Source organism: Halobacterium rubrum, from assembly GCF_021729015.1.
GTDB classification, from domain to species: Archaea; Halobacteriota; Halobacteria; order Halobacteriales; family Halobacteriaceae; genus Halobacterium; species Halobacterium rubrum.
In genome coordinates, this window is sequence record NZ_JAJQQZ010000001.1 from 1,199,750 (window position 1) to 1,376,951 (window position 177,202).

The following is a 177,202-nucleotide window of genomic DNA, read 5'->3' on the forward strand; positions in this document are numbered from 1 at the left end:
GACGACGCGCCCGAATCCGGCCGTGGCCATCCCGCCGGCGCACATCGGGCACGGCTCGGTGCTCGTGTACATCACGGTCTCGGCGCGCTCGGCCGGGTCCAGCTCCCGGCAGGCCCGGTACGCGAGGTGGAGTTCCGGGTGGCGCCGAACGTCGTCGGCCGTGACGACGCGGTTCGACTCGGTCATGACGACCTCGTCGTCGCGCACGAGTACGCTACCGAACGGTCGGTCGCCGCGCTCTGCGGCCTCGCGAGCGAGTGCGAACGCCCGACGCATGTGTGACTCGTGGTCGAAGTCGTCGAACGCGGGTTCGGTCACGTCGGCACAGTGGGCCGCGCGCCACGTAACTTCTCGCCGGCGACGACGCCGGCGCCGCCGTACGGCGAGTCCGTCTACTCGTCGAGGCGTGCGTCCTCGTCGTCGGTCAGCCGGAAGGCGTCGAGGCTGTCGGCCATCTCCTCGGAGACGTCGTCGACGTCGCCGGACTGCTCGGCGACGTCGGAGACGGAGTCGCGTTGTTGCTGGACGCCCGTGGCGACGTCCTGCATCCGGCCGCCGACCTCCCGGCTGGAGTCCGCGACCTCCTCGACCAGGTGGTGGACGGTCTCCGCGGCCTCGGCCTGGTCCTCGGTCGCGTCCGTGATCTCGCCGAGGCCGTGGTTCGTCTCGCCGATGGCCTCCTCGATGGCCTCGATGCGGTCGACCACGTCCTCGACGGCGTCGGCGCCCGCCCGGACCTCCTCGTTCGAGTCGTGGATGGCGTCGGCCGTCTGGTCGATGCCGTCCTTGAGGTCGTCGACGACCACCGAGATCTCCTCGACGGCGTCTTTGGACTCCTCGGCGAGGTCCTTGACCTCGTCGGCGACGACGGCGAACCCGCTGCCGGCCTCGCCCGCTCGCGCCGCCTCGATGTTCGCGTTCAGCGCCAGCATCCCCGTCTGGTCGGCGATGTCGGCGATGAGGTCGGTCATCTCGTTGATGCGCTCCATCTGCTCCTCGAGTGACTCGACGACCTCCATGTTGCGCTCGGAGGCAGCCATCGCCGACTCCATGCGCTCGATGGCGTCCTCGGCGTCCGCCGCGCCGTCGCTCGCGAGTCGGTTTGCGTCCGCTGCGAGCTCGTCGATCTCCTTGGCGGTCGCCGCGATCTCCTCGACGGTCGCAGACAGGTCCGAGACGTTCGCCTCGGCGCGCTCGGCGGCCGCCGTCTGGTCGTCGGCGAGCTCCGCGACGTCCTCGCTGGAGGACTCTATCTCGGCGATGGCGTCCCTCGCGTCCACGCTCGCCCGGCTCAGGGAGTCCGCGATTGTCTCCAGTCTACTGGCGTGGTCGCGTGCCTCCCGGAGCGTCGTTCGCGTCGTCTCGACGGCGTACGAGAGGTCCGACGCCATCTCGTCGAACTCCCGGTAGACGTTCCGGATGGCCTCGAAGTCGGCGTCGGGCTCTCTGACCGACGGCTCGACCGTGAAGTCCCCGCGGGAGAGCGCGTCCAGGCCGGTCTTCAGTTCCTCGACGACCTCGCTCTGGTAGGCCTCGAGTTTGGCCTCGCGCTCCTCGAGTTCGACGCGCTCGGAGATGTCCTCGTTGATCTCCAGCGCACCAGCGACCTCGCCGTCCGGCCCGAACAGGGGCAGGACGGTCCGGTTCACGGGGACCTCGTCGCCGTCGACGTGGACGGTGTCCTCGAGGTTGCGGACGGCCTCGCCCGTGTCGAGGACCTCCCGCATGACGGAGTTGTCCGCCTCGTCGTAGTCGAACAGGCAGTCGCCGTAGAGCTGGCCGGGGTCGCGGCCGAACAGCTCGCGGGCTTCCTCGTTGAGCTTCGTGAAGTGTCCGCCGGCGTCCACGATGAACACGGGGTAGCCCATGCCGAAGAGGAAGCTCTCGACGACCGACCCGACGGTCGCTTCTTCGCGCCACGCTTCCGGCCGGTAGCCGTCATCTGTCTCCCACTCGTGGGGGTCGTGGCCGTCGTGTGCGTAGGAGGACTGCTGGCGGGGGTCGGCCGTCGCCTCCTCGTCGCCCGAGTCACCGTTGGAGGGGTCGGCGTCGGCTGGCGGGTTGGCGCCCGTCGCACCCGACACCAGCGACGTGATGAATTCGAACATGTGTGTACCGTGTCCTCGAACGTCACCACAGTAGCGAACCCGTGACTTAAATCGCTCCCCCGTGTTCTCACGTGTGATAGTCGGTCACACTCCCCGGGGTGTTCTCGTCGCGAACCCGCCGTCACCCCCAGCGGCCAGTGTCAGACGTCGCCGAGCACCCGGTCACAGAGCGTCCGGGCCGCCGCGACGTGCTCGTCGGCCGCGTCGTCGCCGGTGCCGTCGACGTTCGACAGGAGCTCGCGGGCCTGCTCGACCCGCTTCCGAGCGACGTCCTCGCCGGCGTCCGGCGCGAGCGCGTCGGCGACGACGGCCTCGGCCTCCCCGAGGTAGTGGCTCGCCGTCCGGTCAACCGGCCGTTCGCCCGTCGCAGCGAGGTGGTCGTGGAGCGCCCGCAGGTCGTCGGTTTCGTCGGCGCCGTCAGTCACGGTCGACCCCGGATTCTGTCACGCGAACGCCCTTCGCCGAGAGGTGCCGCATCCGGCTGCGGGCGTCTTCCTCTTCCTCGGTTCCACGGGTCGCCAGCACGAACAGCAACGACCGGCCGCCCGGCCGCATCGTCCGGCCGGCTCGCTGAGCGCCCTGCCGGCGGCTCCCGCCGAGCCCGGAGGCGACGACGGCGAACTCGGCGTCCGGCAGGTCGATGCCCTCGTCGCCGATGCGGGAGACGACCAGCGAGTCGACGGCGCCCGTCCGGAACTGGTCGAAGTACGCCTCCCGGCGGCTGTGTGGCGTCTCGCCATTTACGAACGGTGCGTCGAGGCGGTCGGCGATGCGTTCGCCCTGCTCGAGGTAGTCGACGAACACGAGCGCCTGCTTGTCGCTGTGCTGGCCGACGAGGTGTTCGACCTCGTCCTCTTTGGCGGGGTTCTCGGCGGCGAGCCGACGGCGGGTGTGGCCGCTGGCCGACGCGTACTCGTAGCGGTCGTCGTCGTCGCGCCACGGCACGTACCGGATTTCGACCTCGGGCTCGGCGACGAAACCGGCGTCGAACAGCGCGTCCCAGTCGGTGCCGATGGGGCGGCCGACGAGCGTGTAGATGTCGGCCTCCTTGTCGTCCTCGCGGACGGGCGTGGCAGTGAGCCCGAGGCGGTGTTTGCTCTGGAGGCTCGCCGACCGCCGCGCGACCTCGGCGGGGATGTGGTGGACCTCGTCGTAGACGATGAGCCCCCACTCGCGGTCGCTGAAGACGTGACGGTGGCGGTCCATCCCCGCCGTCTGGTAGGTCGCGATGGTGACGGGTCTGACCTGCTTCTCGCCGCCGTGGTACTCGCCGATCTGGTCGCGGGTCAGGCTCGTGTTCGCCAGCAGTTCCTCGTGCCACTGCGCCGCGAGCTCGCGGCTCGGGACGAGAATCAGCGTCTCGCCGCCCACCGACTCCAGCGCGCCCATCGCCGCGACGGTCTTCCCCGAACCCGGCGGCCCGACGAGTACGCCGGAACTGGCGTCCTCGAAGCGGTCCACCCAGTCTTGCTGGTACGCCCGCAGCTCCAGTTCGAGGTCGACGTCGAGGGGTTCGCCGGACTCGAGGTCCCGGTCGTCCCGGACGGGGTAGCCGGCCTCGTACAGCGTGCGCTTCAGCTCGGCGACCTTCTCCTCGGCGACCCACGCCTCCGTGTCCGAGATGGGGGCCCGAAGGACGTCCTCGTCGAGTTTCTGTTCGGCGACGTTGCCCAGCAGGCTCTCGTTGGTCGCCTCGAGGACGACGTAGCCGTCGTCGTGCGTGCGCAGCCGGAACCGGGTGGCGCGCGTCCACTGCTCGCGCACCCACTCGACGAGCCCCGGACAGTCCCGCGGCAGGACCTCCTCGATGGCCGCGACGAGGTCCGAGAGGCTGTCGAACGGCGCCGCCCACACGTCCTCCTCGCGGATCTCGTAGCGGTAGCTGCCGGTTCGCGTAGTGTCGGCGAGGTGCGCGAACCGGGAGAGCTGGGCGCGCGTGAGCTGGCTGGGCTGGTCGACGATTATCTCGCGGCGGTCCGGGAACGGCACGACGCGCTCCCGGTCCGTGAGCTCCAGCCAGTCCCGTGGGTACCACACCACGGGGTCGCTCTCCACGTCGGCCCGCTCGACGTCGGCGTCCTCGACCAGCGACGCAAGCGCCTCTGTGGCCTCCGCCTGTGTGCAGTCGAGTTCGCGGGCGACCTGTTCGGCCGTCGCCACCGGCCGGCCGACGCCCTCCAGCGCGTCGAGGAACCGGTCCTTCGAGATGTCGGTCACTGACCCCGGGTAGGTCGCGGACGGGAAAACGGATTTCGCTTAGAAGTCCCCGAGGCTCGCCTGCTCCTCGGCGGTCGGCCGGTCGCCCGATTCGTCGCCGTCGGGCCTCGGCCTGCCGCGCCGGGAGAGGCTCGCCCGCCGCCGAATCTCGGGGTCGTGCTCGATGACTTCCCGCGCGCGGTCGGCGAGGCGCGCGTAGTCCTCGCGCGCCTGCTCCCGGCGCGCCTCGAACTCGACGACCGGCCGCGGGTAGTCCTCGCCGATTCGGACGCCGCAGTCGTCTTGCACCGACAGCGGCGCCTTCTCGGGGCGAGCAAGGTGTTCGTCGGGGAGATCCCGCAGCTCGGGAACGTACTCGCGGACGAACTCGCCGTCGGGGTCGTTCTCCCGGATCTGCTTGCGGGGGTTGTACACCCGGACTGGGTGGACGCCGGTGAGGTTGCACTGGGTCTGCCACTGCGTGTAGTTGATGGCGGCGTCGGCGTCCACGAGGTGGCGGTAGAAGTGGTCGGCGCCCGGCTGCCACCAGCACCGCAGCACGTAGTGGTAGAACGTCGCGCACATCGCCCGCATCCGGAAGTTCAGCCAGCCGGTCTCGCGGAGCGCTCGCATGCTCGCGTCCACGAGCGGGTATCCGGTGTGTCCCTCGCGCCACGCGGCCGCCAGCGCCTCGTCGTGCTCGGACCGGTACAGCCCCCGATAGACGGGGTTGACGGCCGTCTCCGTCCAGCCGGGCCAGTCAGCGAGCTTCTGGCTGTAATGGCGGTTCCAGTACAGCCGGCTCTCGAACATCGAGACCGCGCGGCCGTCGCCAGTCTCCCGTTTCACGTACTGGTGGACCTGCCGGGGCGTCAGGCAGCCGAACGCGAGGTACGGCGACAGCCGGCTCGTGCGCTCCTCGGCCTCGGTGGGCGCCGAGATGCCGCCGGGGTAGTCCCCGATCGCGTCGGTGAACGCGCGGAGGCGCTGCCACGCCGCGGACTCGCCCCCGCGCTGTACGCCCGTCTTCTCGGGCTCGACGCCGTACTCGGTTTCGACTGCGTCGACCGTCGCGGTGCGCTCGATGCGGTTCGCCGGCAGCTCGGTTGGGGCCTCACGGCGCTCGCGCTCGAAGTACACCTCGGCCTGCGCCTGCCAGTCGTAGTCGCCACGGCCGCGGTCGGTCCAGTCGACGCCGTCGTCGGCGAACACCTCGACGTCGTCCCGCTCGAACAGTCGGTCGTCGCGCTCGCGGCCGTACCGGCCGGTGACGCTCCGGTTCACGTACACGCAGTCGACGTCGAGGTCGTCGAGCACCGCTCCGGGGTCGCCGTGCCGGAGCACGAGCGAACTCCCGCGGTCCCGGTACCCGGCGTCCAGCGCGGCGATAGACTGGTGGACGAACCGCTTCCGGGCGTCACACGCCATCCCCGACTCGTAGAACTGGGGGTCGAAGATGAAGACGGGCTGCGGGTCGCCGTCGCGGGCCGCGGCCGCGAGCGCGGCGTTGTCCCGCACGCGGAAGTCGTCGCGGTGCCAGACGGCGATTCGCGGCCCGTCGCCCATCATCACGGCGTTGGGACGGACGCGCCGTAACTGTTGGGCCGCCGGGAACTATTTTGGTGGTGCGCACGGTACCCACTCGTATGTCAGCCGCGACCCAGCTCCGGTGCCACGAGTGTGGACGCACAGCCCCGCGAGACGACTGGGACTCGGCGACCCACCCGACGCTCGGCGACATGACGCAGTGTCCGGGCTGCGGGTCGACGAACGTACAGGGCGATCGGTAGGCAGCGACAGAACGACGGTACTACTCCTCGTCCGGCTCGAAGTCCAAGGCGACGGAGTTGATACAGAACCGTTCGCCGGTCGGCTCGGGGCCGTCCTGGAAGACGTGGCCGAGGTGGCCGCCACACTCGGCACACACCACTTCGGTGCGTTCCATGCCGTTGCTGTGGTCTGGGCGTCGCTCGACGGTGCCCTCGTCGGCGGCGTCCCAGAAGCTCGGCCAGCCGCAGTGCGCGTCGAACTTCGTCTCACCGGAGAACAGTTCGGTGCCGCAGCCGACACACGAGTACGTCCCGTCCTCGTCGCGGTCGACGTGCTCGCCCGAGTACGGGCGCTCGGTGCCCTGCTCGCGCAGCACGCGGTACTGTTCGTCGGTGAGCGTCTCGCGCCAGTCGAGTTCGCCGTCGGGGGCGTCGGCCATGCGGGAGAAAGGGGCCGATTGCAGGTAAACTTAGAGGTCGCCCACCATCTCGGCCGCGAACTCGAGTTCGTCCTCGTTGACACCGTGGCCCATTCCCTCGTAGATGCGTTCGGTGACGTCGGCGCCCATCGACTCGAAGACGTCCCGGGTGTCGTGGACGCGCTCCTCGGGGATGTGTGGGTCGCGGTCGCTGCAGCCCATGAAGACCGGGGTGCCGTCGAGGTCGCCGTCGTGGTCCCACGTGGTGCCCTCGGGGCCGTGGAGACCGCCGGAGAACACGACGAGCCCGCCGTAGCGGGCGGGGTTGCGCGCGACGAACTCGCTGGCGAGACACGCGCCCTGCGAGAAGCCAAGCAGGAGCACGCGCTCGCGGGGGACGTGGTCGGTGACGTCGTCGAGAACGTCGCCGACGAGCGCGAGCGCCGACGAGAAGTGGGGCTCGTTCTCCGTGGTGGGTTCGAGGAACGACTGGGGGTACCAGGTCGCGCGGGCGGCCTGCGGCGCGACGAACGCGGTGTCCTCGCTGGGGAGGTCCTCGGCGATCTGGAGCATGCCGGTGGCGCGGGCGCCCCGGCCGTGGAGGAGGACGATGGCGCGCTCGGCGTCTTCGAGCGGTGTGCCCCGGTGTTCGACTGGCTGTCCGGCGTGGGGGTCTGCGTCGGCTGCCATGCTCCCGCGTAGGTACTGGTGACGGATACGTCTCGGCTAACCGACGGGCCACCGGGTGGCGTCCACGTCACCGACGACGGGTGGGCCCGGTGACCCGGTGAACCCACGCGACATCAAGTGTCGGAGTGACACCAGATACGTCCCGGAACCACTATGCGGCTGGGTGCGCTACGACGGAGCATGACCGACGAGGACGACCGCTACAGCGAGGAGGCCTGCTACGTCATCGACTCCCTCGAGCAGATCGGCAGCCAGTGGCGGCTCATCGTGCTCCACGACCTCCAGGAGGGCGAGAAGCGCTTCAACGAACTGAAGCGCTCGACGGACGCCAGTTCCCGCACACTGTCCCGCGTGCTCGACGACCTCCAGGAGCTCGGATTCGTGAACCGGCGCCTCGAGGAGGAGTCCCCGGTCGCGACCTACTACTCGCTGACGGCGAAAGGCGAGTCGCTGTTCCCCGTCTTCGACGCCATCGAGGGCTGGGCCGACGAGTGGCTCGCCGGGGAAGAGGAGGAAGACGGGGTCGAGGCTGTCGGCTCGCTGGCCGACAGCTGACACCAGCGCCACGCACCCACCCCTGCGGAGTGAAAGTGGAGCGGCCGGCCTCGTCGCCCAATTCTGCAGATACCTGGACTCCAGCGTGTGCTAGCATCCGTCTAGGTCCGGCAGTGGAGTGGCTTCACTTTCACTCCCGGACCGGCAGGGCTTAGGGCGCCGCAGCCAAGCATCGGTCAATGAGCGGGTACGGCGACCTCCCCGAGGACTGGCAGGTGTGGACGGAGGACCCCGACGGTGGCGACATCGTCGTCTTCCGGCCGGACGTCTTCGACAGCCACGAGTACCCCGCGCCCTGTCTCCCCACGATTCAGGTCGCACAGCGACCGCCCTCCCGGCGCAAGCGACGCGGCGGCTCGGACCCGGACGGCTGGTGGGTGTCGCTCGCGCTCGAACCCCAGGTCCGCGTGAAAGACGCCGACGCCAGCTACGACTCCCGGACGGCCGCCGTCGAGGGCGCAGTCGCGCTCGCAAAACGATTCGACGCCGGTGACGTCGACTACCGGGCAGCCTACCAGATTCCCCGCGACGACTACCTCGACCGGCTCGACGAACTCACGGGGCGGGAGGCTTAACCACGCGGGCCATCAACCCTCGTCTATGCCGATTACGCTGCTCGGGCCACGGCTCGCCGACCCGGGCACCGAGTTCGTCTATCGCGGCGAGTCCGACGCCTGCGAGGGGTGCCCGTACCGCCAGCAGTGTCTCAACCTCACGGAGGGCGTCCGCTACGAGGTCACCGACGTCCGCGAGGGCGGGCAGATGCTGGACTGTGCGGTCCACGACGAGGGCGTCGTCGCGGTCGAAGTCGAACCGTCCTCGGTCCCGGCGAACGTCCCCTCGAAGGGCGCCTACGCCGGCAGCAAGGGGAAGCTCGCGGGGCCGTGCCCACACACCGACTGTCCGAGCCACGAGTTCTGCGAACCCGCCGGCGCGGAGTTCGACGAGGAGTACCAGATAACGGAGATCGTCGGCGACCCGCCCCACGACTACTGCGCGCTGGACAGGGAGCTGACGCTCGTTGAGTTCGCGCCGTCCTCCGAGGACTGAAGGACGCCCGCCGGCTCTCCCCGGTAGCCGAACTGGTGGGCGTAGCCGTACGGCGACAGCAACACCGGCCAGAACGCCTCGTCGGCGACCAGCGGCTCGCCGTCGGCGGCCGCGTACGTGTCGCCCTCCGTGACTTCCTGGAAGTTCTCGGCGAACACCTCGTACGTCTCCGCCGGGGGCTTCTGAATCGACTCCCCCATCTCGAAGACGGGGACTTCGCGGCCCGGGGCCGGCTCGTCGCTGTCCGCGAGCACGCCGGTCGCGGCGAGGAACTCCCGGACCAGTTCGACGGCGTTCTCCGCGGCCGTCTCGGAGCCCTGCAGCCCTGCCTCGACCTCGAGGATGTCGGCCTCCGTCGCGAACAGCCGTCCGGCGCCGAAGTCGCCAGTGTCGACGAGCGCGTCGACCGACAGCGCCGGCACCAGCGCCGGCACGGGGGCGTCTACGCCGCTGGAGATGGCGAACGGGGCGGCGTGGGACTGCGTCGAGTGCACGGCCAGCACCGTACACCCCCGGATTTCGTCGGCCATCCGCTCGGCGAGCACGCGCTCGTGGGCGTCCTCGGGGACGTCCTCACCGAACGACCGGTTCAGGTCCGCGTCGACGTACCGGACCCCCGCGTCCAGCGCTCGCTCGTTCGCGACGACGAGCTTGACTGGTTCGCGGACCGCCGGCGCGTCGGCGAGCAGGCGTTCGACGGCGTGGACGCCGCACGGCTCGTCGCCGTGGATGGCTGCCACCACTGCCACAGAGGGGTCGCCGTCGCCTAGCTGCTCGACTCGCATGTGGTACTCGTAGCGGAGCGGCGTTGAAAGGGGTTGTCGTTGCGGCCAACCGTCGGGGTCTGGCACCGCTGGCCGTCGCTGTGTGGCGGCTCGGGGTGGCCGACGGGATTAGGTGGCCGGCGCCAGTACGGTAGGTATGGACGACCACACCCGCGACCCGGGCGTCGCGCCGCCGCTCGGGAATCCGACCGGCTGGCGCGCCGACCGCCGGGTGTGGGAGCACGCGACGCTCCGGAAGGCCGTCGAGCACGGCGTCCGCCTGTTCAACAGCGGCGAGTACCACGAGTCCCACGACTGCTTCGAGGTGGAGTGGTACAACTACGGCTCCGGCACGACCGAGTCGGCGTTCCTCCACGGGATGGTGCAGGTGGCGGCCGGCGCGTACAAGCACTACGACTTCGAGAACGACGACGGCATGCGCAGCCTCTTCGAGACGGCGCTCCAGTACCTCGACGGCGTCCCCGGGGACTACTACGGCGTCGACGTCGACGACGTCCGGACGCAGCTCCGGGCGGCACTCGACGACCCGGACGCCCTCGATGACTGGGGTATCACTGTCGACGACGCCGAGCCGACTGCGTACCCGGCGGACTACGAATACGCGGAGACGCTGGACTAGCAGCCAGCCACCAGCATTTTTATGCGGAGACCGAGACACCCTGAACTATCGTGATCGATACTGCATTCGTCCCCCTCCAGTCCGGCAGCGGCGCCGGAGGCGGGCTGGCACTGCTGGTGGGGCTGGCGCTGACTGTCGCTATCGTTGCGGGCTACTGGAAGGCCCTCGAGAAGGCTGGCGAGCCCGGGTGGGCGGCCATCATCCCCGTGTACAACCTCTGGGTGCTGGTCAGAGCGAGCGGGAACTCCTGGCTGTGGTTCGTCGCGTGTCTCGTTCCGGTCGTGAACCTCGTCGCGACGGCGAAGGTGTTCGTGAACTTCGCCGGCCAGTTCGGTCAGGGGCTGGTGTTCGGGCTCGCGACCTGGCTGCTGCCGTTCGTGATGATGCCGCTGCTGGGCTTCGGCGACTACCAGTACGGCGGCACCGCCGTCGGCGGCCGGTCGCCCGCGGTCTGAGACACCGGCATCCCAACCACTTTCGTTCGCGGCGCGCGTTCCTCCGGCAATGCGAATCACCGACTACGAGCTGTTCCACGCGCCGCCGCGCTGGCTGTTCTTGAAAGTGGAGACCAGCGACGGCACCGTGGGCTGGGGGGAGCCCGTCGTGGAGGGGCGGGCGCGAACCGTCGCGACAGCGGTCGAGGAGCTGTTCGAGAACTACCTCCTCGGCGAGGACCCGTCCCGCATCGAGGACCACTGGCAGGCGATGTATCGGGGCGGCTTCTACCGGGGCGGCCCGGTCCTGATGTCGGCCATCGCGGGCGTCGACCAGGCGCTCTGGGACATCAAGGGCAAGCAGTTCGACGCGCCCGTCTACGAGCTCCTGGGTGGCCCGGTCCGAGACCGCATCCGGGTCTACCAGTGGGTGGGCGGCGACCGGCCCGACGACGTGGCGGACGCCGCCGCCGAGAAGGTCGACGCGGGGTTCACGGCGCTGAAGATGAACGCCGTTCCCGAGACGAAGCGTGTCGACTCGCCGGCGGCCGTCGACGCTGCGGCCGACCGGCTGGCCGCGGTTCGGGAAGCGGTCGGCGACGACGTGGACGTGGGCGTGGACTTCCACGGGCGCGTGACGAAGCCGATGGCGAAACGCCTCGTCGCCGCCCTCGAGCCCCACGACCCGTTCTTCGTGGAGGAGCCGGTACTCCCCGAGCACAACGACGCGCTTCCCGAAATCGCGTCGCACACGACGACGCCCATCGCGACGGGGGAACGCATGTACTCGCGGTGGGACTTCAAGGAGGTCTTCGAGGACGGCAGCGTGGACGTGATTCAGCCGGACCTCTCGCACGCCGGCGGCATCACCGAGGTGCAGAAGATCGCCGCGATGGCCGAGGCCTACGACGTGGCGCTGGCCCCACACTGTCCGCTCGGACCGGTGGCACTCGCGGCCTGCGTGCAGGTCGACGCCGTCGCGCCGAACGCCCTCATCCAGGAACAGAGCCTCGACATCCACTACAACGAGACCAGCGACGTGCTGGACTACCTCGAGGACCCGTCGGTCTTCGATTACGAGGACGGCCACGTCGACCTCCCCGAGGGGCCGGGGCTGGGCGTCGAGGTCGACGAGGACGCGCTGGCGGCCGCCGAGGACCCCGACTGGCACAACCCCGTCTGGCGCCACGAGGACGGAGGTGTCGCAGAGTGGTAGCCGCCGACGCCGGCAGCGACGACGAGTCGGTGGACGCGCGGCGCTTCGCGGGGCAGACGGCGCTCGTGACCGGGTCCACCCGGGGTATCGGTGCGGGGACGGCCCGGCGGCTGGCCGCGGAAGGCGCCGACGTGGTCGTGACCGGTCGCACCGTCGAGGACGGCGAGGCGGTGGCCGCCCGGATCAGCGAGCAGACGGCCGGGGAGGCGCACTTCGTGCGAGCGGATATGCGGGACCCCGACGCGATCGAGGCGCTGGTCGAGGCGACCGTCGAGCGGTTCGGCGGGCTGGACGTGCTCGTGAACAGCGCGGGCGTCCAGACGGAGACGGCGGCCGACGACGCGACGATGGCCGACTGGGCGTTCGTGCTGGAGACGGACTTCCGGTCGTACTGGCTGACGACGAAACACGCCGTCGGCGCGATGGACGACGGCGGCGCCGTGGTGAACGTCTCCTCGAATCACGCGCGCCAGACGATGCCCGAGCACTTCCCGTACAACGCGGTGAAGGCGGGCATCGACGGGATGACGCGGGCGATGGCGCTGGACTTCGGGCCGGGGATTCGCGTGAACACGGTGAACCCGGGGTGGGTCGCCGTCGAGCGCACGGAGTCGGGGATGGACGACGACTACCGGTCACACCTCGAGTCCATCCACCCGGTCGGCCGGCTGGGCGAGCCGTCGGACGTGGCGGCGGCCGTCGCGTTCCTCGCGAGCGACGAGGCCGGCTTCGTGACGGGCGCGTCCCTGCTCGTGGACGGCGGTCGGTCGGCGGTGATGCAGGACGACACCCTGCCCGACTACCGGGACCGCCGGGAGTGAGGGCCGGGGCGCCGTTACGGCGGTGTCCGCAGTGGCTGCTCGTTCCGGAGTGCTTATGTGAACGAGCGTGTGAGTAGGCCGTGAAAACACGACTGTCAGTATGAATCTACCAACACAATCTCCCGGGTGGTGGCCATGAAGAGCTTCGACGACGTCGCCGACCTCGTCACGGACCACAGCCGAGCAATCATCGCCGTCATGCTGGTGTTGACACTCGCCGTCGGCGCCGGCGCGCCGATGGTCGAGCAGTCCTCCTCGCTGGACCAGTTCCAGTCCGAGAGCGAGGAGTCGGAGAAGCTCGACTACATCGACCAGAACTTCCAGTCCGGCGACGAGAACACCACGACCGCACAGGTCATCGTGCAGGGCGACGACGTGCTCACGCGCAGCGCGCTCCTCGAGACGCTCGCCTACGAGCAAGCGCTGTACGACAACGAGACCGTCAACGGTACGCTGGCGGGCGACACGTCCGTCTCCGGCGTCGCGAACATCGTCGCCATCGCGGCCATCCAGACGGAGGAAGCCGAGGAAGTCCGGTCGCTGGCGACCGAACTCGAGACCGAACAGACCGCCGTCGAGCAGCGCCAGACTGCGCTGAACGAGACGGCCGAGGCGCTGCGCGCCGAGCTCACGTTCCTCCGGCAGAACCCCGACGCCAGCCCGCAGGCGTCGTTCAACTCCGTCGCGGCGAACTCCTCTGTCGAACTCGACGACGAGGACGCCGAGACGTTCGCCCGCGCGGCCGAAGCGCTGCGCGCGGCGGGCAGCGAGCAGGAGGCCCAGCAGGCCTACGAGGCCGGCACGGTCGGCGTGCTCAGCGAGGAGTACCAGGCCCTCGAGCAGCGCGCCAGCGACCTCGAGTCGATGGCCGACGAACTCGAGGACGAGCGAGCCGACATCGAGGACGCACGGAACGCGTCGCTCGCGGAGCAGCGCGAGCAACTCGAGTCGATGAACGGCAGCGAGGTCGAGGACGTCGTCTCGCAGGTCCTCTCGGCGGACACGCAGAACGGCGGGAACGGCCGTTCCCCGTTCGCCCTGATGCCCTCGGACGGCTTCGAGCCGGGTGACACCTCGGCCGACGCCACGATGCTGGTCGTCACGCAGGACGCCGAGGCGGTCCCCGCAGGAGGGCAGGTGACCGACGAAGCCGTCGTCGACGCCCAGCTCGCGATGCAGGACCTCGCCGAGGACCGCGACCTCGAGTACCTGATCTTCGGTGGCGGCATCATCACCGACGAGATCAACAACTCGATGGCCGACAGCCTGCTCATTGTCGGACCGCTGGCCATCGTGTTCGTGCTGCTGGCGCTCACTATCGCGTACCGCGACGTGCTGGACATCCTGCTCGGGCTGTTCGGTATCGTCGCGGTGCTCGTGTGGGCGTTCGGCTTCATGGGCTGGACGGACATCGCGTTCAACCAGATCTTCATCGCGGTGCCCGTGCTGTTGATCGGGCTGTCTATCGACTACGCCATCCACATCTTCATGCGGCACCGCGAGGAGCGCCACGACGAGTCGACCCCGAGCTCCGTTCGCGGGTCGATGACCGTCGCGCTCAGCGGCGTCGGCATCGCCCTCGTCTGGGTGACCGCCACGACCGTCATCGGGTTCCTGTCGAATCTCACCAGTCCGGTGCCGCCCATCCAGGAGTTCGGCGTCGTGAGCGCGGTCGGCATCACGGCCGCCCTGCTCGTGTTCGGGCTCCTGATTCCGGCGCTCAAGGTCGAACTCGACGAGTTCCTCGAGGGCCGTGGCTGGGACCGCAAGAAGCGCGCGTTCGGGACCGGCGGCGGCCGGTTCAGCAACGTGCTCGCGGTCGGCGCGACCGCCGCCCGGAAGGCACCCGCAATCGTCATCGTGCTCGCGTTGCTGGTGACGGCCGCCGGCGCCTACGGCGGCACGCAGGTCGACACCTCCTTCGAGCAGAAGGACTTCCTGGCCGACGACCCCGCCGACTGGCAGAAAGACCTCCCCGAGCCGTTCGCGCCCGGCGAGTACTCCGCGAAGGAGAACCTCGAGTACGTGAACGACCGGTTCGTGCGCGAGGACTCGCAGGCCCAGATTCTACTCGAGGGAGACGTGAACGGCGACACGGCCCTCGAACGCGTACAGGCGGCCCGTAACGCCGCCGCCGACGAGGACACGACCCAGATTCTCTCGAACGGCGAGCCCGGCATCGAGGGGCCGCTGGCCGCGATGCAGGCGACCGCCGCGAGCGACGAGCAGTTCGCGTCGGTGTTCGAGTCGGCGGACACCGACGGTGACGGCGTCCCCGAGCAGAACGTCTCGGGCGTCTACGACGCGTTCTTCGACGCGTCGCCCGAGCAGGCGTCGTCGTACATCGCGCAGGACGCCGACGGGGACGCCGAGGCGCTGCGGCTCGTCGTCTCCATCCAGGGCGGCGCATCCAGTGACGACATCACCGAGCAGATGCGGAACGTCGCCGAGGCCGCCGAGGGCGACGGCATCACGGCGACCGCGACCGGCAGCGCCATCCTGAACAAGATCGTGCAGGACCAGCTGCTGGACACGGTCATCCAGAGCCTGCTCATCACGCTCGTCGCCGTGTTCGCGTTCCTGATGCTCACCTACCGCATCACGGACGGGAGCGCGACGCTGGGCGCGGTGACGCTGCTGCCGGTCGTCCTGAGCGTCGCGTGGATTCTCGGGACGATGTACCTGATGGACATCCCGTTCAACGTCCTGACGGGGATGATCACGAGCCTGACTGTCGGGCTCGGGGTGGCGTACAGCATCCACCTCAGCGAGCGGTACATGCAGGAGCTCGACCGCACCGACTCGGTGTGGACGGCGATGCGCACGGCGGTCACGGGGACCGGCGGCGCGCTGCTGGGGAGCGCGGCGACGACCGTCGGCGGCTTCGGCGTGCTGGCGTTCGCCATCCTGCCGCCGCTCCAGCAGTTCGGCATCATCACGGGGCTGACCATCATCTACGCGTTCCTCGCGAGCGTGCTGGTGTTGCCCAGCCTGCTCGTGGTGTGGACGAAGTACGCCGGCCCTGACTGGACGAGCGACGACTTCGGCGGCGACTCGACGACGGACGACGACGGCGACGACGAGGCCGAGGCGGGCGTCCCGCTCGCGGCGAACGGTGTCGGCGAAGCCGTGGCAGCGGCGTCGACGGCCGCGACCGACGCGCCGACCCGGGTGCTGTCCCGGGACCTCGTGCAGCCCGGCGGAACGCTGACGGCGACGGTGTCGGTGTCCGGTGCGGGCCGCGTGGCGCTCACCGAGTCCGTGCGCGGCGCCACCGTGACGAACGTCGAAGCGACCCCGAAGCCGGTCAACGCCGTCGCGACCGACGACGGCGTGCACGTCGCGTGGCGGCTGAGCGAGGACGGCGACGACGACGACGACGACACGGCGGCGGTCGCGACCTACGAGGTCGTCGTGGACGGCGACGCCCCCGATGGGACGGACGTGTCGTTCGTCGGTGAGGCGCTCGGGAACGGCGAGACCGACGTGCTCGGCGACACCGAGGCGACGGTCGTCTCGGACCTCTTCGAGCGCGTGTTCGCGCAGGCCGACGTGACGGACGACGACCTCGCGGCCGCCAGCGAGGGGTTCCGCGAGGGCGAGCTGACCGCCGACCAGTACGACCGAGTGGTCCGAGAGTGGGCGCGCGACCGCACGGAGGCGGAATGAACGACGACGACGCCGTCGACGCGCTGAAGTCACTGGGACTGACGACCTACGAGGCTCGCGTGTTCGTCGCGCTGCAGAAGCTCGGCGCGGGCACCGCCAGTGGGGTCGCCGAGATCGCCGAGGTCCCCCGGTCGCAGGTGTACGGGGCGGCCGAGGACCTCGAGGAGCGCGGGCTGGTAGACGTCGAACAGTCCAACCCGACGCGGTACCGCCCGGTCGGGGTCGAGGAGGCCCGCGACCGGCTCTACCGCCAGCTGCGCTCGGAGAGCGACTCGGCCTTCGAGTACCTGGAGGGCGTGCGCTCGGAGTACGACACCGACGACGAGGAGAGCGAGGCCATCTGGACCGTCCGTGGCTCGACGAACGTGGCGTCGCGGGCGGCCCAGCTGATCGCGTCTGCCGAGGAGAACGTGGTGTACGGGACCGAGTACGTGCAGCGGGTCGGGCCGAGCGTCCGCGACGCGCTCGCGGAAGCCGTCGACGCCGGCGTGTCGGTGACCGTCATCAGCGAGAGTGACGACGTGCTCGACGTGGCTCGGGAGATCGGTGCTCGCACCGTCACGGTCGGCCACCAGCCGACGCCCAACATGGGCGCCGACCGGGTCGTGATGGCCGACGACGACGCCGTGCTGGTGAGCGTGCGTGGCGACGACGCAGCAAGCGAGACGGCGTTCTGGAGCCGCGACACGGCGTTCGCGGCGATGCTGTCGACACTGCTCGGCGAGTTCGTGGCGAGCGTCTCCGGCGACCAGTAGGCGTTTCTCCGCCCCACCACTCTGTGGGGGTATGCGGGTAGTACGCGTCGAGAGCGACGACCACCGCTACGAGGACGCACTCAGCGTTCGCTACGCGGTATTCGTCGACGAACAGGGGGTTCCAGAGGAGCTGGAGGTCGACGAGCACGAGGCGTCGGCGACACACTTCGTCGGGTACGCCGACGACGACGAAGCCGTCGGCGATGGCGAGAATCGTGGCCGCGGCGGGGAAGGTGGTGACGGCGGTGCTGGCGGTGAGCCGGTGGCGGCCGCGCGACTGCGCGAGTACGAGCCCGGCGTCGGGAAGGTCGAGCGCGTCGCCGTCCGGGAGGAACACCGGGGCGAGGGGCTGGGCGCAGCGGTGATGGACGCCGTCGAAGCGTACGCCGCGCGCGAGGGCTTCGACGAGCTCTACCTCCACGCGCAGCTGCACGTCGAGGCGTTCTACGCGGCACGCGGCTACGAGCGGGACGGCGAGCCGTTCACGGAGGCCGGCATCGAGCACGTGGCGATGCGGCTGGCGCTCTGAGTCGCGCCAGCGACGCGCCGGGCCGAGGGCGAGGCTGGATGGGGGTGGAGGACCGAAGAGCGGGGACCGGACAGATACTGACTGGAGTGGGGAGCCGGTGACCACTCCACTCGCCTAGAGTGGCCGCGCCCACGTAAGTGTATCCAGAACAACGTTTCAGTCCAGCCGGTGATAGGTCGGGAGTCCCGACAGCTACAAGGCCCGCCGCGGCGACGGGCCAGTCGAATGGACGTCGACACAGCCGCCCAGACCTGCACGGACGTCGTCGATGCCGTCGCCGGGGCCGTCGTCACCGACCGAGAGTTCCTCGAGACGGTGCTCTCGGGGGCGCTGGCCCGCGGCCACGTCCTCCTCGAGGACGTCCCCGGCACGGGCAAGACCCTGACCGCCCGCAGCCTCGCCAACGCCCTCGGTCTCGAGTTCACGCGCATCCAGTTCACGCCCGACCTCCTCCCGTCGGACATCACCGGCTCGCACGTCTACGACGCCGCCACGGAGTCGTTCAGCTTCAACCGCGGCCCCGTGTTCGCGAACGTGGTGCTTGCCGACGAGATCAACCGCGCGCCGCCGAAGACGCAGGCCGCACTCCTCGAAGCGATGGAGGAGGGACAGGTGAGTATCGACGGCGAGACCCGCCAGCTCCCCGACCCCTTCTTCGTCATCGCGACCCAGAACCCTGTCGAGCAGGAGGGGACGTTCCGGCTGCCGGAGGCCCAGCGCGACCGCTTCGCGGTGAAGGCCGCCATCGGGTACCCCGACCGGGCCGGCGAGCGGGAGCTGGTCGACCGGCGTGCCGACCGCACGGCGACGACGCCCGACGTCTCGCAGGTCGTGCCCGAGGACGCGCTGCGGGCGCTCCAGCAGGTTCCGGAGACCGTCTCTGTCGCCGACGGTGTCCGGGACTACGTCGTGGACGTCGGCCGGGGCACCCGGGAGGACCCGCGGGTAGAGGTCGGCGTGAGCCCCCGTGGCACTCAGAAACTGTTCGAGGTGGCGCGCTCGCGGGCGGTCCTGCAGGGTCGGGACTACGTCACGCCCGACGACGTGAAGGCCATCGCCGAGCCGGTGCTCGTCCACCGCGTCGTGCTGACTGGCGAGGCGAACGTCGAGGGCGTCGACCCCGCCGACGTCGTCGCTGACGTTCTCGACCGAATCGACGTCCCCGCAGTCACGTAGCGAGCGGTCCAGACCTGTTCCTCACGCGCTGGACTGCCGGGTGGACAGCGCGGCGACCAGCGCCAGTAGCGCGACGGCGGCCGCCGCGAACGCGACGAACGCCCCTGTCTGGTCGGGCGGGCCCATCCCGGTCGTGGCGCCGTGCAGCCAGCGGGCGCCGTAGTACGAGAGCACGCCGACGCCCACGCTGGCGGCGACGTGCACCAGCTCCACGCGCGCCGTCGGTGCGCGCCGCCCGAGCTCCGCCGCCAGCCCGACGCCGTGCTCGCCGACGTCCCAGGCGACCATGCCCGCGGCGACGAGCGCGAAGACGAACCCGGGGCTGGCGCCCTGCACGCCGGCTGCGGCGGCCGCGAGGACGAGACCGGCTGCGGCGACGGCTGCCGGCGCGGCGCGCTGCGGTATCACGCGGAGGCCGCCGAGCGCAGCGAAGGCTACGAGGAGCGCGGCCAGCCCCAGCAGCGGCACGACGAGCCCGAAAAGGGCGAGCGCCGGCGCGCCGACGAGGTCGACGACGTTGGTGACGACGGTCGGCCCCGGCTCGGGGGCGTTCGTTCGTGCGGCCGCGACCAGCCGGTCGGCGAACACGACGCCGACGCCGGCCGCGAGCAGACCGCCGCCCACGGTCGGGGCCACCCGCTGGAGGCTCTCTCGGTAGTCGCCCGTCGCCAGCCGGCCGACGCGCAGAACGGCGTAGAGCGCCAGCGAGACGACGACGGTGGTGAGCATCGCCCACCGAAGCAGGCCGCTTGACGCCAGCGACCCCGTCACCGAGACGAGCGCGTCGGGGAACGGACGGGTGACCTGGTCGGCGGTCCCGCCGAGCGCGAGGACGGCGACCACGGGCCACGCGAGCGCGGCGAGCCGCCACACGGAGAGACAGACGACGACGGCGGTCCGGGTGGCGCGGGCGACGGCGTCCCGGTGGTCCCGGGGCGCGAGTGCAACGACCGGTGCGGCGTCGATACCGGCCGCCAGCGCGCGAGCGGTCACGGCGAGCACGACGAGGAACGCCACCACGTCGACGTCGCCGCCGGTCGGCGTCACGGCGACCGTGGCGAGCGTGTCCAGGAGCCCGCCGACGTCTCCGAGCAGACCCGCCTGCCGGCCGAACCGGGAGACCCCAGCGCCGAGAGCGGCGAGCACGGGGAGGACAGTGGTCGCGGAGACGACCGAGAGCGCGCGGCCGACCGCACCGCCGCCGACGCCGCCGGTGAACGCGGCCGTCGCGCCGAATCCGGCCGCGGCGAGGCCGAGCACGACGACCGGGTCGAGGAGACCGGCGAGCAGCGGCGGGTCGGCCAGCGACAGCCCGGTCGCCGCGAGCACGGCGGCGCCGCCGGCGGGCGCCAGCAGCGACGCGGCGAGCACCGCCACCGGCTCGTCGCGGCCCGCCAGCCCCGTGGCCACTGCCAGCAGGGCGCCGCCGCCTGCCGAGACCAGCGCGAGCGCGCCGTAGGTCGCGCCGGCGTCGTTGGCGGCGAACGCGACCACCGCCAGCACGACGAGTCCGGCGACGAGCGTCGGGCGGCGGACCGGCTCGTCGTCGGTCACTGTCGCCCACCTCCGCCCTTCACCGCGGTGGTGGCACGCGAGACGGCGCTCGCCAGCGACTCGTCGGGCGACCAGTCGACGACCGTGGCGCCGGTCGACCGGAGCCGGTCGAGCGCCAGCGCGCGGTCGGCCGCAGCCAGCGTCCGTCCGGGCGTGTCCGTCGCCGTCACGTCGGGGGAGACCGCCGTGACCTCGTGGTCGTCGGCGGCGAGCCGTCGCGCCAGCGACGCCGGGAAGTCGTCGAGCGCCGGCGAACAGACCACCACCTGTGTCCCCGCGTCGACCCGGCCGGCGAACTGGCGGACGAGGTCGTCGTCACCGTCCCTCTCGCCGTCGAGCCACGTCGTCCCGCCGCTACCGCCGTCCGCGGCCGCCGCCGGCTGCGCAGTGCGCTCCTCCGACGGCTCGTCGATGGGGGCCTCGTCTCGCTCGGGCTCCCCGGGGTCGTCTGCGTCACGGCCGTCGATGGCCTCGCGGAGGACGGCCGCCAGCCGCGCGTGGTGGTCGTCGCCCGTGCCGGGCGGCACCCACGCAGGGCCCGACGCGGCGGCAGCCGAGTGGTCGAGGTCGAAGACGGCGACGCCGACCTGGTGGCCGGCTGTTTCGAGCGGCTCGACGGCCTGTGCGGCGGCGTACGCCGAGAGCGCGGCGCCGGACGGCGCGCCGTCCCGGGCGGTCACGTCGCTCTCCGAGCGGGCGTCGACCGCGAGCACGACGGCGGCCGCCCGCCGCTCGCGGTAGTTCACGGTCGTCAGGTCGCCGGTCTTCGCGTACTGCCGCCAGTCGATGCGCGAGACGGGGTCGCCGTGCTGGTAGTCCCGGGTGGAGTGGAACTCGATGCCGGGGCCGCCCGTGTCCGTCGGCAGGCTGCCGGTGTGCTGGGTGGTCTGGCGGCGCAGCGGGATGTCCGCGACCGTCACCCGGCAGTCCAGCGAGGCTGCGCCGTCGGCGGAGACGGTTTCGGTTCGCGCGGTCGAGCTGCCCGCGCCGCGCAACCGGGCCGTCGGGTCGTCGAACGGGAACTGGCCGCGGTCCGCCACGACGGCGTACTCGAACGTCGCCGTCTCCCCGGCCGGCAGCGCGAGCCCGGTCGCGGTCGTCCCCTCGACGACTCGGAGCCCGTCTGGCACGCCGTCTGCCACGCGGAGGTCTGTCAGCGCGGCGTCGCCGGTGTTCTCGACGGTCACCGTGACCGTCACGCGGTCGCCCGGAAGCGGGGACGCGTCGGACAGCGCGCGCTCGACCCGCACCACGCCCGGGTCTCGCGGGACCGAGAGCGCGGCGAACGCGACGAACGCCAGCGGTATCGCGGCGGCGACGAACAGCACGCGCTGGCCGCTGGCGACGCCGGCTGCCGCCAGCGCGAGGGTCGCGAGCAGCCCGCCGGTCTCGCGGCTCACTGGCCCACCTCCGCGGCGACGTCGTGGACCGCGCCGACTGCACGGCGGGCGCGGCGCTCGAACGCCTCCCCCGGGTGCAGCCAGCCCCGCAGCCGTTCCCGGAGCGGGAGCCGCGGCGAGCGGTCGTCTTCGCCGAGGAACGCCGCCGCCACCCGGTCGTCCGTCCACTCGCCGGCCGCGACGGCGTCGACGGCTGTCCCCTCGTCGACGCCGGCCTCGCGGGCGACGGCGCGGACGGCAGTCAGGCGGACACGCTCACGAACGAGTTCGCGAGCGTCGCTGCTCCGCCGGCCGGTCCCATCGGCGGCGACCCGGGCGAGGGCCGCGTCGACGCGTTCGCCGGGAGCCGGTGCGCCGTCGGCTTCGGCGTCCCGCAGCAGCCGGTCGTCGGCGGCGTGGTCGTCGCCGTCGCCGCTGCGCCGCCGGTGGACGGCGTACGCGAGCAGCCCGATGCCGAGGACGCCCGTGCCGAGCGTGGCGTCGACGCGCTCGGCGGGCGCCAGCACACTCTCGGGCGCGAGCCCGAGCACGGCCACGACCGCCGCCGTCGCCGCTGCCACGCCGAGTGCGGCCAGCAGTGTCGCTCTCGTGTCGCTCACTGGCGGCTCCCCTCCTCGTCATCGTCGTCCCCGGCGCGGTCGGTGAGGGCGTCTAGCGCCTCGCTGGCTTCGGCGACCGCGCTCTCGGTGTCGCCCCCGCCGTACGCGGCCGCCCGGAACGACTCCGTGACGCGCTCGACCGGCTCCCGGGGGAGCCCAGTGTCTACCGCCGCCTGTGCGACTTCGACCGGTGTCCGGGTCTGCCAGTCGTCGACGCCGACCAGCGCGACGAACCGCGCCCACACACCCTGGAGGGCGCCACGAGACTGGTCGCCGTCCGGGCTGGCGCTCGCCTCTCGGCTCCCGGCGCGAGCGGCAGCCGCCACGCGACGGACGAAGCCGGCCACGTCGGGCAGCCGGAGTCTGGCGGGCAGCCCCGCCAGCCACGCCAGCGCCTCGCGCCAGCCGTCGGCGGCGGCCGCCCGGAACTCGGCGACGAGGTCGTCGACGGCGTCGGCGACCCCGGAGATGGCTTCGACCGCCGCGGCGACCACCTCGCGGGCAGCGTACCGGAGCGCGGCGGCGACCCGAGCGATCGTGAGCCCGCGGCGGCGCAGCGCGACCCCGACGCCAGCGACGACGCCGGCCGCGGCGAGCACGACGAGCGCGAGCGACGGCAGCACCCAGTCCACGTACCCGGTGGCGGTCTTCCCGCTGGCCGTTGCCGTCACGGACGGCGTGCGGCCGAACGGGATCGTCGCCGAGACCGTTCCCGCCTCGCCGGTGACGCCGAGCCGGTCGCCGTTCAGTTCGACGGTCGCTCCCGTGACGGTCTCGCCGCCGGCGGTGACGGTGACCGTCGCGTCGGTCCCCGGCAGCGGGGCGAGGTACGCCGGCGACACCGCCACCTGGAGGTCGTCCAGCGGGTAGGAGACGGTCGCCGAGAGGTCGTCCCGGCTGGCCGTCACGTCGACGACGCCAGCAGCGTCGTCGGGCACCGACACGGTCAGTTCGCCGCTGGCGTCCGTCCGCCCCTGTTCGACGCCGTCCAGCGCGACGGTCGCGTCCGGGAACGGCTGCCCGCCGACGAACAGCTGCGCGGTGGTTTTCTCGCCGGGCCGCGGCGGCTCGTCGAACGCGACGTCCACCGCCGCGTTCACCTCGAACTCGCGGCTCGTCGAGCCGTTCCGCGGCTCGTCGTCGTCCTCGCCGCTGCCGGTCTGCTGTGCGAGGACGCCGGCCGTCCCGAACCCGCCGGCCGTCGACCCGTCGGTGTCGCCCGGCGCGCCGCTGCCCGGCGACTCGACGGTGACGTTCACGGACTCGGCGTACGGCACAGTGAACTGGACCTCGCCGGCGTCGTCGGTTCGGCCCGCGAACTCGCCGTTCACCGAGACGGCGGCGCCCGAGACCGGCGTGCCGGCGGACAGCACCGTGGCGTTCACGCGGTCGCCGGGCACGAGCGTGCTGTCGACCCGGACCTGGTAGGTGTCGGTGCCCGCGGCGAGGTCGCTGTCGGCCTGCTGGCGGGGCGCCGACGGCGTCGGGTCGAAGCGGACCCAGCCGTAGTCCTCGAAGAACACCTCGACCCACGCGTGGGCGTCGGCGCCCCGCACGAGGTACTGGTCGTCGCCGACGCGCTCGCCGCTCGTGTAGCCCGCGACGTAGCGCGCGGGCACCCCCTGCGAGCGCAACATCACCGTCATCGTGGTCGCGTAGTTCTCGCAGTAGCCGACGTCGTGCTCGAAGAGGAACTCGTCGGCCGCGCTGTCGCCGGTCTCCGGGGCGTCGCGCAGCGAGTACGCTTTCTCGGCCTCGAGGTAGCGCTCGATTGCCTTCGCGGCGTCGTAGCGGTTGTCGGCGTCGCCGACGACGCGCTCGGCGAGCTGCTCGACGCGGTCGGTCGTGTCGACGCTCGTGTACTGGGTCGACGCGAAGGACCCGGAGACGCGGATGTCCCGGAGCGCACTGGTGTCGTCGACCGGAGCCAAGCTCTCGACGCGGTAGGTCTCACCGGCCGAGAGAGGCGGTTCCGCCGTGATTGCGCCGGTGTCTGTCGGGACGAAGTCGACGTCGCAGGTCTCGCCGTCCGTGCAGTTGTAGCCCACGCCGACGGGCCGTTCCGACATCCCCACGGGTCGCCACGGCGCCGGCAGGCTGCTCGCGGGCTGCCGGAGCGTGACCTCGTGCCAGCTCAGGTCGCGTTCGCTCTCGGGCCGCGGGGGGCCGACGGTGTTCACGGGCGCTCGTTCCCAGCCGTCGCCAGTGTACGTGACGTAGGCAGCCGTCCGCCAGTACTGGGGGCGGTCGCTGGACGCGAGAAAGTGCGGCTGCGCCGCGCCCTCGAGTTGCTCCTCGGAGACGGGGCCGCCGACGTCGGTGCTGTCGCCGGGGTCGAGCGCGCCGAACGTCTCGCCGCCGGGAAGTTCGAGCCCGCCGGCCGACTGTGGCGCCTCGCCGACGAGGTCGCGCACGAAATCGAACTGGCTGAGGGCGCGCGGGAGGTCGTCGGCGGACGCCGGCGAGTCGAGGCCGCCGAGGGGGGCCTGCCCCCCGAGGGCGGGGGCGGCGGCGGCCGAGGCGACGAGGGCGAGGGCCGCGGCGACCGCCAGCAGGGCGCGCCGGCTGTCGGGGACGTCGTCGGGCATTGCGGTGGCGTTGTGCGGCACGCCACCTATAACGTTCGGCGAGTCGCCGGTCCTGTGGTCACTCGAACTCGCGGACGCCGGCGAAGACGAGCACGGCCTGCCCGAACAACCCGACGACCAGCGCCGCCGCCCCGAGCAGTGCGGGCGCGGCGAGCAGCCTCGCCGTCCGGTACGGGAGCACGAGGCGGCTGAACCCCATCGTCACGAAGCCCGCGAGCACGAGGCCGAACGCGACCAGCGAGAGGGTGGCGAAGCGGCTCCGGTCCATCCCGTCAGGCGTCGGCGTCCAGTCGCTCGTAGCGGTCGACGAACTGGCTCCGGCAGGAACCACAGCAGAAGTGGTGGCGGTCGCCGTCGAGAGTCGCGGTCGCGCCCTCGCTGGTGACGGTGTTCCCGCACTCGTCGCAGGCCAGCGCGAGGTCGGCGCTGCCGACGCTCGGCTGCCAGGTCGACCCCGCCAGCGCCGTCACGTCGTAGTCGTCGACTGCGTCGAGGTCGACGACGTCCGCCGCCCACGCCGAGACGTCCGCGACCGGCAGCCGCGCGGAACACACCACGTCGCCGGCGGCGGTGACGAAGACGTGTTCGACGGCGTCGTCGTCGGCGACCCAGTCACGGACCTCGCCCTCGCGGCCCGGCCGGACGGCGAACTCCACGAGCACCTGTGTGCCGTCCCGGAGCTGTTCGCGGTCGAGGTCCACGGTGAACCGTCGCAGGACGCCCGAGTCCTGGAGTTTCGCGACGCGGTCGGAGACGGCCGGCGCCGACAGCCCGACGTCGTCTGCGATGTCGCTGTACGGCTGGCGCGCGTCCGCCGCCAGCAGCTCCAGAATCCGTCGGTCCGTGTCGTCGAGGTCGCTCACACGTGCGCTTGCTCGCGGGCCGGGTTAGCCGTTTCGCCCGACCGCCGGGCGACCCGTGCTGGCCGCTGCGCCCGACCGGGCTGCCGGCGGGATTCGTCGCGCCCGGTGGCCTTACCCGGCGGCCCGCCGTAGTCGTGGCCATGCCAACAGCGACTGCGACCGTCGGCGGCGGCTGCTTCTGGTGCACCGAGGCGGCGGTGGAGGAGCTCTCCGGCGTGGTCGACGTGACCTCGGGGTACGCAGGCGGCGACACCGACGACCCATCCTACCGGGAGGTCTGCTCGGGGACGACGGGACATGCCGAGGTCGTGCAGGTCGAGTACGACACCGACGAACTCGCCTACGAGGACGTCCTCGAGGTGTTCTTCACCGTCCACGACCCGACGACGGTCGACCGGGAGGGGCCGGACGTCGGCAGCCAGTACCGCTCCATCGTCCTGTACCACGACGACGACCAGCGCGAGCGCGTGGCGGCGTTCGTCGACGAACTGGAAGCGGAGGGGGCCTTCGACGACCCCGTCGTCACCGAAATCGAGCCACTGGACGTGTTCTACCGGGCGGAGGACAAACACCAGAACTACTTCGAGAAGAACCCGAACGCGGCCTACTGCACGGTGAACGTCGCGCCGAAGGTGTCGAAAGTCCGCGAGCAGTTCGCCGAGAAGGTCGAGCAGTAGGACGCACCCCCACGCTTATTCCGAGCGAGTTCGAACGAATGTAACATGCAGTCGGCGAGCCGCGGACAGGTCGGCATCGGCACGCTGATTGTCTTCATGGCGATGGTGCTGGTGGCCGCGATGGCCGCCGGTGCACTCGTCGAGGTCGGCGGATTCCTGCAGTCACAGGGGGAGGCGACCGGCGAGGAAGCCACCGGACAGGTGACGAACGGGGTCGTCGTCACGGGCGCGTTCGCCGAGGTGACGCCGGAGGCCGACGACGCGCTGGTCAACGGCACCGTCGCCGAAGTCCAGCTGGTGGTCGGGCGGTCGGCGGGCGCCGGGAACGTGAACCTCTCCCGGGCGACCATCGGCTGGGTCGGCCCCCGGCAGGCCGCGACGCTGCACTGGACGGCTGGCACCGCCGACAGCGAGACGTTCGCGACGCGCGAGGTCACCGGTGGGTCCCCGCAGGTCCTGTCGGCGGCCGAGGACCGCATCGAGGTGGTGGTGAACGCGACGGCCGTCGAGGAGAACACCGACGACTTCTCCGGCGCCGACGACAGCCTCTACGGCCTGCACGCCGGTGGGCAGGCGAAGCTCCGCGTCACGACGCAGTACGGCGCCTCGACCACCTACCGGGTCGACGTCCCCGAGTCGGTGACCGGGTCGTCGGCGGTGCGCGTGTAGCCGTGCCGCGACCGGGTGACCAGTTCACACGTGGCGTCCCAGCCCGCTGGAACCTCGTCCACCGTTGAAGGACGAGTGGCCGAACGTATTCGCACGAGCAATGCATCCGGACGCGCCCGACGGGCGGGTTCCGCCCGACGACGGTGTCGAGATGAGTGGCGAGGAGGTGTCTTCGTTCCTCGCGGCCAGTGGGGACGGCGTGCTGTCGCTGGCCGGTGACCCGCCACTGTCGGTCCCGATGTCGTTCGCGGTGGCGTCGGGCGGCCGGCCGCTGTTCCAGAGTCTCGGGGGGCCCGACAGCGAGAAGGGCGACCGGCTCCGGGACGGACTTGGTGCGTCGCTGGTCTGTTTCGAGCGGACGACGCCCGACGACTGGGCGAGTGTCGTCGTGACGGGCGACCTGGTCGCCGTCGACCGGACACACGAGCGGCAGGCGGCGTTCGCCGAGCAGGCGGCGCCGGTCGGGATGACCGTCTTCGGCGCGGAGGCGGCGGACCTCGACGTCCAGTGGTACGAGCTCGAGCCGTCGTCGGCGACCGGCCGTTCGGGCCCGGGGTGGGAGCCGCCGAACACGTTCGGGGAAACGCGGTAGCGCGGGAGCCGGGTACGGACACCTATGCCACGACTGGACGTCAGGGACGTGCCGCCGGCGGAACGGCACTCGCGGATCAGGACGCGGTTCGCGGACATGGACAGCGGCGACACTCTCGAACTCGTCAACGACCACGAGCCGAAGCCGCTGTTCTACGAGTTCCAGGCCGAAGTGGAGGCGTTCGACGCCGACGGCTACGAGGTCGAACAGCAGGCGTCCGACGAGTACGTCGCGCGGTTCCCGAAACAGTGACACCCAGCGTCGTCTCGCTGTCCGACCTCGAGGGCGAGCCACACGCCGCCGTCTTCCCCGGCGAGGAACCCAAGACCGTGCGGCTCACGCTCGACGCGGGCGAGTCGGTGCCCGAACACCAGCACCCCGGCCGAACCGTCGTCTGTCACGTGCTCTCGGGGGAAGTCGAGATGGCACTGGGCGACGACGGGGTTACGCTCGAGTCGGGCGACGTCGCGCGATTCGACGGCGGCCAGGACGTCTCGCCGACAGCCGTCGAGCCGAGCGTCGCGCTGCTCGTGCTCGCCGAACGGACCGAGGAGTAGCCGCTCGCGTTCGCTTATCGCTGCCAGATTCCCGTGACGACGGCGTCGCCCACCTCCACTGACGCGTACTCGTAGCCGCGGTCGTCGAGTTTCGGGTAGAGGTGCTGTGGCGCGCGGTCGTTGACCTGCACGAGCAACACGTCGCCCGGGAGCTCGGGCAGCGTCTCGAGCGTCTCGACCATCGGGTCCGGCGGCCCCATCTCCCGGACGTCGACGAGCTCGGTGTCGCTGTCGGTCGGTGCTGCCGTCTCTTCCAGTTCTGCCGTCCAGTCCTCGAGTTCGGGCATGTCTACTCGTAGGTGGTTCCGACCTGTCACCCTCTCCCCGAACAAGTTCGGGAAACAGTCTTCGGGGTGGAGGCGGTAGGGTCGAATATATTCGCCCATGGCACGCGCAGAACTCACCATCGACCTGCCAGACTCGGTGTGGATTTCCGAGATTTCGACGACCTACCCGGACACGCTGTTCCGCGTGCTCGCCGCGTTCCCCGACGAGGAACACGGCGTCGCGCTCCTCGACGTCAGCGGCCCGGACGTCGTCGAAGCTCTGCAGGCCATGCACGAGTCCGACGCAGTCACACAGCTCGACCCGCTCGAACAGGACGATGACTCCGTCCTCGTCCAGTTCGAGACCGACGAACCGCTGTTGCTGTTCTCGCTGCGGGAGGCCGGCCTCCCGCTCGAACCACCGCTGGAGATCTCGGACGGCAAGGGAACGCTGGAGGTCGTCGCGCCGCACGCGAAGCTCTCACAGCTCCGCGAGCAGCTGGACGCCTTCGGGATGGACTTCGAAGTCGGCTACCTCTACGAGTCCGGGGACTCCGAGCGCCTGCTCACGCCCCGCCAGCAGGAGGTCCTCGTCGCGGCCATCGAGGCGGGCTACTACGACACCCCTCGGGAGTCGACGCTGACCGACCTCGCCGACGACCTCGACACCGCGAAGTCTACGCTCAGCGAGACGCTGCACCGCGCCGAGGAGACGGCGATCAAGCAGTTCGCGACGAACCTCCCGGCGTTCGACCAGGAGGAACTCACGGCGTGACGCGAACACGTTCGGGAGAACGGGCAGCCACGTCGACACCCAACCACCACTCATGAGCGCAATCCCCGGCGGCCTCGCGACGGACCAGCAGCCCCCGATGACGCTGCCGCTCAGGCACTTCCTCGTCGCGCTCGCCTTCCTGCTCGCTGGCGGCGCGCTCGGGCTCGCCGACGCGCTCGGCGCGACGGGGGGACTGGCGGGGCTCGCCCACGTCCACCTGCTGCTCGTCGGCTGGGTCTGTGTCACCATCATGGGCGCGATGACCCAGTTCGTGCCCGTGTGGTCGAACGTCGACCTCTACTCGCGGCGGCTCGCCAGCGCCGCGCTCGTGCTCGTCGCCGTCGGCGTCGCCGGCCTCGGCTGGGCGTTCTGGACCGCCAGTGGCCACTGGATCCACGGCTTCGGCGGGTTCGTCGTGCTCGGCGTCTACGGCTTCGTCTACAACCTCGGTCGCACGCTCGCACGCGTGGACGACCTCGACCACACGGAGGCCCACTTCGCGTTCGCGCTGGCGGCGTTCGCGGTCGTCGTGACCCTCGGGTTCGTGCTCGCGATGAACCTCTCGATGGGCGTGCTCCCCGTCGCTGGCGTCACGCACGCCCACCTGGTCGGCGCGCACGCGACGCTGGCCGTCTTCGGCGTCGTGCTCGGCACCATCCTCGGCGCGCTCTACCAGCTCGCCACGATGTTCACGCAGACCGAACTCCACGGCGTCGACCACGCCCTCCGGCGCGTCGAGTACGGCTACCCCGTCGGCGTCGTCGTGCTCGCTTTCGGGCGGCTCGTCGGCTCCCGGCCGGTCGCCGTCGTCGGCGCCGTCCTCCTCACTGCGGGGACGCTGGCGTTCGCCGGCATCCTCGCCCGCAAGCTCTACGAGACGAAAGTCGAACGCACGCCGATGCTCACGCGGTACGCCGTCGCCGCCGTCGCGCTCGCGGTCTGGAGCCCGCTCGCGCTCGCCGCGTGGGTCGAACAGCCGCTGGCCCGCGAGACGCTGTTCGGTGTCGGCGCCGCCACGCACCTCCTGTTCGTGGGCGTCGTCGGCTTCGTCGTGCTGGGCTCCGTCTACCACGTCGTCCCGTTCATCGTCTGGGACCACCGCTACAGCGACCGCCTCGGCTTCGAGCCCGTGCCGATGATCGACGACCTCTACAGCGACCGGCTGGCGGCCGTCGACGGCACGCTGGTCACGGCCGGGACGCTGGCGTTCGTCGCCTCGCAGGCGGAACTGCTGCCCGACGTGGCTGCCCCGGTCGGTGGCGGACTGCTCGTGGTCGGGCTGCTGGCGTTCGCCGCGAACGTCGCGTACGTCGTCTGGAAGCACGGCGACGTGTTGCCGTCGCGGCTCCGGCCGGCGGCCGAGCGCGCGGACTGACCCGAGAAGAGACCGGTTGAGTCGTGGCCCGAGCTATGCTGTGACCTGCACGCGCGTGACGTGGCCGCCACAGCCACACTGCTCGACGTACTCCCAGTCGACGCTGTCGCCGAACTCGGCGTCGAGCGCGTCGAAGAGGTAGCCGTCGGGGTGGCCGTGGTCGCCGTGCGTGACGAGGTTCACGTGGTGGCCGGCGGCCGTCTTCTCGACGGCGTCGACGGCGTGCGCGAGCACGAGACTGCGGTCGTCGCCGTGCTCGGGCTGCTCGAGGTTCGCCGACCAGGAGTTCTCGTGGACGTGGTCGGTGACGGGCTCGACGTCGTCGTGGGAGACTGAAGTCATGTCTGGCTAGAGGCCGCTGCGACGGGTAGGGAGAACTCCGAACATATTCGCGCACCCTCCACCGAACCCTCGTTTAAGTAAGGTAGCCGAATACGTTCGTACACGACCTCAGACGCCGAGAACGGTCCTCGAATTGCTGGAACAACGTACCCGGTTCAAGTGTGTAGGCCCGATACACCCAGATGGAGAGGACCCACAATGTTCGATACTACCCGACGAAAGATGCTGCAGGCGCTCGGAGTCGGCGGCGCGACGGCGACCATCGCCGGCTGTGCGGAAGCACCGACCGACGACACGGTCGAGACCGAAGCCCAGACGATGACCGAACAGATGCAGAACTCTACACCGAACGAGGTCGACGTCGACACTGTCGCCGCCGACCCGACGGACGTCCCGGACCCCATCGACCGGGACGAGCCGAAGACCCACGACATCACGCTGGAGACCAAGGAGGTCACCGCCGAGATCGAACCCGGCGTCACGTTCGACTACATGACCTTCGACGGCCAGGTCCCGGGGCCGATGATTCGGGTCCGTGAGGGCGACACGCTCAACCTCACGCTCGAGAACCCCGAGGGCAACCAGATGCCGCACAACGTGGACTTCCACGCCGTCTACGGCACTGGCGGGGCAGCCGAGGCGACCACAGTCAACCCCGGCGAGAGCGCCAGCGTCTCCGCCCGCCTCGAGTATCCCGGCGCGTTCATCTACCACTGCGCCGTCCCGAACCTCGACATGCACATCTCCGCGGGCATGTACGGGATGATTCTCGTCGAGCCGAAAGACGGGCTCCCCGAGGTCGACCACGAGTTCTACTTCGGCCAGAACGAGATCTACACCGACAAGTCGACCGGAAAGGAGGGCCACCACGCGTTCAACATGGACGCGATGGCCGACGAGAACCCGACGTACGTCACCCTGAACGGCGAGAAGTACGCGTACGCCGCCGCCAACAAGGGCCCGCTCGAGGTCCAGAAGGGCGACAGCGTCCGCGTCTACATGGTGACCGGCGGACCGAACGTCACCTCGAACTTCCACCCCATCGGGAACGTCTGGACGGAGGCGTGGCCGAACGGCGCCATCGCGTCCGAGCCGGACAAGAACGCCCAGACGATGAAGGTCGCGCCCGGCAGCTGTTTCGTCGGGACGATGGAGACGCCGGTCCCCGAGCGCATCAAGCTCGTGGACCACGCGCTCAGCCGGGTCGCCCGGAAGGGACTGCTCGCCGAGGTCGACGTGCTCGGCGAGGAGGAGCCCGAAATCTTCGACCCCGACCCGAACGAGTGACGGCCGTCGCGCCAGCGACGACCGTTCCCGCCACTCTCGCCGTCGCGTCTGCCACTCCCGCCACCGCCGCGACCTGTTGACCCCGCCGCCGCAGTCATCGCGAACATCTTCGGGGCCACGTCCTCCCGGCTGGCTGTCCAACTGTCATCCATGTTCGGAGCCAGTTCGGAGGACGCACTCGCACCCGCCGGCGAGTTCGACCCGAGCGTCGAACCCACGCCCGGCGACTTCCTCGACGACCACGACGTACTGGACGGTGACGACCACGTCGCGTTCCACGAGACCACCCGCGAGCTCTTCGAGGAGCGCGGCGTCTACGACATGACGTTCGGCTACAACCTCGCGGACCTGAACCGCGACACCCGCCACACGGAGGCTGGCTACCGGTACGCCGAAGACGCCGACGACCCGGACGTGTTGCTCGCTGAGTTCACGCCGACGACGCCGTTCTGCCCACAGAGCGAGACGCTGACCGTCGGGTCGTTCCGGGCGTGGAACGCGCTCGCCGACCGCCACGGCTACGACCTCGTCCGGGTCCGTGTGGCGCCGATGCACCAGCGCAGCGGCGACATCAACGACGCGCTCGCCGACCTCGAAGCTGAGTTCCGGGAGACCGGCGAGCTCCCTGAACCCGACCAGGGTGGCCACGGCGGGTCGACGCCGCCGACCACCACCCGCGACGGCGCCGACAGTTCGCAGTCGACGGACGCTCCGTTCTGACCCGAACCACTTCGGGAGAACCGACTCTACCGCCGCACCCATACCAATGCACATGCACGACGACGACCCGGACGCGCGCCTCGACGTCCGCGATGTCGACGGCGAACCCTTCAGCGACATCGTCGCCGCCATCGAGGACCTCGGGGACAGAGAGACCCTGCTGTTGGTGAACAGCTTCGAGCCCGAGCCCCTCTACAGCGTGCTCACCGACCGGGGGTTCGACTACGAGACAGAGCAGGCCGGCGACGAGTGGCGCGTCTACATCACGCCGAACTGACCGTCCGCGAGGAGAGCTGCGTTCTCCGCGCCAGCTCCCGCTTTCACTTTCTCCCACTTCCACTCCCGCCCACTGCCACACGACTTCGTCGTTGGGCTGTGGCGCCGTTGCGGGACCGAACCGGAGCCGCCTGCTCGGTCAGTCGGCCGAGGCGTCGCCGACCGCGTTGTCTGCGGCTGCCTCGGGCTCGCGTTCGTCCTCGTTGAGGTAGCACTTCGGGTCGGGGTCGAAGGGGCCGCCCGCGGACAGCGCGCGCAGCCGCGAGCCGCCCCGGCAGATGGACTGGTACTGGCAGGACGCACACCGCCCGGTGAGGCGGTCGTCGCGTTCCCGGAGCCCCCGCAGCAGGGGGTTGGTGTCGTCGGTCCAGATGTCGCTGAACGGCCGGTCGCGGACGTTCCCGAGGCTGTACCCCTGCCAGAACTGCGTCATGTGGACGTTGCCCTGGTAGTCGACGTCGGCGATGCGCTCCCCGGTCGGGTCGCCGCCGTTCGCCTCGAGGTAGCGGTAGATGCGGTCGGCCTGCTCGTCGCCGAGCTCCTCGCGAGCGTACTCCACGAGGAAGCCGGCGTCGGCGTAGTTGCCCACCAGCAGCGTCTCGATCTCCTCGCCCTGCTTGTGGTACTCCCGCGTGAGGTCACAGACCATTTCGACAGCCTCCCGGGTGTCGGCCGGCGACAGGTCCAGGTTCGAGATGTCCGCGCCGCGGCCGCCGTAGTCGAGGTGGTAGAAACAGAACCGGTCCAGGCCCACGTCGTGCAAGAGGTCGACGACCTCCGGCAGGTCGGGCGCGTTGGCCTCGGTGATGGTGTAGCGCAGCCCGGTCTTCAGGCCGGCGTCGAGGCTGTTCTCGATGCCGCGGACGGCCGCGTCGAACGCGCCCTCCTCGCCGCGGAACTCGTCGTTGCGCTCGGGCAGGCCGTCGACGGAGATGCCGGCGTACTTCAGGCCCGCCTCCTTCATCGATTCGGCGCGCTCCTCGGTGATGAGGGTGCCGTTGGTCGAGAGCACCGGCCGGATGCCGGCGTCGTCGGCGTACGCGATGAGCTCCTCGAGGTCGTCCCGGACCATGGGCTCACCGCCGGAGAACAGGACGACCGGTATCCCGAACTCCGCGAGGTCGTCCAGCAGTGCCTTCCCCTCATCCGTGGAGAGTTCGCCGGGCGCCGTCTCGGTGTCGGCGGCGGCGTAACAGTGCGAGCAGTAGAGGTTGCACTGCTTCGTGAGGTTCCAGACGACGACCGGGCGCTGCTGTTTGTCGTCCGTGATCTGGTTTTCGGAGGACTCGTCGGCGGCGTCGTACCGCAGGCCGTCGCTCTCCGCGTCGAGGTCACACAGCAGCTTGCTGACGGAGATCACGCAGACCGCCCCCCGTCGACGCCGGTCGCGGTGTACCGCCGGGTCTCGTCGGCCGGACACACCCAGAGCGCCTCGGCGACCCAGTCGAACAGCGACGACGCGTGCTCGTGTGCGCTGTCCGCGTCGCCCGCGGTCACGCTCCCCACGTGCTTGAGGGGGCCATCGGCGTCCTCGCGGACGAACACCTCCCACTCGCGGCCGGTGGCGCTCCGCGGCTCGTCGGTCACCCGCGTTCGTTCCGCTGTCATACCACGGCCTAGCCACGCTCCCCAAATGGGGCTCGCGTCAGTTCCCGGCGTCTGGGAACACACCCGCCGATACAAGCCTCAGCGAGCGATAACTCGACTCGGGGCGACGGTAACGCGCGTGAGTCGCTGGCTGTCGTCCCCGACTCAAGCATGACGCCAGTAGATACGAGCGAGCGACCGTTCGTGCTCATCTGGGAAGTGACGCAGGCCTGCGAACTCGCCTGCGAGCACTGCCGGGCCGACGCACAGCCCCGGCGACATCCCGAGGAGCTCACGACCGAGGAGGGGAAACGCCTGCTCGACGACGCAGCCGACTTCGGCGACGGGCAACTCGTCGTGCTGTCCGGCGGCGACCCGCTGGCGAGGCCGGACACCGTCGAGCTCGTCGAGTACGGCACCGAACAGGGCCTCCGGATGACGGTGACGCCCAGTGGAACGGAGTCGCTGTCGCGGGAGGCCGTCGAGTCGCTCGCCGACGCTGGCGTCAAACAGCTCGCTGTGAGCATCGACGGCGGTGGCCCGGCGGCGCACGATTCGTTCCGTGGGGAGTCCGGTAGCTTCGTGGAAACCGTCCGCGCCGCCAGGGCCGCCCGCGAGGCGGGCGTGCCGCTGCAGGTGAACACGACGGTCTGTGGAGGGACCGTCGACGACCTGCCGGCCGTCCGTGACCTCGTTGCCGACCTCGGGGCGGTGCTGTGGAGCGTGTTCTTCCTCGTGCCGGTCGGTCGCGGCCGCGCACTCGACGCCATCCCGCCCGAGCGCGCCGAGCGCGTGATGGAGTGGCTCGACGACGTGGCCCGCGAGGAGGACTTCGGCGTCAAGACGACCGAGGCACCGATGTATCGTCGCGTGCGCGCACAGCAGGCCCAGGAACGGGGTGGGGGTGGCTCCCAGCGCCGCGGCGGCATCACCGCCGGCGACGGCTTCGCGTTCGTCTCTCACACCGGCGAGGTGTACCCGTCCGGGTTCCTGCCGGAGTCCGCGGGGAACGTCCGCGAGCAGTCGGTCGTGGACGTCTACCGGGACAGCGACCTCTTCGAGACGCTCCGACGGAAGGACGAACTCCAGGGGAAGTGTGGCGCCTGCGAGTTCCGGCAGTCGTGTGGCGGCAGCCGCTCGCGGGCGTACGCCGAGACCGGCGACCCGATGGGCAGCGACCCGCTGTGTTCGTACGTGCCGGAGGGCTACGACGGGCCGCTGCCGGACCGCCAGCAGGCGGCTACCGACGACTGACGGGCTCGGACTGACTGCCGCTGACTGACTCACTCGGTCCGACTGTCGCCGAGTACTCGCTCCGTTCTCCCGCGCTCTGCTGCCAGTGTGTCGTCGACGTGGAGCCGTTCGTGACGGGTGAGCGTCGCCAGTTGCGAGGTGGCCGAACTTGCCCGGGTACAGTTTTAGGCTGTACTAATCGGTGCGTGTCAGGCTCGCAGGCGTTCCCAGAACGTAGGAACGGTTCCACAGCAGAGGGAATCAGCGAGCCGCGATTAAGTAGGTAGTCCATACCCCAGCCTGTATGACGAACCAGTTCGGCGCTCCCGGCCTCGGCATCTCGCGGCGCGAATTCGTTGCGGCGACCGGCGGCATCGGCACGGCCGCCCTCGCCGGCTGTACCGCTCCCGACGGTGGAGAAGACGTCACGAACACCACCGGAACCACGGCGACGAACACCGCACAGCAGTCCAGCCTCCCGACGACGAGCCCGCCGGAGGTCGTCGACGCCACCGAGCAGGGCAACAAAGTGACGCTGAAGAGCGTCCCCGCAGTCCACGAGCCTCACCCGCTGGAGACGATGGGCGGCCCCGTCGAACTCCCGCGCGTCTGGGCGTTCGCCACCGAGGACGGCGACCCCAGCGTGCCCGGCCCAATCATTCGCACCGTCGAGGGCGAAGACATCGAAGTTGTCCTCGACAACACGGACGGCAGGCGCCCTCACACGGTTCACTTCCACGGGTCCCAGACGACCTGGGAGAACGACGGCGTCCCCACGTCGACAGGCATCAAGGTGCCCGCGGGCGAGAAGCACACCTACCAGATTCCCGCGAACGTCCCGGGGACCCACCTCTATCACTGCCACTACCAGACCCAGCGCCACATCGACATGGGGATGTACGGCATCTTCCGCGTGGACCCGGAGGGGTACGAGCCCGCGGACAAGGAGTACTTCATGACCGTCAAAGACTGGGACTCCCGGCTGAACCGCATGATGGCCGGCGAAGACGCCAACTACAGTCCTCGCACACGTGACCCCGACGTCTTCACCATCAACGGGAAGGTCGCGCCGCGGACGCTCCACCCCGAACACGGGTCCCCGCTCATCGTCGAGCAAGGCGACACCGTACGCGTCCACTACGTGAACGCCGGCTACACGAGCCACCCGCTGCACATCCACAACCACCGCTTCGAGCGCGTGGCGAAAGACGGCGGCGTCATCCCCGAGGCCGCACGGCACGAGATGGACGTCACGAACGTCGCGCCGGCCGAGCGACACACCATCGAGTTCGAAGCGAACGCCGACCCCGGCATCTACCTGATGCACTGCCACAAGGTCAACCACGTCATGAACGGGAACTTCTACCCCGGCGGGATGCTCACGGGCGTCGTCTACAAGGAGGCGATGGACACGGACATCTTCGGGAAGTTGATGGAGTTCGCCGGGTACGATGCCTAGACGAGGATGACTCACAGCGATTCAGCGGTCACGAGACGGAGTCTGCTCCGGGCGTCTGCGGGCGCCGGAGCGGCTGCAGTGGGAACGAGTGCGCTCGCCGGCGGCGCCGCGGCACAGGACGGAGGCGTCGACGAGTGGCTGAGCGACGTCAGCAACTACGACGGCGTCGTCGACGAGACCGGCAGCAGCGAGGTCACCGTCGAGGTCGGCGTCGAGGCGAACGAGGGGCCCTACGGCTTCGGGCCGGCGGCCGTGCGCGTCGACCCCGGGACGACAGTGAACTTCGAGTGGGTGTCGAACACCCACAACGTCCTCGTCGAGAGTCAGCCGAGCGACGCCGACTGGAGCGGCGACGAGGCCATCAACAACGAGGGCTACTCGTACAGCCACACCTTCGAGACGGAGGGCGTCTACCTCTACTACTGCAATCCCCACCTCTCGATGGGGATGAAAGGCGCCGTCGTCGTCGGCGACGTTGACGTCGGTGGTGGTGGCGGCGGCGGCTCCGGTGGCGACGGCGGCTCGGGTAGTGACGGCGGGTCCGGTGGCGGAACCGACTGGGCCGAACTCGGCGTGCTCGGGTTCGCGTTCGTGCTCGGGCTCGGGCTGCTGTCGCCGCTCGTGCGGAAGGCCTTCGGGAGCGGCGGCCCCGAATCGAGATAGCACCACCGGCTTCGGCGGTACGTCCCTCTTGCTGTCGGCGACCGGCAAGTCCGCGCAGCGCTGTTACTGCTGGCTGGCGTTACTCTGGTCGCCCGATTCGACGGCCCCGGAGTTCTCGTCGGCGGGGTCCCCGGTCCCGGAGTCCTGGTCGGTCGGTTCGCTGGCCGGGGGTTCGCCGCTGGCCGTTTCATCGGCACCAGCACGGTCTGCACGCAGAATCTCGAGGACCGTCGTCTGCACGTCGTCGTCGCGGAGCGTCGACGGCGAGACGACGGCGACACCGCGGGCGTCCGCCGCCCGGTGTGCGCGGTCGGTGACCGTGCCGAGCGCCGTGAGCAGCGTGGCGTCGGCGTCGGTCTCCTCGGCGCCCGACACGAGGTACGACACGTGGTCGGTCGTGGCGGCGGTGTCGGGGTCGTCGACGACCATCGCCAGCAGCTTCGACGGGCCGCGGCCGTCTTCGCGGAGCGCGCGCACGACGACGGTCGATGCGTTCACGCGAGCGAGCGCCGTCAGCCAGCCCTCCGCGACCAGCTGGTACCTGACGTCGTCGACGAACGGGGACTCGGCCACGAGAATGGATTCGTGGGGGCGACCGTAGCGTTTACGGCCGAACCGGGCGGGCCAGTCGGCTGACAGGGCGCCGCCGGACTGGCGGGCTGACCTCGCGTGGCCGATGGGTGGGCCGAGACAGCGGGCGGATGCGGCGTTACTCGAAGCGTTCGACGGCCTGCGTGTAGCGTTCGCTGGGCTCGTCCCAGTCGACGACCTCGAAGAAGGCGTCGACGAAGCTGCCACGGTCCGGGCCGTAGTCGTGGTAGTAGGAGTGCTCCCAGACGTCGAGGGCGAGGACCGGCTGGCTGCCCCAGAGGGCGCCCTGGTCGTGCTTGTCGACGGCGACGTTCCGGAGTCGCTCCGCGTGCGGGTCGTAGACGAGCAGCGCCCAGCCGCCGGCTGCGGAGGCCGCGGTCTCGAACTCGGCCTTCCAGGCGTCGTAGGAGCCGAAGTCTTCGGCGATGCGGTCGGCGAGCTCGCCGGACGGCTCGTCGCCGCCCTCGGGGCTCATCGACTGCCAGAACAGCGTGTGGAGGATGTGCCCGGAGCCGTTGTGCGTGACGTCGCCGAGCGCGCCGGCCGTGGAGGCGTGGTCGCCGGACTCGCGGTTCGCTTCGAGGGTGTCCTCGGCGGCGTTCCAGCCGTTCACGTAGCCCTGGTGGTGGGTGTCGTGGTGCCACGTGAGCACCTGTTCGCTGATGTGGGGTTCGAGTGCGTCGTAGTCGTACGGCAGCGGCGGCAGTTCGTAATCGGACATGCGTTCACCCGTTGACCCGGCTTCCTTATGGTGGTTTCCGGAAGGCAGTTTTAGTTGGATAGTTGTCAGTACGGTGGGGGCGAGAACCGCCGGGGAATTGTCCCCCGTTTACGAGAGCTTTTGTCCCGGTGTGCGGTACACTAGGGCATGGACTTCGGACTCACCGACGAGCAGCAAGCCATCCGCGACGAGGTGCAACGCTTCGCCGAGAACGAGATCAAACCGGTCGCCAGCGAGTACGACGAGGCCGAGAAGTTCCCCCACGAGGTCATGGACAAGGCCGCCGACGCCGGCCTGCTCGGCCCCAGCATCCCGCTGGAGTACGGCGGCGCCGGCTACTCCCCGGTGGAGACCGCCATCATCGTCGAGGAACTGTTCGCCGCAGACCCCGGCATCGGCCTCTGTGTCTCCAGCGCCGGCTTCGGCGCCGAAGCCATCATGGCGTTCGGCACCGAGGACCAGAAAGAACGCTTCCTCGAACCCATCACCACCGGCGACGCCATCATGGGGTCGGCCATCTCCGAGCCCGACACCGGCTCGGACGTCTCCAGCGTCTCGGCTACCGCCGAGAAAGACGGCGACGAGTGGGTGATCAACGGCAACAAGATGTGGATCACGAACGGCTCGGTCGGCGACTTCTTCGTCGTGCTCTGCAAGACCGACCCGGACGCCAGCGGCCGCTACAACGGCTTCAGTCAGATCGTCGTCGAGTCCGACCGCGACGGCTTCCAGGCCGACAAGATTACGGGCAAGCTCGGCATCCGCGCCTCGGACACCGCCGAACTCATCCTCGACGACGTCCGCGTCCCCGAGGAGAACCTCATCGGCACGCCCGGCGGCGGCTTCCTCCAGCTGATGCAGTTCTTCGACGAGACCCGGACGATGGTCGCCGCACAGGGCGTCGGCATCGCCCGCGGCGCCAAGGAGCGCGCGCTCGACTACGCCCTCGAACGCGAGCAGTTCGGCCGCCCCATCTCCGAGTTCCAGGCCATCGAGCACAAACTCGCCGAGATGGAGACCAAGACCGAAGCCGCGCGCACGCTCACCCTGAAGTCCGCCTGGAGCGTCGAGAACCGCGACGAACAGCTCACCGCGCTCGCCTCCATGGCCAAGGAGTTCGCGTCCCGGGTCGCCGTCGAGGTCGCCGACGAAGCGGTCCAGATCCACGGCGGCGCCGGCTACGTCAACGACTTCGACGTCGAGCGGTTCTACCGCGACGCGAAAATCACCCAGATCTACGAGGGCACCACGGAGATCCAGAAGAACATCATCGCCCGCGAGATGAAAGATTGACATCCTCTCCGCCCTGAAGGGCGAAGATTCCCACGGCACCGCGCCGCTGGTTTGGGATGTTCAAGGTTTGTAGTCGCCATGATGACGACTACTGGCTGTGCCAATCAGCCGTTACTCCTATCCCGGCATGGGATTCAGAGGTACTTCTTACTGCTGACACCCTGTGTTCCGGCACGGAAGAGGTGTCTTCCGCTCGGAATCAGGAATCCCGATATTGTCCGATTAGTCGGGCGGGTAGACCGCCTCGGTTACTTATTAGTACAATGTCCCGTTCCTTAAAACATCCGTCCGTACGTCAAGCGTAGTTCGCGCAGGAGTTGTCGGATTCATCCCCGCCCTGAAGGGCGGGGCTTTCTCCTCGAACTTCCGTAAGACGGCACGCACGCTGTCGACGGCGTCGCTGTTCGTCTTCCGTTCTCAGTCCGTCTGGGGGACCGGTACGCGGTCGCCCTCCGGCGGCTTCGCCGTCTCGCCGTGTCGCGCGAGTTCGACGACGAACTCGGTTCCGCCGGCGTCACTCTCGCCGACCGTCACGGTGCCGCCGAACGTCCGCACCGCCGTGTGGACGATGTTGAGTCCGGTGCCGACCGACCGGCTCTCGAAGAACGCCTCGGAGTCTTCGACGTCCAGCCCCGGGCCGTTGTCGGCGACGCGGACCACGACGGCCTCGTCCTCGCGAGTCACGTCGACAGAGACCTCCGGGGTCGCGGAGTCGTTGTGCTCGATGCCGTTCGTGACGAGGTTCCGGAACACGGAGTTCAGCAGTTCGTTGCCGTGGACGGAACACTGGCCGTCGGGGATGTCGGCGTCCACGCGGGCGTCCGGGAACGTGCCCTCGACGCGCGAGACCTCGTCCCGGAGGATGTCGGCGACGTCGATGGACGACGAACCCCCGTCCCGGGTGAGCTTCCCGACGACGCCACAGACGTCCTGTATCTCCGCGACCTGCTGGCCGGCGATCTCGAGGTGTTCCTCGACTTCCGGGTCTCTGGTCCGTCGACGCGCGAGGTCGAGTCGCCCCCGGAGGACGTTCACGACGTTCGGAATGTCGTGGCTGACGAGGTAGTTCAGCAGTGTGGAGCGCTCCCGGTCGGCCTCGATGCGGTCGATGTGGCGGTCGAGACTCGCAGTCATCCGGCGCAGCGACGCGCCGAACCGGCCGGGCAGCGTCTCCTCGAGTGCGGGCGCGTCGAAGTCGTGGTCGGCCAGCGCCTCCGCCTGCTCGGCGACCACTGCGAGGTGGTTCTGCATCGCCGCGAACCCCTCAACGAGCTCCCCGATTTCGTCGCGCTGGCTCGCCGTCGGCGGGTCGCCGTCGAGGTCGCCCTCCGCGATGCGCGTGGCCGCCGCGCGGAGGTCGGTGACTGGTTCGACGAAGTCGCGTTCGACGACCAGCACGGTGTTCGCGAGCGCAAGCCCCGCCCCGAGCAGGAGGACGGCGGACGTCGCGGCCCGCACAGTCCCAGAGAGGTAGAACGGCACTGCGACCTGCGCGACCGAAACCGCGAACTGGATGCCGACCGCCATCAGTACTTTCGCGCGGACGGAGCCGGTGACGCCGACGGCGTCCATCGTCCACCAGATGAACGACTCGTAGCGTCGCCGGAGTCGGTGCAACACGCCGCTCGTGCCGGAGTGGGTCTGAGTCATCTGTAGTCCTCGTGGCGCCGTAGTGGTCGTCCCGTACCCCCTCTTGAACCGAGTGGCTAACATGTAAGTCCACGCCGGTTACCGGTTCGTGAGAACCGCGGAGCTGGGGCTGCCTCTAGGGAGCGCACGCCGGATAGACCGCGATCGGAGTATCGGGTCACAGCGAGAACGAGCGGCCACTGTCTGCAGGTGTCGAGAGCCAAGGGTGCGATTTGAACGCACGAACTCTCGATTACAAATCGAGTGCTTGAACCACCCAAGCTCCCTTGGCGCCACTCCGGGATTACGCGTCGTCCTTTGAGTGCGTATCGCTTTCGGTCGACGTGTCACCCGCCCCCGAAGTACCGGGGTCTGCCGGTCGCTCGTAGGTGACGCGGTGTGGCTGATAGCCTCGCCGCTCGTAGAGCCGGCGAGCAGCGTCGTTTGCGGCCAGCGCCTCGACGGCGAGCACGTCGGCACCGTCCTCGCACAGCGCGTCCTCGGCGAAATCGAGCAAGGCACTGCCGAGGCCGTCGCCGCGCTGGTCGGGCCGGACGTAGACGTTGTCCACGACGCCTCTGGTGGCGTCGGTCTCGTAGAGGCCGGTCTCGGCGTGGAACATCACGAACCCCACGGCGAGGCCGCCCCGGACCGCGACCGCGACGCCGTCGGCGTGGACGTACTGGGCGACGAGGTCCCGGGCCTGGCCGCGGTTCTCCGCGGCGAGCAGGTGGGAGCCGTGGGCGCGCTGCTCGGCGGCGAGCGAGACCCACATGTCGGCGACCGTGTCGACGTCCTCGCCGGTCGCCGGCCGGACCCCGACGTCGCTCGGCACGGTCACCGAAGCGCCTCGACCGCGGGCAGGGCCTCGCCCGTGAGCATCCGCAGGGCCGCGCCGCCGCCGGTGCTCACGTGGTCGAACCCGGAGAGCCCGAACTGTCGGATGGCGGCGGCCGTGTCGCCGCCGCCGACGATGCTGTACTCGGCCCGGGACGCCGCCTCGAAGACGCCCCGTGTGCCGTCGGCGAACCGCTCGTCCTCGAAGACGCCCGCGGGACCGTTCAGCACGGCCGTCCCCGTGTCGGCGAGCACGTCGGCGTACGCCTCGACGGTCTCGCTGCCGAGGTCCAGGACCGACTCGCCGTCCGCCGGGGGAAGCTCGCTGGTCGACAGCTCGTGTCGCTTTCCGTCCCGCTCGACGGCGACGTCGACGGGGAGGTGGAGCCGGTCGTTGTACGCCTCCAGCAGGTCGCCGGCGCGCGCGATCTCGTTCTCGTAGCCGCGGTCGTGGATGAACGCCGTCGACTCGCGGCCCACGTCGACACCGGCGGCCGCGAGGAAGACGTTCGCCACGACGCCCGTGACGAGCACGTCGTCCGCGAGGTCGTGCTCGAGAGCGTGCTCGGCGACGGTCACCGAGTCCGGGACCTTCGCGCCGCCGACGACGTACGTCCGCGGCGTCGGGGTGTCCTCGACGGCGCCGAGGACGTCGAGTTCTTCGGCCATCACGCGGCCGGCGTACGCGGGCAGGTGTTCCGGGAACCCGACGAGCGACGGCTGCGAGCGGTGCGCGGCCGCGAACGCGTCGTTCACGTACGCGTCCAGCGCGGGCGCCAGCCGGTCGACGAGGTACGTCTCGGCGGCGCGCGCCGGCTCGAACTCCATGTACTCCTCGCTGTAGAACCGCGTGTTCTCGAGGACGACGGCCTCGCCGGCGTCGAGGCCGGCGACGGCGTCGCGGGCGTCCTGTGAGAACGTCGCGTCGCAGTAGGAGACGGGGGCATCGAGGAGCTCGTCGAGCCGGCCGGCGTGGGACTCCAGTCGCGCGAACTCGTCGCCGCCGGGCCGTCCCTGGTGGGCGAGTACGGCGACCCGTGCGTCCGCCGCCAGTAGTTCGGCGAGCGTGTCGACGTGCGCGCGGAGGCGGGCGTCGTCGGCCAGCTGGCCGTCGTCGGTCAGCGGGCTGTTGATGTCGACGCGCACCCCGACCGCGCGGTCGGCCGCCGCCAGGTCGTCGAGGGTCCGTATCGGCATGTACGCGAAGGGACTTCACGTGTCTGTAAATGCGTTTCCGTACGGCGAGACGCCCCGGGACGCCAGTACTCGGTTTCGAGTAAAACAGTTCGTCGTAGCCCTGTCGACGCGCGGTGCGCGGCCCGGGCGGGCTGACCGCTACCGGTCAGACCGAACGGCACTCCGTGCACAGCAGTCGGCCGTTGACGTTCGCCAGTTCGGCGGCGAGACTCCCGCAGCTCTCGCAGACGCCCTGCTCGGCGTAGTCGTTCGGCGCGGCACCCTCGGCGTACTCGTCCGTCGGCCCGTCCGCGAACTCCTCGCCCGTCGACTCGGCCATCTCGACGGCGGTGTCGGTGGTGCCCGCCACACTCCCGGGCGCGCCGCCGGTCGCCGGCGTGCTCCCGCCCGACTCGGTGCGGCCCGCCACGGCCGGCGCGATGTCCCGGGCTTCCACGACACCGGCCACCTCGTCGTCGCTGGTCACGAGCACGCTCGGGTCGCCGGTGCGAGCCATCACGTCACCGGCCTCCGCGACGGTCGCGTCCTGCGACAGCGACACCGGCGCGTCGGCCATCACGTCCGCGACATCCACCGTCGACAGGTCCTGTTCGTCCGCGACGACCTCGATGATGGTGTCCGCGGTGAGCATACCCACGGGGTCGCTCCCCCGCAACACCACCGCCGACGTGGCGTTCTCCTCCCGCAGCAGCGCCACCGCGTCGAGCAGCCCGTCGGACTCGCTGACGCCGACGAACTCGTGGGACATCACGTCCCTGAGGGCTAACTGGGCCATGTGTTCCAGTAACGGAGAGATTCGCTAAAAGCTGTCCCCGCAAGTGGTTAGTGGCTGTCCGCCGTATTCGAACGGGGTTTTTCGCACCCGATTTCTGGGTCCGGCGGCGGACTGCGAGCTCCCCACCGGAGCGAACGTGCTCGTCCACGCGAGTAGTCTCGTGTTACCCGCTCGCGCTGGCCCCGGTACCCGCCAGCAGTCGCTGCGGTCACTTGCCGGAGAGTCGAGGGGGTACTCCGAGACGTGTCGCTGTGCGGAATACTCGGGTTCGAGGCCGCGAAACGCTGCATTCAACACGACTCGCTCGCGTCACCTGTAGCAATGACCATCCCGTCGTTCGCCATCGGCATCGCCGGGGGGACGGGCGCCGGCAAGACCACGGTCGCCCGCGAGATCACCGACAACGTCGGCGACTCGGTGACGCTCATCCCACTGGACAACTACTACGAGGACCTCTCACACCTCGACTTCGAGGAGCGCGCGAACGCCAACTACGACCACCCGTCGGCGTTCGAGTGGGAGCTGCTCCGCGAACACATGGACGCCCTGCTCTCCGGGCAGTCCGTCCAGATGCCCCAGTACGACTTCGAACAGCACGTCCGCGAGGAGGAACGCGTGACCGTCGAACCGACCGACGTCATCGTCCTCGAGGGCATCCTCGCGCTCTACGACGAGGACGTTAACGACATGCTCGACCTCCACATCTACGTCGAGACGGACGCCGACGTCCGCATCCTCCGCCGCATCGAGCGCGACGTCGTCGAGCGCGGCCGCGAGCTCGAGGGCGTGATGGACCAGTACCTCACGACGGTCAAGCCGATGCACGAGCAGTTCATCGAACCGACGAAGCGCCACGCCGACATCATCATCCCCGAGGGCGCCAACGCCGTGGCCGTCAACCTCCTCGAGGAGAAAGTACAGGCCGAGAGCTCCGAGATGGCGGCGTGGGCCGCCCGCGAAGACGTCGGCCTCGACGACGCGAACAGCAGCTACGACCCGCAGTAAGCAGCGAACTGTTCTCCACTACTGCCGCCGCCAACGTTTCGTCGCCAACGTTTTGCCGCCGCCACCGTTTCGCCGCCAACGTTTTGCCGCCGCCACCGTTTCGCTGACTTTACCTCCGACGCGGTCTACGCGACTACTCGCTGGGGTGGTAGTCCAGGAAGTCCGCCGCCTGGAGCGCTGCGCCGACCTTCTTGTGGAAGTCGACTTTCGTCTCGAACTCGTCGGCGTCGACGTGCTCGAAGATCTCGGACACCGACACGACCGTCTGGTGGTTGAGTCGGACCGGGTGCTCGCCGTACTCCTCGACGAACGAAGCGACGTCGAGGGGGAAGTCCTCGCCCTCCACGGTCATCTTCGAGAGCACCGCCAGCCCGTACTTGCGGCCGCCCTCGCTGCCCTTCTCGCCGTCCGGGTCGTGGACCCAGTCCCGCCCCGAGGGGTCTTCCATCTCTGCCATACCCCGAACGTCCCCCGCTGGCCTCAAAACGGTTTCTCAATCGGCGTCAGCCGGACGGCCGGTGGCCGACGGCGCTGGCAGCAGGTAGGCCGGCACGACCCTCGTCAGCACCACCATCCCCGAGAGTTCGACGAGCGTCTGAGTCACGACGACGGCCGGCGCGACGGCGTACTCGGCGGGGAGTGCGAGTGCGAGCGGCAACACGACCAGCGAGTTCCGGGTGACGGACGTGAACACGAGCGCGCGCCGCTCCCCGAGGTCCAGGTCGAGCACACCGCCAGCGACCCGCGCGAGCACGGGCACGACGACGAGGAAAGCGGCGTAGACGGGGACGACGGCCGCGAACTCACCGATGGAGTTCCGGACGCGCGGGAGCTGTGAGGCGACGACGACGAACAGCGTGACGCCGAGCATCGGCACCGGCAGCCACGCCATCGCCGCCTGCCAGCGCCCGCCGGCCCGCGACCGCTCCGCCCAGTACTCCGTGAGCCACGCGAGCACTAGCGGCGCGGCGATGATGGTGAGGAAGGCGTCGACGAACGGCCCGGGTTCGACGACCGCCGCGACCTGCGGGCCGACGAACAGCCAGAGGTACACCGGGAGCAACAGCAGCTGCACGAGCATCAGGACGGGCGTGGTCGCCGTGACCTGTTCGGCGTCGCCGCCCGCGAGGTCTGTGAAGGTGATGACGTAGTCGATGCAGGGCGTCAACAGGACCAGGAGCGCGCCGACCAGAACCGCCGGGTCGGCCGGCAGGAACCGGGCGAGTCCCCAGACCACGACCGGGACGACGAGGAAGTTCATCCCCAGCGCTGCGCCGAGGTACCGGGTGTTCGTGAACGCCGCCCGCAGCCGAACGAACGGAATCTCGAGGAACGTCACGTACAGCAGGGCCGCGAGCACCGGCCCGATGGCCGCTTCGATCGCGTCTGTCGACCCCGGGCTGGCGACGGCCGTCGCAACCGCGAGCGCCACGGCGACGGCGTACACGCCGACCTGCCGGCGCTGGAGAAGTGCCGGGCCGTCCGCCGGCAGACCACTCATCGCGTCGGCGTTCGGGGTGCCGGTTCAAACCAGCACCGGTGCGCTGTCTCACGGAGCGGTCGGAGATGGGAGCGGGCCCCGGACCCCGAACCCTGAAGTGCGTCGGCTGCGCAGTTCTGGATACGTTGAACAGGCCCCTCAGGTCGTCCATCGTCCCGCAGTAGCGGTCGCGGGGCGAGCGAGCGACCGGCTCGCCGGCTGTGGGCGCCGCGGACGCCGACCACTCGCGCGCGGTCGCGGTTCGCGTCGTCACGCTGTCCGGCACCCGGGCACGCCCCGCCCGTAGCTGGAGGCCTGCCGTTCTCTCGGTGTTTCCACCCTCGAACCCTCGGTACCGAGGCTCGTCGCCGTCTGTGCCGCCGTGGCCGTCGGCAGCGGAGCGATGCGTGCGCTGTCTCACCCACAGACCGCAGCCAGCGAGCCACACTCGACTCAGATGCACGCAACCCGACCGACGAGACCGCCGAACCGTTCACAGCGACTGCACCAGCAATCCGACCACCAGCAATCGCACCACCACCAGCGACCGCACCACCATCGGCAGCCCTACTACCAACAGGAATCCGGGCAGCAGTGGGATTCTCGCGGCCGACTGGAGGTGTCGCCGTGACCCACGACGGCACCGCTGCAAGTGGCGAACGAAGGGGCGACAGGAACGAGGACGCGCCGAGTCGGGATGCCGACCTCGCACTCGCCGCGCGCGTCGACGCCCCGCGAGACACCTACGAGTTCGAGACCGCAGCAGGCGTCTGTTCGCCCGACGAGTTCCGGGCCGCAGAGCTGGCGCTCGTCGAGGTACTCTGGGGACGTGACCTGGGCCGGCTCCTGGTCGTGGAGGGTAACTACGGCGTTCCGGCGGTGGTGCTGGCCGACGCCGCCGCGGCGGTGGCCGTGACCGAATCCAGCGCTCGAGCGGCCGGGCTCTGCGAGGCAAATGCCGCCCGGAATGGTGTCGGCGGAGCCGTTCATGTCGCGAACGTTGCCGAGCTCTGGGGGAGAGATTCTGGTAGCGGCGCTGACCGGGCTCGAAGCGGTGACGTCGACGTGGCCGCGTACGCGCCGAAGTCCTACACCCCACTGCCCGTGGCGAAACAGCGACTGGTGGGCGCGCTGGCGTGCCTGCGTCCGGGCGGCCAGCTATTCGTGGCGGCCCGCGAGCGAAGCGGGCTCGGGAGATTCGCCGACGTGCTCGGCGACCTCGCCGGGAGTGTCGAGACGGCCGCCGAAGTGGGGGACTGCTCGGTGCTGGTCGCGTCTCGGCCCGCCTCCGGGTTGCTGGACGACCGCTCGTTCGTCGAGCCGCGGCGGCTGTCCGCGACGGTCGGGGGTGTCGACCTCTCGCTCGTGTCCGTGCCCGGCGTGTTCGCCGCGGGCAGGCTGGACCACGGCACTCGGTTGCTGCTGGAAACGGCCGACGTCGCGGACGGCGACCGCGTGCTCGACCTCTGCTGTGGCTACGGTGCAGCGGGCGTCTGGGCCGGGAGTGCGGCCGACTGCTCGGTGACACTGACCGACGACGACCGCGTGGCGACCCGGTGTGCCGAGTGCAGTCTCTCCGCCTCGGGAGTCGACGGCGAGGTGGTGACGGCCGACGGCACTGCCGGCGTGAAGAACCAGCGTTTCGACACCGTGCTCTGCAATCCGCCGACGCACGCCGGCGACGCGGTCCTCCGGGAGCTGTTCGACGGCGCCCGACGCGTGCTGGTCGACAGCGGGACGCTGTGGGTTGTCCACCACGACGCGCTCGACCTCGACCCACACCTGTCGGTGTTCCAGCGAGTGCAGGTCGCCGCGAGGGGCGAGGAGCACGTCGTTCTCCGGGCCACCAGGTAGCCGTGGGGGTGGCGGACTAGAGAGTCAGCGTCGGAAGAAGCGGTGAGGCTGGGATTCGAACCCAGGAGGCATGACGCCACCGGTTTTCAAGACCGGCGCAATAGGCCGCTCTGCCACCTCACCGTGCGGGAGGAGGTTGGACAGGGTGAGGGTTGAAACTGTCGTTGTGCGGGAGACGTGGCCCCCACCCCGGATTTCGAGTGTTCTGTCCCGGCGGTGGGAGGCCTGGGCGGGAAGGTGGGGACGGCCACCCCGATTTGCAAGTGTTCTTGGTGAACGACTGTCGGGTGAGTCGGGAGAGATAGCCGGATACAAACGACGCCGCCGCGAACTCGCGACTGACTGCGTGTAAAGGCTCTTTCTGGGGGTGTTCTCCGGTCACGACAGCCCGCCGAAAAGGAGAGAACTCCCGAAACAGCCGAAACTCCAGAACCAAACTATTATTGTGGGGTGGCTGGAAGGTAGCCGTAGCGATGAAGACGCCGTTCCGGGACCGCGTCGAGCTGTTCGCGAACAAGGATGTCCTCAAGGACCACTACGAGCCGGAGGAGATCCTCGAACGCGACGAAGAGATCGACCAGTACGCCAACGCGCTCCAGGACGTCGTCGACGGCTGGGAGCCCGACAACGTCTTCGTCTACGGGAAGACCGGCGTCGGGAAGACCGCCGTCACCCGGTACATGATGGACGCCCTGGAGTACGAGGCAGAAGACCGGGACGGCGTCGACAGCGTCGCGAGCGTCGAAGTGAACTGCCACCACCACCCGTCGTCGTACCAGGCGGCGATCGCGCTCGTGAACGAGCTCCGCGCGGACACCGACCGAGACCCACTGACCACGGGGCTCTCGACGTCGGACGTGCTGAACGCGCTGTTCGACGAAATCGAGGAGCGCGAAGGGACAGTGCTCATCGTCCTCGACGAGATCGACAACCTCGGCGACGACGACATGCTGCTGTACCAGCTCCCGCGCGCGAAGACGAACGGCAACATCGAGGACTCGCAGGTCGCGGTCGTCGGCATCTCGAACGACTACACGTTCCGCAACGACCTCTCGCCGAAGGTCCAGGACACGCTCTGCGAGCGCGAGATCAAGTTTCCGCCGTACGACGCGAACGAACTCGTCACGATTCTCGACGACCGCGCCGACCGCGCGCTCAGCGACGGTGTGCTCGACGAGGGAGTCATCCCGCAGTGCGCCGCGCTCGCTGCTCGCGACCGCGGGAGTGCGCGGCAGGCCATCGACCTCCTGCGGGAGTCCGTGAACGTCGCCATCGAGGACGAGCGCGAGACCGTCAGCGAGGCGGACGTGGACACGGCGGTCGAGCGCGTGGAGCGGGGGCGCATCAAAGACTCCATCAAGGACCTCACGACCCACGGCCAGTACGTCCTGCTGGCTGTCACCCAGACGGCCGTCGCAGGCGACACGCCCGTCCGTGCGAAAGAGCTCTACGAGGTGTACGAGGACGTCGCCGCCGAGTACGCCTCGGAGCCGCTCAGCCAGCGCAGCGTCCACGACCACCTCAACGACCTCTCGATGCTGGGGTTCCTCCGCCAGCACGACCGCAACTACGGCCGCGGCGGCGGCCAGTTCTTCGAGTACGAACTCGACGTCGACGCCGCGATGGTCCAGGAAGCCATCGCGGACGCCGACGACCCTGTGGCCTGACCACTCCGACCGGTTCTCCTGCTCTCCTACCCGACTTCCGTATGTCGACACTCCTGCTCGACTGTCGTGCGTTCACAGTCTCGCCCAACTGCCGTGCGTCCACAGCAGAACACTCGAAAGATGGGGGTGGGCCGCTCCCGCAGGTCCGTCCCTCCACACCGCTCTCCGAGAACACTTGCAGAGTGGGGTGCCCCCGGAACCACCGGGTGCGCGCTCGTCGGCCAGTGGCGTCTCCGCCAGCAGAACACTCGAAATTCGGGGCCGGGGTGGTGTGCTCTCCCGCCCAGCCACCTCGATTGCTCTACTCCAGTGTGAGCGTCGGTTCGCTGCTGTCCCCGTCTCCGCCTTCGACGCGGAGGCCGAGGTCCTCCACGAGCGCCGTCGTGTACGCCGGGACCAGCCGGCTCGCGGCCCGGCGCGCCCGGAGTTCCGACACGAGCGTCCGGAGGGCGCCAGCCGACTCTACCCGACGGCGTCCCGGGAGGAAGTCCACGTCGTGGCCGGCGTCGACGGCTCGCGCGTTCAGGTTCTCGAGCGCCGGCGCCGACAGCGCGTTCTCGAAGTCGACGGGTTCGGTGAACCCAGCGAAGTAGATGTCGCCGTCGTCGGCGGGCCCGAGCACGACCTCGCTGCGGCGGAGCTTCATCGCGGCGCTGTCGACGTCCTTCCGGAGCAGCGTCGGCGCGTCGGGCTCCAGGACGGCAGCGGACTGCACGCCCTCGGTCTCCAGCAGGTGCGTGACCGTGTTCCCGACGCGCGCCGAGCGGGACGACCCGACCTGCACCTCCACGCGGACGTCCTCCAGCTGGTCGTCGTCGAGGACGTCCGCCACGAGCGCCCGCACTTCGGCTTCGGCATCGGCGCCCGCGGGAACGTGCTCGTCGGGGAGCTGGTCGTCACTGCGGTAGTTCACGAGCAGGTCGCCGCCGCTCTCGGCGACGGCGAGCAGGAGGTCCGACACCATCGCCTCGTAGAGCCGGGTCGCCTCGGCGGCGGACAGCGGCGTCTCGGCGGGGAGGTCGGGCAACACGAGTCCGTCACGCGGCGGGTCCACCAGTACGGCGACGACGGTCATACCTCGCAGTCCGTGCTCCCGTGGCTTGAACGGCGTGGTACGGAACGGCACCTGCTCGACCCCCGACCTCGCTGACTCCAACCCCGCTGACTCGTTCGGACCACCCACGACCCCTGTTCGCGTCCCGCGGTCTCACAGCCACCGTTCGCATCCCCAGAAGTCCTACAGCCACCGTTCGCATCCCCAGAAGCCCTACAGCCACCGTTCGCGTCCCGGGGGTCTAAGTTCACAGCCGCCGCAGTCCAGCCCGTCCATGCCATCCGAGAGACTGCTCGGCACGCTCGCCGCTGCCGCTGCGATTCTCACCATCGCCGTCGGCGTCGGCGGCGCGCTCGCGTCCACACCGGCACTGGCGTCGTCGCTGCCACAGACCGTGACAGCAGCACTGGTCGCCCTCCTCGTCGTCGCCGTCGTGCTCACCGGCGTCACCGGCGCGGGCGGCACAGACCGCACCCCGTACTGGTAGGTCCCGGAATCACCGTAGAGAACACCTCTACACGCTGCGCTCGCCAGCTACCGGTTCCGCCGCCCCTTCGTCTGGCGGTAGTCGGTGTCCCGGAACTCGAGGAAGAAGTCGATCCACGCCTCGGTCTGCTCGTCGGTCTGCTCCCGCGGGTGGACCATCGGTACGAGCTCGAATCCACGCCCGCGGACCGTCGACGCGTGCAGGTCCTCGACGTCCATGCTCTCCGCCGGCTTCGTCGTGTACTCTTCGCCGAGTTCGGTGAGCGCGCGCTGCCCGATCGGCACCAGCACCTCGGGGTTGATCATCCGGACGTCGGCGTTGAGGTACGGCTCGCACTCCCGGACCTCCCCGTCGGTGGCCGCACGGTCGGGGTGCCGGCACCGGGTGAGGTACGTCACGTACGCGTTCTCCAGCTCCGGTTCGGTGCTCGACGGCAGCGAGTAGTTCAGGCCGACACTTCCCAGGATGTGCTGGAAGCGTTCGCCCGCCTCGTCGCCGACGAGGGGCACGCCCGCGTCCTCGCTGGCGGCGCTCGGCGACTCGGCGACGAACACGAAGTCCGCGCCGACGTCGCCGTAGCCGTGGACGACGCGCTCGCGCTGGTCGCAGAGGCCGGGACAGTTCCGGCAGTCCTCGTCCATCCCGTAGGGGTTCTGCCGGGTCTCCTGTTCGGCGTCCATCGACCGGCACTCGGGACGCCACCGGGAAAGCAACTTCGCTGACGAACGCTCCCCGCGAGTGAAACTCCTACTCGTTCCGGGGGCTGCTCGGGTGGTAGTCGGTGTCGTACTCGCCGGGCTGGCCGTCCAGCCGGTCGGGGTTGATGCGGCCACCCAGCAGCATGAAGTCCAGAATCGTGCAGTACAGCATCGCCTCGACGACCGGCACCGCTCGCGGCGGCAGCGACGGGTCGTGCCGGCCGGTCACGGTGACCTCCTTCTCCTCGCCGGTCTCCCAGTCGACCGTCTCTTGGGTCTTCGGAATCGACGTCGGCGCGTGCCACGACGCCTCGCCGTAGATGGGTTCGCCGGTCGTGATGCCGCCCTGGAGGCCGCCGTGGTCGTTGCCCTCCGGAATCGGGTCGCCCTCGTCGGCGACGATTTCCTCCTCGTCACCCTCCGCAAACGTCCAGTCCTCGTTGCGCTGCTTGCCTGCCACGGAGCGGGCCTCCCGACCCAGGCCAAACTCGACGCTCGTCGTCGCGGGAATCGAGAACATCGCCTGCCCGAGACGTGCGGGCACGCCGTCGAATCTCGGCGCGCCGAGCCCCCTCGGAACCCCACGAGCTTCGAAGTAGATGGACCCGCCGATCGAGTCGCCGCGCTCCTGGTAGTCGTCGATGAGGTCCCGCATCTCCTCGGCGGTCTCGGGGTCGGCACACCGCACTTCGTTCTCCTCGCTATGCTCGAGCATCTCCTCGAAGGAGACGTCCGGCGCTTCGACGTCCCCGATCTGGTTGACGTGAGCCTTGACCTGCACGTCGTGGTCGGATTGCTCGAGCACCGCCTTCGCCACCGCGCCCGCAGCCACCCAGTTCACGGTCTCGCGGGCCGACGACCGGCCGCCGCCGCCCCAGTTCCGGGTCCCGAACTTCGCGGAGTACGTGTAGTCGCCGTGCGAGGGACGGGGCGCCGTCACGAACGGCTCGTACTTCCCGGACTGAGCGTCCTTGTTCTCGATGGTCATCCCGAGCGGCGTCCCGGTCGTGTAGCCGTCCTGGAGCCCGGACTGGATGGAGACCTCGTCGGGTTCGCCCCGGGAGGTCGTGATCATCGACTGACCGGGCTTCCGCCGGTCGAGCTCCCGCTGGACCGTCTCCTCGTCGAGTGCCACGCCAGCCGGACACCCCGACACCACGACGCCCATCCCGGCACCGTGGCTCTCGCCGTACGTCGTCACTTCGAAGAGGCGACCGAACCGATTGCCGTTCATTGTCTGAGGATACGGCGCGAGGGGCTTATGACTTGCAGTCCGTGCAACGGACACCGCCGGCAGTTCGGACCGGGTGGTGCCGCCCGGTCGCCACGCTGGGAGACGGAGGCGACGGACGTCCGGTCCGACTCGGTGGCTCCAGTCAGACTCAGTTGCTACCGCTGGGGGTCCTCGCGTTCGCTCTGGCCGCCGTTCTCGCCGCCGTCGTCGCGTACCGTGAACGATTCGTCGTACGGTGCTGCTCTGGCGCCCGAGAACTCGAAGCGTGCGCCGCCGCTGTCGCTGTCGGTGACGGTCGGTGTCCAGTCGTGGGCGGCGGCGATGTCGGCGACGATGTTCAGGCCGAGCCCGCTCCCGACGTCCTCGGTCGTCCAGCCCAGTTCGAAGACCGACTCGCGGTCCTCGGGCGGAATCCCGGGGCCGTCGTCCTCGACGAAGAACCCGCTGTCCGTGACGCCGACCCGCACGGTCACGTTCTCGCCGCCGTGCTCGATGGCGTTCCGGTAGAGGTTCTCGAAGAGGTGGCTGAACCGCTCCTCGTCGGCGTACACGATGCCCGGCGCAACGATGTCGAGGCTGGCGCTGTCGGTGGCGACGTTCGCCCAGCACTGGGCCGCGAACTCGCCGACGTCGATGGCGTCGACGGTCTCGATGTCGGAGCCGGTTCGAACCATCGTCAGCGCCTCCTCGATGATCTCCCGCATCCGGTCGTGGGCGGACTCGACGGCGCGCAGCCGGTCGGTGTCGCCGGTCTCCATGGCGAGCTCGACGTTCCCCTCGGCGACGTTCAGTGGGTTGCGGAGGTCGTGGGACAGCACCTGTGCGACGCGCTCGAGGCGGTCGATCTGCCGGTTCAGTTCGCGCTCGTACTCGCGTCGCTCGGAGACGTCCCGCAGCATCGCCAGCACCACGCCGTCGTCGACCACGTTGACGCGCTGGGCGCTCACCTCCACCGGCACCCGGTCGCCGTCGTCGGTGACGACGAGGATGTCGTCGCCGTTCTCGAAGCGGGAGCTCCGCACGCGCTCGCCCGGGTCCAGCGAGAAGAGGTCGACGTACCGGCCGTTCGGCCCCTCCGGGAAGACGTCGCTGTAGTGGCGGCCGACGAGGTCGTCTTCGGGTTCGCCGACGAGTGCTGCTGCGGCGCGGTTCGCTTCCAGGACCTCGCCGTCGTCGACGGCGACGACGAACGCGGCGTCGGGCGCGGTGTCGAGGAGCGTCCGGTACTTCCGGCGCAGCGACTGCTGCTCGCTGACGTCGCGCACCGCGGCGATTGCGGCAGCACTCTCGCCGCTCTCGCTCTCGACGGGGCTGAGACTGATGTCGACGGGGAACGTCGACCCGTCCTTCCGGCGAGCCTGCAGTTCGAGTCCGGCACCCATCGGACGTGACTCGGAGTCCTCGAAGTAGGCGTCGACGAGGGACGCGTGGTCGTCGACGTCGTTGGGGACGAGGACGCCGACCGACGAGCCGACGAGTTCCTCGGGCTCGTAGCCGAAGAGGTCTCGCACCCGGTCGTTCGCGCGCCGGATGCGGCTGTCTTCGTCGACGACGAGGATGGCATCGGGTCCTTCGTCGAACAGCGAGGCCAGTCGCTCGGTTTCGGGGTACTCGGACATCGAACGGTAGTCGGCATCGAGTACGGTCATCCGCGGGATAACTATTCCCTTCAGTCCCGGTGTGTGGAAGGGTCCCGGACGCGGCCAGTCGGGCGGCCGGGGAGTCTCGGACTGGCTGCAGAGACGCCGGCGTCGTTGGTCAGGCGAGGTCGGACGCCCACGCCACCCCGAACGGCACGACGGCCTCCTGGGGGCCGAGGCCGCCGTGCATGCCGGCGAATCCCCACTCGGGGTCGTCCCGGGTCGGTAGCACCATCCCGTCACGGGGAATCACGAGGAGGTCGCCGGCATTCCGTTCGAACGCCGGTCCCGGGTCGCCCCGTCCCCACAGGCCTGCGTCGAGCGCTTCGTCGCGACCCAGTACGACGGCGTCGAGGCCGGAAAGCCGCTCTCTGGCAGCCGCCTCGTCGGTGACGCGAAGGTGAAGGTTCCGGGGGCCGCCGAGCGCGAGCGGCGTCCCCGACCGGTCGGTCCGGACGTGCTCCAGCACTCCCGTCGATTCGAGGGCGACGGTGTTGTCGGCGACGTTCACCTGTCCGTGGTCGGCGACGAGACAGACGAGCGTCTCGTCGGCGACCGACGGTGCCAGCCGCCCGAACGCCCGCTGGAGCGCGTCCCCGACGGCGGCCGCCTGCGCGTCGGCGTGGTCGCTCTCGGGACCGTGCTCGTGTGCGGCCGCGTCCACGAGCGGGTAGTAGGCGTACGTGTACGACGGCGCGTCGGCCTCGCGGAGCACGTCGCGGAGTGCGAGCGCGAACTCGGTCGTGCGCTCGTAGTGGGTGACCGACGCTCCCGCGGTCGCGGCGTCGCCGTACCCGGGGCCGTAGTCGGGCTCGACAACGCTGGGGTCGACACCGGCGTCGGCCAGCCGGCTGTACACCGCCGGGCGGTCGAACAGATCGTCGGGCTGCACGGACAGCTCGCCGCCGTCTTTGGCTGCGTACGGCAGCGTCTCGTAGACGGCGTCGGCCGCCGGGTCGTAGGCGTTCCAGCCGAGCAGCCCGTGCTCGACGGGGTCGCTGGCGGTCGCCATCGTCGTCACGCAGGCCGCGGTTTCGGAGGGGAACGTCGACGTGAGCGGCGTCACCCGGCCGGAGTCCCGGAACGCCCGGAGGAACGGCACGTCGCCGGCGACGCGCTCGAACTGCCGGTAGCCGAGGGCGTCGACGAACAGCACGACGACGTGCGAGGGGTCGTCGTGACCCGTCGCGAACACGTCCTCGGGGAGGCCGTTGCCGAGGTCGACGCCGAGCCGGTCGGCTGCCGCCCCGGGAACGTTCGCGAAGCAGTACCCGTCGTAGTCCGGCGCCAGCAGTCCGTCCGCGAACTCGTCGCCGGCGAGCTCGCCTGCGCGGTCGTCTTCGAACACGCGTCCACCGACAGCCAGCCGGACCAAAAACCTCCCGTGCGCTACAGCAGTGCTACCGTCCCACAGGACGACGAAACCGAGACCAGGCGCAGTCGACCGCCGTCAGCCGTCTACCCACTCGTCGTACGCACGCTCCCGGAGCGCGACTTCATCGACGGCGTACTCGTCCGGTTCGGCGTCCAGCACGTCGAACTGGTCGTCGCGGTCGGCCACCGTCACGCGACCGGTCAGCGGCGCCGCGTTGAAGTCCTCGCGGCCGGCCCGCTGGTTCAGACAGGCGACGGCGCCCCCCTCGCCGCAGGCGCCGAGCACGTAGTCGACCTCGTCGAACTCCCGAGCGAGCCGGTCGTGGAGGTCCGCACTGACCTCGATTCGGGTGGCCGGCTGGACGGCGCTGGCGGCGTACTCGGGGTCGTAGTAGCCTTCGACTGTCGCCTCCCCGACGCGGTGAGCGACGTCCAGCACGTCGGCCTGATACCACTGGGTGTCCTCGGTCCACGAGACGGAGACGGACTTGAACTGGAGGTACGCCGTCGTCCCGGACTCGAAGAGCCCGCCGATGCAGCCGGCCGTCGCCGCGCCGGCCGCCACCGCCGTCGTCGTCTTCGCGAGGAAGGCACGTCTGGAAGGCACTACTGGCGTCTAGAAACGGGACAGAATACGTCTTGTGGCCGCCTACGCGTCGACGCTCGCGCCGAGGCCGTCGAGCACGTCGAAGAACCCGGGGAAGGAGACGTCGACGTGTTCGCTACCGGCGATGGTCGTCTCGCCGTCGGCGACGAGGCCGGCGACCGCCAGCGCCATCACGAGCCGGTGGTCACCGCGGCCGTCGACGCTCGCGCCCGACAGATCACTGTCGCCGCCGTGGACGACCAGTTCGTCCTGGTGTTCCTCGACGCTCGCACCCAGCTTCGTGAGGGACTCGGCCATTGCGCTCACGCGGTCGGTCTCCTTGTACCGGACGTGTTCGGCGTCCGTGATGCGGGTCGTGCCGTCGGCGGCCGCGCCCAGCACCGCGATGGTCGGCAGGAGGTCCGGGGTGTCCGCGACCCCGACCGACACACCCGACAGGTCCGACTGCTGGACGGCAATCTCGCCCGCGTCCTCGTCCCAGTCCACGTTCGCGCCCATCCGTTCGAGGACGTCGACGATGGCGGCGTCGCCCTGCGCGCTCGGGTGCATCCCCTCGACGACGACCGGTTTGCCGTCCTCGGCAGCGAGCGCGCCCGCCGCGAGCAGGTAGGACGCCGACGAGAAGTCGCCGGGGACGGCGTAGTCGCCGCTCTCGGGGTCGTAGGTCTGGCCGCCCGGCACCCGGTACCCCGGCGCAGCCTCGTGGGCGTCCACGCCGAAGGCCTCCAGCACGTCGAGGGTGATGTCGACGTACGGCGCGGACTTCAGCTCGGTCGTCAGCTCGATCTCGACGCCGTCGCCGGTGGCCGCGCCGGCCAGCAGCAGCGACGTGACGAACTGGCTGGAGACGTCGCCGGGCATCGACACCGGCCCGCCCGAGATTGGGCCGTCGACGACCAGCGGCGCCTGTCCGTTCGCGCGGGTGGAGCGCGCCGTCCCGCCGAGCCCGGAGACCGCCTCCAGGAGGGGGCCGTGTGGCCGCGACCGCAGGGACTCGTCGCCGGTCAGGACGGTGGTGCCGTCGGCGAGCGCGGCGGCGCCGGTCACCAGTCGCATCGTCGTCCCCGAGTTCGCGCAGTCGACGACGTCGTCCGGGACCGCGGGTCGGCCGCCGAACCCAGTCACGGCCCAGTTCCCGCCGTCGAGTCGTTCCGTCTCGCCGCCGAGCAGGTCGACGGCCCGAGCCGTCGCGCGCGTGTCGGCGCTCACCAGCGGGTCGCGGACGACCGTGTCGCCGTCGGCGTAGCCCGCCGCCAGCAGCGCGCGGTGCGTGTAGCTCTTCGACGGCGGTGCTCGCGCCCGGCCCCGTACCCGGGACGTCGAGACTGTCGCGTGCATACCCGCCGGGAGGGCGGCCCACGGCATGAGGATTCCGGCGCCGGCACCGCAGCCGACCGGTCCCGCCGTCGCCACGGCGACCGGGCCCCGGTTCCGGAGGCGGTAGCGTTTAGGCGCCGCCCCGCACACGGAGTCGCATGGACCCTGACTTCTCGCGGCTCGACGAGTTCCTCGACGACGGCGGCCTCGACGGCTACGCCTTCCACGACGACGACTCGAACTCAGACCTCTACTACGTCGCGGGGTTCGGCGCGCCGGACCCGTTCTTCGCCGTCTACACGCCCGAGCAGACGGGCGTCCTCGTCTCCTCGCTGGAGTACGGTCGTGCGAGCAAGGAGGCCCGCGCGGACGTCGTCGCCCGCCACTCCGACTACGACCTCCGGGCGAAGCGAGAGGAGTACGGCCCGCAGGAAGCCAAAGACCGCGTGCTCGCCGAGTTCGTCGCCGACCTCGGCTGCGAGTCGCTGGCGGTCGGCGGCCGGTTCCCGGTCGGCGTCGCGGACGCGCTGCGCGACCACGGCGTCGCCGTCGAATCCGACGACGACAACGTCGTGCAGGACATCCGCGCGACGAAGACCGAGGAGGAAGTCGAGCACGTCCGCGAGGCCCAGCGCGCGAACGAGGCGGCGATGGCGCGCGCAGAGGAACTCATCCGCGGCGCCGACCGCGAGGACGGCGTGCTCGTCCGCGAAGACGGCGAGCCACTCACCAGCGAGTACGTCCAGCAGGAGATCGAGATCGAGTTGCTGCGCCACGGCTGCGCGCTCGACGACACCATCGTCGCGGGCGGCCCGCAGGCGGCCGACGCCCACGAGCGCGGCAGCGGCCCGCTGCCAGCCGACGACCCCATCATCGTCGACATCTTCCCGCGGAACAAGGACTCGAAGTACCACAGCGACATGACTCGGACGTTCGCGAACGGCGATCCGGGCGACGCCCACCGCGAGCGCTACGAGGTCACGCGGGAGGCCTTCGAGGCTGCACTGGACGCCATCGAGCCGGGCGTCACCGGCGAGGACGTCAATCAGGCCGTCGTCGACGTCTTCGACGACCACGACTACCCGAGCATCTTCACGGACCCCGAGACCGAGTCCGGGTTCATCCACTCGACGGGCCACGGTGTCGGCCTCGACGTCCACGAGATGCCCTCTATCTCCCGCGGCGGGGACGAACTCCGTCCCGGCCACGTCATCACCATCGAACCCGGCCTCTACGAGCCCGGCGAGGGCGGCGTCCGCATCGAGGACATCGTCGTCGTCACCGAGGACGGCTACGAGAACCTCACCGACTACGAGATATCGCTGACCTGACGGCCGGGACACCCCTTCTTCTCCTCGTCCTCCTTCTCCTCGCTCCCTGACGGCTGACCTACTCGTCGCCCGTGTAGTTACCCGTGGGGTCGCGGGCGAGTGCCTCGGCTCGCGCGACCAGGTCTGCCATCCGCTCGACTGACTGCTCGGCGTCCGCGACCGGGTCGCCGTCGACGTTCTCGTCACCGTCGCGGGCCGCCTCGACGGCAGCCAGGTCCGCCCGCAGTCGGTCGAGAGACGCCGACAGGTCCGTCGACAGCACCTTCGTCAGCTCCAGCAGGTGGTTGTCGCGGGCCGGCGCGTCCTCGTCGACGACCGTCCGGAAGTGCACGGAGAGGCCGTTCTCGGCGGGGAACGCCCGCACCTCGAAGGTCTTGCCCAGCGGCGGGAAGTGCTCGCGGAACGTCACCGGCTCCTGCGACGCCATCGCTCGGTGGTACTCGTCGTAGAACGCGTGGTCGGCCGCCTCCGGGAACGCCGACCAGATGTTCCGGCCGAGCACGTCCTCGCGGTCGACCTCGAGGCTGTCCTCGGCGGCGGCGTTCAGGTACGTGAACTCCCAGTCGGCGTTCAGCGCGAAGAAGCCGTCCGTGACCCGCTCGTAGACGGTTCGCGCGATGTCGTTGACCATCGCGACCTCCTGTTCGGCGCGGTACGACGACGCGGCCTCCTCGGCGGCACCGGCGACGGTCGCCAGCGCGTCTGTCGAGTCCGTCTCGCGGACGTACTCGGTGACGTCGTGACCGATGGCGTCGGCCGCCACCGACGAGCCGGTCGCGCGCTCCAGCACGACCACGGGCACCGTCGGGTCGACCGACCGGACCGCCGACAGCACCGCGAGCGCGTCGGTCGCCGGCGGCTCCTCGTCGTGCTCGACCACGACGCAGTCGACGCCGTCCGCGACGCGCTCGGCGGCCGCGTCGGCGTCGGCCACCGCCAGCGCCTGGAGGTCTCCACGACTGTGGAGGGCGCGTTCGCCGGCCGCGCGGCTCCGCGCTGCGGCCGTGACGTACAGCACGACCGGTTCGCTGGGCTCTGCTGCCACGCGTGGTCACGGGGCGGTCAGCCGTTAAGATGTTGTGGCCGTGTCTTCTTCCTCGTCGCCGACGCCGAGCCCGCGGATGACTGCCAGAAAGTCGTCGTCGTCGAGGTCCTCGACGAGGGTGTCGAGACCGTCGCGCGTCTCCTCGATGGCCGCACACAGTTCGTCGTAGCGGTCGTTTTCCGCCAGCTCGTCGGCGGACTTCGACGTCTCGAGCGTGGCGCGCTTCGACGCCAGCGCGAAGAACTCCTGGACCTCCTCGCTGTACAGCGACCGCGCGAGCAGCCGGCTCACGAGGTCATCGAGTTCGGCGCGCTCGACGGGCTTCACGACGTAGGAGTCGATTCCCAGTTCGAGCACGTCGAAGTCGGGGTCGACGGCCGTGACCATCGCGACCTGGCAGTCGTACCCCTCGGTCCGGATCTCGTCGAGGACGTCGTCGCCGGAGCGCTCGGGGAGGCGCCGGTCGAGCAACACGACGTCCACCGCGTCGTCGAGCTTGGCGAGCGCGCCGTCGGCAGTGTACGCCGTCCGGACGTCGTAGCTGGTGGCCAGCCAGTCGGCGAACAGGTCTGCGAGTTCGCGCTCGTCCTCGACCACGAGAACCGTCGCCGTCCCAGTCATTGCCGAAATCCAACTCGTGGTGGCGGTTTAGTTCTTTCCCGCCGGCCGGAGCACCACGTCGCCGTCGGCCACTTCCACGGCACCGCCGGTCTGGCTAACCACCCAGTACACGAGCCAGAGACCGACGCCCGACCCGTGCTGGAGGGGTGTCTCCTCGACGCCCGAGAGCGCGCGGCGCTCGTTCTCCGGAATCCCGGGGCCGTCGTCGCTGACCCGCACCGTCAGCGGGTCGCTGGACACCGACACTTCGACGCGCGGCGAGTCGCCGCCGGCGTGCTCGCCGCCGTTCCCGCCGTCCCCTCGGGGCTGCGAGCCGTCGGCGACCGTCTCCGTCGCCGACGTGGTGTGTTCGACGGCGTTCATCAGGAGTTCGTGGACGGGGAGCCGGAGCCGCTCGTCCACGAGGGCGTCTGCGGACCCGGAGACGGTGATTGTCGCGTCGGGGTGTTCCTTGCGGACAGCCGTCACTTCGTGGCCCACGAGGTCGTCGACGGGTTCGGCGCCCGCGTCGTCGCGGGCGAGGGCGTCCTCGAGGCGGCGGGCCTTCTCGCTGGTGTCGAGGAGACTCTCGGCCGCCTCCCGGACGGCCGTCATGTCCTCCTCGACGTCGCTCTCGTCGACCTGTGCGGCCAGTCTGTCGGTCCGGCCGAGCACGACGTTCAGGGCGTTCCGGGTGTCGTGGCGGAGCACGCGGTTCAGCACGCGCAGCCGCTGGTCGCGCTCCTCGCGGCGCGTGACGTCCCGGCACACCCAGACGTAGCCGTCCTCGACGGTCGACATCGACACCTCCTGGGGGTACGTGGTGTCGTCGTCGCGTGCTGCCGTCACCGTCCCCTGCCAGGCGTCGTCGTCGCCCTCGTCGAGTTCGTCGAGTACTTCAGCGACTCGCTCCCGGGTTACCGGCGGGTACGAGGTCCGCCAGCTCCGTCCGACGACGGCCGACGCGTCGTCGACGCCGTGCGTAGCGGCGAACGACGAGTTCGCGTACCTGATGGTGCGGTCGTCGTCGAGTACGGCGATGCCGTCCATCGCCGAGTCCAGCGCCCGCAGCAGCCGCAGCCGGGAGCGAGCGCGCCAGCGGTCCCGTTCGGCGTACGTGCCGGCGACGGCGCCGCCGAGCGCGCCGACACTGGAGTGCTGGACGAACACGTGCTGGATGGCGATGCTGCCGTAGGCGTTCGCGTAGACGGCCCAGAGGTCGAGCGCCAGCACGAGGCCGGCGCCGCCGACCGCCCAGACGAACACGGCATCGCCGCGGGGCGCCGTCTGGCTGCCCCGCCAGAACCAGAGGCCGTAGGCGAGGACGCCGACGGCGGGACCGACGGTCGCCGCCACGACCATCGGATCGGGAGCGTCGGCGTGCTGACCGAAGTGGAGGACTGCGGTCCCAGTGAGGAGCGCGCCGAGCGCGGCGAGCGCCCACTGGCGGCTCGGGTCGGGGGCGTCCAGGGCGTCGGCCTCGAGCGGCACGGCGGTGTGGAGATGGCCGAGGGTGAAAAATCCCCACGACGCCCGACCGCCGGCCACCTGTCCCTCCAGCCGCGGCCACCGGCCGCCCACCGACGCGGGACTGCCCGCCTGCTCCCGGGTGCGAACGTCTTTTGCCGGCAGGGGCGCTACGCTCCTCCGATGGAGGTACTCGTAGTCGGCGCTGGCGCGGTCGGCCGCTGGGTGGCCGATACGGTGGACGCGCCCGTGGCGTTCGCCGACGTCGACCCGCAGCGGGCCGAGGACGCAGCCGCGGCCGCCGGAGCGAACGCTCGCGCCGTCGCACTGGACACGGACGAGCAGTTCGCGGTCGTCGCGGTGGCGGTGCCGCTGCGCGTGGCGGCGGCCGCCGTCGAGCGCCACGCGCCGAAGGCAACCGACGCTGTCGTCGACTTCACGGGCGAGATGGCCGGGCCGCTGGCGGCGATGGCCGACGCGGCACCCGACGCCGAGCACGCGAGCTTCCACCCGCTGTTCGCGCCCGAGCACGCGCCGGGTCGCGTCGCCATCACCGAGCAGACGCCGGGGCCGGTGACCGACGCCGTCCGGGAGTGGTTCGCCGACGCGGGCAACGAACTGGTCGACGTCGGTGCCGGGGAGCACGACGACGCGATGGCGACGATCCAGGGTCGGACGCACGCGGCGGTGCTGGCGTTCGCGCTCGCCGCTGACGACGTGCCGGACGCGCTCGCGACACCGGTCTACGAGGAGCTGGCGGCGCTCGCCGACCGCGTGACCGGCGGCAACCCCCGGGTGTACGGCGACATCCAGTCGGCGTTCGGCGGCGCCGAAGAGGTCGCAGCGGCCGCCCAGCGGCTCGCGGACGCCGTCGACGCAGCCGGTGGCGCCGCCGACGAGGACGTCGACAATGGAGCGAGCGGGGACGACGGCGCGGCCTTCGCGGAGGTGTACGACGATGCCGGTCGATAGGGACGCCGTGCTGGACGCCGCGAAGTACCTGCGGGGCGTCCGACCGCTGGACCCCGGGGAGCTCCGGGAGTACGTGGAGGACCAGCCCCACGACGCGGTCGTCCGGCAGGTGTTGCGCGAGCACGCCGCCGACCTCGGGGTCGTGGAGCGCGACGACGGCACGTTCGTGGTGCCGCCCGAGGAGCCCGTGCGGACGTCGTTCCACGGCGTGCAGGCGCTGCCGGAGCGCTACGACCGCGTGGTCGAGGAGGAACTCGTCGCGGAGTACGGCGCCGACTGGCACCGCGACGACAGCGGCGACCGCCTCCGGGAGACGATTCGACGGTTCAAGGACGACTACTACCGCCGGAACCCCGTCGAGTACGACCGGGAGGTCGCACTGGGGTACGCGGTCTACCACCTCGCGAGCTACTACGCGGCCGTCCAGTACGTGCTGGCGGACCTCGCGCGGGACGGCTTGCTCGGCCACGACCTCCGCGTGCTGGACCTCGGCGCGGGTGTCGGCGGCCCTGCGCTCGGGCTGTTCGACTTCCTGCCCGACGAGGCGCTGGTGGACTACCACGCCGTCGAGCCGAGCGCCGCCGCGGACGTGCTGGACGAACTGCTCGAGGAGACGCCGCGCAACGTCCACGCGACGATTCATCGGGAGACCGCCGAGGACTTCGACCCCGACGGCGAGTACGACCTGGTGCTGGCGTGCTCGGTGCTCTCGGAGCTCGAGGACGCCGAGTCGGTCGTCCGCCGGTACCTCGACGGTCTGGCCGACGACGGGACGGTCATCGCGCTCGCGCCCGCGGACAAGCACACGAGCACGCACCTCCGCGAGGTGGAGCGCACCGTCGAGGACGACCCGGCGACCGTCTACGGGCCGACGCCGCGGCTCTGGCCGGGCCGCCGGCCGTCGGACCGAGGGTGGACGTTCGACGAGCAGCCAGCCGTCGAGGTGCCAGCCGTGCAGGCCCGGCTCGCCGACGCCAGCCAGGACCCCGGCGAGTTCCGGCACACCGACGTCCGGTTCTCGTACTCGCTGCTGCGACTGGACGACCGCCGCCAGCACGACGTCGAACTGTCCGGCGACCGCCTGCTGACGCTCGGTGACGCCGACGACCGCGTCACCGACCGCGCCGACCTGCTGGTCGCCAAGCTCTCCCGGAACCTCGCTGGCGACGGCGACGACACCAACCCGGTGTTCAAGGTGAGCGACGGCAGCGAGGACACCGACTGCTACGCCGTGCTCGTCCGGCCGACGAGCCTGAACCGCGACGTCGAGACCGCCGACTACGGCGACCTCCTCTCCGTCGAGGACGCACTCGTGCTGTGGAACGACGACGAGGACGCCTACAACTTCGTGCTCGACGAGGAGACCGTCGTCGACGCCGTCTGAAAAAGTCGCGTCCGTGCGTTGAACAGGCCTCTGTCGCGGGCGCTCGCCACGTACTCGGGGAAACGACCCGGCGTCCACGACGACCGTCTCCTCGACGACGGGGACCGAGCCGTAGTCGGCCTGCAGGCGGTCGGTCTGCTCGCGGACGAACGCGCGGTTGAGGTGCTCCGTGGACACGACTGGACGCCAACCCAGTCGAGGCCCGTAGAAGTAGCTTCGGCTGGCCGACGCTTCCCGAAACGCTCTTTCACCGTCGCGCCGACGCTCACACGATGGACGCCGACGAGCCCGAGATTCTCGTGACGAACGACGACGGTATCGACGCGCCCGGCATCCGCGCGCTCGCCGAGGGCCTCGAAGCGGTGGGCAACGTCACCGTCGTCGCGCCCGCGGACAACCAGAGCGCGTCGGGGCGCGCGATGTCGAGTGAGGTCGCCGTCCACGACCACGACCTCGGGTACGCCGTCGAGGGGACGCCCTCGGACTGTATCGTCGCCGGGCTGGAGGCGCTCGGCCCGTACCCGGACCTCGTGGTGTCGGGCGTGAACGAGGGCGGCAACCTCGGGATGTACGTCCTCGGGCGCTCCGGCACCGTCAGCGCGGCCGTCGAGGCGGCGTTCTTCGGCGTGCCGTCGATAGCGGTCTCGATGTACATGCGTGAGGACCAGTTCGGTGAGCCGACGGAGGTCGCGGACTACGAGCACGCCGTTGACGCCACAAGGCACCTCGCGCGGGAGGCTGTCGACGCCGGCGTCTTCGAGACGGCCGACTACCTGAACGTCAACGCCCCCCACCCGGAGGCCGACGCCACCGGCGAGATGGTCGTCACGCGGCCCTCCCACGCCTACGACATGACCGCCGAGCAGAACGGCGACACGGTCACGCTCCACGACCGGATGTGGGACGCGATGGCGACCGGCGACGTCCCCGACCCCGAGGGTACCGACCGCCGCGCCGTCCTCGACGGCCACGTCTCCGTCTCGCCGCTGACCGCCCCGCACTCGACCGAACGCCACGAGGCACTGGACGCGCTCTCGGCCGACTTCTGAGGGCGCCGCGGCGAACAGGTGGCCGCGACCGGGACGCGGCTCCGGGGCTCGCGGACGACCAGCGGTCTACAACTGGCAGCTCACGGGCTACTACCGGGCGACCAGCCGGCCAGTAGTCGGCGGGAAGCGGCCACAGCGTGGGCAATTTGGTAATCTGTCACACTCCCGTAGTGGTGGCTGTACCCGCCATGTCCCAGGAGACCAGCGACACCCCCGGCACGCCGACCGACCGAACCAGCGCGACAACCGACACCGGCCTCGAACCGAACGTCGCCGGCGCACTCGCCTACGTGCTCGGCATCCTCACCGGCGTCCTCTTCTTCGTGCTCGAACGAGACAACGAGTTCGTGCGCTTCCACGCCGCACAGAGCATCGTCGTCTTCGGCGCGTTCTTCGTCGCGAGCGTCGGCGTCAGCCTGCTCTCGACGCTCACCTCGGCGGGCCTCGGCGGCGGCGGTGGCTTCTTCGTCTTCGGCCTGCTGTCGCTGTTCCTCTCTCTCGTCTGGTTCGCCGTCGCCGTCGCCGGGTTCGTGCTCTGGCTGTACCTGATCGTGCGCGCCTACCAGGGCGAGACGCCGAGAATCCCGGTGGCCGCCGGCATCGCCGACGACCTCGTCTGAACGCACGCCGTCGGCGACGCCACCAGCACGTCGCCGGTCGTCGGCAGCGGGGCGCGACGCCTACCGCGTTTCCCGCTGCTCGATTTTGTTCAGATAGCCGAAATCCACCATACACACTACTGAAACGATCTGGTGGGAGCCATCAAGAACGATCTAGTGGTAAGATTCTTTGTCTATGGTGTCGTATCCTCATCTATGTCAACAGAGACGGATGGCCAGGGACGGCTGTACATCCCGAAGGAGGTGCGGGAAAAGTACGGCCAGAAGTATCACATCGTCATGTACGAGGACAGAATCGAACTGATACCGGTCGCAGACGATCCACTCGCCGCTGTCCGCGAGGCCGCAGGCGAACTTCACGACTCGTCCGTCGAGAAGATCCGGGAGGACATCGAGGCCGAGGCGAAAGACGAGGCTGAGGAAGTCGGCGGCGACAGATGACGGTGTACGTCGAGACGGACTTCCTGCTCGCACTCGCCAAAGACTCCGATTGGTTACAGGGCTCCGCTGAGGACGCCCTCGCCGAGTACGACGTCGAGACGTCGCCGTTCTCGTACCTCGAACTCCTCCTCGCCCGGGAACGCTACGAGTTCGATTACGTGCCGCTGGTGGCGAACCTGCTCGAACTCGTCCCCGTGCGGGACGAAGAAGAGAAACAGGTCGTGCTGAAAGCCGTCAACTACTACGACGAGGGAATGACGCCGTTCGACGCGTTCCACGCGGCGAAAGCGGAAACGCGAGGGATGGACGTACTCTCCTCCGAGAGAGACTACGAAGACGTCGAGGTGGAACGAGTGCCACTCGAACCGACCGACGACGAGTAACGCAGATTCCGTTGCCCGCCTACCGCGTCTCCCGCTGCTCGATCTTGTTCAGGTAGCTGAAACCCATACTGCGTAGCGGTGAAATCAAACCCCGATTATGATTCTATTCCGGCGAATACGCGGTTGAAAACGCTATAATAGGAGTACATTTAAGAACCTCGCCGTATCCTGTAGTCGCCAGTCTCGACCGGCTAGCGCGTGTCGAACGAATCGATCACGTCGCTCGTTGAATACGTCTCGACGAGGTCCTGTTCGTCGAAATCGGAATCATCGCTCCAGATGTCGGCGTCGCTAGCTAGGGCACACGCAACGTACAGCACGTCGTCAGGATCGCTCTCACCAATCGCGCTATTGGCCTCTTCAATGTAGGGATAGAACTCGTCTGCGGGGACGACCTCGATGTACTGGAACAAAAGGTCGATGAACTGCTGGACGCGCTGAGGTCTCATCCCGGACTTCTCGACAATGAGGTCTTCGTAGTTCCCGATTTCGTCGTGGACGAACGTGGGCGTCAACAAGTCGGGTTCGAGCGTGACGATGAGCTCACGCGTTTTCGAATCAGCAATGAGCGCAGAAATGACGACGTTGGCGTCGATAACCAGCTTCATCCAGGAGCTACTCCGATTGTTCTTCGACGCGCTCGCGTCCACGCTCGTTGATTCGATCCGCAATCTCCGTGACGTCGCTCTCAGTGAGCTCGCTTTGGCTAGTGAGTTCGTCCATCACTTCGAGGGCCTCGATTTTCTCCTGGATGGCCTGTCGGGTAACCTCACTCCAGTTGATCTCCGGATGTTTCTCCATCCGGTCTTTGAGCTCGTCGTCTACGTTGACGGTGATACTTGGCATACCGGAAAATTTGTAGATACAGAATATTGTGTTTTGCGGTGGATCGACCACCTAGAGAACCGTCAAGCCCCACATTGTTTGGCTACGCACCGCTTCGAACTCTGATTTTGATTTCCAGCTATAAAACGTCGAAATGACCGGTTAGTAGGTCTGCGATTTTGCCACACAGTTTTCATCTATGCGGAGATGTAATCTGGTATGGTGACTCGTCCGTCTCTCCGAGGATTTGGCGCAGCCCTCGTTGTTGGTGTCGCAATCGTCTGTATGGGGGTGATTGCGCTCGGCTTCCTCATGCCCGAGCGACTCTTCGAGAGTACTGTGGGATTAGTCGCCTTCTTCGCCGCCGGCCTCCTAATGGTGGTCTGCGCAGTCGTTGCGAACCTCTACGACCTCCGAGGGATTCTCCACAACGAGTTCGGCTAATCACTCACTGAACACTCGCAGTCCAAGATAGTACGTGCCGCCGATGACAACCCCAGAAATAGCCGCTGTGCCTGCCGCCGCAACCGCCCCCGATGCATAGTTCAACGCGAAGGTGACAATAGCAACGACGACCGCGCCAATCAGTGCTTGTCCAAGAAGAGACTGCCCCTCCAACCACGCGTTAATCCCCATAATTACCCTCTCACAGCGCACTCCGCTTAATCGTTCGTCTATACTTAGCGAGATCTGGTCATCTATACTGAATTCGGATTGCTTGAAACGGTGGTCGTGGCCATGTAGCAGACGAACATCGAATCTTTCGGCTGCTCGTCGAGTCCGGAACGATAGAGCAACTTCCGGAAGAGGATTTATTTCGTCGGGGCGAAGTATACGCCCTGAAACGCCCAAATTCGCCTACCGCGTCTCCCGCTGCTCGATTTTGTTCAGTTCGATCAGCAGCCGGAAGATTGCCTTCACGAGGTTGTCGTCGACGCCGAACGCCGCGGCGTTCTCGCCGGCGCGCTCCATTACGGCCTCCTCCTGGGACTCGTCGGTCGTCGACAGCCCCTGCTCGGCTTTCACGTCGGCGATGGTCTCGGCGACGTACGTGCGTCGCGCGATGAGGTCCACTATCTCGCGGTCGATGCTCTCGATCTCCTCGCGGAGTTCGTCCAGTGTCATGTCGTCCGGGCCCCGGCCAGTTGCGTCGTCGTCACCCTGACCGTCCCCGGGTTCTCGTGCCATAGTGTAGCCACCTCCTCGATGCCGTCCTCGTCGCCGACCGCGACGTAGCTCGGGCCGGTGCCGGACAGCGAGACACCGGCGGCGTGCGGGAGCGCCACGACTGCGGGGTCCGTCGGGAAGTCCAGCGCGGCGCAGAACGCCAGCCCATTGACCGTCATCGCCGTGCCGTAGTCGCCGGCCGCGGCGAGGTCAGCGACGTGGTCGGCTAGCGGCGCGACGCGCTCGCACCGACTGACGTCGGCGTCCGCGGAGTACGCGCGCTCGGGGGGCGTCCAGACGGCGGCGTGCCAGTCGACCTCGTCGCGGAAGACGAGTTCGTCCTCGCGGTTGTCCGTCAGCGTCAGGCCGCCGAGCATACTCGCCGTCGCGTCGTCGAACGCGCCCGTGACGGTGACGCCGGCGTCCCGTGCCGCCTGCACGCCGAGTCGGGCTGCGTCGACGCGGTCGACGTCCCCAGCGGCGCCGAGCGCGTCCAGCGTCGCCAGCACCGTCGCGTTCGCCGCCGCACTCGAACTCTTCAGCCCCGCCGCGAGCGGGATTTCGCCGTCGGTGCGGACGTGGCCGCCCTCGCCGTCCCCGAAGCGCTCGGCAGTCAGGGACACGCAGCGCTCCACGAGGCCGGTGTCGGCGTCCGGGTGGTCGGCGACCTCGCCGGACACCCCGCGCTGTTCGGGTTCCAGCGACACCGACGCCTCGACGTCGAAGTCCAGCGCGAACGCCGACCCGACGCCAGTCGCCAGCGCGTTCAGAACCGTGCCCGCGGCCGGCGCCACAGCGCGCCCGTCCATGGGTGACACTCGCTGGCGGTGCACTTGGGGCTGGCGCTCCGGGCAAACCGCGGCCGTTTTCCCGGCCGGCCGCCAACTCGGAGTCGAGAAATGAGCGCCCGGAACGACGTCGCGCCGAGCACACTCGGCGTGGAACTGGCCGAAGAGGGCGTCTACGTCGAGTACACGGACGGCCGGGAGACGTTCTACAACGGCGTCCCGGAGCGCGTCGAGGGGACGCTACGAACCAACCCCGGCAAGGACGTTCACGTGCTCGTCACGGACCCCACGGAGACGGAGGGCGTGCTCGTGTACGTCAACGACCTCAAGACCCACGACGAGATTCTGGAGTCCACCGGCGTCGGCCGCGTGCTGCTGGACCCGGGCGAGGAGGAAGAGCTGTTCCCGGGCGTGACGGTGCGAGCGGACGGCTACGCCGTCGAGGTCGAAGCCGACCCCGAGACGGCTCGGGGTCGCGTGTTCGTGTTCGAGGAGGACGAACTCGGCGAGTACGCCTACGAGCTGTTCGCCGCCGAGGACTGACTGCCGGGCTGGGGGACCGAGCGGACGGCGGCAGCTGCTGTTACTGAAGGTACGACGGTTCCTCGGCGTCGCAGTTCTGTTCGTGCTGGCGCGCGTCGCCCTGCGCGTCGAACATCAGCCCGCACTCCTCGCAGCGGTACCAGGTCATGTCGTCGCGCTCTGTCTCCTCGACCATACGCGGAACCTCGGTACGTGACCTAAAAACCGTTGCCCCGCCCCGCCTCGCTGGCGGCGAGCGTCCGTTCGTAGACTGCGGCCGGGCTGGCGGGTGCGTCGCTGCGGTCCCAGGCTCCCGCGACCCGCCCGTCGACGACCACCGTCAGCGTCGCGTAGTCCTCGCTGAAGGCGTCGAGGTGGTGGGTGGATGCGACGACGGGGTGGTCGTCGCTGTACCGGACGGCGGTGGCGACGAGGCGCCGTCGGGTCGCCGGGTCGAGGTCCGCGAGCGGCTCGTCCAGCAGCAGGGCGTCCGGCCGCTTCAGCAGCGCGAGCGCGAGGTCGAGTTTCTTCCGGAAGCCCCCGGAGAGGTCGCTGGCGGTCCGTCCGACCACCGGCCCGAGGCGGAGCTGGTCGACCAGCGACGCGCGCCAGTCGTCGTCGGCGTCCGCGAGCGCGCCGAAGACGTCGAGGTTCTCGGCGACCGTGAGGTCGGGGTAGACGTTCGGCGTCTGGAACGCTACACCGAGCGAGTCGGGGACGGTGACGCCGCCGCTGTCGGCGCGCGTGAGCCCCGCGAGCACTCGAAGGAGGGTCGTCTTCCCGGAGCCGTTCGGGCCGGCCAGACAGTGCAGACCCTCGTCCCACGAGACGGAGACCTCGTCGAGCGCGGTCGCGTCGCCGTACGTCTTCGTGAGGTCGGTGACACCGAGCACTCTCAGGCCCTCCGTTCGTACAGCTCGGCGGCGCCGGCGAACGCCAGCGCAGCCACGGCGACCGCGCCCGCGAGCCCGGCCAGCCAGTCGGCGTACGCGCCCACCGGCTCACCGCGGAGCACGAACCCCCGCGTGGTAATCGCCGCGTAGTGCGTCGGCACCTGCCTGACCAGCCAGCGGCGGGCGGGCGAGAAGAACCCGACTGGGTACGCCAGCCCCGAGAACCCGAGCACGAACAGCAACACGAGCAGGTTCGCGATGCGGCCCCAGGCGCCGAACCCGACCAGCAACTGGATGGTCGCCGCCACCAGCCCGAGCAGCAGGAACGTCAACACGACCACGAGCAGCGTGCCTGGCCCGAGCACGGACACCGACCCGCCGAGTGCGGCGGTGGTCGCGTCGAACGCCGCTAGCGGCAGGACGAGCAGCACGGCGAAGAACGCCAGCTTGCTCGCGACGACGGCGTGCAGGCTCGTTTCGACCCGCAGCCGGTCTAGCACGGCCGCCTCGGACTCGAACGTGTGTGGGAGGTAACCCAGCGCGACGATGGCGGTCAGCGCGACGAGGAACGTCGGCACGAGGTACGCCGACAGCGAGTGTTCAGTGCCGACAAACTCCCGGGTCACGGCGACGTCGCGGGGAATCGCCTCGTCGAGTGCGGTCCGCAACAGCGTGGTGACGCCCCGCGACGGCTCGTGGTAGGGCACGACGCTGCCGTCGATGTAGACCGTGAACTCGGCTGCGCCGCGCGCCGCGTCGGTCAGCGCGGGCGGCACGGCGACGACGGCGTACACCTGTTCGCGGCCCAGTGCGTCCATCGCCGCCGTCCGCGACTCGTAGAGCACGGGGTCGCTGAATATCGTGACCGCCGCCCGTACGACCCGGAGGTCGTCGCTGGTCACGGCGGCGGTCTGTGGCGCCACGGCGACCGGCGCGTCGGTCGGCAGCACGTGCTGGAAGCCGACGGTCACGTACGCGAACACCGCCGGCAACACGAGAAAGATCGCCGCGAGCGCGAGCAGCTTGTGTCGCCCCCACCGGAGCTCCTTCCCGAGCAGGGACGGGACGTCCATCTACGCCAGCGCCGCCGCCGGAGCCGTCACCGGCGAGACGGCTGCGCTGTCGCTGTCGGACTCGGACGCCGAGCCCGACTCGCTGGCCGAGCCGACGCTGGCGCCGTACATCGTCTCCACGAGCGATTCGACGTTCTCCACGGTGTCCGAGTGCGTGACCGTCACCGTGTCGCCGTCCTGCTCGACGGAGACGGCGTCGAGGGCCTCCTGCATCTCGTCGCTGCCCATCCCGGAGTACAGCGAGAGCGCGCCGTCCACGAGGTCGTAGGTCTGCTTCGCGTCGCTCTCGGACGCTGAGATCATGTTCACCGTCGTCGTGACGTTGCCGTCACCGGTCCCGAACGACATCGAGACGTACTCGACGGTGTTCAGCGTCGACGTGTCGATTGGCGCGTCCTCGGCGACCTCTTCGCCGGCGATGTCCTCGGTCGGGGTCGCCATCGCCATCCGGACGTAGCCGTCGTCGTCGGTGTTCTGGAACGTCGACTTCAGGTCGCCGCCAAGCGTGTCTGCGTCGCCGGCGCGCACGTCGACGACGCTCTCGACGGCGCTCCGGTCGCCGAGCGCGAACTCGCCGTCACCGAGCACGGCCAGTGTGCGACCCGAGTCCATCTCGCCCTCGTAGCTGTACACGGTGGTGTCGCCGTACGAGCCCTCGCTGAACTCGGCGTCGGACTCCTCCATCGCCGACACGAGCTCGTCTTCGCTGTACGACGAGGACAGAATCACCGCGGAGGTGCCCGAACCCGCCATCGGGTCGTCCGCGGTCGTGCCGAACACGGTCATCGACTCGACCTTCTGGAGGTCGAGGCCGCTGTCGGACTCGGCCTGCTCGAACATCGCGTCGATGTCCGCGGGCGCCTCGTCGTCGTACTCGCCGCGCGCCTCGAGGGCGGTGTTCACGATGGAGCGAAGCGACTCGTCGCTGGCCATCCCGGCGGCGTCGACGTACCCGACGTACTCGGCGGACGCCGGCACGCTGTCGAGTTTTGCAGCGTCGCCGCCGCCGTCGTTCGCACCGAGCTCGCCGAGCGAGCCAGCGCAGCCGGCGGTCACCAGGAGAGCGGAGAGCCCGACCGCCAGCAGTGCCAGTCTGTATGTCGAACGGGGACTGCGTGACATGACCGGGGCTAGGCGCGAGTCGCTTGAATAGCTTGTGACACGTCTCGGGCGGTGCAGTCCCCGATGAACCGGGACGCGAGGCCGTGGGCTACCAGAATGCCTTGGTCCGGGCGTACTCGCGCTCCCGTTCGAGGATGTCCCGGTAGAAGTCCGCTTCGTCCTCGCGGTGGCGGTTGATGACGCGAGCGGCGTTCCGCGGCCCGACGCCGCGAGCGGACAGGGCGATGACCGCCTGCTTGCCGTGGCTCTGAACGATGCTCGCGTTCCGGTACGCGCGCTCCGTCTGGTCGTCCTGCTCGTCGTCTTTGTCGTCGCTCCGGACGGCGGTCACGACCTCGTCTGCCCACGGCGACAGCGCGGCGACCCGCGTCGACCCGCAGCGCGGGCACTCCGGCTGGTCGGTCACGCGCCGGACTTTCGTCTCGTGGGTCCAGTCCGTGCAGTGCACGCAGAACAGCTTCACGCGGTCGTCCCGGATGCGCTCTTTGACAGTCTGGACGACGCTCGCGTCGGCGTTCTCGGGCGTCAGCAGCTCGGTCCCCGACGACCGGCCGCCGGCGCCGACAGCGGTGCGCTCGCCGACGATGTCGACCTCGAGGTCGCCGGACTGTACGCGTTCGAGCACCTCGCCGGCGCGCTCGACGTCGAGGTCGGTGTGGAACACCTCACGGACGGCCTCGTCGTAGACCGGCGTGTCCTCGAGCGCGCCGAGCAGCCGGGAGAGCCCGACGCCGTCGCGGCCCTTCCAGCCGTCGTCAGCGGAAGCTGACGGCCTACCGGACGTAGTCCGGTAACGTTTGAGCGCGCCGAACTTCGCGGCGACGTTGGCGAGCGTGAACTTCAGCGTCTCGGACTGCTTGAGGCTGAGTTCGAGAATCGCCTCGACGTGTTCCGGGTCGGTGTCGCGGAGCACGTCCACGACGTCGTTCGCGCTGACTCGCGCCGGCACCTCCAGTTCGACGCGGTACGGGCCGACGTCCAGCCCCACCGAGGACCCGGTCTGCTGGCCGAGCAGCGCCGACAGCAGCCGGCCGAGCGTCTCGTTGGCCTCGTGGCCGAGGCAGGCGTTCACGACGACGGTCGTGCCGGCCTGCTCGACGACGATGCGGTCGTCGCTGGGCACGGGCGCCGCCTGTTCGGTCTGCCGGGAGACCTGCCCGAGCGCCCCCCGTGCGGTCCGGTCGTCGGTCGGGTAACGAGCCGTGAACTCCCGGGCGACCGCCTCGTCGGTGCCGCCAGCCTCGAACTGGCTGCCGGCGGTCGCCCGCATCTCGCCGACCGCCTGGGCGACCTCGTAGGGTACCGGAATCTCCTGGCCCGTCCACGACGGCACCTCGCCGGTCGGGTCCTCGATGGGCGACACCTCCACCTGCTGGTCGTCCTCGTCGATGTTCGTGATGCGCCACATCTCGCCGCGCTGCACGAACGTCGCCCCGGGCTCGGCGAAGTTCACGACGAACCGCTCGTCGAGCGTGCCGACCTGCCGGCCGGCCGCCATGTCGTAGACCTCGTAGGTCTCCTCGTCGGGAATCATCGAGAGGTTCGCGTAGTAGTACTGCCACGTCCCCCCGGACTTCGAGATGGTGTCCTCGTCCTCGTCGACGTACACCACCCGGTTCCGGTGTAGCTCCATCGCCACCTCCCGGAACGTCTCCTCCGGGAGTTCCTTGAACGGGTACGCCCGCGTGACGACGTTGTACGCGTGCCAGGCCTCGGTCTCCCCGAAGTCCATCGCGACGCCGACAATCTGGTTCGCGACGGTGTCGAGGCTGCCGTGGTGAATCTGGGTCTCCTCGACCGCACCCTCACTTGCCCGCCGCGCGATGGCAAGCGCCTCCAGCGCGTCGTCGGGGTTGCCCGTGACGACGGTGCCCTCGCTGACCTCGTCGCGGCGGTGGCCGGCGCGGCCGACGCGCTGCAGCAGCCGCTTGACCTCCCGGGGCGAGCTGTACTGGACGACGTGGTCGATGCGACCGACGTCGATGCCCAGCTCCATCGAGGACGTGCACAGCAAGCCGTCGAGCTCGCCGGCCTTGAAGCGGTCCTCGACGTCGATGCGGGCCTCCTTGGACAGCGACCCGTGGTGGACGCCGATGTTCGCGTCGAGCTCCTTGAACCGCGACCCCAGCGCCTCGGCCGTCTGCCGGGTGTTCACGAATATCAGGACGGAGTCGTGGCGGTCGACGATCTCTCGGATCGCCCGGACGTGGCTGGCCATCTCCGGGCTCGTCATCAATTCGTTGGCCAGCCGCTCGTCGCTGTCCGTGACCTCGGGCTCTCTGACTTCGAAGTCGACCTTCGAGGTGACGTCGACCTCGATAATCTCGCAGCCCCGGCCGCCGGTGAGGAACGCCCCGACCTCGTGGGGGTCGCCGACCGTCGCCGACAGCCCGACGCGCTGGAAGCTTCCCGCCAGTTCGACGAGGCGCTCCAGGCCGATGGAGAGCTGTGCGCCGCGCTTCGCGCCCGCCAGCTCGTGGACCTCGTCGACGACGACGTGCTCGACGTCGGCGAGGCCGTCCCGGAGCTTCTTCCCGGTGAGCATCGCCTGCAGGGTCTCCGGCGTCGTCACGAGCACGTCCGGCGGGTCGTCGGCCTGCTGCTTGCGCTGGTAGTCCGTCGTGTCGCCGTGCCGGACGTCCACATCCAGCCCGAGGGTCTCACCCCACCAGTCCAGCCGCTCGCGCATGTCGCGGTTCAGCGCCCGCAGCGGCGTCACGTACAGCGCACCGAACCCCTCCGGTGCGCCGTCGCCCGACACGAGGCTGTCGAGCACCGGCAGCATCGCCGTCTCCGTCTTCCCGGTCCCGGTGGGCGCCACCACGAGGCCGTTGTGGCCGTCCGCGAGCGCCGGAATCGCGCGGCGCTGTGGCTCCGTCGGCGTCGTGAAGCCGCGCTCGGACAGCGCCCCCCGGAGCTCGTCGCCGAGCTGGGCGAACGCGTCCATCCCACCGGTCTCCGACATACCCCTCGGGTAGGGCCGGAGCGCGAATAAGCGCATTGTTCCCGGGGGTTTCCCGGGTAGCTGCACCCGGCCAGCGGGGCGACTACACACGGCCGAAGTGGCCCAGCCGGGTGCCGTCGAGCAGGTAGAGTTCGGCGTCCGGACACCCCGCGGGGAGGAACGGCGCGAGGAATCCCTGCCCCTCGACGTTCACCCACGTCCCGCCCGAGAGGTTGTTGAACGCCGGGAAGACGGCGAGGTCGCCGGGCACCGGTATCTCGCGGTCGTAGTGGGTCTCGAACGGCTCGGGTTCCAGCGGTCCGCGCAGCCACGCGCGCTCGACTCGCGTCCCGCCGACGTCGTCCTCCAGTCGCACGGCCGGGTGCTCGTGGCCGACGCAGACCGTCTCGGCCGCCAGCACGTCGGAGCTGGGCCAGGTGTGGCCGTGCGCGAACCCCACGTCGCCGAGGACCGTGCCGTCAGTCGGGGTCACCTCGACGCTGTCCGGGAACCCCGCTTCGATGCCGCCGTCGTGGTTGCCCGCGACGAGCGTCACCGGCACGTCCAGCGCGTCGAACAGCGCCTCGAGTTCCTCGCGCTCGGCGCCGTCCGGCGCCCCGATTGCGTGCCCGAGGTCTCCGAGGAACACAACGCGGTCCGCGCGCTCGTCGCGCACGAGCCGCTGGAGCCGGCGCCGGCGCTGCGGCCCGCGACTCTCGACTTCCAGTCCCTCCCGCCGCAGCGACACTTCGATGCCGGCGTGGTAGTCGGCCACCACGAGCGCTCGCTCGTCTCCGAGTGCCGCCGTCGCGGCCGGCTCCCCGGGGACGGGCTCGACGAGCGCCATCAGATGGCTTTCAGGTGGTCGTCGCCGGACTCGTAGCACCGACCGCTCATCAGCGCCGACTGGATGGCCTCCTCGACGTCGCCCTGGTCGGCGTCGAGGTCGTCGGCCGCAGTCGTGAGGACCTCGTCGCGGGGCGCACCGTCGCCGTCGTCGAGGTCGTCCATCAGGTCGACGACGTAGTCCTCGAGGTCGACGTCGGCGGGCGGCGACTCGTCGTCCTCCGCGTCCGACTCCGGCTCGTCGTACGCGTCCTCGGTGAAGTCGTCGAGGTCGTCGTCCCCGTCCCCGTCGGCCTCGTCCTGCGTGAAGACGTTGCCCTCCGCTTCCGCCTCGTCTCCGTCTCCACTCTCGCCTTCGTCGCTGCCGGCGTCGAAGTCGCCGAGGTCGTCGCCGGTGTCGCTGTCCTCGCCCACGCTCTCCCCGGCGGCGTCTTCGGCCGCTTCCCCCGCGGGCTCGACGCCCTCGTCCGGGCCCGGTGCGTCGATGTCGTGTTCGCCGGCTTCCGGAATCTCGCCGCCGGTCGAGAAGCCGACGCCGTACTCTTCTTTGACCTCCTCGCGCTCCTCCTCGGAGAGCTCGTACATCTCGCCGTCGTCGCCGGCGGCCTGTGCGTCCGCGGCAGCGACCTCCTCGTCGCCGACCTCGTCCACCGCCTCGGTTTCGTCGACGTCGCTGTCGTCGGCCTGCGAGCCGGTGTCCGCGTCCGGGCTCGCTTCGGCGGCGACTTCGCTCGGCGACGGCGTCTCCGCCGCCGGTTCGGGACTCGGCTCCCCGTCCCCAGCGAGCTCCGAGGGCGTCCCGTCCTCCGAACCGGTCGCAGCGCCTTCGTCGCTGCGGGTAGGCGTCGCCTCGGACTCCTCTGCAGTTTCGTCCGCGGGCGCCGCCCCGGTCTCCACGTCCGGCGCCGACGCCGTCTCCTCGGTGCCGCTCGCTGCCGCCGTCGTGGCGGCGTCGAGGTCGGCGGCGAAGTCGAGGGACTCGTCACCCGCCTGACCCGGGCGCACGTCGAGGTCGCCGGCAGACTCGGCGTCACCGGAGACCACGCGAGCGGCGCCGACTGCGAGGTCCCGGACGGCCGCCAGGTACGCCGGCGTCGTCCCGTAGTGGTCGAGGGCGCGCGGGATGCCCGACGCGAGACTCGGGTCGACACCCGCGTCCTCCAGCACCGACTGGAGCTGGTCGCCGCGCTCCACGCGCTCGTGGGCGGCGGCCGCCGTCGCGACGCGGTCGACGGTACGTTCGGCGGTCGTGACGACCCAGCGGTCCCGGGTCTCGGCGTCGACTTCGCTGACGGTCTCCGGGCGAATCGACGTGTACACCACGTCGCCGTCGTCGGGTTCGAACGTCCGGGCCTTCCCGGTGACGGCGACGAACGACGGCGTCTCCGCCGACTCCAGGGCTGCGAGCGCCTCGGGCTGGTACTGGCCGGCGTAGACGACGAACGCGCCGGTCGGGTCGACGACGCGAGCGCGCACCACGTCGTCGTTCACCTGCTCGATCTCCGTCAGGACGCCCACGACGAACAGCCGATTGACGCGCGCGCCGGTCGGCGTGACAACGTAGTTCGGCGCGCGCTCCTCCTCGCTCTCGGCGTACGAGAAGTCGGCGTCGTCGAACTCCGCCGCGAACAGCCGGTAGGCGACCTCCCTGCGGTTGACCTCGTCCTCGCCATCGCCGCCGTCGGACTGGCTCATGCCTCCACCTCCTCGAGGAAGGCCTCGGCACGCGCAGCCGGGTCGTCGTCGCTCTCCGCGAACTCGATGGTCTCGAGGTTCGCGCCGTACTCGTCGACCGAGAGGTGGCCCCGAACCCGGAACTCGCGGCCGACCACGTCCTCGGCGATAGTCTCCGCGACGACGGACTGGTCCATCGCCTCCCGGGCCTGCTCGCGGGCGTCCTCCAGCGTGCCGCCGTAGACGTCCTCGGTGAGGTCGCGGTCCAGAATCGCGGTGACGGTGTCGGTGCCGTCGTCCAGAATCGCCTTGACGCGCAGGTCGTCCTCGGCCTCGACCTCGCCGTGCTGGCGGCACTGCCCCTTCTGGACGACCCGGCCACAGTCGGGACAGCGCTGGATGAGGCCGGAGCCGTCCCGGACCTCGATGACGTTCCCGACGAGCTCGACGTCGTAGGCGCCGCCGCGGTCGACGGCCTCCCGGATCGCCATCCGGGTCGGCCCGCCGACCTCGACCTCGCGGTCGAGCGCCTCGACGGTCGAGAACTCGGAGACGTTCACCGACGGAACGCCCCGGAACTCGCGGACGTAGACGTCCTCGGCGCGGATGGACGCCCCTTCCTCGATTTCACCGTGCGGGTCCCAGTCGGTGAACGGCAGGCGCGCAGTCTCGTCGCCGAGCACGCCGGAGAGAATCTCGGTTTCGCCGTCCCGGCCGTCGATGGTTCGCTCCTCGACCTCGGTGACTGTCGCCTCGACGTTCCGCCCGCGGTCGCCCGGCGAGAGGACGGCGAGGTCGCGGTCGCCGCCCACCTCGTAGGGCACCTCGATGCCATCGTCGGCCTTCGTGACCGTCGATGACTCCCCGAAGTTCAGCTCGGGCTGGCCCTCCCACTCGCGGACGCTGGCGTTCCCGATGGTGACCGTGTCGCCGGGTTCGAGTCCGAAGTCCTCCCACGCCGTGTAGGAGATGCGGCCGGTCTCGTCGGCGAGTTCGCCCTCGCCGATGACGTGGTCGTCGCCCTGGTAGCGAATCGACCGCTTCCCGGCGGTCAGCACCGTCACGGTGACGGTGACGTTCCCGCTGTCCGGGCCGACGTCCGCGATGTCGACGGCAGTCGGCCCCTCGGACGACGAGGAGCCTTCCTCGCCGTACTTCCGCCGGAGGCTGCGCTTTGCCTCCTCCAGCGGCACGCTGTACTCCACGAGGTTCTGCAGGTTCTCTTTGACCTCCGCTTTGTCTACACCGAGGTCGGAGGCGAGCTCCTCGGCGTGATCGTCGACGTTCATACGGCCTAGTCTCGGTCCGCCCGGGGTATAAGCGTTCGCGAGCGAGCGTGCGCGCGAGAGAGAGGCGCAGCGAAACCGGTTTGGGTCGGGCGCCGAACCCGAGGGTATGCACGTCGTCGTGAACGCCGCGATGAGCGCTGACGGCAAGCTCTCCACCCGCCGCCGCGAGCAGGTCGCCATCAGCGGCCCCGCCGACTTCGAGCGCGTCGACGAACTGCGCGCGAGCGTCGACGCCGTGATGGTCGGCGTCGGCACGGTCCTCGCCGACGACCCCTCACTGACGCTCGACGACAACGACCGGGTGGCCGCCCGGCAGGAGCGCGGCGAGTCCCCGCACCCCGCCCGTGTTGTCGCCGACTCGCACGCCCGCACGCCTCCGGACGCCCGGATTCTGGACGGCGCCGCCGAGACGTACGTCCTCGTCGCCGAGGCGGAGCCCGTCGAGCACCGCGAGACGCTGGAAGCCGCCGGCGCCGAAGTGGTCGTTGCCGGCGAGACCCGCGTCGACATCCCCGACGCGCTCGCCGAACTGGAAGCCCAGGGCGTCGACCGGCTCATGGTCGAGGGCGGCGGCGAGCTCATCTTCTCGCTGTTCGCCGACGACCTCGTCGACGAACTCTCCGTATTCGTCGCGCCCCAGATAATCGGCGGCCGAGACGCCCCGACGCTCGCCGACGGCGACGGCTTCGTCGACGACTTCCCCGAACTCGACCTCACGGGCGTCGAGCGCGTCGACGACGGGGTCCTCCTCGAGTACGACTGCTGACGCCGGCGCTGTCGCTGTCGCTGCTGGTGTTGCTGTTGCTTCTCCAGGTTTCCGACCGCGAGACTGGACGCCCGCACCGCGACGCGTCGCTGGTCGTCGCCGTCGTCGTCGCGAAACTGCAGAAACCGTCCCGAGCGAGGCCCGGGCGTCGCGTCGCCAGCTAGTGCTGGTGGCCGGTCGCTTCGCCGAACGTCTGCCCGAAGCGCTCCTCGAACTGGTCGAGTGCCGCCTGCTCGATGGCCTCCAGTTCGTCGTCGACCTGCTCCTCGCTGTGGTGGACAACGGCGTGGGCGCGCTGCGCGAACGCCATCAGCGCGATGTCGCCGACGACCTGCGCGTTCGACTCGTCGTCTTCCTCGGCGAACAGGTCCACGAGCCCCGCAGGCAGCGTGACGTCGTCTGTGTTGCCGTCCGGGTCCTCGATGGTGAACGTGGCTTCGTCCATGCTCTCACGGAGGCGGCGGCGCCTCAAATGGGTGTGGGTATCGAGCCACGCTGCTTCACGGTTCCGACGACTGTCGCTGTGCGCCGGCGGCTGTTCGGTGGTGAGCGTTCCCGGTGTCACTCAGTCTCCCCGGCCGCCTCGTCCACCCAGTGTGGCTTCTCGGCGTTCGCGTCGCCGACGGCCCGAACCGTCATCGACCTGCTGGCGGTCGTGGTCGCCGCCGAGTGACCGCGGTCGAAGGTCAGCGTCGACGAGAACTCGCGCACGTAGCCGTCCTCGTGGACGACGAGGCGGGCGCTGGCGTTCACTACCTCGTCCATCTCCCAGTAGGACTGGCTGACCGGGACGCTGTCGGGGTCGACGAGGCCGTCCGCCGCGAAGTAGTACAGGCCGTCGTCGCTGCGCACGTACTCGAAGTCGTAACGCTGGAGGACGGGGTCGGCGGGCAGCGGGAGTTCGTACGCGAACCGCGAGCCGTCCACGAACCGACGGTCTTCGTCCGTCCGGACGGTGTACTGGACCGACTCGTTGTCGAACGTTCGATACCGCCGGTACGTGCCGGACACGTTCGCGAACACCTCGCCCTCGCCGTGGTCGGCGTCCCGCCAGTCACTGACGAACCGGTGGTCCCGCCGGTCGACGACGACGGTCCGGGTGTACGAGACGTCGCCGTTCTCGCTGGTCTCGTGGACGCCGCGGTACCCGCTGGTGTTCGCGAGCGTCTGTCGGTGGGTCGTCGAGAGCTCCCGCGCGTCGCTGGCGTCCATCTCGGTGACCAGCGCCACGACCTCGGACTCGGTGTACTCGTCGCCGGCTGTCTGCAGGCCGCCGGAACAGCCGGCGACGACGAGGAGGAGGGCAACTGTCAGTGTGGGGAGGGCTCTGCTCACGGCCGGCTGGTGTCGCGCGCTGGGAAAATAGCTTCTGGGGGTCCGTCGGGACGGGGTGCAGTCAGTCGTCGGCGGTCGCGGTCTCCTCCTCGCTGCCCTCGCTGGCGACGGCGTCGGCGAGGTCCTCGAGGTAGTCGTCGGCGTCGATGGCCGCCTTCGAGCCCATGCCGGCCGCAGTGACGGCCTGCTGGTAGTGGTAGTCGACGACGTCGCCGGCGCCGAAGATGCCCTCGACGTCGGTCGCGGTCTGGCCGCCGCCCGTGCCGCCGACCGTCTGCACGTAGCCCGCGTCGTCCAGTTCGACGCCGGTGTCCTCGAGGAACTCGGTGTTCGGCGTGTGGCCGATGGCGACGAAGAACGCGCCGACGTCGAGCTCGAGCTGTTCGGTCTCGTCGTCGTCGAGTTTCGCCGTCGGGTGACCGTCGGGGTGGCGGACGAGCGTCGTGCCCGTCACGCCCTCCTCGGGCGACCCGTGGACCTCGACGGCTTCGGTGTTCCACAGCACCTCGATGTCGCCGTCCTCGACCTGGTCCTGGACGCGGTCCGCCCAGTAGTCCTCGGCGCGGAGTTCGTCCCGGCGGTGGACGAGGTAGACGGTGTCCGCGAACTTCGTCAGGAAGCTCGCCTCCTCGGCCGCGGCGTCGCCGCCGCCGACGACGACCATGTCCTCGCCGCGGAAGAACGCGCCGTCGCAGGTCGCACACGTCGAGACGCCCTGGCCCATCAGCTCGTCTTCGCCGGGGATGCCGAGGGTGCGCGCACTGGCCCCCGAGGCGACGATGACGGCGTCGGCGGTGTAGGCGTCGCCGTTCGACAGCTCGATGCGGAACGGCCGCACGGAGTCGTCGACGGACTCGACGATGCCGTGTTCGAGTTCGGCGCCGAACCGCTTGGCCTGCGTTTTCATGTCGTTGATGAGTTCGGGGCCGGAGATACCCTCGGGGAACCCGGGGTAGTTCTCCACCTCGCTCGTGAGCGTGAGCTGGCCGCCCGGCTCGTCACCCTCGAACAGCAGCGGGTCGTTGTTCGAGCGGGCGGCGTATATCGCCGCGCTCAGTGCGGCGATTCCCGAGCCGGCAATCACCAGCTTCCGGTGTTCGACGACGTCGTCGGTCATGCCTCTACATCGACGACCGGGCCGTTTGTACGTTGTGTTGACGTGCGAGCGTGCCGGTAGCGACGCCGGCGCCGGGCCGACCGCTGGCGGCTCGCGACCGGCAGCGAAGCACTTACCGCCGGCGTCCACCCAACGGGGCGTATGGCTGCCGACCTCGACGAGAAGACCGACCGCTACGAGGGCCTGCTCGCCGACGCGCTCGCCGAAGCCGACCCCGTCCCGCCCGCGGACTCGCCGCTGGGCGAGGCCGCCGCGGAGTACCTCGAGATGGCCGAGTCCTACCTCGAGGACGGCCGGCACTTCCGCGAGCACGACGACCCCGTGAACGCGCTCGCGGCGTTCTCCTACGGTCACGCGTGGCTGGACGCCGGCGCCCGCATCGGGCTGTTCGACGTGCCCGAGGCCGGCCACCTGTTCACGGTCTGACCGGGAAACCCCGGGCGACGCCGACGCCGTTCGGGTACCTTTACGTGACCTCCCCCCGACGGCTCGGGCAATGGAGGCCGCGCTGTGGTACGTGTTGACCGGGACGCGTGGCGGCCCGAACAGGGTGCGGCTCCTGCGCGCGGTGGACGAACGACCGCGGAACGCGAACCAGCTGGCTGAAGACCTCGATCTGGACTACAAGACGGTGCGCCACCACCTCGACGTGCTCGTGGACAACGACATCGTGGAGTCCAGCGGGGACGACTACGGCGCGGTCTATCTGCCGACGGACCGCGTGCGAGAGCACTGGGACACGGTCGAGGACATCATCGAGGAGGCCGAATCGTGATGAGGCGACACAACGGGGAGAACACGGCGGAATTTGGGAAAGTGTATAACTGTCGTAGTTGCCAACGGTGGTGTAGATGACAGTCTGGGCGTCGGTGACTCGGGTGGCGATGGGCCTGAACGTAGCACTGCTGGCGGTGCTGTGTGCGATCTGGGTCCGGAACTACCGCGCGTTCGGGTCGAAGCACGCCCTCGGCCTGCTGGCGTTCGGCGCGCTCGTGCTGGCGGAGAACGCCCTCGGCCTCTACTACTTCACGTGGCATCCGATGATGGCCGGCTGGTTCTTCGGGCTGCCGGAGACGCCCGCGTCGGCGATGATGAGCCTGCAGGTACTGGAGACGTTCGCCATCTCGTTTTTGCTGTGGGTTACCTGGGACTGACCGGGTGGCCGTCGGCTCCCCTCGCTCCCGCTGGTCGCCGTCGTCGAGCAACTGGACGCCCGAGGATCGCCAGCGCCAGACGCCCTCCTGAACCAGCCAAGAGCACTTCTCGGACGATTCTGGGGCGTTTTCGGTGGGATTTGGGTGTCAGTTCGGAAAACTGTCTTTTGCCGGATGGCCGACGTGTGTGTCATGCGGCAACGAATCACGGCACTGGCGCTTTCGGCCGTAGTCGTGGCCTCCCTGTTCGCAGTGGGGCCGGCGACCGCGACCACCGGTACAGACTCCGCTTCCAGCCACGCGTCGGTCACCTTCGACGCGCAGACGACCGGCGGGTACACGGTCACCGTCGACTCGGTCACCCTCGAAGACGGCGGGTTCGTCACCGTCCACGACGAATCGCTGGGAGACGGTGAGACACTGGGGAGCGTCGTCGGGTCCTCGGTGTACCTCGAGGCGGGGACCCACGAGAACGTCACCGTCCGCCTCGAATCGCCGGTGAGCGAGGACGCGACGCTGACCGCGATGCCCCACCGCGACACCGACGGGGACCGCGTCTACGAGTTCGTCTCCGCGAACGGCGAGGTCGACGGCCCCTACACCGCGGACGGCGGTGCGGTCGTCGACTCGGCGACCGTCACGGCCTCCGCGACGGTGACCGCGAGCGACCAGCCGACCGACGGCGAGTCCGTCGTGGTCGACCGCGTCGAACTCTCTGAGCCCGGCTTCGTCGCCGTCCACGACAGCAGTCTGCTGGACGGTGCCGTCCTCGACAGCGTCGTCGGACACAGCGAGTACCTCTCGGCCGGCGTCCACGAGGACGTGCGCGTGACGCTGGACGAGAGCGTGGGTAACGACACGCTGCTGCCGATGCCACACCGGGACACAGACGGCGACCAGACGTACACGTTCGTGGAGAGTGAGGGCAGCGAGGACGGCCCGTTCACCGACGCCGGGGGCAACGCCGTCGTCGATACGGCCGCCGTGACCACCGAGAGCGAGGCGAACGCCACGTTCGACGCGCAGGCGACCGGCGGCCACTCCGTGGTCGTCGACGAGGTGTTCGTCCCCGACGGCGGGTTCGTGACGATTCACGACGCCTCCGTCACGGAGGGCGCGGTCTTCGACAGCGTTCGCGGGACGAGCACGTACCTCGAACCGGGCCTCCACCGCGACGTGACGGTGACGCTGGACGCGCCGCTGAACGAGTCCGGGACGCTCGTCGCGATGCCACACCGTGACACCGACGGCGACCAGACGTACACCTTCGTGGAGAGTGAGGGCGACGCCGACGGCCCGTACACGGCCGACGGCGAGGCCGTGGTCGACACCGGTGAGGCGACCGTCGCCGCCGCGCTCGACTACGAGACACAGGCGTCCGACGGCCACACCATCACCGTCGACCGCGTGGACCTCTCCGAACCCGGCTTCGTCGCCGTCCACGACCCGAGCCTCGGCGCCGGTGACGCGCTCGGGAGCGTGGTCGGGGTCAGCGACCGTCTCGAGGCCGGCGTCCACGAGGACGTGACGGTCACGCTGGACGCTGCAGTCAACGAGACGCAGGTCCTCACGCCGATGGCGCACGCCGACTCCAACGACGACGGTAACTACACGTTCGTGGAGAGCGAGGGCGCCGAGGACGGTCCGTTCACGGCTGACGGCGGCGCCGTGGTCGACTCGGCGACGACGCTCGTGACGGCGAGCGTCACCGCCAGCGACCAGTCGACCGACGGCGCCACGGTTACGGTCGACTCCGTGACGCTGGCTGACGGCGGGTTCGTGACGATTCACGACGCCTCCGTCACGGAGGGCGCGGTCTTCGACAGCGTGCGGGGGACGAGTGCGTACCTCGCGCCCGGCACGCACGAGAACGTCACCGTCACGCTCGCTGACGAACTCGACGCCGACGCGACGCTCGTGCCGATGGCGCACCGCGACACCGACGACGACCAGACGTACACGTTCGTGGAGAGCGAGGGCAGCGAGGACGGCCCGTACACGGCCGGCGGCGAGCCGGTCGTGACGACGGCAGCCGCCGACGCGCCCGAGTCCGCGTCGCTGACGTTCGGCGACCAGACGACCGCGGGCAGCAGTGTCACCGTTGACAGCGTCACGTGGAACGAGGGCGGCTACGTGGTCATCCACGCGAGCGACGGTGGCGAACCCGGCGAGGTGCTCGGGTACTCGGCGTACCGCGGCCCCGGTACGCACGAGGACATCACCATCCAGTTGTCGACTGACGTCGACGCCGAGACGGAACTCGTCGCGATGGCGCACCTCGACACCGACGGCGATCAGGCCTACGAGTTCCCGGACGCCGACGGTCCGTACGTGATGGACGGGAGTGCCGTCGTCGACGCGGCGACGGTCAGCCCGGCGTCGATGGGTGACGACGGCGGCAACTCGATGGACGACGAGACCACGATGGGCGACGACGACTCGATGAACGACGGCAACGACGGCGAGGACGGCGGGAGTGTGCCCGGCTTCGGCGTCGCTGCCGCGCTGGCTGCGGTGCTGGCGGCGGCCCTGCTCGTGCTGCGCGAGTGAACCCGCCAGTCCAATAACCACCCGAGGGAGTTGCCGCGCTGCGAGAGCGGCGACAAGGCTTTTCCCCGTGCCGCTTCCACGATACAGTATGGCACACGAGGCGTTCGTGCAGCTGTCCTGTCCCGAGTGTTCGAAGAACTGGGAGAGCACGCCCAGCGAGCTGCCCGCCCACGACGAGAACTTCAGCTGTCCGGAGTGTCACGCGACGAGACGCACGGCCCTGTTCGCGCGGACCGACCGCGACCTCGAGAACCTCAAGAAGCTACAGTAGACCGTTCAGACAGACGACCGCGCACCGCAGGCCTCGCAGTGCAGGCGTTCGGCACCCTCGACCGTCTCGAGGTTCGTGTCCGGGAGCCCGCACTCGGGGCATTTGACGTACGTCTCGACGTACTCGTCGAGCGTGTCCGACATCCGACGCTGGCTGAACTCGCCCGTGAGGCGGGCGCGGCCGCTCTCGTCGATGCTCGCGCTCGTCCCCAGCTCGTTCTGCAGGAACTTCAGAACGTGGTCCTCCTCGCGGCCGAGGTCCGACAGCGTCGACTGGAAGTTCTCGTAGACGGTGACGTTGCCTTCCTCCCGGAGTTCGGGGTCGGGGACCTCGAACCGGCTCTCGCTGCCCGCGATGTCGGGCTTCTGGTCCATCGCGCGGTCGAGTTGCTCTTCGTAGTCCATACGCCGTTGAAGTGGCGGCCGGCACAAAAGGGTTTCACGACGAACTCTGGCAACACGGTACAACCCGTTTATCGTTCACGTGCGGTCGTGTGAACGGTTCTCAGGATAATACTATAACCCCGTGTCCGTTAGGACGTGTTGTCATGAAGAAGCAGGAGCTCATCCACCTTCACGGCCTTCTCGCCGAGGTCAGCAACTACTACGAGGAGAACGCAGCAGAGGATGTCGACCTCGACGAGTACGAGGAACTCGGGGTACGACCGACGTCTATTCACAAATCCAAGACAGACCACAAGGCTGCGGTCTTCGCACTCGCGGGCGGCATTACATCCACGATGGCGACGGAAGACGAGGAAGAGGAGACGGAAGCTGTCCCTGCTTCCGCCGACTGATTCGTCGACGCGCGACGCCTCCCAGTAGCAGTACACACGTCCACACTCCCCAGCGGTAGCTACGCCCGCGCCGTGCCGTCCTGCCGTCGACGCCTCGTTCAGGACGCCTCTGCGTCGCCGCTGGCGTCTCCCGTCTCCTCCTGTTCTTCGGCGTCCTCGTCGACGACGTCGACAGCGAGGACCTCCAGGGGAATGTTCTCGAGGCGCTGCCCGATCTCCTTGCGCGCGATGCGGGAGGCGTGTTCCTCGCGTTCGACGTTGAACACCGTCATCGTGAGTTCGAGCGCGACCAGACTCTCGTCGGCGGCGACGAACGCCGGTTCCAGGTCCTCCCCGCAGTGCGGGCAGGCGCGCTCACCCATCTCTATCTCGACGTAGTTCAGGTCCGGGTTCAGCATCTCCCCGGTCTTCGAGATGGCGATGCGAACGGCCTCGTCTGCGGACTGCACGTCGTACACGGGGACTGCAGCCTCGACGACCACCCTACAATCCATAGCCAAGTGATACGTTCGCATGCCTCGTAGAAGAACTTTGGCCCGAGACCGACGGGGACTTTGCCCCGAACCACCCAGTGCGTGGTGATGGAGCGCGGCGCTATCCCCCTCGACTCGGTCCCGGGCGCGGTCGACGTCCAGGCGACACTGGAGAGCGGGCAGACGTACCTCTGGTGGCGGCCGGACGGCGACACGTACCGGACTGACGGACTGACCGGTGGCGACGCCTGGTACCGGACCGCTGTCGACGGCGACGTCGTCGACGTCCGCCAGACCGACACCGCAGTCGAGTGGCGGTCGACGACCGACGCCGCACCGCTGGTCCGGGACCTGCTCGGCCTCCGCGACGACCTCCACGAGATCCGCGACGCCACCCACATCGACGACCTGACAGGCGCGGCCTGGGACGCCTACGAGGGGCTGCGGATCGTCCGTGACCCCTTCTTCGGCTGTCTCGTGTCGTTCATCTGCTCGGCCCAGATGCGGGTCGAGCGCATCTTCGAGATGCAGGAACGCCTCCGCCGAGAGTACGGCGACCCGATCACGTTCGACGGCGAGACCGTCCACGGCTTCCCCGAGCCCGAAGCGCTCGCGGCCGCCACTGAGCAGGACCTGCGCGACCTCAAGCTCGGGTACCGCGCGCCGTACGTCCAGCGCACGGCCGAGCTGGTCGCGTCCGGCGAGCTCACCGAGTGCGACGTCCGCGGTCGCGCGTACGAACTCGCCCGCGAGGAGCTGACGGGGTTCGTCGGCGTCGGGGACAAGGTCGCTGACTGCGTGCTGTTGTTCTCGCTTGGCTACCTCGAGGCCGTGCCATTGGACACGTGGATGCAGACCGCAATCGAGGACCACTACCCGGACTGCGACCGCGGGAACTACGCCGACACCTCGCGGGCGTTCCGCGAACGGCTCGGGCCGTACGCTGGCTACACGCAGACGTACCTCTTCCACTACCTGCGGTCGGGCGGCGAGGCGTCGGCGTAGCCTTTTCGAGACCGCCGACCAACTGCCACGTATGAGCGAGCGAGTCCGCGCACACGTGTTCGTCTCCGGGAAGGTACAGGGCGTCTACTACCGCGCGAGCACCCGGGACGCCGCCCGCGAGGCCGGCGTCGACGGCTGGGTGCGGAACCTCCGGGACGGCCGCGTCGAGGCCGTCTTCGAGGGCGACGAGGCGGCCGTTGAGTCGGTGGTCGAGTGGTGTCACGAGGGCAGCCCGGCCGCCAGCGTCGGGGACGTGGCTGTCGAGTACGAGGCCCCGGAGGGCGTCGACGGCTTCGAGATACGCCGCTGACTCGGACATATCCGGCTAGGTGGCTATGTCTGTCGGTCGCCGAGGAGGTGGTGGGCACAGTCGGGCGGGCACGTTCACCGCGGACCTTTTAGGACGGCCGTCGAAGGAGCGGCCATGATCGGCAGCGACCGGATGGCGGCGGTCGACCGGAACGCCGAGGCGCTCGGCGTCCCCCGGAAGCAACTGATGGAGTCCAGTGGCAACGCCGTCGCGCGCGAGGTCCGCAGCGCCGCGGAACCCGGCGCGAGCGTCGCCGTCGTCGCGGGCCGCGGCAACAACGGCGGTGACGCGTTCGTCGCCGCGCGCTTCCTCGACGACTACGACGTCACCGTCCACCTGCTCGGGCGCACCGAGTCCATCAACTCGACCATCAGCCGGGAGAACTGGAACGCCCTCCGACAGGGCGACTACGAGACCGAGGTCGTGACCGACTCCCGGACGCTGGCCCTCGGCGACCCAGACGTCCTCGTCGACGCGCTGCTCGGTACGGGCGTCTCGGGCGCACCCCGGGAACCCGAAGCCACGGCGGTCCGCAGCATCAACGACACCGGCGCAACCGTCGTCGCCGTCGACGTTCCCTCCGGCGTGGACGCCGACACGGGCGAGACGCCGGGCGTCGCCGTCGACGCCGACCGCGTCGTCACCTTCCACGACACCAAGCCCGCGCTCGCCGACCGGGACGATGTCACCGTCGCGGACATCGGCATCCCGGACGCCGCCGAGCTGTTCGTCGGGCCGGGCGACCTCCAGCAACTGGAGCGCGACCCCCACGGCCACAAGGGCGACTTCGGCCGCGTGCTCGTCGTCGGCGGCGGCCCCTACGTGGGTGCGCCGGCGCTGTCCGCGCAGGCCGCGCTCCGGGCCGGCGCCGACCTCGCCTTCCTCGCCGTCCCGGACGAGGTGGCCGGCGACGTCCAGGGGTTCAGCGAGAATCTCATCGTCGACGGCCTCGTCGGCACCAGGCTGGTCCCCGAGCACGTCCCCGAACTGCTCGACCGCGCCGCCGACGTCGACGTGGTCGTGCTCGGCCCGGGCCTCGGCGACGCCGACACGACGCTGGCCGCCGTCGAGGCGTTCCTCGCCGACTTCGACGGCCGCGCGGTTGTGGACGCCGACGCTCTGCAGGCCGTCCCGGGCGTGGAAACGGACGCCAAGCTCGTCTGCACCCCCCACCAGGGCGAACTCCAGCAGATGGGGGGTCCCAGCGCAGACGACTGGCGGGACCGAGCGGACGCCGTCGAAGCGTTCGCCGCGGAACTGGGCCACACGCTGCTCGTGAAGGGCGCCCACGACGTCGTCTCGGACGGCGAGACCACGCGCGTGAACCGCACCGGAAACCCCGGCATGACCGTCGGCGGCACCGGCGACGTGCTCGCGGGTGCCACGGCTGCGATGCTCTCGACGCAGGACCCCGTTCCGGCGGCGAGCGTCGGCGCGTACGCCACCGGCGACGCCGGCGACCGGGTCGTCGACGAGCACGGCTACGGCCTGCTCGCCACCGACGTCCTCGACGCCCTCCCCGACGCCCTCTGGGGTGGTCGCGATGCCTGAGGGAGGCGGTGCGGGCGAAGGCGGCGACGGCGACGACCTGACCCACACGACCGACGACGGCGACGTCCAGATGGTTGACGTCGGCGACAAGCCCGACACGGCTCGCCGAGCGGTCGCTCGCGGCGAGATTCACCTCTCGTCGTCGACCGTCGACGCCGTCCGCGGCGACGACGTCGAGAAGGGCAACGTGCTCGCGACGGCCAGAGTCGGCGCGATTCAGGCCGTCAAGCACACGTGGGAGACCATCCCAATGTGCCACCAGATTCCCATCACGAACGTCGACACCGACTTCGACGTGCGCGAGGAGTGCATCGTCCTCGAGGTCGCCGTCGAGACCACGGGGAAGACCGGCTGCGAGATGGAGGCCCTGGAGGGCGTCACTACGGGGTTGAACGTCGTCTGGGACATGGTGAAGGCTGCCGAGAAAGACGACGACGGCCAGTACCCGGGCACCGCTGTCCGGGACGTCGAGGTCGTGGCCAAAGAGAAGCGGCCGCTGGAGTAGTCCGTCGGTCAGTCAGGCCTCGGCGACCAGCTCGCTCGCCTTCGCGTGTGAGCGCTCCACGATGGTCGGCCGCGCCTCGAAGTCGATGACGACCTGCTCGTCGCCGTAGTCGACGTCCCGGACGTACGCGTGGTCGTGCACCCACGAGACCACGCTCATCGTGTCCTCGGTCATCGGGAGCACGAGGCGCTCGCGCTCGCGAGCCGGGAGCTCGTCGTCGATGCGCTCCCGGAGCTCACCGAGGTTGATTCCCTCGAGCCCGCTGACGGCCACGGGGTTCGGGGCGAGCGCCGCCAGCGCCTCCATCTTCTCGGCGAGCTCGTCGTCGGCCACACGGTCGACCTTGTTGAACACCGTGACGATGGGCGCCTCGTTGCGCTCGTACAGCGTGTCGTGGCTCGTCGCCAGCTTCTCCCGGATGTCGTCGAGGGGCTCGCTGGCGTCCACCACCAGCAGGACGAGGTCCGCCTGGTAGACGGACTCCAGCGTCGACTTGAACGACTCCACCAGCCAGTGCGGCAGGTCGCTGATGAACCCGACCGTGTCCGTCAACAGGACGTTCCGGCGCTCCAGCTCCATCCGCCGGGTCGTCGTCCCCAGCGTCGTGAACAGCCGGTCCTGGGACTCCGCGATGGTGTCGAGGTCCGGGTGCCGGTCCTCGTTCTCGTCGACGTCGACGTCCTCCGCCAGCCGCCGCAACAGCGTCGACTTCCCCGCGTTCGTGTACCCTGCCAGCGCCACCAGGTCGAACCCGGACTCCCGGCGGGTCTCGCGGCGCTGGGCCTCCGTCTTCTCGATCTTCTCCAGTTCGTCCCGAATCCGGGAGATCTGGGCCTTGATGTCCTGCTCGCGGCTCTCGTCGTACTCGCCCAGCCCCATGAACCCCGGGCGCTCGTCGCGCTTCGCGAGGCTCGTCTTCGCCTCCGCCCGCGGCAGCTCGTACCGCAGCTCCGCCAGTTCCACCTGCAGCTGGGCCTTCCGGGTGTGGGCGCGCTGCCCGAAGATGTCCAGAATCAGCCGGAACCGGTCGACGACTTCCGTGCCGTCGGGCAGCTCCTGGCCCAGATTGAACGTCTGGTAGGGCCCGAGCCGGTTGTCGAAGACCACGCGGTCGGCGTCCGTCTGCTCGACGAGCGCGGCGACCTCCGCAACCTTCCCCTCGCCCAGCTGGAGCGCGGGGTCGGCGGTCCGGGTCTGCGTGACTTCGCCCGCGACCTCGTAGCCTGCGGCTCGAACGAGCTCCCGGATTTCGGCGGTCTCTGGGTCGCCGTCGTCGACACGCTTCGCGACGACGGCCCGGTCCGTGATGTCTCCTGTCACTCGCCCGGTGCTACGCGCCCTGTCCACTTAAGCCCCGGGCGGGGCGCCCAGACGGGCACAAGAGTCTTACCAGTTGGTGGCCGACTGAACACCATGATGGACATCGACCCAACCACCCTCGGCATCGAGTTCGGCACGGGGGCGGGCATCGGGGCAATCATCGGGTTCGCGGCGAAGAAGATCGCGAAACTCATCGCCGTCATCGTCGGGCTCGAGCTCGCGCTGTTCAAGTTCCTCGAATCACGGGGCATCCTCACCGTCGACTGGGACCGACTCAGCGGCGGCATGATGCAGGCCGCCGAGGTCGGCTCCGCCTCCACGCCGCCCTCCTGGATGAGCACCATCCTCTCGACGCTCTCGGTGAGCGCGGGGTTCACCGGCGGCTTCCTCGTCGGCTTCCGGAAGGGGTAACTACCGGGTCTTCAGGTCGTCTTTGTCCTTCACGACGCTGGTCTCGCCCTCTCCCTCCGACACTTCGTTCACGCGTCCGTAGAACTCGTCTTGCATCCCCGCGGGGAACGTGATGACGCCTACCCAGGAGCCGTCGGCTTGCCACTCCTCGCGCTCCAGCTCCCCGAACTCCCGGAGCTTCGCCTGCCCGCTGCCGGCGTAGTCCGCCGGCAACTGGACGGCGACGGTCATCTCCTCGAACCGGATCGGAATCACGGGCCGCAGCGCCTCCAGCGCGTCGTCGACCTGCTCCTCGGCGGGCGTCATCGGGTCGACCGTGAACCCCGCCTCCTCGAGCGCGCTCTCGATGCGGTCCGGCGGATGTGGCGCGCCGTCCATCTGGGGGTTGATGGCGTTCCGCGAGATGGTGTTGATGAGATTGCGCTTCTTGCGCTCCTGCATCTCTTCGCGCTGCTCGGCGGTGATCTGTATCTCGCCGTCCTCGATGATCTCCGGGATGATGTCCAGGGGCTCTGTCGTCCCGAACACCTCCTCCAGGTCCTCCTCGGCGGGCCGGTCGCCCCGGGAGGCGTTCTCGAAGACGTCGCGGGCAGCGATGACGTCCTCGAGTTCGCCCTCGAACTCACCGCGCTTCATCTCCAGGGCCGCGTCCGGGTCTACGAGCACTTCGAAGCGCTCGCCGTGGGTCTCGAGGCGAGCGGTCACGGCGTCGTCGAGCGAAATCATACCACACCCTTCGACGGGGGCCACAAAAGACCTTCTCCCCGACGAGCGTTCGCCGACTCGCCGTCGCCGGATTTCGCCACGCCGCAGGCTGTCCCCTGTCGCCTCAGTCCGGCTCGCCGTCTCGCTCCGGCTCCTCGTCGCTGTCCCCGTCCGCGAGCAGGCCGTACTCCTCCAGGTACTCGGCGACCTCGTCGTCGGTCAGCCGGACGAGCGACCGCGACTCGGCGTCCACGGTCGCGACGCCCACGGCGTCCGGCGTCACGTGCTCTCGGACCTCCCCGAGCGCCCGCAGCGCCAGCCCGACACCGTCCGTCAGGTCGAGCTCGGGCTCGTACTCGTCCTCGAGGTACGTCTGCACCTCGGAGCGGTCCTCGCCGACGACCAGCGCCTTCCACTCGTAGGGTGTCCCCGACGGGTCTGTCTCGAACAGCCGCGGTCTGCCGTCGCCGTCGATGCCCGCGACCAGCAACGCCACGCCGAACGGCCGCGCGCCGCCGACCTGCGTGTACTGCTGGACGTGGTCGGTGACGTCTTTCGTCAGCGCCTCCACGCCGATGGGCTCCCCGTACCGGAGCCTGCTCACCTGTGCGTTCCGCCGCGCGAAGTCCACGAGCTGGCGGGCGTCCGCCACGTGGCCGGCGCTCGCGACGCCGACGTGGTCGTCTACCTTGTGTATCTTCTCGACGGACGCCGCCTCCATCAGCGGCGACGACAGGCGCTTGGCCACGAGGAGCACGACGCCGTCGGCGGTCCGCACGCCGATGCTCGGCGACCCGCGCTTGACCGCTTCCCGCGCGTACTCGACCTGATAGAGCCGGCCGTCCGGCGAAAAGATGGTGCTGCCGCGGTCGTAGGCCTGCTGCTGGGATTGTCCCTGCATGGTCGGTGTCACCCGTGGTCGCGTCGCGTCGCGCCGACCCACGACCCGGCGTCGTCGACGTCCACGCGCTCGCCGCGCGCGACCCCGGACCGTTCGCCGCCGCCACCGAACGCGACGTCGTCCTCGCGTGACGGTTCAGCCGTCTCCCCCAAGTAGTTTTCCTCGGCTGCGCGCATCGTCCCGGAGACGCCGCGAACGGCCACGCGAACGGGGTCGCCGCGGACCTCGCTGACGCAGGCCAGCGCTGCGCGCGCCCGGTCGACCTCGCCGCGCCGCGCCCGCACCAGCGCCTCGCCGGCGCCGTCCCGGAACGAGTACTCCACGACGCGCAGGTCCGCGTCCGCGCTCCCCGGGTCGCCCAGGAGGTTCGCGGCCGCGAACCAGACCGCGCGCTGGAACTCGCCGCGGCGGACGCCGGCGTCCGGCCACGCCTCCAGTTCGACGGCGAGGTACCGCCAGCGCGGCCGCAGGTGCTTCGGGAGGTGTTTCATTCCCGGCGGTCGGCAACGAGCACGCCGACCTGGTCGTGGACCAGTTCCACCTCGGTGAGCGCGTAGCCGGCGTCGGTGAACGCGTCGGCGAGCACGCCGACCGTCGCCGGGTCGTCGACCTCGGGGCTGTAGAACGGGTCCTCCGGGTTCGGCTCCCCGAAGAACATCACGTCCCCGAGCACGACGCGCCGGGGCTCGAGGTCGGCGACGACGTCGATGGCCTCGCGCTTCTCGGCGTCGCTCAGGTGGTGCATCGCGAAGTTCGACGTCACCACGTCGACGTCGCCGTCGTAGTTCGGCTCGCGGAACCGGCCCTCGCCAAACGTGACGTTCTCCAGCCCGCGATCGGCCGCCTTCTCGCGGCCCTGCTCCATCATCCCCTCGCTGATGTCCCGGCCCACGACCTCGCCCGCCTCCTCGGCGAGTCCGAGCGCGATGGCGCCCGTCCCACAGCCGAGGTCCAGGACGGTCTCGTCGCTGGTCACGTCCGCGTGTTCGAGCACGAGCGCGACGCACTCGTTGTACTCCGGTGTCTCCTCGTCGTCGTACTCCGCCGCCACGTCGTCGAAGCGCGCGGCGTGCTCGTCAAGCGTCTTCTTCATACCGGCCACGTTCGACGCCCGGCGCAATGAAGTCCTCGGAGCGCAGCCGGCGGTTCCGCGCCGCCAGGTGCGTCCACTCGCCCAGCCCCGCCCGAATCTGGGACTCGGTGAATCCGAGCTCCTCGCCGACGGCGACCAGTTCCCGGGGCGCCCGCACGTGGAGGTGGCTGGCCGGCCGCGCGCTCACGACGAACGGCGCGTCGTAGTGCTCGACGAGCTCCCGGAGCTTCCGCAGCCCCCGCAGGGCCTGCACGCGGTCGCCGCCGCTCTCCCGCAACACCCGCGACAGGTCGAACTCCAGTCGCACGCCGTGGTCCCGCGCGGCCTTCACGACGACATGGTTGACGTCGCCCCCGCCCGCCATCGGCGACGCCAGCACGTCCACGCGCTCGGACTCCGCCACGAACCGGTTCGTGTCCGGGGAGTCCGCCCGGGCAGCCAGCACCGTCACCTCGCCGCGAACGCTCCGGATGCGGCCGCTGGCCTGCGACCGGTCGGTCACCGATAGCTCGGCGCCGGTCACCACGTCCACACCTGCCTCGTCGCTGACGGAGTCGCGGTCCCGCTCGGGTTCGGCGTCCCGCCAGTTTCGCACCACGACGCCGTCGTAGCCGTCGCTGGCCGCCGTCACCGCCAGCCGCGCGGCCGTGCTCTCGCCTTCGGGGTGGGCGTGGACCGCCTCGTACACGCTCCCGGGTTGGCGACCGAGCGGTAAAAACGGGTGCGGTCCGGGCGCCGCCCGACTCGACGCCACTGGCCCGGCAACGGCTATGGCGCTCGCCGTGGTAGGAACCCACATGGGAGACGCACCCGACCCCGAGAACGTGGACTGGAACGACCCGGACGCCTGTCCGTTCTGTGGCGCCCGACTACCGGACGGCGGCGCCGGCTTCGTCGACCACGCCGACGCCAACCCCGACTGTCAGGCGCGCTTCGAGGAGTGGCGGGAGAACGTCGCCGGCGACATCGGCGGCGAGTGGTCCGGCTGAGGCGTCAGGAAGACAGCGCGTCCCGCGCGTTCTCCACGGCGGCCTCCTTCTTCGCGGGGTAGGCCTCGACCTTCGCGCGCAGCGAGATGCCGTCGCCGAGCTGGGCGTCCCCGAGGAACGCCTCCTGCTTGTCGAGGTGGACGAACAGCGAGCAGTTCTCGTCGACGCGCTGGTCGAGCTGACCGCGAATCTGCTCGATGTCGGCGCCGTCGCGGAGCTGGCCGAGGACGTGGCGCATGTCGTCGGCGAGCTCGACGCGCGTCGACAGCACGACGATGCGGTCGCCGAGGTGGCCCTCGCTGGTCGTGCGCTCGATTTCGAAGTCCTCGGGGAGGAAGTGCCGGAGCGCGTCCTCTACGCGCGACTCGGCCTCCGTGTCGTAGCAGAACACCCGGAGGTCGATGTAGTGGAACGGAACCTCACTCATTGTTGCGCCGGCGTACGCTGCCGACGCGTAAAAGACTCGTTACTCGTCGTCCTCGGCGTCGGCGTCTGCCTCCTCGTCCTCGTCGTCGCTGCCGACCTCGGCGTCGGGGGCTGCTTCGAGGCTGTCCTCGGGGACGCCGGCCTCCTGGCCGTCCTCGAAGCTGATGGTGTAGTTGACGTCGCCGAACATCGTCTCGGCGGTCTGCGTGATCTCGCCCGCTTCGCCGTCGTACTCGCTGTGTTTCTCGTGGAGCACGACCGTGTCGCCCTTCTCGAAGCTCATACCACTCGATTCTCTCGCGGCACGCAAAAGTGAATTGATTGCGGGCGGCGGTAGCGGCGCCGCCGACCGCCCTCCTCAGAACGCCGACAGCGAGAGGTCGCGTGTCTCGCGGAGCGCGCGCTCCACCCGGCCGCGGTCCCAGCCGAACGGCGACAGCACGGTCTCGGCTGCCCGGACGAGCCGGTCGGCGTAGTGGTCGGCGTCGTAGCCGCTGGCGTCCTCGAACGGCAGCCGGACGCGCTGGCGGGTGCGGTCGGCGTCGTCGTCGACGACGACGTACTCGACGCTCTGCCCGGGGTGGCGGTCGACGCCGTGGGCGTCGTACCGGCGGAGCGCCCCGACGGCGCGCGTCTCGCGGCTGTACTCGCCGGCCGGCTTCGAGACGCGGCGGGTAACCACGAGGTCCGCGGGGTCGACGCGCCCGCTCCGGAGCGCGGCGAGGTCGCGTTCGAGGGCATCTACGACCGCCTCCGGGCCGCCGTCGTCGAGTGCGTCCAGCCAGCCGCGCTGGCAGTCCGCGACGAACGACGGTGTGGACCGCCGCCGCGCCTCGATGCCCCGGAGCTTGTACGTCGGCTCGCGGTCCCCGTCGTCGCCGTCTCCCTCGCTGGCTTCCTTCCCGAAGTACGTCGTGAGCGCGCCACCGGTGCCGTCCTGCCGGGGGACGAAACACACCCAGTCGTAGTGGCCGTCGCGCTCGAGGCGCACGCCGAGGTCGTCGGTGACGCGCTCGCAGACCGAATCGATAGGCTCGGGGTCGTCGCGCGGCGTCACCCAGACGCTGTCGACGATGGCTTGGACGACGTGCCAGCCCGCCGCCTCGAGGGTCTCTTTCGCCGACAGGAGGATGTCTCGCGCGAAGGCGTTGATGGCCTCGTGGCACTCGATGCGCCCGAACTTGCTGTTCCGGTAGCCCTGGTAGCCGAAACACGACACGAGCACCCACTTGATGGCCGACGACTTCGCTTCGAGGCGCTCGCGCTGCCCGCCGCTGGCACCCTCTGCGAGTGCTTCCTTGATGTCTCTTCGGTCGTCGAGCAGCGGCCCGAGCACGTCCCCGAGGAAGCCGTCCTCGGGGCAGAGGTTGTAGCCGAGCTCCGGCACCACCTCCCGGTCGGGGTGGCAGTCGCAGAGCACGGTGTCCGGGCTGACGTTGTACTCGCGGATGATGGTCGGATAGAGGGAGGCGAAGTCAACGGCGTAGACGTCCTCGTGGCGGCCGACCTCGGGCGCGAGCGTGGTGCCGCCGCGGTCGGCGGCATGCAGCGTGCGGGCGTCGGTGAACGTCTCGGGCTCCCACTTGTTCCACGGGACGAGCACGCCCCGCGAGAGCGCTTCCCGGGTCTGCATCGCCGTGAGGACGTTCCCGATGCTCGCCCAGCCCGCCTCCTCGATGGGTTTCCACGAGCGCTCGACGAGGTACCGCAGGCCCGCCAGCCCGGACTGCCCCCAGAGAAAGCTGTTGGACTCGTCGAGGACCGCCCGCCCCGGCACCGTGTAGCGGGCGGGCGAGTGGCCGGTGCGCCCGTAGCTCTCGTACGTGCTCGCCGCCGACAACTGGGTCACGCCGCCAGCCGCCCTGCCCCACTGGAGGTCGACGCCGAGGGCGGCCGCGCGCTCGCTCGCCAGTTCCAGCAGGCCGCCGTGGCTCACCACGAGCACGTCCGGGTCGACGCGCCCCACTCGGGTGGCGAGCGTCCGCAGCACCGCTGCCTCGTCGCCCGCGACGCGCTCGCCGTCGATTCGCAGCTCGGTGAGGTCGTCGCGGGCGAGCGCCTCGTCGGTCGTCCGCACCGCGAGCGTCCGCAGGTCTCGGGCCGGCGACGGGTCGGTGCCGGTCTCCACGCAGTACCGGAACCCCGGCGAGAAGTCCACGTCGTACAGCCGGAACGTCCCGGGCGCGAAGTCGGCCTCGTGGCGCACCCGAACCTCGCGGGCGAGCGTCGACACCTCGCCGACGCGCTCGACGTCCACCGCCAGCACTTCCGAGCGCTCGTCGGCGTGCAGGTCGAGGTAGCGGTCGGCCCACCGCAGCCCGGTGACCTTCGGGTCGTCGTCGAGGGCGTCCGCGAGCGCGCCCAGCGGACCGTCGCTGGCGTGCACGAACACGGTCGGCCGGTAGTCACGGTCGCGCTCGGCGCGCGCGCCGTCCTCGGTGAGGTGCCACGCCGTCACCCCCTCGGCGTCGCCGGCGTGGACGTCGAAGGCGTACGCCATCAGTCGGCTCCGGCCCCGGTCGCTTCCTCGATTTCCGCCCCGTCCGCCGCCTGCTGCAGGTCCGCCAGCTGTTCCCGCAGGTCTCGGATGGCCGCCTCCTGGGCGACCAGCACGGAGAGGATGGCGGCGCGCTCGGGGTCGGGCGCGTTCAGGTGGCCGGCGGCGTGGGCGTGGTTCCGGGCGCGCTCGAACACGCGGTCGAAGTCCGGCTTGCGCTCCCGGCGCAGCGCCCGCCGGAACGACTGACAGCGCTGCTCGTAGGCGTCAAGGTGCTGGCGGTACGTCCCGTTCGTCCGCCCCATCAGCCCAGCACCTCCTCCAGGTGGGGAACCGGCTGGTCTGGCTCCGGCTCCACCCGGCCCACGAGGTCGACCCAGTACGGGATAGTGGTCTGCCAGCCGCCCCGGGTCCAGTACGCAGTGGTCGTCTCGCCGTCCTCGCCCTCGAAGCGCCGGCCGAATCTGGTCTCCTCGACGTCGATAGCCCGGTCGGCGTGCTCGCTCACTGCGTCCGGGTCCGTCGCGGTGACGAGGACGGGGAGGTCGCGGGCGTCGGCGAGCGCCGCCAGCGTCGACAGCGACGCCTCGCGGAGCCGCTGTGCTTCGGCGGCCAGCAGGTCGTCGTCGCCGTAGAGGTCGTCGACGGCCGGCGCCACGACGAGGCTCGTCGGCCGCCGGACTTCCCTGACGAGCTGGCGGACGAGCGCGTGGTGCTGGTGGGCGGTGAACGCCCGCGCCACCCGCACGCGGTCGAGCAGCCGGCGGCGGTCCCCGTGGCCGGTCAGCGCGTACGTCGACGCGTGGTTGCGCGCGTCCACCCAGCGAGCGAGCCCGTCGCGCTCCCGTAGTTCGGCGGCCACCAGCGCGGCGACGGCGCCGCGGTCGCCGCCGCGCAGCAGCGTCACCTCGCCCGGTTCGAGCGTCGGTAGTGCGTCCTGCATACGCGGCGGTCGTGCGACCCGTCGGATAAGCCACAGCGTCCCGGAGTGAAAGTGAAAGTGGCGCGTTCGCCGCCCCGACCACCCAAAACGCCTTCTCCGTGGCCGTCGAAGCTCCGACGAGACAGACGGTGGCTCGGATGGACGGCTCGGACCTCTCGCCCGCCGGCGTGCTCGCGCTCACCGGCTACGGACTGGCGGGCCTCGTCAGCGCGCTCGTCGCCGGCGTCGTCCTGCTGGTCGCGCTCCAGCCGGCTCAGCCGGTCGTCTACGACGCGCTCTACCGCCGGCTCGGCCCGTGGACGGCGACCAGCGCCGCGACCGCCGTCCAGTTCGGCGTGGCGGGCGCGCTCGCGGTCGCCGCTCCCACGGTCGTGGCTGCCTACGTCGACGGCGACAACCCCCTGTCGGTGGCTCGCGTGCTCGCGGCCGTCGTCGCCGTCGTCGTCGCCGTTCTCACAGTCGCCGTCGCTGCAGGCCTCCCGGCGCTGGCCGCGGTCGCCGTCACCCACGCCGCGTTCGTCGCTGTGGGTGTCGTCGTCATCGGTCGCGTGGACGCGTCGTTCGCCAGTCGCGGCGCGTTCGTCGGCGGCGCCACCACGCTCGCGCTGCTGCTCGTCGTGTTGAGCTTCGGGCTCGGCTGGGGCGGCGGCTACGACGTCGTCGCCGAACCCGCGCCCGACGCCACCGACGCCGCAGCGAGCTTCGCCGACGCGCCCGACCTCCGCGACGACCTCTTCGCAGCCGACACCTGCGACGACGGCGACGACGGCGTCTGCCGACTGCCGCTGCGCGGGTACGCCGACGAGGCAGCGGCGGGCCGGTTCCTCGACGACAACGGCGTCCGCTGTCCGTTCGTGAACCAGCCCGGCACCGGCGACCGCAGCGGGTCGTTCGTCGCCACCTACGACGGCGACCACTACCGGGTCACCTGCGAGGCGTACGGCGACTGAGCCCTACTCGTCGGGTCCGAAGGACTTCCCGTCGCGCTCCTCGGCGCCCATCCGGCGGAGCGCGGCGCGCGCGTTGCTCGCCTCGTACCCGAAGTAGACGTCCTCGCCGTACTCCTCGGCGACTTCGGCGGCGTGCAGGAGGTTCTCCACGTCGACGTTCACGGCGTACAGCTCGACGCTGAACGGTGCGTCCAGCGCGTCCTCGAAGCCGGAGGCGATGGTCTCGATCCAGTACGTCGTCTCGTAGGCGGTGTCGTACAGCGGGACGACGAACTCGTCGACCAGTTCAGAGAGCGCTTCCAGGTCGAGGCCGGCGCGCTCGTAGAGGTGGCCGGGGTACGGGTCGGGGTACAGCGTCAGGTACGTCTTCCCCGGGATGCGGTCGACGGCTTCCTCGACGAACCCCGTGATGACGTCGGCACGCCAGGCCTGCCAGTCGTCGAATTCCGACTCGGTGAACGCCGTCTCGCAGCGCTCGCAGTGACAGTACTCGGCGCGCGGGAACCCGACGTCGTCCAGCCGGACGTCGCCGTTCAGTTCGGCGCACGTCTCGACGACGGTGAGCACGCCGTTCCGGTAGTCCTCGGCGAGCGGACAGATGTACGCCCAGTCGAAGTACTCCCGCTCCCGGGTCGCTCTGTTGCCTTCGTCGTCGACCGGGACGAGCTCCGGGTCGGTGCCGGCGGTCGCGTTGTCGCCGAAACACGACACCATGTTGACGGCGTTCTCGACGGGGTCGACGTGGCGGCCGGTGACGTCTTTGACCTCGTAGAACCCGCGGTCGAACTCCGGCCAGTCGAGCTCTTCAGCGTTCCGCGTGACGACGCCGTACATGAAAACGAGGTAGGGACGGGGACCGCGTAAGTGGTTCGACTCAGTCGATCCGGTCGACTTCCTCGAGCTCCTGGGAGTCGCCACCGACGACGAACTTCCAGACGAACGCGATCAGCAGCAGCGCGACGGCGGCCTTCACCAGTTTCCGTGCCATACCTGACACTACTGGCGCCGAGATTAAACGCTTTGCGGGCCGTCACCGAGGTGTGCCGTGATGTCGTCACGCACGATCTCGCCGCAGTACTCGCAGCGGACGCCGTCGTCGAGCACCGCGAACGTCGGGTCGGCTGGCTCGCCGGCGTTCGTGATACACTCGCTGTTCGGACACGTCAACACGCCCGAGACTTCCTCGGGGCGCTCGACCCGGCGCTTCTCGACGACGTCGTAGTCGCGGACGATGTTCACGGTCGCCTCGGGCGCGATGAGCGACAGCACCTCGGCCTCCGAGTCGCTGAGCTCGCGGCCCTCGACCTTCACCACGTCCTTGCGACCGAGCCGGTCGCTCGGGACGTTCATCCCGAGGCTCACGGTCTCTCCGCCGGAGCCGTCGATGCCCAGCATCGCGAGCACGTGCAGCGCTTCGCCGGCGGTGAGGTGGTCGAGGACGGTGCCGTTCTGGATCTTCGAGACGCGGAGTTCAGTCTCTGTCATAGCAGGGAGTCGAGCAGCGCCATCCGCACCGGGACGCCGTTGTGTGCCTGTTCGAAGTACGTCGCGTACTCGGTGTCGTCCACTTCGGGCGCGATCTCGTCGACGCGCGGCAGCGGGTGCATCACCGCGAGGTCGTCGCTCGCGTGTTCGGCGAGCAGTTCGGGCGTGAGGCGGTACTCGCCGGCGACGGCCTCGTACTCGTCGTCGTCGGGGAACCGCTCGCGCTGGATGCGGGTGACGTACAGCACGTCGACGTTCGGCAACACCGCCTCGAGGTCCTCGTGCTCGCGGACCTGCGCGCCGGCCTCGTGGAGGTCGTAGCGCACCGACCGGGGCAGCCGCAGGCTCTCCGGGCTGACGAAGTGCTGGCGGGCGTCGAAGTTCGTGAGCGCGTGCGCCAGCGAGTGCACCGTTCGGCCGTACTTCAGGTCGCCGACGATGCCGATAGAGAGGTCGTCCAGCCCGGCGTGCTCCCGGATGGTGTAGAGGTCCAGCAGCGTCTGGCTCGGGTGGTGGCCGGCGCCGTCGCCCGCGTTCACGACGGGGACGTCGACGTGCTCGCTGGCGAGTTTCGCCGAGCCCTGTCTGGGGTGCCGGAGCACGATGCCGTCGGCGTACCCCTCGACGACTCGCGCCGTGTCTGCCAGCGACTCGCCCTTCTTCACCGAGGAGTCGTCGACCGACCCCATGTCGACGACGCCCGCCCCCAGGCGCTTGGCCGCCGTCTCGAAGCTCATCTTCGTGCGCGTGCTCGGCTCGAAGAAACACAGCGCGAGCAGCTCGCCCGCGTGCCGCTCGCGCGCGGCGTCCGGGTCACCGTCGAACTCGGCAGCCCGCTCGAGGACTGCCTCGATGTCCGCCCGGGAGAGCTGCTTGGCGGTGAGCAAGTGGTCCTGTTGCATCGATTGAGGACGCGCGCCGAACCGGTGTAAATCTCCCGGACCACCCCGAGGTTCAAGTGCTATCGCGGGACCACCCCGGGACGTGCTGGCTATCGCTGGCGGGAAGGGCGGCAGCGGGAAGACGACCACCGCGCTCGGCGTCGCCGGCGCGCTCGCCCGGCGCCGGCGCCGCCCGCTCGTCGTCGACTGCGACCTCGACGCACCGAACGTCCACCTGCGCGCGGGCGTCGACCGCGACCCCGGCGTCGAAGCCCCCACTCCGGAGGCCGCCGCGCAGGCGGCTGCCGTCCTGCCGGGCGTGGACGTCCTCCCGGCGGGGGACGCCGACGGCGACGACCTCGCCGCCGCGCTCGACGCCCTGCCCACCGACCGGCCCGTCGTCCTCGACTGCCCGGCGGGCGCGAGCGAGGCGGCCGCCCGCCCGCTCAGAGCCGCCGACGCCACCGTCGTTGTCGCGACCCGCGGCCGCGAGAGCGTCGAGGACGCCGTCAAAACCGCCGCGATGGCGCGCGCCGTCGACGCGCCGCCTCGCGTGACGGCTGTCTCCTGCGAGCCATCGGTCCCAGACGGCCTCCGGGCAGCCATCGGCGCACCCGACGCCGTCGCAATCCCCGAGGTACCGGCGCCGCTGGCTGCCGACGCGACAGCCGCCGCCTACGCCGAACTCGCGGACTGCGCGCGCCCGAACGCTTAACGTCTGTCGGCCGCAAAGCCGGACGCATGGACGACCGGCTCTCTACTGGCGTCGACGTGCTCGACCGCGAGCTCGGCGGCGGCGTCCCTCCGGGCACGGTCATCGCCTACGAGGCCCCGCCGGCCAGTCAGGGAGAGCTGCTGCTGTACGAACTCACCCGCCCCCGCCCCACCCTCTACCTCACCACGAACCGCACCGAGGACGCCGTCCGAGACGCCTTCGAGGCGACGAACGCCCCCACCGGCGACCCCCGGTTCGGCTACATCCCGGCCGCCGACTCGCTGGAGAACGCGCGCCGGGCGTTCCGCTCCATCCCCGAGGAGTCGACGGTCATCTTCGACCCCGTCGACGCTCTCGAGCGCGCCGACCGCGCGCGCTACGAGAACTTCCTCAACGAGCTCGGCAACCACGTCCGGAACACCAGCAGCATCGCCGTCCTCCACTGCCTGGACACCGACGACGACCCGCCGCTGCGCGGCACCACCGAACACCTCGCCGACGTCGTCTTCCAGCTCGACATGAAGGAGGCCGCCGGCGACATCGAGACCCGGCTGACGGTGCCGAAGTTCCGCGGCGGTGCCGCCCTCGAGAACCCCGTGAAGCTCACGCTCCGCGAGCGCGTGCAGGTCGACACCAGCCGCGACATCGCTTGACATCCTCCCCGCCCTGAAGGGCGAGGATTCCCGACCGCCGTTGGGATATTGTGGTTTACGGCGTGGCCTGTTCTCGCGGTGCGAAGCAGCCGCTCTCTGAATCGAACAGGTACGTCGATGGCTGTGCCAACCAGCCGTTACTCCTATCTCTCCCATCACAGGCGAGACTCGGAGATACTTTCTGTCGGATGTTCTCAGCGCCGTTCACGTCCGCGTTCGCCACCGTACCACACTCGTCGCACACGTACAACCCGCGTTCAACACGGTTCGCCTTGCGCTTGCGACCACACGCCGAACACGACTTCGACGTATCACGTTCAGACACTCGTTCAACCGTGATTCCTTCCATCTCAGCCTTGTATTCAAGCATCGAGGTGAAGCGGTCGAACGCCCACGAGTGCAAGTCAAGGTTGCCGTGCTTCCCCCAGTTCTTCGACTCGCTGTTCTCCTCATCCTCACGGATACCGGAGACATCGCCCACCACAATCATTCCAACTCCTTCGTCAACACACCGTTGGACGATGTGCTTCGAGAGCGTGTGGAAGTAGTGGGTACGACGGGACGACTTCTTCTGGTTCAACCGTGTCGCTTGGTCGGATTCTGAGTCGTCACAGCGAGCAATCCGCTTGCTGAAGTAGTAGTCATCCTGCTTCAAGCAATTCAACGGATACAGTTCGCTGTGGCCGTCTTCGTAGGCGAGGGCGGCGAAGTTGTTGATGCCGAGGTCAACACCGACAGTCTTCTCACCGGGTGTGTCCGCAACCTCGATTTCGACTTTGCACACGAAGTGCAGTTCCCACTCGTCACCAGTCCAGACCGCCCGCACTTGTTGGACGTTCTCCACGGTAGAGAGGTCAACATCGGGACGGATCTGGTACTCGCAGAGTACGAAGTCCGACCAATACTCCTTGAGGTTCGAGCCTTTACTGAGTCGGACTCGGTTGTACTCGGTGTCGAGTTTGAACCCTTTATTCTTGAACGTGACCGTGCTTCGCGGGTGGTTGTCGCCTCGTTTTCGGTACTTCGGCGGGTTTGCTCTCGTGTCTCCGTTTTGTCGTTTGCCGTACCAGCCGTTGAACGCCTCAGCGAGTTCTTGAAGGACTCGCTGACTTGACTGCGAATGCAGGTCATCGTAGCGTTCGTGTGACTTGAGGTACGCGGTGAGTTCGTTGTGACCGGGAATGTGACCGATCTCAGACCACACTCGGTCGCAAACCCATCGTCCGACATTCCAGAGTTTCGAGGCTGAGAACCCGAGCGAATCGAGGTCGTCGAACACCTGTTGCTGGTTCCGTATGGAAGCAGTGTAGGTGCGGGTGACGACCCGTTTCGCCATACGTAACCTATGTAGACAAACCTACTTGAAGGCATGGAGTACGCAGCGTGGAATATCCTGCTGAGTGGTTGAACGGTGGGTTGAGTAGAAGTTAGCGGATTCATCCCCGCCCTAAAGGGCGGGGCTTTCTCCTCGAACTTCCGTAAGGCGGCGAGGCCGACGCAGGCAGGAGCGCTACCGCTACTCGCCGGGAAGAACAGGGAGAATCGGGAGTGCCTACTCGTCGCCGCCGCCGAGGTCCTCGTCTTCGAGCTCCTCGACGATTTCGTCGGCGTCGACGTCCGCGTCCTCGAGGGCGTCCTCGACGTCGCCGAGCCCCTCGCCGCCGCCCGCACCGCCCATCATGCCGCCCATGCCGGGCATACCGGCGGGCTGACCGTCGATGATCTCCTGGACGATGACGCGGTCGATGTCCAGCATGTCGATGACCTGGTTGAGCACCTGGCTCTTGCCCATCATCCACTGCTGGTTGAACTGGAGCTGCTGGGACTGCTCGATGTACAGCGTCTCCTTCTCGACCGTCTCGGTGGTGGTCTCCGTCTCGCCGTCCTCGGTCTCCTCGGTGACCTCCTCCTCGACCTCCTCGGTCTTCAGGTCGACGTCCAGCTCGACGTCGAACATCATCTTCAGGAAGCCGACGGCCTGCTCCTCGCGGTCGGTGACCTCACCGACGACCTCGTAGTCGTACTCGACGTCCTCACCCGCCAGCGGGTGGTTGAAGTCGACGCGGGCGCGGCCGCCGATGATGGCCTCGACGTGGCCGTGCTCGCCGTCGACGTCGACGTGCGCGCCGGGGTAGCGCTCGTCCTCGGGGATCTTGTTCGCGCTGACCGTGCGAACCTCCTCCTCGTCGTACTCGTCGAACGCCTGCTCGACGACGACGGTGCCCTCGTCGCCGACCGACTGGCCGACGAGCTCGTCTTCGACGTCCTCGAAGATGTGGCCCTCGCCGATGACGATGGTGCGCGGGGAGAAGTCCTGCTCGTCGGTGTCGACGCCTTCCTCCTCGGCGAGCTCCTCGTCGGTGGTGTCGACGAGTTCCCCGCTGTCGACGGTGAAGGCGTCGTAGGCGAGTTCTACGAAGTCGCCCTCCTCGAAGCCGCCCTGTTCGTCGCTGGATTCGTCGGCCTGCTCGGCCTCGGTTTCGTCGCTCATACCCATACGCACTCCCGTTCCACCCTTAAGAATCACGTTTCTCACCTGTGAGCGCGGGCGTCAGCGCGCGTCGGCCAGCGAGACGACGGCGTCGGCGTTCACGGACAGCCACGTGGTCGTGTGGTCGCCTCCGGAAACCGGCTGGGAGGGGACGGCGACGCGGTCTGGCTCGTCGGGGTACCGGAGGCGGTTCACGAGAGCGCCGGGCTTTTCTCCCGGCGCGCCGACCCACGAGCCATGTACGAGGTGGAGGTGAAGGTGCCCGCGGACCACGACGCTGTCCGGACGGCGCTCGCCGACGCGGGCGCCCAGCGAGTCGAGACCGTGGCGCAGTCGGACACGTACTACGACGCGCCACACCGGGACTTCGCGGAGACGGACGAGGCGTTCCGGCTGCGCACGGTCGCGACGGCCGTCCAGGGGTTCCAGCGGAGCGACGACGACCTCGCGGCCCACGTCGACGCCGTGCTCTCCGGCGATGCTCGCGCTGCCGGCGAGACCCGGGTGACGTACAAGGGGCCGCTGGTGGAGGCCGAGTCGAAGACCCGCGAGGAGTTCGAGACCACCGTCGGCGACGCCGACGAGATGGCTGCGGTCCTCGACGGCCTCGGCTTCGAACCGGCTGCCGACGTGCGGAAGATCCGGGAGAAGCACGAACTCGACGGCTTCACCGTCCTGCTGGACGCCGTCGAGGGCGTCGGTGACTACGTCGAAATCGAGACCGATGTCGAGACCGAGGCCGAGGTCGAGGCCGCCCGCGAGGCCGCCTACGAGGTGCTACGGGACCTCGGTCTCGACCCGACCGACCAGCTCCGGACGTCGTATCTCGGCCTCCGGCTCGGCGCCGGCGACCCGAGTGAAGATGCGTAGCGCGCATAAAACCGGGCGTCGGCGTTTTCGCAAGTTATAGGAACCGAGACTGGGTACTTCCGGCAATGACCGACCGGAACATCCAGGTGCAGTCCCTCGACCGCGGCGCCGTCGAGGACGAAGCCGTCGAGATCGTCGAACGAAAAGGCCTCGGCCACCCCGACTCCATCTGCGACGGCATCGCCGAACACGTCTGCGAACGCCTCGCCCGAGAGTACCTCGACCGCGTCGGCCACGTGCTGCACTTCAACACCGACGAGACTCAGCTCGTCGCCGGTGACGCCGCCCCCGCCTTCGGCGGCGGCGAAGTCATCGAACCCATCTACATCCTCGTCGTCGGCCGCGCCACCAGCCACTACGTCGACGACGACGGCACCGAGTACCACATCCCGGTCGAATCCATCGCCCTCGAAGCCGCCCGCGACTACCTCCGCGACACCCTCCCCCACCTCGACCTCGACACCGACGTCGTCGTCGACGTCAAACTCGGCGAAGGCTCCGGCGACCTCCAGGAGGTCTTCACCGACGAGGGTCCGAACGTCCCGATGGCCAACGACACCTCCTTCGGCGTCGGCCACGCCCCCCTCACCGAGACCGAGCGAATCGTCCACGAGACCGAGCGCTCCCTCAACGGCCCCTACGCCGACGACAACCCCGCCGTCGGCGAGGACGTCAAAGTCATGGGCAAGCGCGAAGGCGACCACATCGACCTCACCGTCGCCGCCGCCCTCGTCGACGCCCACGTCCCCGACATGGACGCCTACATCGCACAGGTCGAAGCCATCCGCGAGCACGTCCACGACCTCGCCACCGACCACACCGACCGCGACGTCACCGTCCACGTCAACACCGCAGACGACTACGAAACGGGCTCTATCTACCTCACCACCACCGGCACCAGCGCCGAACAGGGCGACGACGGCAGCGTCGGCCGCGGCAACCGCGCCAACGGCCTCATCACCCCCAACCGCTCGATGAGTATGGAGGCCACCTCCGGCAAGAATCCCGTCAACCACATCGGGAAGATCTACAACTTGCTGTCCACCCAGATCGCCGAAGAAGTCGTCGCCGACGTCGAGGGCATCCGCGACCTCCGCGTCCGCCTCCTCTCTCAGATCGGACGCCCCATCGACGAACCGCACGTCGCCGACGTCCACGTCGTCACCGACGACGGCCTCGACGTCGCCGACGTCGAACCCCAGATTCAGGACATCGTCGACGACGAACTCGCCGCTGTCACGGACATCACCAAACGCGTCATCGACGGCGAACTCACCACGTTCTAAACGTACCTTTTGCGCTGCGCGGCGGCTGGAGGCCGCCGCTCGGCAAAAGCTACGCTAAAAGCACTCCTCGCTCCCGTCGCGCCCTTCGGGCGCGGTGGTCGCTCGTCGGCCGCTGCTCGCGCCGCTGGCGCTCGCAGCGTGAACCGCTTCGCTCGGGTTCTGTCGAACCGCTCGCTCGCGGATGCAACTGCTACCGGCTGATTCGCCAGCCGAAACCCGCGGGCTGCGTAGGTTCAAGTAGTGGGCCGGGCCCAGAGTCGTCGTGACCTGACGAACCGCGTGGGTCCGGCCGAGGCGGGAGTGCGGCGCGCCGGCCCGCAGCAGCGCAGCCGCCTGCTCGCCAGCCCCCGGTCTGCGAGTGTTCTCGCGGGGGAGCGATAGGTGTTTACTCCCGGGATGGCTTGCACCGCCTATGCTCCCGCCCGGAGCCGACAGCGTCGTCGTCAGACACGGCGACGTCGGCGTGAAGTCGAGTCACGTCCAGTCCGACATGGAGCGGACGCTCCGGGAGAACGTCGCTGCGATGCTCGCCGACCGCGGTATCGCCGGTGACGTCGACCGCGAGTGGGGACGCATCCTCGTTCGCAGCGCCGAACCCGACCGCGCAGCCGACGCCGCTGCCGACACGTTCGGCGTCGTCTCCGGCAGCCCCGCCGTCTCGGTCCCACCAGAACTCGACGCGATCACCGACGCACTTGCGGACGCCGCCCGCGAGCACTATGACGGCGGCGCGTTCGCCGTCGACGCCCGCCGTGCCGGTAGCCACGACTTCGACAGCCACGACGTCAACCGCGCGGGCGGCGACGCCGTCTGGGCAGCCGTCGAAGACGACTTCGACCCGGAAGTCGACCTGGACGACCCCGACGTCACGTTCTCCGTCGAAGTCCGCGACGAGGAGGCGTTCGTCTTCCTGGAACACCGCGACGGCCCCGGTGGAATGCCTCTCGGCACCCAGAAGCCGCTCGTTGCCCTCCTCTCGGGCGGCATCGATTCGCCGGTCGCCGCCTGGCAGGCGATGAAGCGCGGTGCGCCGGTCGTCCCGCTGTACCTCGACCTCGGCGACTACGGCGGTCCCGACCACCGCGCTCGCGCCGAGGAGTCCGTCCGGAAACTCGACGCTTACGCGCCGAACCGCGACCTCGAACTGCGTGTCGCCCCGGCCGGCGACGCGGTCGAGCGGCTCGCCGAGTCGACGGGCCGCACCCGGATGCTCTCGTATCGCCGGTTCATGTACCGGGTGGCCGAACACGTCGCCGAGGACGTCGGCGCCGCCGGCGTCGTCACCGGCGAAGCCATCGGGCAGAAGTCCAGCCAGACGACGGCGAACCTCGGCGTCGTCGACCGCGCGACACGGCTCCCGGTCCACCGGCCGCTGCTCACCTGGGACAAACAGGACATCGTGCAGGCCGCCCGGGACATCGGCACGTTCCGAGATTCGACCATCGAGGTCGGCTGCAACCGGCTCGCCCCGAACCAGCCGCTCACGGCAGCGCCACCCGAGAGCGTGCGGAAAGACGAACCGGACGCGCTCTTCGAGTGGGCCGAAGACGTGGCCGACGCCGTCGAGTCGGCGGAGGTGACGCATCCGTGACTGAGGTTCTCGTGCTCGGCAGCGACGACGTCGACCTGCGGCTCGACCTGTTCGGGTACGAGACCGCCCGTCGCGCGCTCGCGACGTACGAGGTTCAGTCGCCGTTCGCGAACACGGTCGCCGTCGACACCGTCAGCCTCGGCGCGGCCGTGTCCCTGCTGAACGACCTGAACTGGTACCTCGTCAGGCTCGCCGACGCGGCGTTCGTGCGCGAGCCGTCGGTCTCCGAGACGGAGTGGCTGTCCCGGGACCTCGCGGCGAAGGTCCGGGATGGCGAGGTTCGCGCGGCGGAGACGGACGCCCGCCTGAAGGTGTACGGGGTCGACGAGGGCGCGCTCGTCGAGCCGATGTACGTGACGCGCACGCAGGGCGAACACCCCGAGTACGACCTGCGGGACGTCGACGAGACGCTAACCGTGCGCGTGACGGACGACGAGTTCCGCTGAGAAGCCGCTAGTCGAAGACGCCGGCCGAGAGGTACCGCTCGCCGGAGTCGGGGAAGACGGTGACGACCAGCGGGCAGTCGTCGTAGGGGTCGCCGCCGTCGGCGAGCGCATCACCGTTCAGCTCGCCGAAGTCCTCGGCGTCGAAGTCCACTTCGGGACAGTTCAGGCCGGGTTCGGCGATGCGGTGGGCGACGCGCTTGGCCGCAATGTAGGCGGCTCCCGACGACTGGCCGACGAGGATTCCCTCCTTGCGAGCGAGTTGTCTGACGGCTGCCTCGGCGTCTTTCACGGCGACAGTCTCGACGCTGTCGACCAGGTCGCGGTCGAGATTCTCGCTGACGAACCCCGGCCCCATCCCCTGGAAGTCGTCGTCGCCGGCCTCGCCCGTCGAGAGCACGGCGTTGGACTCGGGCTCGACGGCCACGACCTCCATGTCCGGGAACGCCTCTTTCAGTCGTGTGGCGGTGCCGGTGATGGTGCCGCCGGTGCCAACGCCGGCGACGAACGCGTCGATCTCGCGGCCCTCGACGTCGTCGAGAATCTCTTCGGCGGTCGTCCGGTAGTGCGAGCGCGGGTTCGCGGGGTTCTCGAACTGGCCGACGCGGAAGCCGCCGTCCTCGGCGGCGAGCCGGTCGGCGCGCTCGTTGGCGGTCTCCATGCCGCCCTCGACGAGTTCGAGGTCTGCGCCGTACGCTCGCAGGAGCTGTTTGCGTTCCGTGGACATGTCCGCGGGCATGACGATGGTGAGGTCGTAGCCGCGCGCGGCGGCGACGAGCGCAAGGCCGATGCCGGTGTTCCCGCTGGTCGCCTCGACGAGCCGGTCGCCGGGCTGGATTTCACCCGCGCGCTCGGCCGCCAGCACCATCTCGCGGGCGGGCCGGTCTTTCGCCGACCCGCCGGGGTTGAACCCCTCGAGTTTGGCCGCGATGGTGGCGCCCTCGGGGGCCGGGACGCGGACGAGCGGGGTCCCGATGGCGTCCAGGATGCTGTCCTTCATTGGTCGCGTGTTGGGGCTCCCGGAGTAAACGTGTGGCGGGCCCTGGCAGCGCCTGCCGGCTCTACAGGCGGAGCAGGCCGAGTGCCTCGGGGCTCGCCGGGGCAGTTCATAGCGTGCCGAGGTGGGTGTCCTGGAAGCTCGTCGATTCTTTGAGGCCGTAGCCGAGTGCGCGGTCGGCGCCGATGTGGGCGGTCCAGACGGCGGCGACGAGCGCGGCGGACCGGACGTCGAGCGTGGCGCCGAGGACGGCGAGCGCGAGCGGGGCGGCGTAGACGTGGGTGGCGTTGTACGTCAGGGCGCCGACCCGTGGGTTCGCGAGGTAGCCGACCATGCCGATGTCGGGTGCGAGCGCGAGCAGGAGGAACACCCACCAGGCGCCGTCGAGCGCGAAGAACGCGGCGGTGGCGACGGCGAAGACCGCCGCGCCTTCCAGCCGGAGGAGCTGTCGAGTTGTCATGCTGACGTGTACGCCGCGACAGGCGATAACGCTACCGCGAAGCAGCCGGGGGAGGCGCGGGGCTTTTGGCCGGCAGCCGCCAACTGTCGCGTGTGACACTCAAGACGATGGAGGCGAACCCGGCGTGGGACGCGGACTCGTACCCGGACGTGCTCGCGGCGTTCGAGGGACTCGGCGACGACGCTACCGTCCACGTCTGGGGCGCGGACTGGTGTGGGGACTGCCGGTCGCAGCTCCCGGACTTCGCGGCGGCCCTCGACGCGGCGGGCGTCGAGCCGGACGTGTACCCTGTCGAGCGGGGCGACGACGGGAACGGGAAGACGGGGCCGAAGGTCGACGAGTACGGTGTGGACCTGATTCCGACCGTGGTCGTTGAGGGCGGCGACGGCGAGGAGCTGGCGCGCTTCGAGGAAGCAGAGCGGCTGCCGCCGGCGCAGTACCTCGCCGAGGAGCTCAGCGACGACTGAACTCCGCGAGCCACTCGGAGAGTTCTGCTGCGGAGTCGAGGGGCGGCGAGCACGCGCGCCGGCAGACGTAGGCTCTCGGGGAGCCGTCATCACCGGCCGTCCGGTCGGCCCACAGCGGCGGCGCGTCGTCGAGGTCGAGGGCGTCCAGCCACTCGTCGAGACCGGCGTCCGTCGGTGGCCGCCGGGAGAGCAGGCGGTCCGGGAGGTAGGTCTCGCCGACGGCGGCGCGCCAGTCGTCGGGGAGGCGGTCGGCCGCGACGGTGACTTCGCGGTGACCGACGGTGTTCGTGTCGGCGGCGAGCACGAGCTCGGGGATGCGGCCGGGGTTCGACTCGACGCGGCCGCCGTAGCGTCCGAGCAGGTCGGTCGCGGCGTCACCGTAGCCGGCGTCGGGGTCGAACGCGTCGAGCGCGAGCAGCGTCTCCGCTGCGACGCCGACGGGGGAGGGGGTCGACCCACCGCCGGTCGCCTGCGAGCGCACGTCCACGTCGTCGACTTCCTCGGGGGCTTCGTAGAGCGCGCCCGAGTCCTCGTCGTAGCAGGCGTCGAGCATGGCGTCGGCGAGGTCGAGCGCGAACGCGAGGTGGTCGCGGTCGCCGGTCGCCTCGTAGGTGGCGAGCGCGCCCGCGGCGAGGTAGGCGTAGTCCTCGGCGTAGCCGACGCCGGCGACCTCCCCGTGGATGGTGCGGCGCGCGAGCCGGCTGCCGTCCCAGAGCTCCTCGCGGACGAAGCCGACTGCCTCGGCGGCCCGCGTGGCGAACCGCTGGTCGAGTGCGAGCCCGGCTTCGGCGAACGCGCGCGCCATCAGGCCGTTCCAGCCGGCGAGCACTTTGTCGTCGCGGGCGGGCCGCGGGCGGTCGGCGCGGGCGGCCCGCAGCCGGGTTTGGGCGGCGGTCAGCCATTCGCGGGCGGTCGACTGGTCGACGTCGAACGCGTCGGCGAGGTCGGCCAGTGACGCCGAGACGGTGAGCACCGTGGTGCCGTTCTCGAAGTTGCCGGCGTCGTCGACGCCGTATCGCTGGCAGGCGAGGTCGGTGAGCGTGGCGTCGTCGGCCTCGCAGGGGGCGTCGTCGGCGTACTCCGCGATGGCGGCCTCGACCTGTTCGGGCGTCCAGACGTAGAACGCGCCCTCCTCGCGCTCACCGTCAGATCGTTCCTCACCGTGTACGTCACGACCTGACGAGCCCGCGGCTTCGCCGCGGACCCCGCCGGGGTCGTCGACGGGCGGGCTGCGCGCGTCCAGCGTGGCGTAGAAGCCGCCGTCGGGGTGGCCGAGTTCGCGGTCGACGAAGTCCAGTGCGTCCCGGGCGACCGCGGCGTACCGGCTGTCGCCGAGCGCGCGGTAGCCGTCGACGTAGAGCCGGGCGAGCTCGGCCTGGTCGTACAGCATCTTCTCGAAGTGCGGGACGGTCCAGTCGCGGTCGGTGCAGTACCGGTGGAAGCCGCCGCCGACGTGGTCGTGGAGGCCGCCCTCGGCCATCGCGTCGAGGGCGTGGCGGGCCACCGCACCGTACTCGGGGTCGCTGTCGCCGTCGTCGCTGCCGCCAGCGTCGAGCTGGGTGGCTCGCAGGAGGACGTGGAGCCGGCCCGCCTGCGGGAACTTCTGCCCGCGCCCGAAGCCGCCGTGCGTGCTGTCGGCCGCGCTCGCGATTGACTCGGCGGCGTCGCCGAGCGGCGACTCGGGGCCGATGTCGACGGCGTCGGGGAGGGCCTCGAGTTCGCCGCGGGCGGCGCTCAGCCACTGGTCGGCGCGGTCCTCGAGGTCGCCGCGGTCGTCGGCCCAGTTCCCCGCGACGTCGTCGAGCAACTGGAGGAAGCCCGGCTGGCCCTGCTTGGGGTGTTTCGGGAAGTACGTCCCGACGTAGAACGGCTCGCGGTCCGGCGTGAGGAACGCCGATAGCGGCCACCCGCCGCCGCCGCGGACGACCTGACACACCTTCATGTACAGCGAGTCGACGTCGGGGCGCTCCTCGCGGTCGACCTTGACGGGGACGAAGTTGTCGTTGAGCTTCTCGGCGACTTCGGGGTCGTCGAAGGACTCCTCGGCCATGACGTGACACCAGTGACACGCCGAGTAGCCGATGGAGAGGAAGATGGGGACGTCGTGCTCGCGGGCTTTCTGGAAGGCGTCTTCGCCCCACTCCTGCCAGTTGACGGGGTTGTCGGCGTGTTGGCGGAGGTAGGGGCTGGCCGCCTCGTCGAGGCGGTTCCGGTCGGTGGGCTGCGTCATGGCTGCGGGTAGGGGGTGCGTCCGGGTAAACCCCGGCGTCGCGGCGTCACCGGCGGCCGATTCGGTCGTCGACGGCGAGGCCGTGGCGCGCACCAGCCCACGCGAGTGTGAGGGGGACGGCCAGCAGCAGCCAGCCGACGAAGACGGCGACGGTGACGGCTGCCACAGGCAGCTGGACGACCGTCGCCCGGTACGGCATCGGGACGCCCCGGGCGGCGGCGCCGACTGCCGAGGCGGCGACGAGCAGCGCGAATACGGGGAGGACGGCCCGCCAGCCGGCGCGGAGTCGCGTCGAGTCGGGTTGCCGGAGCGGGCGGAGTCTGGAGAGCGCGGTGGACATGCCCGAGTGCTGGACGGCGGGGAGCTTCAGTGCTTCCAGCACCGCGTTACAGGAACAACGCTGATGCGTCTGGTCGTTGGACTGGCGACCATGGACGCCTTCGAGGTGCTCGCCGAGGAGACGCGAGCCGACGTGCTGCGCGCGCTGGCCGCCCACCAGCGCGACCACCCCGGCGACCCAGCGCTGTCGTTCTCCGACCTGCGGGAGCGCGCTGGCGTGGCGGACTCGGGGAACTTCAACTACCACCTGGGGAAGTTCGACGGCCGGTTCGTCCAGCAGGCGGGAGACGGCTACGCACTGACGCCACGGGGAGTCCGGCTCGCCGCGCTCGCCGTCGCGGGCTTCGAGGACCCGGCGGTCGGCGACCCGGCACCCGTGGGTTCGGACTGCCCGGCCTGCGGCGAGCCCCTTTCCGTCTCGTACGACGAGGGGATGGTGGCGGTGGCCTGCGGGAGCGACCACGTCTTCCCGCGGTCGTTCATGCAGCCGCCGGGCGCCGACCGCGACCCCGACGACCTCGCCCGGGTCGCGTCCCTGCTGGGGCGACAGACCGCCGAGCGCGTCGCGGCCGGGGTGTGTCCGGTCTGCGACGGCTGCGTCGACGTGGCGCCCAGTACGCTCGACACCGAGCTGGTGCCGCTGACGTACACCGGGACGTGTACTGACTGCGGGACACCTGTCGGCGTGCCGCCGGAGTTCGTCGCGCCGACGGTGCCGGCCGTCGTCGCGTTCTGGTACGAGCGTGGCGTCGACGCGCCCCAGTAATCACGTACGTGGTTACTAGGGAGCTGTGGAAGGACAACGTTTACACTCTCTTGCTCACTCGGTGGTGGTATGACGGAACGCGTCCTCCTGCTCGGCGGCGGCGGTCGAGAGCACGCCATCGCCGACGCGCTCGCGCCGGACTGCGAACTGTACGCCGCGGCCGGCAACCGCAACCCCGGCATCGACGCGCTCGCCGACGGCTTCACCGAACTCGACACCACCGACCCCGGCGCGGTCGTCGACCACGCCGAATCCATCGACGCGACGCTCGTGGTCGTCGGCCCCGAGTCGCCGCTCGCGGCCGGCGTCGTCGACGCCCTCGAGGACGCCGGCATCTACGCGTTCGGCCCGAAGCAGGCCGACGCGCGCATCGAGACGGACAAGCCGTTCCAGCGGCAGTTCATGGCCGACCACGACGTCCCCGGGCAGGCCGACTTCGCGGCGTTCGACGACCCCGGGGCGGCCGCCGACTACGTCGAGTCAGTCGAGGGCCACGTCGCCGTGAAGCCCGCCGGCCTCACCGGCGGGAAGGGAGTTCGCGTTACCGGTGACCAGATGTCGAAGGCCGAGGCCGCCGAGTACGTCCGGGAGAGCGGCCACGACGAGTGGGTCGTCGAGGAGCGACTGGAAGGTGTCGAAATCACGGTGCAGGCCCTCGTCGCGAACGGCGACGTGCGCGTCACGCCCGTCGCGCACGACCACGGCCGGGCCTACGAGGGCGACGAAGGCCCGAACACGGGCGGCATGGGCAGCGTGGCCGGGCCCGGCAAACTCCTGTCGTTCGTCACCGAGGACGACTACGCGGCCGCCGTCGACACCATCGAAGCGGTCGTGGAGGGCCTCGAGGACTACCGCGGCGTCCTCTACGGCCAGTTCATGCTGACGGCCGACGGCCCAAAGGTCGTGGAGTTCAACGCCCGGTTCGGCGACCCCGAGGCGATGAACACGCTGCCGGCGATGGAGACGCCGCTGCTGGACGTGCTCGTCGCCGCCCGCGACGACGACCCGCTGCCCGACCTCTCCTTTTCGGAGACGGCGACCGTCTGCAAGTACGCCGTCCCCGACGGCTACCCGACCGACCCGGAGGGCGGCACCCGAATCACCGTCGACGAGGAATCGGTGGGCGACGCGCGACTGTTCTACGCGAGCGTCGACGCCCGAGAGGACGGTCTCTACACCACCACGTCGCGGTCGTTCGCCGTCGTCGGCACCGGCGACACGCTCGCCGAGGCCAACGAGACCGCCGACGCCGCGCTGACCGATCTCCCCGACGGCCTGCGCGCCCGCCGCGACGTCGGCTCCGAGGCGCTCCTGGAGGAGCGCGTCGCGACGATGGCTGCACTGCGCGGAGACTGACTCACTCCAGCAGCGTCCGGGCGTACGCGATGGGGCGATCGAGGTAGCCTGTCCCGGATGCCGCGAGCCGGACCTACCCATGGCGGACGTTCGGGCGCCACTCGCCTCGCTGTCGGAGCCAGCCACACTGTCGCCTCCGGGTCGCGCTCGGAGATGCGCGCCGAATGTGTGCCGTACGGCCGGCTTACTCGCGGGACGGGAGTTCTGCGACCTCGATGTCACCGACGGTCTCGGGGTCCCGGGCTCGCGCAGCGCGCACGCCCTCCCGGGCGAGCGCGACGGCCTCGTCGAGGTCTACGCCGGGGTCGGCGGATTCGAGGCGGCCGAGCGCGGGCTCCACGCCCGTGCCGAGCGCGACGGTGTCTGTCCGCGCGCTCGCCCCGCTCGCGTCGACCCGGCTGAGCCTCGCCCGGCCGTCGTCGTCGCGGGCCGCCACGGCTGCCTCGACCCCGAGGTCGTCGGCGGTGTCGGCGACCCGGCGGCCGAGCGAGCGCACGTCGGCGTCGCGACTGCTCCCGACGTCGAGGTCGCGGACGACACGGTCGATTTGCCGGCTGAACTCGTCGACGTCGCCCTGCTCGCCGGCCGCGCCGACGACCGCGGCGTCGAACGCGAACAGTCGGCGGGCCCCCTCGTCCATCGCGGTTCCGTCAGCGACCGCACCGGTGTTCGCCGCGACCGCGACGCCGTCTTCGACTTCGACGGCGACGACGGTTCCCACGCTAGCACCTCGTGCCCGCACCGGGCCCACTGTCACCGAACGTTCCCCGCGCCCCCGTGCCCGTCGCGTCACCAGACGGTCTCGAACGTGGCGTGCCAGTCACACCACCCCGGACGCCGGGAGCGCGTATTGTTAGCCGTCCGTCCACGCCAGTACGGTCGTCGTACTCGCAGTACCGCCTCCGAGAACTGGTCGCGCCCACCCCGGCCTGCACCGGCAAGCCACCCCATTGACATCCTCCCCGCGCTGAAGGGCGAGGAGGATGTCAATTGCCGTGTGCGGGCCACCTGGCCACCTTACTTCGGGCTTCCGCGGGGACTCGCAGCGACCACTGCGGGCCACGAGACGGCCCGTATGTCCGTCCGCTCACCCTTCCGGGGCCGGTCGACGCCGACTCACCGCCCGCTACTGGCGGTGGCCTGTATCCTGACACAACGCGTTTACCGCGCCTCGGCGTACACTGGGCCATGGTATCAGATGACGTGGTAGCCGGCGGCGCCGACGGCGAGGGCAACGGCGAGCAGGGCGTCGAACTCGGCGCCCTCGACGACGAACTCGAGACCCACGACTACCCTGTGTCGTCGTCCGAACTGGTCGAGGAGCACGGCGACTTCGAGATCGGGCTGCCCGGCGGCTCACAGGTCCTCTCGGAGGTCCTGGGGCTGCTGGGGGAGAGCGGCAAGGAGTTCGAAGGCCCCGACGACGTCCGGCGAGCCATCCACAGCCTCGTCGGCTCGGAGGCGGTCGGCCGCCAGAGATACAGCGACCGCGGCGGGTCGACGCCCGACGAGAACGACCTCGCCAGCCAGGAGTCGTTCTGAGCCACCGACAGACGCCACCAACCCACTACCAATGAGCAATTCACACACGCAGGTCGACATCGAGTCAGGAGACACCGTCCACGACCACGAGGGCCGCGTCCTCGGCATCGTCGACGAAGTCACCGACGACGGCTTCGAGGTCGCCGTCATCGAAGTCGACGGGCACGCCGCGGACGCGAGCCGGGACCCCGACCGGGACAGCGCGGACACGGAGGACGTCCCCGGGAAGGACTTCGGCGAGGGCTACCTGATGTGGCGTTGCGAGGACTGCGGCGAGATGGGGCCACTCGAGGGGGGCTTCCCCGAGACGTGCCCCGACTGCGGCGCGCCGAAAGAACACATCCACGTCGCACAGGAGGACTGAGCGCCCGCTACCGCTGCCGCTGCTGCTGCTGTCGGCAGGCGGTGGCCGCCGTTCACGGTTCCCGGACATCAGGGGCTGTGCGTGTCGCTCGCGATCGGGCTTGCTCCGGGGTGGAGAGACCCCTCCGCTGGCCCCCTCACAGCAGGAACGACACGACCGCGAGCACGACGAAGATGATGACCAGCCACTTCGCGATGTCCATACTCAGCCCCGCGATGCCGCGCGCGCCGAAGATGGCGGCGACCACCGCGAGGACGAGAAACAGGATCGCGAGTTCGATGAGGTTGCCGCCCGCCAGCAGCGGTGTCAGTCCGTCGACGGCCGACGCGAGCGGTACGCCACCGAGTACTGCCACCGATGTGAGCGCCATGCGAGTACGACGCCCCGAAGCCGGTTAGTTACGGGGTCGAATCTGGGCGCGATGGCCGCTCCTACTCTGCCTCGCGGTGGACGGTCAGGCTGCCGCCGAGCTCGCGCGTCGCTGGCGGGCTGACCGACACCCCCTCGGCGGCCAGTCGGCTCTTGACGGCCGCTCTGAACGCCGACCGGGTCTCGAGGAGGTCCCCCGGTCGGGGGCTGTCGACCCAGTAGTCGACCCTGACCACGACGGCGTCCTCGCGGAGCTCCTCCACGTAGGCGGCGGGCTCGGGGTCGGCGACCACTCTATCGAGGCTCGCAGCGGTGTCGGCGGCGTGCGAGAGGACTTCCGGCAGCGCCTCGTCGAAGTCGACGTTCACGCGGTCGACGAGTCGCCGGGACGACTGGCGGTACGGCCGCACGACGACCTCGCTCGTGAGCGCGGTGTTCGGCACGGTCACGAGCTCCCCGCCCGGCGTCTCCACGCGCGTCGCCCGCAGCTGGATGGACTGCACGGTGCCCTCGTACGCCCCGAACTCGATGTAGCTCCCGACGCTGAACTCGGGGTCGAACACGAGCACGAGTCCGCTCACCATCGACCCGACCACCGTCTGTGCGGCGACGCCGACGGCGAGCGTGCCGGCGGCAACGACCAGCGCCGAGTCCGAGAGGAGCTGGCCGTACCCGGCCACGGACGCGCCGACGGCCGTGCCAGCCAGCACGAACAGCACCCGGACGTACCGCGCGATGGCCTCCTGAATCGTCGGATTGTCGCGGTTCCGTCGACGCACGACGCGACCCACGAGCGGCTCGACGACGACCCACCCGAGCACCACTACCACACCGAACCCCAGCAGGAACCACGCCGCGTTCACTGCCAGCGGCACCAGGTCGACGAGCTCCTCGGGCCCGGGGTCGGGCGGTCCCTCGGCCGTCGTCGCCGCACTGAGACTGGCCAGTTGTTCGCGCATGTCGGTTCTCTTCACGTGGATGCAACCAGCGACGGAATGTTATGCGGCCAGTACGTCGACAGCCGGCGAATCACCCGCATACACCACTATACGTCTCGCTGGCGTCCGTGTACGCATGACGAGTGAGGACGAGGTCACCGAACTGCTGCGGACCGCCTACCAAGACGAGATCGAGACCGTCATGAACTACATGACGAACGCAATTGTGCTCGACGGCGTGCGCGCCGAAGAGATCAAAGAGAGCCTGCAGGCAGACGTCCAGGAGGAGCTCGGCCACGCCGAACAGCTCGGCGACCGTCTCAAGCAACTCGACGAGGTGCCGCCCGCCTCCGGGGAGTTCGTCGCCCACCAGGAGTCGCTGCAGCCGCCCGAGGACTCCACGGACGTCCTCTCGGTCATCGAGGGCGTCCTCGACGCCGAGGAGGGCGCCATCGAGACGTACCGCGCACTCATCAGCGCCGCCGAGGACGCCGACGACCCCGTCACGGCCGACCTCGCGGTCACGATTCTCGGCGACGAGGAAGCCCACCGGACGGAGTTCCGGGGCTTCCGCAAGGAGTACCGGTCGGACTGACGCGCGTCGGCTCCAGCGGCGACAGTGACGCGCTTGCCCGCCGAAATCGCGGGGTTTTCTGCGGCCCGGCGACTACGCGGCGAGCATGAACTCGACGTTCGTCGTGCTCGCAACACTCGCCGGCCTCGCCGTCGGCGGATTCTTCGCGTTCTTCCGCATCCCCGTCCCGGCACCCCCGACAATCGCCGGCGTCATGGGCATCGTCGGCATCTGGGCGGGCTACCAGCTGGTCCACTTCTTCGACCTCGGATTCGACGTCGTCGACGCACTCGGGCTGTAGTCGCCGGAACCGACAGAAGAGCGAGTCGCTGCGGCCGGGACCTCGTCAGTACGAGCGGTTCTTCGGCTCGTAGGTCTCCTCGTGGCCCTCGAGGATGACCGGCCGGTACCATAGCTCGGGGTCGCCGTCGTTCCACGACACCATCGTGTGCTTGAGCCACTCGTCGTCCTTGCGCTCCTGGTGTTCCTTCCGCCAGTGCGCGCCCCGGAACTCGTCGCGGGCGAGCGCGCCCATCGTGATGGCCTCCGCGACGTCAAGCAGGTTCCGCGTCTCGATGGTGTGCTGGAGGTCGGTGTTGAACGTCCGGGACTTGTCGGCGACGTAGACGTCCTGGTAGCGCTCCCGGGCCTCCTGGATGTCCTCGAGGGCCTGCTCGAGGCCGGCCTCGGTGCGGAAGACGTTCACGTTCTCCGTCATGGACGTCTGGAGGTCGGCGCGCACGTCGGCGTGGTTCACGCCGTCCTCGCGCTCCAGCAGCGTCTCGATGCGCTCCTCCTCGGTGGCTTCCGCGTCGGAGACCACTTCCTCCGAGGACCGCGTGTCGACGTCCTCGACCGGCTCGCCGCCGTCGGCCGCCGGCTCTGCGGTGTCGGACTGTTCGCTCGGCAGCCCGACCGGGACGCCGAGCTCTTCGCGGTCCAGCTCCTCGCTGGGCCCGGTCTCGATGAGCGCCTCACCCATGTCCTCGCCGGCGGCGTGCCGGCCCGCGAGCGCGCCGAACACGATGAGCTCCGGCAGCGCGTTCCCGCCGAGGCGGTTCGCGCCGTGCAGGCTCACGCAGGCGCACTCGCCGGCGGCGTACAGGCCGTCGACGCACGTCTCGCCGAACTCGTTGGTCTCGACGCCGCCCATCGCGTAGTGCTGGCCGGGCTTGACCGGCATCGGCTCCTCGAGTCCGTCGACGCCCTCGAAGTCCTCCGCCAGGTGGAGGATGTTCTCGAGGCGGTCGGTGATGCGCTCCTCGCCGAGGTGGCGCATGTCGAGGTAGACGTACTCGTCGTCGATACCCCGCCCCTCGTTGATTTCGGTGAGTTCGGCGCGGGAGACGACGTCGCGAGACGCGAGCTCGCCGTCGTTGGTCGCGTACCCGTACTCGAACATGAACCGCTCGCCCTCCGCGTTGTAGAGGATGCCACCCTCGCCGCGCACGCCCTCGCTGATGAGGACGCCCGTCGACGGCAGCGTCGTCGGGTGGAACTGGATCATCTCCATGTCCTCGATGGGGACGCCGGCGCGGTACGCCATCGCCACGCCGTCGCCGGTGTTCGCGACGGCGTTCGTCGTGTGGTCGTACGCCTGCCCGAGCCCACCGGTCGCGAGGATGACGCCGTCGCGCGCCTCGAAGCCCGCAATCTCGCCGGACTGCACGTCCCACGCCACGACGCCGTGGCACTCGCGATCGTTCGGGTCGTCCTCGTCGGTGACGGCGAGGTTCGACACGTACCACTCGTCGTACACCTCGATGCCCCGTTTCACGACCTGCTCGTAGAGCGTGTGGAGCATGTGGTGGCCGGTCTCCGCCCCCGCGTACGTCGTCCGCGGGAACGACAGCCCGCCGAACGGCCGCTGGCTCACGCGGCCGTCGTCCTCCCGGGAGAACGGCATCCCCCAGTGCTCGAGCTGGATGACCTCGTCCGGTGCGGTTTTCGCGAACGTGTCGATGGCCGGGGCGTCGCCGAGGTAGTCCGACCCCTTCATCGTGTCGTACGCGTGGTCCTCCCACGAGTCCCCGTCGCGGAGCGCGGCGTTGATGCCGCCCTCCGCCGCCCCGGTGTGGCTGCGGACCGGGTGGAGCTTCGTGACGATTGCTACGTCTGCGCCCTGTTCCTGGGCGGCGATGGCCGCGCGGAGCCCCGCGCCGCCGCCGCCGACCACGATGACGTCGTGCTCGTACATGCTAGGTTACCAGAACTTCAGGTTCTCCTTGACTGCCTCTCGCTTGAGCTCCTGGATGTGCTCTGTCAGCGGGATGTCCTTCGGACAGACCTCCGTGCAGGAGAACTGCGTCTGGCAGCGCCACACGCCGTGCTCCTGCTCGATGATCTCCAGGCGCTCCTGTCGCTTCTGCTCGCCCTCGCGCTCGTCCATGTAGAACCGGTAGGCCTTGTTGATGGCTGCCGGGCCGAGGTACTGGTTGTCGCCCGCGGCGATGTTACACGAGGACATGCAGGCGCCACACCAGATGCAGCGCGTCGAGAGCTTGATGTGCTCGCGGTTCTCGCGGCTCTGGCGCTGCTCGTCGAGCTCGCCGTCCGGGAGCTCGTCCGGGTCGAAGAACGGCTGGACGGACTCCATCTGGTCGTAGAAGTGGTCCATCTCCACCACGAGGTCTTTCACGACGTCTTGGTGGGGGAGCGGCTCGACGCGAACGGGCCACTCGAGGTCGCCCATCTGCGTCTGGCAGCCGAGCTGCTGGCTGCCGTTGATGAAGAAGGCGTCGGACCCACAGACGGCCTGCCGGCAGGAGTGCCGGAAGGTCAGACTGGAGTCGTACTCGTCGCGCGCGAAGATGAGCGCGTCGAGGACGGTCATCCCCTTCTCGAAGGGAACTGTGAACGAGTCGAACCGCGGCTCCTCTTTCCCCTCGACTTCGGGGTCGTAACGGAACACCTTCAGTTCGACTGTCTCGCCCTCGAACTCCGTGGCGGCCTGCGCCGCGGCGTCGTCTCTGGCCTCGGCGCGAGCGCGCTTCTCGTCCATCCGGCGCTGCTGGTGGTCGGGTGCCGCCGACGCCCCCGACTCGGCCTCCGGCTCGGTCTCGGTCTCGGTCTCGGTCTCCGGTGTCTGCGTGCTCATTAGTGAGTTAGAACCCCGCGAGCGTGTTCGCCACGCGAATGCCCTGCACGACCAGCAGCAGTCCTGCCAGCCCGAGGACGATCTGCGCGGCGCGCTTCGCCTTCCCCTCGATGCCCTGGTTCACCAGCGCGTTGTAGACGCCGTTGACGCCGTGGAACGTCGCCGTCACGAGGAACAGCACCATCGTGAGGTAGTAGCCGACTTCGCTCATCCGCGCCTGGCTGCCCGCGAACTCGATGTTGTAGGCGTGGGTGACGAAGTGCAGATTGAAGAAGTGGAACGCCAGCACCACGACCAGGAACGCGGCCGTCAGGCGCTGGAGCAGCCACGTCGTCGACCCCGAACGGAACGAGGAGTATCGTTCGGCCATGCTAGAACGCCCCCGTGAGGAAGGTCGGAACGCTGGCGACGACGATGACGCCCGTCAACACCAGCGACGCGTAGAAACTCTTGTCCTGTGCCTCCAGTCCGACGCCGAGGTCCACGAACAGCAGGCGGATGCCGTTCAGGATGTGGAAGACGGCCACCGCCAGCAGTCCGACCTCGAGGATGCGGACCACGGCGAGGCTCTCTAGCCCACTCAGCGTGTTGTTGTACGCCTGTGCGCCCTGCAGCGACGTGCTCAGGACCGAGATGTGGGTGAACAGGTACCCGACGAGAACCCACCCCGTGAACTTGTGAAACACCCAGGCCCACATGCCGGCCGAGAACTCCGTCCACCGGCCGAAGTCCTCGACGAGGCCTCGGTCGTACGACTCGCTCATACCACGTGAACGTCGGGACCCGCCGCACATAGAAGTTACTACACGCTCGGCTTCTGCTGGCGGCGTCACGTTCGGCGACACAGTCGGCGTCCTCGGCCGCCGAACCGGATGGCGTTCGCGGCGTTTCGAGTTGGTGGTGCTAGCAGCCGCCGCACTAATTGTTAACGATGGTCACCAATCGGATAGTTTACAATATGGTAATGAACGAGTAATCTAGGTACCACTAACAGAAGGAGACATGGGATGGAGTTAGTCGCTGTCACGGGGTCGATATTGCTGTGGGTCGTGATGGCGCTGTACCTCGCCGGGAGTCTCTACTGGCTCTACGAAGTACTCGGGTTCGGTGTCCGCTACCGCCCGCCACCGGCAGTCTACGGGCCGACAGACGTGCAAGTCCGCATTCTCACTATCGACAACGAAACCGTCGTCAGACGCACCGTTGAGGCGCTTCCTGGGACCCTCGACGACAGGCACGTCGTCGCCGAGGCACCGATGGATGTGCCCGACGCGTCGGTCCACGTGGTTCCGGAGGACTTCGAGTGCGACGCGACGAACAAAGGACGCGCCCTGGAGTGGGCGCGCCGCCACGTGGACTGCGACCGCGAATTCGTTCTCTACCTCGACGAGGACAGCCACCTCCGGGAGTTCTCCGGCCTCCCCGACGCCGACGTGGTCCAGCTCACCGAGCGCCCGCGCCGGACGACGAGTCTCCTCTGCCACCTCGCGGAAATCAACCGCATCGGCTTCCAGGTCGAACAACGCGCGTTTGCGGACGTGGCCGTGCCGCTGTACGCGTGGGGCGGCGGTCTCGCCGTACGGAAGTCACTCGAAGACCGTATCACGTGGGACTACCCGACGGTCATCGAGGACACCGTGTTCCTCTGGCGCGCCCACGTCGAAGCGAACGCGACGTACGCGTACGTCACGGACGTTGTCTCCAACCAGTCGCCGCCGAACCTCCGGGCGATGTTCCGCCAGCGCCGCCGGTGGATTTCGGGCGCCCGCGAAGATAACGACCTGCTCTCGATAGACCGCGTTCTGATGTACGGTATCCGTGACCTCTCGTGGTCCGTGACTGGCCTGATTCCCGTGATTACCGTCGTGTCCCTGCTCTCTAGCGTCGACGTTGTGTTCCTCGGCGTCTACCAGTTGCTCGCGGTATCACTGCTGGCGCTGATGTACGTCTGGATCGTGCTTGGCCTGCTCGTCCACCGGCAGTCGCTACCGCTCACAGTCGCGACGCTCGTCCTCGCACCCGTCACGACCGTCCTGCACTCCATCGGCGCGCTCTGGGGTTTGGTCTCACCGCCGGACACCTTCGAGGTGACGGAGAAAGTAGCTCACGAGGAGGCAAGCGACACGGACCCCAGCGACGGCCCCGGCGAGACACCCACCGACGCACTCCCCACGGAAGACCCGGTCTCCGATGAGTGAACGACTGGTCGGCGTGTTCCCCGGAGAAGACAACTCTGTGGCGAACGCGAAAGCGCTTGACGCGTGGGCCGGCGGCGCACTGGATGTCGCGGTGACGTTCGTGCGCGCGGGTGCTTCGCGCGCCGACCGACGTGCGTTCGTCGACCACACGCTCACACCGCTGTGGAACGCTGGCTTCACGCCGCTCGTGACGTGGGAACCGTTCTCGCTCGTGTCGGGTGGCGAGTCGCTCGCCGACGCGGTACGTGCTGGGAGCACTACGCGCGATTGGGCCGACAGCCTCGCCGCGTGGGTGGCGGCGTCGCCCGACGACCGCTCGCTGTTCCTGCGACCGGCCCACGAAATGAACGGGTCCTGGTATCCGTGGAGCGCGGGTGCCGGCGTCTCGCCGACGGCGTACGTCGACTTCTGGACGGCACTTCGCGACGTGTTCGACGCTCACGGACCACCCGCCGATGCCGTGTCGTGGGTGTGGTGCCCGAACGCCGACTCCGCCGACGACACCGACCTCACTGCGTACTATCCAGGCGACCAGTGCGTCGACTGGGTGGGCGTGGACGGCTACAACTTCGGCGCCAGCAGGGAGTGGAGCGACTGGCGCTCGCCCGCGGAGATTTTCATACCGGCGTTCGAAGCGGCCTGTGGTGTCAGCGACCGCCCCCTCGCAGTCCCCGAGTTCGGGTGCTCGTCGGCCGCTCCGACCGGAAGTGACCCGGATCGGAAGTCGGCGTGGATCGCGGACGCGTTCGCGCTGTTCGCGGACGCGGGCGTCGAACTCGCGGCGTACTTCGACTACGACAAGGAGACGGACTGGGCAGTCTGCACACCCGAACGCGGCGTCGCAGTGCCGGAGACGGCCCGCGTTTGCGACCGAGAGTACGCCGTCTATCCCGAGTTCCGGCGCGCCGCGCAGCGGTTCCGTGGCGACGCGTAGTCAGTCCGGCCGCACCGGCATCGTCCCGGAGCGCTGCCGTTCGACTGCTCGCCGGGTGCCGTCGTCGAGTTCGACGAGGTGGCAGAGCGGATTCCCGGGGTAGACGACCGGATTCTCCAGCGCACCGACGAGCAGCCCCGTGAACGGCGCCTCGACCGCGACCGACTCGGTCTTGAAGGGGTTCGTGATAGTGCAGACGCGCTCGCCCTCCCGCACCAGGTCGCCCTGGTCGGCGTGCATCTCCACGAGGCCGCCGGCGTCGGCGCGCAGCCACGTCTTCTCCTCGCTCTCGATGACCGTCCGCCAGCCCGGCCAGTTGACGGGCTCCGAGGGGTAGACGCCGTACTCCGCGAGCACGCTGGCGACGCCGTCGAGCGCGCGGTCGATGAGCCGTCGCTGGAACCGGTGGGCTTCCCCCATTTCGACGGTGATTGTCGGGACGCCGGCGCGCGTGGCTTCCCGGCGGAGGGTCCCGCTGGACCCCTCGCTGTCGATGATGACGTTCGACCCGAACGAGCGCGCGAGCCGGTCGACGTCGTCGTCGTCGTCGTCCATCTCGGCGCGCACGTGCAGCATGTTCGTCCGCCCCCGGGTGGAGGTGTGGAGGTCGACGCCGAGGTCGCAGGGCTCGACGAAGTTCTGGAAGAGCCGGTGGGCCATCCGTTTCGCGCTTGTCGACCCGGCCTTGCCGGGGAACGACCGGTTCAGGTCGCGGTCGTAGACGGGGAGGTAGCGCTGCTGGGCCATGAACCCGGGGACGTTCACGACCGGCAGACACACGAGCGTCCCGTGGAGGTTGCTGTGCGGCCAGTCGTGGGCGACCTCCCGGACCACCTCGACGCCGTTCAGTTCGTCGCCGTGGATGGCGGCGGTCAGGAACACGGTCGGCCCGTCGTGGTCGCCGTTCACGATGGAGACGGGCACGCGAACGGGGTCGCCGAGGTACGTCTCGCTGACGCTGTACCGGATGTCCGCGCGTTCGCCGGGCGCCACCCGGCCGCCGTCGTACGTGAACGCCCCGTCAGTCATTACCCGGAGTTGGCGGCGAACACACAAAAGGGGGTGGTCCCACCGGCACCGTTTTGCCGGACCCGGGCGTAGTCGGAACAATGGACGACTCTGTCTCTGTGGGCGTACTTAGCCTCCACAACAGCAAGGAGACGAAAGCAATCGTGAACGCCGTCGATGACCTCGGCCACCACGGGGTGTGGCTGCGGGAGGACAACCTCGCTGTGGACATCGAGGACGGCCGCGCGGTCCTCGACCCGGACGTGGACGTGGTGGCCAACCGGCTGTTGCTGTCGAAGACCGAACAGCCCGCGGAGCTGCTGGGGCTGGCGCTCTCCATTAGCCGACTGCGGCCGACGCTGAACCGACCGGAGAACGTGCTCACGGCGTTCCACAAGTTCGCCACCGCGACGACGCTGGCGGGGACGGGCGTCCAGTTGCCGGACGCGACGCTCGCGCTGGACACCGACCGGCTGAACGCCGAGAAGGCGAAGTACGGCGACGAAGTCGTCTACAAGACCGCCATCGGCACGCACGGCGGCGGCACGTGGAAGATCTCCGCCGACGAGCAGGTGAACGCGCGCGTCGGCGACCGGTTCGCGTTCCTCCAGGAGCTCATCGACCGCGACGAGGAGCGCCACCGCGACCTCCGGGTGTACGTGGTGGACGACGAGATCATCGGGACGATGCGGCGGTACGCGCCGGACAACGACTGGCGGACGAACGTCGCGCTCGGCGGCGCCGTGGAGGCTGTCGACGACCTGCCGGACGCCGCCGCCGAGGCCGCGCTGGAGGCCGCCGACCTCCTCGGACTGGACTACGCCGGCGTCGACCTCGTGGAGGGCGCCGACGGCTGGCACCTCCTCGAAGTCAACCCCACTGCGGGGTTCAAGGGGCTGTTCGAGGCGACCGGCGTGAGTCCGGCGCCGTACATCGCGAAGCTCGCCATCGAGACGGCCGGCGGCGAGGTGGCCGACGCGGACGTCGAGCAGGTCGCGGCGACGCTGGACGATTCGACGCCCGAGGCGGCCGCGCGTGCGCCGTCGTCGCCACGGAGCACCGACCCGGCGGTCGTCGGCTACACCGAGGACGTGCTCATTTCGGGGACCAGCGGCACCGAGCGCGTCGTCGCCAAGTCCGACACCGGGGCGTCCCGCACCAGTCTGGACACCCGGCTCGCCGCGAAAATCGGCGCCGGCCCCATCAAGTCGATGACGAAGATCCGGTCCGGGAGCGTCAAGTCGGGGAAAGCCCGGCCTGTCGTGGACGTCGTCGTGAGCGTCGCCGGCGACCGGCACACCGTCGCGGCGTCTCTGGAGGACCGCGAGCACATGGACTACTCGCTGTTGCTCGGCCGGGACATCCTCCAGCACTACCAGGTGGACGTCCAGCGGCGTGTCGACGGTGAAGACCAGACGGACGAAGAAGAAGAGGAGTAGTAGTCAGTCCCCGGCAGACCCGTAGTCTCACCCTTCGTACGCCCGCCAGACGTACAGCGAGGCGTACGACCGGTAGGGCTGCCAGCGGTCGGCGGCGAGGTCGCGCATCTCTGCCCGGGTCGTGTCCTCGCCGAACAGTTCCTCCATGCCCTTTCGGATGCCGAGGTCGCCGACCGGGAACACGTCCTCGCGGCCGAGCGCGAACAGGAGGAACATGTCGGCGGTCCAGCCGCCGACGCCCGTGATGGCGGTGAGTTCGGCTCGCACGTCGTCGTCGCTAAGCTCTGCGAAGTAGTCGTGGTCGTAGCCGTGCTCGCGGAACGCCTCGGCGACGTTCCGGACGTAGTCGGTCTTCTGACTCGACAGCCCCGCCTCGCGGAGCACCTCGGAGTCGGCGGCGGCGATTCCCTCGGGGGTCACGTCGACAGCGTCGAAGAGGCGCTCGCGGATGGCGGCGGCAGCGTCCATCGACACCTGCTGGCGGACGATGGCGACGACGAGGCGCTCGAACGGGTCGTCGTGGGGGTCGAGCGCGAGTTCGCCGTGCTCGTCGACGAGCGGTCCGAGGGAGGGGTCGTCGCGCAGGTGGTCGTGTGGGTCGCTCATGGACGTGGTGTGTCGCGCCGGTGGCTTACGTGGTGCGCTCCCGGCACGGCTCCGGCTCCCTCGCGCGTGAACTGGTGTCCAGTTCCGTCACTAGAAGCCCGCCGCGAGTGCCGCCGAGCACCCGGACGCTTTCCACGGTGGACAACTCGTGGAACGTTTACACGTGCCGAGAGGGAAAGCTTCAACGGGGCAGCCGGTGACCACTGTGGCATGGACGTAGACGACATCGACACCATCGCAGTGCTCGGCGCCGGCAACATGGGCCACGGCATCGCGGAAGTCGCGGCCATCGCCGGCTACGACGTACACCTCCGGGACATCAAAGAAGAGTTCGTGCAGAACGGTTACGACCAGATCGAGTGGTCGCTCGGGAAGCTCGCCGAGAACGACCAGCTCGGCGAGGACGAGGCCGACGCGGCCCTCGACCGCGTGACGACGTACGTCGACTTCGAGGAGGCCGTCGCGGACGTCGACTTCGTCGTCGAGGCGGTCCCGGAGAAGATGGAGATCAAACAGGACGTCTACACGGAGCTCGAGGAGTACGCGCCCGAGGACGCCGTGTTCGCGACGAACACGTCCAGTCTCTCCATCACGGACCTCTCGGAGGTCACGGAGCGTCCCGAGCGCTTCTGCGGGATGCACTTCTTCAATCCGCCGGTGCGGATGCAGCTCGTCGAGGTCATCTCCGGCGAGTACACCGACGACGAGGTGCTGGACCTCACCGAAGCCCTCGCCGAGGACTTCGGGAAGACGCCGGTGCGCGTCCGCAAGGACTCCCCGGGCTTCGTCGTGAACCGCATCCTCGTCCCGCTCCTGAACGAGGCGGCGTGGCTCGTCCACGACGACGAGGCGACCATCGCCGAAGTCGACTCCACGACGAAGTACGACATCGGCCTCCCGATGGGCGCCTTCGAGCTCGCCGACCAGGTCGGCATCGACGTCTCCCACGACGTCCTCGACTACATGGAGAGCGTGCTCGGCGAGGCGTACGAGCCCTGCCCGCTGCTCGTCGAGAAGGTCGAAGCCGAAGCCCTCGGGAAGAAGACGGGCGCCGGCTTCTACGACTACGGCGAGGACGGCGAGGGCGCCGACGTCCCGACCGACCAGATTCGCGAGGACGTCGCCGACCGCCTCACCGCCGTGATGGCAAACGAGGTCGCGAAGCTCGTCGGCGGCGACGTCGCCGACCCCGCCGAGATCGACGAGGCCGTGATGCTCGGCGCCGGCTACCCCGAGGGCCCCGCGAAGATGGCCGACTCGGCCGGTATCGCGCACCTCCACGAGACGCTCACCGACGCCCACGAGGCCAGCAGCCACCCCCGCTACGAGCCCGCCGACACCCTCGCCGAGATGGCCGAGGCCGGCGAGACGTTCCACGGCAGCGGCGACGAGGAGGAAGCCGGTGACGGCCACGACTTCGACGCCGTCAGCGTCTCTGTCGACGGCAACGTCGGCCACGTCGAACTCGACCGTCCGCACCGAATGAACACCATCAGCGGCGAGCTGCTGGACGACCTGTCGGCCGCCATCGACGTGCTCGGTGACGACGAGGACGTTCGCGCCATCCTCCTGACGGGCGCCGGCGACCAGGCGTTCTCCGCGGGCGCCGACGTCACCTCGATGGCCGGTAACGCCGACCCCATCGACGCCGTCGAGCTCTCCCGGAAGGGCCAGCAGACGTTCGGGAAGCTCGAGGCGGCCGACGAGCCGGTGCTCGCAGCCATCGACGGCTACTGTCTCGGCGGCGGGATGGAGCTGGCGACCTGTGCCGACATGCGGCTGGCCACCGAGCGCAGCGAACTCGGGCAGCCCGAGCACGACCTCGGCCTCCTCCCGGGCTGGGGCGGCACGCAGCGCCTGAAGCACATCGTCGGTGAGGGCCGCGCGAAGGAGATCATCTTCACCGCCGACCGCTTCGAGCCGGAGACGATGGCCGACTACGGCTTCGTCAACGAGGTCGTCGAGAACGACGAGTTCGAGGACCGCGCGTGGGAGCTCGCCCGCGACCTCGCCGCCGGCCCGCCGATCGCCATGAAGTACACGAAGCGCGCGATGCTCGCGGGCCGCGACGACACCGACGCCGGCCTCGAGGTCGAAGCGCAGTCCTTCGGCCAGCTGATGAACACGCAGGACCTCATGGAGGGCGTCAGCGCGTTCTCCGCCGACCGCGACCCGGACTTCCAGGGCGAGTAACGCCACAGCCACCACCCGGTCTATCGCTGTTCGCTGTTCCCGGTTTCTCGTCGCCACCGAACCCACTGGAACCTGCTGGTCTGGCGAGAACGACCAAAACGGGGTACCGAAGCCGAGAAATTCCGGGAGTTCGCTCCGACGACTCCGATTGGAGAGATTTATACGTCAGCGGTCGCTCGTTTCGGATGCAGACGCTCGGTTGGTGTAGTCCGGCCAATCATGTTGGCCTTTCGAGCCGACGACCAGGGTTCAAATCCCTGACCGAGCATGCTTCTGAGGAACGTAGTGACGAAGAAGAAGCGCAGCGAAGGGTTCTGAACCCTACCAGTCGCGCGCAGCGCAGCGAGCACGTCTGGTATCGGTTCAAATCCCTGACCGAGCACTTTTCGAGCGAAGTGAGAAAAGCGCGCAGGGAAGGGATTTGGAGTAGAGGAGTCGCAGCCGCGAACGGAGTGAGCGGACCGTCTCCGCGTAGTTCAAATGCCCGGCGCGGCGAAGCCGCGCCGTGGTCACCTCGCTGCACTCGCGTGACCCCTGACCGAGCATTTCTCTCTGTGACTCATGCTCGCTAGCCCCGGCGCCGTCACTCGCCGTTGGCGTCGAGTTCGCGGGCGACGCGGTCGGCGACGGCCGGCACCTGCTCGGCGGCGTAGGCGACGTAGGTGTACCCGCCGGCTGCGCGAACGACGCTGCGGTCGTTGGCGTGCTCGCTGAGTAGGTTCCGGTCCCGGTAGTCGATGTGCCGTCGGAGACCGGTCGCCAGCTGCTCGGCGAGCAGGCTCTGCCGGTCGGATTCGAGGCTATGGACCGCGTCGACGGCGGTCTGGCGGGTGTTCCGGACCGTCGCGACGTCTGGGGGCGTGCCGTGTTCGCCGGCCTGGATGGCGTCGGCGCTGCGAGCGACGACGAGCGAGCCGAGCAGCGCCCGGGTGTACTCCCGGACGGCGGTTGCGTAGTTGGAGCGTGCGAGCGCAGCCTCGGCGCGCTCGATGTCGGGGTGCGGGACGGCAGCCTCGAAGAGGTCGTGGGCGGCCGTCGCGTTGCTGACGTCGCTGTCGAAGATTTCGCCGGGCTCCGGGTCGCCCTCCAGGTACGGCGCGACTTCGTCGACGGTCTCGTGGTAGACGTCGTCGAGTTCGCCGGCGGCTCCCGCGATGGCGCCCCAGTGGTCCGACAGCCCGTCGTCTGGTCGCGCCTCGCGCAGCCCACGGACAGTGGCCACACCGGCGTCGGCGCGCTCCAGGTCTGCGGCAACGTCGCCGACTTCTCTCGGAGCCGTCTCCGGGTTCTCGGGGAACGACTCGTTCGGCCGAAGCCACCGCCTCGCGGTTTCGAGGCGTTCCTCCAGTTCCGCTGCGACCGCGAGCGCATCCAGAACGGTCTCCCCGCGGTACGGTCGCGCCCTGCGTTCGGTCCGGTAGTCGTCCTCGACCCGGCGGCGCCACCGGGCCGCGTCTGCGGCGTCGAACTCGCCGCTGGCGGCGCGGTACGCGAACGCGGCTGCGGCGGCGTCGTCGCGGGCGTGCTCCCAGGTGCCCACGTCGTCCAGCGTAATCGGGTCGTCCACGTCGTCGGTGTCAGACAGTCGGTCCGCCGCGTGCTCGTACTCGTGTCTGACCGCGGTCTGGATGGCCTCGTTCGGGAACGACGGGGATTCTGGCACGCTGTCGAGGAGGTCGGTCGCTCGCCGGCGGTGCGCATCGACCAGCGATTCGGGGACTGGCGCGGGGTACACTGCCGACGTCTCCACTCGCGAGGTTCGAATCGTCTCGGCGAGGTCGGCGACGTCGTACTCCGGGAGCGGGTCGTCGTCGCTCCCGCCGCCGACGAACGGGACGCTCGAACAGCCGGCGAGCGCAGCGAGTGCCGACGCGCCGCCAGCCGCGAGGACGCCACGGCGCGAGAGGCGGCGAGTCACTCGCTGTCACCTCCGACCGGAGTGAGTGGCTCGGCCTCGTCGTCGCAGGTGCTGTGCACGGACCGCCTGCCGATCCGGGGGTCGTCGCCCGGGAACGGCAGGCGGACTGCCAGCACGAATGTGTGCTCGTCGTCGCGCTCGCAGGCCACGTCTGGCGGCTGTAGCTGTCGACACACCTCCAGCTCCAGTTCGTCGCCCTGCCGTCGCACGTCGGCCAGCTTGAGTGTCTCACACCCACCGACGGTTCTCGACCAGAGGTAGACGCACTCTCGCTGGAAGTCGGTGTCCGCGACGAACGTCCGGAGCGAGGCGGCCGCCTCGGCGTCCGGATCGAACGAGATGCTCCCCTCGGCCAGCGGCTCGGTGACGAGCGCGCCGCCGACTGGTCGCTTCGGGCGGTTCGCTTCGTCCTCGTACTCCTCCAGCCAGAACGGCGCGAAGACGCGCTCCTCGCGCACCGTCGTCGTCTCGTAGTCCGTGACCGGGTCGCCCGGGTCGCGTCGCTGGTCGGTGTCGAGTCGGTCGGTGCTGTCGTTGCAGCCGGCGAGCGCGACCGTCGTCGCGGTGGCCGCGACTGCGCGGAGGGCTCGCCGCCGGGACCACTGCGGCATCGGGTCGAACGTCTCGGCGGGCTGGCAAATGCGTTGTGGGGATTCTCACCGCGCCGGCGAGCACGCGGTCGAGCTCGTGGCTCTGCCGTGGCTCACTCCCCGAACTTCGACTGCTCGCGCTCCCGGAGTTCGATGCGGCGGATCTTCCCACTGGAGGTGGTGGGGAGTTCGTCGACGAACTCGATGCGGCGGGGGTACTTGTACGGCGCCGTCTCCGACTTCATGTACTCCTGGAGCTCGTCGACGAGGTCGTCGCTGCCCTCGTAGCCGTCTGCGAGCACGACGTACGCCTTGACGACGTTCCCGCGCTCGTCGTGGGGGCTGGCGACGGCGGCGGCTTCGGCGACGGCGTCGTGCCCGACCAGCGCGTCCTCGACCTCGAAGGGGCCGATGCGGTAGCCCGAGGAGATGATGATGTCGTCGGCGCGCCCCTCGAAGAAGAAGTAGCCGTCCTCGTCGCGGCGCGCGAGGTCGCCGGTCCGGTAGTAGTCGCCGTAGAACGTCCGCTCGTCTAGCTCCGGGCTCTCGAAGTAGCCGTCGAAGATGGCGGGGGAGTCCACTGGCACCGCGATCTCGCCGGTCTCGCCGACCTCGACCTCCTCCTCGTCCTGCGTGTCGATGATGGTGGTGCCGACGCCGGGCGCCGGCTTCCCCATGCTGCCGGGCTTGACGTCGATGCCGGGGTAGTTCGTGACGAGCGCGACCGTCTCGGTCTGCCCGTAGCCGTCCCGGGGCGTGACGCCGAAGGCCTCCTCGAAGTCCGCGATGGGCTCGCGGTTGAGCGGTTCGCCCGCGGAGAGGGCTTCCTCCAGTGCGAGGTCGTAGTCGTCGAGGTCGTCGCGCTGCGTGAACATCCGGTACTGGGTGGGGACCGCGCAGAGCCGGGTGACGCCTTCGGACTCGAGGATGTCGAGGTAGGTGCCGGCGTCGAACTCGCCCTCGTAGACGAACTGGGGCGCACCGGTGACGAGCGCGACGCCGACGGGGCTCCAGAACCACTTCGCCCAGCCGGTGCCGGTGGTCGCCCACAGCAGCTCGTCCGCGAAGTCGGTGTCGCGGTCGACGCCCCACCAGTAGGGGCCGTTGACGCGCTCGAAGCAGTGCAGCCAGCGGTGCCGGTGCAGCACCGGCTTCGGGCGGCCTGTGGTACCGCTGGTGTAGTTGATAGACATCGGGTCGTCGGCACCCAGTTCGGGGCCGTCGTGGTCGGCCGGGCGTCCCTCGACCAGTGATTCGTAGGCCTGCCAGCCCTCTCGGTCGGGTTCGTCGTCGGCGTCGAGGACGACGACTGTCTCCAGTGGCGTCTCCTCGAGGGCCGGTTCGACCATCTCCGTCAGCGAGTCGTGGACGACGACGGCGGTCGCCTCGCAGTCGTCCGCCCGGAAGGCGACGTCTTTCGCCTGCAGCATCGCCGAACACGGCACGAGCAGTGCGCCGCGGGCGAGCGCGCCGGCCTGGATGGCGAACACCTCGGGGTGTCGGGGGAGCAGGTGCATCACGCGGTCGCCGTCGCCGACGCCGAGGTCGGCGAGGGCGTTCGCGAACCGCTGTGCGTCCTCGTGGACGTCGCGGAAGGTGCGTTCCGTTTCCCAGCCGTCTTCGTGGCGGAACCGGACGGCGAGTCGGTCGCCGAACTCGGCGGCGTGGTCGGCTAGCACGCCCGGGAGCGAGAAGTCCTCGGGTACGTTCCACTGGAAGGTCTCGACGGCTTCCTCGTACGTAGTTGACACGCGGTGTGGGTGCGACCGGCCCCGTATTCAATGTGCCGGCAACCCCCATGCCCCGGGAACACGAGTGCCGGCAAGTCGGGTCGCCGCTCTCAGGGGTCGCTCGCGTCAGACTCTCTGACACCCCAATGACAACAGAGTAACGTGTAACTAGGTTTAACTTCTCTGCGCTCCTGTCTGTACTCGATGAGCGACTCAGACTCCACCCGCGAATCCGTCGACGAGACGACGACCTGGCCCGACCTCGCAATCGGCCTCTACGACCGCCTGACGGGACGAAACGCGGAAATCGTCTACGAGTTCGAGGACATGCACGTCGACGTGCCCAGTGGGACCGGCGACGACGTCGAACACGCACCGTGGCACGTCGACGGGACGGTCCGCATCACGACCCGTGAACAGGAGTAGCGACCCAGACACAGCCACTCCGCTCACAGTCGAGACAGACATCGACGTGTCCGTCGCGGGCCGTCCAGTCGACGTCGACTCGACGGGCGACCGACTGCTCGTGGCCTTCCCGACCCTCGAAACCGCCCGCATCGCGGCCCGTGCCGGCGGGCCGAGCCGGATTCGGGCCGCGGCGGACACGCTCGCTACAGCTGACCTGACGGCGGAGATCAGGGTCCGCGACCGGACCGTCCTCGTCGTCGGTGCCGCGGCCCGACCCGGTTTCCTCTCCCGGCAACTCGACCTCACGCCGGCCGAATTCCGGCTCGGCGGCGCACTCGGTGTGCTGGGACGCGAACTCGGGGCACTCGTGGACGCCGTGCGCGAGCCGTGGTGACCGAGTGCGCGGGAAGGCCGCCCACTGAAGCATCCGCAGCCGGCGTGAGAGCCGGTGTGCCGTCGGGTGTCCGTCCGGTGTCGCCAGCCTGCGGGCACCGCTCGGGGCAGACCGACTGCCGCCGGAGCCAAGACAACTGTCACCACTCCACACACAGAGACAAAGCTTATTGTACCGGCCCCAATCTTTGCGGGTGAAGCGCGACTCGTCGCCAGCGAGTCGCACTCGACCCGAACCCGCCATGACCGCCACCACATCCCACCGAGAGCTCGCCTCCGCTATTAGCGGAGCGTCCGAGTGCTCTCTTGGGTACGTGGTGGCAGCAGGGTTCGGACCGAACGAGACGGCGTCCGCGTCCACCCTCGCCGCGTAAAAGCGGCACACCACCCCGGGGAGGACGCGGACGCCGTCACCAGTACTGTTACTGCTGTCGGCGTCCCGTCCTCCCCAGTCACGGGTGTTCGCGGACTGTCCGTCGCTGCTCCCGACGGGCGGTCCCGTCCCGGCCGAGTTCGACTCTCGGCGGGAGCGTATGGCAACTACCAGCCAGCTGGTTCGTGTCACCGCGGACCTGACGATGCAAGTCCCCCGTAACGCCACTGGCGACCTCGCGCAGGGCGTCACGAACGTCGTTCGTGGTGTCGACGCGGTCGCGAACGTCGACGATGTCGACGTCACCGACCTGCGGCCCCGACTGAACGACCTCCGGGTCGACGCCACGGTTGCCGTCGAGATGACTGTCGAAGACGCCCCCGACGTGGAGCGCGCGAGCCGGGACGCTTTCGGCGACGGCTTCGGTATCGAGGCCGTCGAGTCGGTGGACGCCGAGCGCGGCGCCGACAGAGCGACCGCCGACACTGGCGAACGGGTCCAGGAGTACGGCTAAGAGCCGACCTCGCTGACGAATCGGCCCTCCGCGCCGTGGACAGAACAGCGGTGGCGGCCGTCAGCCGCGCCACTCGAGGGCGGTCGCCGCCCACGTGTAGCCCGTGCCGGCCGCGAGGAACAGCACCGTGTCGCCGGCTTCGATTTTCCCTGCCTGCAGTCCGTCGTCGAGCGCGAGCGCCTGGTCGACGCTCTGGACGTGCCCGTACTCGTCGAGGTACTGCTGGCCGTCGTCACCGACGCCGAGCTCGCCCGTGAGGTGGTCGTGGAACGACCGCTTCATGTGCGTTAGCGCGACGAAGTCGAGGGCCTCGCGCGTCAGCCCGGACTTCTCGAGGGCGTCGTCCGCGACTTCGAGGAAGTTCGGGCCGCTGACGGGCGCGATTCGCTCCTTCATGTCGTCGCTGGCCACCGTGAGCGTGTGCAGGCCGGCGTCGACGGTCTCGTGGCTCGGCGGCTGTCTCGACCCGCCGGCGGGCATCACGACGTCCTCCGAGAAGCTGCCGTCCGTGATGGCGGCAGACTCGTGGATCACTGCACGCGCGCGGTCGCCGGCGCCGCGTTCGAGCACGAACGCCGACGCCCCGCTCCCGAAGTTGAACATGAACGAGGCGTCCTCGTCGCCGTAGTCGACGAGGTCCTCCTCGCGGCTCGCCGACACCAGCAGCGCGCGGTCGACGTCGCCGGTCTGGAGCTGGGCGCGCGTCTGGCGGAGCGCCAGCGGCGCGCCGGCGCACAGCGTGTAGCTCTCGGTCGCGAACGCGGCGTCCGCGCCGAGTCGCTCGGCGACGTTCGCGGCCGCCGACCACACGACGTGGTCCTTGTACTCGCTGCCGTGATAGAGCACGAGGTCCAGGTCGGCCGCGTCGACGCCGGCGTCGTCGAGGGCGTCTTCTGCGGCCTTCACGCTCATGTCGGTGACGTGGTCGTCGTCTGGCGGGCAGACGTGCTTCTCGGTGATGCCCATCTTCTCGACGACGACGTCCTCGGGGACCCCGCTCTCGGCGGCGATCTCTTCGCCGGTGACCGTGTCGTCCGGCGTGTAGACGCCGTAGCCAGTGAGCGAGACAGTCATCGGCGGAGCTTGGCGAGGTAGGCGGGTAGCTGTTTCGCGACGGTGCCGCCCAGCCGGTTCCGCACCCAGCCGAGCAGGCCGCCGGGGACGTACACCACGAACGCGACGAACACGGCGCCGAGGTACAGCGGCGCGTGGCCGTTCAGGAACACCTCGATGCCTTCACCGAACGTCATGCCGCCGACGAGCTGCGCCTCGACGACGCTACCGGGGAGGTACTCCCGGAGCAGCGGCAGCAGGCCGCCACCGGCGCCGGTCTTCGAGAGGAACTCGACGACCGACCGGTCGAACAGCCAGCCGTACAGCGGCCCGGCGAGCGTACCGAACCCGCCGATGATCGACGCCAGCAGCGCGTCGCCGCTGACGAGGAAGTACAGCGAGTTGTCCGGGGAGACCGACCGCCGGACGCCCGCGAACAGCGCGCCGGCGACGCCCGCGAAGAACGCGCTCGCAGCGAACGCGCCGAGCTTGTACCGGAACGTGTTGTAGCCGACGGCGCGGGCGCGCTCCTCGTTCTCGCGGATGGCGACGAGCACGCGGCCGAACGGCGAGTGCACCATGCGCTGCATCGCGAAGTAGCAGACGAGCACGACCAGCCCCACCATGTAGTACGAGACCTCTGTGGCGCCCAGGTCGAGGAACAGCCACTCGATCTCGTCGCCGCGCAGCGGCCCGATGGCGAGGTTGAGCGCGTCGACGCCCGGTATCCCGATCTCGAAGCCCGCAGGGTGGAGATCGTTGCTCACCGCGACGCCGTCACGAGGGTTCGAGGACAGGAAGCCCCAGTCCCGCATGAAGACGTACATCACCTGGGCGAAGCCCAGCGTGATCATCGCGAAGTAGACGCCGGAGAGCCGGAACGACACCGACCCGATGACCACGGCGAGCAGCGCGGCGAGCACACCGGCTAACACCATGCTCACCATGAACGGCGTGTCCGCGGGCAGCAGCGGCACCTTCCCGTTCGCGACGAGCACGACGAAGTACCCGCCGGTGCCGTAGAACGCGGCGTGGCCGAACGAGAGGTAGCCGGTGTACCCGGAGATGAAGTCGAAGCTCATCGCGAACAGCCCGAAGTAGAAGACGGCGGTCATCGTCTCGGGCCGGGGCAGGAACGCCCCCGCGACGCCCCCGCCGAGGGCGACCAGCAGCGAGTACAGCAGGGGGTAGACGCCGAACGCGGCGACCACGAGCAGGTGTGCGACGTGGTCGCGGGCGTACTCGCGCACCCAGCTCTCGTCCGTGTCGACCGCGGTCTCGCGGTCGACCGTCTCGGTGCTAATGACCCCCCACCTCCGCTTGACCCGCGATACCCTGCGGGCGAACCACAAGAACACCCACGAGGATGAGGAAGATCATCAGCTCCGAGATGCCGGAGAACGTGATGATGCCCTCGTTGAAGAAGTACGTCGTGACGCCGTCGACCATGCCGACGAGGACGGCTGCGATGACCGTCCCGCGGAAGGTGCCGAGGCCGCCGACGATGACGACGACGAACGCGGGGAGCAGCGTCTCCGACGCGAGCGGGACGCTGGCACCCCACGCGGGGTCCCACATCAGGAGCGCGCCGGCGAGCCCGGCGAGCCCCGCTCCGAGCGCGAAGACGACCGTGAACACCCGCCGGACGTCGACGCCGAGCGCCGACGCCATCTCGTCGTCTTCGCTGCCCGCGCGGACCACGAGCCCGTAGCGGGTCTGCGTGAGGAACGCCCAGACCGCGACGACGACGAGCACGCCGAACGCCACCTCGAACAGCTCGAGCGCGGGGATGCTCGCGCCGAGCACCGAGACGTTGCCGTCGACGAACGACGGCTTCGTCCCCAGCGCTGCCCGCCAGTCGGCGCGGGGCTGCTGGCCGTAGAACAGCACGACGATACGCATCAGCTCGTCGAGGACGAGCGTGACGCCGAACGTCAGCAGAATCTGGTAGATGGGCGGCCGGTCGTACAGCTTCCGGATGAGGCCCACCTCCATCGCGGCGCCGACGCCGCCGACCAGCGTCGTCGCGACCAGCGCCGCGACGACGAACCAGACAACTGCACCGAGGCCGCTGCTTCCGGCGGCGAACGTCACCATCACGAGGCCGGCGACGTACGCGCCGACCATCGTCAGCGAGCCGTGCGCAAAGTTCAGCACGCCGAGCAGCCCGAAGATGAGGGTAAGCCCGAGCGCCATCATCGCGTACAGCGACGCCTTCGCCATCCCGGACACGAACACTTCGACGACGGTTGCGAGTGCGCCGGTCATGCTGACAGCCTCTCGAATCGCTCGTCGTCGGTCGTCACGCCCTCGGTCGACCCTTCGTCGACGACCTGCCCGTGGTCGACGACGTAGAAGCGGTCCGCGAGGTCGAGCGCGAGCGGGAGGTTCTGTTCGACCAGCAGCAGCGTGGTGTCCTCGGCGACGGACTGGAGGGACTCGGCGACGTTCTCGACGATGAGCGGCGCCAGCCCCTCGCTGGGTTCGTCGACGAGCAACAGGTCGTTCTCGTTGACGAGGCCGCGGGCGATGGACAGCATCTGCTGCTGGCCGCCCGACAGCGTGCCGGCCTCCCGGTCCGCGAACTCGCGGAGGTCCGGGAACGCCTCGTAGGCCGTCTCCAGGCCGGCCTCCTCGTCGCTGCCCGGTGGCACCGACAGCCGGACGTTCTCCTCGACGGTGAGGTGCGCGAACACCCGGCGGTCCTCGGGAATCCACCCGACGCCGCGGTCGGCGACCTCGTGCGTTTCGAGGCCGACGAGGCTCTCGCCGTCGTAGCGGACGTCGCCCTCCCGTGGCGGTGTGAGCTGGAGAATCGACCGCAGGGTCGTGGTCTTCCCGACGCCGTTCCGGCCGACGAGGGCGACCACTTCGCCCGCCTCGACCTCCAGTGAGACGCCTTCGAGGACGTGGCTCTCGCCGTAGTACGTGTGGACGTCCTCGACTTCGAGCAGACTCATACGGTACCCTCCTCCTCTCGTTCGTAGCCGCCGAGGTACGCCTGTCGGACGTCCTCGTCGTTGCGGACGTCCTCTGGCGGGCCGTCGGCGATGACCGAGCCGCGGTCGAGCACGACGACGCGGTCGCTGACGTTCATGACGATGTCCATGTTGTGTTCGACCAGCAGCACGGCGTGGTCCGTCGCGACGTCCTCGATGAGGTCGACGATCTGGTCGACGCTCTCCGAGGAGACGCCGGCGTTCGGTTCGTCCAGCAGCAGGACGTCTGGGTCGCCGGCGAGCGCGATGGCGACCTCGAGTTGTCGGGCGGCGCCGTGGCTGAGGTTCTCGGCGGTCGCGTGCGCCCTGTCGGCGAGCCCGACGCGCTCGAGAATGCCGTAGGCTTCCTCGTAGTGTTCGTCGAACGTACCGACGTTCCGGTGGAACCGCCGGCCCGTGTCTGCGTCGGCCTGTGCCGCCACTCGGACGTTCTCGAGAACGCTGACGGTCGGGAAGACGTTCGTGATCTGGTACGACCGGTGGACGCCCATCCGGGCGGTCTCGGCCGGGCTGGCGCCCGTGACCTCCCGCCAGCCGTCGCCGTCGTCGCTCCGCAGTTCGACGGCGCCGTCGCTGGGCGACAGCACCCCCGTGAGGAGGTTGAAGAACGTTGTCTTGCCGGCCCCGTTCGGGCCGATGAGCGAGCACAGTTCGTCGCCGCCGAGTTCGAAGTCGACGTGGTCGACTGCGACCAGCCCCCCGAACCGGCGGGTCAATCCCCGCGTGCGTAACATCTACAGGTCGCAGGTCATCTGGTCGCTGTCCTCGGGAATTGTCGTTTCGTCCGCGGAGACCCGGGAGATGGGGTCGCTGGGTTGGATGGGTGCGCCCCAGACGTCCGCCCACTCGTCCGTGGTCGGCGTGACGTTCGCGACCGTCATCTCCGAGCGGGCCTGGTTGTTGTACTCCTGGAACGTGTACGCGCCCTCGCCCTTCGGGGTGTCCGTGACCGTCATCCCGGTGAGGCCGTCGACGAGGTCGGCCGGCTGCGTCGAGCCGGACTCCTCGACCGCCTGTACGATGGCGGACGCCGCCGTGAACGTCCCGCCGCTGAACAGGTCCGGGACGATCTCGTAGGTGTCGGTGTACATGTCGACGAAGCTGCTGTTGATGTCGTTGTCGTACTGGTTCCAGTGGTACCGGGTGGTGAACGGACCGGCCTTGACGCCGTCGAGTTTCTCCTCCGTGAGCGGTTCGCCGTAGACGCTCTTGAGGGTCTGGCCGAGGACACCGGTCGCGATCTGCGTCGCGAAGCCGCCGAACAGGCGGTACGAGTAGTCGCCCTGGAGGAACTGCGCGAACATGTTGGGCAGCGTCGAGACGGTGAACCCGCCGACGACGCCCTCCGCGCCGGCTTCTTCGGCGTTCTGCAGGAGGCCCTGCCACTCGCTGTGGCCGCGTTCGACGAACCGCTCGCCGACGATCTCGACGCCGGCGTCCTCGAGGACGCGGCGGTAGTTGTTCACGACCGCGCGCCCGAAGGAGTAGTCGGCGCCGAACAGGTAGACGCTGCTCACGTCGGACTCCTCGGCGACGTATCGACCGCCGCTGCGGGCGTCCATCGCCGTGGTCTCGTTGGCGCGGAACAGCTGTGGCGAGCACGTCTCGCTGCTGGACGTGAGGTCGGCGGCCGCTGCCGGCCCTGCCATGTAGGGGACGTCAGTCGCGGACAGAACGTTGTTCGCGACGCGCCGTGCGGCCCCCGAGGACGCGCAGCCGAACAGCACGTCGACGTCCTCGTCGCTCACGAGGTTGTTCGCGACCGACTGCGCCTCGTCGGCGGAGAACTGGGTGTCGCGGATGACGAGCTCGTAGGTCGTGTCGCCGACCTCGACCTCCTCGGTGCCCGTCTCGGGCTCCGCGACTGGGTCGGTGTCGCCCTTGTAGGCGAGTCCCGAGAGGAATCCCCAGAGGGAGTGCTGTCCGTAGTACGCGATGTCACCCGACAGTGGCTGCATGACGCCGATTTTCATGGTATCAGGACTGCTTGAGCCGCCGAGGCCGGCACAGCCGGCGACGCCGGCGAGTCCGGTGACGCCTGCTGCGCCCGCGGCTTTCAGTACGCTCCGTCGTGTCGTGCCAAACTCCGGCATACCACGCATGTCTGTTACGCTTCGTGCAAGTACAGCCGGGTTAACATGTGAACGAGACCCGCAGCGGTCGGCGTTCGACCAGTCGCTATCCCCTGACTGCGGTACGGTGTCTCCCCCGCCCCGTACTCCGCCGGTCGTCTACTCGATGTCGTCGAGCGCCTCGATGACGCGCTGGATCATCTTCTGTTCTCCCCGCCGGAGGTTCTTCGAGACGGCCGGCTTCGAGACGTCGAATCGGTCGGCCAGCGTCCCCAGCGTGGCGTCCCGGGGGTTCTCGTAGTAGCCGTCCGAGACCGCCGCCTCCAGCGTCTGGCGCTCGACGTCCGAGAGATCCTTGCACCCCTCGATGAGCGTCATCGCCGCGCCGGCGTTCTGGACGATCTCGTGGAGTTCGGCCTCGTCGGTGTCCTCGCGGGCGACCACGTCGAACTCGTGGCCGCGCTCGAGGTTGGCGAGCGCGCGGTCGGCCAGCCCGGGGTCGTCGAAGCCGACGTGCCAGGTCTCCGTGCCGGACTCGGCGTAGAACGGGCCCGTGACGTAGCCGTCCTGGTCCCGGAGGACCTCCATCGCCTCGGTCTGCTCGACGACAGTCCGGAACTTCGCGACGTTGTCGACCTTCGAGAACAGTTCGTACTCGTCGACCTCGCCGTGGTCCCGGACGGTGTCCAGGCCCGACTCGAGGCTCGGCCGGTCGGCCGCCTCCGCCACCATCCGGACCTCCGTCGCCCGGGGGCCGGCGTCGCAGTGCACGGAGGAGAACGCGACGTCGTCGCTGTCGCTGGCATGGACGAACGGGCAGTCGTACTGCTCGACCTCCATGCTAACGTTAATCATCGTTTGCTACCTACCCGACAGAGGGACAGCGGACCTAAAACGTTTACTTCCCGGTGTCGCCGAACCGGTCCTCGACGGCTTGCCGGTCGATTTTCGACGGGCCGCTGGTCGGCATCTCGTCGACGAAGGCCAGGTAGTGGGGGTGTTTGAACCCCGCGAGGCGGTCGTCGAGGAACGACGTGAGGTCCGCCAGCGCCAGGTCCTCGTCGCCCTGTACGACGGCCTTCCCGACGGTGCCCCACGTCTCGTCGGGGACGCCGACGACGACGACTTCCTCGACGCCGGGGTGGTCGGCGAGCGCGTCCTCGACCTCCGGCGGATAGACGTTCTCCCCACCGGAGACGTACATGTTCTTCTTCCGGCCTTCGATGTAGTGGTAGCCGTCGTCGTCTACGCGCGCGAGGTCACCAGTCGACACCCAGTAGTCCTCGGCGTCGACGGTCGTCGGGTCGTCGACAGCCGGCACGCCGAAGGCCTCGGCGGTCTCGTCGGGGCTCCGCCAGTAGCCCGCCGCCGCGTGCGGCCCCCGGAGTTCCAGTTCTCCGACCTCGCCCTGCTGGACTTCTTCGCCGTCGTCGTCGACGACGCGCGCGTCGACGTGCATCGCCGGCACGCCGACGCTGTCGGCCTTCTCTCGGCCCCAGCCGTCCGGCATCGCGAAGTTGTTCGGCCCGCACTCGGTGAGGCCGTACCCCTGCGAGAGGTCGACGCCGCGGTCCCAGTAGCGCTCCATCGTCGCGCGCCGGCACGGCCCGCCGCCGCTCTTCGCGAACCGCAGCGTCGAGAGGTCGGTCGCCGCCCAGTCGTCGTGCTCGGTCATCATCCGCAGGACCGCCGGCACCGCCACCAGCACGGACGCGTCGTGGGTCTCGACGAGGTGCAGCACCTCGCCCGGGTCGAAGTCTCGCGCGACGACGACGTGGCCGCCGACGTGGAACAGCGGCATCGTGAGGACGTTCCAGCCGCCAGTGTGGAACATCGGGAACACCATCGGCGTCGCGTCCCCGGGCCGAAGCCCCCACGCAGTCACCGTGTTCGTCGCGTTCCACGCCACGGAGCCGTGGGTCAGGACGGTCTCTTTCGGCGTGCCGGTCGACCCGCCGGTGTGCAGGAACATGAACGGGTCGTCGCCGGACAGGTCGGGGCCGTCGTACGTCGAGCCGTCCTCCGGGACGTGCTCGTCGAAGGCGTCCCACTCGTGGCCGCCGTCGGTCGGCAGCGACAGCACGTCGACATCGTCGGGCAGCGTTCCCGCCACGTCCTCGTCGAAGGGCTCCTCCACGACGACCAGTTCGGGGTCGACGCGCGCCAGCAGCTCCTCGAGCTCGGGCGGCGCGAGCCGGTGCGACAGCGGCGCGAACACCCCACCGGTCTTCCCGCAGGCGAACACGAGGTCCACGAGCTCGGGCCGGTTCCGGGAGACGACGGCGACCCGTTCGCCGTCAGTCACGCCACGGGCCGCCAGCAGGCGCGCCGTCCGGTTCGCCCGCTCGTCCATCTCGCTGTACGTCCACGACTCGCCCGTGGTCGCGTCGGTCAGCGCCGTGCGGTCGGGGGACAGGTCGGCGCGGCGCCCGCTCCAGTCGCCGACCCAGTCGCCGCGTCCGGTCATCGGTCGCCCAGGAAGGACAGAAGGTGGTCGTTCACCGTCTCGGCGTCCTCGATGAAGAACAGGTGTGGGCCGCCCTCGACGAACTCGAGGCGGCTGTCCGGCAGCCGCTCGTCGAGCAGTTCGCTGTTCTCCGCCGGGAGCACGCGGTCCTCGGTGCCGTGCAGCAGCAGGACCGGCACGTCGATGTCGTCGAGGCGGTCGCTCGCGTCGAACGCCGCGACAGCGGCGCCCTGCGCCTCCCGCGCAGCGGGCGGCGCGTCGGAGTCCAGCCGCCAGTCGATAATCCGCTCCAGCAGCTCCTCGTCGTCGGCGAGCCGGTCGGTCATCGCCGGCTCCATCTTGTACTCGATGGCTTCGCGCTCGTCGGCGTCCTCGGGCACGGAGAACATCCGCTCCTGGGTCTCCGGCGGCGTCGGCACGGCGTCCTCGCCGCCCATCGACGTACAGAGCAGGGCCAGCGACTCGGCGCGCTCGAACTCCAGGGCGTACTGCTGGGCGATCATCCCGCCCATGCTCGCGCCGACCACGTGCGCCGATTCGACGCCGGCGTCCTCGAGGACGGCGTCGATGTCCGCCGCCATCTCCGCAATCGTGTACGGACCGTCGGGAGCGTCGGAGTCCCCCGTCCCCCGGTTGTCGGGGAGCACCACGTCGTACGTTTCGGCGAGCGCGTCGCGCTGCCAGTTCCACATCCAGCGGCCGTAGCCCAGGCCCTCCACGAGCACGACAGTCTCGGCGTCCCGCGGCCCGTCCCGCTCGTAGGCCAGCGTCACGCCGTCGCGCGTTACCGTCTCCATGCGAGAGTCATACAGGACTGCCGTAATCAACCCCCCGTTTCACATGTTAACCGGGGCGTTTTCGACGGTGCCGCGACGAGGGAGGGATATGCCAGTCGCGTCCGTCGGCGACACCGCCGAGTCGGCCGTCACCGTCACCGAAGAGACCATCGAGGCGTACGCCGACCTCTCCGGCGATCACAACCCCATCCACGAGGACCCCGAGTACGCCAGCGAGACGATGTTCGGCGGCCGCATCGCCCACGGGATGCTGTCGGCGGGCCCGGTCAGCGCCGCGCTCGCGGAGCTGCCCGGGGACATCATCTACCTCTCCCAGGACCTCGCGTTCGAGAACCCCGTCTACCCGGGCGACACCGTCACCGCCACCGTCGAAGTCGTCGAGACCCTCGGCGACGACCGGATTCGCGTCGACACCACCGCAGAGACCGACGACGGCGACGTCGTCGTCTCGGGCGAGGCGGTCGTGCTCTCGGTCCCCCACCAGAGCGACTGAGCGGCCAGCCGGCAGGCAGACGACCCGGTCACCGTCTGTCCGACCACCACGCTCTTTGCTCGGCGCGCGGACCCGTCTACCGTGGTCACTGTCCGTCCCGCCGACCCCGCCGACCGCCAGCGAATTCGAGAGTGCCACGTCGCAGCCATCCGTGCGTTCGGCCCCGACGCCTACGACGACCGGCAGGTCGCGGCGTGGGCCGACAAGGGCGACCCCGAGGACGACTACCCGGTCGAGCAGGACGGCCACTACTTCGTCGTCGCCGAGCGCGCCGACGCCGACGAGACCGCTGCCGACGGCGACGGCGAGGTGGCCGGGTACGGCCACCTCGTCCCGACTGAACGGGCGGTTCGCGCGGTCTACGTCCACCCCGAGGCAGCCGGCGACGGCGTCGGCACCGCGCTGCTCGACGCGCTCGAATCGAGAGCCCGCGACCTCGACCTCGACGCGCTCACGCTCCACGCGTCGCTGAACGCCGTCGAATTCTACGAACGGGCGGGCTACGAGCCTGCGGACAGAGAGACGTACTCCACCGTCCACGGCGGCGAGACTGTCGAACTCGACATCGTCCGGATGGAGAAACAGCTCTAGTACCGGGGGTCCCGCGGGCCGTCGTCCGGCCCGCCTACGTCGGGGCCGCCAGCGCCGCCCTCGCGCTCCCCGGGCAGGACGCCCGGGTCGGGGCTGCCGACGGCGTTCGGGTCCGTCTCGGTGAGGAAGTCGTGGAGCGCCGGGATGTCCGCGAGGCTCGGCCCGCGGTCGTCGCCGGCCAGCGACTGGCGGGCCGCCACGGCCGCGCGCTCGCGGCCTCCGAGCGCGTCGTCGCCCCGTGAGTCAGGTTCGCCGCCCGCCGATTCGCCGTCATCGTCCTGCGCGAGCTTCTCGCGGACGCGGTCGACGGACCGGTCGAATCCCACCGCTTCGTAGCGCTCCAGCGCGGCTTCGAGGTGCGACCGGCGCTCGGCCGGGTTCTCCGTCTGGATGGCGCGGCGCTCGTGGCGCTGCGCGCCGAGGTGTGCGACCATCTCCTCGCGGCGGGACTCGGGCACGTCCGTGTCGGCGAGCGTCGCTTCGCCGTCGTCCAGCGCCGCGACAGCGGCGTCGTGGTCGCCGTTCGCCGAATGCATGTTCGACGCGACGACCGCTCGCGTGTACGCCGGCTCCCACGGGTCGAGGAACTCGCGAGCCTCGGCGACCTCGTGGGCGTCCTCGAACGCCTCGATTGCGAGCGCGTGGGTCCGGCTCGTCCGGTGGCGGTGGCCGCGAGCGCGAGCGCGCTCGAAGCGACTGTGGCCGACGACCCACTCGAGCCCGACGTCCCGGCCCGCGGTCTCGGCGGCGTCGAACAGGAGTTCGTCGACGCGGCTGTCGCCGCGGTCGACCTCGGCCGTCCAGTACAGCGCGTTCGCCAGCACGTACGCGAACGCCTCCGGGGACTGGTCGGCGGCTGTCGGCACGACCCCGCGCCACGCCTCGCCGCGGTCCCAGTAGTCCGCCGCTTCGGCGTCCGCCTTCGCCGCCTCGAAGGTCTTCTCGGCCGGCCACCCGACGGCCAGGCGCTTCGCGGCTCCGACGCCGCCAGTTACGGTGGCCTGTGCGAGTAGCGCGGCGAAGAACTCGCCGTCCCCGCGTTCGGCCAGCGCCCGGGCGTCGAAGCCGTGGTCGTCGAGGAACGCCCGGGCACCCCGCGGCGTCTCGGCCGCGAGGTGCATCGCGTCCGCGACCACGTCCACCAGCGACACGTCCCCGATGGCGTCGACGCCGTCGAGGCCCGCTGCGAGCGCGACGAGTTGCTCTCGGTCGTCTGCGGTCGGACCGGCTGGCGTCGCCGGGACGGCCCGCAGGAAGTCGTACCGGCGGGCGTGCAGGTCATCTGCGGCGCTGCCCGACGCCTCCGTCACGGCGTCCAGCAGGTCGACGAGGCCGTCCGTCGCCAGGAACTCGCCGGCTGCGAACGCGAGCGCGACCACGCTGCCGGCCTCCCGGGACAGCGCTCTCGCCGCGCCGGCGTCGCCGTCCAGCGCCGCCTCGAGGCGGTCCGCGAACGCCGGGCCGGGCAGCCAGAGGCTCGCCGTGCCGTCCCCGGTGGTGAGCCGGAGTCTCGCGAGCCCGACACCGGCGGGGAGGGCGACGGTCACGACGCCCGCCTCGTCCACCTCGGCGACCGAGGCGGCCTCGGCGTCGACCGCTGCGTCCGTCACGCGCACCGAGCAGTCCACACGGAATCGCCGCTCGCCGCCGCCGTCCTCGGGGAGTTCGTGGTCGCCGACGACGCGCGTGACAGTCGCCACCGCGTCGCCCGGGAGCGGACGCTCCCAGCGGAACCGCTGCGTCATGGACGTCCAGTAGCCAGCCCGCGGCTTTCAGGCCTCCGGACTCGGCGCGTCCTCAGCTGTCCCTGAGCACCCGGCTGACGCGCTCGGCCACCGCCGACCGGAACGTCTCCTCGTCGACGGCGCCGCTGTCGCCGAACAGCCTGGCGTACTCGCGGCGGGCGAGTTCGGCGACGACGCGGTCGGTCACGGCCGAGACGTCGGCGCTTGCGCTCCCGTCCGCGACGCGCCCGGCCGCGGCCTCGATTCGCTCGTCGGTCGCGACGGCCTCGGCCACGGTCTCGGGGCCGTCTCGAAGCGGCTCGGGTGGCTCCCAGTCGCCGAGCAGCTTCGCACGGTCGCCGGTCTTGTTCCGGACGAGAACGCCCGCAGCGGGGCCGTCGCGGTACGCCGACTTGGGACGGTCGTAGCCCTCAGGGTCGAAGCTGTCGGCCCGGAGCTCCTTCGCCACGGCGTTGAGGGGGGTCAGTCCGAGCCGGTCGAACAGCGCTTCGGCAGCGTCGGGCGGTCGGAAGCCGCTGTCTGCCATCCAGACGTCGACGCCGAGGAACGGCGGCGTCCGGTCCCAGTCGTAGGCGACGCCCTCGTTGCGGGTCGCCACGCCGAAGAAGACGGCGTCAGAGACGTCGTCCAGCGCCGCCCTGAGCGCCGACCTGTCGAACGCCTCCCGGACGTGCGCGACCGCTCGCTCGTAGCCCACGGGGATGTCGCCGTCGTCGAAGACGTGCCGGTCGTTGCCGAACGCCAGCAGGCCCGACTCGGTCAGCTGGAATCGAAGCGGGCCGCCGACGACCCACTCCTGGAGCCAGAGGTGGCCGCCGTCGAACAGCGACGCCGGGGCGTTTTCGACCGAGGGGACGGTTGGGAACGGCTGCACTGCCGGCGATTCACTCTCTGCTGGGGTAAGCGTTGTGTCGCCCCGGGGTCAGAGCCGGTCGTCGAGGAAGGACCCGAGCAGCTGGAACGTCCGGATCTTCTGCTCCTGGTCGCCCGAGCCGTGGCCCTCCTCGTCGAGTTCGTGGTACTCGAACTCCTCGCCGACCGTCCAGTCGAGCTCCGACTGGAGGGCGTCCCGGAACAGCCGCGCCTGCGAGATGGGGCACCGCGGGTCGTTCACGCCGTGGACGACGCACAGCGGCGGTTCGGCGTCGGCGACGTGCTCGACGGGCGACCGGTCGCGCCACAGGTCGTGGTTCTGTTCGGGGTCGCCCATCTGGCGGCGCAGACTCGTCTTGAAGTGTGGCATGTCCTCCTCGTAGAGCGCGTGCAGGTCGGTGATGCCGACCCGGGCGACCACGCCGTCCCACACCTCGGGGTAGTGGACGAGCTGGCAGTACGCCGAGTAGCCGCCGTAGGAGGCGCCGGTGACGCCGATGCGGTCGGCGTCGACGCCGTCGCGGGCTGCCAGCCAGCGTCCGGCCGCCGCGACGTCCTCCTGTTCGGCGCCGCCCCAGTCGCCCCGGATGGCGTCCTTGAACGCGCGACCCCGCCCCGTCGACCCCCGGTAGTTCGGCCGGAAGACGGCGTAACCCTGCGTCGCGAGGAACTGGACGGTGGTGTTGAACCGCCGCATCGACTGCCAGTGGGGGCCGCCGTGGACCTGCACGACACCGGGAGCCTCGCCGCCGTCGAGGTGCGAGGGCTCGTACAGCAGACCACCGATCTCGGTGCCGTCGGGGGACTCGTAGGTGTGGTACGTCGCGTCGACGAAGGTGTCGGTGTCGAGGTCGCCGTAGTCGGCTGGCTGCACTGTCGTCGCCTCGTCGCTGGCCAGATCGTAGGTGATTGCGCTGGGGCGTTCGGCGGCGGTCTGGTGGGTGAACACGACCGTGCGGTCGTCGAGGAACGGGTCGGCTCGCGCGCCCATTCCGCAGGGCCACGTGACGCCGTCGGCGAGGTCGAGTTCGTGTCCCTCGCCCGTCTCGAGGTCGTAGACGAGCGGGACGGCGCTGGCGTCGCGCTTCCGGGTCACCAGCGCGTACCGGCCGTCCGGCGACAGTGAACTGGCCTCTTCGGGGTGGTCGCCGTCCGAGAGCCAGTCGACGCTGTCGGTGGCGAGGTCGTAGACGCCGGCCCGGTGGACGCCGGTGGCGTCGTCGCCGACGAGCAGCCGGTCGCCGTCGGGGTGCCAGTCGGCGACGACGGTCTCCGAGTCGGGTTCGCCGACGTCGAGGCGCTGCTGTTCGTCGTTCTCCTCGTCGAGCAGGAACGCCTCGTAGCCCTCGATGTTCTCGGGGTGGACGCCGATTACCGCCAGTCGGCTGCCTGATGGCTCGGGGTGCGCGGCGTACACTGGCGTGTCACGGTCGGTGAGCTGTCGCTGCTCATCGGCGTCGGCGTCGTACCGGTGGAGGTTCAGCTGACCGCTTTCGGTCGCGGCGAACAGGAGGTCGCGGCCGTCGGTCGCCAGGAGGTTGTTCTGGCCGTCGAGGGCGACGACGGTCTCGTGGTCGCCGTCCCGGGTGGCGGCACAGAGGTCGTACTGTTCGTCGCCGGCGTCGTCGCGGTGGTAGTAGACGCGCTCGCCGTCGTCGCTCCAGAGCAACGGGAGGGCGGTGCTCCGTGGAAGTTCGCCGTCGCTGAGCTGGGTGACGTCGCCGGTTGCGAGGTCGCGGAGGTGGAGTTCGTTCCGGCCGGTGTCGTCCCAGACGAACGCGATTGCGTCGCCGTCCGGGGCTGGCGTCGGCTGGGCGACGGTGGGGAGTCGTGCGACTGCCTCGAGGAGGTCGTCGTCTGTCACGCACTCACACTGACAGGACAGGGACAAAACTCCCCGGGTAGGCGACAGTTTCGCGCCCGTTCTGGTCGTTCTGACCCATCGCGGCCACCACTATGTTCAAGTACGCCACGCTTAGAGTCAGAGTCGTGTTCAGGTCACGCCGCCGTGTCGTCACGGTCGTCGTCGCGCTTGTCGTCGCCGGTCTCGCTGTCGGGGCGGTCCCGGCGGCCGTCGGTGACGACGCCGACTCCGGCGTGGTCGACGTGGCAGTTACGGGGGAAGGCGCGGCGACCGTCGAGAACGACCAGCAGTTCGTCTGGCGGGACAGACAGACAGACGTCGTGGCGACGGTCGTCGACTACGTTCGACAGTCCGACAGCCGGTACGACACGTACTGGGTGCGGCTGACCCGGGACGGCGACCGGGAGTACCAGCCCCGGACGGACGATTCAATCGCCGTCGAGGAGGTGACGCTGCGGGAACTCGAAGAGCGGAACGTGACGCTGTCGGTGCCGTCGGGCGAGCTGTCGACGGGCGTCCACGAACTCCACGTGTCGATGTACGAGCCGTCGACGGGTGCGAACGTCCGGGTCAACGAGACGACGGTGTCGGTCCGGGTGGTCAAAGAGAGCGGCGACCTCGACCGTGACGGCCTGCGGAACGTCGACGAGGTCAGCGAGGGGACCGAACTGCTGACCGCCGACACCGACGAGGACGGCCTCGAGGACGGTGTGGAAGTCCACGTGTTCGGGAGCGACCCGACGGTTGTCGACACTGACGACGACGGCGTGCCGGACGCCGACGAGGTCCAGAACGCGACCGCGCCCGACCTCGTGGACACCGACGACGACTCGCTCGTGGACCTCGGGGAGATTCTGAACCGGACGTCGCCGTCCGCCGAGGACACCGACCTCGACGGGCTGCCCGACCCGGTCGAGCGGGAGCTCGGTACGGACCCGCGAGAGCGGGACACCGACGGTGACGGGCTCGCAGACGCGGTGGAGGTTGGCGTCTACGGCACCGACCCGACGGCGACCGACACCGACGACGACGGGCTCACCGACGGGGAGGAGGTCCAGCGCTTCGGTACGGACCCCACCGACGCCGACACCGACGGCGACGGGACGCCGGACGGCCGCGAGGTGCTCGCGGGCACCGACCCGACGGAGGCACCCACTGACGACGGCGACGGCGGTGGTGACGGCAGTGAGAGCGGCGCGCTGTTCGGTGCGTTGACGCCGGTGCAGGAGCTCGGCGCCGTGCTGGCGCGAGTGGTGACGGGAATGGTGGGTGGTGGCCTGTGACCCGGCGGCCGGTCGCGGCGGTCGCCGCCGTGGTCGTGGGCGTCGCCGTCGTCGCGGGAATCGGGCTGGCGGTCGGGGCGGCGCCGGGCGCCGGTGCCAGCCCGACGTTCGTCGAGGAGAACGTCACGTCGGACACCACGTGGGCTGCCGACGACGGCCCGTACGTCGTCACGACTGACGTGACGGTCGCCGACGGCGCGACGCTCACCGTGGACGCGGGAACCACCGTGCAGGTCGCCGACGGAGCGCGAATCACGGTCGCGGGGAGTCTGGTCGCGACCGGGACGGCCGAGGACCCCGTGGCGTTCACGACGGCCCGACCGGACCCCCAGCCCGGGTCGTGGGACACCATCGAGTACACCGGCGACGGCGACTCGCGGCTCCGGCTCGCGAACACGACCGTCGAGTACGCGAACACCGGCATCTCCATCGAGTCGACTGCGGGCCGGGTGACGGTCCGCGACTCGACGCTGCGCGAGCACGTCCGCGCCGGCGTCACCGCGACGGAACGCGAGGGCACGCCGCGGCTCCGGCTCGTGGACTCCCGGGTCGCAGGGACCAGCTACGCCGGCCTCGCCATCGAGGTGCCGGCGACGAACCCTCACGTCGACCGCGTGTCGAACGTCGCCGTCCGCGGCACCGACTTCGTGGACACCGGCCAGTACGGCGTGCTCGTGCGCTCGCGCCACGTCCGTGACGTGGCGGTCACTGGCGGCTCTGTGACGGGCTACGAGGCCGGAGGCGTGGTGGTCTCGACCGGCGAACGCGTCGCCGAGGTGCCGACGGAGAACACGCGCAGTGTCTCCGACCTCGCGGTCCGCGGCGCATCGTTCGCCGACGGAACCGGGCACGGCGTGACCGTCGAGAGCGGCCACCTCGACGAGGTCGCCGTCGCCGACAACGAGATCCGTCGAATCGACGGTGCCGGCGTCAGCGTCCAGCGCGCGGCGGACCTGGACGACGTCTCGCTGTCCGACAACACCGTCTCGGAGGCGACGACCGGCATCTCGCTCACGCACCGCCGCGGCTCCGGGCCGGTGATGAGCGTCTCCGTCGAGGCGTCCGGCAACGACCTCCGGAACAACGACCGGGCCGGCCTCGACGTGGACACCGACCTGCTGACTGTCGACCGGTTCGCCGTCCGGAACAACACGCTCGCCCAGAACGGCGGCGACGGCGCGCGCGTCTCGACGCCGATGCTCACGGCCGCCACGGTCGCGGACAACGTCGCCCGGCAGAACGGCGGTAGCGGCGTCGAACTGGTCGCCGGTCGCGTAGAGGGCGTCTCGGTCACCGGCAACACGCTGGCCGCGAACGGGGACGGTGGCCTCCGCGTCCGTGCGGCGAGCGACCTCGGGCCGGTGACCGTCGCCGGCAACGACCTGCTGGACAACGCCGGCGCCGGCGCCAGCGTCGCCGGTTCGACCGCAGACGGACCGGTCGCCGTCCGCAACAACACGGTCGCCGCGAACACGGTCGGCGTCCGGCTGACCGGGCCGTCGCCCGTGCGCGTGACGAACAACACGGTGGCGTTCAACACCCGCAGCGAGGGCCGCGAGGAGACGTTCGACACCGTCGGTCCCGCGACGGGCGTCGTCGTCGCCAACGGCTCCGGGGCCGGGAGCGTGACGGACAACGACGTCTACGGGCACATCGTCGGCTTGCGCGCCGAGACCGAGGGGACGCTGGACGTGGAGGACAACTACTGGGGCGCCGAAAACGGCCCGTTCTACGCGAGCGTGAACCCCGATGGCGACGGGAACGCCGTCGAGAGCGAGGGCAGCGCGGCGGACATCGTGCCGTTCTCGTCGTCCAGCCACCACGACGAACTGCGGCGCCCGAGCGCGGTGCTCGAAGCCAACCGGACCGTCGCGCCGACAGGCGGCGACGTCCGGTTCTCCGCGGCGGCCTCGGACGTCGACGCTACCGGTGATGACGTGACGTACCACTTCGTCGTCGACGGCGAGCCGCTCCCGCCGCAGTCGTCGCCGGTCGTCACTCGCGCCTTCGACGCGAACGGAACCCACGAGGTCGTCGTCACCGTCGAGGACGACAACGGCGTGGAGAGCGTCCCCCAGGGCGCAGTTACGGTGGACGTGCAGAACGCGAGCGAGTTCGACACGACCACGACGGCACCGACGACGACCGAGCCCGGTGGCGGGAACGCCACGACCACGACGGCCCCGCCAGCCGGCAGTGACGACGGCGGCGACGGCGACCAGTCGCTGGTGTCCAGCCTCCTCTCGCTGTTCGGGCTGCTCGGGGGTCTGCTGTACATCGCCGCGCTCGCGCTCGGCGCCTACGGCACGTGGGCGACCATGCAGGGCGACGGCCCGCCGACCCGCGGCCGGAACATCCACGCGCTCGCGGGCCTCGCCGTGCTCGTTTGGCTGCTCGGGTGGCTGCTCGGTCAGGGGCCGCTGCTGTTCGTTGGGCTCGGCGCAGCAGTGCTGTGGGGTGGCCTCACGGGCGTCCTCTACGTGCTCGCGACGCGCTGACAGCCCGCCATCCGTCCGGCTTGGCCACCCCGGGAACACTTATTCTCTGGCAGCTTGTACGATGCACACATGGCCCGCAGCGTCTGGGAGGTGTTCCTCGCCATGTTCGGCGACGGGCCGGAGAGCGACGAGGACGCCGAGGCCAGCGACGACGAGAGCCGCTTTGGCCCCTCCCCACTGGACCTGTCCGTCCGCATCGGTCACGGCGGCTCGGAGAGCGAGCGAGTGCGTGCACTCGCGGAAATAGACGAGCGGGCGCGAGAAATCGAATCCGAGCGCCGCGACAACTGACCGCCGGACCGGAAAGTCGGCTCGCAGCCGAGTGGGTTTGCGTTACTCCAGTTCGACGGCTTCGACCGACTCGTAGTCGCTTGTGAGCCGCAGACAGGACGCCGTGTGGTCGTCGGTCTCGCCGACGTCGACGGCTTCCGGCGCTTCGCTGGCGCACGGCGTCGCGAGCAGCGACAGCTCGTCGGCGGCAGCCGCCACGTTCCCGTCGGCGAGCTCGGCGAGTGCGTCCCGGAGCGCGCTGTCCACGCGCGTGCTGCCCGTCCGCTCGGGGAGGTCGTCCTCCTCGCGCAGCTCCTCCACGAGGTCCTCACGAGGGACGTCACTGGGGTCGATGCCCTGCTGTTCGGCGAGCAGCTCCCGGACGCCCTCGACGGACTCCTCGGTCACGATGCCCCGGGTGAGGCGCTTCGTGAACTGCAGCAGCCGCACGTACGTCTGCTGGTCGAGGTCCAGCTCGCTGGGCTGGACGACCGCCGGACACCGCGTGTGGAACCGGCAGCCCGTCGGCGGATTCGACGGGTCGGGAACGTCGCCGTGGAGTTCGATGCCATCGCCACGCTGGGTCGGGTCCGGCACCGGAATCGAGGACACGAGCGCCTTCGTGTACGGGTGCGCGGTCGACGTGAACACCTCCTCCGTCGGTCCGATCTCGACGATCTCACCGAGGTACATCACGGCCACCCGGTCGCAGACCTCGCGGATGACGCCGAGGTCGTGGCTGATGATGCACATGGTCAGCCCGAACTCCTCCTGGAGGCGGTCGATGAGCCCCAGCACCTCCGACTGGATGGAGACGTCGAGCGCGCTGACCGGCTCGTCGGCGACGATCATGTCGGGGTTCACGGCGAGCGCTCGCGCGAGCGCGATGCGCTGCTTCTGCCCGCCGGAGAACTCGTGTGGGTAGGCGTCGATGTGGCCGGCCGACATTCCGACGCGCTCCAGGAGGTCTTCGGCGATCTCTCGGCGGTGGGCGGACTCCCGGAGCCCCTGGACCCGCAGCGGCTCCGTGATGGAGTCCCCGATGGACATCCGCGGGTCGAAGGAGCTGCTGGGGTCCTGGAACATCATCTGAATCTCGCGGCGCCAGCGCTTCAGGCGGGCGTCGTCGAATCCCGTGACGTCCTGGTCGCCCTTCCAGTACACGCTGCCGGCGGTCGGCTCCTGCAGTCGGATCATCGTCTGGGCGAGCGTCGACTTCCCGCAGCCCGACTCGCCGACGATGCCGAGCGTCTCGCCCTCGCGGACGTCGAAGCTCACGCCGTCGACGGCCCGCACTGGCGTGCTCTCACCCAAGAACCCGCTGCCGCTGTCGAAGTACTTCTGGAGGCCGCGGACCGAGAAAATCGCGTCCTCGGGGATGTCGTCGACGCGGTGGTCTTCGTCCGTGGCCGACTCCTTGCGGCCCCGGAGGAAGTCGAGGTTCACGACTCGTCACCCCCGATGGCGCCGGTGACTCCGTCGAGCTCGCCGGGGTCACCGTCCGGCGCGTGGTGGACGCAGGAGACGGTGTGGTCGTCGGAGCCGACGGGGTACTCGGGTGGCTGGTCGCCCTCGATGCACTCTTCGGTGACGGCCGGACACCGCTCCGCGAACCGGCAGCCGGCCGGCGGATTGAACGGGTCCGGGAGGTCGCCAGGAATCCCCTCCAGTCCGCCGGACCCCGGCAGGCAGTCCAGTAGCGCCGCCGTGTAGGGGTGTTCCGGCGACTCGAAGAGGTCGAAGACGTCGTCGCGCTCCATCACCTTCCCCGCGTACATCACGAGCACGCGGTCGGCGATCTGCGCGACGACGCCGAGGTCGTGCGTGACGAAGATGACGGACATGTCGTGGCGTTCCTGGACGTCGTTCAGGAGGTCCAGGATCTGCTTCTGGATGGTGACGTCCAGCGCCGTCGTCGGCTCGTCGGCGATGAGCAGGTCCGGTTCGCCCGCCAGCGCCATCGCGATGACGACGCGCTGCTTCATGCCGCCCGAGAGCTCGTGGGGGTAGTCTCCGAGGTGGGTGACGGGCTCCGGGATGCCGACCTCGCCCAGCAGGTCGACGACGCGGTCCCGGATTGCCGACCCCTCGAGGTCGGTGTGCAGTTCGACCGCCTCCCGGACCTGATTCCCGATGGTGTAGACGGGGTTCAGCGCCCCCTGCGGGTTCTGGAAGACGTGTGCGATGCGGTTGCCCCGGTACTCCTTGAGGCGATCGTCCGAACACGACGTGAGGTCGGTGCCGTCGAACTCCACCGAGCCGCCGCGGATGAACCCCGGCGGCGACCGGAACAGCCGCGTAATCGCCTCACAGGAGATGGTCTTGCCGGAGCCGGACTCGCCGACGATGCAGAGCGTCTCGCCCTCGCGGACGTCGAAGCTCACGCCGTCGACGGCGTGCACGGTGCCTCCGTCGGTGTCGAACTGCACGACGAGGTCCTCCACCGAGAGGAGAACGTCGTCGTTGCGGCTCGCCGCGTCCGTCGCGTCGGGGGTAGTCTGCGTGCTCATGAACGGATGCCTCCCGGGCTGACGCGCCCGAGCGTCGTGGTCGTCTGCAGCGACTCGCTCGGCGACGCCGGGTCACTGATCGCCGCCATCAGCTCTCACCTCCGACGTTCCGCGGGTCGAGTGCATCTCGCAGCGCGTCCCCGACGAAGTTGAACGCGAGGATGGTGAAAAACAGGAAGATGCCGGGGAGCGTCGAGATCCAGACGGCACGGTCGAGGTCCCGGCGCCCGCTCGCGATGACCTCGCCCCACGACGGGATGGTCGGGTCGCCGAGTCCGAGGAACGCCAGTGCCGCTTCGAAGAGGATGAGCGACGGGATGAGCAGCGAGACCGCCGTGATGACGGAGTTGCTGACGTTCGGCAGCAGGTGGCGGCGAATCACCGACCACGTCCCCGCGCCCGTGTTCTCCGAGGCGAGGACGTACTCCTCTTCGCGGCGCTGCAGGGCCTCCGAGCGGACGATGCGTGCGATGCCGCCCCACCCGAACAGCCCGAAGATGACGATCATGTTGAACAGCGACCCGCCGAACATGAACGTGACCAGCAGGTACAGGAAGAACGTCGGGAACGTGATCTGGATGTCCACGTACCGCATCAGAATCTCGTCCATCCAGCCGCGCGAGTAGGCGGCCAGCAGGCCGACAGCGGACGCGACGAGGATGACGAGGAACGAGCCGATGAGCCCGACTTGCATCGAGATCTTCATCCCGTAGATGACCGAGACGAGGATGTCTTTGCCCTGCGCGGTCGTGCCGAACGGGTGCTCCCAGGTCCCGTGGCAGCGCCCGTTGATGGTCTCCCCGACACAGGAGACGGGGACGCCCGAGTCGACGGACATGAACACCGGCGGCTGGTACGCCTCCAGCGGCGCGACCTTCGGCGTGTTCAGGAACAGCGGCCCGACGGTCCCGATAGCGAAGATGACCGCGAGCCAGACGAGGCTCAGAACGGCGAGCCTGTTCTTCCGGAACTCCCGCCAGTAGTACATCGTCATCCGGCGGTCCCGCACGAGCGGGACGATGGCCTTGAAGACGACGAACAGCAGCGTCAGCGCGTACAGCCACGTCAGCGGCGTGATGACGCCGACGACGGGGAACGAGAACGCGCCGCCCGTCTCCCGGGCGAGCAGTCCGAGCACCGGGACGTCGGGGATTTCGGGAGCGAACCGCCAGTACGCGTCGAAGAGGAGCCCACTGACGAGCACCGTTAGCAGCCCCCACCACAGCGCCGTCAGCGGCGGGACGCGCCGCGAGTCCGCCTCGATGGCCGTCCAGTCGATGTCCTCGAAGGTCCGGCGGTTGCTCGAGACGACGTCTTCACCGGCGCCGTCGGTTCGAACGCCGCTGTCACCGCCTGGAGCGTCGTCGCCGTCGGCGCTCATCGTTCACCCCCGTCCTGTGCCGTCGTCGCCTGCGTCTGTTGTCGCTGTGTCGTGGTCGTCATTCGTCGTCACCGAAGGAGATCCGCGGGTCGAGGTACGCGTAGCTGAGGTCCTGTGCGAGGTTGCCGACGATGGCGATGAACGTCGGCACGAAGATGGTGCCGAACACCAGCGCCGTGTCCTGATTGATGATGGCGTTGTACGACAACGTCCCGAGGCCGGGGATGCCGAAGACGACTTCGACGAGGTACGACCCGACGAAGATGATGCCGAGCAGGTCCCCGACCAGCAGGGTCGCGAGCGGAATCGACGCCGGCCGCAGGATGTGCTTGAGGACGATCATGCGGTCGGAGACGCCCTTCGCTCGCGCCGTCTTCACGAAGTCGGCTTCGACGTATTCGAGCGCTTCCGCCCGAGAGTACCGCATCAGGCTCGCGATGGACCCCGTTGTCAACACGACGACGGGGAGAATGAGCTGGCGGAGGTTCGCCAGCGAGAAGACGCCGCCGAGCGTGAGATTGCCCGCTGCGTTCTGTGCGACGCCCGTGTCGAACAGGATGGGGACCCAGTTCAGGACAGTCCCGAAGAAGACGAGCAGGATGATTGCGAACCAGAAGTTCGGGATGGAGATGCCCATGAACGCGAACAGCGTCGCCGCGTAGTCCTCACGGGAGTACTGGTTCAGGGCGCTGTACAGGCCGATGGTCATTCCGAGCACGGTCGAGATGATGAGCGACGGGACGCCGTACATCATCGACCACGGAATCGCCGTCGCCAGCGCCTCGGTCACGGGCTGGCTCCGGTACGTCGACCAGCCCCAGTTCCCCGAGACGATGTTCGAGAGGAACTCCGTGTACTGCGCCCACAGCGTCCCCGTGTCGCCGCGAAGCCGCTTCGCGGTCTCGAGGGCCTGTTCGGGGTCGCCGCCTGACTGTGCGGCCGAGAACTGGAGCTGTGCGTACTGGGCGTTCGGGGTGAACTCCATCAGCACGAAGGTGATGGTGAGAATCACCCAGGTCGCGACGCCCGCCCACAGCAGCCGGGAGACGAGGTAGCCCCACTTCTTCACGGCGCACCACCACCACTGTGGCTGCTGCACCCGCTGTGGGTGCCGGGCCCGCTGTGGTCGTTGTTTCTGTCGCCAGTGCTATCGCTGGCGGCCGTGAGCGCGTTCGCGGTAGTGCGCGCACCGTGCCGCCTGTCGTGTCGTCTGTCTCTGTCTTCGGCGTCGTCTGCAGTCATGTATTCAAACTGTCGTTCGTTGTCGGGCGCCAGTACCTCGCGTCCTGCAGGTGCCGTGCGTCGAGTCTCGGCGGTGCTCGCCGGGCACGTACCTGTGAGTGCAGCGTAGCAGTCGCGTCGGCGACAGTCGGATTCCACCGCCGCCGTCGCCCGAGCCGCTGCCGCTGCGGCTGCCAGTTCTCGTCACGTCGTGACGGCCGCCAGGTTCCGCGCGAATCGAGCGAAGAGGGAGTCACGTGAGAGCGACTGGCAGGCAGGTGGCTGTCGTTCCGTCAGGAGTCGTCGGACAGCGCCGCGTACTGCTCTATCTGGTAGTCCCAGTTCGCGAGGTACTCCTCGGTCGGCTCCGGATCGACCGGCACGGAGTACCCGAAGAGGTCGTCGCTCATCGTCAGGAAATTCACCGGCTGGTCTTCGCTCAGCTGGCCGAGAATCTCGTTGACGATCTCTTTGCGTTCCGCGGTGTCGACGGTCGTCTTCAGGTCCTCGAACAGCCCGGCCATGTCGATCTCGGGCGTGTACCCGTAGTAGTTCGTCGACGCCGTCTTCGTCCAGAAGGCTTCCAGCGACGTCGGCGTGAACGGGTACGTGTTGAACGCGATACCCGTCATCAGGTCCCACGGCTTCGCGGACGCCGTCTGGTCCGGCGGGCCCGCGTTGTACGGACCGCCGGAGTACTCCGGCTCGCCGTCGCCGGTGTAGCTGTTGGCGACGTAGTTCTTCAGCATCTGATTGAACTGGAGGGCCGTGAACTCGACTTTGATGCCGACGCCCGCGAGCTCCTGGCCGATGAACTCCGCGGTGGTCGCCGTCGTCTCGTTCCCCGTCGAGTACACGTGCTGGAGCGTCACCTGATTCCCCTCCGGGTTCAGCAACTTCTCGCCGGAGTACTCGTAGCCACTCGGGAGGTTCTCCTCCAGCATCGTCCGTGCCTGCTCCTTGTCGTAGGAGTCACCGACACCGAACGGTGTGACAGTTTCCTCGCTGTACCACGACGACCACCGCGGCTGGAACGTCACTGCAGTCTCGGCGAGCCCGCGGAGGATCTGGTTCGCGATGGCCTCCTTGTCGATCGCCATCGAGAGCGCCTGCCGTACCTCCTTAATCTCGAGGCCCTCCCAGCCGTTCGACCGCTGGTTGTAGGCCATGATACCGAGGAACGGCTGTGGAACCTGGTACGTGTCGACGGCGTCCCCCTCTTTGAGACTCTGGAACCGCCCCGTCGGCACGTTGATCGATGTCAGTTCGCCTTCCGTCAGCGCGTTCACGCGCGTCGCCTGCTCGCTGATGGTGCGGTACGTGTACGAGTCGAAGTGGGGTGCGTCGACCCACGCCTCGCCGAAGTCGTTGCCCTCGCCGGCGAGTTCGGCCGCGTAGTAGTCATCGTTCTTGGTGGCCGTGAACGTCGAGGAGCGTTCCCACTCGTCGAGCGAGTACGGGCCGAGGTTCCCCGTCCAGGTGAGGTTCTGGACCTCGTCGGCCTGCTGGAAGTCTTCGAGGTTGCCGTCCGGCACCTCGTCGGCCGACGCGTACTCGTCGGAGTTGGACGCGATCTCCTCTTTTTCCTCTTGGGAGCGCATGAACTTCTCCGTGAGGCCCCGGGGGAAGATGAACGCGCCCCACAGCGGCGGCCCGTAGATGAAGTCGCCGTTCGGCTCGGGGAGGCTGAGCGTGAAGTTCAGTTCGTCCTGAACGGTGACGTCGATGCCCGCCCAGTCGGAGGCCGCCGTCGACCCGGCCCAGTCGCTCTGGTGGATTTCCTCGATGTGGAACTTCCAGTCGTCGGCCGTCATCTGGCCGTACTCGTCGGCGAACTGGAGGTTGTCACGGAGCGTGATCTCGACCGTGCTCGGGTCCGGCATCGTGGTCTCCTCGAACCAGAGCCCGAAGATTTCTCGGTCCCCGTTGATCGCGTACGCCCCGTCGAGAATCAGTGACAGCCGGTCGGTCGTGTTCTGGTCGCTGATGCCCGGGAGGTACATCGAACTGGCACCAGTCGCCTGTGCCGTCACGTACTCGTTGTTCTGGACGAGCGCCGAGTCTGGTTCCTCGTCGGCGGTCGTCGACTCGTCTGTGTCTCCCGGTCCGGCGGTAGTCTCGTCGCCGCCGTCACCGTCTCCTGAGCTACATCCTGCGAGGCCTGCTGCGCCGGCGATTCCGAGTGCGCGGAGCACATTGCGGCGCGTGCGACCAGGTATCTCGGTACCCATGCACACGCCGTATGCCCAGGGTAAGTTATACCTACTGGTAACAGTAACAACTACTGTTGTTTCTAGTCGCGTCCTACTTCGACGTGTACGGCGCGGACTGGCTGCTCGACGACTGTCTCGGCATTCGACCGTCGGAGTGTCGGCGACGCTGTCAGCTATCCAACCAGCTCGACCCGACAGTACTTCCGGCCGCCGACCGAACACCGACGCGAATGTCGAACACCAGCGCTGCAACCGCGCAGACAGGCGGCAAGCAGGACCCCAGTGAGGGCGCCGAAGGCGACACCACCGGCGACTCCCGGTGGCCGGTCGTCGGCCTCGCGGGCGGGCTCAGCCTCTGCTGTGTGTTCGCTGCGCCCGCCGCTACCGGTGTCGCAAGCGGTACGGCAGCCGGCGGCGCGACCGCCGCGCTCGGCGGCGGCACCATCCGCGTCGCCGTCGCCGCGCTGACGGTCGGACTCGTCGCCGTCTCACTCAGGAAGCTCTGACGGCCGGTAGACCCCCGACCCCGTCAGCCGCCCCACGTCCACCGGGCGTCGAGCACGAACCGGTAGAGGCCGCTGACGACGATGGCGACGGCGTTCGAGAACAGATAGGGGACGCTGCGCCACTCCACGAGCGCGAACAGCACGGCGAGCTGGATCGGTATCGCCGTCCCCCTGACGACGTTCGTCTTCACGAGCCCGCCGAGATACTCCCCCCAGCCAGTGTTCTGTATCGCGCGGAACGTCCACGCGTTGTTCAACACGTACGTCAACACGATGGTGATCTCGATGGCGATGACCGCGCCGATCAGGTAGTTCAGCCCGCCGGCGTCCACGAACAGCCACAGCAACACCATCTGGACGCCCGCCGTCGCCGCGCCGACGACGACGAACCGCCGCATCTGGGTGGCGACTGGGCTGTTCTGCAGGTCCCGGAGGAACGAGCGAATCAACGCTGACGCCCCCCGGCCGCGAGCTCTCGTCGCGTGCCGCTGACCCCGAACGAACGGGGGCGTTCCCGGGCCGCTTGAACCCACTCCCGCGAGCCGCCCACGCGCCCGACTGGATGCGTCGAGTGACTCGCACTGCAGCCGCTCCGGCGCGTCGTCGGCGAGTCTGTCCAGTGAACCACGACTCTGCCACTTGCACAGGTGGCGCGCTGTATCACGCTTTCGGTTCCGCGGACCACCGGGACCACCGTCCGGACCGCCCTACTGGTCGTAGGCGTGGGCTTCGAGCGTCGACAGCTCTACCGAGTCCAGCACTGCCCCGTTGGTCGCCTCCAACACCACCGGCGGGACGGTCGTCTCGGGGAGGCGGTTCGCTCGCGTGGCTTCCAGTGTCTCCAGCCAGCGACCGAGGCACAGACACCACCGGTCGCCCGGCTCGAGTCCGGGGAACTGGAACTCCGGTCGCGGCGTCACCAGGTCGTTGCCGCGCTCCCGGCTGAACGCCAGGAACTCCTCGGTCATCACCGCGCAGAGCTCGTGGCGTCCGCGGTCGTCTGGGTGGGTGCCACAGCAGCCGTCGCGTTCGTAGCCAGTGACGGGGTCGGTGCTGCAGGTGGCGAGTTCGCCGCCGAGGACGTTCTGTTCGGGCATACGGTGACAGTGTGTCGCGAGCCCAAAAGGCTCTCCCACACTCCACTCCGGTGAGTAGTCGGTCACCACTGCTCGGGCACGCGCGGGCGAGGGGGCGGCTCGGTCACCGATGCAAGGTGTTATCGGTGTCACGCCCGTTCTGGAAACGTGACGATTGCATCTGGCGACTCCGTGACCTTCGAGTACACCGGCCGACTGGACGACGGAACTGTCTTCGACACCTCCCGGGAATCCGTCGCCGAGGACGCCGGCCTCGCCGACGCGATGCCCGACCGCGAGTACACGCCGCTGACGGTCGAAGTCGGCGCACAGCAGGTCATCGAGGGCATGGACGACGGTCTCGTCGGACTGGAGGAGGGCACGTCGACGACACTGGAGATTCCGCCCGAGGAAGCCTACGGCGAGTGGAGCGAGGAGAACGTCCAGGAGTTCCAGACCGACGAACTCACCGACACCATCGGCCAGCGACCCGAGGAAGGCGGCTACCTCGAGGCCCAGAACGGCCAGCAGGGCGAGATCGTCCACGTCGACGACGAGAATACGCGTGTCGACTTCAACCACGAACTCGCCGGCGAAGCGCTGGCGTTCGACGTCGAAATCGTCGACGTCAACTGACGCCGCTTTGCGCGGTCGGCACGTGAACGGTGCAGTCAACAGCCGGCGAAAGAGAACTCAGGTCCCCCGACGGGGAACGTGATTGACATCCTCTCCGCAACGGGGATTCTTCCGGATTCAGACGGGTGTGGCTGTCAGCGTCGAACGAGCGCTGCGAGTCTCCGTTCGACGATCTCCGACGGCCACGACGATCTGATCGTGTCACGCTCAACCCCGAACGTCTCCACTGTCGGCTTCACGGGGTTTCTCGAGCGGTCCTGCTGCTGTTCGAAGAGGTACGAGTAGGCTGTCACCTGGAGTTCGTACCGACGCCGCGTCTCTGGCGTCTGGTCTGTCAGTGTGACCTTTGCCTCGGCCACGTGGCGTTCACCCGACGGTAGTTCGACGACGAAATCGCTCGTCCCGTGGATTTCGATCTCGACGTCGCCGACAGTGACGAGCCCATCGACGGGTCGCTCGACGGTAACCTGTTCGGCCCGCTGGATCCGACTCCACAGGTCGGACGCGAGGAAGTCGTCGAGTACCGCCTCTCGGAAGAAGGCGAACAGTCCGCCGCGTTCGTCGTCGGCAATCCGCGGCGCGTGGTCGTCTACGACGTCGTCGAACACGTCGCGAACCTCGTCTCCGGGGTCTCGAAGCGTGGGTTCCGGCACCTCGCGGTCGACGAGTCTGGTAAGCACCTCGTGCAAGCAGGTCCCGACGTCGTCCGGGCCGAGTTCGTCGAACTGGAGCGGGACGTCGTCGGGAACGTCGTTAGCCCTGGTGTGGAGGGGCTTCCCGAGGAGGTGGTTGAGTACCTGCCCGTCTGGATCCTCTGTGAGGGGGTACAGTGTACTCGGGTTGACGAACCGGGGCACCCACGGGTCCAGACCGGCTCGACGCGGCGGATTGACGGCGACGTCGTCGCCGTGGGCGGTGGGCGTGGTTGCCTGCGAGGCAAAGGTGGAAACGTCGTTGACGCCGACGTCGAACGGTTCGTCGGTCGAACCAGCGTCCGGGTCGAGGGTGTACGTCTCGGTCTCCTCACCGGTGAAGCCGAGTCCGTCCCGTATCGTGTCGAGCCACCGGTCCCGGGGGCGGGGTTCACCGGGCAGCGACCGTGGGAGTGGGACGACGAGGTGGTCCCGCGCCCGCGTGAGCGCGACGTACAGGAGTCGCCACGCTTCGGCTCGTTCGTTCGCCGCAACCCGCTCGAGGCGCTCGGGACCAACTAGCGACGTCGAGTCCACGGACTCGGCGACGTCGTCGCACCAGTGGCCCGTTGCCCACCGCAGTCCGACGTCGCGGTCGCGCGTGTCCGCCGGGTCGTACAACCCGTTGCCGAACGGGGGGAGCGCAACGTCCGAGGGGACGTCGGTGTTCGTCGGCGGGGCGAGTCCATTGATGGCTCCCTGCGTGATGAACCGCTGGGCCTGGGGCCCCTGCTTCCAGAGGCTGAATCCGGGGTTCGCGACGGCGACAACGTCGTCCTGGTCGCCTTTCGCGTCGTGAATCGTCCGGAATTCGACGTCGTGGCTCGTGTCCGCGGTGCTCGGCTGACTCGGTCCCGTGTACGGGTTCTCTCGGAACGGTTCGATCAACTCGGTGAGCTCGCGCGGCGTGTGGTGTTCGTCGCCCCCCCACTCGTCGATGGTTTCGACGAGTGCATCGAGGTTGGCGACCCGCTGTGCGGGGTCGACGTCGAAGTGTCCGCAGGGGTCCGCTCGAAGGGCGAGTCGCTCGATGACGTCCTCGACGTAGGTTGCAGGGGGGTCCGAGAGGAAGCTATCGCGCCGTTCACGGAGCTCGAGGAGCCCGTCGAGGGTGGACTGGTGTGCGTCCGAGAGGTCGCACTCGTCCAGAACCGCGTCGATGTCCCAGCGCTGGGCCTCGAAGTCGCTCTCGAGCGAGTCGAGACCGAGGGCCGACTCGGTGACGAGGTCGCGGATTCGCTCTGGGTCTCCGGGTGCTACCAGCCATTCACAGACGTCGACCACGGCACCGACGACGTCGCACTCGAACAGGTCTTCGCTCGCGTTCCGAACGCTGAGCCCCGCTTCCTCGAAGGCCTCTTCGTACGCGTCCATCTTCGACGACCACCGGAACAGCACCGTAATCCCGAGCGGGGTATCGTTCTCGTCGGTGAACGTCCCGTCTGCGAGCCCCTTCGAGAGCAGCGTCGCCAGCGTCGTCGCTTCCCCGCGTCCTTCGACAGGGTCGACCCAGGTGTACGAATCGGGGTCTGCGGCTGTCGGATCGAAGGCCGCGATGTGGACACTGGACTCGCCGGTCGAATCCCGGGCAGCGTCCAGCCCCGGGTATCGGACGTCTAGCTCTCCGAGATTCCCACGTGCCGGGTCCGTGAGCGCCGCTTCCGAGATCTCGTTGACCGCACCGGCGACGTCGGGGACGCACCGGTACGTCGTCTTGGCGGTCCGGTGTTCGTGGACGTCCCAGTCGATTCCGAGGTACGCGCCATCGACCGTTGCGGTCTCGAAGAGCGTCGGGTCGGCGTGCCGCCACAGGTAGACACTCTGGAGCAGGTCGCCGGCAGCGAACACTCGCGTACTGGGGGTGACCAGGTGCGAGAGTGCCGCGTGCTGGATCGACGACACGTCCTGGGCCTCGTCGACGAGCAGGCTCTGGATTCGTGTCTGGTACCGCTGTCTGATTCGGGTCCGGTGGGCGTCGTCGGTGCCGTCAAGCCGGTCGTCGAAGTACGCGTCTACGAGGTACGCGACGTCTGTGTGTGAGACGACGCCGCGGTCGCGGATGGTCTGCCGGTACGCGGCCCGGTACGCTTCGAGTACTACACAGAAGTCGTCGATGCGGGCCCGCCACTCGTCGTGAAGCCTCGAATCTGCGTCACAGATTCTGGCTCGGTCGTCGTCGCCGATGTCGTCGTAGGCACTATCCTCGACGTCTGTTCCGACACAGCGAGTGACCGCGGCGACGATGTCGTCGAACGCGTCCGGACGCCCACCCGCGTACACGTCCCCGAAGGTCTGTTCCAGTTCAGTCCGGAACGCTCCTGTGGAGAGCCGGCGATCCCGGCAATGTGCAACGGCCGCCTCGAGCATTTCACTCAGGCCGTCGTCGTACTCGGCAGCAGGATAGGCGTCCTCCAGCCGTTCCAGTCGCCGCGCCACGTCCGCGTCGCTCTGGATAGCCTCGTAACAGGCGGCGTGCAGGCGTTTCTGCCGGGCCGTGTTACCGACGACAGGCATCTCCTCAAAGCCGACGTCGTGGACGATCTCACGCAAGACATCTCTGAGCACACTGTCGATGGTCCCGACGAAGGGAGCGTCTCTGACCCGCTGTATCAGATGCTCCAACTCCTCGGAGGAGACGCGGTCTGCGGCGGGAACGAGGTCGCACTCGACGATCTCTCGGAGACGACTCGTGATCTCCGGGATGATGCTCTCTGCCTCGCTTCTGTTGAACGAGACCACGGCGACTCGCTGCTCCGGGGTCGGGTCGCCGCCGACGTACCGTCGGAGCAGGTCTTCGGCGGCGATATGCTGTGTGACTTCGGATTTCCCCGACCCGGGCACACAGTTGAGCGTATACAGCCCCGACTCGCGTTCGAAGTACGCATCTCGGATCTCACGCTGTGCGTTTCGCAGCCGGACCGGCTCGTCACTCGACATCGGTCACCTCCTCGTCGAGCATCGCTCGAACAGCGGCCGGGAGTTCTCGCTCGGGGCTCACCAGCCGTCGTCGCTCGTCCGCCGAGACGACGTCGGTCTCTAGGTGATTCAGCAGTGGGGATGGACGTCGCTCCTCACCAGCGGTGGACTCGGTGTGGCGTGTCACGATCAGTCCGTCTCCGGCCGCCCGCAGGGTGTCGTCAAGCTGATCTCGGTCCCGGCCCGTCGTCCACGCTGTCCGTGGGGCGAGCGCTCCAGCACGACCGTCGCCACGAATGATCTCCGCCTGGAGTTCCGGCGGCACGACGCTCTCGGTTCGTTGCGGCCACTCGCCGTCGACGAGCCCGACAGCGAGGACGTAGGGAACGTCCAGCAGCCACACGTCGTTCGCCTCGAAGACGTCCACAGCCCGTGCGTTCGAGTGTTCTCTCCGGCCAGGGCGCTGGGTTGCGATGAGCTGGCTCAGTTCTGCAACGCTACCCCACGACCGGTCGAGCGTCCCCTCGTCGAGTCGGTCTGCGTACTTGTGTCGCAGCTGCTGGACGAGGGTCTTTACGCGAACAACTGCCCGGGCGTCGCGCTCTGTCTCACCGAGAGCCGGCGAATCGTTCTCCCTCGTCACCGGAAGCCCGAGTTCCTCGTATGCTTCGACGACGTCGGTGAGGACGTTCGCCACGGCGTCCGGGGTCGGCTCCGGACAGCCGTCGAGCCACCCGGCATACGTCACGAAGCGTTCGTCGACGTCCGGATTCGCGTCGAGTTCGCTGTACCACTCATCGAGCGTCTGCGGCTCGTCCGTGACCGCCTGTCTCAATCCCTGCACCGTCTCGGGGTCGATTGGCCACGCCGGCGACGTCGCCGATGGCGGACTCCAGCGGTGTTCTAGCGGCCGGCAGAACGCTGTCAGCGACAGTTCTTCGGAGTCGAGTACGTCACACACTGATTCGACAAGCGCGTACGGCCGGGTGCGCGTTACCCGGAGCTGCGTCCAGAAGACGGGAGCGAGGCTGTACTGGATGGACGCACGGTACAGTGGTTCCTCGTACGGGTCCAGATCGCGTGCCACGACGGCAACGTCGCGCAGCGGCACACCGGAATCTCGGAGGGCAGCCACGGTGGCCATCACTGCTCGGGCCTCGTCCCGGCGCGTCGTCCCCACTAACTCTACCACGGGGACGTCGGCGTCCTCGAGGGGCTCTGCGAGAGTGAGCCGGTCCGGAGAGGTCACGACTCGAACACCACCGCACCCGGGTCGGCGACGTCGAACAGTTGCGGCACACGGCTCGAGAGGTACGACCCAGTGCCACGTCGGAGATGGACGTGGACCGGCACAGACACCGCGTCCAGCACGGCGTGTAACAGGTCGATCTGTCCGGCAGAAACGCTGCTCACGCCGACCAGCGAGACACACTTGACCCCCGGAAATGCCGCCTCCCAGACCGCCCCCTGGGTAGCGAGGATTTCCCTCGTCGAGCGCCGGACCAACTCCACGTCGGAGACCGCCTCCGACGTACGCGTGCGGAGCGCCCGCTGGACACTCGTTGCGGCGTTCAGTATTTCGGCTGCATCCGCATCGATAGGCGCCTTGAGCCCGTCGGCGACACTCTGGAGCACTTCGAGCCGCTCCGGGTGGAAGCCGGTCACGTTCTCGATCTCCGTCCGGATCTGTTCGACAGTCTGGGTGTCTGAAGGCACTGCGGGGGTCGTTATCGATACCTCGTTGTCGGACAGTACGGAGCGAATCATCGACAGGCGGTCGATACGGTCGATGGTCGTCGTCGGGAGACCAGCGGTGTCGAGGATTCTCTCCGCGACAGCTGCTGGATCTGCAAACTGCAAGCCGTCTTTCGGTGTCCTTGCTTCTCGGAGTCGCCGCTGGATGTTGCGTCGGTGTAACTCCACTGGAGCCAGTACCAGCTCTGTCGATTGCGACGAACCGTCCGCACGCTCCAGAAGGGCGTCTTCAGACCCTACGTGGAGCGTCAGGTTGCCAGGGAGCTGGTCGGGGGATGTTTGAGCCATGGACGTGTAACGTGTGGAACGGTGACCGGGACGGACGGTCTCGTTACCTACCGGACGTTCTCACGTGCTGTTGAAACAATCGTCGGTCGGTTTACTGATCAGAGTCAGTCCGACTCCTTGCCCGGGGTGAGAGAACTCTCGGCGGTCGAGGAATACGAACTCGTTCACGCTTCGCCGTCGGTAGAATCGGGGATTTTGTTTCCCGTTGGGTGGTGAATCGCCTCGGGGTCAAGCCCGGGGGTATTCGCCTTACACCCGATAAACAACGTCCAGTGTTACGCCTTCCCGAGCAGGGAGTGGTTCGACGGCCTTAAGTGATACCCGGCTGTACGAAGGAATGCGTACGACAGTGAGGCCGTCTGGTCCATCCAGGTGGCCAACGCATGCCTCCCGCCGCCCCGTGTGGCGTCAGTCCCGCTCGTTTCGAGCGCGGTTCGATGCCCTTAAGTAATAACGGGGCGTTCGGAGGAATGCGAACGTCGTCTCGGACCAAACCAGTTCCGGTGGGTTTATGACTCGCCGCGAACTACGTTCAGGTCCGAAGGAATG

The 177,202-nt window shown here is 69.4% G+C and carries 189 protein-coding genes and 3 tRNA genes (1 of these 192 only partly in view); 81 read left to right on the forward strand and 111 right to left on the reverse strand.

Annotated features, from left to right (window positions below; all coding sequences use genetic code 11):
* The 5 genes from LT971_RS06585 to LT971_RS06605 form a co-directional block, all read right to left on the reverse strand.
* Positions 1–318: the 5' portion of a nucleoside deaminase gene (locus tag LT971_RS06585; protein ID WP_280337550.1), read on the reverse strand. The gene continues 147 nt to the left of window position 1, outside the view; only the first 318 of its 465 coding nucleotides appear in the window; it begins with the start codon at positions 316–318; its stop codon lies off the left edge, out of view.
* A gap of 74 nt (positions 319–392) precedes the next feature.
* Positions 393–2,108, reverse strand: coding sequence for a methyl-accepting chemotaxis protein (locus LT971_RS06590; RefSeq protein WP_237006052.1), 1,716 nt, complete (start codon positions 2,106–2,108; stop codon positions 393–395).
* Positions 2,109–2,248: 140 nt separating this feature from the next.
* Positions 2,249–2,533, reverse strand: a complete 285-nt coding sequence (locus LT971_RS06595) for a DUF8152 family protein (RefSeq protein WP_237006053.1) — start codon at positions 2,531–2,533, stop codon at positions 2,249–2,251.
* Positions 2,526–4,325, reverse strand: a complete 1,800-nt coding sequence (locus LT971_RS06600; RefSeq protein WP_237006054.1) for a DEAD/DEAH box helicase — start codon at positions 4,323–4,325, stop codon at positions 2,526–2,528. Before LT971_RS06600 ends, LT971_RS06595 begins: the two co-directional genes overlap by 8 nt.
* Before the next feature lie 39 nt (positions 4,326–4,364).
* Positions 4,365–5,870 carry an FAD-binding domain-containing protein gene (locus LT971_RS06605; protein WP_237006055.1) on the reverse strand — a complete coding sequence of 502 codons (1,506 nt, stop codon included), beginning with the start codon at positions 5,868–5,870 and terminating at the stop codon, positions 4,365–4,367.
* Positions 5,871–5,950: 80 nt separating this feature from the next.
* On the opposite strand from LT971_RS06605, the gene LT971_RS06610 reads away from it, so the two are divergent.
* Positions 5,951–6,094, forward strand: a complete 144-nt coding sequence (locus tag LT971_RS06610) for a DUF8106 domain-containing protein (RefSeq protein ID WP_237006056.1) — start codon at positions 5,951–5,953, stop codon at positions 6,092–6,094.
* A gap of 20 nt (positions 6,095–6,114) precedes the next feature.
* On the opposite strand, the gene msrB is transcribed toward LT971_RS06610, so the two are convergent.
* The gene (gene msrB / locus LT971_RS06615) at positions 6,115–6,513 is read right to left on the reverse strand and encodes a peptide-methionine (R)-S-oxide reductase MsrB (RefSeq protein WP_237006057.1); all 399 of its coding nucleotides are present in this window, start codon (positions 6,511–6,513) and stop codon (positions 6,115–6,117) included.
* 30 nt (positions 6,514–6,543) lie between these two features.
* Positions 6,544–7,182 carry an alpha/beta hydrolase gene (locus LT971_RS06620; protein ID WP_237006058.1) on the reverse strand — a complete coding sequence of 213 codons (639 nt, stop codon included), beginning with the start codon at positions 7,180–7,182 and terminating at the stop codon, positions 6,544–6,546.
* A gap of 180 nt (positions 7,183–7,362) precedes the next feature.
* Between LT971_RS06620 and LT971_RS06625 the strand changes: the two genes are divergently transcribed.
* The 3 genes from LT971_RS06625 (at position 7,363) to LT971_RS06635 (ending at position 8,787) form a co-directional block, all read left to right on the forward strand.
* Positions 7,363–7,737, forward strand: a complete 375-nt coding sequence (locus LT971_RS06625) for a winged helix-turn-helix transcriptional regulator (RefSeq protein ID WP_237006059.1) — start codon at positions 7,363–7,365, stop codon at positions 7,735–7,737.
* A 179-nt stretch (positions 7,738–7,916) separates the two neighbouring features.
* On the forward strand, positions 7,917–8,312 hold the full coding sequence (locus LT971_RS06630) for a DUF5820 family protein (RefSeq protein ID WP_237006060.1): 396 nt from the start codon (positions 7,917–7,919) through the stop codon (positions 8,310–8,312).
* 25 nt (positions 8,313–8,337) lie between these two features.
* Positions 8,338–8,787: a UPF0179 family protein gene (locus LT971_RS06635; protein WP_237006061.1), complete on the forward strand. Its 450-nt coding sequence runs from the start codon at positions 8,338–8,340 to the stop codon at positions 8,785–8,787.
* On the opposite strand, the gene LT971_RS06640 is transcribed toward LT971_RS06635, so the two are convergent.
* Complete coding sequence (locus LT971_RS06640; RefSeq protein WP_237006062.1) at positions 8,727–9,572, reverse strand: M14 family metallopeptidase; 846 nt, start codon at positions 9,570–9,572, stop codon at positions 8,727–8,729. The genes LT971_RS06635 and LT971_RS06640 overlap by 61 nt on opposite strands.
* 136 nt (positions 9,573–9,708) lie before the next feature.
* Between LT971_RS06640 and LT971_RS06645 the strand changes: the two genes are divergently transcribed.
* The 8 genes from LT971_RS06645 (at position 9,709) to LT971_RS06680 (ending at position 18,791) form a co-directional block, all read left to right on the forward strand.
* On the forward strand, positions 9,709–10,191 hold the full coding sequence (locus LT971_RS06645; RefSeq protein WP_237006063.1) for a DUF309 domain-containing protein: 483 nt from the start codon (positions 9,709–9,711) through the stop codon (positions 10,189–10,191).
* Positions 10,192–10,241: 50 nt separating this feature from the next.
* A complete protein-coding gene (locus LT971_RS06650) occupies positions 10,242–10,646 on the forward strand; it encodes a DUF5684 domain-containing protein (protein ID WP_237006064.1) in 405 nt (134 codons plus the stop codon).
* Between the two features lie 49 nt (positions 10,647–10,695).
* The gene (gene dgoD, locus LT971_RS06655; RefSeq protein ID WP_237006065.1) at positions 10,696–11,841 is read left to right on the forward strand and encodes a galactonate dehydratase; all 1,146 of its coding nucleotides are present in this window, start codon (positions 10,696–10,698) and stop codon (positions 11,839–11,841) included.
* Positions 11,835–12,662, forward strand: coding sequence for an SDR family NAD(P)-dependent oxidoreductase (locus LT971_RS06660; RefSeq protein ID WP_237006066.1), 828 nt, complete (start codon positions 11,835–11,837; stop codon positions 12,660–12,662). Before dgoD ends, LT971_RS06660 begins: the two co-directional genes overlap by 7 nt.
* A gap of 135 nt (positions 12,663–12,797) precedes the next feature.
* Positions 12,798–16,331, forward strand: coding sequence for an efflux RND transporter permease subunit (locus LT971_RS06665; RefSeq protein ID WP_237006067.1), 3,534 nt, complete (start codon positions 12,798–12,800; stop codon positions 16,329–16,331).
* Positions 16,328–17,086, forward strand: a complete 759-nt coding sequence (locus LT971_RS06670; RefSeq protein ID WP_237006068.1) for a TrmB family transcriptional regulator — start codon at positions 16,328–16,330, stop codon at positions 17,084–17,086. The genes LT971_RS06665 and LT971_RS06670 overlap by 4 nt, the downstream gene beginning before the upstream one ends.
* Positions 17,087–17,117: 31 nt before the next feature.
* Positions 17,118–17,615 carry a GNAT family N-acetyltransferase gene (locus tag LT971_RS06675; protein WP_237006069.1) on the forward strand — a complete coding sequence of 166 codons (498 nt, stop codon included), beginning with the start codon at positions 17,118–17,120 and terminating at the stop codon, positions 17,613–17,615.
* Between the two features lie 225 nt (positions 17,616–17,840).
* Positions 17,841–18,791 carry an AAA family ATPase gene (locus tag LT971_RS06680; RefSeq protein WP_237006070.1) on the forward strand — a complete coding sequence of 317 codons (951 nt, stop codon included), beginning with the start codon at positions 17,841–17,843 and terminating at the stop codon, positions 18,789–18,791.
* A gap of 21 nt (positions 18,792–18,812) precedes the next feature.
* Here LT971_RS06680 and LT971_RS06685 read toward each other — a convergent pair whose 3' ends face one another.
* From LT971_RS06685 to LT971_RS06710, 6 genes are read right to left on the reverse strand one after another with little or no spacing between them, the layout of a single operon-like run.
* Positions 18,813–20,345: a DUF7519 family protein gene (locus LT971_RS06685; protein WP_237006071.1), complete on the reverse strand. Its 1,533-nt coding sequence runs from the start codon at positions 20,343–20,345 to the stop codon at positions 18,813–18,815.
* Positions 20,342–21,745 carry a DUF58 domain-containing protein gene (locus LT971_RS06690; RefSeq protein WP_237006072.1) on the reverse strand — a complete coding sequence of 468 codons (1,404 nt, stop codon included), beginning with the start codon at positions 21,743–21,745 and terminating at the stop codon, positions 20,342–20,344. The genes LT971_RS06685 and LT971_RS06690 overlap by 4 nt, the downstream gene beginning before the upstream one ends.
* Positions 21,742–22,344, reverse strand: a complete 603-nt coding sequence (locus tag LT971_RS06695) for a DUF7269 family protein (protein WP_237006073.1) — start codon at positions 22,342–22,344, stop codon at positions 21,742–21,744. The genes LT971_RS06690 and LT971_RS06695 overlap by 4 nt, the downstream gene beginning before the upstream one ends.
* Entirely contained in the window at positions 22,341–24,932 is a 2,592-nt protein-coding gene (locus tag LT971_RS06700) for a transglutaminase TgpA family protein (protein WP_237006074.1), read from the reverse strand. The genes LT971_RS06695 and LT971_RS06700 overlap by 4 nt, the downstream gene beginning before the upstream one ends.
* 58 nt (positions 24,933–24,990) lie before the next feature.
* Positions 24,991–25,200 (reverse strand): hypothetical protein, encoded by a 210-nt coding sequence (locus tag LT971_RS06705; protein ID WP_237006075.1) that lies wholly within the window; start codon positions 25,198–25,200, stop codon positions 24,991–24,993.
* A 4-nt stretch (positions 25,201–25,204) separates the two neighbouring features.
* The gene (locus LT971_RS06710) at positions 25,205–25,795 is read right to left on the reverse strand and encodes an AsnC family transcriptional regulator (RefSeq protein ID WP_237006076.1); all 591 of its coding nucleotides are present in this window, start codon (positions 25,793–25,795) and stop codon (positions 25,205–25,207) included.
* 140 nt (positions 25,796–25,935) lie between these two features.
* Between LT971_RS06710 and msrA the strand changes: the two genes are divergently transcribed.
* The 5 genes from msrA (at position 25,936) to LT971_RS06735 (ending at position 28,290) form a co-directional block, all read left to right on the forward strand.
* Positions 25,936–26,472: a peptide-methionine (S)-S-oxide reductase MsrA gene (gene msrA / locus LT971_RS06715; RefSeq protein ID WP_237006077.1), complete on the forward strand. Its 537-nt coding sequence runs from the start codon at positions 25,936–25,938 to the stop codon at positions 26,470–26,472.
* Positions 26,473–26,517: 45 nt separating this feature from the next.
* On the forward strand, positions 26,518–27,141 hold the full coding sequence (locus LT971_RS06720; protein WP_237006078.1) for a flagellin: 624 nt from the start codon (positions 26,518–26,520) through the stop codon (positions 27,139–27,141).
* Positions 27,142–27,241: 100 nt separating this feature from the next.
* Positions 27,242–27,733, forward strand: coding sequence for a pyridoxamine 5'-phosphate oxidase family protein (locus LT971_RS06725; RefSeq protein WP_237006079.1), 492 nt, complete (start codon positions 27,242–27,244; stop codon positions 27,731–27,733).
* Positions 27,734–27,757: 24 nt separating this feature from the next.
* Positions 27,758–27,985, forward strand: a complete 228-nt coding sequence (locus LT971_RS06730; protein ID WP_237006080.1) for a DUF2249 domain-containing protein — start codon at positions 27,758–27,760, stop codon at positions 27,983–27,985.
* The gene (locus LT971_RS06735) at positions 27,982–28,290 is read left to right on the forward strand and encodes a cupin domain-containing protein (protein ID WP_237006081.1); all 309 of its coding nucleotides are present in this window, start codon (positions 27,982–27,984) and stop codon (positions 28,288–28,290) included. Before LT971_RS06730 ends, LT971_RS06735 begins: the two co-directional genes overlap by 4 nt.
* Positions 28,291–28,304: 14 nt before the next feature.
* Here the strand turns inward: LT971_RS06735 and LT971_RS06740 are convergent, their stop codons facing one another.
* Positions 28,305–28,577 carry a DUF2249 domain-containing protein gene (locus LT971_RS06740; RefSeq protein WP_237006082.1) on the reverse strand — a complete coding sequence of 91 codons (273 nt, stop codon included), beginning with the start codon at positions 28,575–28,577 and terminating at the stop codon, positions 28,305–28,307.
* A 97-nt stretch (positions 28,578–28,674) separates the two neighbouring features.
* Here LT971_RS06740 and LT971_RS06745 point away from each other — a divergent pair, with 97 nt between their 5' ends.
* Both LT971_RS06745 and LT971_RS06750 read left to right on the forward strand, forming a co-directional pair.
* Complete coding sequence (locus LT971_RS06745) at positions 28,675–29,331, forward strand: helix-turn-helix domain-containing protein (protein WP_237006083.1); 657 nt, start codon at positions 28,675–28,677, stop codon at positions 29,329–29,331.
* A 52-nt stretch (positions 29,332–29,383) separates the two neighbouring features.
* Positions 29,384–30,706, forward strand: a complete 1,323-nt coding sequence (locus tag LT971_RS06750; RefSeq protein WP_237006084.1) for a hypothetical protein — start codon at positions 29,384–29,386, stop codon at positions 30,704–30,706.
* A 33-nt stretch (positions 30,707–30,739) separates the two neighbouring features.
* On the opposite strand, the gene LT971_RS06755 is transcribed toward LT971_RS06750, so the two are convergent.
* On the reverse strand, positions 30,740–31,048 hold the full coding sequence (locus tag LT971_RS06755; protein WP_237006085.1) for a CGCGG family putative rSAM-modified RiPP protein: 309 nt from the start codon (positions 31,046–31,048) through the stop codon (positions 30,740–30,742).
* Between the two features lie 198 nt (positions 31,049–31,246).
* Between LT971_RS06755 and nirK the strand changes: the two genes are divergently transcribed.
* From nirK to LT971_RS06770, 3 genes are all read left to right on the forward strand, one after another.
* Positions 31,247–32,335 (forward strand): copper-containing nitrite reductase, encoded by a 1,089-nt coding sequence (gene nirK / locus LT971_RS06760; protein WP_237006086.1) that lies wholly within the window; start codon positions 31,247–31,249, stop codon positions 32,333–32,335.
* Between the two features lie 150 nt (positions 32,336–32,485).
* Positions 32,486–33,055 (forward strand): DUF7998 family protein, encoded by a 570-nt coding sequence (locus LT971_RS06765; RefSeq protein ID WP_237006087.1) that lies wholly within the window; start codon positions 32,486–32,488, stop codon positions 33,053–33,055.
* Positions 33,056–33,107: 52 nt separating this feature from the next.
* Entirely contained in the window at positions 33,108–33,332 is a 225-nt protein-coding gene (locus LT971_RS06770) for a DUF2249 domain-containing protein (protein ID WP_237006088.1), read from the forward strand.
* Between the two features lie 138 nt (positions 33,333–33,470).
* Here LT971_RS06770 and LT971_RS06775 read toward each other — a convergent pair whose 3' ends face one another.
* A complete protein-coding gene (locus LT971_RS06775; protein ID WP_237006089.1) occupies positions 33,471–34,691 on the reverse strand; it encodes a TIGR04347 family pseudo-SAM/SPASM protein in 1,221 nt (406 codons plus the stop codon).
* Positions 34,688–34,939, reverse strand: coding sequence for an Htur_1727 family rSAM-partnered candidate RiPP (locus LT971_RS06780; RefSeq protein ID WP_237006090.1), 252 nt, complete (start codon positions 34,937–34,939; stop codon positions 34,688–34,690). Before LT971_RS06780 ends, LT971_RS06775 begins: the two co-directional genes overlap by 4 nt.
* Before the next feature lie 150 nt (positions 34,940–35,089).
* On the opposite strand from LT971_RS06780, the gene LT971_RS06785 reads away from it, so the two are divergent.
* The 3 genes from LT971_RS06785 (at position 35,090) to LT971_RS06795 (ending at position 38,273) form a co-directional block, all read left to right on the forward strand.
* The gene (locus LT971_RS06785; protein ID WP_237006091.1) at positions 35,090–36,172 is read left to right on the forward strand and encodes a radical SAM protein; all 1,083 of its coding nucleotides are present in this window, start codon (positions 35,090–35,092) and stop codon (positions 36,170–36,172) included.
* A 283-nt stretch (positions 36,173–36,455) separates the two neighbouring features.
* Positions 36,456–37,610, forward strand: coding sequence for a multicopper oxidase domain-containing protein (locus tag LT971_RS06790; protein ID WP_237006092.1), 1,155 nt, complete (start codon positions 36,456–36,458; stop codon positions 37,608–37,610).
* Between the two features lie 78 nt (positions 37,611–37,688).
* A complete protein-coding gene (locus LT971_RS06795) occupies positions 37,689–38,273 on the forward strand; it encodes a halocyanin domain-containing protein (RefSeq protein ID WP_237006093.1) in 585 nt (194 codons plus the stop codon).
* Between the two features lie 63 nt (positions 38,274–38,336).
* Here LT971_RS06795 and LT971_RS06800 read toward each other — a convergent pair whose 3' ends face one another.
* Both LT971_RS06800 and sod read right to left on the reverse strand, forming a co-directional pair.
* Positions 38,337–38,846 carry a hypothetical protein gene (locus LT971_RS06800; RefSeq protein ID WP_237006094.1) on the reverse strand — a complete coding sequence of 170 codons (510 nt, stop codon included), beginning with the start codon at positions 38,844–38,846 and terminating at the stop codon, positions 38,337–38,339.
* 136 nt (positions 38,847–38,982) lie between these two features.
* The gene (gene sod, locus LT971_RS06805) at positions 38,983–39,585 is read right to left on the reverse strand and encodes a superoxide dismutase [Mn] (RefSeq protein WP_237006095.1); all 603 of its coding nucleotides are present in this window, start codon (positions 39,583–39,585) and stop codon (positions 38,983–38,985) included.
* 147 nt (positions 39,586–39,732) lie between these two features.
* Between sod and LT971_RS06810 the strand changes: the two genes are divergently transcribed.
* Complete coding sequence (locus LT971_RS06810; protein WP_237006096.1) at positions 39,733–40,878, forward strand: acyl-CoA dehydrogenase family protein; 1,146 nt, start codon at positions 39,733–39,735, stop codon at positions 40,876–40,878.
* Between the two features lie 417 nt (positions 40,879–41,295).
* On the opposite strand, the gene LT971_RS06815 is transcribed toward LT971_RS06810, so the two are convergent.
* The 5 genes from LT971_RS06815 to LT971_RS06835 all read right to left on the reverse strand — a co-directional run bounded on the left by LT971_RS06815 (position 41,296) and on the right by LT971_RS06835 (position 45,316).
* Entirely contained in the window at positions 41,296–42,528 is a 1,233-nt protein-coding gene (locus LT971_RS06815; RefSeq protein WP_237006097.1) for a sensor histidine kinase, read from the reverse strand.
* Between the two features lie 197 nt (positions 42,529–42,725).
* A tRNA-Thr gene (locus tag LT971_RS06820) sits at positions 42,726–42,799 on the reverse strand.
* 12 nt (positions 42,800–42,811) lie between these two features.
* The gene (locus LT971_RS06825) at positions 42,812–43,348 is read right to left on the reverse strand and encodes a GNAT family N-acetyltransferase (RefSeq protein ID WP_425293265.1); all 537 of its coding nucleotides are present in this window, start codon (positions 43,346–43,348) and stop codon (positions 42,812–42,814) included.
* Entirely contained in the window at positions 43,345–44,541 is a 1,197-nt protein-coding gene (locus LT971_RS06830) for a phosphoglycerate kinase (RefSeq protein WP_237006098.1), read from the reverse strand. The genes LT971_RS06825 and LT971_RS06830 overlap by 4 nt, the downstream gene beginning before the upstream one ends.
* 145 nt (positions 44,542–44,686) lie before the next feature.
* Positions 44,687–45,316 carry a CBS domain-containing protein gene (locus LT971_RS06835; RefSeq protein ID WP_237006099.1) on the reverse strand — a complete coding sequence of 210 codons (630 nt, stop codon included), beginning with the start codon at positions 45,314–45,316 and terminating at the stop codon, positions 44,687–44,689.
* Between the two features lie 321 nt (positions 45,317–45,637).
* Here LT971_RS06835 and udk point away from each other — a divergent pair, with 321 nt between their 5' ends.
* Positions 45,638–46,321 carry a uridine kinase gene (gene udk / locus LT971_RS06840; protein ID WP_237006100.1) on the forward strand — a complete coding sequence of 228 codons (684 nt, stop codon included), beginning with the start codon at positions 45,638–45,640 and terminating at the stop codon, positions 46,319–46,321.
* Between the two features lie 133 nt (positions 46,322–46,454).
* Here the strand turns inward: udk and LT971_RS06845 are convergent, their stop codons facing one another.
* On the reverse strand, positions 46,455–46,778 hold the full coding sequence (locus LT971_RS06845; protein WP_237006101.1) for a DUF5785 family protein: 324 nt from the start codon (positions 46,776–46,778) through the stop codon (positions 46,455–46,457).
* 36 nt (positions 46,779–46,814) lie between these two features.
* Positions 46,815–47,822 carry an arsenic resistance protein gene (locus LT971_RS06850; protein ID WP_237006102.1) on the reverse strand — a complete coding sequence of 336 codons (1,008 nt, stop codon included), beginning with the start codon at positions 47,820–47,822 and terminating at the stop codon, positions 46,815–46,817.
* A gap of 606 nt (positions 47,823–48,428) precedes the next feature.
* On the opposite strand from LT971_RS06850, the gene LT971_RS16510 reads away from it, so the two are divergent.
* On the forward strand, positions 48,429–49,655 hold the full coding sequence (locus LT971_RS16510) for a class I SAM-dependent methyltransferase (RefSeq protein ID WP_237006103.1): 1,227 nt from the start codon (positions 48,429–48,431) through the stop codon (positions 49,653–49,655).
* 40 nt (positions 49,656–49,695) lie between these two features.
* Here the strand turns inward: LT971_RS16510 and LT971_RS06860 are convergent.
* Positions 49,696–49,778: transfer RNA gene (locus LT971_RS06860), tRNA-Ser, on the reverse strand.
* Positions 49,779–50,128: 350 nt separating this feature from the next.
* Between LT971_RS06860 and orc8 the strand changes: the two genes are divergently transcribed.
* On the forward strand, positions 50,129–51,322 hold the full coding sequence (gene orc8 / locus LT971_RS06865) for a DNA replication protein Orc8 (protein WP_237006104.1): 1,194 nt from the start codon (positions 50,129–50,131) through the stop codon (positions 51,320–51,322).
* A 301-nt stretch (positions 51,323–51,623) separates the two neighbouring features.
* Here orc8 and LT971_RS06870 read toward each other — a convergent pair whose 3' ends face one another.
* Complete coding sequence (locus LT971_RS06870) at positions 51,624–52,397, reverse strand: DUF2064 domain-containing protein (protein WP_237006105.1); 774 nt, start codon at positions 52,395–52,397, stop codon at positions 51,624–51,626.
* Between the two features lie 253 nt (positions 52,398–52,650).
* Here LT971_RS06870 and LT971_RS06875 point away from each other — a divergent pair, with 253 nt between their 5' ends.
* Positions 52,651–52,863: a hypothetical protein gene (locus LT971_RS06875; RefSeq protein ID WP_237006106.1), complete on the forward strand. Its 213-nt coding sequence runs from the start codon at positions 52,651–52,653 to the stop codon at positions 52,861–52,863.
* A gap of 47 nt (positions 52,864–52,910) precedes the next feature.
* On the opposite strand, the gene LT971_RS06880 is transcribed toward LT971_RS06875, so the two are convergent.
* The 6 genes from LT971_RS06880 to aroA all read right to left on the reverse strand — a co-directional run bounded on the left by LT971_RS06880 (position 52,911) and on the right by aroA (position 59,754).
* The gene (locus LT971_RS06880) at positions 52,911–53,543 is read right to left on the reverse strand and encodes a uracil-DNA glycosylase (RefSeq protein ID WP_237006107.1); all 633 of its coding nucleotides are present in this window, start codon (positions 53,541–53,543) and stop codon (positions 52,911–52,913) included.
* 67 nt (positions 53,544–53,610) lie between these two features.
* Positions 53,611–54,795 carry a chorismate synthase gene (gene aroC / locus LT971_RS06885; protein WP_237006108.1) on the reverse strand — a complete coding sequence of 395 codons (1,185 nt, stop codon included), beginning with the start codon at positions 54,793–54,795 and terminating at the stop codon, positions 53,611–53,613.
* 155 nt (positions 54,796–54,950) lie between these two features.
* Positions 54,951–56,444: a PAS domain-containing sensor histidine kinase gene (locus LT971_RS06890; RefSeq protein WP_237006109.1), complete on the reverse strand. Its 1,494-nt coding sequence runs from the start codon at positions 56,442–56,444 to the stop codon at positions 54,951–54,953.
* Positions 56,445–56,553: 109 nt separating this feature from the next.
* Positions 56,554–57,783, reverse strand: coding sequence for an alkaline phosphatase family protein (locus LT971_RS06895; RefSeq protein WP_237006110.1), 1,230 nt, complete (start codon positions 57,781–57,783; stop codon positions 56,554–56,556).
* A gap of 102 nt (positions 57,784–57,885) precedes the next feature.
* Entirely contained in the window at positions 57,886–58,416 is a 531-nt protein-coding gene (locus LT971_RS06900) for a twin-arginine translocation signal domain-containing protein (RefSeq protein WP_237006111.1), read from the reverse strand.
* 42 nt (positions 58,417–58,458) lie between these two features.
* Positions 58,459–59,754 carry a 3-phosphoshikimate 1-carboxyvinyltransferase gene (aroA, locus tag LT971_RS06905; RefSeq protein ID WP_237006112.1) on the reverse strand — a complete coding sequence of 432 codons (1,296 nt, stop codon included), beginning with the start codon at positions 59,752–59,754 and terminating at the stop codon, positions 58,459–58,461.
* Positions 59,755–59,891: 137 nt separating this feature from the next.
* On the opposite strand from aroA, the gene LT971_RS06910 reads away from it, so the two are divergent.
* On the forward strand, positions 59,892–61,064 hold the full coding sequence (locus LT971_RS06910) for a M24 family metallopeptidase (protein WP_237006113.1): 1,173 nt from the start codon (positions 59,892–59,894) through the stop codon (positions 61,062–61,064).
* A gap of 58 nt (positions 61,065–61,122) precedes the next feature.
* Here the strand turns inward: LT971_RS06910 and LT971_RS16515 are convergent, their stop codons facing one another.
* Genes LT971_RS16515 through LT971_RS06925 form a run of 3 tightly spaced genes read right to left on the reverse strand, consistent with a single transcriptional unit; the run spans position 61,123 to position 64,200 of the window.
* Complete coding sequence (locus LT971_RS16515; RefSeq protein ID WP_237006114.1) at positions 61,123–62,109, reverse strand: PAS domain-containing protein; 987 nt, start codon at positions 62,107–62,109, stop codon at positions 61,123–61,125.
* 24 nt (positions 62,110–62,133) lie between these two features.
* A complete protein-coding gene (locus LT971_RS06920; protein WP_237006115.1) occupies positions 62,134–62,730 on the reverse strand; it encodes a HalX domain-containing protein in 597 nt (198 codons plus the stop codon).
* Positions 62,731–62,757: 27 nt separating this feature from the next.
* A complete protein-coding gene (locus LT971_RS06925; RefSeq protein WP_237006116.1) occupies positions 62,758–64,200 on the reverse strand; it encodes a sensor histidine kinase in 1,443 nt (480 codons plus the stop codon).
* Positions 64,201–64,359: 159 nt separating this feature from the next.
* On the opposite strand from LT971_RS06925, the gene LT971_RS06930 reads away from it, so the two are divergent.
* The 6 genes from LT971_RS06930 to LT971_RS06955 all read left to right on the forward strand — a co-directional run bounded on the left by LT971_RS06930 (position 64,360) and on the right by LT971_RS06955 (position 69,025).
* Positions 64,360–65,148: a prephenate dehydrogenase/arogenate dehydrogenase family protein gene (locus LT971_RS06930; RefSeq protein ID WP_237006117.1), complete on the forward strand. Its 789-nt coding sequence runs from the start codon at positions 64,360–64,362 to the stop codon at positions 65,146–65,148.
* Positions 65,135–66,532 (forward strand): small ribosomal subunit Rsm22 family protein, encoded by a 1,398-nt coding sequence (locus LT971_RS06935; protein ID WP_237006118.1) that lies wholly within the window; start codon positions 65,135–65,137, stop codon positions 66,530–66,532. The genes LT971_RS06930 and LT971_RS06935 overlap by 14 nt, the downstream gene beginning before the upstream one ends.
* A gap of 272 nt (positions 66,533–66,804) precedes the next feature.
* The gene (surE, locus tag LT971_RS06940; RefSeq protein ID WP_237006119.1) at positions 66,805–67,581 is read left to right on the forward strand and encodes a 5'/3'-nucleotidase SurE; all 777 of its coding nucleotides are present in this window, start codon (positions 66,805–66,807) and stop codon (positions 67,579–67,581) included.
* A 188-nt stretch (positions 67,582–67,769) separates the two neighbouring features.
* A complete protein-coding gene (locus tag LT971_RS06945) occupies positions 67,770–68,201 on the forward strand; it encodes a DUF4870 domain-containing protein (protein WP_237006120.1) in 432 nt (143 codons plus the stop codon).
* A gap of 195 nt (positions 68,202–68,396) precedes the next feature.
* A complete protein-coding gene (locus LT971_RS06950; RefSeq protein ID WP_237006121.1) occupies positions 68,397–68,642 on the forward strand; it encodes an AbrB/MazE/SpoVT family DNA-binding domain-containing protein in 246 nt (81 codons plus the stop codon).
* Positions 68,639–69,025 carry a PIN domain-containing protein gene (locus tag LT971_RS06955; RefSeq protein ID WP_237006122.1) on the forward strand — a complete coding sequence of 129 codons (387 nt, stop codon included), beginning with the start codon at positions 68,639–68,641 and terminating at the stop codon, positions 69,023–69,025. The genes LT971_RS06950 and LT971_RS06955 overlap by 4 nt, the downstream gene beginning before the upstream one ends.
* 191 nt (positions 69,026–69,216) lie before the next feature.
* Here the strand turns inward: LT971_RS06955 and LT971_RS06960 are convergent, their stop codons facing one another.
* Both LT971_RS06960 and LT971_RS06965 read right to left on the reverse strand, forming a co-directional pair.
* Positions 69,217–69,633 carry a PIN domain-containing protein gene (locus LT971_RS06960; protein ID WP_237006123.1) on the reverse strand — a complete coding sequence of 139 codons (417 nt, stop codon included), beginning with the start codon at positions 69,631–69,633 and terminating at the stop codon, positions 69,217–69,219.
* A gap of 7 nt (positions 69,634–69,640) precedes the next feature.
* Positions 69,641–69,871, reverse strand: a complete 231-nt coding sequence (locus tag LT971_RS06965; protein WP_237006124.1) for an AF_0619 family ribbon-helix-helix protein — start codon at positions 69,869–69,871, stop codon at positions 69,641–69,643.
* Positions 69,872–70,069: 198 nt separating this feature from the next.
* On the opposite strand from LT971_RS06965, the gene LT971_RS06970 reads away from it, so the two are divergent.
* The gene (locus LT971_RS06970; RefSeq protein WP_237006125.1) at positions 70,070–70,294 is read left to right on the forward strand and encodes a hypothetical protein; all 225 of its coding nucleotides are present in this window, start codon (positions 70,070–70,072) and stop codon (positions 70,292–70,294) included.
* On the opposite strand, the gene LT971_RS06975 is transcribed toward LT971_RS06970, so the two are convergent.
* From LT971_RS06975 to LT971_RS06985, 3 genes are all read right to left on the reverse strand, one after another.
* Positions 70,295–70,486: a hypothetical protein gene (locus LT971_RS06975; protein WP_237006126.1), complete on the reverse strand. Its 192-nt coding sequence runs from the start codon at positions 70,484–70,486 to the stop codon at positions 70,295–70,297.
* Between the two features lie 222 nt (positions 70,487–70,708).
* Positions 70,709–71,038, reverse strand: coding sequence for a chorismate mutase (locus tag LT971_RS06980; RefSeq protein ID WP_425293266.1), 330 nt, complete (start codon positions 71,036–71,038; stop codon positions 70,709–70,711).
* Positions 70,972–71,826 carry a shikimate kinase gene (locus LT971_RS06985; RefSeq protein WP_237006128.1) on the reverse strand — a complete coding sequence of 285 codons (855 nt, stop codon included), beginning with the start codon at positions 71,824–71,826 and terminating at the stop codon, positions 70,972–70,974. The genes LT971_RS06980 and LT971_RS06985 overlap by 67 nt, the downstream gene beginning before the upstream one ends.
* A gap of 90 nt (positions 71,827–71,916) precedes the next feature.
* Here LT971_RS06985 and LT971_RS06990 point away from each other — a divergent pair, with 90 nt between their 5' ends.
* On the forward strand, positions 71,917–72,348 hold the full coding sequence (locus tag LT971_RS06990; protein ID WP_237006129.1) for a DUF5796 family protein: 432 nt from the start codon (positions 71,917–71,919) through the stop codon (positions 72,346–72,348).
* A gap of 40 nt (positions 72,349–72,388) precedes the next feature.
* On the opposite strand, the gene LT971_RS16415 is transcribed toward LT971_RS06990, so the two are convergent.
* The 8 genes from LT971_RS16415 to LT971_RS07025 form a co-directional block, all read right to left on the reverse strand.
* Positions 72,389–72,523 carry a DUF7128 family protein gene (locus tag LT971_RS16415; protein WP_272904618.1) on the reverse strand — a complete coding sequence of 45 codons (135 nt, stop codon included), beginning with the start codon at positions 72,521–72,523 and terminating at the stop codon, positions 72,389–72,391.
* 22 nt (positions 72,524–72,545) lie between these two features.
* Positions 72,546–73,220 (reverse strand): ATP-binding cassette domain-containing protein, encoded by a 675-nt coding sequence (locus LT971_RS06995; RefSeq protein ID WP_237006130.1) that lies wholly within the window; start codon positions 73,218–73,220, stop codon positions 72,546–72,548.
* A gap of 2 nt (positions 73,221–73,222) precedes the next feature.
* Positions 73,223–74,293, reverse strand: coding sequence for an ABC transporter (locus LT971_RS07000; protein WP_237006131.1), 1,071 nt, complete (start codon positions 74,291–74,293; stop codon positions 73,223–73,225).
* On the reverse strand, positions 74,294–75,415 hold the full coding sequence (locus tag LT971_RS07005) for a hypothetical protein (protein ID WP_237006132.1): 1,122 nt from the start codon (positions 75,413–75,415) through the stop codon (positions 74,294–74,296).
* 88 nt (positions 75,416–75,503) lie between these two features.
* Positions 75,504–78,380, reverse strand: coding sequence for a DEAD/DEAH box helicase (locus tag LT971_RS07010; RefSeq protein WP_237006133.1), 2,877 nt, complete (start codon positions 78,378–78,380; stop codon positions 75,504–75,506).
* A gap of 82 nt (positions 78,381–78,462) precedes the next feature.
* Positions 78,463–79,206, reverse strand: a complete 744-nt coding sequence (locus tag LT971_RS07015; protein ID WP_237006134.1) for a metallophosphoesterase — start codon at positions 79,204–79,206, stop codon at positions 78,463–78,465.
* Positions 79,206–80,900 (reverse strand): RPA family protein, encoded by a 1,695-nt coding sequence (locus LT971_RS07020; RefSeq protein WP_237006135.1) that lies wholly within the window; start codon positions 80,898–80,900, stop codon positions 79,206–79,208. The genes LT971_RS07015 and LT971_RS07020 overlap by 1 nt, the downstream gene beginning before the upstream one ends.
* Positions 80,897–82,168: a Single-stranded DNA binding protein gene (locus LT971_RS07025; RefSeq protein ID WP_237006136.1), complete on the reverse strand. Its 1,272-nt coding sequence runs from the start codon at positions 82,166–82,168 to the stop codon at positions 80,897–80,899. The genes LT971_RS07020 and LT971_RS07025 overlap by 4 nt, the downstream gene beginning before the upstream one ends.
* Before the next feature lie 106 nt (positions 82,169–82,274).
* Between LT971_RS07025 and LT971_RS07030 the strand changes: the two genes are divergently transcribed.
* On the forward strand, positions 82,275–82,934 hold the full coding sequence (locus tag LT971_RS07030) for a 2,5-diamino-6-(ribosylamino)-4(3H)-pyrimidinone 5'-phosphate reductase (protein WP_237006137.1): 660 nt from the start codon (positions 82,275–82,277) through the stop codon (positions 82,932–82,934).
* A 160-nt stretch (positions 82,935–83,094) separates the two neighbouring features.
* Here LT971_RS07030 and LT971_RS07035 read toward each other — a convergent pair whose 3' ends face one another.
* The 3 genes from LT971_RS07035 to LT971_RS07045 form a co-directional block, all read right to left on the reverse strand.
* The gene (locus LT971_RS07035; protein ID WP_237006138.1) at positions 83,095–83,379 is read right to left on the reverse strand and encodes a DUF7545 family protein; all 285 of its coding nucleotides are present in this window, start codon (positions 83,377–83,379) and stop codon (positions 83,095–83,097) included.
* A 116-nt stretch (positions 83,380–83,495) separates the two neighbouring features.
* The gene (locus LT971_RS07040) at positions 83,496–84,269 is read right to left on the reverse strand and encodes a hypothetical protein (RefSeq protein WP_237006139.1); all 774 of its coding nucleotides are present in this window, start codon (positions 84,267–84,269) and stop codon (positions 83,496–83,498) included.
* A gap of 61 nt (positions 84,270–84,330) precedes the next feature.
* A complete protein-coding gene (locus tag LT971_RS07045) occupies positions 84,331–85,386 on the reverse strand; it encodes an NAD(P)/FAD-dependent oxidoreductase (protein ID WP_237006140.1) in 1,056 nt (351 codons plus the stop codon).
* 141 nt (positions 85,387–85,527) lie between these two features.
* On the opposite strand from LT971_RS07045, the gene LT971_RS07050 reads away from it, so the two are divergent.
* The 5 genes from LT971_RS07050 to LT971_RS07070 all read left to right on the forward strand — a co-directional run bounded on the left by LT971_RS07050 (position 85,528) and on the right by LT971_RS07070 (position 89,361).
* Entirely contained in the window at positions 85,528–85,812 is a 285-nt protein-coding gene (locus LT971_RS07050) for a DUF357 domain-containing protein (RefSeq protein WP_237006141.1), read from the forward strand.
* A 70-nt stretch (positions 85,813–85,882) separates the two neighbouring features.
* Complete coding sequence (locus tag LT971_RS07055; RefSeq protein ID WP_237006142.1) at positions 85,883–86,161, forward strand: ArsR/SmtB family transcription factor; 279 nt, start codon at positions 85,883–85,885, stop codon at positions 86,159–86,161.
* Between the two features lie 76 nt (positions 86,162–86,237).
* On the forward strand, positions 86,238–86,540 hold the full coding sequence (locus LT971_RS07060; RefSeq protein WP_237006143.1) for a DUF8036 family membrane protein: 303 nt from the start codon (positions 86,238–86,240) through the stop codon (positions 86,538–86,540).
* 192 nt (positions 86,541–86,732) lie between these two features.
* The gene (locus LT971_RS07065; protein WP_237006144.1) at positions 86,733–89,090 is read left to right on the forward strand and encodes a DUF7282 domain-containing protein; all 2,358 of its coding nucleotides are present in this window, start codon (positions 86,733–86,735) and stop codon (positions 89,088–89,090) included.
* 88 nt (positions 89,091–89,178) lie between these two features.
* Positions 89,179–89,361 carry a DUF7836 family putative zinc-binding protein gene (locus tag LT971_RS07070; protein ID WP_237006145.1) on the forward strand — a complete coding sequence of 61 codons (183 nt, stop codon included), beginning with the start codon at positions 89,179–89,181 and terminating at the stop codon, positions 89,359–89,361.
* A gap of 5 nt (positions 89,362–89,366) precedes the next feature.
* Here the strand turns inward: LT971_RS07070 and LT971_RS07075 are convergent, their stop codons facing one another.
* Entirely contained in the window at positions 89,367–89,765 is a 399-nt protein-coding gene (locus LT971_RS07075; protein WP_237006146.1) for a translation initiation factor IF-2 subunit beta, read from the reverse strand.
* A 143-nt stretch (positions 89,766–89,908) separates the two neighbouring features.
* Between LT971_RS07075 and LT971_RS07080 the strand changes: the two genes are divergently transcribed.
* Entirely contained in the window at positions 89,909–90,157 is a 249-nt protein-coding gene (locus LT971_RS07080; protein ID WP_237006147.1) for a UPF0058 family protein, read from the forward strand.
* Between the two features lie 98 nt (positions 90,158–90,255).
* Here LT971_RS07080 and LT971_RS07085 read toward each other — a convergent pair whose 3' ends face one another.
* Positions 90,256–90,651, reverse strand: coding sequence for a DUF555 domain-containing protein (locus LT971_RS07085; protein ID WP_237006148.1), 396 nt, complete (start codon positions 90,649–90,651; stop codon positions 90,256–90,258).
* An 87-nt stretch (positions 90,652–90,738) separates the two neighbouring features.
* Here LT971_RS07085 and LT971_RS07090 point away from each other — a divergent pair, with 87 nt between their 5' ends.
* The 4 genes from LT971_RS07090 to moaC all read left to right on the forward strand — a co-directional run bounded on the left by LT971_RS07090 (position 90,739) and on the right by moaC (position 94,001).
* The gene (locus LT971_RS07090; RefSeq protein ID WP_237006149.1) at positions 90,739–91,635 is read left to right on the forward strand and encodes a DNA-3-methyladenine glycosylase family protein; all 897 of its coding nucleotides are present in this window, start codon (positions 90,739–90,741) and stop codon (positions 91,633–91,635) included.
* A gap of 31 nt (positions 91,636–91,666) precedes the next feature.
* Complete coding sequence (locus tag LT971_RS07095) at positions 91,667–91,945, forward strand: acylphosphatase (protein WP_237006150.1); 279 nt, start codon at positions 91,667–91,669, stop codon at positions 91,943–91,945.
* A 114-nt stretch (positions 91,946–92,059) separates the two neighbouring features.
* The gene (locus LT971_RS07100; RefSeq protein ID WP_237006151.1) at positions 92,060–93,496 is read left to right on the forward strand and encodes an NAD(P)H-hydrate dehydratase; all 1,437 of its coding nucleotides are present in this window, start codon (positions 92,060–92,062) and stop codon (positions 93,494–93,496) included.
* A complete protein-coding gene (gene moaC / locus LT971_RS07105) occupies positions 93,489–94,001 on the forward strand; it encodes a cyclic pyranopterin monophosphate synthase MoaC (protein WP_237006152.1) in 513 nt (170 codons plus the stop codon). The genes LT971_RS07100 and moaC overlap by 8 nt, the downstream gene beginning before the upstream one ends.
* A 12-nt stretch (positions 94,002–94,013) precedes the next feature.
* Here moaC and hflX read toward each other — a convergent pair whose 3' ends face one another.
* Positions 94,014–95,321 (reverse strand): GTPase HflX, encoded by a 1,308-nt coding sequence (gene hflX, locus LT971_RS07110; RefSeq protein ID WP_237006153.1) that lies wholly within the window; start codon positions 95,319–95,321, stop codon positions 94,014–94,016.
* 93 nt (positions 95,322–95,414) lie between these two features.
* Between hflX and LT971_RS07115 the strand changes: the two genes are divergently transcribed.
* Entirely contained in the window at positions 95,415–95,732 is a 318-nt protein-coding gene (locus LT971_RS07115; RefSeq protein ID WP_237006154.1) for an FUN14 domain-containing protein, read from the forward strand.
* Here the strand turns inward: LT971_RS07115 and LT971_RS07120 are convergent, their stop codons facing one another.
* The 5 genes from LT971_RS07120 to LT971_RS07140 form a co-directional block, all read right to left on the reverse strand.
* On the reverse strand, positions 95,733–96,458 hold the full coding sequence (locus tag LT971_RS07120) for a ribosome assembly factor SBDS (RefSeq protein WP_237006155.1): 726 nt from the start codon (positions 96,456–96,458) through the stop codon (positions 95,733–95,735).
* A 103-nt stretch (positions 96,459–96,561) separates the two neighbouring features.
* Complete coding sequence (gene psmA / locus LT971_RS07125; protein WP_237006156.1) at positions 96,562–97,338, reverse strand: archaeal proteasome endopeptidase complex subunit alpha; 777 nt, start codon at positions 97,336–97,338, stop codon at positions 96,562–96,564.
* An 8-nt stretch (positions 97,339–97,346) separates the two neighbouring features.
* Positions 97,347–97,829 (reverse strand): Rpp14/Pop5 family protein, encoded by a 483-nt coding sequence (locus LT971_RS07130; RefSeq protein ID WP_237006157.1) that lies wholly within the window; start codon positions 97,827–97,829, stop codon positions 97,347–97,349.
* Positions 97,826–98,431, reverse strand: a complete 606-nt coding sequence (locus tag LT971_RS07135; protein ID WP_237006158.1) for a class I SAM-dependent methyltransferase — start codon at positions 98,429–98,431, stop codon at positions 97,826–97,828. Before LT971_RS07135 ends, LT971_RS07130 begins: the two co-directional genes overlap by 4 nt.
* A complete protein-coding gene (locus LT971_RS07140) occupies positions 98,415–99,119 on the reverse strand; it encodes an RNase P subunit p30 family protein (protein ID WP_237006159.1) in 705 nt (234 codons plus the stop codon). The genes LT971_RS07135 and LT971_RS07140 overlap by 17 nt, the downstream gene beginning before the upstream one ends.
* Before the next feature lie 109 nt (positions 99,120–99,228).
* Here LT971_RS07140 and LT971_RS07145 point away from each other — a divergent pair, with 109 nt between their 5' ends.
* On the forward strand, positions 99,229–99,420 hold the full coding sequence (locus LT971_RS07145; RefSeq protein ID WP_237006160.1) for a DUF7501 family protein: 192 nt from the start codon (positions 99,229–99,231) through the stop codon (positions 99,418–99,420).
* A 4-nt stretch (positions 99,421–99,424) separates the two neighbouring features.
* Here LT971_RS07145 and LT971_RS07150 read toward each other — a convergent pair whose 3' ends face one another.
* The 5 genes from LT971_RS07150 to LT971_RS07170 all read right to left on the reverse strand — a co-directional run bounded on the left by LT971_RS07150 (position 99,425) and on the right by LT971_RS07170 (position 103,286).
* On the reverse strand, positions 99,425–99,847 hold the full coding sequence (locus LT971_RS07150; protein WP_237006161.1) for an RNA-binding protein: 423 nt from the start codon (positions 99,845–99,847) through the stop codon (positions 99,425–99,427).
* Between the two features lie 39 nt (positions 99,848–99,886).
* Entirely contained in the window at positions 99,887–100,129 is a 243-nt protein-coding gene (locus tag LT971_RS07155; protein ID WP_237006162.1) for a DUF1918 domain-containing protein, read from the reverse strand.
* A gap of 75 nt (positions 100,130–100,204) precedes the next feature.
* Complete coding sequence (locus LT971_RS07160) at positions 100,205–102,346, reverse strand: type B DNA-directed DNA polymerase (protein ID WP_237006163.1); 2,142 nt, start codon at positions 102,344–102,346, stop codon at positions 100,205–100,207.
* Positions 102,346–102,648 (reverse strand): DUF8156 family protein, encoded by a 303-nt coding sequence (locus tag LT971_RS07165; RefSeq protein ID WP_237006164.1) that lies wholly within the window; start codon positions 102,646–102,648, stop codon positions 102,346–102,348. Before LT971_RS07165 ends, LT971_RS07160 begins: the two co-directional genes overlap by 1 nt.
* A complete protein-coding gene (locus LT971_RS07170; RefSeq protein WP_237006165.1) occupies positions 102,648–103,286 on the reverse strand; it encodes a hypothetical protein in 639 nt (212 codons plus the stop codon). Before LT971_RS07170 ends, LT971_RS07165 begins: the two co-directional genes overlap by 1 nt.
* 128 nt (positions 103,287–103,414) lie before the next feature.
* On the opposite strand from LT971_RS07170, the gene LT971_RS07175 reads away from it, so the two are divergent.
* Positions 103,415–104,236, forward strand: a complete 822-nt coding sequence (locus LT971_RS07175) for a hypothetical protein (RefSeq protein ID WP_237006166.1) — start codon at positions 103,415–103,417, stop codon at positions 104,234–104,236.
* A gap of 3 nt (positions 104,237–104,239) precedes the next feature.
* Here the strand turns inward: LT971_RS07175 and LT971_RS07180 are convergent, their stop codons facing one another.
* The 3 genes from LT971_RS07180 to pyrB form a co-directional block, all read right to left on the reverse strand.
* Positions 104,240–105,070 carry a hypothetical protein gene (locus tag LT971_RS07180; protein ID WP_237006167.1) on the reverse strand — a complete coding sequence of 277 codons (831 nt, stop codon included), beginning with the start codon at positions 105,068–105,070 and terminating at the stop codon, positions 104,240–104,242.
* A gap of 177 nt (positions 105,071–105,247) precedes the next feature.
* Positions 105,248–105,721 (reverse strand): aspartate carbamoyltransferase regulatory subunit, encoded by a 474-nt coding sequence (pyrI, locus tag LT971_RS07185; protein ID WP_237006168.1) that lies wholly within the window; start codon positions 105,719–105,721, stop codon positions 105,248–105,250.
* A complete protein-coding gene (gene pyrB / locus LT971_RS07190) occupies positions 105,718–106,623 on the reverse strand; it encodes an aspartate carbamoyltransferase (RefSeq protein ID WP_237006169.1) in 906 nt (301 codons plus the stop codon). Before pyrB ends, pyrI begins: the two co-directional genes overlap by 4 nt.
* 82 nt (positions 106,624–106,705) lie before the next feature.
* Here pyrB and LT971_RS07195 point away from each other — a divergent pair, with 82 nt between their 5' ends.
* Together LT971_RS07195 and LT971_RS07200 are read left to right on the forward strand one after the other, a co-directional pair.
* Positions 106,706–107,317, forward strand: a complete 612-nt coding sequence (locus LT971_RS07195; RefSeq protein ID WP_280337593.1) for a MinD/ParA family ATP-binding protein — start codon at positions 106,706–106,708, stop codon at positions 107,315–107,317.
* A gap of 26 nt (positions 107,318–107,343) precedes the next feature.
* Positions 107,344–107,970 (forward strand): RAD55 family ATPase, encoded by a 627-nt coding sequence (locus LT971_RS07200; RefSeq protein ID WP_237006170.1) that lies wholly within the window; start codon positions 107,344–107,346, stop codon positions 107,968–107,970.
* A gap of 55 nt (positions 107,971–108,025) precedes the next feature.
* Here the strand turns inward: LT971_RS07200 and LT971_RS07205 are convergent, their stop codons facing one another.
* From LT971_RS07205 to LT971_RS16420, 3 genes are all read right to left on the reverse strand, one after another.
* Positions 108,026–109,306 (reverse strand): RNA-guided endonuclease InsQ/TnpB family protein, encoded by a 1,281-nt coding sequence (locus LT971_RS07205; protein WP_237006171.1) that lies wholly within the window; start codon positions 109,304–109,306, stop codon positions 108,026–108,028.
* Positions 109,307–109,522: 216 nt separating this feature from the next.
* Positions 109,523–110,461, reverse strand: a complete 939-nt coding sequence (locus tag LT971_RS07210; protein ID WP_237006172.1) for an FKBP-type peptidyl-prolyl cis-trans isomerase — start codon at positions 110,459–110,461, stop codon at positions 109,523–109,525.
* A gap of 60 nt (positions 110,462–110,521) precedes the next feature.
* The gene (locus LT971_RS16420) at positions 110,522–110,656 is read right to left on the reverse strand and encodes a DUF7511 domain-containing protein (protein ID WP_272904619.1); all 135 of its coding nucleotides are present in this window, start codon (positions 110,654–110,656) and stop codon (positions 110,522–110,524) included.
* Between the two features lie 42 nt (positions 110,657–110,698).
* Here LT971_RS16420 and cyaB point away from each other — a divergent pair, with 42 nt between their 5' ends.
* The 4 genes from cyaB to LT971_RS07230 all read left to right on the forward strand — a co-directional run bounded on the left by cyaB (position 110,699) and on the right by LT971_RS07230 (position 114,654).
* A complete protein-coding gene (gene cyaB, locus LT971_RS07215; protein WP_237006173.1) occupies positions 110,699–111,331 on the forward strand; it encodes a class IV adenylate cyclase in 633 nt (210 codons plus the stop codon).
* A 65-nt stretch (positions 111,332–111,396) separates the two neighbouring features.
* Positions 111,397–112,617: a methionine adenosyltransferase gene (locus LT971_RS07220; RefSeq protein WP_237006174.1), complete on the forward strand. Its 1,221-nt coding sequence runs from the start codon at positions 111,397–111,399 to the stop codon at positions 112,615–112,617.
* 412 nt (positions 112,618–113,029) lie between these two features.
* The gene (locus tag LT971_RS07225) at positions 113,030–114,208 is read left to right on the forward strand and encodes a tRNA sulfurtransferase (RefSeq protein WP_237006175.1); all 1,179 of its coding nucleotides are present in this window, start codon (positions 113,030–113,032) and stop codon (positions 114,206–114,208) included.
* Positions 114,205–114,654: a DUF5804 family protein gene (locus tag LT971_RS07230; protein WP_237006176.1), complete on the forward strand. Its 450-nt coding sequence runs from the start codon at positions 114,205–114,207 to the stop codon at positions 114,652–114,654. The genes LT971_RS07225 and LT971_RS07230 overlap by 4 nt, the downstream gene beginning before the upstream one ends.
* A gap of 7 nt (positions 114,655–114,661) precedes the next feature.
* Here LT971_RS07230 and LT971_RS07235 read toward each other — a convergent pair whose 3' ends face one another.
* Together LT971_RS07235 and LT971_RS07240 are read right to left on the reverse strand one after the other, a co-directional pair.
* Positions 114,662–115,651: a PLP-dependent cysteine synthase family protein gene (locus LT971_RS07235; protein ID WP_237006177.1), complete on the reverse strand. Its 990-nt coding sequence runs from the start codon at positions 115,649–115,651 to the stop codon at positions 114,662–114,664.
* A gap of 106 nt (positions 115,652–115,757) precedes the next feature.
* Positions 115,758–116,108 (reverse strand): DUF4260 domain-containing protein, encoded by a 351-nt coding sequence (locus LT971_RS07240; RefSeq protein WP_237006178.1) that lies wholly within the window; start codon positions 116,106–116,108, stop codon positions 115,758–115,760.
* A 107-nt stretch (positions 116,109–116,215) separates the two neighbouring features.
* On the opposite strand from LT971_RS07240, the gene LT971_RS07245 reads away from it, so the two are divergent.
* Entirely contained in the window at positions 116,216–116,575 is a 360-nt protein-coding gene (locus LT971_RS07245; protein ID WP_272904753.1) for a TlpA family protein disulfide reductase, read from the forward strand.
* On the opposite strand, the gene LT971_RS07250 is transcribed toward LT971_RS07245, so the two are convergent.
* Positions 116,562–118,805 (reverse strand): thioredoxin domain-containing protein, encoded by a 2,244-nt coding sequence (locus LT971_RS07250; protein ID WP_237006180.1) that lies wholly within the window; start codon positions 118,803–118,805, stop codon positions 116,562–116,564. The two genes, LT971_RS07245 and LT971_RS07250, sit on opposite strands and share 14 nt — an antisense overlap.
* 46 nt (positions 118,806–118,851) lie before the next feature.
* Positions 118,852–119,145, reverse strand: coding sequence for a hypothetical protein (locus tag LT971_RS07255; RefSeq protein ID WP_237006181.1), 294 nt, complete (start codon positions 119,143–119,145; stop codon positions 118,852–118,854).
* 90 nt (positions 119,146–119,235) lie between these two features.
* On the opposite strand from LT971_RS07255, the gene LT971_RS07260 reads away from it, so the two are divergent.
* Positions 119,236–119,910 carry a winged helix-turn-helix domain-containing protein gene (locus tag LT971_RS07260; protein WP_237006182.1) on the forward strand — a complete coding sequence of 225 codons (675 nt, stop codon included), beginning with the start codon at positions 119,236–119,238 and terminating at the stop codon, positions 119,908–119,910.
* A gap of 69 nt (positions 119,911–119,979) precedes the next feature.
* Positions 119,980–121,266: a phosphoribosylamine--glycine ligase gene (purD, locus tag LT971_RS07265; protein ID WP_237006183.1), complete on the forward strand. Its 1,287-nt coding sequence runs from the start codon at positions 119,980–119,982 to the stop codon at positions 121,264–121,266.
* Between the two features lie 184 nt (positions 121,267–121,450).
* Here purD and LT971_RS07270 read toward each other — a convergent pair whose 3' ends face one another.
* Positions 121,451–121,987 (reverse strand): Ntn hydrolase family protein, encoded by a 537-nt coding sequence (locus tag LT971_RS07270; protein ID WP_237006184.1) that lies wholly within the window; start codon positions 121,985–121,987, stop codon positions 121,451–121,453.
* Positions 121,988–122,454: 467 nt separating this feature from the next.
* Between LT971_RS07270 and LT971_RS07275 the strand changes: the two genes are divergently transcribed.
* Together LT971_RS07275 and LT971_RS07280 are read left to right on the forward strand one after the other, a co-directional pair.
* Positions 122,455–122,808: a DUF5789 family protein gene (locus tag LT971_RS07275; protein WP_237006185.1), complete on the forward strand. Its 354-nt coding sequence runs from the start codon at positions 122,455–122,457 to the stop codon at positions 122,806–122,808.
* A 31-nt stretch (positions 122,809–122,839) separates the two neighbouring features.
* Positions 122,840–123,172, forward strand: a complete 333-nt coding sequence (locus LT971_RS07280; protein WP_237006186.1) for a DUF7130 family rubredoxin-like protein — start codon at positions 122,840–122,842, stop codon at positions 123,170–123,172.
* A gap of 136 nt (positions 123,173–123,308) precedes the next feature.
* On the opposite strand, the gene LT971_RS07285 is transcribed toward LT971_RS07280, so the two are convergent.
* Positions 123,309–123,542 carry a DUF1328 domain-containing protein gene (locus LT971_RS07285; protein WP_237006187.1) on the reverse strand — a complete coding sequence of 78 codons (234 nt, stop codon included), beginning with the start codon at positions 123,540–123,542 and terminating at the stop codon, positions 123,309–123,311.
* A gap of 61 nt (positions 123,543–123,603) precedes the next feature.
* A complete protein-coding gene (locus LT971_RS07290) occupies positions 123,604–124,500 on the reverse strand; it encodes a mechanosensitive ion channel family protein (protein ID WP_237006188.1) in 897 nt (298 codons plus the stop codon).
* A gap of 115 nt (positions 124,501–124,615) precedes the next feature.
* Between LT971_RS07290 and LT971_RS07295 the strand changes: the two genes are divergently transcribed.
* On the forward strand, positions 124,616–125,074 hold the full coding sequence (locus LT971_RS07295) for a ferritin-like domain-containing protein (RefSeq protein ID WP_237006189.1): 459 nt from the start codon (positions 124,616–124,618) through the stop codon (positions 125,072–125,074).
* Between the two features lie 85 nt (positions 125,075–125,159).
* Positions 125,160–125,354 (forward strand): XapX domain-containing protein, encoded by a 195-nt coding sequence (locus LT971_RS07300; protein ID WP_237006190.1) that lies wholly within the window; start codon positions 125,160–125,162, stop codon positions 125,352–125,354.
* A 45-nt stretch (positions 125,355–125,399) separates the two neighbouring features.
* On the opposite strand, the gene LT971_RS07305 is transcribed toward LT971_RS07300, so the two are convergent.
* The 4 genes from LT971_RS07305 to sdhC are packed head-to-tail and all read right to left on the reverse strand — an operon-like array spanning position 125,400 to position 128,914.
* Positions 125,400–127,250: an FAD-binding protein gene (locus LT971_RS07305; protein ID WP_237006191.1), complete on the reverse strand. Its 1,851-nt coding sequence runs from the start codon at positions 127,248–127,250 to the stop codon at positions 125,400–125,402.
* Between the two features lie 6 nt (positions 127,251–127,256).
* Positions 127,257–128,150 carry a succinate dehydrogenase/fumarate reductase iron-sulfur subunit gene (locus LT971_RS07310; RefSeq protein WP_237006192.1) on the reverse strand — a complete coding sequence of 298 codons (894 nt, stop codon included), beginning with the start codon at positions 128,148–128,150 and terminating at the stop codon, positions 127,257–127,259.
* A gap of 7 nt (positions 128,151–128,157) precedes the next feature.
* Positions 128,158–128,520, reverse strand: coding sequence for a succinate dehydrogenase hydrophobic membrane anchor subunit (locus LT971_RS07315; protein ID WP_237006193.1), 363 nt, complete (start codon positions 128,518–128,520; stop codon positions 128,158–128,160).
* Between the two features lies 1 nt (position 128,521).
* The gene (gene sdhC / locus LT971_RS07320; protein ID WP_237006194.1) at positions 128,522–128,914 is read right to left on the reverse strand and encodes a succinate dehydrogenase, cytochrome b556 subunit; all 393 of its coding nucleotides are present in this window, start codon (positions 128,912–128,914) and stop codon (positions 128,522–128,524) included.
* 243 nt (positions 128,915–129,157) lie between these two features.
* Between sdhC and LT971_RS07325 the strand changes: the two genes are divergently transcribed.
* A complete protein-coding gene (locus LT971_RS07325) occupies positions 129,158–130,348 on the forward strand; it encodes a glycosyltransferase family 2 protein (RefSeq protein WP_237006195.1) in 1,191 nt (396 codons plus the stop codon).
* Positions 130,341–131,282 (forward strand): glycoside hydrolase family 26 protein, encoded by a 942-nt coding sequence (locus LT971_RS07330; protein ID WP_237006196.1) that lies wholly within the window; start codon positions 130,341–130,343, stop codon positions 131,280–131,282. Before LT971_RS07325 ends, LT971_RS07330 begins: the two co-directional genes overlap by 8 nt.
* Here the strand turns inward: LT971_RS07330 and LT971_RS07335 are convergent, their stop codons facing one another.
* Entirely contained in the window at positions 131,283–132,311 is a 1,029-nt protein-coding gene (locus LT971_RS07335) for a succinylglutamate desuccinylase/aspartoacylase family protein (protein ID WP_237006197.1), read from the reverse strand.
* Positions 132,312–132,391: 80 nt separating this feature from the next.
* Between LT971_RS07335 and LT971_RS07340 the strand changes: the two genes are divergently transcribed.
* A complete protein-coding gene (locus LT971_RS07340; RefSeq protein WP_237006198.1) occupies positions 132,392–133,729 on the forward strand; it encodes an ATP-grasp domain-containing protein in 1,338 nt (445 codons plus the stop codon).
* A 27-nt stretch (positions 133,730–133,756) separates the two neighbouring features.
* On the opposite strand, the gene LT971_RS07345 is transcribed toward LT971_RS07340, so the two are convergent.
* Positions 133,757–134,335 (reverse strand): DNA-3-methyladenine glycosylase family protein, encoded by a 579-nt coding sequence (locus LT971_RS07345; RefSeq protein ID WP_237006199.1) that lies wholly within the window; start codon positions 134,333–134,335, stop codon positions 133,757–133,759.
* A 210-nt stretch (positions 134,336–134,545) separates the two neighbouring features.
* Between LT971_RS07345 and LT971_RS07350 the strand changes: the two genes are divergently transcribed.
* Positions 134,546–136,528, forward strand: a complete 1,983-nt coding sequence (locus tag LT971_RS07350) for a 3-hydroxyacyl-CoA dehydrogenase/enoyl-CoA hydratase family protein (RefSeq protein WP_237006200.1) — start codon at positions 134,546–134,548, stop codon at positions 136,526–136,528.
* A 193-nt stretch (positions 136,529–136,721) separates the two neighbouring features.
* Positions 136,722–136,796 (forward strand) — tRNA-Glu (locus LT971_RS07355).
* A 315-nt stretch (positions 136,797–137,111) separates the two neighbouring features.
* Here LT971_RS07355 and LT971_RS07360 read toward each other — a convergent pair.
* From LT971_RS07360 to LT971_RS07370, 3 genes are all read right to left on the reverse strand, one after another.
* Positions 137,112–138,446 (reverse strand): hypothetical protein, encoded by a 1,335-nt coding sequence (locus LT971_RS07360; RefSeq protein WP_237006201.1) that lies wholly within the window; start codon positions 138,444–138,446, stop codon positions 137,112–137,114.
* On the reverse strand, positions 138,443–139,057 hold the full coding sequence (locus LT971_RS07365; protein WP_237006202.1) for a hypothetical protein: 615 nt from the start codon (positions 139,055–139,057) through the stop codon (positions 138,443–138,445). The genes LT971_RS07360 and LT971_RS07365 overlap by 4 nt, the downstream gene beginning before the upstream one ends.
* A gap of 92 nt (positions 139,058–139,149) precedes the next feature.
* Positions 139,150–140,787, reverse strand: coding sequence for an acetate--CoA ligase (locus LT971_RS07370; protein ID WP_237006203.1), 1,638 nt, complete (start codon positions 140,785–140,787; stop codon positions 139,150–139,152).
* 183 nt (positions 140,788–140,970) lie between these two features.
* Between LT971_RS07370 and LT971_RS07375 the strand changes: the two genes are divergently transcribed.
* From LT971_RS07375 to LT971_RS07385, 3 genes are all read left to right on the forward strand, one after another.
* Complete coding sequence (locus LT971_RS07375) at positions 140,971–141,192, forward strand: hypothetical protein (protein WP_237006204.1); 222 nt, start codon at positions 140,971–140,973, stop codon at positions 141,190–141,192.
* Positions 141,179–141,568, forward strand: coding sequence for a hypothetical protein (locus tag LT971_RS07380; protein WP_237006205.1), 390 nt, complete (start codon positions 141,179–141,181; stop codon positions 141,566–141,568). Before LT971_RS07375 ends, LT971_RS07380 begins: the two co-directional genes overlap by 14 nt.
* A 532-nt stretch (positions 141,569–142,100) precedes the next feature.
* Positions 142,101–142,454: a hypothetical protein gene (locus LT971_RS07385; protein WP_237006206.1), complete on the forward strand. Its 354-nt coding sequence runs from the start codon at positions 142,101–142,103 to the stop codon at positions 142,452–142,454.
* A gap of 60 nt (positions 142,455–142,514) precedes the next feature.
* On the opposite strand, the gene LT971_RS07390 is transcribed toward LT971_RS07385, so the two are convergent.
* The 9 genes from LT971_RS07390 to LT971_RS07430 form a co-directional block, all read right to left on the reverse strand.
* A complete protein-coding gene (locus tag LT971_RS07390) occupies positions 142,515–143,528 on the reverse strand; it encodes a 3-oxoacyl-ACP synthase (protein WP_237006207.1) in 1,014 nt (337 codons plus the stop codon).
* Complete coding sequence (locus LT971_RS07395; protein ID WP_425293270.1) at positions 143,525–144,691, reverse strand: branched-chain amino acid ABC transporter permease; 1,167 nt, start codon at positions 144,689–144,691, stop codon at positions 143,525–143,527. Before LT971_RS07395 ends, LT971_RS07390 begins: the two co-directional genes overlap by 4 nt.
* A gap of 115 nt (positions 144,692–144,806) precedes the next feature.
* A complete protein-coding gene (locus LT971_RS07400; RefSeq protein ID WP_237006208.1) occupies positions 144,807–145,775 on the reverse strand; it encodes a branched-chain amino acid ABC transporter permease in 969 nt (322 codons plus the stop codon).
* A complete protein-coding gene (locus LT971_RS07405) occupies positions 145,772–146,467 on the reverse strand; it encodes an ABC transporter ATP-binding protein (protein ID WP_237006209.1) in 696 nt (231 codons plus the stop codon). Before LT971_RS07405 ends, LT971_RS07400 begins: the two co-directional genes overlap by 4 nt.
* On the reverse strand, positions 146,464–147,240 hold the full coding sequence (locus tag LT971_RS07410) for an ABC transporter ATP-binding protein (protein WP_237006210.1): 777 nt from the start codon (positions 147,238–147,240) through the stop codon (positions 146,464–146,466). Before LT971_RS07410 ends, LT971_RS07405 begins: the two co-directional genes overlap by 4 nt.
* Complete coding sequence (locus tag LT971_RS07415) at positions 147,241–148,599, reverse strand: ABC transporter substrate-binding protein (RefSeq protein ID WP_237006211.1); 1,359 nt, start codon at positions 148,597–148,599, stop codon at positions 147,241–147,243.
* A gap of 138 nt (positions 148,600–148,737) precedes the next feature.
* Positions 148,738–149,433: a helix-turn-helix domain-containing protein gene (locus LT971_RS07420; protein WP_237006212.1), complete on the reverse strand. Its 696-nt coding sequence runs from the start codon at positions 149,431–149,433 to the stop codon at positions 148,738–148,740.
* Between the two features lie 43 nt (positions 149,434–149,476).
* On the reverse strand, positions 149,477–151,045 hold the full coding sequence (locus LT971_RS07425; RefSeq protein WP_237006213.1) for an AMP-binding protein: 1,569 nt from the start codon (positions 151,043–151,045) through the stop codon (positions 149,477–149,479).
* Positions 151,042–151,842 (reverse strand): alpha/beta fold hydrolase, encoded by an 801-nt coding sequence (locus LT971_RS07430; RefSeq protein WP_237006214.1) that lies wholly within the window; start codon positions 151,840–151,842, stop codon positions 151,042–151,044. Before LT971_RS07430 ends, LT971_RS07425 begins: the two co-directional genes overlap by 4 nt.
* A gap of 88 nt (positions 151,843–151,930) precedes the next feature.
* Between LT971_RS07430 and LT971_RS07435 the strand changes: the two genes are divergently transcribed.
* Together LT971_RS07435 and LT971_RS07440 are read left to right on the forward strand one after the other, a co-directional pair.
* On the forward strand, positions 151,931–152,335 hold the full coding sequence (locus LT971_RS07435; protein ID WP_237006215.1) for a MaoC family dehydratase: 405 nt from the start codon (positions 151,931–151,933) through the stop codon (positions 152,333–152,335).
* Between the two features lie 81 nt (positions 152,336–152,416).
* Positions 152,417–152,926, forward strand: coding sequence for a GNAT family N-acetyltransferase (locus LT971_RS07440; protein ID WP_237006216.1), 510 nt, complete (start codon positions 152,417–152,419; stop codon positions 152,924–152,926).
* On the opposite strand, the gene LT971_RS07445 is transcribed toward LT971_RS07440, so the two are convergent.
* From LT971_RS07445 to LT971_RS16520, 3 genes are read right to left on the reverse strand one after another with little or no spacing between them, the layout of a single operon-like run.
* Positions 152,923–154,671, reverse strand: a complete 1,749-nt coding sequence (locus LT971_RS07445) for a hypothetical protein (protein WP_237006217.1) — start codon at positions 154,669–154,671, stop codon at positions 152,923–152,925. The two genes, LT971_RS07440 and LT971_RS07445, sit on opposite strands and share 4 nt — an antisense overlap.
* 52 nt (positions 154,672–154,723) lie before the next feature.
* Positions 154,724–155,545, reverse strand: coding sequence for a hypothetical protein (locus tag LT971_RS07450; protein WP_237006218.1), 822 nt, complete (start codon positions 155,543–155,545; stop codon positions 154,724–154,726).
* A 48-nt stretch (positions 155,546–155,593) separates the two neighbouring features.
* Entirely contained in the window at positions 155,594–157,408 is a 1,815-nt protein-coding gene (locus LT971_RS16520; protein WP_237006219.1) for a S9 family peptidase, read from the reverse strand.
* Positions 157,409–157,533: 125 nt separating this feature from the next.
* Here LT971_RS16520 and LT971_RS16525 point away from each other — a divergent pair, with 125 nt between their 5' ends.
* The 3 genes from LT971_RS16525 (at position 157,534) to LT971_RS07470 (ending at position 161,480) form a co-directional block, all read left to right on the forward strand.
* Positions 157,534–158,691 carry a thrombospondin type 3 repeat-containing protein gene (locus tag LT971_RS16525; RefSeq protein ID WP_237006220.1) on the forward strand — a complete coding sequence of 386 codons (1,158 nt, stop codon included), beginning with the start codon at positions 157,534–157,536 and terminating at the stop codon, positions 158,689–158,691.
* Complete coding sequence (locus LT971_RS07465) at positions 158,688–161,189, forward strand: right-handed parallel beta-helix repeat-containing protein (protein ID WP_237006221.1); 2,502 nt, start codon at positions 158,688–158,690, stop codon at positions 161,187–161,189. Before LT971_RS16525 ends, LT971_RS07465 begins: the two co-directional genes overlap by 4 nt.
* 69 nt (positions 161,190–161,258) lie before the next feature.
* A complete protein-coding gene (locus LT971_RS07470) occupies positions 161,259–161,480 on the forward strand; it encodes a hypothetical protein (RefSeq protein ID WP_237006222.1) in 222 nt (73 codons plus the stop codon).
* 42 nt (positions 161,481–161,522) lie between these two features.
* Here the strand turns inward: LT971_RS07470 and LT971_RS07475 are convergent, their stop codons facing one another.
* The 5 genes from LT971_RS07475 to LT971_RS07495 form a co-directional block, all read right to left on the reverse strand.
* Positions 161,523–162,839 carry an ABC transporter ATP-binding protein gene (locus LT971_RS07475; RefSeq protein ID WP_237006262.1) on the reverse strand — a complete coding sequence of 439 codons (1,317 nt, stop codon included), beginning with the start codon at positions 162,837–162,839 and terminating at the stop codon, positions 161,523–161,525.
* A gap of 62 nt (positions 162,840–162,901) precedes the next feature.
* Positions 162,902–163,969 carry an ABC transporter ATP-binding protein gene (locus tag LT971_RS07480; protein WP_237006223.1) on the reverse strand — a complete coding sequence of 356 codons (1,068 nt, stop codon included), beginning with the start codon at positions 163,967–163,969 and terminating at the stop codon, positions 162,902–162,904.
* A gap of 88 nt (positions 163,970–164,057) precedes the next feature.
* The gene (locus LT971_RS07485; protein WP_237006224.1) at positions 164,058–165,350 is read right to left on the reverse strand and encodes an ABC transporter permease; all 1,293 of its coding nucleotides are present in this window, start codon (positions 165,348–165,350) and stop codon (positions 164,058–164,060) included.
* Between the two features lie 58 nt (positions 165,351–165,408).
* Positions 165,409–166,419, reverse strand: coding sequence for an ABC transporter permease (locus LT971_RS07490; RefSeq protein ID WP_237006225.1), 1,011 nt, complete (start codon positions 166,417–166,419; stop codon positions 165,409–165,411).
* 445 nt (positions 166,420–166,864) lie between these two features.
* Positions 166,865–168,802 (reverse strand): ABC transporter substrate-binding protein, encoded by a 1,938-nt coding sequence (locus LT971_RS07495; protein ID WP_237006226.1) that lies wholly within the window; start codon positions 168,800–168,802, stop codon positions 166,865–166,867.
* Between the two features lie 212 nt (positions 168,803–169,014).
* Here LT971_RS07495 and LT971_RS07500 point away from each other — a divergent pair, with 212 nt between their 5' ends.
* Positions 169,015–169,290, forward strand: coding sequence for a hypothetical protein (locus LT971_RS07500; protein ID WP_237006227.1), 276 nt, complete (start codon positions 169,015–169,017; stop codon positions 169,288–169,290).
* A 23-nt stretch (positions 169,291–169,313) separates the two neighbouring features.
* Here the strand turns inward: LT971_RS07500 and LT971_RS07505 are convergent, their stop codons facing one another.
* On the reverse strand, positions 169,314–169,739 hold the full coding sequence (locus tag LT971_RS07505) for a GtrA family protein (RefSeq protein ID WP_237006228.1): 426 nt from the start codon (positions 169,737–169,739) through the stop codon (positions 169,314–169,316).
* A 258-nt stretch (positions 169,740–169,997) separates the two neighbouring features.
* Positions 169,998–170,387 carry a DUF2237 family protein gene (locus LT971_RS07510; protein WP_237006229.1) on the reverse strand — a complete coding sequence of 130 codons (390 nt, stop codon included), beginning with the start codon at positions 170,385–170,387 and terminating at the stop codon, positions 169,998–170,000.
* A gap of 147 nt (positions 170,388–170,534) precedes the next feature.
* Here LT971_RS07510 and LT971_RS07515 point away from each other — a divergent pair, with 147 nt between their 5' ends.
* Positions 170,535–171,002 carry an FKBP-type peptidyl-prolyl cis-trans isomerase gene (locus LT971_RS07515; RefSeq protein ID WP_237006230.1) on the forward strand — a complete coding sequence of 156 codons (468 nt, stop codon included), beginning with the start codon at positions 170,535–170,537 and terminating at the stop codon, positions 171,000–171,002.
* A gap of 134 nt (positions 171,003–171,136) precedes the next feature.
* Here the strand turns inward: LT971_RS07515 and LT971_RS07520 are convergent, their stop codons facing one another.
* The 3 genes from LT971_RS07520 to LT971_RS07530 form a co-directional block, all read right to left on the reverse strand.
* On the reverse strand, positions 171,137–174,631 hold the full coding sequence (locus LT971_RS07520) for a UvrD-helicase domain-containing protein (protein WP_237006231.1): 3,495 nt from the start codon (positions 174,629–174,631) through the stop codon (positions 171,137–171,139).
* Positions 174,621–175,445, reverse strand: a complete 825-nt coding sequence (locus tag LT971_RS07525) for a hypothetical protein (protein ID WP_237006232.1) — start codon at positions 175,443–175,445, stop codon at positions 174,621–174,623. The genes LT971_RS07520 and LT971_RS07525 overlap by 11 nt, the downstream gene beginning before the upstream one ends.
* A 410-nt stretch (positions 175,446–175,855) precedes the next feature.
* The gene (locus LT971_RS07530) at positions 175,856–176,653 is read right to left on the reverse strand and encodes a hypothetical protein (RefSeq protein ID WP_237006233.1); all 798 of its coding nucleotides are present in this window, start codon (positions 176,651–176,653) and stop codon (positions 175,856–175,858) included.
* Between the last annotated feature and the right edge of the window lie 549 nt (positions 176,654–177,202).

Excerpts from the sequence above, each read along its gene's own strand:
- LT971_RS06590 (WP_237006052.1), bottom strand. The coding sequence starts at position 2,108 with ATGTTCGAATTCATCACGTCGCTGGTGTCGGGTGCGACGGGCGCCAAC.
- LT971_RS06605 (WP_237006055.1), bottom strand. The coding sequence starts at position 5,870 with ATGGGCGACGGGCCGCGAATCGCCGTCTGGCACCGCGACGACTTCCGC.
- LT971_RS06610 (WP_237006056.1), top strand. The coding sequence starts at position 5,951 with ATGTCAGCCGCGACCCAGCTCCGGTGCCACGAGTGTGGACGCACAGCC.
- msrB (WP_237006057.1), bottom strand. The coding sequence starts at position 6,513 with ATGGCCGACGCCCCCGACGGCGAACTCGACTGGCGCGAGACGCTCACC.
- LT971_RS06620 (WP_237006058.1), bottom strand. The coding sequence starts at position 7,182 with ATGGCAGCCGACGCAGACCCCCACGCCGGACAGCCAGTCGAACACCGG.
- LT971_RS06625 (WP_237006059.1), top strand. The coding sequence starts at position 7,363 with ATGACCGACGAGGACGACCGCTACAGCGAGGAGGCCTGCTACGTCATC.
- LT971_RS06630 (WP_237006060.1), top strand. The coding sequence starts at position 7,917 with ATGAGCGGGTACGGCGACCTCCCCGAGGACTGGCAGGTGTGGACGGAG.
- LT971_RS06635 (WP_237006061.1), top strand. The coding sequence starts at position 8,338 with ATGCCGATTACGCTGCTCGGGCCACGGCTCGCCGACCCGGGCACCGAG.
- LT971_RS06640 (WP_237006062.1), bottom strand. The coding sequence starts at position 9,572 with ATGCGAGTCGAGCAGCTAGGCGACGGCGACCCCTCTGTGGCAGTGGTG.
- LT971_RS06645 (WP_237006063.1), top strand. The coding sequence starts at position 9,709 with ATGGACGACCACACCCGCGACCCGGGCGTCGCGCCGCCGCTCGGGAAT.
- dgoD (WP_237006065.1), top strand. The coding sequence starts at position 10,696 with ATGCGAATCACCGACTACGAGCTGTTCCACGCGCCGCCGCGCTGGCTG.
- LT971_RS06665 (WP_237006067.1), top strand. The coding sequence starts at position 12,798 with ATGAAGAGCTTCGACGACGTCGCCGACCTCGTCACGGACCACAGCCGA.
- LT971_RS06670 (WP_237006068.1), top strand. The coding sequence starts at position 16,328 with ATGAACGACGACGACGCCGTCGACGCGCTGAAGTCACTGGGACTGACG.
- LT971_RS06675 (WP_237006069.1), top strand. The coding sequence starts at position 17,118 with ATGCGGGTAGTACGCGTCGAGAGCGACGACCACCGCTACGAGGACGCA.
- LT971_RS06680 (WP_237006070.1), top strand. The coding sequence starts at position 17,841 with ATGGACGTCGACACAGCCGCCCAGACCTGCACGGACGTCGTCGATGCC.
- LT971_RS06700 (WP_237006074.1), bottom strand. The coding sequence starts at position 24,932 with ATGCCCGACGACGTCCCCGACAGCCGGCGCGCCCTGCTGGCGGTCGCC.
- LT971_RS06705 (WP_237006075.1), bottom strand. The coding sequence starts at position 25,200 with ATGGACCGGAGCCGCTTCGCCACCCTCTCGCTGGTCGCGTTCGGCCTC.
- msrA (WP_237006077.1), top strand. The coding sequence starts at position 25,936 with ATGCCAACAGCGACTGCGACCGTCGGCGGCGGCTGCTTCTGGTGCACC.
- LT971_RS06720 (WP_237006078.1), top strand. The coding sequence starts at position 26,518 with ATGCAGTCGGCGAGCCGCGGACAGGTCGGCATCGGCACGCTGATTGTC.
- LT971_RS06725 (WP_237006079.1), top strand. The coding sequence starts at position 27,242 with ATGCATCCGGACGCGCCCGACGGGCGGGTTCCGCCCGACGACGGTGTC.
- LT971_RS06730 (WP_237006080.1), top strand. The coding sequence starts at position 27,758 with ATGCCACGACTGGACGTCAGGGACGTGCCGCCGGCGGAACGGCACTCG.
- LT971_RS06740 (WP_237006082.1), bottom strand. The coding sequence starts at position 28,577 with ATGCCCGAACTCGAGGACTGGACGGCAGAACTGGAAGAGACGGCAGCA.
- LT971_RS06745 (WP_237006083.1), top strand. The coding sequence starts at position 28,675 with ATGGCACGCGCAGAACTCACCATCGACCTGCCAGACTCGGTGTGGATT.
- LT971_RS06750 (WP_237006084.1), top strand. The coding sequence starts at position 29,384 with ATGAGCGCAATCCCCGGCGGCCTCGCGACGGACCAGCAGCCCCCGATG.
- LT971_RS06755 (WP_237006085.1), bottom strand. The coding sequence starts at position 31,048 with ATGACTTCAGTCTCCCACGACGACGTCGAGCCCGTCACCGACCACGTC.
- nirK (WP_237006086.1), top strand. The coding sequence starts at position 31,247 with ATGTTCGATACTACCCGACGAAAGATGCTGCAGGCGCTCGGAGTCGGC.
- LT971_RS06765 (WP_237006087.1), top strand. The coding sequence starts at position 32,486 with ATGTTCGGAGCCAGTTCGGAGGACGCACTCGCACCCGCCGGCGAGTTC.
- LT971_RS06770 (WP_237006088.1), top strand. The coding sequence starts at position 33,108 with ATGCACGACGACGACCCGGACGCGCGCCTCGACGTCCGCGATGTCGAC.
- LT971_RS06780 (WP_237006090.1), bottom strand. The coding sequence starts at position 34,939 with ATGACAGCGGAACGAACGCGGGTGACCGACGAGCCGCGGAGCGCCACC.
- LT971_RS06785 (WP_237006091.1), top strand. The coding sequence starts at position 35,090 with ATGACGCCAGTAGATACGAGCGAGCGACCGTTCGTGCTCATCTGGGAA.
- LT971_RS06790 (WP_237006092.1), top strand. The coding sequence starts at position 36,456 with ATGACGAACCAGTTCGGCGCTCCCGGCCTCGGCATCTCGCGGCGCGAA.
- sod (WP_237006095.1), bottom strand. The coding sequence starts at position 39,585 with ATGTCCGATTACGAACTGCCGCCGCTGCCGTACGACTACGACGCACTC.
- LT971_RS06810 (WP_237006096.1), top strand. The coding sequence starts at position 39,733 with ATGGACTTCGGACTCACCGACGAGCAGCAAGCCATCCGCGACGAGGTG.
- LT971_RS06815 (WP_237006097.1), bottom strand. The coding sequence starts at position 42,528 with ATGACTCAGACCCACTCCGGCACGAGCGGCGTGTTGCACCGACTCCGG.
- LT971_RS06830 (WP_237006098.1), bottom strand. The coding sequence starts at position 44,541 with ATGCCGATACGGACCCTCGACGACCTGGCGGCGGCCGACCGCGCGGTC.
- LT971_RS06835 (WP_237006099.1), bottom strand. The coding sequence starts at position 45,316 with ATGGCCCAGTTAGCCCTCAGGGACGTGATGTCCCACGAGTTCGTCGGC.
- udk (WP_237006100.1), top strand. The coding sequence starts at position 45,638 with ATGACCATCCCGTCGTTCGCCATCGGCATCGCCGGGGGGACGGGCGCC.
- LT971_RS06845 (WP_237006101.1), bottom strand. The coding sequence starts at position 46,778 with ATGGCAGAGATGGAAGACCCCTCGGGGCGGGACTGGGTCCACGACCCG.
- LT971_RS06850 (WP_237006102.1), bottom strand. The coding sequence starts at position 47,822 with ATGAGTGGTCTGCCGGCGGACGGCCCGGCACTTCTCCAGCGCCGGCAG.
- orc8 (WP_237006104.1), top strand. The coding sequence starts at position 50,129 with ATGAAGACGCCGTTCCGGGACCGCGTCGAGCTGTTCGCGAACAAGGAT.
- LT971_RS06870 (WP_237006105.1), bottom strand. The coding sequence starts at position 52,397 with ATGACCGTCGTCGCCGTACTGGTGGACCCGCCGCGTGACGGACTCGTG.
- LT971_RS06875 (WP_237006106.1), top strand. The coding sequence starts at position 52,651 with ATGCCATCCGAGAGACTGCTCGGCACGCTCGCCGCTGCCGCTGCGATT.
- LT971_RS06880 (WP_237006107.1), bottom strand. The coding sequence starts at position 53,543 with ATGGACGCCGAACAGGAGACCCGGCAGAACCCCTACGGGATGGACGAG.
- aroC (WP_237006108.1), bottom strand. The coding sequence starts at position 54,795 with ATGAACGGCAATCGGTTCGGTCGCCTCTTCGAAGTGACGACGTACGGC.
- LT971_RS06890 (WP_237006109.1), bottom strand. The coding sequence starts at position 56,444 with ATGACCGTACTCGATGCCGACTACCGTTCGATGTCCGAGTACCCCGAA.
- aroA (WP_237006112.1), bottom strand. The coding sequence starts at position 59,754 with ATGCACGCGACAGTCTCGACGTCCCGGGTACGGGGCCGGGCGCGAGCA.
- LT971_RS06910 (WP_237006113.1), top strand. The coding sequence starts at position 59,892 with ATGGACCCTGACTTCTCGCGGCTCGACGAGTTCCTCGACGACGGCGGC.
- LT971_RS06920 (WP_237006115.1), bottom strand. The coding sequence starts at position 62,730 with ATGACTGGGACGGCGACGGTTCTCGTGGTCGAGGACGAGCGCGAACTC.
- LT971_RS06930 (WP_237006117.1), top strand. The coding sequence starts at position 64,360 with ATGGAGGTACTCGTAGTCGGCGCTGGCGCGGTCGGCCGCTGGGTGGCC.
- LT971_RS06935 (WP_237006118.1), top strand. The coding sequence starts at position 65,135 with ATGCCGGTCGATAGGGACGCCGTGCTGGACGCCGCGAAGTACCTGCGG.
- surE (WP_237006119.1), top strand. The coding sequence starts at position 66,805 with ATGGACGCCGACGAGCCCGAGATTCTCGTGACGAACGACGACGGTATC.
- LT971_RS06945 (WP_237006120.1), top strand. The coding sequence starts at position 67,770 with ATGTCCCAGGAGACCAGCGACACCCCCGGCACGCCGACCGACCGAACC.
- LT971_RS06950 (WP_237006121.1), top strand. The coding sequence starts at position 68,397 with ATGTCAACAGAGACGGATGGCCAGGGACGGCTGTACATCCCGAAGGAG.
- LT971_RS06955 (WP_237006122.1), top strand. The coding sequence starts at position 68,639 with ATGACGGTGTACGTCGAGACGGACTTCCTGCTCGCACTCGCCAAAGAC.
- LT971_RS06960 (WP_237006123.1), bottom strand. The coding sequence starts at position 69,633 with ATGAAGCTGGTTATCGACGCCAACGTCGTCATTTCTGCGCTCATTGCT.
- LT971_RS06965 (WP_237006124.1), bottom strand. The coding sequence starts at position 69,871 with ATGCCAAGTATCACCGTCAACGTAGACGACGAGCTCAAAGACCGGATG.
- LT971_RS06970 (WP_237006125.1), top strand. The coding sequence starts at position 70,070 with ATGGTGACTCGTCCGTCTCTCCGAGGATTTGGCGCAGCCCTCGTTGTT.
- LT971_RS06975 (WP_237006126.1), bottom strand. The coding sequence starts at position 70,486 with ATGGGGATTAACGCGTGGTTGGAGGGGCAGTCTCTTCTTGGACAAGCA.
- LT971_RS06980 (WP_425293266.1), bottom strand. The coding sequence starts at position 71,038 with ATGGCACGAGAACCCGGGGACGGTCAGGGTGACGACGACGCAACTGGC.
- LT971_RS06985 (WP_237006128.1), bottom strand. The coding sequence starts at position 71,826 with ATGGACGGGCGCGCTGTGGCGCCGGCCGCGGGCACGGTTCTGAACGCG.
- LT971_RS06990 (WP_237006129.1), top strand. The coding sequence starts at position 71,917 with ATGAGCGCCCGGAACGACGTCGCGCCGAGCACACTCGGCGTGGAACTG.
- LT971_RS16415 (WP_272904618.1), bottom strand. The coding sequence starts at position 72,523 with ATGGTCGAGGAGACAGAGCGCGACGACATGACCTGGTACCGCTGCGAG.
- LT971_RS07000 (WP_237006131.1), bottom strand. The coding sequence starts at position 74,293 with ATGGACGTCCCGTCCCTGCTCGGGAAGGAGCTCCGGTGGGGGCGACAC.
- LT971_RS07005 (WP_237006132.1), bottom strand. The coding sequence starts at position 75,415 with ATGTCACGCAGTCCCCGTTCGACATACAGACTGGCACTGCTGGCGGTC.
- LT971_RS07010 (WP_237006133.1), bottom strand. The coding sequence starts at position 78,380 with ATGTCGGAGACCGGTGGGATGGACGCGTTCGCCCAGCTCGGCGACGAG.
- LT971_RS07015 (WP_237006134.1), bottom strand. The coding sequence starts at position 79,206 with ATGGCGCTCGTCGAGCCCGTCCCCGGGGAGCCGGCCGCGACGGCGGCA.
- LT971_RS07020 (WP_237006135.1), bottom strand. The coding sequence starts at position 80,900 with ATGAGCCAGTCCGACGGCGGCGATGGCGAGGACGAGGTCAACCGCAGG.
- LT971_RS07025 (WP_237006136.1), bottom strand. The coding sequence starts at position 82,168 with ATGAACGTCGACGATCACGCCGAGGAGCTCGCCTCCGACCTCGGTGTA.
- LT971_RS07030 (WP_237006137.1), top strand. The coding sequence starts at position 82,275 with ATGCACGTCGTCGTGAACGCCGCGATGAGCGCTGACGGCAAGCTCTCC.
- LT971_RS07035 (WP_237006138.1), bottom strand. The coding sequence starts at position 83,379 with ATGGACGAAGCCACGTTCACCATCGAGGACCCGGACGGCAACACAGAC.
- LT971_RS07045 (WP_237006140.1), bottom strand. The coding sequence starts at position 85,386 with ATGACCGACGACGTCGTCGAACACCGGAAGCTGGTGATTGCCGGCTCG.
- LT971_RS07050 (WP_237006141.1), top strand. The coding sequence starts at position 85,528 with ATGGCTGCCGACCTCGACGAGAAGACCGACCGCTACGAGGGCCTGCTC.
- LT971_RS07055 (WP_237006142.1), top strand. The coding sequence starts at position 85,883 with ATGGAGGCCGCGCTGTGGTACGTGTTGACCGGGACGCGTGGCGGCCCG.
- LT971_RS07060 (WP_237006143.1), top strand. The coding sequence starts at position 86,238 with ATGACAGTCTGGGCGTCGGTGACTCGGGTGGCGATGGGCCTGAACGTA.
- LT971_RS07065 (WP_237006144.1), top strand. The coding sequence starts at position 86,733 with ATGCGGCAACGAATCACGGCACTGGCGCTTTCGGCCGTAGTCGTGGCC.
- LT971_RS07070 (WP_237006145.1), top strand. The coding sequence starts at position 89,179 with ATGGCACACGAGGCGTTCGTGCAGCTGTCCTGTCCCGAGTGTTCGAAG.
- LT971_RS07075 (WP_237006146.1), bottom strand. The coding sequence starts at position 89,765 with ATGGACTACGAAGAGCAACTCGACCGCGCGATGGACCAGAAGCCCGAC.
- LT971_RS07080 (WP_237006147.1), top strand. The coding sequence starts at position 89,909 with ATGAAGAAGCAGGAGCTCATCCACCTTCACGGCCTTCTCGCCGAGGTC.
- LT971_RS07085 (WP_237006148.1), bottom strand. The coding sequence starts at position 90,651 with ATGGATTGTAGGGTGGTCGTCGAGGCTGCAGTCCCCGTGTACGACGTG.
- LT971_RS07090 (WP_237006149.1), top strand. The coding sequence starts at position 90,739 with ATGGAGCGCGGCGCTATCCCCCTCGACTCGGTCCCGGGCGCGGTCGAC.
- LT971_RS07095 (WP_237006150.1), top strand. The coding sequence starts at position 91,667 with ATGAGCGAGCGAGTCCGCGCACACGTGTTCGTCTCCGGGAAGGTACAG.
- LT971_RS07100 (WP_237006151.1), top strand. The coding sequence starts at position 92,060 with ATGATCGGCAGCGACCGGATGGCGGCGGTCGACCGGAACGCCGAGGCG.
- moaC (WP_237006152.1), top strand. The coding sequence starts at position 93,489 with ATGCCTGAGGGAGGCGGTGCGGGCGAAGGCGGCGACGGCGACGACCTG.
- LT971_RS07115 (WP_237006154.1), top strand. The coding sequence starts at position 95,415 with ATGATGGACATCGACCCAACCACCCTCGGCATCGAGTTCGGCACGGGG.
- LT971_RS07120 (WP_237006155.1), bottom strand. The coding sequence starts at position 96,458 with ATGATTTCGCTCGACGACGCCGTGACCGCTCGCCTCGAGACCCACGGC.
- psmA (WP_237006156.1), bottom strand. The coding sequence starts at position 97,338 with ATGCAGGGACAATCCCAGCAGCAGGCCTACGACCGCGGCAGCACCATC.
- LT971_RS07130 (WP_237006157.1), bottom strand. The coding sequence starts at position 97,829 with ATGAAACACCTCCCGAAGCACCTGCGGCCGCGCTGGCGGTACCTCGCC.
- LT971_RS07135 (WP_237006158.1), bottom strand. The coding sequence starts at position 98,431 with ATGAAGAAGACGCTTGACGAGCACGCCGCGCGCTTCGACGACGTGGCG.
- LT971_RS07145 (WP_237006160.1), top strand. The coding sequence starts at position 99,229 with ATGGGAGACGCACCCGACCCCGAGAACGTGGACTGGAACGACCCGGAC.
- LT971_RS07150 (WP_237006161.1), bottom strand. The coding sequence starts at position 99,847 with ATGAGTGAGGTTCCGTTCCACTACATCGACCTCCGGGTGTTCTGCTAC.
- LT971_RS07155 (WP_237006162.1), bottom strand. The coding sequence starts at position 100,129 with ATGAGCTTCGAGAAGGGCGACACGGTCGTGCTCCACGAGAAACACAGC.
- LT971_RS07160 (WP_237006163.1), bottom strand. The coding sequence starts at position 102,346 with ATGGCGTACGCCTTCGACGTCCACGCCGGCGACGCCGAGGGGGTGACG.
- LT971_RS07165 (WP_237006164.1), bottom strand. The coding sequence starts at position 102,648 with ATGGGGCGGACGAACGGGACGTACCGCCAGCACCTTGACGCCTACGAG.
- LT971_RS07170 (WP_237006165.1), bottom strand. The coding sequence starts at position 103,286 with ATGCAGGACGCACTACCGACGCTCGAACCGGGCGAGGTGACGCTGCTG.
- LT971_RS07180 (WP_237006167.1), bottom strand. The coding sequence starts at position 105,070 with ATGTACGGCGTCGTCACGCGGAACGCTGAAGAGCTCGACTGGCCGGAG.
- pyrI (WP_237006168.1), bottom strand. The coding sequence starts at position 105,721 with ATGACAGAGACTGAACTCCGCGTCTCGAAGATCCAGAACGGCACCGTC.
- pyrB (WP_237006169.1), bottom strand. The coding sequence starts at position 106,623 with ATGCAACAGGACCACTTGCTCACCGCCAAGCAGCTCTCCCGGGCGGAC.
- LT971_RS07200 (WP_237006170.1), top strand. The coding sequence starts at position 107,344 with ATGGACGACCGGCTCTCTACTGGCGTCGACGTGCTCGACCGCGAGCTC.
- LT971_RS07205 (WP_237006171.1), bottom strand. The coding sequence starts at position 109,306 with ATGGCGAAACGGGTCGTCACCCGCACCTACACTGCTTCCATACGGAAC.
- LT971_RS07210 (WP_237006172.1), bottom strand. The coding sequence starts at position 110,461 with ATGAGCGACGAAACCGAGGCCGAGCAGGCCGACGAATCCAGCGACGAA.
- cyaB (WP_237006173.1), top strand. The coding sequence starts at position 110,699 with ATGTACGAGGTGGAGGTGAAGGTGCCCGCGGACCACGACGCTGTCCGG.
- LT971_RS07220 (WP_237006174.1), top strand. The coding sequence starts at position 111,397 with ATGACCGACCGGAACATCCAGGTGCAGTCCCTCGACCGCGGCGCCGTC.
- LT971_RS07225 (WP_237006175.1), top strand. The coding sequence starts at position 113,030 with ATGCTCCCGCCCGGAGCCGACAGCGTCGTCGTCAGACACGGCGACGTC.
- LT971_RS07235 (WP_237006177.1), bottom strand. The coding sequence starts at position 115,651 with ATGAAGGACAGCATCCTGGACGCCATCGGGACCCCGCTCGTCCGCGTC.
- LT971_RS07240 (WP_237006178.1), bottom strand. The coding sequence starts at position 116,108 with ATGACAACTCGACAGCTCCTCCGGCTGGAAGGCGCGGCGGTCTTCGCC.
- LT971_RS07245 (WP_272904753.1), top strand. The coding sequence starts at position 116,216 with ATGGAGGCGAACCCGGCGTGGGACGCGGACTCGTACCCGGACGTGCTC.
- LT971_RS07250 (WP_237006180.1), bottom strand. The coding sequence starts at position 118,805 with ATGACGCAGCCCACCGACCGGAACCGCCTCGACGAGGCGGCCAGCCCC.
- LT971_RS07255 (WP_237006181.1), bottom strand. The coding sequence starts at position 119,145 with ATGTCCACCGCGCTCTCCAGACTCCGCCCGCTCCGGCAACCCGACTCG.
- LT971_RS07260 (WP_237006182.1), top strand. The coding sequence starts at position 119,236 with ATGGACGCCTTCGAGGTGCTCGCCGAGGAGACGCGAGCCGACGTGCTG.
- purD (WP_237006183.1), top strand. The coding sequence starts at position 119,980 with ATGACGGAACGCGTCCTCCTGCTCGGCGGCGGCGGTCGAGAGCACGCC.
- LT971_RS07275 (WP_237006185.1), top strand. The coding sequence starts at position 122,455 with ATGGTATCAGATGACGTGGTAGCCGGCGGCGCCGACGGCGAGGGCAAC.
- LT971_RS07280 (WP_237006186.1), top strand. The coding sequence starts at position 122,840 with ATGAGCAATTCACACACGCAGGTCGACATCGAGTCAGGAGACACCGTC.
- LT971_RS07285 (WP_237006187.1), bottom strand. The coding sequence starts at position 123,542 with ATGGCGCTCACATCGGTGGCAGTACTCGGTGGCGTACCGCTCGCGTCG.
- LT971_RS07290 (WP_237006188.1), bottom strand. The coding sequence starts at position 124,500 with ATGCGCGAACAACTGGCCAGTCTCAGTGCGGCGACGACGGCCGAGGGA.
- LT971_RS07295 (WP_237006189.1), top strand. The coding sequence starts at position 124,616 with ATGACGAGTGAGGACGAGGTCACCGAACTGCTGCGGACCGCCTACCAA.
- LT971_RS07300 (WP_237006190.1), top strand. The coding sequence starts at position 125,160 with ATGAACTCGACGTTCGTCGTGCTCGCAACACTCGCCGGCCTCGCCGTC.
- LT971_RS07305 (WP_237006191.1), bottom strand. The coding sequence starts at position 127,250 with ATGTACGAGCACGACGTCATCGTGGTCGGCGGCGGCGGCGCGGGGCTC.
- LT971_RS07310 (WP_237006192.1), bottom strand. The coding sequence starts at position 128,150 with ATGAGCACGCAGACACCGGAGACCGAGACCGAGACCGAGACCGAGCCG.
- LT971_RS07315 (WP_237006193.1), bottom strand. The coding sequence starts at position 128,520 with ATGGCCGAACGATACTCCTCGTTCCGTTCGGGGTCGACGACGTGGCTG.
- sdhC (WP_237006194.1), bottom strand. The coding sequence starts at position 128,914 with ATGAGCGAGTCGTACGACCGAGGCCTCGTCGAGGACTTCGGCCGGTGG.
- LT971_RS07325 (WP_237006195.1), top strand. The coding sequence starts at position 129,158 with ATGGAGTTAGTCGCTGTCACGGGGTCGATATTGCTGTGGGTCGTGATG.
- LT971_RS07330 (WP_237006196.1), top strand. The coding sequence starts at position 130,341 with ATGAGTGAACGACTGGTCGGCGTGTTCCCCGGAGAAGACAACTCTGTG.
- LT971_RS07335 (WP_237006197.1), bottom strand. The coding sequence starts at position 132,311 with ATGACTGACGGGGCGTTCACGTACGACGGCGGCCGGGTGGCGCCCGGC.
- LT971_RS07340 (WP_237006198.1), top strand. The coding sequence starts at position 132,392 with ATGGACGACTCTGTCTCTGTGGGCGTACTTAGCCTCCACAACAGCAAG.
- LT971_RS07345 (WP_237006199.1), bottom strand. The coding sequence starts at position 134,335 with ATGAGCGACCCACACGACCACCTGCGCGACGACCCCTCCCTCGGACCG.
- LT971_RS07350 (WP_237006200.1), top strand. The coding sequence starts at position 134,546 with ATGGACGTAGACGACATCGACACCATCGCAGTGCTCGGCGCCGGCAAC.
- LT971_RS07365 (WP_237006202.1), bottom strand. The coding sequence starts at position 139,057 with ATGCCGCAGTGGTCCCGGCGGCGAGCCCTCCGCGCAGTCGCGGCCACC.
- LT971_RS07375 (WP_237006204.1), top strand. The coding sequence starts at position 140,971 with ATGAGCGACTCAGACTCCACCCGCGAATCCGTCGACGAGACGACGACC.
- LT971_RS07385 (WP_237006206.1), top strand. The coding sequence starts at position 142,101 with ATGGCAACTACCAGCCAGCTGGTTCGTGTCACCGCGGACCTGACGATG.
- LT971_RS07390 (WP_237006207.1), bottom strand. The coding sequence starts at position 143,528 with ATGACTGTCTCGCTCACTGGCTACGGCGTCTACACGCCGGACGACACG.
- LT971_RS07400 (WP_237006208.1), bottom strand. The coding sequence starts at position 145,775 with ATGACCGGCGCACTCGCAACCGTCGTCGAAGTGTTCGTGTCCGGGATG.
- LT971_RS07405 (WP_237006209.1), bottom strand. The coding sequence starts at position 146,467 with ATGAGTCTGCTCGAAGTCGAGGACGTCCACACGTACTACGGCGAGAGC.
- LT971_RS07410 (WP_237006210.1), bottom strand. The coding sequence starts at position 147,240 with ATGTTACGCACGCGGGGATTGACCCGCCGGTTCGGGGGGCTGGTCGCA.
- LT971_RS07415 (WP_237006211.1), bottom strand. The coding sequence starts at position 148,599 with ATGCCGGAGTTTGGCACGACACGACGGAGCGTACTGAAAGCCGCGGGC.
- LT971_RS07420 (WP_237006212.1), bottom strand. The coding sequence starts at position 149,433 with ATGATTAACGTTAGCATGGAGGTCGAGCAGTACGACTGCCCGTTCGTC.
- LT971_RS07425 (WP_237006213.1), bottom strand. The coding sequence starts at position 151,045 with ATGACCGGACGCGGCGACTGGGTCGGCGACTGGAGCGGGCGCCGCGCC.
- LT971_RS07430 (WP_237006214.1), bottom strand. The coding sequence starts at position 151,842 with ATGGAGACGGTAACGCGCGACGGCGTGACGCTGGCCTACGAGCGGGAC.
- LT971_RS07435 (WP_237006215.1), top strand. The coding sequence starts at position 151,931 with ATGCCAGTCGCGTCCGTCGGCGACACCGCCGAGTCGGCCGTCACCGTC.
- LT971_RS07445 (WP_237006217.1), bottom strand. The coding sequence starts at position 154,671 with ATGACGCAGCGGTTCCGCTGGGAGCGTCCGCTCCCGGGCGACGCGGTG.
- LT971_RS07470 (WP_237006222.1), top strand. The coding sequence starts at position 161,259 with ATGGCCCGCAGCGTCTGGGAGGTGTTCCTCGCCATGTTCGGCGACGGG.
- LT971_RS07480 (WP_237006223.1), bottom strand. The coding sequence starts at position 163,969 with ATGAGCACGCAGACTACCCCCGACGCGACGGACGCGGCGAGCCGCAAC.
- LT971_RS07485 (WP_237006224.1), bottom strand. The coding sequence starts at position 165,350 with ATGAGCGCCGACGGCGACGACGCTCCAGGCGGTGACAGCGGCGTTCGA.
- LT971_RS07495 (WP_237006226.1), bottom strand. The coding sequence starts at position 168,802 with ATGGGTACCGAGATACCTGGTCGCACGCGCCGCAATGTGCTCCGCGCA.
- LT971_RS07500 (WP_237006227.1), top strand. The coding sequence starts at position 169,015 with ATGTCGAACACCAGCGCTGCAACCGCGCAGACAGGCGGCAAGCAGGAC.
- LT971_RS07510 (WP_237006229.1), bottom strand. The coding sequence starts at position 170,387 with ATGCCCGAACAGAACGTCCTCGGCGGCGAACTCGCCACCTGCAGCACC.
- LT971_RS07520 (WP_237006231.1), bottom strand. The coding sequence starts at position 174,631 with ATGTCGAGTGACGAGCCGGTCCGGCTGCGAAACGCACAGCGTGAGATC.
- LT971_RS07530 (WP_237006233.1), bottom strand. The coding sequence starts at position 176,653 with ATGGCTCAAACATCCCCCGACCAGCTCCCTGGCAACCTGACGCTCCAC.